This is a genomic window from Paenibacillus sp. N3/727, assembly GCF_022637315.1.
GTDB lineage: Bacteria > Bacillota > Bacilli > Paenibacillales > Paenibacillaceae > Paenibacillus_AQ > Paenibacillus_AQ uliginis.
In genome coordinates, this window is sequence record NZ_CP093336.1 from 3,124,915 (window position 1) to 3,355,600 (window position 230,686).

Genomic DNA, 230,686 nt, shown 5'->3' on the forward strand with positions numbered 1-230,686 from the left:
TGGATATACATAACGCATGCGGCTTCCTCGCCCGGCGGATTTGTTGTATTGAAGCGGATCAATGCCTGCAAAATCTCCACGGGAGACGGCAGCTCCGCTGGGCGCCGGGCTCCATCCTGTTCAAACTCGTCATTGGCCAGCCGGATACCCATGTCCCCGCTCCTTCCTATAAGAGGTTGTTCAAAAAGTCCGCTTTTGATAAGAAAACCAATCGAGGCAAATTCAAGGCTGAGCGACCGCGATTCAGAGGTAGGTTTTCTTGCGATATAGAATTTCATCAACTCCGTTGATAACTTATAAATCCTATATCTAACACGATGTAACACTGAAAACATATTCGACATCGAATCTTGAATTTAGCCGGGCCTAAGCAGATGCTTCCGAAGTCATGTTTCCTCCGGAAACATCTCAGGTGCTCACGTACCCACTACAAGTAAATGCTTACGAGGTCGTTTTCTACGAAAACGTATAGCTCCGCTCCTCTGACCCTAGCTTCATCCAACTGAAGCGTTTTGAAAAAACGCACATCGGAAGCATAAGCTTCGGTGCTGAAAACCGACCTTTTTGAACACGCACTATAATAGACTGCCCGCATATGATCGGTCGGCAGCAGAAACGCCTGGCAAGCTGCGCAGGCCGAACTCATCCTGCAGTCTTGCGAGCCGCCGCTTCTGCTCTTCGGCGGACGTGCCTTTGGTGCGAAACACCGATTCCAGCATCGCCAGCGCTTGCCGAACATGCGCCTTCGCCACTTGCTCTCCCGTCTCCCGCAGCCGCTCGACCAACTGCTGCACGCCGCGGTAAGGCGAAGCGACGCCTTGTTCATATTCGGCCGCGTTCCAGTTGCGGTTGCGGACGCAAGTGGCGATAGCCAGACAACGATTCAGCAGTTCAATCGAATAAGCGTCCGTTTGCCGGCTTGCGGCAACCAGATGCGCCTCATCCTCCTTGTCGTCAAAAGCGAATACGCGCAGTCCGTCTGATGGAGCCAGCCGTTTCAATACATTGCCCGGACCCAGTTCCACGGCAGCGGCAACGCCAATGCTCTTCTGAAATGTAAGGACCTCCGGCCAATTGACGGGGTCCGTCAATCCCCTTGCCAGCATACCCGCGATCTCCGCCGTATTCCCGTAAGGTAGACCCGTCAAGGAGGAAACTACGGGAAAATCCATTTCTCCAAACGAGACGCGGCCCAGCACTTCGGCAAATTGCGCCGCCGCCGGCGCCATCAACGGGCTATGGAACGGCGCGCTTACCTGCAGCGGAATGACTGTGGCCCCATGGGCTGACAGTCTTTCGGACGCTTCATGGACGGCCTCTTTGTGTCCCGAAATCACCGTTTGCCGCTCTGAATTCATATTCGATACCACAACAATACGGCTTCCGTCCGCGAAGCCTGTGCTGGTTTCCAAGCATACTTTGGCGACATCATCAGGACTCGGCCCGTTCACGGCGGCCATTGCGCCGATCCCCGCAGCGGCGGCCCCTTGCATCAACTCGCCACGGCGGCGTACGAGCCTGAGCGCATCCGGGAACGTTATGGCCCCCGCGCAGGTTAAAGCGGTAATCTCGCCCAGGCTGTGGCCGGCGGCCATCGCAGGTAGGTATCCCCATTCCCGGCTGTAGACGCGGTACATCGCCACGCCAAGCGCAAGAATGGCGGGCTGGGAATTGTCCGTCCGCGTCAGCTCCGTCATCGGTCCCTCATACATCAGGTTGTCAAGGCGCATGCCCAGCGCTTCGTTAGCTTCCTCCATCGTCGCTTTGACAACCGCATGCCGCTCGCTCAGCGCTTTTCCCATTCCGACGCGCTGCGAGCCCTGACCGGGAAACCATATCGCATGTTTGTTCAGCATTTACCATCACGCTCCTCAGGGTCAGATCGGGGCAGGCGCCTCGGTCAGCTTTTTGTTAATCACCGCTACAACATCTCGTTCCCGCTCATGCAGGAAAAAATGTCCGCCTTCAAACAGCATCAGCTCGCAGCCTCCCGTCGCATAACGCTCCCATTCACCTAGCGGACCTTTGACGTAGCCGTCATCTTTGCCGCTCAAGATGGCGAGCCGGAGCGGCAGCGGCGGCCGCATCCGATGCTCGTACTCGCCGACAAGCTTGAAGTCGGCTCTTAGGATCGGCATAAACATATCCAGCAGCTCCTGATGCCGGAACAGCTCGCCCGGCATGCCGCCGAGCCGTTTCAGTTCCTCGAGAAACTCATCATCCGGAAGCATATGGGTCCGGCGAGCCTCTTCCCACTCGCAATGCGGCGCCCCTCTGCCGGAGAGGAAGACTGCCCTAGGCAGCGGGAATCCTTCCTGCCGCAGCGCATGCAGCACTTCATACCCAAGCAGGCTGCCCATGCTGTGGCCGAATAAAGCATATGAATCGGAGCCAAGCGCCGTCTCCAGCACCAGCGGCAGCAAATCCCTCACGGCTTCTGCCACGTCCGCATAGAACGGCTCGCCCATGCGACTTCCTCTGCCCGCCAGTTCAGCCGGCACCAGTGACACGCTAGGATGCAGCCGGTTCGTCCAGCGCTTATACACTTGTGCGGAGCCTCCTGCATATGGCAAACAAATTAATGATATCGTCATAACGCCCGCCTCCCGGGTAACATGTTGACGCAAGCGGCCTTTACACGCCGGCGACCAGCGTGGTCCAGAACGCCTTTTCCTTTGCGAACAAATCGTCCGCTAGTGCCAGCTCTCTGCCGCGTTCGAAGTCTCCCGTCACAAAGCGGTCCTTCACCTGATCCCATCCATCCCTCACTGCGCCAAGCTGACTAGACAGCGACTCATATAGCGCTTCGCCGATCAGACTTTTCTCCCGCATGGAGCGGAGCAGGGACATGTTGGCGATATGACGGTTGCAAATGATGTTGACGCCGACAAGGCCATAGGTCAAATGAGCTTGCTTCTTCTCCGGTTCGGTATCTACATTCCACATGCCCTCTATTGAGAACTCGCCAAGCTCCCTCGCCAGCCGATCTGCATTTTCCACCACTTCAGCCAGCTTCAACTCGTAGGGCTGAACCTTTTCCTGAAGGTTGTATACGTAGAAGGCAGGCCCCGAATAGTTCGGATTCACGTTGTATTCCGAGTTGCCGTACGCCTTGAGCAGCCTTTCCTCCGGAACCTCGTGCTCCTCGTAGCCCGCAAGCGTATCGTCAATGACGTAGAAAGTACCTCGCTCCTTGTCGTATCCGTTAAACAGCGAATAATGATACCAATGGAACTTTTTCCAGGCCATGCTGCCCGGCAGCCAGTCATATAGATCGACGTTTACGCTCAAATTGCGTCCGCCTTTCAATATCGTTCTGATTTCCTCCAGCACCGTCTCCTTGCTGCGGAAATGACCGGGCTCGATATAGAGAATTACCTGCGACAGCGGGAATCTAGCCGGATCGTCCAAATAATACAGTGTGTCAATTGTCGGATAGCGGAAGTCCTTATCCGTTGCCGCCTCCCAAGGATAGTAACGGTAAATGTTCAAATATGCCGCATCCCTGTAGCTGGGCTCCACCGACACCGCAATAGAAAACGCCTGGTTCAGCATGCAGTTCATCCAAAACTCGTTAAACGGTTTCCTTTCCATCGACAGCTTCATCGTTCGCCGCCTCCTTAGGCTCAGAATGTTGGTTCAATCAAGCTTGCTTGCCGCAAGCACAGCACTGATTTTTTTCATTGCTCCGTCTTCGACCAGCGCGCGTAGGATCGCCGTATAATCATCCGCCAGCACCCGGGCGGTCTCTTCGCGGAAAAGACTTCTTGCATATTCCAGCGCAAAGCGGAGCCTGCCGTCCTGCTCCGACGCTTCAAGTGTTAAATCGAATTTGCTGACACCCGGATCGAACTCCTTGGGGTCGAATTCAATGCCGCCCGAACGGTAAGCGACGCGATCGATATTTTGCAAAATAAACATCGTGTCGAATAGCGGATTGCGGCTGCGGTCCTGTTCGATTCCCAGCTTTTGCACCAAATCCTCGAACGGATAATTCTGGTGCTCCAGCGCCCGCAGCACATCCTCATGTAGCTCGGACAAATAATCGCCAACGGTCCGGTACGATTCCGGGAAGCTACGAATCGCGACCGTATTGACGAACATCCCGATCAACCCTTCCAGCCCCGCATGATTGCGGCCCGCTACCGGCGTGCCGATAATGATATCCTCCTCACCGCTCCATTTGCTCAGAAGCATCGAATAAACCCCGAGCAGCACCGTATACAACGTCGTACTACGCTCGCGCGCAAACGCCTTGATCTTGAGCGTCAGCTCCTCATCCAGTATGAAGTTGATCAGACCGCCCTCGAAGTTTTGCAGTTCCGGCCTTGGCGAGGCCGTCTTGAGCTCAAGCGTCGGCAGCTCCCCTTCGAACGCCTCCAGCCAGTAGCGCTCATGTCCCATATAGGCCTCGCTGCCGATTTGTTCTTCTTGCCATACCGTGTAATCCCGGTACTGGATATCCAGCTCCGGCAGCTCGCCGCCGCCGTACAAAGTGGTCAGTTCCTGCAGCAGGACGCTGACGGAGACGCCGTCGGTAATAATATGATGAAAGTCCAGCAGCAGCAGATGGCGCTCCTCGCCAAGTGGAATTAATCCGGCCCGGAACAGCGGGAGACGGCCGAGATCAAACGGACGGATAAAGCGCTCCATCAACGTACTGATGCCGCCGAACAATCCTTCGTCTCCGCCTTCCGCGAGCAGCTTGCCCGCCGCCATTCTCAGCCTGGCGCCCTGCTCCAGCGTAAATACCGGCTTCGCATGCACGCGCTGGCGGAACTCGTCCTCCTCGTGATGGAACGTCGTTCTGAGCGATTCATGGCGGCGCATTATCGCAAGGAAAGCTTCCTCCAGCCGCTCCACATCGAGCTTGCCTTGCATATGCACGGCGAACGGCACATGGTACATCGTTGCTTCGCCCGAGATCAGCCCCATCATAAATTGGCGGCGCTGCGGCCTTGACATCGGGTAATGCTCGCGCTCCGGCTGTTTCGGAATGCGCACGGCCGCCACGGTTCCACTAGTGTCCAGATGAGCTGCTAAACTTTCAAGCGTAGGATTCATAAAAATATCGCGCAACGGCATTTGGATGCCAAAGCGTTCCGCAATGCGGCTGACCATGCCTGCCGCCTTCAAGGAATGGCCACCGAGCTCGAAAAAGCTGTCCTTGGCGCTGATTGCATCCGTACCGAGCAGCTCCTTCCAAATCTCCGCCAGCTTGCGCTCGGTATCCGTCGACAGCGGAACAAGCTCGCGTATGCCAGCGTCGGCCGGTCCCGGCTTCGGCAGCGCCCTTCTGTCGATTTTGCCCGTTGGCGTAAGCGGAATCGCATCCAGAACGACCATGAAGGCCGGAACCATATAAGAAGGCAGCTTGTCCCCGAGATATTCGCGCAGCTGCCCGGTCAACCGGTCGGATGGCGCGGCGCCGTCCGGTTCCGCATCCGCTGCCGGGGCGTTCTGCATGACGACATACGCACAAAGCGCATATTCCCCATCCTCTTCCTGAAACGCGGTGACGACCGTTTCCTTCACCTGCTCATGGCGAAGCAGCAACTGCTCAATTTCACCGATTTCAATCCGGTGCCCCCTGATTTTCACCTGTAAATCGCGGCGTCCCGCATAGGCAAACTCTCCATTTTCAAGCCTGCGCCCAAGGTCGCCCGTGCGATACATGCGTTCGCCCGGCGCATACGGATTCGGCACAAAAGCGACATCCCATTCGGGATGGCTGAGATACCCGCGCCCGACGCCCGGCCCGCCGATGCAAATTTCGCCCGTCACGCCTGTCGGTTGCAGCTTCAGTCCTTCGTCAAGCACCATCATGACGGAACCTTCGATCGGCGTGCCGATCGAAATGTCCTCGCCTTCGGTCACTTCCCGGATTGAGGTCCACACCGTCGTCTCCGTCGGACCGTACAAATTAAACAATCTGCCTCCGGTAGCGGCGCGCAGCCTGCCGAGCACATCGACCGTCAGCGGCTCCGCCCCGATCATCAATATGCGCAGCTTTTGCAAACCGTCCGTTTCGCCTCGCTGATTCATCCACCATTTGAAGCGCGACGGCGTAATTTGCAGCACATCGACGCTGTGCGTGTCGATCAGGCCTTGCAGCAAGGCGGCGTCCCCCCGTTCCTCTTCATTGGCCAATACAATCCGCAACCCCATTGTGAGCGGAAGCAGATTTTCAACGACAAAAATATCAAAGGAGGCCGATGCCATCGCCAGGATGCTCTGGCCCTTCTCAAATGGAATCCGGTTTCTGAAGCCGCTGATGAAATGCGCCAGCCCGCGATGCTCAATCATCACGCCTTTGGGACGCCCGGTCGAGCCCGACGTATATAGCACATACGCCAAATGGTCCGGCTTATGGACACACTCCGGATTGCCTCTGTCCGCCGCATGCAGCTCCGGATCGTCCAGATACATTTCGGCAACGGCTCTCGTTACGACTCCCGCATATGCTTTTTCCGTCAGCAGAAGCACTTCTCCGCAATCCTCAAGCATCCAGTCGATCCTCTCTTTCGGGTAAGCCGGATCAATAGCGACATATGCGCCTCCGGCTTTCAAAACACCCAAAATGGCGACAAGCAGCAGCGGGCTGCGGGACGCCATCAGCGCGACAATGCGCTCAGGCCCCACACCCTTCGCCCGCAAGGAATGGGCAAGCCGATTCGCGCGTTCGTTCAGCTCGGCGTACGTCACCGTCTCCGTGCCGAATTGAATCGCCGCCGCATCCGGCGTACGCGCCGCCTGGCGTTCCACTTCCTGCACAAACCCCGTCCATTCCACCGTTGCTTGCGTTGAAGCCGCTCCCGCGTCTTCTTGCCGGTCCGTCATGCCTCTCTCAGCTCGAATTTCCATCCTACCACTGCCCCCCTCTCTACTCGCGGCCTGTACCGGCATGCCTCCTCCGGCCAACTGAGCCAGCAATTGCTCCCGCTCCCTTTCACTCATCAGCTCAAGCTCGCCGACCGTGCGACCCTGCGATCTGCACATCTCCCGCACGAGTACGGTATAGCTTTCCGCCATGCGGCGCGAGGTTTCCTCATGAAACAAATCCGTTGCGTATTCCAGTTGAAGCTCGATTTCCGCTTCCCGCTCCACCGCTTCCAGAGTCAGGTCGAACTTGCTTGTTCCCGCCTCAAACGGCATTTCGCCAAAGACGAGGCCGCCGGCTTCCATCACCGCCCGGTCCATATTTTGCAAGACAAACATGGCGTCAAACAGAGGATTGCGGCTTCTGTCCCTATCTGCCTTCAGCCCTTCGACGAGCTCCTCGAAAGGATACGTCTGGTGCGAAAGCGCCTCTACGACATGGTTATGCAGCTCCGCCATATAGGCCCGTACCGTCTTGTCTCTTTCCGGCCTTGTCCGCAGCGCCAGCGTGTTGACAAACATGCCGATCATGCCATGCGTATCGGCATGCTCTCTGCCGGCGGCGGGGGTGCCCACAATCACTTCGGCCTGCCCGCTGTATTTGGCCAGCATCGCGGCAAAAGCGCCCAGCAGCACCGTATACAGCGTCGTCTTCGCTTCCCGCGCCAGCTTTCGCGCCTCCGCCGTTGTCCCCGCGTCCAGCCGGAACGAATGGCGGCGGCCCCTATAGCTCGGCAGAGACGGCCGCGGCCGATCGGTTGGCAGCTCCAGCACAGAACGCTTGCCTTCAAAGACTTCCATCCAGTACTGCTCATGCTCCGCATAAGCGGCATTTGCAAATTTGGCTTCCTGCCACACCGCATAATCGCTGTATTGCACGCGCAGCTCCGGCAGCGACTGTCCGGCATACAGCTGCGAAAGCTCATTCACCAGCAAACCGGAGGATACGCCGTCCGTAATAATGTGATGAACATCCAGCAGCAGCAGGTGATCTTCCTCATTCAGCCGCAGCAGCCCCGCCCGCAGCAGCGGCAGCTTGTCCAGATGAAACGGCCGCTGGAAGACTTCCATCAGCCTCGTCACCTCGGCGCTGTCCGGCGGCGCTTCGTCCCCGGTCAACGCTGCTGGGTTCAGCTCTTCCAGCTTGAACGCATACGGCGGATGAACCCTTTGCCTGAACTCATCCTTTGTCATTTGGAAGGTCGTCCGCAAGTTTTCGTGGCGACCGATCAGCGCCGTAAATGCGTCTTCCAGCCGCGCCACATCCAGCCTGCCCTGCAAGCGGAGCGCAAACGGCACATGATACATGGTGGCGTCTCCGGCCAGCATCTGCATCATATATTGGCGGCGCTGGGCGCGCGACATCGGGTACCACTCGCGGCGCTCCGCCTTCGGGATCGGATCAGCCGCCGCAGCAGTGCCGTCCCGCTTCTTCAGCCAGGCGGCCATTTCCGCAATGGAGGTAAGCTCGAATATCAGGCTGAGCGGAACCAGGGCGCCCGTCGCCTGCTGCAGCTTGCCCGCCAACACGGCAGCCTTCAAGGAGTGGCCGCCAAGCTCGAAAAAGTCGTCGTGAATACCGATTGGCCCAGACGTATCGCCCAGCACTTCCTTCCAAATGGCTGCGACACGCTCTTCCATCTCGTCTCGCGGCAGCTCCGGCTCTCCACGCTCCCGAAGCCCAAATTCCAGCTCCGGCAAGGCACGCCGATCCACTTTCCCGTTCGGCGTCAGTGGTATCGCGTCAATCGCCGCGATATAGGCCGGAATCATCGCCTCCGGCAGCTTGTCTTTCAGTCTTCTTCGCCATTCCCGCGAAGGGAGCTTGTCCGAAGCGACCACATACGCGCATAGCTCCTTATCTCCGCTTGCTTGCTCGCGGATGACCACAACCGCATCCTCCACCTCCGGAAGGGAAATTAATTGCGAGCGAACCTCGTTCATTTCAATCCGCACGCCTCTAATTTTCACCTGTTGGTCGGCCCGGTCTACATACATCGCATTGCCGTCCAGCAGCCACTTGGCGATATCGCCGGTGCGATACATGAAGCGGCCCTCCCGGTACGGATGCGGCAAAAAGCGCTCGGCTGTCATATCTGGCTTGTTCACATAACCGTCGGCAAGGCCGCTGCCGGCAATATACAGCTCCCCGGCTGCGCCGAGGGGAGAAAGCTGGCCGCCATAGCCGAATATATAAATTTCGACATTGTGCATCGGCCCGCCAATCGGCACATAGCCGCCCCGATAAGCGCCCGGCTTGTATGCGTACATATTGGAGCAAACCGTCGCCTCCGTCGGGCCGTATCCGTTAATAATCCGAATCTCGGGATTAAGCTTCGTATACAGTTCCAGCGTTTCGTCTTTAATCGGCTCTACCCCAACGAGCATTTTGTCTAGTGTAATCACGGAAGCCGATTGCTCAAGCAGCCGCGCAACCTCTTTCAGCAAAGACGGCGGCAAATAAGCGAATGTAATCCGCTCTTCCGCAATCACCTCGGCAATTCGCCGCGGATCAAGCAATTTCGGCTCCGGGTAAAGCACCGTGCAAGCCCCGAACATAAGCGGCATAAACAGCTCCGCTACGCTGACGTCAAACGAAATATTGGTCAGGCTTAGGCATCTGTCTCTCTCGCCGTATTGCTCCTCGAAAAACGTCCGGAGCGAATGTCCGAAATTGTAAAAGCTACGGTGCGGCACAATGACGCCCTTCGGCTGACCTGTAGAACCGGAGGTATAGATGACATACATCGGATCGGCGGCGTCCTGCGGCCTTGGGGCGACGGCATCGTCTCCACCGGAGAACAGCGTCTCATCCGCAATGTCCAGCACCTGCAAGGTGGCCGATACGACTGCCGCGGCTCCGGCATGTGCGCCGTCCGCGAATACCAGCTCCGCGCCGCTGTCCTCCAGCATATAGCAGATGCGCTCCCCGGGATAATGCGGATCTATAGGCATATAAGCGCCTCCGGTTTTCATAACGGCGAGCATAGCGGTCAGCATGGGGATGGAGCGCTCCGCCATGATGCCGACTACGCTGCCGCGTCCCACACCTTTGGCGCGCAAGGTTCGCGACAGCGCATCGGTGCGGTGATCCAGCTCCCGATAGGTCATGGATTCACCGCCGCAAGATACGGCCTGCAGGTCGGGAACGGCCGCGGCCTGTTCCTTGAAGCAATCATGCAGACAGCGCGGCGGCGGAAAATCCGCATCGCGTCTCCCCAGCGCCAGCATGTACAGGCGCTCCTCCTCCGTCAGCATCTCTGCTTCGCCGAGCGCGGCGTCGGGACGAAGCGTCACGCTGCGCAGCAGTTGCACATAATGCCGCATGAACCGCTCGACTGTCGCGCGGCGGAACAGATCCGTATTGTATTCCACGACGAGCCGCAATTTCGCGCCTTGCTCCACGGCCTGAATCATCAAATCGTATTTGGCCGTGCCATGCTCAAAGCGCTGGTGGCGATACGATAATCCTTCCGACGAAGCGTTTGGAATGCCTAGGTTTTGCATGATGAACATCGTGTCAAACAGTGGACTCCGGCTGGCGTCCCTTTTGTCCATCCATTGCGCGATTTCCTCGAATGGATAATCGGCGTGGGCGTAAGCCCCGGTCGCCATCTCTTTCACTTCGGACAAAAAGGCTTTGAACGGCTTGTCCGCGCGCGGATAAGCGCGCAGCGCCAGCGTGCCGGTGAACATGCCCGCGATCGCTTCCAGCTCGCGTCGGTTCCGTCCCGCAATCGGCGTGCCGACGGCAATGTCCTCGGCCCCTGTATAGTGGGCGAGGAAAGTGTAATATGCCGATAGCAGCACCATAAACGGAGTTGCGCCCGATTCGGCCGCCAGGCTGCGCACAGCTGTCATCAAACCGGCCTCGACATACACGTCGAACGTTTCGCCGCGATTGCTTTTGACGGGCGGACGCGGGGCATCGGTCGGAAGCGCAAGCAGCGGCCAGTCTCCCCGGCATTGCTCGCGCCAATACCGTTCGGCGTTCCCGGAGAGCGGACTGCTCTCCTGCCATACCGCATAATCCTTGTATTGCAGCGGCAGTGGCGGCAACGAACCGCCCTGATATAAAGTCATCAGGTCGGACAAAAGGATACCCGCCGACATGCCGTCGGATGCAATATGATGCATATCAAGAAACAGCATATGGCGCTCCGGCCCTAGCGTCAGCAAGGCTGCGCGGAGCAGCGGAGCCGTATCGAGCCTGAACGGCTGGTACAAGCTTTGCAACACACCGTCCGCTTCCGCTTCATCGACTTCCATGCGAATCAGGCGGAAAGGAATGGCGGCGTGAATGCGCTGCCTGATCTCTCCGTCGATGACGTGGAAGGTGGTGCGAAGCGTCTCGTGACGCTCCACGATGGCTTGCAGGGCGGCCTCCAGCCGGTCTGCATCCATAGCCCCGTCCAAGTGCAATAATTCGGGCAAATTGTAGCTGCGATCATCCGGCACCGCCTGCTGCTGCAAATACATGCGTTTCTGTGGCGATGAAACCGGATAATGCTCTTGCGGGGCCGCCTTTGGTATCGGCTCCAGTGTATCGCCAGACAAAGAGTCTGCCGCTTGGCCGGTTAATGGCCCGACATGCCCGCCGTCCGCTCTTGCTCCGTCACGGATGCCGGCCGTCGCTTGCCCATTAAGCCAGCCGTTCCCAACGTCCGCCCCTTGTCCATCGTGCTGAGCGTTCATTCTTTGCGCTGTCGCCTCGCCACTCTCCCTGATCCGTCGCTCGATCAAGGCCGTGAACGAAGGCAGATCCGCATGCCCCAGTAAATCCGCCGCCTGAATGCGGACGCCCGCAAGTTCGCTGAGTCGGTTTACAATTTTGAGCGCAATGATGGAATCTCCACCTAGCTCATAAAACCCGGCATCCGCAGGCAATTCGTTATAACCGAGTAGCTCTCCCCAAACATCCGCGACTTGTTGCTCCCATTCCAGACCAGAACGCCCCCCGGTTAACGCAACGCTGCGGCGGCGCTGACTTGTCATCCCGCCGCTCCGCTCCATCGCGGCTTGCCATCTGGCAAACGTCTCGTTCATTTCTTGCTCAAGCTCCTCGGGGATATCCCCAACCAGCGAATATCCGCTCCAGGCCGCAATTGGCGTATGAAGCGCCGCTCCGGCGCGCGCCTCCTCCACCCAGCAGCGGTGAGAATCGAACGGATACGTCGGAAGCGGTAGCCGATGGCGGCATTGTCCCCGATAGAATGCCTTCCAGTCGATCTCGTATCCGCCCACGTAACGTTGGCCCAGCTCCAGCGCTTCCATTTCACGTTCGTTTGGAACGGGTTGCTGCCGCATATTCCCGGCCGCAGCCGAATCTGCCGTCCCGAAGCGGACGTTCGGCAGCGCAAGGTCGGTAAGGCCGCTTTCGACTGCAGCATGCAAGGTCTGGGCAAGCTCTTCCCAGCTGCTTACCGCAATCGCCAAGCGATACCGATGGACTCCCCGGCCGACGACCAGGGTGTAGCAAAGGTCGGCCAGGCTGCGGCTCTCATCGCCGCGTTGCTGTAGAACCCAGTCCCGTATCAGCAGCACGAGCCGCTCCAGTGCCGTCATGCTGTGCGCGGACAAGCAGAACAGCTCCGCTCTGTCCGAAAGACTCGAAGGCATCCCGGCGGGAGCCTCCTCCAGCACAACATGGCAATTGGTCCCGCTCATACCGAACGCGCTTACTCCGCATCTTCTTGCTTCGCCGTCCGTCTGCCATGGCGTCAATTCGTCATTGACATAAACGGGCGAATCCACAAACGGAATGTTGCGGTTCGGCGAGCGGTAATGAAGCGTTGGCGGAAGCTGCTTGTGGACAAGCGACAGAATCGCCTTGAGCAGCCCTGCAATGCCGGCGGCATGATCGAGATGGCCGATATTTGTTTTCAGTGAGCCGATGGCGCAAAATTGCCGTTTATCGGTATATCTCCGGAAGGCGCGCGTCAGCCCGTCGATTTCGATCGGGTCGCCCAGCGAGGTTCCCGTGCCGTGCGCCTCCATATACGTAACCGTTTCGGGATCAATGTCCGCATCCTGCCAGGCGCGCGCAATGACGTCTTCCTGAGCGAGGGCGTTCGGGGCGGTAATGCCAACCGAGCTGCCATCCTGATTCATCGCGCTGCCTTTGATGACGGCATAAATATGGTCGCCGTCCTCCTGCGCGCGGGACAGCGGCTTCAGCAGCAGCGCGATCACGCCGTCGCCGATGCCCGTTCCGTCCGCCGAGTCGTCGAACGTTCTAGCCCGGTTGTCGCTTGACTCGATGCCAAGCCGTATGCCGCTATCCAGCGGCAGCACGTTAATTTTGACGCTGCCGGCAATCGCCGTCTCGCATTCGCCGCTGCGGATCGATTGGCATGCCAGATGGACCGCTACTAGCGAGGAGGAGCAGGCGGTGTCCACGCTGATCGCCGGTCCGCGCAAATTAAGCAAATACGAAATCCGGCTCGGTATCATGGAGCTCAGATTGCCGGGCGCCGCCATGGACAAGGCGTCCGGGTTCATTGCTTCGATGATTCGCTTGTAATCATGCAGTGCGTCCCCGTTATAGCCGATAAAGACGCCGGTGCGCGAACCATGCAGCGCATCTCCGCCGTACCCCGCATTCTCAAGTGCGCCCCAGGCCGTCTGCAGGAACAGGCGCTGCGCCGGACTTATGAGCGAGGCTTCCTTGGGCGAAAGCCGGAAAAAAGAATAGTCAAAACCTGAAATATCTTCGATATACGCCCCGTCAAAAAAGGAAACGGAGCCGTATTGCGCCTCCATGCGGCGCAAATACGGCTTTAATTCCTCCTTGCGGGAATCCGGAAACCCGCCTACCAGGTCCTTGCCGCTCCGCAAAAGCTCCCAGAAGGCTTCGTGCGATTCCGCGTGCGGCAGCTTGGCGGATATCCCAACAATCGCAATATCCTTGAGGGAAACATTGGAGACGGATCCCCCGCTCCGCCCCTTCCGCCCGGATGTGTCCTTTTTGGTATCCAGCAAATCCAGTTGAAACATGGCGCCCTTCCCTCCTAGATAGTAATAGAATCGCTGACGGCCTGTTCTTTTTTCACCCTTCCGCCCCTCCCGCGCAGCAGCAGCAACACATGCGCCGCGATGCCGAGTCCGCTGATCAGAGCTAATAATCCAAGCGTACCGGACTGCCAATCGCCCGCCCATTGCAGCACGATATACAAGGTACCTGTACTGCACACATGGGCCGCAAGCGCCCCCCAAAGCGAATGCGAGCCGGCGCGAACGGCGCCGTAAAGAATCGCGCCCAGCGCCGCAAATGCGCCAACCGACACATTCATAAATACCGCGCCGAACAATACGGCCTGAAGCAGAACCGTCCACAGAACCGAAAGACTTTGACTGAGCGTATGGAACAGCATTCCTCTGAACAGCCATTCCTCCAGCAAAGACCCCAGCAGCAAGCTGCCGAGCACAAAAACGATCAGGCTGCCACCGGCGACAAAAGCGACAAGATCAGAAATGGCCGGAAATGTCGCTTTTATCCACGGAAGACGGGTAAACACGGCGATAAACAAGCCAAGCCAGACGCCAGTCCCTGCAGACAGTAGCAACGATCTCCCGCGCGCAGGAACAAACCCCAAATCCTTCAGCGAAATTTTTTGCCAGCGCAGCAGCGGAAGATAGACGGCAAGTACGATAATATTGGATACAATCAGCACAATGCCGGAATTGCCTTTGATCCAGTCTTTCAGCCCGGGATCGCCGACCCAGTTGAAGAGCGCTTGATTGACAAGCATTACAATCGCCGCATAAATGACCAAATATAAGCCGGTATTTCCCGCTATTCGCAATCCCTTCACGTAGGCGTCACCGCCTCGGAAGACAGCGACGCGGAGATCGAAGAGCGATGCTTGACCGCAAGGAATATGCCAACCGCAATCATGGCGGCCGCCACAGCCATCACGACGGACATGACGGTGACGTCCGTCGTCTCCGGCCCGTAATGCCAAAGCAGGTACTGGCTGCCCTGACAGGCGACTTGCGCGGCAATCGGCGCCCAGATGGATTTAAACCAGACATACAAGAGCGCAAAAATAACTGCGCCGACAAAACCGTACAGCGACAACGGAATGTCTCCGAAAAAGAACAACGCCCCGTACAACACACCCTGAATCACAATTGCGATCCAAACTGGGAGAACGCGTCTGAACTCATTCATCAGAATGCCTCTGAACAACGTCTCCTTGTAAATATTTCCTAGAATCAGGAAAACCAGAAATACATACCATTCCGCACGGTTCAGGTAATCAAACAATTCGCGGAACTGGTACTTGTCCGATGCAATGGCGGGAAGCCGGGAGAAAGCGACCGTAAACAAGCCGGCTCCAAGCCCGATCCATAAAGCGATCGCCACCGATTTGACGCTCATCACGCGGAACTTAACCGCCTTAAACAGATTTTCTTTGAATATAAACCTCCAGGCCAGCAGCATGAGCGGCAAACCCACCATATCGTTCAAAATAATGACGGTTACCGTGTTCTGTTCAAACCACGTGCTTCTGGGGTACACATAATCGAAAAATAATGTCGTCACGGTAAAAAACCATGCAAAATACAGGCCGATAACAACAGCCACGCGAGCCAGCATCATTCCCCACGCCTTCATGCGGTCATCCCCCCTTTTGTGCTGCCGATGGCGCGTCAGCCGTCAGCGCTTGACCGGCGCGTGCGCCGATGCTGCCGTTGCCGGAGGTCCGCCAGACATAGACGGAACCTCCAATCAACGCAGCCAGACAGAACGCTGTAATGATATACAGAGAAACATCGCCCAGCTTATCAAACCATTCGTAGAACCCTATGTATTTAAATAGAAAGATTGTGCCCATGGCCGTATTCTGTACCAGAATAGGCGCCCACAGCGACCCGGTGCGTAAATACAGCGACCCGTAAATCAGGCCCGAACCGATGCTGATGACCGATAGTGCCGCGCTCGGCTGAAAGTAGGCGTAAGCCGCGGCTTGCAGCACCAAGGCCACATATACCGGCATAACCCTGCGAAGCTCGCTGAAAATAAGGCCCCTGAACAATATTTCTTCAAATGCCGGGCCGATCAAACCGGCGCCCAGAATGACGTACCAGATCGAATCCCCCTTGATCAGATCGTCGACCAGCGCGGGAATGGATGGAAATTGCTGCGCAATATCGTCAATGACGATAAGGCCGATGCTGAACAAGCTTCCGGCAAGACCCAGGCCAATCATCAGTAAGACGCGTGAGGCGCTCAGCCGTTTGAAGCCCGACGCGCGGAATATATTTTTTTCCGCATGGGGCCAGATCCATCCTTTGATACGAAAGATGAGCATGTACACAAGCGTAATCAGCGTGAACAGAACGACCATAAACATGGCCGGGTTGCGATCCAGAAACTTGGCGAAGGACAGCGTCACTTCGTAATTGTAAGTAGAGCGAAGCAGATAGAGCAGCGCATAAAAGACCCCGAGATAAAGCGCGATATTCCCTATCATGGTCAACACTTTTTTCACAGGAAAGCTCCTTTCTTTCTTCTGTCAGATATATCTTCAAGTCATACGCAGTCCGGCTTGGCCCATGCTACGCCCCCGAGTCGGCACTGTCGACTGCGGCGTGATATTGCTCGACCACGCTCGACAGCAGCTCCAGATAAGCGGAAGCCCAATCCAGCACCGCCTCCTTGCCGAGGCGCCGGGCGTCGTACGTCCATACCCCGCCAAGCTCTAGCCCTTCCGACCCGCTTGGTGCGGCAGCGCCATTTATATACAGCACAACATCGAATCGTTCCAATAGCGCCTCCCGCTCCTTGAACCCGTGCTGCGCTGCTCCTGCAAATAACGGGAACAAGGCAAATCCGGCTTCGGCTTGCGGCTGCTTTCTGATTTGCCGCGCGGTATAACATTCTCCCGCGCTCACCCGTTTGGCAGCATGCAGCAGCAGCGTATCGAAATCGCGCACCTCCGCAAAGTCAATTTCCTTCGGGGCAATCAGCCCGTTGTCCATCATTGCTGGAAGCACAAGCCGGTTGCTGCCGGACTCGCCGCGCCAGAAGTACAGATATACGGCATACGCCGCGGCTTCAACCGTCACCGAGCGGGATGCCGCAAGTTCCGCAAGCCCTTCCGCAACCGCCCGGTCCAGTTGGAACTGAACGCTGCCGATACGCTCCGCGGCATAGCCGCTACTGACGCAGTCGTCTGCCACCGGCAGACCGCTCCAGCTCCAGCTCGCGAGCTGGAAATTTCTCGACTCCAGATAAGCCGCAAGCGATGCGATCGTCGGATAGGTGAACAAATCCGTTACGCCGAGAGCGCCGGGATACAACTCCTCCAGTCGTTGATGCGCCCGCACCAGCAGCAACGATTCTCCCCCAACATCGAAGAAACGGTGATGGATGCCGAAGTCGTCCCTTTGCAGGATTTCGTGCCATACGGCGGCAATCGCCAGTTCGATATCGCTTGCCGCTTCGACAAACGGAGTACCGCTATCCGCCGCCAGCTCCGGCTCCGGCAGCGCCTTCCGGTCAATTTTGCCGTTTGGAGACAGGGGCATGGCTGGCAGTTCCACCACGGCCTGCGGAACCATATAATCCGGCAGGCGCAGCGCTGCAAAATCCCGCAGTTCCTGATGGTCCGCTGGTTCGGAACAAACGATGTACACGCATAAATATTCGCTTCCGCTTGCGGTATCCCGCTTCATGACCACCGCTTCTGAAACCGCCGGATGACCGAGCAGCACATGCTCGATTTCCCCGCATTCGATGCGCTGGCCCCTTAGTTTTACCTGATGGTCGATTCGGCCCAAATATTCGATCGTTCCGTCTGGCAGCCATCTGGCCAGGTCTCCTGTCCGATACATCAGACTGCCCGCCGCAAACGGATTATCGACGAATTTTTCTTCCGTCAAATCGGGCCGGCCGATATAACCCCGCGCCAGACCCGCGCCGGATATGCACAGTTCACCGGCAATGCCGACAGGCTGGAGCTTCATCGCTTCGCTCACGATATAAAGCGAGATGTTGTCGATCGGCTTGCCAATCGGCACCTGAATCGGAATATCTCCGTCAGAGCATTCGTAATAGGAAACGTCAACCGTCGCCTCGGTCGGGCCGTACAAGTTCACAAGCCTAGCATCGAACGGAACTCCGATCCGCTCGCGGAACCGCCGCACCTGATCCGCAGTCAGCGCTTCGCCGCTAGCGAACACATGCCTCAGGCTCTTCAGCCTGCCCTCGCCGCGCAGCAAACCGGGATGCTCCAGGAACAGGTGCAGCATGGATGGCACAAAATGCATCGTCGTTACGCCATGCCGCGCTATCGTATCCATCATAAGCGCGGGGTCCTTTTCGCCGCCCGGAGGCAGCAGGACCAGCTTGGCTCCCGCAAAGCTCCACCAGAACAGCTCCCAGACCGATACGTCGAAGGTAATCGGCGTTTTCTGCATAATGACTCCGCTTGCGTCCAGTCCGTATTGCTTCTGCATCCAGCCGATCCGGTTGACGACGGAATGATGCTCGATCATGACGCCTTTCGGCTGTCCGGTCGATCCTGAAGTATACAGCACATAAGCAAGCGAACGTGAATCATGCAGCTTCTCCACAGGGGAGTCGTCCCGCTCCTGCGCCAGCGCCTCATGAACGTCCATAAATGGCAGGAACGTCTCCAGCCCTTCCGGGGCTTTGCCCTTCGTCAAAACAAGCTTGGCTCCGGAATTGTCCAGCATGTAGCAGATTCGCTCCCGCGGCAAGCCCGGCGCAACAGGCACATAAGCTCCGCCCGCCTTTAGCACGCCAAAGATTGCAATCATCATCTCCAGGCTGCGATCCATCACGACGGCCACGCGCTCCTCGCGCTTGACGCCTTGCTTTCTGAGCGCCTGCGCCAGCCGGTTCGACCTCCGGTTCAATTCCGCATACGTCAATGCTCCGTCCTCCGCCGCAACCGCAACGGCCTGCGGCGTTTCCGCCGCTTGTCTTTCGAGGTAAACCTCTACCGTATCGCCGCTTGCATACGGCGCGGTCGTGCGATTGAACGCTTCGCTCTGCTTCTCCGCCGCCGCGGCGCCCTGCAGCCCGATCTCTCCGAGCGGCCGCTCCGGCTCGGCCAGAGCAAGGCCGACAATACGGAAATACCATTCCGTCATTCTGCGTATGCTGTCTTCTTTAAACAACGCCGTCGCATATTCGATCGTCAAGGCAGCGCCTTTTGCGCCCTGATCCGCAATCTCAAACGTCAAATCCAGCTTCGATACGCGATTGTCCGGCACTTGCACCTCGAATTGCAAGGCATCCGCCACGGCTTGTCCGGCCTCCATATGCTGCATGACAAACAACGTGTCAAACAGTGGATTGCGGCTCAGGTCGCGCGGCACATCCAGCATCGTCACCATATGCTCAAACGGGAGCAAGCCGTTGTCCAACGCCGCAAGCATAGTTTCTTTGAGTTGCTCGGCGAACGCTCTGAACGGCAGTTCGCCGGATGGCCTGCTGCGAATCGGCAGCGTATTGACAAACATGCCGACCAGAGACTCGGTTGCGGGATGGAAGCGGCCGGCAATCGGCGTGCCGACAACAAGATCGTCTTGCCCCGTTATCAGATGCAGCAACGTATGGTAGGCGGCAAGCCAGATATGGAATGGCGTAACGCCCCATTGCTCCGCCGCCGCTCCGATCCCTTCGGCAAGCTCCGCCCGAATCGGCAACGCAAGCTTTGCGCCTTCGAAGCTTTGTTCGGGCGGACGCGGATAATCGGTCGGCAGTTGCAGCACAGGTAGCGTACCCGCTAGTCGGAACGCCCAATATTGCTCTTGCTGCTCTCTCGCCTCCGAAGCCATCCACTCCTGCTGCCAAACGGCGGCATCCTTATAGTGAATTGGCAGCGGCTGCAAGGAGCCACCGCGATACAGTTGCTCGAAATCGCGCGCCATCACATTCATGGACACGCCATCGGCGATGATGTGGTGAATGTCCAGCAGCAGCGTATGCCGACTTTCGCCGTCCGTCGCGAGAAACGCCCGAATTAACGGAGCCTTTCGCAAATCGAACGGGCGGACGACCGCGCGCGTAAATGTATTCAAGTCCGCCGCATCCATCAAGGCATGCACGGCGAGTTCAAACGAAACCCGCTCATGGACACGCTGCACCGGCTTGCCGTCTGCCCAGTCAAAGCTGGTGCGCAGCGGTTCATGGCGGTCAATTAGCCCTTGAATTGCCTCGCGAAGCCTGTCCTGATCAAGCTTGCCCGTCAGGTTCAGAGCGAGCGGAAGATTGTAGGCCGTGCTGCCCTGATAAAGCTGCTGCAGCACAAACAGCCTGTTCTGCGCGAGCGACAACTGGTAGAACGGCCGGCTTGCCGCCCGGGCAATAACCGCGGCCGACTTGGGGGCCGCGTTGTCGATGCGGGCCGCCATTTCCCACAGCAGGGGAGCGTCGAATACATCCTTCATCGTAAACGCCGCTCCATAACGCTGCTCGATCAACCCCGCAAGCTGCGCAGCGCGCAAGGAATGGCCGCCCAATTGGAAGAAATGTGCTTCTCTCCCGATCGCTGTTCGATTGTCGGGCTCGCTGGAGGTCAGACCCAGCACCTCCCGCCAAAGCTCGCCCAGCCGCTGCTCCATCGGTGTAGCCGGCGCCTCTCCGCAAGCCGCCAGTTCAGCGAACCGGGGTTGCGGCAGGCGGCTGCGGTCGGTTTTGCCGCTCGGACTTAGCGGAAACGCTTCCATAGCAATAATATACGAAGGAATCATATACTCCGGCAGCAGTTCCTTAAGTGCGGCCAGAAGGCTCGCTTCCTCTGGCGCTTCCCCGTCCGCTGTCACGAGATTTGCGCAAAGCGCTGGCTCTCCCGCATGGTCCGTCACCACCGTCACCACGGCATCGCGAACTTCCGACTGCAAGAGCAGCGCGTGCTCGATCTCGCCGCATTCGATGCGTAGACCGCGCAGCTTGACCTGATGGTCAAAGCGTCCCAAATATTCAATATTGCCGTCCGGTAGCCACCTTGCGCGATCACCGGTACGGTACAGCTTCTCTCCTGCGGCAAACGGATTCGGAACAAAGCTTTGCTTCGTCAAATCCGGCCTGTTGCGATATCCGCGCGCAAGACCGGCACCCGCGATGCACAGCTCGCCGGACACGCCGATCGGCTGCGGTCTCATCCGCTCGTCCACAATGTAGAGCCGGATGTTATGGATTGGCTTGCCGATCGGAATCGTACCCGCCCCAGCGTCCGGGCAATCGTAATAGCTGACATCGACCGTCGCTTCCGTCGGGCCGTACAGATTAATAAGCCGGCATTGGCCGCCGCCGCGCTCCATCAGGCTATAAAAACCTGCGACATGCGCGGGCTTAAGCGCTTCGCCGCTCGCAAATACGTATCGCAGGGAACAAAGCTCGCCGCCTCTGCTGCTGTCCGCCGCATAGGGCAAAAAGACACCCAGCATGGACGGCACAAAATGCATAACCGTAACCGCCTGCTCCTCAATCGCGCGCAGCATGGAGGACGGCTCCTTCTCCCCGCCGGGCTCTAGCAAATAAAGCGAAGCGCCGGCAAAGCTCCACCAGAACAGCTCCCATATGGAAACGTCGAACGTAATCGGTGTTTTTTGCAAAATAACGTCGCGTTCATTCAGCGGATAATCCGTCTGCATCCAGTTCATCCGGTTGATCGCCGCGCGGTGCTCCACCATAACGCCTTTGGGTTTGCCGGTGGAGCCTGACGTATAAATGACATACGCCAAATGCTCGGGGTCTGCTTGAGGCGATAGGTCCGTTTCTTCTTCGCCCTTCGGCAGCTCCGATGCGGCAGCAGCCGCAAGCGCGTCCAGATCGAGCGTTTCTCCCTGGAAGGCCGGAAGCGTATGAATCCACTTGGCCCCCGCCAGGAGCAGCCTGGCCCCGCTATCCTCCAGAATGCCGCAGATCCGCTCGGGCGGATGCTCCGGGTCGATCGGCAAATAGGCCCCTCCCGCTTTGAGCACCGCCATGATCGCAATTATCATGGACAACGAGCGCTGAGCCGCAATCGGCACAATCGTTTCGACAGCAACCCCCTTGCCTCTTAGCACGGCAGCCATGCGTTCGGCGCGGTCATTTAACTCCCCGTACGTCAGCGAGCCTTCGGCCGACCGCACCGCCGTTCGATCCGGCCACCGCCGAGCGGACTCGGCGAACCATCCGTGAATCGTCTTCTCCACCGGGTACGGATGTCCCGTATCATTCCATGCCGCAAAGGCGGCTTCTTCGGCAGGCGTCGCCATTACGACGTCGCCACAGATCAGGTCAGGGCTGGCGGCCGTTTGCTCCAAAATGTAAAGCAGCCGCGCCGCCAACCGCTCCATCGTGCCTTTATGGAACAATCCCGTATTATACTCCAGCTCCGCCCGCAGACCGCCTTCGCCATCGCTGTACAGATCGAGCTTGAAATCCAGCTTGGATGTTCCGTGGCTGACGGGCAAAGGCTCCATGCTCCAGCCGTCGCCGCGCGCCGCCAGCTTCTCGTCTTCAAACTGGTTGTGAACGATCAGCATCGTATCGAACAGCGGATTGCGCGACGGGTCATGCGGATACCGGGCTGCTTCCATCATGTGCTCGAAGCTGACATCGCCATGCTCATATGCGGCAAGCAAACGCCCATGGGTCTCGCCGATAAACGCCAGGATCGGCAGCTCGTCCGCCACCCGCATCCGAATCGGCAGAAACTGGTTAAACATGCCGATCATCCGGGCTGTGTCCGGATGTGTCCGGCCTGCCGCCAAAGAACCAATTGCAAATTCCGACTGATGCGTCGTTCCCTTGAGCAACAGCGCGTAAGCCGCAAAAAGCAGGCTGTTCATGCTCGCTCCGGCGCTTGCGGCCGTCTCTTTCAGCCGTCCGGCGAGCGCCGCCGGAATGTGGAAGGTATACGTATCGCCCGCAAATGTCTGACGGTCGCTGCGCGGCCGATCCAGCGGCATATCGAGCGGCGCCGGCGGCTCTGCAAGCTGCTCCGTCCAAAATGCTCGGCTTGCTCTGGCCCGCTCCGAGCCGGACTGACGCTCCTGCCAAACGGCATAATCCTTGTAATGGAGAGCCGGCGACGCAAGTTCAGCGCCCTCGATCAAAGCGGTCAACTCCTCCAGCAGCAGCTTGACGGATATGCCGTCCGCCGCGATGTGGTGGATGTTGAGCAGTAGATAGGCCTCCGCTCCTTCCGATTCGGGCCGGCAATAACATGCGGCGAGCAGCGGCGCTGTGGCAAGCTCGAGCGGCCGGAAAAACTCGCTCAAGCATTCCGGCAGCGTCGTTCCCGCGAGCTCCGCCGTTTGAAGAACAAAATCGGCCGAATCGTGCACGATCTGGGCCGGAACGCCGTCGATCCAATGATAGGAGGTCCGCAGCGGCTCATGCCGTTCGATCAACTTCCGAAGCGCTGGCCCGATTCTGGTCTCATCCACCGCACCCGACAATTTAAGCGCAAGCGGAATATGGTAGGTTAGTCCGATATCAGCCATGCTTTCTGCCAAAAACATGCGCCGCTGCGGCGGGCTGAGCGGATAGGATTCGGCTTTTGGCGCGCCCACAACAGGTTCGTACTCTTCCTTGGTAGCCCTGTCGATCCAGGCCGCTTGCTCTCTGACCGTCGGAAGCTTGAAAATTTCCTGAAGCGGCATGCGCACCAGGCAATGCTTGTAGATTGCCGAGGTTAATGCGGCCGCCTTCAGGGAATGGCCGCCATGTTCAAAGAAGTGGTCAAGCGCGCCAACCTGCCCTGGATGAAGCACTTCTTGCCACAATCCTGCAACAATGATCTCCGTATCTGTGGCGGGCGCTTCATATGGGAGCGTACGCTCCGGCGCAGGCAGACGTTTTTTATCCACCTTGCCGTTAGCGTTCAGCGGCAGCTTCTCCAACTGCACAAACGCGGCGGGAATCATAAATGCCGGCAGCTTGCCTGTCAGTTGGCTCCGAACGCTTGCCTGCCCTTCGGTTTGCTTTGCAACGATATAAGCGCATAAATACGGCGCGCCGTCATTCTCGATCAGCGTCACAAACGCTTCCTTGACACCCGCGCAATCCAGCAGCCTACTTTCGATTTCCCCCAATTCAATCCGGTAACCCCGCAGCTTGACCTGGCTGTCGATCCGGTCCAGAAATTCCAAATTTCCGTCAGGCAAACGGCGCACCAGGTCGCCGGTTCTGTACACGGTCTCGCCTTCCCGGAACGGATGCGGCCGGAACTTCGAAGCGGTCTGCTCCGGCAAATTCACATAGCCGGATGCGACACCGTCGCCCGCAATCCACAGCTCACCCGGCACCCAGTCCGGCTGCAATCGGCCCTGCTCATTCAGCACCAGTGTCTCTGAACGCGCGATCGGCGCGCCGATCGGCACGGTGGCCGTTCCTTGCCCGTCCCATGTCTCCGTGATCGGATAACAGGTAGCGAACACCGTCGATTCCGTAGGGCCGTAGACATGCAGCAGCACGTCCGGTCCAAGCGCGCGGAGCGCTTTGCGAATATGCGGCACAGAAGCCCGCTCTCCGCCAAATAAAATATGACGCAGGATGCGCAGCGACTCCAGCCCATGATCGACCAGCGTATTGAATAGCGCCGTCGTCACAAAAAATATAGTAATGCCTCTGCCCTTAATCAGCTCGGTCAGCCGCATAACGTCGGCAACCTCTTCCTCGCCGACCAGCGTCAGCTTCGCCCCGTTCAGCAGCGCTCCGTACAAATCGAACGTTGAACCGTCAAAGGCGTAGTTGGAAAGCTGCAACAGTGCATCGTTTTCCGAAATACTTACATAATCGGTATGGACGGCAATCCGGGACACATTGCGATGCGTGGTCATAATCCCTTTCGGTTTGCCCGTCGAGCCGGATGTGTACATGATATAAGCGAGATCGTCCGCCGAGCCGTCGATGTCCAGATCATGGCCGGACTCGCCAGCCCAACTCGTATCAAGTCCATCCATGTCGACGACATCTATGCTGTCTCCAGCAAGCCGGGCGCCCATCTCCATCGTCGCAGCCGCAGCCACGATCACCCGCGCTTCCGTATCCTGCAGCATAAACAATATCCGCTCTTCGGGATATTGCGGGTCGATCGGCACATAGACTGCGCCCGCTTTCAGCACGGCCAATATCGCCGTAATCATATCGAGTGAACGCCGCAACAGCAGCGCCACCTTCGCCCCCGGCACGACGCCGCGACGCACAATCGCGCGCGCGAACCGGTTGGCACGTTCGTTCAGCTCGCTGTAAGTATACGCTCGCTCACCCATTTCAACGGCAATCTGCTGTGGTGTCTCCACCGCTTGCCGTTCAAACAGCCTGTGCAGCGACAGTTCCTGCGGCGGTGTGGCAAATGAACGGCTAAGCCAGAGCAGCCGTTCCCGCTCTTGCGCATCGACGGGATCAAGCTCGCCAAGCGCCGCATGCGGCTGCGCGGCGGCGGCCCGGGCCAACGCTACATAATGCTGGGCCAATTGCGCGGCTGCCCGCTCATCATACAAATCCAGCGCATACTCCAGTGTAAATGCGATACCAACGCCGGTATCCGCGCACTCCCAAGTCAGGTCGAACTTGGCCGATCCGCTGTCCATCGGTTGTGGCGTATAGACGACATCCTTGCTCCGCCATTCGGGCAGCTCCATATTTTGCAGCGTAAACACCGAATCGAACAGCGGATTCCGCCCGTATTCCCGTTTCACATTCGCCAGCTCGGCTATTTCTTCATAAGGCACATCCCCGTTGCCGATAGCCGCCAGGGCCTCCCCATGGACCTGCTTCAGCCATTGATCGAAGCGCAAGCCGCTTTGCCCGCGCAGGCGGATCGGAACCATGTTGACGAACATCCCGACTATGCTTTGCAGCTCAGGCCGCATCCGTCTCGCGGCTGCCGTGCCGACAACGATGTCGGATTCGCCCGTATATTTCGCCAGCAACGCATAATAGATCGACAGCAGGACGGTGTATAACGTTACGCCCTCGCGTCTAGCCAACGCCCGTAGCGATTCGGCAAGCACCGGCTCTAGCTCGAAACGCTCCATTGCCCCGTGATAACTTGGCGTCTGCGGTCTTGGACGGGGGGACGGAAGTGCTGGAGACGGCACGCCATCCCGAAAGATTTCGCGCCAATAAAGCTTCTGGCGCTCCAGCCAGCTGCTGCTTCGGCTCGCATCCTCCCACAGCGCCATATCCCCGCCATGAATGGACAACGGCTCCGGTGCGTTCCCCTCGTAAAACCTCATAAGATCGGACATCAAAATACCCATCGACGTTCCGTCCGTAATGATATGATGCATATCCAGCAGCAGCACGCTTGACTCGCGCTCCAGGAGAACAAGCTCCATACGCAGCAGCGGCGCTTGCTCTAGACAAAACGGCTGCAGGAAGCTGCGCTGCCGCAGCGCCAATTCTGACGCCGACCAGCCGCATCCGTCAACGACGGCAAGCGGCAGATCGACTGCCTGCTCGATGCGCTGCATCACATTGCCTTCTTCCATGTAAAAGGACGTCCGCAGCGCCGGATGTCGCTCTATCAACGCCCGCCATGCCATGCGGAATCGTTCGATATCGAGCGGGCCCTTCACCTGGACCGCAAACAACAGATGGTAGTTGAGCAGCCCCGGATTCAGATTTTCCAAAATGAACAGCCGCTTTTGCGCCGAAGTCGCCGGATAAACCGCCCGCTCCTCCACTTTGGCTACCAGCGGAGGAGTAGCGGCGGCAGTTCCTTCGCCCTCCTTCGCCTTTTGCTTCAGCAAAGAGGCCAAGGAACTCACCGTATCATGCAAAAACAGCTCGGTAAGCGTAAGCTCGACGCCAAACGCCTCTTGCAGCCTTGCGGCGGCATAAGCCGCCTTGAGCGAATTGCCTCCTTGCTCGAGAAAGCTGTCCTTCCGGCCTATGTAATCCTTTTTCAACACCTCGCGCCAGATGGACACGATCCGCTCTTCCGTCTCCGTGGCCGGCTCCAAGCCGACATCCCCGCGCAAGGCATCGCCGCCTTCCGCATCACAGCGCTCTACTGCGGCCGCCGCTTCCAGCTCCGTCAGCTCGGCAAGCGCTTCGGCAAACTCGCCTTCGCGCAGCGCTTCCGCCAATACGTAGCGTTGAATTTTGCCGGAGGTCGTTTTCGGAATTCGCCGAACGGGGACAACAAAAGCAACGTCCAGACCGGCCGATCCGTTCAGCAGCTTTTTCACCTTGTCCATCAGCGGTACAAATACGCTGGTCTTGCCGCGATGCTGAATAAAAACGGCGATCGCATCCCGTTTGGTCGTAGCATCCTGAACGGCGGCAATCGCCGTTTTCCCGATCTCTGCCCCTTTCAGGCCGCTGATTAGCGCCTCTAGGTCATGCGGATACACATTTTGCCCGTTGATGAAAATGACGTCCTTCATGCGGCCGGTTACATATAAACGCCCTTCCAGCAAGAAACCCAAATCTCCCGTGTTCAGCCAGCCGTCCGGGGAAATCGTTTGCTTGTTTACATCGGGCCGCTTATAGTAGCCGTTTGTAACGTTGCGGCCTCTAATATGAATCAAGCCTATGCTGCCGGCTGCCGAAGGGCTGTCCGCTTCGTCGCAAATACGCACCTCGCACTCTTGTACGGGGAAACCCAGCTCGACGATCTCGATTGCGGCATGATCCCCATGCGCGGCCATTCGTACAGGTTGTCCAACAGCGAGGGATTGACGCTCAAGCTTAATGGTATTCAGGTGATCTTCCGTCCCTGGGAACGTCACGGCCAGACTCGCTTCCGCAAGCCCGTAAACCGGGAAAATGCAGTTTCCCTTTAACCCGTACGGTTTCATCGCCTCCAGAAAATCGCGGCAATGGGCGGCCGATATCGGTTCGGCCCCGTTAAAAATCAGCCTGACGCAAGACAAATCCCATGCCGCCGCCCCTTCCGGCTTCCAATGCTGCAGAAAATGCACATAACCGAAATTCGGCGAAGAGAGGCATGTCACCCGATGCTTATGCGTAAGTTCCAGCCATTTCATCGGATGAAGCACAAACGTCGAGGTCGGCAAGTGCAACTGATTCATGCCGCAAAACAGCGGCGAAAAATGAAATCCGATGAGCCCCATATCATGCGTCAGCGGCAGCCAGCTTAGCGAAGAATCCCGCTCCGTCGACTGCGCCCCATGGATAATGGCTCGCATGTTCGACAGAAGATTGCTGTGCGTCAGCACGACCCCCTTAGGGTCTCCGGTAGAGCCCGATGTAAACTGGATGAATGCGGTGTCCGTCTCGGCTGCGTCATACGGTTCCGCCTCAGGCCGGCTTGCATCCGCAGCCGCCGCAAGCACCTCCGCAATCGGCACGCTGCCAGACTCGAGCTGGGCCAGCGCCTCCGCTTCTCCGTGCTTCAAAGCGTAGCCTTGAATTCCCGGCCAAAGCTCTTCATCGCAGAGCAATCTAAGCGCTTCCAACTGCTTGCATACCTGGATCAGCTTTTTGCGTCCTTCGTCCGTACGCGCCGCCGTCACAGGTACGGGTACAATGCCGCCGAGCACACAAGCCCAGAACAGAAGGATAAATCGTTCGTTATCTTCCGTCTGCAAGACGGCAAAGTCGCCTGGCCCAAGTCCCCGCTCGCGCAGCAGATGGAGCACCTTTCCGGCCAATGTAAGTAATTGGCCGTACGACAAGTAGCGCTCCTGACCGCCTTCGCAAAATAAAATTCCCGCATCGTTTTCCTTGCGCGCCAGCAATACGCTGGACAAATTACGGATGGTTCTCATAGTCGGCAGCCCTCCGTTCTGTGTTTTATCACACCGTCGTGGAATGGAGTTCTTGATAATCCTCCGTTACGATGCGATTATGCTCGTCCATAATGACAACATGCGGACGATACGTGCGGGCCATCGATTCCTCCATCATCGCGTAAGAAATAATAATGACGCGGTCGCCCGGCTGCACTAGTCTGGCAGCGGCGCCGTTCAAGCAAACCATACCCGAGCCTCTTGGGCCGGTTATGACATACGTCTCCAGCCTGGCTCCGTTATTTATATTGACAACTTGCACTTTTTCGTTCTCCAGGATGTTCGATGCATCCAAAATATCCTGATCGATGGTTATGCTTCCTACGTAATTCAAATTGGCCTCCGTCACGACAGCATGGTGAATTTTGGACTTATGCATCTCTCTAAACATGAATACACTCTCCTTGTGGGGTGGCTTGGAAAAATAAAACTTAGCTAACTTCTGATAACCCTCTTAATTTTCCAAATATTCTTTTTAAGGCACATCCAGAGACAAACAAACCGTTCTAAAAAAGAAACTCTGCGGCAACTCTTGCCAATGTGGCTGTTCGTACGGAACAAGCAAAATGTGTGGGATCAAGTTGAATAGGTAATTTCATGCGATTGTGAGGGGGCAAGTTGACTGGTAAGCTCATGCTTTTTGTGTGGAATCTTGCTGATAGCAAGCTCATGCTAATTAGGCAGGTTTATGCTATTGTGCGGGTTCCAGTAGATTGAAAATCCTTACAGTAGAAACAAAAAACGTGGCTTGTACATCGCAGCAGTTCATCATACAGGCAGTTCAGTGCTGCAAAGGGGGAAAATCGGCCCGTAACGAGGTGTAGCGGTAATGAATTAAAGTGTTGCAGCGAAAAATGTATAGGAAATTTCTTAAAACCTACCCTTATAGTAGTGCTAAACTTTCACTTGCGATAGGGAGATAATTTTACAATACAGGGGGAAATTCTTTTTTGCTTTTTTGATCAGCCCTACCAGAGATTAAGAGCCCTATGCAAAAAAAGCATTTCCGCTCTTGCTTGAAAACAGCAGCTTAACAAACAAAATCATATTAAAAATCGTAACTTTGTAACGAATGGATTGATGGCAATAGTGGAGCGCTTTTTTGCGGTCGTAACGGTTCAAATAGCTGAGTGTATAATTACTGATATTTATTTGAAATTCATTCGACTCGCGATCCACTATCAAAAACAAAGAACACGCTGAATGTGGCGTGTTCTTTGTTTTGGTGACATAGGTGGAATCGCCCCTCTGTCCTCGTTGCTAATCTCACAGATCGTTTCCTACATTTTTGAGCAATCTCCTAATAGCAGGCGTTTGCTCATATTCTTCTCGATCAAAATTTTGACCACCCGAAAATCGGCCTCAAAATCTTGCGAATCCAAAAAGCAGATACGGTCACTGTGGTCCATGAACTGCGCTTATTCTGGCTGTATTGATCGTTGATGATATAAGTACGAGTAGAAGTAGGATTCTTCAGCCCGAACTTTTCCCACATCGCTGGATCATTCGAACCTCCAAGCTTTACGAGCATATTCGCCGACTCTCTATTTATTTTAGCCGGAATTTGCTCGTAAGCTTGGATGATTTGCGCATGAAATTCGTCGATCGGATTGCGGTTAACAAGGCTCGTCAAATGGATGCCTTCGCGAATGTAAGAAACGTATGCCAGATGATCAGCCCAGAACTTGTCGATATAATAAAGCCGTACCCGCTGCTCCGAAGGGCTCATCGGCGTCTCGCCTTTCAAAATTCCGAGCCGCTCCTCGTATAGCATGCGCCTCTGTTCCTCCACCATATCCGAATAACAGTTCAGTTCCTTGTGGATATCGAAGTTTTGGCCCATAATAACGCGCTGAATATGCTCAAATTTGCTTCGGAGCAGCGGCTCTTCGAGAGCCTCATCCTGCCTAGGAGCGCGAATCGCTTTATTGATGCCGAACCTAAGCATCAACTCGTCCTCCAAGCTTACGAAAAATACGGAAGCTCCCGGGTCGCCTTGGCGGCCGGAACGCCCGCGCAGTTGGTCGTCGATCCGCACGCTTTCGTGCACATGCGTACCAATCACGTACAACCCGCCAAGCTTGGAGACAACTTCTGCGTGCGTGGGGTTGCCGCCGCCGAGCCGAATGTCGACGCCGCGTCCCGCCATATTCGTAGACACTGTCACGGCGCCGATTTCTCCCGCTTTGGCGATGAGCTCGGCTTCTTTTGCGTCATTTTTCGCATTCAGAACATGGCAAGTTACGCCGGCAACCGCTAGCGTCTTCGCCAGCATGTCAGACTCCTCGACGCTTGACGTACCAATGAGAATCGGACGTCCTGTCGCATGGACAGACGAGACTTCTTGCACGAGCGCCTTAAGTTTAGCTTCTTTATGGGTATAAATCCGGTTCGGATGGTCGATCCGTATGTTTGGCCGATTCGGCGGAATTTGCACGACCTGCAGCGCATAAATATCCTCGAATTCTATCGCCGAAGCTTGGGCGGTCGCCGTCATTCCGCAAATCTTCGGATATAGGCTAAGGAAGTGTTGAAGGGTGATCGTACCGAGAATTACCCCGCCGGCGAAGGGCTGCAGCTCTTCTTTGGCTGCAAGCGCGGCTTGCAGCCTGTCTGGCAAATGCTTGTTCTCCGCCACACGGCCGGTATATTCGTCGATCAGCTCGATTTTTTCGTCCCGGACGATGTAATCGACGTCTTTTTTCAATAACAATTCCGCATGCAGCGCGCAATTTAACGACATTAACAAATGACTATTATGGCTATCGTACAAATTGCCGCATCCCAGCAGCGATTCCGCTTTGGCTGAGCCCTCTTCATTTAAATAAACGTTCCGCTTGAACTCATCGAAGTCATAATCCTCATCTTTCCCGAGTTGCCTAGCCACTTCTGCGAAATGAATGCCGTCATTGCCGGAAGAGCCCGGCTCGCCGGCGATGACCAGCGGCACCCGCGCTTCGTCAAGGAGCAGTGAATCTGCTTCATCGACGATGACGTAATGGAAAGGACGATGCACGGTATCGGCTTCATTTAGCGCGATCGTGTCGCGCAAATAATCGAATCCCGCCTCTTTGGCCGTAACATAGGTTATATCCGCTGCGTAGGCTTCTCGTTTCTCGGACAAGCTCATGCCAGCTTGAACCGAGTTTACCGTTAACTTGAGGAAACGATAGATCGGGCCCATCCACTCGGCATCTCGATTTGCCAAATAGTCGTTAAAAGTCAGCACATGAACGCCTTCGCCGGTCAGCGCATTTAGATAAGCAGGCATAACAGCAGAGAGCGTTTTTCCTTCACCGGTATGCTGCTCGATCAAAAATCTCTCGTGCAGAGCGATGGCAGCCATGATCTGGACATCGTAAGGCTGTAATCCAAGCGTTCTCTTCGCTACCTCGCAGACTAACGCATAGGCATCGACAAGCAGCTCATCCAAAGGCGTACCCAATTTTGCTTCCTTTTTCAGCCGGAGAGATTCCGCTTGCAGCCGCTGATCGTCCCAAGCTTCCAAATTCCGTTTCCTGATGAGATCTGCCATGTCTCGATAGACTTTCAGCTTATGCCGGGTATCGCGGTCTTTGAATTCTCGTATCAACTTGACAGCTATATTCATCGGAATTTGATCCCTCCTAAGTTTCCTACTCGTCCTTTAAGCGTCGTTGATACAAAACAACAGATACAATCGTAAATACAACCGTCCATGCCAAAATAATGAGGAGGGGTTTTAATAACTCTCCCGTTGTAAAGCCTGTATTGCGTATATTTAGCAAATGCACAAGTTGAATGCTTGGAGTATAATCCAGCACTTTGAAAATCGGAAAATCACCAAATAGTAACGGTACAACTGGAGGCGCAGTAAATACCATCGCTGCGGGAATGATAGATAATGATGCTTCAAGTAACGTTTTGGAGAATAAACCACATATCGTCCCAACTGCGATGTATAGAATAATCGAAAGAATGATTGCTGCCACAAACGCCCATAGACTAGCTGGCTCATAGCCCAATATATACGTAGCAATAGCCAGAGCAACAGCAGACATCACAAAGACTAAAGTGCTTTTACCGATTAAAACATCCATGGTCGTGGCCGGAGTCATCATTAATGATCGTAAAGTGTTGCGCTCCTTTTCTTCCGCGATCAAGCATGCTTGTACTAAACACGTTAGCAACATAAACGAAATATTAAGAAGAAAACCGATAGCCCCAGGCAAAGACGGGCCTGCACTTCGAAAAAGAAATGCGAAGAGAATTGGAACAATCAGACTAAAGGAGACCGCATAATTGCGTGAAAACTCTTTGTAATCCTTCACAAATATTGCTCGAGCACGTTTCAATGAGATACTCATAGTAACTCACTTCCTGTCATTTTAATAAAGATATCACCTAGGCTTGGCTCTTTCGTTGCCAATCGATCAATTAACCCTCGTTTCATCCAATCGGCTATTTGATCAGCCGTTCCCTCAGTGATCGGTAGCTCGTAGGCTTTTCCATTGATTAAGTCAACACGAACTACGTTTTCCCGATGTTGTTTTTTTAGTTCCCTCGGTGAGCCGATGGTTTGGATTTGTCCCCGATACAAAATCGCTACACGATTACATAGCAATTCTGCCTCAGCCATATCATGCGTAGTTAAAAAAATCGTTGTCCCTTTCTCATTTAAGTAGCGTAAGCCTTTATAAATATGTGCTGAGTTTACTGGATCTAAAGCCGAAGTAGGCTCATCTAAAAATAATAACTCTGGCTCATGGATAATCGCGCAGGCCAACATGACACGCTGACGCATCCCTTTCGATAAGCGATTAACTTTCTTTTTGCGCTCTTCGCTTAAGTTAACAAACTGCAGCACCTTATCGATCGAAGATTTAGGAAGATCATATAACTTACGATACAGCTGTAGATTTTCCTCTATCGTTAATCTCTCATATAGACCACTGTTATCCGTCAGAATGCCAAAACGCATTTTCTGCGCAGATTGTTGCATCATCTCCGCTGGCTGGTTCATTACACTTGCCTGTCCATTTGTCGGATTTAATTGCGCAGTTAAAATCTTGATTAATGTCGTTTTTCCTGAACCACTCGGACCTAGAAAACCAAAAATTTCTCCTTTCGGAATTGAAAAAGACACATCTCCCAATGCATCCTTATCTCCAAATCTCTTTCGAATATGTTCTACTTGGATGACAGCCATTAACACCACTTCCCTAGAGTTGATGGCTTAAGTATATAAAGATTGCATGCTTCCAGCCATCAAAACCCGCTGAAATGTAGCTGTTATCGCCTGAATTGTACCACCCAATGCTTGATTGGTTCGACATTACCCCGGCAATTAAATGTTAAGCAGTGCTTTTAATTCTTGCAATTTTGAACGAGATAATGGAACAACGTCATCTTTGCCTATATTTAATCGCAAGCTGTAGCTATTCTTCGTCCATGTAATAATCTCTCTTACTTTTTGCAGATTAACGATGTAGGATCGATGACACCTAAAAAAACCGAAATTTAACAATCTCTGCTCGAGTTCGGTTAGCGTCAAAGCACAGTTATAATTTTCTCCACTCACATGAACAAGGATCGAACCATCTATACTTTCTATAAAATCGATTTCAGGCGGATTAAATAAAATCACTTTGTCATTTCTTTTTGTAGATATCTTCTGCAAGGTTATATTGGCCTCATCTTGTTTCTGTACTTCCTGCTTATCCTCTTCTGAGTCCCGAATATCCAATTGATGAAATCCGAATTCGTTCAATCGATAAATTGCATCACAGGAAATAATGGCATCCTCTAAATTCGAAGTTAAAATTAAAATCTCCTTTTCTTTCGAAAGGTCATCTAAAATCCGTTTAAAATGACGACGATCTTGCTCTTCCAAGTAAAAATAGGGTTCCTCCAGTACAAGTGTAGGCTGATGCGCAAAAAAGACACGCAGCAATGTCACATGCATCCTTTTCGATGAGCTTAGATCCTTGATTTTTACCTTCCGTTCTTCTTTTAAAGAAAAATAATCCATTAACGAAGCGACACGCTCATTCCTCTCCGTTACTTTGATTAGAAAAGTGATTAGTTCTTCCACCGTTAAACGCATATACTCGTTTTGTTGAGCTCGAAATATATAGTATTGGGAATGGTTCACTAATTGGTCGATTAATAACTGCTTACGCTTCAAGTCCGTTATAATGCCAATCGCTTGGTTCGATGTCATATTTAATTCGATCTTCGGTAAAAATAATTCCCCATCATAATACATTGGTTGAAATTGCATGCCGTCCTCCCGCTCTGTGCCTTTATAGGATATATATTACAATTATAATGTTGGGATACTTTTTTGTCAGTTTCTATTGAAAATTATAACAGCATGTATCAGTATATATTTTGACCATAGAATAGATATCAATAATGCATAGGCCTTTGAAAATACGATGAGAGGGGATTTTTCATGCTACAACGCATTCAAAACTTGGATCGGCTCATTCACTCGCGATAGAGCATAGACCGGAGACGTTACGCCAGTGTCAAAGTTGCTGGATCTGACATACCCTTCTACGTCATTTGTTCCTATGGCCGCAATAAAATCGGGTTCATGTCCGATGGTTTCCGCTGACAATTCAGAACCGAATGTTTCTCCGTTTTCATTCTTCTCGTAAACTGTCTGCGATTGTATTTCCGTAAGGGTATGATCGGAACTGTATCTTTTTCCGTTAATCATCTATACTCCCCAGAGACAGTGGATTCAGGAGCTCCGCATGCTGTCTGCGTCCTGAGACGGAGACGAAAACGAAAACCATTCTGACGTCCCTCACTCCTAGTCAGAGCAATAAGTTATCTTTTTATTAATGCCTGTTGATATACCGTTAGGTATACTTAGGCATCCTCCAACAAAAGCATTTATCAGTCAAAGAATACATACTCTCTCTGGATTTAGACACGCAGTAGTAAAAACATAGTTCGAACTGAAAGGGGCAAGAATGATGAAGCTGATCTATCAATTAGAGCATGTGAATAAAACGTACAAAAAAGGAAAGGTTGTCGCCAATCAAAACATTAGCTTCGACGTTCAACAAGGGGGAATTCTCGGTTTGCTCGGTCCGAATGGAGCAGGTAAATCCACGCTAATCAAGCAGATGGTAGGTCACCTTGCTCCCACCTCAGGTACGGTACGCTATAAAGGTACCAGCGTACAGACACAAACAAAGCGAGTTGCCCAGGAGGTCGCCTACTACTCACAAGAGCCTCACGCCCTGACCAGCTTAAAAACCTGGGAAGCTTTGTATTTTACAGGAAGATTGCGGGGGTTGACGAAGGGGGCCGCCGTAAAGCAAACAGAGGAATTATTGGAACGCTTTGGAATGCAGGACCTCCGTCATAAGCTGCTGAAAAACGTTTCCGGCGGACAGAAGCGTTTAATCGGGATTGGAACTTGCTTGATCGGCTTTTCCCCCGTCATGATCCTGGATGAACCGACCAATGAACTGGACCCTAAAAAGAGAAGGCTCGTATGGGATCTGATTCAAGAACGCAATCACCAAGGAGTAACCGTAATCTTGGTGACACACAACGTGCTGGAGGCCGAACAGGTCGTGGACAGAGTAGCTGTTGTAAATCACGGCAAGCTATTGGCCATCGATCATGTCAGTGTCTTAAAACAAAGGGTCGATCAGCGGATGAAGCTGGAAATTACGACCTCCTTAGGTGAAAGCGATTATGTTTGCCGAAGCTTAAGCGCACTGGGACAGTGGACCAAAACGGGAGAAAACCGAATCCGGGCACTGATTGAGAAGCAAGACGCCAGCTACGCGATTGACGTCCTGACCCAACAGCATTTACCGATTGAAGAATATTCGTTGGTCCCGCCGAATCTTGAAGATGTCTATTTTCATATCGATGACGAACAGGATAAGCCTGCCAAAGCGGAGGTGGTCTAAACATGGAAAAGATAAAACCATCAATGCAAAGTCATGACTTGCAACTGCAAGAAGCGGTCTTTCTCCAAGGGCACCAGCAGCAGAGCATAATCCAACGCAGAATGACAGAATGGCTGATCCTGGCCCGCATTCAATTCACGATTATCCGCGAGGCATGGGTTTGGATTTTCATCATGGCATGCATGTTTCCGTTAACAACGCTGATGTTTCTCAAATTCTTTACGGTCGACCCAACGCCGGCTGTCATGACACGTATTATTACAGGGAATATGCTCTTCGGCTTAATCGTCATGGGACTCAATTCCATGGCTCAGGAGATATCTTGGCAGAAGCATCAAGGCCACTTCACGTACTATTCGTCCCTGCCGATTGCCAAGGTAAACTTCATCTTCGCCAATTTGCTGCGCGGCTTGATCATGAGCGTACCGTCTTTTATTATCCTGGCCATGATTGGTCAACTTACTTACGGCATTCAATTCCACTACAGCTGGGGGCTTGTCCCTGTATTGCTGCTCACCGTCTTTAGCGTGGTTGGCGCGGGTGTACTGATCGGCTTCTGGTCACCTAGCCATCAATTGACGAATATGCTGGTCCAGGCGTTGATGATGTTCATCTCGTTTTTGACGCCTGTCATGGTGGATATGGATCAATTGCCTGTGATCTTGCAATGGTTCTCTTATATCTTCCCAACCACTTACGCCGCAGAGGCCATGCGGGAAGTGCTGATTTCGGGCTGGTCCGGGTCTGTCGCCTGGAACACGCTTGTACTCTTGCTTTTCTCGCTGATTTCCATCGTATTGATCTTGAAAAAGGTAGATTGGCGTGTTGAGAAGTAAGGAGAAGTTCTGTCCGTGTGCCTCGATTAGTCAATGGAAGAGTGCCCTTCCCCTCCTTGTCCGCTTATAAGGCGCAGTTCATTTTTTCCGAAAAAATGAGAGGGCTTCTAATGGACGTGATGAGATCGCTGCGGCGGTCTTTTTGCTTGTTCAGCTCGGGCAGTTTAGTTCAAGAAGGATATGGAAAAGTCCGACTAGAATAATAATCATAGCCTATAAGAAATTGGAGTGAATAATGTGGGAGAAGGTGGACTATGAATAACAAAACTAATGAATTTATTATTTGGGCTGAAGAAAACGGTTGGGCTATAACCAAAAATCTGGATTTTAATTTAAATTTAGGTGGTAGCTTTATATCTAGATATAAAGAAATTCCTAATGAATACTTAGGTTTTTTAAGTGTTGTAAAACAATGCATCACACCTAATGAGAAGACTTGGTTTCTTTGTGAGGATGAATACAATAATAGCTCTGATATTGCGTTTAAATGGAATGAATTTGAATTGCTCGGCTTAGAAGCAGCAATGGATGATGATATATGGAAATCAGAAATAACTGCGTGGTGGGATAATTACCTGCCAATAGTTATGTCAGTTGATGGTGGATTTTCCTTCTATGCGATTGATTTAACAAATGAAATAGGTGCTATTGTACGTGGATATGAACCTGAATTTGAAGAAGTTGAAAAAGCAGCAAATAATCTTGAACAATTTTTTGAAGTAATTATGTCGAACTCAATAGAGTTCCAGTGATAAAAAAGGTAATGCAGTATTGTTTGTTCAATAAATGTCTATCAAAATCAAACAAAGTTTGTGAAGGTGACATCGAGAATTCCAGCGAATATCCCCCCATTCTCTTCGAAGTCAAGCAGCCGCTCTTGATCAGAGAATGAACAATCCATACGTACAAGTTTGAAATACAAAAAAGCCTCGGATCTTCTAGGTTTTTGGGGACTTCGCCGCCGATTTCATCTAAACGAAAAGTTGTACCTCATAGTAAATATTTTTTCGACATCACGAGAAGGTAAATACACAGGCAGCTCATATCAACGTGAAACTCATCTTTACACTACACTGAATGACTTTTTGTTTTTGTCTATTCCGTCAGATGAGATCCTCTGCTAATATGATGGGTAGGTTATATTATAAGTATTAGATATTTATCTAATCGGCAATCGGGACAAGAACTTGTACCGATTAAACAAAAAAGCCGCTTAAATAGCGACTTTCAATGGGACTATGTTCTTGCCCCTCGACAGCTGTAGCAATTTATTATACTCAGCTAAACAAGCCAATCCTCGGTTATCGCGGGGCGAATTATCTCTAGGAAGACCTCTTTCTGTGAATTGTGTTGAGGTGACTTAACTGAAACCTTTTATTCTATTTATACAACTGATCTGCATTGGGATAGCGAATTTCTTCCGACTTTACTCGAGTGCTGTTTCTGTCGGGATGAGTCGGTGGTTGTTCAAATTCCGAAATGGTTTGCTCCCCGACTTCAGGAGCCTGAGTTTGACTATATTCTGATTGTTGGTTTTCACTCATACGAATTCTACCCTCCTTTTAAGACTTACACGTTTTAATTGTTATTTTAGCAACTTGTTATTGAACAATTGCCCCTAATTTTCTCCTAGGTAATTATTTTTTTACGCAAACGACTTTTGGACAAAACTGTTTATATCAATCCCAAAGTCCCCATATACTGCTCACATTTTTGGGGTTGTTTTGGTCTTATATAGTCCGTATTAGGGATTAACAACTTTCTCAAGAATATTCCCCTTCGATTAATTTCTTTAACAACTGTATGTTCCCCTGTTATTGATGGATTATACTTGGGACGTTAATTGGCCCCAGTACCTGAACCGAAATCAAGAATGAATTTATTATCAAACTGGAAATGGTTCAAAATGTGATCGTGAATATATTTTTTTGTAACATTGTCTGTATTAGGTATTATCAATTTACTCAACTATACTCACTTTTAATTTTGGTGGTCCTCAACTTTGGGTTTCAATTAACTAAGAGTCTTTTCCCATGTTCATTAAGAAAGATCCATATTTAATGTAATCAAAAGCGAGTTGGTTATCCCTTTTGATGCGATAAAACTAAAGATTAATCCAGCTTGCATCTGCTGACCTGAACTGTGACCCAAGAGATTGACACTTTGAAAAAAGTGCCCTCTCTCGGGTCATTTTACCACTTAGATTAAATAACAGATATTTTTTCGCCATCCACTAAAATTACTTGATTATCAGTAATTGGCAACAATTCAATCTTATTCTGGTATTTCTTTATTATTTGTTCTACTTCTCCTCCTAGATAGTCATTTTGTAAGTGTGGCACGGGATAAAAATTAATTTCATTTAACCCTTGATAAGAACCTAATTCGGGAGCTTTTTCTTTATTGTCTAGTAAATAGATATACTCAATATTTGGAGCCATTATAATTGTTCCTGCAGATTCACCTATATACATTTTACCATTGTTCACTTCTTGAATGATAACCTTATCAAGTGACTTCTTTTTTAATTCTTGGAGAAGAAAAAACGTATTCCCTCCAGAAATATAAATAAAATCATTGTTTTTTAGATTCTGAATAATATCTTCTCTAGATTCTTTAGATATATCTAATTCAAAAATATTCATTCCTAAGTTATGAAAAGCTTCTTTAGCTAAATCAACATGATGAGTTACTTCCTCTACCATACTTGCAGTAGGAATAAAAGTAACACTCTTGTTTTCAAGATTCATACCTGCAAAATTTTTAAAAGAATTAACACTGTCTGCAAAGGACGAAGACAAAAACATTTTTTTCATTAGCTACGCTTCCTTTATATTATTTATTTACATAATGATTACAATAAAACTAAAAAAGAGTATTCTACAGATAGCTATCTCTAAGAAATATTCTAACTGCCTTATCTGAGTTTTTTGAGCCTGACGGCTCGTAGGCTTGTCTGTTTTGTGCTTCTATACGTGGTTGAGAACACTCGAACCTGCGTGGGTTATAGATTCAGTATTATCTATTTCTACAACATGATAGTTGCCTGCTGGAATGATGACACTACTAAATTACGTATATAAAAGTCTATTGCCTTCTTTGCTTTTCCATTCATTGATAAAAAAATAGCAATTTCTAATGTCATACATATCTTACTCCTTTTCTAGTTGATAATTATAATATAGACCAAAAAGGTATCAATACATGACACCTTTATTGGAGGGAAATATGAAAAAATCTGAGCGAATAAATGATATGCTTATTTTTCTTAACAACAAAAGGAATTTTAATTTAAAAGACTTAATGGATAGATACCATATTTCTAAAAGTACAGCACTACGAGATATTCAATCATTAGAAGAAATTGGGGTACCTTTATTCGGCATTTGTATGTGAGCTTCCAGCCACCTTTGGATATAGAGAATGAGCCGTGGATTGTCCGTATGCGTACGCACGGCTTTCATCAGTAATTCGTGATTAATGTTGTCACACAGACCTTTGATGTCAAATTCAAGTACCCAGTCGTACTTCCAGCAGCGTAGTCTCGTTACTGCTACCGCATCCATCGCAGATTTTCCCGGTCTATATCCATAGGAGTCCCGGTGAAAATATGGCTCGACGCAAGGTTCAAAGTACATTTTAGCTATCATTTGCGCCACACGATCTGCCACCGTTGGCACGCCGAGCAAACGAGTTCCCCACTCTTCTTCGGTATCTCTACCGCTTGATCTGGTGGCGAAAGTAACTGCCGGAGGACATTCTATTCCATATGGTATAGAGATTGTTCACATTAGACAATCATCTAATCGGCTATGAATATAAGTTCTTGTCCATTTCGGCTAACAATGCAAAAAAGCCGCGGATTCCGCGACTTCTTATGCGTGTATTTTCTTGTCCTCCGACACGCTTTTCCGTACTTATATTTAAATATGCATGTTGTCGAAGATCATCAGTGTACTCTTGCCCTTGAGGTATCCTATAAAGCTCGATACGCTCATCTTCGGTGGAATGCTCACCAGCATATGGATATGATCTGGCATTAAGTGCCCCTTACAGGGAAACGCCACCATCAGGACACCGTTAGCAGTGCATTCTTCAAATAAAAAGAAACATCCTTATGGTAGGAGAGTACCAGCGAAGCTATCACCACCCGCAGTAATGATATGAAATAAAGTTGATTAAAATATAGTTTAATGGGCTTTCTCGGCCTGCCTTTCTTTGGTCCATGTGGTTGTTCCCCTCTTTTTCTTGAGTCCCTCGATTCCTTCCTTCTCGTAGTGAGTAACCCATCTTCGAACCATCTTGTCGTTGATGTCCAAAGCTTTGACTACCGTCTTGTAGCCATGACCTTCCTCCAAGAACATCGCGACGGCCTTGCGTTTATAATCGATGTCGTATGTCTTCCGTATATCGCCCATGAAAAAACCCCTCCAAGTAGACTTTAATGCGCTTTTTACTCACTGTCTACTTAAAGGGGATAATATCAGATCGCGGCAGCCTCTTATTGTTTGATTGGAACGAACGTATTCGTAAATGAAAAAGCTGAATGCAACCTTATGTTAACACCTTGTAGGAATTTTTCATGATCAATTAATTGGAATCAGGGTATTCAAATGAGCTGCCATCGACATGGGATATAAGTTATCGATTCCTTCTAACCCAAGAAAGCAATAGAGCGTTTTACTTTCCTTGCAAATGCAATAGGATTATCGATCGATTCCCAGTGAATATACATAAGACGAGGTTCCTCAAACAGCCAGTGATTATGAACTGCTGTTACTTTAATCCCGTTTTTTCGAAGATTTGACAGTAATCGATTTACTTGATTTTGGAAGAGAGCCGTTTCCCCTAAACAGAGAGCGCGTCCTGAACTGTCCAATGATTCAAACGAGAACAGTTGATAACGGACCAATGGGGATGTGGTACGTCTTCTTAAAATAGATGCTCTAATCCTTCTATTTCTGCTAACAAAACAAACCGGACCTTTAGTAATTTCATGCTCTGTTCCACCTAAAATGGTTGAAAATTGATTACATAGTCTTATAAAGCGGGGACTTGCTTTAGCTTGTTCAGACATGCAGTATCATCCTTTCATTAAATGATCAATACACCTTTATCTCGGGCTCCATCAACCTAAGAATTCAATGGATTCTTTGGTTCTTCTAGCAAACACAATAGGATTCATAATGGCTTCCCAATGCATATACATTAACCGAGGGTTTTCATTTAGCCAGTGATTATGGATCGCAGTCACTTTTATCCCACGTTTACGAAGATTCGATATCAATCGATTAACCTGATTTTGGTGTACGGCAGTCTCACCCAGACAAAGCGCGCGTCCCGACTTATCAAGAGATTCAAACGAAAACATTTGCATTTGAACTAATGGGGAACGCGTTCTTCTTCCCAAGATCTTTTCCCTTAGGTTCGTCATCCGCATGACAAAACAAACCGGACCTTCTTCTACTTCCGATTCGCCCCCTAATATTCTTCCAAATTGATTACAAAGCTTTTTGAATTGAGGGGTTACCTTCACTTGTTGTGCCATATAAATCCTCCCTTTCATCATGTTCGGTTTATCCTATGACGAAAGATAAAAACGGACTTGGATGATTGTCAGTATTATGAAAACTATTTGTAAAATAGCCTAGGCGGAATGCAACTCCCGGTTTGATGCAAAGGTCTGGTGCAGAAATAGGCACCTTTTTCAGAACAAAATAATATTCTAAATTAGTTTTCTAAAGGGAGGGCGTTAATGAAAAAGAACTTAACTTATGACTATATTGTTGTGGGCACAGGTCCAACAGGCTCTGTTATTGCGAAGACGCTTACTGACGACAAACGAACCTCTGTACTTGTCCTAGAATCGGGCGGAAATCATGATAAAGATAGACCGATCAAGGATTCCACCTTTGCATTGGAACTTGAAGAAAGTTACTCCCCAAATTATTTCTGGCAAGGTGAAGGTGTTCCCCTGGAAGGACTCGATGGTCGCTCATTTGAGTGGACAACGGGACGTCTCTCAGGAGGGGGTTCATCCATTAATGGAGAACAATATGTACGACCGACAGCAGCTGTACTCAAAAAATGGGAACGACTGCTTGGGCCCCTATGGTCACCTGATAAAGCCATACGGCGTTTCAAACAATTGGAAAATTACAATGGTTCCACTACAAATAAGGCTGCACACGGTTTTAAAGGAAGAATAAGTATTAGGCAAGCGCCTGAAAATCCAACATCGATGGCGAAAAAATTAGCAACTGCGATCGAGCGGGCTTCAGGTCATCCTATAATTCTTGACTATAATGATCCTAATACCCCCCTTGGACCGTTCACACGTTGGCAATTATACCAACAACCAGATGGTCGAAGGGAAAGCTCATCCACTGCCTTTTTGTCATCGGATATTATGACGCCTTTAGGCCGGGGGGTTAATAACCGTAAACTAACCGTACTGTTCAGGACAACAGCTCTTCGTATTCTCTTTTCCGGTAAGCGTGCCATTGGAGTTGAATATTTGAAGGATGGTAAATGTACCCGAGCGTATTCTCGTAAAAAGGTTATTTTATCGGCAGGAATCAATAGCCCTCAGTTGTTGATGCTGTCTGGGTTCGGACCCGCTAAAATATTAAAAAAGGCGGGAATCCCTATCATCTTCGATAATCCAAACGTGGGGCAACGGCTAAAAAACCACACTCTAAATTTTGCTGAATTTGCTACCAATCCGAACGATCTCCCCCTCCCTACCCAAGATCCAAATGCACTTTATACAGGAGGAGCTTTCTTACCGGATCCATCCGGTAACGATCCAGATCAACGGGCCGTTCAACTCATTGGTATCGGATCCGATGAACAATTGACAATAGCGATTCTGTACTTACGGCCTAGGAGCAAAGGGAATATCCGCATACAAAGCAAAGATCCGCTAAACATTGTATTGGCAGACGAAGGATTTCTTTCTGATCCAGACGATATGGAGGCAGTAAAAAGGATTTATCGAACTTATATCAAGAATATTGCCCTGGAGTTGGAACGAATTGATCCATCTTATCAGCTTCTCTCGCCTACATTAGATATGATTGATGATGATGAGAGACTCGAAGAATTTATTAAAGGAAATTTCGACCATAATCATCATCAGCAAGGTTTTCTGCGAATGGCTCCTTTATCAAAAGGAGGAGTTGTTGATCGTAGAGGAAATGTACATGGGGTCAAGGATTTGATTGTTGCAGATGCATCCATCGTCCCATTTACAGTTGATGGAAACACTTCTTCTGCTGCATATCTTATCGGTTATACAATAGCGAGGCAATTATGTAAAAAAACAATCCGTCAAAAAAAACATCGAACACGAACAGAATGGGCAGAAGAGAGTGAGTAAATAAGATTCGCCAGATATCATTTCCGCATACACAGGTATTTCGTGGTGTGAAAGAAGTAAAGGATCTATAAGCTAGAAATTACGGTAATAACACCATAGTCGATGCTGTTATTCTAGTTCAACCCAATTTGGATATTCAAGAAGCTCATGATATTGCTACTCAAGCGGAGAATGAATTAAAAAGAGAGTATGATGTATATGATGTACACATTCACATAGAACCTAAATAAATGGACTATATTTCAGATAGACAAAAAGAGCACCTGTCGGGTGCTCTTTTACTTTTTTGAAAGGATACTCAAACCACTTATCCTCTATCTAATGTTAACGATGCATCATGGAGTTTTCATATGTTCTTGAGTTGTGATGCATCATTGTAGAAGATTTCGCTTGTTATATGAGATCTACGTCCTAACCCTCTTCACACATGTTTCTACAAGTAGAGGGCAAATAGTTTTGGTGGACAAGATTAAGTCCCACGCGCCCGAATATCCTACCCCGATTACTTAAAGCATAACCCATTATAAAATAGGACAACCAGTAATGACTACTAGTTGACCTTATAATACGAAGTACTCGATTATTGAATAAATCTAAGAGTTTTTTGACTTGTTTCCCATTGTTCTTTTGAACAGAAGAAGAAGTTTGTTTTCATATTTTTCATAAATATTTATGGTGGTCTGAGTAACACTTAGTTTAGGGAATATTAAATATATTAAAGTTGTAGCAGCTAGGCTAATTAATATTCCTGTTAAAACATCTAAAGGATAATGAACCCCAACCCATATACGGGAGACTCCCACTAGAACAGCTAACAATACCCATAAAATTGACCAGCCTCTCTTAAAGAGCCAGAATGAAAAACAATATGAGAAGAATAAAATTGTATGGTCACTTGGAAAAGAATTGTCTTTTTCTTTATGTATCAGTTTATTAACGTCAGTCAATTCAACGAAAGGTTGATAATTCGAGTGAAATACCCCTGAAACCTTTCCTATCGTAAAGGCACAAATGAAAGCGATTGATGCACAAAGAATCATAATTCTATTGTCCGTATCTCTTGTAAACCAAATAAAAAGAACACTTAGTGCAAGAAAAAAAACCATATATTCAGCAATAAAAATAAATGAGGAATTCAAAAAGGGATATTCTTTTCCTAAGTCATTAACAAACCTAAATAATGATATATTAACTTCTGAAATATCCAAACTCAACACCATCCAATCTCTGTTTAGAACATTGTAAAAGAAAATTAGATAGTTCTACCATCGAATCAAATAACATTATTTAGATTGATGTTACATTTTTGTAACATCGGTGTCACATCATTAACGGAAAAGGAATTTTCAATTCTCCTTCATCTAGCATACAAAAAAGCTCTACAATTCAATTAAATATAATTGTTGATGTCAAAAAAGGCTGTGAAGTTCAAGGAACGGTAGTCTTGAAGAGAGACTGAGTAACTAAAGAATTCAAAACCTATTTTTTCTCAGACTTGCTCCACTGACGAAACAAAGCGGCCCAGGTCGCGACTGGACAATACCTCCTTATCGTGGTATCAATCCCAATGAGCAGTTCGGCATCTTCGGCTCCCGTCAAGACCGAGTAGTTGCAATACTAGATCGTGGAATGAGTCGTCTCCTACGTCCTCTAATAATTGCACTTAGAATAAGAAAACTCTTGCTTCTTGCTACTAGCAGCGACATATCTTCATAGTTAGATTTATCTGGACTTATGCCGCAATATTCTCCCCACTATGTAGACACATTCATGTCAAAATCCTACAATGCGGTCACTTTTGTGGATTTTTTCATGACACAATTATGTCTACAATAAAATAAAAAAGCCCGTAAATCAGGCTTTTCAACTTTAAATCTTTTGGATAACTCACTCTAGTTACCAATGCAAAAACACCTCCAAGATTGTCTCTACATCTTACGACATAGTAGATTTCACTTGAAGGTGTTTTGATTTGTCTCACGTTATGGGGTCAGTACCACTATTGAAAACAGTGGGTTTTATGTACGTTAAGACATGACCACTGAAAATGCTTAGCGGTCATGTCCCCTATCAGCTATAAAATGAATAGAATGTTCTCGGGTGAGTACAATTGCTTCAGAAGTGTTTCGAGCGGTTTGCTCAAAATCCGAATTTATCATCCGAACAAACTCAGCGATGAACACTGCGTCATTGAGAACTGGTTCAATTTAGACCTTACGACGTATCCCCTTATCCGTTAAAGAACGAAGTGCCACGTATACTTTCGTGCGGGAAATAGATACTTTTTGGGCAACCTCATAACCAGTTATTTTGGGCTGCTAATGAAGTGCCATGTAACATATAGCTTCATGATCGGATAAAGTCAACTCTCATCATGCAGAGGCAGAAACATAACCAAGGGCAGCAATCGTACACGAACTATACCTTATCATCGGTGACATTCATCGGGTCGGTCTGTTCCCTCTATTTCAGCGGTTTTTAAGAGCGGATTATTTATCTGTAAGGCCATCGGAATGTGTTAAAATGCACCATCAAACGCACGTTCCATTGAATCGGCCTCTTTAGAAACCGCGAAGAAGACAAATGGTCCCTTCGTCTTTAACACATGATTTTCGACCAAAAAATATTCATCCGGGCGATAGTCCTTGAATTTCATTTTTTGTGCTTCGATTCGTTGCTTTATTTTCTCTTTGACGCTTTCTACCTGACTCTCATCCTTTAACTTGATGACGGCCAATTCGTCAGCTTTTACATTCGATGTAGACGTATATAGAATAAAATCATCAACGCTGTTTGCATCAATCTTATACAATTTCTGCAGTTTATTCAGATCCTCCTTTTTCATTTCTTTTAGGCTCACTACCTGTTCGATACTTTTTCCGATTTGGATGGCCGATATTTGTTCTGGAGTCTTGTCATCCTTGCCCGAGCATCCGGTCAAAACGCCAAACACGACGACTAATGCAAGCATAACGGGGTAAAACCTTCTTTTCCCGTTCCATTGTTTTTTCATTTGATCACTCCGTTAAATTTTTTATGGATGGGTCCTCAAAAAACGTATTCGCATTATAAAGCAATAGCATGTCCTGGATACCATGTTCGTTCACGAACGACACCAAGTCTTCCTCATAATACCGAAGGTCTACCACATTAATTTCGCTAAAATGCTTTAATAAGAAAGAAATGAGGCTGTTAGCGTACGAATCTTTGACCACCAGCAGCTTTCTTCCGTTCGTATTAGCTGTTTTAATTTGGATAAGCGCATGGTTACCGTTAAGAAACAACGCATATTTATCCTTCTTTTGTAGTTGCTCCATCGCATACAATGAATCCGTGGTCTTCCCTTCGTCGACATACGTTACGGTATATTTCTCTTGATCCTTTGGCAGATATAGCTCCATACGATCGGGCTGTACATGTCTGAAACCACTTTTTGAAAAAAGCGAGCCGTAAAATTCATCGGTTACTTGCTTGATATTAAACTCTTCCTCATTCTGCGGTGTCAGCCCCATTTGCCTGCAAAGCTCCAGGTAGGCGACATAAGCGCCTTGGGTCGTCCAATGATGATCGGTCTTATAAAATATAGGTTGATCACGCTCAGCATATAAACTTGGAAAAACATCAATAAAACGAATATCGGGATGCAGCAATTGCTGTACTTTTTTCAGGTATGCTTCTTGATCGCCGATGATAGCATATTTCGGGAGCATGTCTTTATATAGAGCTGCTGCCGTTGGCACCAGCATCACATATTTTTGCAATTCAGGTGTGGCCTGGTCAAACGCATGAATGGCATCAATTTCCTCCTTCAAATCCTCTTCCGCCGGGGGAATAAATTCCTGAAACAGATACCCGTTAGTTCCTAGGTAAATTCCATTGCTCTCCTTTTTCCCCATGAGCCGGTCCGTATCGGTTTTTGCCCCGATCCAAAAGTCTCTAAAAACAAATTGGTCGGACACATATTTTTCGAAATCAACAGTGAAATCTCCTGACACCAATGCTTTCAGCGAGAAATGCGGCAACTGCTCCAGCATCCGGTTTTCCGACTCCGAAAATGAACGATCCACCGCCAAAAGATTAAGAACTGCGATTACGCTTATAAACAGGAGCAGAAATAAGGCCAGCAATTTTTTTTTGATGTTTTTGTAATTTTCCATGGCTGTCCCCTTTTAAAATCGAAAGTATAAAAATGGATTGTAGGTTGCATTGACCAAATAAGCCGTCGACAGAACCATGAATAGAAAATATAAAACCGGAACGATAATTATGCCGGCAATTCTCCATTTTTCTTTCATGAAGGTTAAAATCTTTCCTGGAAGCGGAGTCGCACAGAATACTAATAAGACAAGTAATACAACATTCGTAGACAAATCGTATAGCGCCTGCCGATCCGCAAAACCATGCCCACCGAAACCGAACATCACACCGATGAAACGCCAAGCAGAAGCCAAATGGTCCATTTCGAACAAAATCCAGCCGATGATGACGACCAGAAGTGTGTAGACATGGCTGACAAAAGCGGATCTGCGCTCCAGCCATCGCAGAAGCAATAGTTTCTCGATCATCACGAAGAAACCAAAATACAAACCCCATACGATAAAATTCCAGCTGGCGCCATGCCATAAGCCAGTTAAAAACCATACGACCAATAAATTCCGAAGTTGCTTCATTAGCCCCGACCTGTTACCACCAAGCGGTATATAAACGTACTCCCGAAACCAGGTACCGAGCGAAATATGCCATCTGCGCCAAAATTCTGTTACACTTTTGGAAATATAGGGATAACGAAAGTTTTCCATGAAATCGAAACCGAACATTTTTCCAAGCCCACGGGCCATATCGGAATATCCGCTGAAATCGAAATAGATTTGCAGCGTAAACGCAATAATGCCAAGCCAGGCGGATAGTACGCTCAATTCCTCGATCGAAGTCGCTTTGACACTTGTCCACAATAGTCCGATATTGTTGGCCAACAGTACTTTTTTAGCAAGACCTCTGATGAATAGCTCCGCCCCTTCGCCAAAACGGACCAGAGTCACCTTACGGGAAACGAGCTGCCCCGCGATGTCGCCGTATTTGACGATGGGACCGGCAACAAGCTGCGGGAACATCGTCACGTATGCCCCAAAAGAAATAACATTCTTTTGCACGGGTACTTTATCCAAGTAGACATCAACGACATAAGACATCGTTTGAAACGTATAAAAGGATATGCCCACAGGCAGCGGCAAATCGGCTGCTTGGAGATGCAGATGAAACAACTGATTGATATTGTCCACCACAAAACCAGCATATTTGAAGAACCCGAGAATGCCTAAACTGCTGGCCATCGAACCGATAAAAATCGATCTGGCAATCAGCTTCCGATGTCTATACTTATCGATCAGCAGTCCGTTGATATAATCGAAGACAGTGGAGAATATCATGATGAAAATGTATAGCGGCTCACCCCATGCATAAAAGATCAGGCTGACGACAAGCAGGATAGCATTTCGAAATTTCATCGGAGAAACATAATAGATCAGAACGGTAACCGGCAGAAAGAGGAACAGAAATATTAAGCTGCTAAAGACCAATATTTACACCCCCAAATTGGTTGGTCCATTTGCATGCTATTCCACTTGATCTTTCAGCAAATCCAGCATTCTTGTGTAAAACTCCGGTTTAAAATGAATTCCGTCTGGGTCGTATAGATCATCTGAGACGTTTGAAAATATTGGGGACAAATCAACAAATCCAATGTTCTCCTTCTCCGCCAGATCCTTTACTCCTTGGTTATAATCGTTGATATTTTTGTATCTGGGTTCCTGCTTTTCCGCTTCCGCCGTTACCGGGGTTACGGTTAAAAGCGTAATTTTTGCTTGCGGAAGTTTTTCCTTGACCATACCGATCAGCTTCGCATAGTTTTTCATGGAATATTCTTTTGGGTTATCCGTTGGCCACAAAATGTCATCCGAACCCAATTGGATAAAGACATGTTCCGGGCCCCGCTTGGTCAATTCATCAATATCTTCCAGTGCAAACTCCGCCGTTTTTCCTGCGCCTGCCAGAACATTCTCCTCCTTAAGTACATCATGAAAGGATAAGCCCTCCGTAATGGAATCCCCCAAAAATACGCTGGTCTGGAAGAGTGCTTGATACGCGGTTTCTACTGAGCCTTTTGATTCAGTTGCCTGTTTTTGGGCTTGAGGGGTCGGTTGCTGCGGATGCGGGCTTGCTGATTCGTTTCCGCATGCTGCCAAGGCAAGTGTAATACTCCCAAGGAGTAGTGTCGCAACTATTTTTTTCATGTTCATGTTCCTCTCTTTAATTTAAATTTAGAGCTTCTTTAATTCCGTCCAGAATGGAGCTTGCCATCCGGTATTGGAAATCTTCCGTCAGCATTTCATTCTCTTCTTGCGGATTAGTTAAATAACCCATTTCGAGTAGAACCGCCGGCATGTTCGTATCCTTCAAGACGAAGAAATCCTCTTTTTTTACTCCCCGGTCCCGAAATCCGCTGGCTTGGATCATATGCTTTTGCATAATTTTCGCCAAGAACAGGGAATTTTTATGGTAATAGAAGGTTTCAGCACCTGAAACACTAGGGTCTTCGTACGTATTCCCGTGAATGGATATGAACAAATCTGCACCCAGTTGATTGGCGATTTCCGGCCGTTCCCGGTCAGCCGAAGATAAAAAACGATCCTCTGATCGCGTGAGATACACTTCAATCTGCGACTCTTGTTTCGCCAGTTCCTCTACCTTGAGCGCTACCTGCAGCGTTAAATCCTTCTCGAAATTTCCACTGGCGCCCGTTGAGCCGTTATCCTTGCCGCCATGGCCGGGATCAATCACAACCTTATAGGGCGTTTCCGGCTGGTGTTCTAACGTTCTTATCTCATCCGAACGGTCTTCCATGATGGATTTACGTTCGCTTGCTGTCCCTTCCCCGGAAACAAGTTGATACAGCAGAACGATCATCAGCGCAGACAAAAGGATTATTATCATCGAGCTACCTTTCTTCATACGTTCTCTCCTCCTCCTGAAAAAAGTGTAATCGCCGGAGATAAAGATAAGGTGCAGATTATATCAAATTGTTGTATAGAATTAGGCTTTAGGCTCAGGCTGCAGGCAAACAGAAAGGAGCTGTTCCTAGCAGGTCCCAAAAAGACCTTCAAGGACAGCTCCCTGTTCCAAAGAATGCTACATTGCTGAGTCTACAAGCGATGATCCTTTTGAAAATTCAAGTGAAAATGCTCGTTATCGTCGTAAACACCAAATTGGTAGCCTTCTTCTTGGTAAAATTCGATGATTTCCGGAAGAGCCTGCAGCGTTTGCGGCTTTTCATGCATCAATACCACTTCCAAATCGACTTTTGTTGCTTTTTTGATGTTCTCGACAATTTGTTCCGGATGATCTTTCAATTCCCAGTCGTTCGAATCAATGGTCCAATCCCAAATCTTCATTCCCTCTGTGGCGATTTGGTCGCGAAGCTTCTTGTCGTTCAGTCCAGGTACCGATCCGTATGGCGGACGCACCAAATGCGGATTTTCGCCTGTAATGTCATGGATGAGCGCCAAGCTATCTTTCATCTCGGATACGAATTGCCCTTCTTCGTACAGCTTCTTATATTGGTGAGTCATACTGTGTCCTCCGACATAGTGCCCTTCACGTACAGCACGCTTCACGTCGCTTTGTAAATTTTTTCGCTGCAATTTGATTCCTTGCATGAAAAAATTGGCCTTGACGCCATGTTGCCGTAAGACGTCAAGAAACTTCGCCGTCAAATCGCTAGGACCATCGTCAAACGTTAAATATACGATCTTCCCTTTCGGTCTGGCATCCTCAACTTCCGCATTAGCCTTGCTGACTTTCGTCGTAGAATTTTGGTACATAGACTGTTCTCCATGCTGCTCCGCAGTTGTGGCCCTATCGAGTGTTATCAATCTCATTAGATAAAAACAAATCAGGCCAACGACTGCAAGCAGAATGGCTTGACGTTTGCGCCTCTTTTCTCTAAGCTTTCTTTCTATCAGACCCTGATCAAGGTTTGTTCTTGCTGTCATTTTCGATCCATCTCCTCTCTCTCAAGTAGAAAGAATAATAGAGAGAGGTGCAGAGAAAGTGCAGATGAAATAAAGATAAATTAAAAAAGCGTAGAACCGGAGTTCTACGCTTTTTTATTTAAATGAAAATAGAACATGACCCCATCGGGTGTATTGGTTACGCCATAAGGCACGTCATGCATCTCCAGAATCTTTTTGGAAATGGCAAGGCCTAGCCCGGTACCTCCGTTCGACCGTTGGCGGGAAGGCTCGCCGCGATAAAATCGGTCCCAGATCTTCTCAAGTTGTTCATCCGGAATGCGGGCTCCTTTATTTTCGATGCAGATTTTAACGGTATCCTGATCTTCCAAGGTGGTTACGAGAATGGACTCCGACTCTGGCGTATAAAGAATCGCGTTGGTGAGGAAATTGATGATGACTTGCTCAATTCGGAGCACATTCGCCACAACTTCGACAGGTTTCAGTGAAGTGTAAAGATGTAATTGCTTTGTCGCGATATCAACAGCCAATTTATCACATACCCGTTCGATCACGGCGTCGACATAAAAGGAATCCTTGACCATTTTATACGTCCCGGATTCATATTTTGCCAATTCCAGCATATCCACGATCAGCAGATCCATCCGCTTGACTTCGTCCTCCATCGCCTTAAAGTAATAATCCCGCTTGTGGCTGGCAACTCCGTCTTTCATAATCGCTAGGCAGCTCTGAATAACGCTGAGCGGGGTTTTCAACTCATGCGATACACTGGATATAAATTCTTTTCGTGTATGCTCCAGCTGCTTTTCTTTCTCGATGTCCTTCTCTAACCGAAGGATATGGGCTTGCAGACGCTCGGAAAGCTCGTTTATGTTACGCGACAAGTCGCCGATTTCATCCTTCGTTGTGATGGGGATTTCCTCCGAAAAATCAAGATTTGCCATTTGCTGCGTCGTACGGTTGATGCGAAGTAGCGGGCGGGCGATCCGGCGAGAATAATAAAACGATGCAAGCAGTGCAAGAAGCAGAGTGGCTAAAACGATATACACATAATATTTTTGGATCATCCCAGCAGCTTCATTTACCGGCTGAAGTGAGGTCATTGCAAACAGGTATGCAGGTTTTCCGTCGTGATCTTGGATACGCTCCACGAAAATTTTGTAAGTCACCTGATTTTCTACATAATCTACGGTCAGATTTGTATTTGCTGTTTGATCATAGTCACCGTACAGCAGGTCTGCTTGAAAGGCTTGAATACGGTCCAGAAACAAGTGGTTTGTATAGCGTGAAACGCCTGCACCTTCTGGCGTCCGGACTATTGTAATGGTGCCCTCGACTAGATATGAGGGGTATTCTTCATGATATTGGTTCGGATCCGCATATCGAGTGAAGACTTCGTATTCTTTGTTCACCATCTGACGATTTTCCAGTTGGTTTTCCTCTCTCAGGTTAGATATGCTCCTCCCCATCCGCAGGATAACCGGCTGGTTGTTCATGATCAAGCCCTCAATAGCAATCCGTTCACCTTCATTAATCCAAGGTGTGAGAAACGGATTCTCCGTGCTGAAGTCCTCAACGTTAATAACGGTGTACAGAGGCACGGTTATCGTTTTATTGGAAAGTGCAGCATAATCCGAACGATCTAGCTTGATTGTCATGAAAAAATCGTCAGTATGCTTCAAATTCCCCTCGGCGTCCAATGTTGTAATCCAGGTGTTATATTTTTGGTAAAACTCTTGCTCCAGTTCTGCCATTGCCTGCGTGTTATTGGCATGATTAAGGTAGTCTTGTTCATAAGCCTGAAACGCTGCTTTAACGTCCTTCACTTTTTGATTGACATAAAATTGTTTGAAAAATACGGTTTGCAAGGCAAAAATGACGGCAAGCATGAACATGCATAATGCCGTCGTAAATAGAAACAGCTTAAGTACAATGCCTCTTTTCATGGCTGTTCCTCAAATTTATAACCTGAGCGAACGACCGTGACAATATGCTTGGCATGCTTTCCCAGCTTGGAACGCAGATTGCGGATATGGCTGTTGACCGTGCGATCGTCCCCGACAAAATCATATCCCCAAATTTTTGTAATCAACTGTTCTCTCGTTATAATGATTCCTTTATTCTTCATCAGATAAGCCAACATTTCGAATTCCGTGTGCGTTAAACTGCAATTTTCTCCATCGACCGAAACGGATCGGGACGGAAAATTGATCAAAATCTCGTTGCTGGACAATGTGTGATCCTCCTGTTCCCTGATTTGCCGACTTTCCAAAAGACGTTTCACACGTGCCAGCAGTATCGGAGGGCTGTATGGTTTGGTTACGTAGTCGTCAGCTCCCAGTTCAAAACCCATCAATGTATCATCCTCATCCGAACGGGCCGTCAACATGATAATCGGAACGTTTGACACTTTTCGCATACGTTTGCACACGGACCATCCGTCCAATTCAGGGAGCATGATATCCAAAATGATCAGATCCATCTCATGTTCTTGAAATAGCGCCAGAGCTTTTTTGCCATCGTCCGCTTCAAGCACTTTAAAACCTTCTTCAAGCAAATAATCTTTCATGATTTCCCGTAAAATATGCTCATCTTCTACAATCAGTATTGTTCTTGACATATAACTACCTCTCAACGTTTTTCTAGTAGCGCTTGTTTTCAAACTTTTCGAAACACCAGTATGCGTTTATATTGGATCCTAACATTTTTTCAAAAACTAGACAAATGCCCTCGGGGATTGAATGGACGGTAGCGCCACTCCCACGACCAAATTGTCCAGCATGGCCATGAACAGCGTAATGCAGGTCATGACCATCATTCGGATTCATCTGAGGCAGAAATCATATTCCAATGCTGCATCCTTCATTTCATCATTTCCCTGCCTTATTCTCGATCAGACTCATCTCGTTCGGCAATATTGTAAAATGCTCGATTAGCTCATCCAGTTCCCAATTTCGCTTCATGACATCCCCTCCGAAGAAAGTTCCTATAAAAGTGAGTATCGGAACTTGTTAGTTGAAATAAGTTTATCCAAGCTGTATATTTTTGACAATATGAGTATTAAATAGCACGAAGTTCCGTGTACAAAAACAGACCAGGAGAGATACGCGATGAAAGAATCTTGGGAAGGAACAAGTAAAAATATACACATTAATCATGAGATTATAAGTATTATGATTAGCCAAGTGTTCAGAGGCAAACGGCTCATAAAAGCTGAAAGAACGGAAACAGGACTTAGTAGTGGTACCTATAAAATTCAGATTGAAGGATCAGCTACTCCTTACCTTCTAAGGATTTCTGCTGGTGGTTTAGACGTAGCATCAAAAGAAAAAGCAATTGCTGAGAGATTGAGCGGCGTCGTGCCTATAGCAGATTACATCTATCTTGATACAAGCCGAAATTTAATAGAATATGACTGGGCTTTACTGCAGTGAAAAGAGGGAGTATTGCTGCGGGATATTCTGCAAAGAGGAGAAAAACGACAGATTACAGAAGCTGCGGAATCTGTCGGTGATATATTAGCTCGCATACACAGCCATACTTTTGACTGCCCAGGCTTTTTAGCAGGAGACCTTACCATCGCCAATCCATTTAACATGGGGGTAGACGAATTTTACACTTTTATTTCAGAAAGCCTGGATGGTGGTGCAACCGGTTATTGGCTGGGAGCGGAAGCTACGAAAATGGTACGATCATTCTGTGTGTCTCACCGTTCGTTATTATCTGAAATTCATGAACCGTCAGTCCTCGTTCATTCGGACTTCAATGGCCTAAATATACTGATGCTTGATAGTCCAAACGGCATTGAGTTGTCGGCGGTATTAGACTGGGAGTTTGCTTTTTCAGGAAGACGTTATGTTGATATTGGGAATATGCTTCGGTATGAACACGAAAATTCCTTGTTCGAACGTCATTTTATAAAAGCTTACCAGAATTCTGGAGGATTTTTGAATGAGGATTGGGTCCAGTTATCTAAACTAGAAGATTTAATTGCTTTGTGCTACTTACTGAATCGTTCGACTCCGGAAATGCCTAACCGGATCTCGGATTTAAGACTGCTTATAATTCAGACGGTACAATAAGATTCAACTAACCGGATACGTTAGCTTATAGCCTGCTTTCCAAATATCTGTTGAATAATGTTAATCAGTGCTTTTTTTCTTCGGACTTGTGCAGTTCATATCTTCTGAGCAATAAATTGTTTAAATCTTGCAAAGTATCGTTCTGATGCCTCCCAGCGCCTCAGGTCCAAATAGGACATGTCCTGCTTGCCATATTGATTGGGCGGTTGATAATGCCGGGAAACATAAGTTTCATTGTCCAGTGTATAAAAATAATACGCTTCATCTGGAGTCTGGATCACAATCCGAGCATGTAAGTAGTCTCCGTCCTCGTCCGTATGCGCTTGACGGAAGCTGTAACATTTTGAGCCGTCCCAGAACCCGCCATTCTCCTCCACTTCCGAATATAATTCTTGAATTACAGGGTGCTGCAAAATCTCTTGCACATACTCTACCTCAATGTCTCGTAAGTAAAGCTCCGCCATATTAGCGCAGGTTAGCAACATCGTCCAGCAATCGCTAATCTCTGCTAGCTCTTCCTGAGACTCTTCTGTAATGTCCTCCCACTCAGACCCTTCATCTACGGTTCTCCTCAACAAACCAACGGAATGATCTTTCTCCACCCAAATATAATAGTGATGATGCCGATTATCTTTCATATAAACGCTGAGATCCCGTTGATCCCCGTCAGCATCAATATGCTCCTGCTGAACTTTGAAAAATACACCTTGCTCCTGAAAATCAAAAGATGGCTTGTCATTCGGCATTAAAATACTCTGAGTCAATTTTAATATATTTTCCTCATTGATCGTGTTATGGGTAAAATATAAATGAATAGCATTCTTTCTCGTGTGGGATTCATTTAATTTTTTTAATGCGGAACGCCCTTCTTCAATAACGTTCACCAGCGTGCCAAAAGAAAAGCCAACATCCTCCTCTTCCATATCCAGAAAAACTTCATCGATTAACACCTCATGAATGCCCACCGGAAGTTCTTGAAATACGCCGTCCCCCGCCCACACATTTACTATGCAAGCGATCGATTTCTGCCCTTCCACTTTGAATCTGTACTCGTCATCCTGTACTAAAACCGCAGCGCTGAGATCACCTTGAACAATTGTTTCCCCATGATTGTAGGAGCCGCACAATATTTCCTCACTCATCAGATTGCCCGAAACATAAATTTCCTGACCGCCTACAGCTATATTTTTCGCACTCAAATTACCGGTCACCATAAGCCCTATGGCCCCATCTGTTTCTTTATTATAAAGATTGTCTACAGTAAAATTTCCATCAATAAAAATGATGATTACCTCTTTTTGTTGTGGAAAAGGCTCCTCCCAATCCAGATTGAGAGAAGGCAGCGTCAAATCCCCTTCATAATAAGCGGCAAGGTGCTCGTCACTAAAATCCTGATAAAACTTCGCCCACCAAGAGCCTTCCGGAAACTTATCTGCAAGCTGACTAATAGGAATGAATTGGAAAGGGTTGCTCATACATTGTTTTCCCTTCATTTAAAAGTTTTCCTTATTTTCTCACATGTAAAAAATAGGGTCAATCTCAACTTATTTATTGCCGCGCCTGCCGTGCCACCCTTAATATATTGTGAAGAACTAGGCGGATCGCAACCGGGCTTAATCAGCATTCAGGCTCGTTGATTATAACTTTGATCGCTTTGGAATATTATATTTCTGGTATGTCGAGACATAGCCGCAGACCTGCTAACTTGCCAGGAACATTTTTTAGAGGTAATTGCAGCTCGGTCAATAGCATTGCCCATTGCGAAGGGTGTTGAAACGGGTAAAATCCGGCAGCACCTCCACGAACTATTATCTCATTCTTCGCTCCTCCAATGCGGGTGAATGCCGCGATGGCGAGACCTGCTATGCCGAAAATATTGGAAGCGGCATCATCACCCACAGATTTATGGATAAGTCGAGAAATCATGGACCAGTCGTTAGGTTTGCATATATTTCTGATCCTTTCAATCCGTTGAGAGGATGCTCCATAAATAAAGTCTCCTCCAAATACTAAATTTAAAGGTGTTTCGTAAAGCTCATCATAAAAACATGGTATTTCTATTTCTTTACCATTTTGATGGTTTTTTAATAAATATGGTTTAGCGAGTTTGAATCTTCCTGGTAATTTATTGATGATCGAATTGCAAATATCTTCGCGGCGTTCACCGGCGCTGGAGGCCAAACCAAGTCAGTAAAAGTATACGGCGTCGCTGGTCGGTTGCGCCCCAAAGATAGCTTGGTCGACCCGCACGAAATCACCGGGAATATTGAATTTTTTAGAGAATTCTTCGACTTCTCCAATGCTGGGTAAAGAGCTAATTAATATGGACGAGTGGGATCTATTATTGAATGATGAAGCTCTTCTATGTAAGCATCAAAAGCATCTATGCCTTCTTGTAAAATTAGACGTGCTTCTTTATGAGTAATTGGTATAACCCACAAGACACTAATTATTTCTTCACCTATTTTTATTTCTTCTAAATCCTCACTTTCTCCTCTTAGTTCATCAATCAAGAGGGCTTTTGCAGTCCAGTTCTCTGGTGCGAATGCGCTCTCAGTCATTACTCGTGGTACTTCGGAAGATTTTATATTTTCAATATTATGGGCAATTAGGTCGCAGAAATATGAGAATATGCGATCAATGCTTTCTTGTCCCAAATCGGGTTTTAAAGCTAGCATCCATTCAGTCTCAGTAGGTTTTCCAGTTTTTCGAATGGAATTAGATAGGCCGACTGTTGTGAATCTTGCAGGAATTTTATCATTATTTGATGGGAAATAATATATCTCAATATATACGCCAATCTCCGGTTTTGTCATTTTGACTCTATATTCTGGCATAGACCATTCTTTAATATATAAATTAAGAATAATTGTTCTTCTGATGTCGAAGTCCAGAATCTTTTCTTGGCTGGACTCTCTATTGATTTGCACATCCATCACCTTTTTTCTTTATTGGTTTTCTCGGTTAAAAGTTTTTGGCCGGTATCATTTCCCGCTTTCATCGTTCATGGTCCGCCATTTCAGTATAGAAGTGGGCACTCTGATTACCGCCGATTTCACGCCTCTGTTGGCAGCAAGTGTGCGTAGATGCTCGTCTTTCGATCCATTGATGAAGACCTCGCGCTCGATGACGGCGAATCTCTCCACCATCTGTTATGAGAAATTTCTTAAAAATCATCGGGGATATTGAAATTTTGAGATAATTCTTCTATTTCTTCAATATTGGGTAATGGGGTATTGTATGTCGCCAGCATAACGGCGCGTTGCTTTTTGGATAGTCCAAATCCTTGGCTCTCAAGGCTGATAAGTTGATCTTCTGATAAACCAAGTTTCTCGATGGTTATTTGGCTCATAAAAAAACCACCTTTATCAAGATGATGACCACAAGGAATTATAGAGCCAAATAGTAGATGCATGGTTCGGTTTGTCAATTGTGACGAATATGCATGTCCTGTATGTCTCTCTCGTAGTTAGAAGAATCTGGTTTCTACGTTCTTGCTGAGGGTATGACCATTTCTAGAGTGCTTATAAACGTAGTTAATTAGTTTCCTTTCGATGATTGGTGCTTAATGACAGCTTCTTTTGCTCTAAGGACAATATCATCCACATCGGAAAACTGACGCTCAATAGATGCTAGCACTTTCAGTAAAAAAAGGCCAAGATTTTTATCTCCTAGGCATAATTCCGTTTCGGCGAAAAATTCGATGTCTTCGAGTTTTTCTATATTTTTTTTGTTATTGATGTTTTTAGGGAATTCGATGTATTTATGGAGAGTTAAGACTGCATCTTCGCCCTTGGTTTTAAAATCGTGAACAATTCCATTAAATATGGTGTCTTTGAATCCTTCCTTGAGCCTGCCTTTTTCATTTAATACATCCGGATGAAATGTCGCCAAATATTTTTCGTTTCTTACGGCTTGACCATTAATGATGTAGGATACTTTTTCTTCGTCAAGAATCTTTATTATTTCATCAATTGACTTGAACTTTAGTCTTGCAAATCTTGCCGGAGAAAATTGCTTACGCAAAGAATCTTCATTATTTGAAAGATAGGCCCTAAAAGAAATTTCAGCATTTCCTTCCAAGAGTTCTTTGAAATAAACAAGATGCCTTTCATCTACCATATCTGCCTCCTGCGCTTCTTGAACTTTTGGGAATGCACCATGAGGTCGCCATACCAGAGATAGTGCGTGGTGCCGAAGAACTGACATTTTGAAACGATTAATCCAGATCTCTGGCCCAACTAACTAACTCTTCATCTTCTAAATTATATGGGTTTTTGTAAATATTAGAGTAATAGTATTCCGATTCCAATATATCTCTAATTTTATTGAAAACATGATTGGTGGCATGAAATCCATTGCTGATGGGAGCGGTGAAAGCAAGCGAGCCATTATGGAATCCATCTAAAGAACCGGAAAGCTCTCGCTTGACCATAGTTTCGACTAATTCTATCTTTACTTTGATAGGCTGCTCTTTGTAAATTTGAATGCAGAAATTTCCACCATGTTTTATTAATTCAAAATCCCCGTTGGGATGGAGTTTTATTGTATCTCCTTTCGCAAGGCCTAGTGCTAGCCCTGGAGATGCACATAATTTGAATTTTTGATCGCTTAGGTATTCTGCAGGAAGCTCTTCTAAAACTGCTCCCTGTGAATTTGTTCCAGCAAAAACCTTAATTAATGTTAATTTATCTTTCATACGTTGCTCCTCAACTGCCTCTATCTTTGCATGACATACCATCTTTAACGTATCCACTATTAGCTGCTATCACAGTTCTTTACAAATGGGACGCCCGGCCATGATGGCGTGAAGCATAACTTCTTCGTTCAGGCTCAAACGGAAATCGTGTTAGCGTCGCATATTCATGAATTATCTGGGTGCTTTAACTCTTTCCACCCATTTTTGTCGAGTATGTTTATACTTTTTGGGCCAATGCAAAGCAAAGTGTCTCCAAAGACCGAGATATCTTCACATTCTACGATTTCACCAATCTTCTGAAGCCTGGACTTTTCATTTGCGCAATCAAGAAAAAGTAAGCCTTCATTTGAGGCGAAGTATAGATTTTCTCTAAAAAACGCCATTTTTGCTAGTATCATATTGTCATCGTAGTGGCTGACATCTTCAAACCCGCTGGTTGCATTTCCGCGCATGATGGCTCCATTGAATCTGCATGCCCAAATGACGCCGTTTGATGCACATATTACGCTCATGAGAATCTCATCAGTGAATACTTGGCATTCCTCCCAAGAGTGATCGTTGTAGTGATATATCCTATTCCGTCCGACTGCATATAAATCTTTGACGGAATATCCATCGATGTCAGAAATGTCATCGCCGATATTACATTGATTAATTGCAAGGTTGGGCTTTACTGTTGTAGCTGGTCTTCTTAGTTCACTAGAGATATCATGCCATTGATTCGCATCACGAAGATATATTTGCCCACCACCACCGCATGCGTACAAACAGCCATCAATCTCCTTCAAAGCGTTAAGATATCCATAAATCGGAGCATCCTTTTTCAAGCCGGCATCTACTATACTTTCAGTGACTTGACCCCCTGGCCAATAATATGAAATATCTCCGTTTTTCGAGAGCGCAGCGTATCTGCGTTGACTCCCCAGTGCAGTCTTAACAACACAAAGAGATACGGTTGAAAAATAGGGGATATCAGAGTGACGCCATTTGTTCCCGGGAGCTTGATCGTCAAAATAAAAAATCCTAGTGAACTCAGACGAGTCATCGATATTATTCGGCTTGGATGCAAACATATAGTAATCATCTTCGATCGCAGCACACTTGTTAAAAGTTATTGGAACTGCATTCATAGGTTAAAATCCGATAACATAACGGACCTCCTTTAGTCGTTTTTCCTGGGCCGATTTTCGAGAAATCTATTGGGATTTTTTCACTGGAATCTGCATTTCTTCTGCTCAGTTTTGCTTCCAAAACTTCTAGACAGCTTTGCACGTATTGCGCCGATTCAAATCGATAATCTCGTTAATGTCATATTCTTCGAACTTATCCAACAGCGGGTCGCTGCCGTGCTTCAACTTGAAATCCATTTCTTCCGAATAGAGAGGGACGATGGCATAGAAGTGTACGGTCCGCCCATCCTCCATGTCTAGCGAAAGAAAATCTTCGTTCACTTCAAGGGGAGGCAGCAAAATGATTCCGCTCATTCCCGTTTGCTGCGATAGCGGTTCGGCCGGATCTCCATTAGGCATCGTATGCTCCCAGCCTAGCCAAGTGTCGTACTCATGGGGAAAACGGGCCAACATTTTAAGCCATCGAATAGGCCAATAGTAATCCGGATTTTGTAAATCTTCTTGCGAGATCCGCCAATCCGGCGGCAGGCAGATCATCAATTCCGCGTATTCGTAGCCTTCCGCTCCTTCTGGCGTATTCATGGGCATAAAGCTCATGCCCGTTGTGAATAAAGTATAATACTTGCGTTCGGGAGTCGGGTTTATGATGTGGACATCAATATGAACGACATCCGATAGGATTTCGTGGTACACGGAATCGACTTCCCCGATATGCTGGCACACGTGTTCTTCGATTTTCTCGATCCATTCTTCTTCCCCGTACTCCGGAGGCCGCCATTCATTCTGTCTATCGCTATAGCGATAGATCGGGCTCCCCGACTCCGAATATTCCGTCGATTTCGACATATTCGCCTCTCCTTTTCTTCCTCAATTTTCATCTAATTCATCATACTATAATGTGTATATACAAGGGATAAATCCCATCTCCCCTAATCAATATTTCTATTATTTTCGCCATACACGCTTTGCTGTCCTCTTTATGTAAATAACACCATAGGAATGCTGCCCGTTCGTTTAATCATCTTGCCATGAAACGCTTATATCCCACCCTATTCCGTTAGAGGTGATCTGCCGGGAAAGGGATAAGGTTCTTGTCACCCGACAACGACTTCTTAATACTCAATTTCTCTAACTAGTTCAAAAGGCAATCATTTATCTTCTCTTTAATTTATCATAATTCCCCTTAAGTTATCGCCGCTTTTACTCTTCCTCAAGAATTTGCTTTCCCCCTCCAGATGCTCTTTAATGAACATAGTTCAATACTAAATTCCAAGAAATAAAAAAGCCGAATGGATCGTTCTCATCCACTCAGCTCATAGGATTATTTCACAATAATTTCTATAATATCGCTTACCGTTGTTCTACTTCCATTCATAAACTCACCGCGATATTGATAAATGCCAGGAGCTTTCCCTGAAATTTGTGTAATGGCCGATTGAGCACTTGGTGTTTGTGAAGATAAAGATTGCGTTTCAATAAGTTCGCCATTTTCATATAATTGATACTGTGCTGCGTTCGTACCCCACCACATATTCATCGTAACCTCATAATTGCCATCATGTAAGCCTGTCGCAACACCGCTATTATTCGAAAGTGTCGGTTTACCTGGCACCCCATTTGCAAGCAACGCCGGACTAACGGAATGCCGTTCGAACTTGACTGCATCAGCCCTCGTATAAATCATATCGGCAGGTAGAGTTGGCGGATCTACCGTTGTCGGAGTAACCCTGGTTAATCGAACATACTCGCTGCCGTCTCCAATAAAGTCGAACGTTCCTAGATTAACCCAACCCGACGAGCCGACGGTTGCATCGATATACGTGACCTCGGTAACCGACTGATGCTTCACTTCCACTTTGACATGATTATCGTTTGCCGTTGTATGAACGAGCTTGTAGATGGAGACCGTATATTTCCCCTCTGGAAACTGGCCTTTCCACGTCGCTGATGATCCTTGAACTGTAGAGTAACGGGATTTAACCCCAATTTTGTATCCGGCTAAATTGCTCTGGCTCCAAGACCCTTCTGTCGTGTATAACCCAGTCGTATTCGTGCTGTCGACAATAACCGTTAGGTCCCTGATCGTTATGGTCAAAGGCGGTGTTGTTAAGGTCACTCCGTCAATCTTTACTGTGGCCCATACCTCAATATGATCCGTTTCTCCATCGAGACTTAGAAGGGTCAACAAGCCGCTACTGTTCACTTCAGCCAGATCGGTTCGATTAACGAAATACTGCACGTTTGCCTGTGTCAGATCACCAATCAGACCGTTATCCAAATAGCCGGTTACGCTCAGTTGTGCGGTTTGAGTCATCTGAAGTTCGTCCCGATCCGACAGGATCACCGCAGACTCCAATTGCGGCATCTTGTTCGGGTCCACCCACATCATCGCATCGGCAACGACTCGTGACTTATTGGCCTTATTTGTTAATTCCACGTACCCACTATCGCCTGCTGCAAAAGGATAAGCACCCAGGTGCAACCAAGTCCCATTGGCCGTTGTCTCATCAATGGTAACCGTCTCGGAGCCCCCGCTATAATAAACGGTAAATGAGGCATTCGTTGCCCAATTCTCACTGGTAGCGGTTATTTGCGGAAGCTTGTAATACACACTGTAAGTAACACTTTCCGGAAGCTCAGGCCGCCATGCAATTCGGCTTGTCGCTGTGCCGGCAGTCGATTTAGCATACACATAGTTATCATAGTAATAGTCGTTAGCCGTTGTATCCCGTATCCAGACGCCTTCTGTCTCCGCCTCCGTATTATCCACGATGATAGATGAACCATCCTGCCAATCCGGTTGAACTGGCGTTTCCGTTACCTGATCAGGCAGATAGAGTGTCCGCTTGCGAGTCTGTTTCCCGTCCGATTCCACATAATAAGTGAAGGTTTGGGATAAATCGTTTACCCGTATCGACCATTCCATCGGATATATCGTATCTGGAATGGTCGTATACGTAGCCCCGCCATCCAAGGAATAATGGATCGTCGCTGGTTTCGTCGTTTTTACTTGCACATAAGCATCGTAGGCTGTTTCGTCGGGCTTGACGATCAGCATGCCTTTAACCGCATCGATTGGACTGTGGATATCGAAGAAATAGCTTGCATCCGATGAATCAGCAGTTCTGACTTGGTGCAGCGGCACATCAATATTGAGTCCTTCTACAATGATAGCGGTGATTCCCTTGCTTGAGACCGTGGCTTGAATGATTCCGCCACTCATAACCGCTTGCTCTGGTGTGCCATTGTCGCGGATGATGGTTACGGTATAATCTTGTGCCGGGTTGAACCCAATGATTTGCGCATTCAATTCAATCGAAGTCTGAACTTCATCTGACGATACGTTGCTTAGCCCGATGTAGAATTTATTCCCGCTCTCACCCGTTATCCAGTTCAATTGAGGATGGTTAGTCTGGATAATCCCCTTGGGCATCCAGAGCCAAACGTCCGAATTACCGTAGAAATAACCTGGTTTATTCCCATAAAGGTGATATTTGAACCATAAAAAATTCGTTTCGAATACGGAAGGAAATGTAATACTCCCGTTCGATTTCAATGTTTGTTCGCTGATCAAATAATCCATCGTCTGCCCAAGCTGCGCCGGCATATGGTGATAATAAATTGATGTAGCCCCGCTTGGGCCTTCCAGAGGAAACACCGGTTCAAGTTGACTAACGGCGAAGCCCTTATAGTAATAACCTGGATAGCTGGAATATCGACCAATAACCGCATTATGAGCAATATCCTGCAGCAGTTTATCACCTGTATAGAGCGACAATCTCAGCATGAATGGAGCTTCCTGGGCATTCATCCGATAATAACCGGTTGTACTTCCCGCCTCAAACGTCAATCCGTTGGGTGAAATAAGCCAACTGTCCGCTTGTACGCCTCCGGCTACATCTTCTGGGAGCTTGCTCCTAGGATATTCGTATTTACCGCTTTCCGGCCAATGGAACGATTCAGCGTAATTATACGTTTCCGGCTGAGGAATCGTAACGGTACCTTCAGGAACAGGACGAGCAACGAACATCGTGGCGTACTGTTTGGCTTCCTTGTACGCGGCATTCAAGTATTTGGGATCCTTCGTTTCCTCGTAAAGCTCCAAGATCTCCATCCACAGCTTGCTATAATAATAAATAAACTCATTTTTACTCACATTCACAGATGCAGGAGTATCGATATGTTGAATGATATAGCTGTCGGCTGCAGCCTTGGCAGCCTGTAAATACTGCGTATCCCCCGTCATACGATACATCATAAGGGGCTGAATGACAGGCCCCCGATCTTTCTGGTCAGGATCACGCACAAGGTACTCATCCTGCGCCAACGCCTCAATTCCTGCCGAAGTACCCATCATCTGATTGACAGCGGATACGCTTGAAACATCGAACGGCAGGGTTGCCATTTTCCATAGCGAAGGCACGCCGTATACTTTCTTCTGCGTTGGCGACCAACCGATACCATTACGCGATACGCCATACTGGATAGACGGCAGCGCTCTCGTATCGTAAAGCTGGTCATCCCCGGTCAAATAGTAAGCCCCCAGAAGAACCGCATTCGACGTTGTTCGAACACTATCCTCGTTCTCGATATCAATAAAGCCCTTGGCACGGCTCCACCACCCGCTAGGTGACGGGACATAATCAACAGAGTCATCACCTTGCGGCTCTATCTTAAGCAGATCGATCATATTGAACATCGCGTCAGTAAGCGACTGATCAGCGACATTTTCTCGGTATGCCGAATAACCGTATTCATTGCGAAGAATATCCTCGTAGACCTCATATAGACTGCTGTTTTCAGCGATTAGCCCCATATGAAATTGATAGGTGCTTTCTGCGGTCATTTGCGAATAAGTTCCTAACTGAGGAGCATAAATGATCGGCTGCACGCTGTCTTCGTTGTTGACAAGGCTCATGCCAAGCCGTTGTTTCGTAACGCCTCCCGTCGGTTCAAATTCAACCGGAAGCTCTTCCGAAGGTACAAATACCCCATACGTCAAAGGATTCCCCGCACCGTCACTTTTCTCAACCAGACTCATTGGAGCGCTCAGCTCCCTCAAACTTGTTGATTCCACCGTACCTACCATTTTTGCATGCGACCTAAATCCATTTAACACTTCATTGACGCCAGAGATAAGCTCTGTTGTGAAGGACTGATATCCAATCACATAATTGCCATCGCGGCGAGGCGTGAAGGCGAAGGAAACATCTGGTTTATCCCCTGCCATGGACCAGTTCACTTCAAAATCGTAATCACTGCCATGCATAGAATCGGTTAATACCGCCGTGTGGGTATCAGGAAAATGGATCCCGTCGAATGTAATCCAGCGTTTGTTCATCGTATCGTAGTAATTGGTTCGGCTCCCCGCATTCCCATCCAATAATACCCATTGCTCCTCAAGTCTTTCCGACACATTATTTATTGGCATCCAGTTTCCCGTGTCCGTGTGCTTGTAGAACATGTCACGAACGATGGATTTGCCCCCATCCCATGCTGCCTCATAGAAGGTCGCCTTATAGTTTGCATTTTCGATGCTGCCTTTTTCCGTGTAACTGAGATTCGCTAATGTGCGGCTCCGCAGCGCGGGCAACGGCGGTGCTTGCTGCCGGATATTCCCTTCGAACTTGACCGCATCGGCCCGAGTAATAATCGTGCCCGTCGTAGGTTGAGTTCGAGTCAGCCTGACAAATTCGGTATCATCACCACTGAAATCATACTCCCCCAAATCCACCCATCCAACGGATGGACCCGACGAAGGTCTAAGATCCATAAACATGACATCCGTAATCCCGTTGTGAACAACCTCAATCTTTACATTACTATCTGCTTTATCCGCCCAATCAAGCTTATAGAACGATATTCTCGCCTTCCCTGCTTCCAAGCGTGGATTCCATGTGATGCTTCTACCTACGGCGTCCGTATATTTGGAACTGGAATTATTATATCCCTTCACGCCCGCACTTGTGGTCCAATAAGGAGCAGAGAACCCGTTATTGGCATTACCTGCGTCAATGGTGACGACATTATCAATCGTGAGGCTTCCGTCATCAATGATGATCGTCTTATGTGGCTCTTTCTGTTGAATATTTCCTTCGAACTTGACCGCATCAGCGCGCGTAAGTATCGTGCTCGTGGTGTTCGTAGACCGGGTCAATTTAACGAATTCTTCACCAACCCCGGAAAAATAGTACTCTCCTAAATCAACCCATCCCGGAGGAGCGCCAAATGAGGGTCTCAGATCCATAAAGAGTACGTCCGTCGTTCCATTATGAACGATTTCGATTTTTACATCGCTATCAGCCTTATCCTCCCAGTTAAGCTTATATAACGATATTTTCGCCGTTCCTGCTTCCAAGCGTGGATTCCATGTTATCGTTCTGCCTGCTGTACTCGTATATTTGGAGCTGGAATTATCATACCCCTTCACCCCTGTGCTTGTGGTCCAATTTGGAGCCGAATATCCATTGTTCTCGTTACCCGCATCAGGTGTCACAACATCATTGATCTTGATGCTCCCGTCATCGATGATAATCGTCTGATAAGGTAAGGTCTCCGCATAAGCGGTCCTTATTCCAACCAGGCTGAAAGGAACTACTATCGTCAACATGAGAACGATTAAGAAAAACAGCTTCCTTTTGACCATACAACTCACAGCCTCTCCTTTTAATGATAACGCTTCCAAAATAATAATGCCCCTTTACTCGAATGATCGTAAAGAAGCAATTAGCCTTATCCTTCTGGCTAATCCCGCTCCGTCGTTTTTATCATAGCATGTCACATCACCGTGAAATTTCTTTCATTTCAAGAATTTCTTATAAAATTTTAAGTAAAAAAGAAACCTACATCATAACTAACCGCTCAACTGCAGTCAGATATTGATGTAGGTCTTCCAAGTGGACAAAGCTTAATCATCAATTATAATGGCGGCTGCACCAATAACAACTTCCCAAGCTGGATCACCGTTTGATCATACCAATCTGGATGCTGCCGAACATGCTCTCTACTTCGTTCATTGCCGCATGCCTCAAACACGGCCGCTTTGTCTGTCTTCTCGGTATCGACTTCGAAACGAACCGTATGTTTCCCATTCGGGAGCTCCGGCAAGAATACATACTGATTTCGATTATGATCGTTGTGTGGTGTGAATCGATCGACAAGAAAGGGTTCCCCTCCATCCACCGACACCTTCAATCTGCCAGAATCAGGCCCCCCGATATCGAATAACCCGATGTGGGTTCCCTCGAACTGCACCGTGATAGCCTCCCCGGGATCGACTGCTCGCCATAGGCCGGGGAACAACCAATTGTACTCACGCACTAAAGCAAAATCGTCGGGAGTCATATAAGACCATCCTGCCGAAAAAAGAGTAAGACTATCCAGTGTCAGCATGGTCGCATACTCCCAAGGATTAGCCGGGACCAAAGGGTCCTGAGGCAAGTAATGTTCGACCTTTCCCACGCGATCCCGAAGTTCGCTGATTTTCTCAAACGACCGGGTGATTGTATCCGTGTAAATCTGGTGACCTTCGGGAATAGTCGGATGGATCGAATCATGCGTAAAAATAACGGCTTCGGGAATGGACACGTCTGCCCTTGAGGTGAAAATGAGCTTTCCATCCGAAACCAATTGACTGACCGCTACGCCCAGATGAATCGAAGGAATGCCGTAATAGTCGGCGACTTCCTCTTGCATAAGAGCTCCCTTCTGGTATTCCCCAAACTGAAATAAGGCCACATCCCGCTCCTTCAGCGTATAAACGAACAGGATATCGGTAAACCGGCTGCGCTTGCGGATCTGTCGGACAATTCCTTCGATCCGCGCCTTGGATTCGGGAACTCCGCCATCGTTACCAACAAATTCAACAAACACGAGATCAGGCTGATGACGCAGTACATCTGTCTCCAAACGGGCGCAGCCGAGATCCGATCCTGTCCCAGAAATGCCTGCATTCACAGAGCGGATATCCGCATTGGGATATTGCCCTCGCAGCCAATCCGCCGTCATGATCCTGTATCCTTCAGAACGCGTATTACTGCCGCCAAAATAGACGATTGTTACTGTATCCCCATTTTCTAACTTATGAATGACATTAGGCAGCCCTCTTCGAGGGAAAAATTCCTTCATCGCGACTTCACCTGACCTCACTTAGCGTTTTTAGGAGCAAACCATTTTACAGCAAACACTTCAAAATAAGGCGAACCATAAGTTGCACAGAAATCAAACCGGATTCGGGTTACACCTTTTGCATCCACCTTATGTTTATTCAACGTAAGATAATTCCCACGGATTTTAATTTCACTTTCGGTTCCGTCTTCTAAGGTTAAGGTCACATCATAATCTTGGATAAGTGGCTCGATAGGATCGTCGAAATGCTCCAAATTCAGCTGCGAATTGAAAACAAGATGGATTTCATCCAGATTCTTGGGGCTTGCAAAACAGAATTCCAACCATTCCTGTCCTTCCGTACGTTCAGAAATCCAGCCGTTCGGCAGACCATAAGGTCTGGAGAAGCCGTTGACGACATTCGCGGGATTATACATATTCTGGGATGGTATCAGATCCTTGAAGCAAATGCTCTTATTGAATTTCTTCAGCCTGGACGGCTCTTCCGGCCTATAATGGAAGCTGACCGCTCCTGTCATTTTCTCTTCATTGCCGTGTACGGCAAGGCTCGCCGTACCTTCCAATACGATGTAGATTTTGTCGTCAGCCGGCTTCTTGCAGCCCAAGTCCAGCGTAATCCAGTCATCGTGACCAGCTGAAATAACCAAGCGGTAGTCTTTCAGCTCGCTGGTGGGAATATAGTTTTCCTTCCGCTCCCCGCCAAACAGCTTCACTTGCAAAGTTTCCGAATGCTCGGATCTATTTTTAATTTTGATCCGCACGCTTTCAGCCACGGATGTCTGAATCGGCAAGACCAAACATAACGCTTTCTCCAAGGAAATCTCTTCGGTTGGATGAGGATTATCATAGCTTCGCTGAGACGAGGCGCGAATAGTTAATCCGTCAGCGAAATAAGGATCCAACTCCTCTTGAAGCCCTACAATCGTTTGCCCGTCTCGAAGCAGCAGCGCTTGCAGCTCCCCCATATGAGCTTCGACGATGGCTGCCGGGTCTACCTCATATTTCAAGCATAACGAAGCAGCCGTTCCAACCGCCTGCCCCATACAACCGCAGGTTGCCATGACCCTTGTAGATCCGAAAGCCACATGGGTAGCGCTTATATTGCGGCCAGCGAACATCAGATTAGGAATATTGCGTGAAAATAAGCTGCGGAAAGGGATATTATACAATCCCGGCACAAAATTCCACGCTGTAGCCGGCCCCTCATCGTAGATGCCTTTATTCGCATGTAGATCCATATACCATCCTCCGACGGATACAGCATCTTCGAAATGAGGCTTTGCTGTAAGATCGTTCTGAGACAGCATGTGCTCCCCTATAAACCGCCTCGACTCCCGCTTTCCCGGAATCGGGCATACATAATCCAAGATGAGATTGTCCACATCATCAAACTCGCCGCTATTTTTGATATAATCCCATATCCCGTACACCAATTTCCGCAGTTCCAATGCGATGTCTTCATTATTCTTGATAATATCCATATGTCCGCCGTATTCCAGCCACCACAATCCGCCAAGCCCGTTGATTTTCCTTGGAAAAGACCGATGGTTTAAGCCTTTTCTGATACTATCGAAAAAGGCCAACTTCGTAATATCATACGCAAAGCCAGGCCTTTTGTAAGGAACGGAATAGTCTACGTCACGGGCTTGAAACAGAATCGTATCGCCCATGGTGTAATGATCCGCCACTTCAGGAGCCAACTCCTCCTTGTATTCATGCTTCGCCTCTCTTCCCCATCGGAAGTGAGCACCTGCTTGATATCCAACAATTCCATCGCCGGAGCAATCGATGTAGGTTCGGCTTTCAAAACGAAATTTTCTTTCGGAAGCCAATTGAAGGCCCTCCACCGATTTAATTCTGCCGTTCTCCATGCCCGTTTCATGCACGCATGTATTCAGGAATAGAGAAATGTTAGGCTCATCATAAACCATGTCCAACAAGACCGTATCCGAAAGCGAAAGCATAAGCTTCTTGTTGTATAACGGATTATAATGAAAGATCTTCAGCTTGAGTTCTTCTACCAACCCGCCCTCTCGAGCATAATAGGATGGACTGTTTCCGAGATATGCCGACCCGTTGATATGAACCCTGACCTCGCTGCTCGCATTTCCCCCAAGAACCGGCCGATCATTAATAAGTGAAACCTGCAGCCCTTGGCGTGCGGCAGCAATGGCAGCGCATATCCCAGCAATACCTCCGCCTACGACGGTTACATCTGCTTTTATAAGCTCCATTTTGATAACCTCCATGATTAGATGCTTCTATCATGGTAATTGTTTTGGTCCCCTTTTTTTTATAGGATTTCGCGAAAAACTCATACATTTTTTGCATCCTTATTTGGATTCGTACCGTGTCATTTTCATCCGGTATTGCTTAGGGGTATCACCCGTATATTCTTTAAATAGTTTGCAAAAGTAACCTTCATTGACGATGCCTACTTCCTCGCACAGTTCCAATAAAGAATAATCCTGAGCATTTAACAGCTCGAGAGCTAATTGGATTTTTTTACGGTTGATGTAGCTGATCACGCCTTCGTTCATTGTTTTTTTGAATAAGCTGCTAAAATACGATGGTGCTAAATTCACTTCCTCGGCAATAGCCTCCAACGTTAAACGCTGTTTCAGGTTTTTCTCTATAAAATGCATAGCACTCATGATTTCTGCACGATGTAATAGTTGGCCAGCGTGTACGTATTCGAATGTGAAGTCGCCAATATAGGCAAGCTGCTCCTGAAATGCCATAAATTCCATGGGGAATTCTGCTGCTTCCGTGGACAGCTTGTTCCCCGATTTAAACTTCTTGGTAATGTCTCTGTACAAGTCTCTAATCATCGGCGCCATGATGGACTTGTGGATTTTATGATCCGTAACAAATTGGTTCAGATCGGCGAATGCATTGTCCAGCTCTTCCTTGGAAATCTTCCTTTTCACCCATATAAGAAAATCAGCCAGTTTCTGCTGAAAGTCTGCTTTTTTGTCATTATGGTATTGGAACCGATGCATGGGTGTTTTTACTACTTTCTCTGTATGATAATAGAAATCCTCACTCACATTTTTAGCTTCCGTGTACGCTTGTTTGATCGATTCCCAGCCTCGGTGTGGACCTCCAAAAGCGACGGATACCCTTTGATTCAAATATTGATGCAAATGAGAGACGATCTGCCCTCCCAATGATTGGCAAGCATATTCCGTTTCCATATCACTGCGGTTATTTTCCCAGGATAGAAAGCCAATAAAACGATTATCGGACAGATCCGCAGCTACGCCACTGCCACCATTCATCATCGTTTCTTCGATTATATTCGTAATCGCATATTTCAAGATGTTTTGATCAGCAGCTGAGTATTCGTTTCGGAAACTTTCATACGTATTCATTTCAACTATGAAGCAGCAATAGTTAGCTTGAAAGAAATGGAACTGCATGCGATTGGCAAAATCCGATGCCCGATGAGAAGGAATTTCGCCTCTGATAAGTTCGTTAAAACATTGCTTGCGGACTCTATATTTATTTTCAAGCACGGATACGTTTAACGATTGAAATTCCGCTTCTTTTTTCTTAACCTCATTTAGAATTCCGGCTGCCTTATCTAAAGCTCGATCCAAATCCGCTTCCCTTAGCGGAACCTTTACAATGTACTCCAATACGTTGGCATGAATAGCTCGCTGGGCGTATTCAAAGGATGAATAGGCGGTCAAAAGTATGTATTGGGTACGGGGGAGCTCCGGCTTTAGCTGCTCAATCATGGAGATTCCATCCATTCGCGGCATAACGATATCGGATAATACGATATCCGGCTTAAGTTTTAAAATCTCCTCGATCCCATTCAGCCCATTATTGGCTCTTCCCACTAGAACAAATCGCCTATCCCTATGGGAGAGCTCGTTAAAAAACAATTCCAATCTTTGAATGATTAGGTCTTCATCGTCAACAATGAAGCAGGTATAGTCTCTCACCATTATGCATCTCCTTTTAGCAAGTCTGCCGGGAATAAGGCGCGTACACGGGTTATTTCCTTAGGTATGCTAATGATTTGGAGCCCAAATTGTTCTCCGTAGTGAAGTCTTATTCGGCCATGAATATTATTTAACCCGATTCTTTTCCTTTTTACTTCCACATCACTCGGTTCTGAAATTAAAATATGCTTTATTTTATCGGCTGGAATTCCCTCTCCTTGATCAACTACTTCTATGATGACGATGCCGCCCTCCCTGTACGCATGAATCGTAATAGGGCCTTCGATCCCCCCTCCGTTATAACCATGGAAGATACTATTCTCTACAAGGGGCTGCAGCAGCATTCGAAAAACCGGAAAATCCATTAACCCTGCTTCGATATTTTCAATCAAGTGGAAGTTTCTGTTATACCGGATGTTCTGGATCTCGATATAGTCCGCTACATTTCGTAATTCCTGGCGTAGGGAAACCTTCTCTGAAGCGTCATTTATCCCGTATTCCAATAATGAAATGAGCGACCCGATCACCACATCTACTTTCTCTATTTGTCCGAGGCGTATAACATTGCTGATCGAACCAAGCGTGTTATACAGAAAATGAGGATTTATTTGAGACTGAAGCACTTGGATTTCCAGCTTCCGCTCAAGTTCATTATGAAGCTCCGCTCGCCGAATCAGTTCCACAATTTGCTGCAGCATACGATCGAAGGCTCGGGAAAGATCACCAAACTCATCGTTTCGGTTAATCGTTATTGTAGTTGTGAGGAAGCCTTGCTCCACCCGCTTCATTTTTGTTTTGAGCGCATAGAGTGGATTCCTTATATATTTGGCAATAAAAAAAGAAATGAACAAACTTAAGAGAAGACCTGCAGCTAGAAGCTCGATATAATAGGTTTCCAATCTGGACAAAGCTGCTTTCAAGCGTGATTCATCGTTGATCGAGATAATGGTCCAGTTGAATTTCTCCGTCGGTTTTTTCAGAAGGTAGACCGGAATGCCATCCTTGGTATGCAGTTGAAGGCTTGTTTCTCTAGTATCCAGAATTTGTTCCACTGACGTTTCCCCGATTGAAAAAGTATGATCTTGAATATTCAGTGATCCTTTATTTTCAGAAAATCCGGCAATGATTTGACCCGATGCGGTGATCAGAGCCAGATTCATTTGTTCTTGTTTATTAATCTTGAACAAAGTTTCTTCAATGGCATTTAGATCCAAATCTACCGCAATGGCCATAGGAAACGGAGCGCCGTTCAGATATCGAACCATCGTAACTGTCCAGCCGGAATACTTAGATTTGTAAGGATCACTGACAAAGGTAGTCCTTCTGTTCTTGTCAGCCGCATCAAACAAAGGTTCTCTTTCAGATAAGGGTTCATCGAATATTCGGGTAGGTGTACTTCCGCCTAGAATGGATAAATCGCTTTTGATCAAATAAATATTACTGACGTAATTACTGTTGAGTTCATATAGCTCTCTTAATTGCTTTTTAATCACTTCCGTATTGTCAATGTTGGCTTTCACCGATGTTTCGACCGAGAAGAGGATCGTCTGGAAGGAGGAAAAATTAACGGTGAAATACTGGTCTACCTTGTCAAGTATTTGGTTGGTGTAATAAATGTCATTGGTTCTTATTTCCTTTTGGACATAGCGATAAGACAATTGGCTTATCAAGATTATGCAGCTTAATACAAATGCAAACACGATAAAAAATAATTTTAAAGGCAAGCTGATTCTTCTTCGCATCGATCATCTTCCTTTTAATTCCGTATTAAGCTAAGAATAGCATATGATAATAAAGAGAGGGGCTACAATTAGCCACTCTCTTCGTTTATTTTACTTGATGAGGCCAGCTTCTTTAAATTGCTTGATTGCTGTATCCTTATATTTCTGCATGTCAAACTTGGTATCCAACGTTTGGAGGAAATTGTCCCAGTTGGAAAGAGGCTCTTTGCCCGTCATAAATTTAACTAAGCTTTCATTAATGAATCGTGAGCGGTCAGCTGCCAAGGTATCGCTGGGGTCTGCAGTCAACAAATTTCCGGGCAACGTTGGCCCCACATATTTCTGATTGTTCTTGAAAGCTTCGGCCGTCTTAGGATTCTGGAAGCTGAAGTACTCAGCATCATCACCACGGCGCGGCATTCTATAATGATCGACCCATAGGTACTTTTCTTTCATTTCCTTCGATAATTCGGAGGTTTTATTTTTGATCTTGCCGTCCACCATATCCCAATGAATCCCTTTGATTCCGTATGCAAAATTCGGATATGCTTCTTTGTCCGTAAAGAGATAATTCAGCATGGACAAGATGCGAATGATTTTGTCCTTATCTGCTTTGGCGGATATGGCCCATGAATTGCCTTGGAACGATTTTCTCTCTACAATTTGATCACCGTAAGGACCTTTCATCGGAGGAATGACGATCCATCCCGGCACCTCTCCACTGATTTCTTTCATTTTCTGCTGATAATCCGGTTCCAGCCTACGGGCATCTCTTATCATGAAGCCAACTTTCCCCTTAAACATCTTTTGGTCCAACAAATCAGGCGAATTCATCGTCACCCAGTCGGGGTCTACCACTTTTGCTGACATCATTTTATTAATGTAAGCAAGCGCCTCTTTCATTTTGGGATCGATAAATAGGAATACCGGTTCATTATCTTTCACTTCAATGGCCGCAGGAGGATTGACGCCAAACATCCACATCAAGCTATCGAAGCCATAGGTTTGCAGATTGCCTTCTTTATTCATACCGCCGATGAATCCGTACGTATCGTTTTTTCCATTACCGTCCGGGTCTTTCTCTGTAAAGGCTTTCATAACTTCAAATAGTTCGTCAGGTGTCGTTGGCACTTCCATGTTCAGCTTTTTCAACCAATCGTTGCGGATGAAGAAGCTTCGGCTGATTCCGTTAACATTATCATAGCCCGGAACTCCGATCGTTTTTCCTTGGTAGGACATCGCCTCCCAGGAGTCGTTGGTAAACCGTTTCTGTAATTCAGGGAATTGATCCAGATACGGTGTCAAATCCGCAAGAACGCCTTGGTCATAATATTGTGCGAGATCAGCCCGGCTCTTTAAGAAGATCAAGTCTGGAATATCCCCGCCTGCAATGAGCGTATTCAGTTTGGTTGTTGCTTGCCCCGCTTGAGGAATCATCATATCCAAGTCGATGTTCATCTCTTTCTCCAACATTTGGCGTTGAACATCTTCATCACGTGGAGGTATGGGAGCAGCAGCGTTGAAAGTGCCTTGGTTAAACATTGAAATTTTCATTTTAGTTGCAAATTGGCTAGACAGACCTTGCGAATTACTTGAAGCTGTCGATGTAACTTCTCCATTTTCCCCACATCCTGACAATAGCGTTCCCAGTCCTAAGATTACCGACAGAATAGCAAATGAAATCTTTTTACGTTGCATATTGACCTCTCCTTTGCTTGTATATTATCACGGTTTCCCCGTAATAAATTAGGTTGGAACGCCTTTTATCCTTTAACTGATCCCAGGAGCACACCTTTGGTAAAATGCTTCTGCATAAATGGATAAACAATCAAAATCGGAACCGTAGTCACGACAACAGCGGCCATTTGCACCGCGAACTTGCTAACTGCTCCGGAATTGGCAATCGAATCAGCGCTTTGTGTTGCGACGTTAAGCAGAATGTTGCGCAAGACAACTTGAAGTGGCATGAAGTTGGAATCATTGATATAAACAATAGCATCGAAATAACTGTTCCAATGGCCGACTGCGTAAAACAAGGAAATGGTGGCAAGGACGGGCAAGGACAGGGGTAAAATGATCCGCCATAACGATTGGAGCTCACTTGCCCCGTCAACCCTCGCTGATTCTTCGATTTCAGCAGGCAATTGCTCGAAAAAGCCTTTTATAATCACCAGATTAAATGCACTAATGAGATTTGGAATTATCAATACCCATGGACTGTCTAGCAATTCCAGAGAGCGGATTAGTAAATATGTCGGAATTAGCCCCCCACTGAACATCATGGTAAACACAATGAATAGTAAAAACGGACTGCGTCCCGGCAAATATTTTTTGGATAACGGGTACGCCGCGATTACTGTAAAAAACACATTTAACGCAGTGCCTACAATCGTTCGAAACAATGTAATTTTATATGCCTGCCCGATACCATGAGAAATGAATACTTCTTTATAGGCCAGAAAGGTAAAGGATTCTGGTATAATAACAATTCCTCTTCTTAACACTTCCGATTCTGGCGTTACTGAGACAGCAACCACATATAGAAAGGGTAGTAAGCAAAGTAGGGATAAAAAAATAAGAATCAAATAAACGACTGCTTGCCAGACTTTTTCCCCGGTTGTCAGATTGATCATTTTAAAAACCACCTCACCAAATTTGCCCATCGAATTTTTTGGCGAGCTTATTCGCTGCCAACACTAAAACAAATCCGATGACAGCTTTAAACAATCCTACAGCAGTAGCCAAGCCAATCTTAAGACGCTCTAACCCTTCACGGTATACCCATGTGTCGATAATGTCGATTTTCTCCTGATTAAAGCTGTTGGCGAACATGAATATTTGGTCAAAGCCAGCATCCAGAATATGGCTTAACTTAAGGATCAGCATCAGAATAATGACTCCTCGAATGCCAGGTAAAGTGATATGCCAGAGCTGTCTCCATTTGGAAGCGCCATCCATTCGAGCCGCTTCATATAAGCTAGGATCGATTCCTGCTAATGCTGCAAGGTACAATATCGCTCCCCATCCAATATCCTTCCATACTTCAGATAAGATGATCAGCAGTCTGCCCCAGGCAGGTTCCGTTAGAAATGAGATGGGTTCAACACCAAATTCCTTGAAAATCATGTTAAAGAGACCATCTCCTGGGGCTAGTAATGCTACCAAGATTCCATAAACAATGACCCATGACAAAAAATGAGGCAAATAAGTGATCGTTTGTACGATTTTCTTAAACCATTGGCTATGAACTTCATTGAGCAGTAAAGCAAGTAAGATGGGAGCGGAGAAACCGAACAATAGCTTATAGAGCGATATAACAATCGTATTTTTCATGATGTCCCAGAAATAAACGCCGTTCATAAAATCCGTAAAATTTTTGAATCCCACCCACGGGCTATCCCATACTCCCAAAGCTAGGTTGTAGTTTTTAAAAGCAATCAATATTCCCGCCATAGGAATGTATTTGAATACGGCAAAGTAAATTAAGGCTGGTAATAAGAGAGCATACATCACTTTATATTTTTGGATCGTCCTTATCCATGACTTCCGCTTTTTGGAGAGGGGAATGGCGTCCGCTGCCAATTTCACTTGCATATCATCACCTCGTCTTTGTTTGTATTTGTATAATAGCACCCCCCTATCGGATAAATTTCTGAAATTTCAAGAATTTCTTATAAGATATTAAGGAAGTACAACCTTGAATATTTCCAATACAATAGGCATGAAAAATCGGACAGAGTGAGCGCAACCGTTTCTAGGTGCTTTCACTTGTCCGACAATTTTTTCATATTCACTGCAATCCATGTAGGTCTGGCACGTAACAATCAAGCCTACAAGCCAGATAAAGTCATTATTCTATCATTTGACCATCCTCGGAATAAGCCGTTCTATCAGGTCAATGACTATGGAACAGGCAATCCCATACACATAGAAAAAGTACAAGAATTTAAACTGAAAAAATCCCCGCCCCTTATCCATCAAACCAGCTTGTTTTCCTACTTACTCTGTTTATCGGTAGTTGATTAGTAAATTCCAATCTAGTTCCTCTTTTTCAGAAAACACTACTCCTCGCTCGAAAATCAAATCTTCCACCGTTTATCCTTTCAAATACTCGGTTACCAGATAAAACTGGTCTTTATATTCGAACGATGCTAAACATCTCTGAATCGAAGAATGCCTCAGCCGCCCCAGAACATCTATCTCCCGATGATTATTGCATTTATTCTCCGCTAAAGCTTTTGGCCCATTCAGCAACCCTCCGGCTGCTTTCTTCTTCTGACAAATCTTCAATCCTAGTCATAATCGTCCATCTTACTCCAAAAGGATCCAATATACTTCCGAATCGATCACCTGAAACAAAGCTTACAACCGATTCCCGTACTTTTGCTCCTCTTGATACCGCGTTTTCAAATACCTGATCAACATTAATTACGTAAATTCCTAAAGAATAACATGCCTTGTCTTCATCTGGCGGCAAGGCCAATTGATATGCCGGATTCGCGGCTCCCAGTTGCAAAAAACCATTTCCAAAATCTAATTCCGCATGAACAATTAATTTATTGCCATTACCATCAGGATGTTCAGTAATATCCTTCACCCTTGCATTGAAAACAATTTTATAGAACTCTATTGCTTCAGAAGGATCCTTCACTGTTATGAATGGAGTGATAGATGTAACGCCGTTGGGTGTACCATTCTTAGTATATTTACCTGATACTGCCGTATATTTTATGCTTTCAGTCATTTTTACTCCTCCTCAGTAATCAATGATTGTCATCATTATAAAAAAACTTCACTGACATCTGCTGTCAGTGAAGTTTTTGAAGTTGATAATATTCCATTAGCTCCGACACAACAGTAACGAGTCTATCTTTCAAACTCTGTGGTTCGATGACTTGAATGGATTTCCCGTAAGATAGGAGAAAATATGGGACATATGTATGAATTGATTTTTCCTCAAGTAAAAAGATTGCTTGATTTGATGTCCGCTCTTTCAGATGATGTCCCAAAAACCAATGCAGGCATAAGTCATCCAATGCCTCTGACCGGCCTCCGATAATTAAAGGAATTAACCCATCCTTGCCCACTAAATCAGGTAACAAATTTTGCATAAAAAATTCACGGGCTGAAAAAGTTTCAGAACGCTTAAATATTATTTGAGTACGCTTGATTTGTAGAATCCGTTCTGCACGAAAGCTGCGGATCTCATTCCTTAGGTGGCAAAATGCAATAGTATACCATTTATTGTTCCAGTAAACCATTCCATAGGGGTCTATCACCCTATTCCTGGGTTGTTCTTCATGGCTTGTGCGATAATCAATTTCTACAGAGAATTCATTTGCTACAGCCTGCTCCAATTCCGCCAATACCGGCTGTACGGAAGGGTCTCCCATGCGGTTTATAACATCAAATCCAGCTAAATGACGACTAAGTATACTTTCCTGCTCCTGATTCGAATACATTTTCAATTTTGATGTCGCATTACCTAATGCCTCACTCAAAGGGTATCCAGCTTCTTTAGCAAAAACAGCAGCATGAAGGAGTGCCTTTTTTTCTTCAATATCAAATAGCAGAGGTGCTCTGATAAAATTATTCAGCAAGCTATACCCGCCGTTATGACCTGTGTCGGATATTATTGGCACTCCACTGGCACATAGTGCATCAATATACCGATAAACTGTCCTTATATTTATTTCTAACTTTTCGGATATTTGTTTTGCAGTCATTTTTATGCCCGAATTCAGCATCCATAGAATTGCCAGCATATTATCATTTTTGGGCATAACATGAACCCTCATCTTTTTTAGATTTTTAAAGATCTTTTTTATCTTCTCAAGGATAGCACTAAATTATTACCTCTGCGAATCGCCTGCATCCTTATTCATCAATCTTTCAGCCTATCAATCCTCACGTAGCATTCAACGTGACTCGTCTGCCTATCTTTTCAACTTCCTTGAGCGGAACTGTCACATCTTTTTACGTACCATCAATTTATGCGATCTTGCTGTTTATGAGATCAGTGATTTTATCTAAAGCGTGTTTCAAAGGTAATTTAGTTAATAATCATTAGACGAACATCTAATCGGTAATCGGACCATGTTCTTGTCCCTCGACAAAAACCAAAAACACCATCGTTATTCGATGGTGTTTTTGTGCTTAAACTTTAAATTTTTAACTTGGACACGTACTGATCGACATAGTTGCTAATCGCTATATTTTCATCCGTTGGATTCTCATAAACCTTTATGGCTGCATACAAAGGTGCAGATTATTTCCGTTTTCATGGATTATAGAGTTTTAATGCTTCCAGCCTTTTTGCTCGCTCAAACGCCTTATGTAAAAATTCTTTAGCCGATAAATCCTCATAATCCCAATTCATGGCCTCTATTGCAGTCGCGCCTGAATAATCCGTTTTCGCAATTTTTCTCATGGTTGTAGACCAATCAATCGTGCCGTCAAAGGGTAACCCGTGTTGGGCATAACTTCCGTTATTATCATGTAAATGTAGTGCCATCAGCCGAGAACCGTACATGGATAATAAATCATCGTCTGGATAATGGCGGTAGTGATGTCCGCAGTCATAACAGAATCCGATACGCAGGGAAGCCACTTGCTCCAGCACAAATGCCAAATTGGAAAGGTTCCATAAATTCTCCAGTGCAACATTGATACCAAGCTGTTCAGCTTTTTCAGTGATTCTCTTGATTCTATCCAGTCCCAATGTGTTATATGGATTGTTTTCGCCCGGCAAGTGCACCACCATTGTCGGAATCTCAAATTCGGCGCAATCTGCAACACATTGCAAATAGCAATCAGTTACGGTTTCACCATCCAGATTGTCAAGCCAGAGGTTGTTTTCGTTTTGGACTGGTGTGTGGATATTTTCTATAAAAAGACCCGCTTCTCGCGCAATTTGCGGCCCGTTGCGGTAATCGTTCCGACCAAAGCAGTCACGACCAAAGCCATCACTCCACCATAATAAAACGCCATCAAATCCAGCTTCTTTTATTAACTGATAACGTTCCTTAATCGGCAATTCATAGCCAAACCAATCATAAATGGTAATCATAAGCCGCTTCCTTTCTTGCTTTTTCCGTCATAGCTTTTATATAATTCATAGACTTCACCCTAACAAAATTCTATAAATAATATAATATACTTAATAACATGTTTTGAAAAGAAGAGCCGCACAAATATGTGGCTCTTCTCAATTTTATAAGTGTAAGGCATTTACAACCACCGCCACTCTCCGCTTTACCACTATTTGTGATACGGTTCAGCTTAACATCTATAGGGCGAAATTTAAATAGGCCTTCTCCTGGGGCCTATCTTTGACTTCCATACAGGAAATATATTATCTATTTGCTTTAGCCAACGTATATTCAAGATCCTTTAGACGCCCATGCTGGGCGTACCGCAGAAAAGCCCCGTCCCTGAAGGGACGGAGCTTGCTCCGCGTTACCACTCTGATTGACGTAAAACGCCCTCTTAGCTATCGTCCAACTACGATGCTTCTTTGTAACGGCAGAATCCCGGGCCCGTCTACTCTGATTTCGGGGGCCTGCTCGGAGGCGATTGTTTCGATTTGGATATCCAATGCACGCAATGTAATTAGAGACACTGTATTCCTCTCAAAATCACTTGTCAATGAGAAATGAACCTGCCCGCCATCGCTCGTAACATCTTATCCCAATCCCATACCAGCCATCCTCCAGTTCATCCAACACGTATTCAACAGGCTCCCCGTCATAGGCCTTCACGACCACATCGTTTGCATCCCCTGAAGATCGATCTCAACAAATCCGATGTATAGTAACATTGAGCTTTACTGCCAGTATGTAGATTGAGAATCATCAAGGATTGTGCAAGTAATTCAACAAAAGAAAAGTTCAAGTGGTATCTCTGCTTGAACTTTACATGGTTATATTGAGGTGAATCTGGCGTTAAATCAATTCTTTCTCACTATCAACACACAGCTTTACCCCATATATGCTTATTTATAGTTTAATTCTTCCTGTGTTATTCGTAACTCTACTTTCCGCTGTACCAAACAAAATACGCTATACGCATTTTACCAATGAGGCGAACGAACAAAATGCTTATTTTCGGAGCGAGGCATTATATCGGTGAGTGTATACAAACCATGTAATGCTTGCTGTTAATAATGCCGACGAAATCAAAGCTGTAAGAACACTATATGTTTGCCAAATAAGTATCGTTGACCAATCTAATGCACAGCACATTATACACAGGGCAATCGTAGCAATCAGCAAAATAGCTGTTACGATTATTCGCTTTTTTGTCATTGGCTGCCGCTCATTCGTTTTCCTTCTGCGTAATCCTAAGAGAAAGAACAGAACGGCCAATAGGCAAAGAATAATTGTGGTAGACGATAAAATGATGTCCAAAAGCTGTGTGCCGCTTATTTCATATGACTGCGTTAGATTGCCGTCTAATATATCTTTAACTTTTAGTACCATGCTTCTATTGATATTTGCGCCGTTGGTCAGCAAGCAGACGGCTGTTCGTTCATTTGGCAGTATGGCTACTTCGGTTCCGAAATTGGGATTGCCCCCTGGGTGCTCTATAATCGTTTGGTTGGCGTTTACCGACCAGCCCGCCCCATAATACATTTCGTTGACAGCCGGAACAGACATATCACCCTGATGTGATTTTTCGATAACCGTATGGAATATTTCGGGTATGTCCTGCACAATACCCATCTGTATGCCCATCCAACGCGCCATATCTTTTGTACAAGAAATGATGTAGCCTGCGGGTTTATTCCCGGAATAATCCGGCGCGTTATATGGAGTTGTCATAAAAAAGGAAGAACGGTAGCCCTGTGCCAACTGTCCGGTGGCTTGAGCATCTTCTTTATAAACATACGTCTGGTGAAGACCTAACGGCTGAAATACCTGTTCCCTCATAAAGTCTTCATAGCTTTGTCCCGACACAATCTCAATAACCAAACCCAATACGTCATAATTAACGGTTCCATAGTTATACTGTTCACCGGGAGGGAACGCCAACTCAGCATCTACCAGCATTTCCACAGTCTTTTGCAGCAAATCTGGCGCATTACCTTGTGGAATATTTTGAATATGCCTACCATTTGTTAGGCCGCTAGTATGGTGAAGAAAGTTATTGAGTGTAAGGCTTTGCATATCAACAGGTTTCCCTTGATACTTTAACGTAAACCAAGGTAAATATTTTTGGACAGTGTCAGTCATTGACAGCAGCCCTTGCTCTTCCAACAGCAGAATACCCATGCCGGTAAAAGCTTTACTGACCGAGGCCAACTCATATAGTGTATTTTCACTTGCAGACAACCCACTTTCACGGTCTGCATACCCGGAAGAAAAGTAGAACACTTCATCATCAGCAAGTATTGAGATTGACATTCCCGGCACACCTGATATACGACAGGCATCATCCAGCAACGCTTGTATTGCCGCAGATTGCGTATCTGACAACGACGCATAACTTTGTGTTGCGAATCCTGAGAATAATATAAGTATCGTTAATACAAAGACAATAGTCTTTTTCATAAACTCTCCATTTCGAAAAAATTATGCGAGGATAATATAAACAACCCGTAGTACGCCTTATCCGCCTAATGCGTCGTTCCATTATACTTAATGCTAGACGTTCAATGATTAGATTACTATTGTAAACTTCACAGACCCATGTATATTATTTCTTGTTTCGCAAAAAAGGCCCCTCTGATTGGTTAGCGGAAAGGTCAATGGCTTAAATCTCATGTCTACAATTTGTCAACAACTTAGCTATATGAATAGCGAAAGACCCGCTCCTGGAGCTGGTCTTTCTAATGGGGGCAAGGGGGAGTCGAACACCTGCTTCTTTCATTGAATAATATTCATTATTCAATTCGATTTTCTGCTTTACCACTACTTGTGATACGAGTGTTCCTTCTTTTAAGTCTATACCTAACAGGGCTCTTACATCTGGGTCTTCAATTAATCTATCTAAGTTTGTAATGGGAACTTTTCTAGCATACTCGCGCAACTCTTCACTAGTTTCTTGATAATTACTGAGAAAATCTACGAAATTGAAGCGCAAGGGATACTTTTCCCCGTGTTACATTAAATCTCTGGACTGCTACACCATCCCACCTTACAGTCCCTTCACCTTTTCCCTCTCCAGTATGCTTAAGTTCTATCCAATGAAGTGCATTTATCCAATATTATCTCTTTTTTAATTTTGTATACCATCACTTGTGGTAAGGTTCAGCGCGATTGATCTTCAACTTATTCTGCTGTTAGCTTAATAATCTGTCATTGCACCAGACATTAGATACTCATCTAATCGGATAAGTAACCAAGTTCTTGTCAATTTCGGCTAACGATATAAGTTCTTGTCCACAGCTGAGGACAAGAACTTATATTGTTAAATCAAAAAAGCCACGGATTGCGAGGCTTCTTATGTGTGTATGTTCTTTTCTTCCGACATTTTTGCAGATGCAAAATAATAAGTTGGTAATAACACAAAACTGTTTTAATAAACGACACAACTTTGCTTAAATATAAAACGCGAGACTAAACTTGAATTACAGTTTTGTCTCGCGTTTTTACGGGAGCCTATTCATGGGACATTCAACTATCGTACCCGTTAGCGCAATGAGCCTGGTGAAAATATCACCTTTACTTCGACAAGATATTGAGCGTATCTATCCAAAATATAATGTGCTCTTACCTCAGTATTTTGGTTATACGCTTCTTGTCCCCATGCTTTAAGTTTATCAATTTCAGCTTGTTCTTTGAAAATATGTGCTATGAGTTTCTGATTTAGGATCGCAAGGCAAGTCCCTATTCTTACCCTGCCGTTCCATGCTGGTCTTGTATAACCCACTCTTCTGAATTTAATTTCTTCGCTATTGAGCACGAATGCTTCGTAAAGACTAATATTACCATCCCTTAATCCATCGGATAGAAAATACGATATGGCATATTTCCAGCATGTGGCGCGGGACGCCTCACCCAAGGGCTATGGCAGACTGCGCTCCATCACCATCCGTCTGGTTATCACAAGCTGCTCCGGAGAGGTGTACTTTACTGATATCATGCTGTTACCATTGCCACAGGATGGGGCGGTCATGTCTAACGAGATCAAATGGACGCTTTATGGAAGATTTCAGGTGGATTTGTTCATAGAAAAATGGTACATTATTTTGGGATCAATAGCGCAGAGTGTTCGTGTTCGATATGTGTTTTTGGGATAACGCGCAAGTCGGGATATACGTTTAGGCTCATATTATTTATATTTGGGGAGGGCGTCGGCATGGACAAGAATTCTGTTTATAAAACAAACAGCTTCTATTGGGATACACAAGGTAATGACTTCTTAGGAGCAATCGTGCTTCCTTTTTATGGAGCATTTGTCTCAGAAGAAAAATGCCAGCTTTTTGGCGATGTCTCAGGGAAGAAGATGCTGGAGATAGGCTGTGGAAACGGTCAATCCTTGCAATATCAGGGGGAACGCAAAGCATCTGAACTATGGGCTGTGGATATATCAGAAAATCAAATCGAAAAGGCAACGCAACATTTGAAGGCATGCGGTCTTTCAGCAAAATTGATCTGTTCTCCCATGGAAGAAGAATGTGGCATACCAGTGGATTATTTTGACTTTGTTTATTCGATTTATGCCATAGGCTGGACCACCGACCTTGAGGGTACTTTTTGCCGGATCGCTTCTTACCTTAAAAAAGACGGTGTATTTATTTTCAGTTGGTCTCACCCTATACACAAATGTGTTGTTGCAGAAAATAATATGCTTGCTTTTAAAAAATGTTATTTCGATGAATCTTGGTATTCGGTATCTCTTGATGAAGGTGCGCTAACATTATCGGATCGTAAACTATCAACCTATGTGAATGCGCTCTCAAAAGCGGGATTTGTAATTGAGCAAATGATTGAGCAATCTGATGATGAAATTATGCAATCGCGGGACGATAACAGCGATTTTGCAAAAAAAGCAAAGATGCTTCCTGTAACTTTTGTAGTCAAAGCTAGAAAACTATAGTATCCGATGGCGCTCCTACGTTGACAACTCCGACGAATCTTCGCCCGTCCTCCTGCGGCGGCAACGCCACCCGCCTCACAGAACTCTCCTGATTCACCCTCTCCGTCGGCAGGCAGCTCGCTTCTATGGAAGCTATGCTTCAGTTGGTTGCGACGTTTTTCACGAAAGAAGATGACGCCTCTCTGACAGCCCGCCCCCTGCGCCGCTTGCCGTTGTGCCCACCCCGGCTCAGATGAAAAGCTACAATCTGTGTCTGTCCTACTCTCTTTCAAACAATTGCTTATGCTTATTGAAAAATCGATAAAAAAATTGTACATTGTCTAGTTCAAACCATTCTGCTGTTTGAAGAGGCTTGGCATCCAGATTATAAATTTTTGCATGTAACTTGCCTAAAACAAAGGGAGAATGAGTGGCAATAATAAATTGACTATCAAAATATCGTGCCAGCTCATTTATTTGTTCTGCCATTCTTATTTGATTAGCAGGAGAAAGTGACGTTTCCGGCTCGTCCAATAAATACAATTGCCCTGGTAGCAGATATTCCTCAAAAAACTGCATGGACGTTTCTCCATTAGAGTATTTTTCTTGTGAAAATTGAATGTCCTCCAGCTTCTTCTTAAACGCATACGTAGCTTCATATTGTGCTGCCTGAGCCTTGCTCATCCCTTGGTTAATCTGCTCATACATTATTCCCTCACTCAGCACGGAAGATTGCTGTATTTTCTTGATCTCATATAAAATATCCTCTGATTTCATATATCGGCTTCCTTCTGGAAGTTACCTGATTTCATGCTCTAGCTCATCATGCCCAAGTTGATAGCTACTCAAATCAAGGAATCGCTGAGCATAAATACTATGCCCGTAGCTTGTCATTCTTTCAGCCCCCGAGATTCCTAGCTTGTTGGAAATTACATTGAGTAAAGTAGATTTTCCGCTACCGTTATTGCCATACAACACAGTAATTCGATCAAACAAAAGCACCTCTCCAGCCACGTGTTTAAATACATAGTCAGGGTATATGTTGGGATTTCGATCCGTATAATCAGAAAGCTTAAAGCTTCTTAAATAAATCATTGCCGCACTCCTTCTACCTGTCTTATAGTTTGAACTCTATTTTACCAGGAAAAAGACAATGTATTCTTAGGATTGCAGCCGTATTTCTCCCACCTTACCAACTACTAATAATCTATTCCATTCCCCCTTCATGTTTACATTCATCTGGACGAGAGGGTCTTCTCGCCGCGCAGCCTGGATAGCCGATGCAGTTGCCCTCCCTGGTTCATCTTTATCCAAATGCAACACTAGCCTTTACGCTCATCGTGGTTATTATCGCCTTGCTTGGAGTCAATGCTGCAGCTGTTAGCGCTGACGGCGATGTTAGAAACAATCTTATTGGCTTTTCCCACTGATTTGAATGAATTGTCTGAAATTATTAAGTTAACAAAGATGTCCCGTTTAGAAGAAGTTAGATAAGTACAATTAAAGTAAGTCTAAATCGTCTTCAGTATCATTCTATTAGGAGGAAATCACATTTCAAAATAATGGAATGTAACTTTATTCTCTCGGATTCCAAGATAAAAGAAATAATTATTATTAGCCAAACGGCAATCGGAACAGATTCTTGACAATGCTTAATGACAAGAATCTGTTCCGATAAAACAAAAAAACCGCGATCTACGCGGACATTAAACGGACTATATTCTTTGTCATCTTACATCCCCTCATGGAGAATGGAACGCCCAGTTCTTAGCGTTAAGTCTTTATTTAATTCTTCAAAGTCATTATTAACACGTTTTGTTTCCCAGAGGTGAAACATTTTTAGCCAGCCGAAACCACTTGATTCCAACGCTTGCTCTACTTGTTCTGAATCAAACCTGCGTGAAAGAAATTCCCGCTTCAAACAGCTTGTCTACGCCTGCGGTACCCCGAAAAGGCTCGCTAATGTAAAAACTCCTGAACTGCTATAAGTCTCCTGTGTAACGGAATTCACCCTGAATCCATCCACATCCATCGCGCGACACAGCCGTCTATTCCAATACCAGCATTCCGGACCGTTCCATGGCTGTCTCCAGTTTTGCAAATGAAAAGCCAAGTCCGTTATCGCTTCTTCTTCGGGGTCGTGTTTCATTTCAGTCAAAATTCATTGCCGTCATTCTACATGGATCGACCCAATCGTACTGATAATGATAGAAGGAATAACCAGCAGCAGCAGGATGGAGCCGTAAACACCAAGAGTGTAGCTGGTAACGTAAGCGTACCCGAATCCCTGATGAAACAGGGAGGAAATGAGATGAATCAGCATGTTCGTATAACAAAAGGCGTAACTTCGGATCATCCAGTTCCGGTGACGGGTTATCCGTCTCTTTTTGATCTGGACAAGCGCCGTTATGGTGATAAACAGCCATACGATATTTAGCGTATTTAATCCCATGCTGGTTATTTTCCCTCCGGTGGCATAAGGCGCCATGTATCCGGAAGTCAACACGACGAGAAATACGGACACTAAATAAACACATCCGTTTATGCGATGAAATTTGCGGCTTTTTCAAAAATACGATTGGAAAAATTGAGCAGCCCTGCCGCCATGGCGATGCAGGCAAATGCGACATGAATATGCATAATGTTCAGCCAAACCGGAAGATTAAGCTCTCGCTTAAATCCCGTTTTATGGCTTAAAAACCCCTTGGCTCCAGGATGAATCAAATAATTTTCTACCAAAGTGTACAGGATAAATAGAATAGTGACACAAGCCAAAAGCGCATATAATGTTTTCCGTTTTACCATATGATCCAATGCCTCCGCGACTTCATAAGTAATTTTTTATGCGTCACGCACTTCAATTTGCCGCATGATCACCTTTGTCATTCCCTTCTTTTGATACTCGTTTTTTGGCAATCATCTCAAACGTATCATTGCCGCAGCCCATGCATCCTTCATTCTTAAGCTCCTCGATGGTCGCAAACTCACCATTGATGCCGACATACATTTCTCTTAAACACTGCTTGCGGCGGTAGGTGCGCAGTGTTAGTTTCACTTCGCCTGTATACAAAGCGTCCGTGAATTTCTCTGAATATTCCGGCTTCGTCTGATCCGTTGTCTGCAAAATGAACATCTGGCTCCGGTTAGCGCTAATTTCCGCGCCTTCGTAGGCGTTGAATTGCGGAAAATAAGCGCTGACCGTTAGCCCCATACGGAGAAATTCGCGCTGCATGAAAAGCATAAAAGCAGGCGATTTATGGGCAAAGGACAGAAAAATCGGCAGTCCCTTCTCCCTCTTCAATGCCTGGCTGCCGCGCGATACGAACAGTCCCCACTCCTTCGCAATCGTTTCACCTTACGGACACGTGCAGGAATAACGGCCATATTGTAGTGCTCGGCCATCTCGTGATAGATCTTATTGATAACAGCGGAGTGCTCGGATGCTTTCTCTATTCCGATCTTCAAGTTGTCCGGAATGAGTACATGAGTCGTGCCTCCCAACAATTGTTATATGTGGATATAGTTGCTGTTGTTTCACAAAAAATTCTTTATTCCCTAATTTTTAAAAGGAGCACTCGTCACCCAATATACAGCCCCAATACTGCTATCAAGAACGTGCTAATTTATTTGTGATTTATACATTAGGCTCCCCTTTTTCAAACTCTTGTAACATTCCTCTTATTTGTTCTACCAATAAAGTAGGCGCTTTCTTCGGTGAACCCGTGTCAAACGGAGGTTGAGGATCGTATTCCAAAATCAGTTGGACCCCTTTACTGATATCTTCTCCCAACTCCCATGCTATTAATTGGAGTGCCATATCGATACCAGAGGAGACACCGGCTGCTGTAACGATTTTGCCCTGACGAACCACTCTCTCATCAGTTGGAATGGTTCCAAGGGATCTGAGCAGGTCGAAGGATCCCCAATGACAAGTGGCTATGGTTCCATTTAACAAGCCTGCAGCGCTCAAAATTAGAGATCCGTTACAAACTGACGTAGTCCATTTCGTAGTTTTATGTATTTGGCGAATCCAATTTAGCGTTTCTTCGTCATTCATTGGAGTTTTATAATTTGGCGGCCTGCAACCTGGAACAACAAGAATATCAGCTGAAGTAACTTCAGAAAAACTGTAATCGGCATGCAAATATCCCATACTTGAGTCCAATTTAATTAACCCTTTTTTCTTAGCGACAAACTTCACTTCACATTTCATTGTCACAGAAAATACCTCGTATGGACCAATTGCATCTAATGCTGTGATTCCATCGAAAAGCATGATTGCGATTTTCATAATGATTTCTCCTTAATTTAACTAAATTTCTTTTCAAAATAATTACATGATGGGTATCAATGATATGGTAAGAATGTTAAATGCCAATCAAATAGTATTCCTCATACCAGCTACTTTTAGTAAATCTCATAAAAAAGACCGTTCGGTCTCTTTTAAACTAACATACTATATGTTACTGTACAACTAAAACATGTTACACTTTCTTAACAATAATAAATAATGGAGGATATTATGCGAAAAGGTGAACAGACACGAAGGCACATCGTCCTAAAATCGGCAGAATTATTTAATCAGAAAGGGTATGCTGGCTGTTCAATGAATGACATTATGGAGGCTACAGGACTGCAAAAGGGGGCAATTTACCGGAATTTCAAAAGTAAAGATGAGATTGCTTTAGAGGCGTTTGATTACGCTATTGATACTGTCTCTCAACATTATTCTGAAGAAATATTCCATGCTAATACAGTATTAGAGAAAATTAGTGCATTTTTTAATGTATATGAAGATGTAATAAATAATCCCCCAATAAAAGGGGGATGTCCGTTGCTGAATACTGCCGTAGACAGTGATGATACCAATTCGCTGTTAAGGGAAAAGGCACTTCGAGCTTTCCATACATTTCTGAACATGATTGAAGAGATTATCGAAGAAGGTATTCAAAACGGAGAGTTAAAACCTAATATCGATACAAAGGCGGTGGCCTCCTTTATTGTTGCAATTTTTGAAGGGAGTATTATGGCTAGCAAACTAGAAAGAGATAATAAACACATTGCCTACAGTAAGCAGCAGATACTGCATTATTTATTTATGCTACAAACTGATGGATATATATAGATTTTGATTTGTTTTCAGAGCTGTACTGATAGGAATAAAATCCCCAATCTATAACCTAAATTACATGTATCTCGGCTGTCACCCTTAAAAAAAGTTCTTCTTTAAGAGCTATATTCATTTCAATCGCCACTTTCATGCGTATAGCACTTATATTTTCATGAATTACCCATCAGTGTGAAAAAAACGATATCATTGATATAACTCGAAAGAGCTAATTCATTTCAGGTTCAGACTAAACGACGAACAACCCGGAAAGTCGACGGCCTCGCGGGTTGTTCGTATGTTCATGCTATGAAATTAATACCCCATACTCCGCGAAACGGTTATGGCATCAGATACAACTCGCTCATCTCGTTCCGGATCCAGCTCATGAGCCCCATGATTACGAGCAGAACGACAGCGGACGAAATGAGCAGCGCTCTTTACACTTCATCTTCTCCGATCATTTGCCGTTCGATTTTCTTCATCTCATAAAAATAACCTTTTTGCTTCATCAACGCTGAATAGGAACCCGTTTCCACTATCCTGCCTTGGTCCAAGACTACAATCCGATCCATCTTTTCCAATCCGGTAAGTCGATGACAGATCAAGAGAAGCGTATCTTCAGCCGCCTGTGCAAAGAGATGCTGCATTACTCGTTGCTCTGTCATGTAATCCAGTGAGGATGTTGGTTCGTCCAGAAGCCATAACCGTCCTTTACGAAGCATGGCCCGCGCCAGAGCCAGGCGCTGCTTCTCGCCATCCGATAGGTTTTCCCCTTTTTCATACACCATATCGGTCAACGATGTATTCGGCAGTTGCACTTTGGCCAGTACAGCCGACAATTGTTCATCAGAATGTTCTTCTTCATTTAACAGCAGGTTGTCCCGGATCGTTCCCCGAAAGAAGTGACTTTGCTGCAAGACTACATTCGACGTTTGCCAAATGCTCGCCTCATCCAGTTCCTTCACCGAAACGTCGTTTAATCGTATATCGCCAGCCGTTGGTGTACGCAGCTTGAGCAGCAATTCGATAATCGTTGACTTTCCTGACCCGCTCGGCCCGACAATCGCCGTTTTGGAGCCTGGTAAAAAATGCAGGGACAACTCCCTAAGCGCTGGTCTCCACTCCCCTTCATATTGAAAGGTAACACGGGATAGCTCCATCGAAACGGCCTGATCGGCAGACAACGCACCGTCTGGCTGCGCAGACTGCACATCGGAGGTCTGTATCGTTTCCGTCAGTCGTTTGGCTGCGTGTTCGCTATCCTGCTTATATGCGGGCAATGTGGCCATTGCCGCAGCTTCTTCGAATACCGTAAACGAGGCCATGATCAGCATGGCAAGAAACACGCCAGCAAGCGCTCCGTCCATAATTAAATAGGCGCCAATTGCCAGCACACCCCAGGAAATGAGAAATGTAACAAAAGCGTGCATGGATTGCCCGAGCAGCAATTGCCCGGCTGCTCGTTGCTGCTCGGCTGCCAATGAAGCGGAGGCCTGTTGAAGCTGCTGGTCCCGCTGTGCCAATTGCCCGTACACTTTCAAATCCCGGAAACCATACAACACTTCGGTTACTTCCGTGGAAAGCAATGCCCGTTGCAGGCGAACACGTCCATGTATTTTCCGCTGCCCTAGCAAAACAATTCCCGGCACAACCAATGCCGTTGCCAGCATTCCTAGCACAAACAAGCACGCAATCCAGAACGAAAAGGCAGAAGTAAACAGCATCGTAGCCAAAAAGACCATGACGACAATGATCGGCGGATAAGCGACGCGCAAAAAATAATTTTGCAAGCTCTCCACATCCCCAACGATCCGCGCAAGTAGATCCCCACTTCGATTTTTGTTCAATATACCAGGCGTTAAAGGAATAAGCTTGGCAAAAAAGGATGTCCGCAAACGGCTAAGCATGGAGAACGTCGCCCGGTGGGAATACAAGCGTTCTCCGTAACGACTCGCCGCCCGAAGCAGACCCAGCAGTTTGACCATCGAGGTGAGCACAATTAACGTGTAAAGCGGTGGGGCAAATACCGTTTGCGAAATTAGATACCCACTCGCGGAAAAGAGGGCCACACCTGCTATGCCGGCGATAAATCCGCCCAAAATCGAAAGGAAGATATCCTTACGCTCCTGAATCATCGCCTTTGACAGAATAGCCAGCTCATTCATGCTAACCCTCCTTTTCGTTGAACATCAACCATCTCGGCATACTGAGGCAGGCGCTCCAGTAACTCGTCATGACGTCCCGAATCCACTAACACTCCATTGTCTATAAACAAGATCTTGTCGGCATGTTGAATCGTATATAATCGGTGAGCCACCGTAATCATCGTCGCCGTTTTGGCCAGTGACGCAATGGAGCGTTGCAATACCCGCTCGGTGTGCAAATCCAGTCCCACTGTGGGTTCATCAAACAAAATGATGGCAGGTCGCTTCAAAAAAGCGCGTGCCAAGGCTAGGCGTTGCTTTTCCCCACCAGACAGTCCCCTGCCTCCTTCACCAACAAAGGTATCTAATCCCTGCTCCAATTGAGCGGCAACCGCAGCTAGTCCAGCTTCCTCCGCAGCCTGTTCAATTTCAGCCCTGGAGACGTTCCGCCCCGCACCAATCGCAATATTTTCAGCAAAAGTGCCTGCAAAAATATACGGATGCTGTGTAATGTAGCTAACACGTTCGAACCATGCGGCCTCAACGTATTGCGAGAGTGGGCTTCCATTCACCAGAATCGTTCCTGATGCTGGTTTCAGCAAACCCGCAATGAGATGGAGTAAAGTTGTTTTCCCTGAGCCACTTTTTCCAACAATGGCAATGTGTTCTCCCGGTCCAAGCGAAATCCGGCCTGCCTCAAGTTCAAATGAATCAAGTGCATACCGGAACCGGAGATGGTCCAGTTCAATGGATGGTGGCATTGGAATCATCTCTGCAGGGGCTGTCCGGAACCCGTCCGTCTGTGCCATCACATCGTTCCTATCGCTTGTGTACGTTCCCTCTTCACCCTCGGTTGGGGTGCTTCTGTTGCTCGTTTCCTCAAGCATCTGTTCCACCTTACGAACCGCCCCCATACTTGTGCGGCCACTGTGAAAGGCCGTTCCCGTATTCTTTAACAGGCTGTAAAACTCGGGAACGAGCAACAAAACGAGAAAGGCGGTGTGGAACGTCATAGATTTGAAAACGAGCAACTGGATGGCCAGTTCGAGAGCGACAATGCCAATGCTTAGCATCACGATTGATTCCAGCATGAAGGTATTCGTAAACGCAATCTTCAAAATGCCCATCGTGGCATCACGGTAACCCAGACTACTGCGTTCAATCTTCTGTTGCTGACGGTGAGCCCGTCCAAATATTTTCAATGTCACCAGCCCTTGAAGAGAATCCAGAAACGTACCTGAAAACTCAGCCAGTTGCGCATATTTTTCTTCGGATTTGTTCTTCGTCTTCAGCCCTACCAAAATCATGAACAATGGGATAAACGGAGCTGTAAACAATAGAATGAAACCTGTGTTGGCATGTTGAGTAAATGTAACGACCAAAATCAGAATCGGGATGATAGCAGCTTCCATCATACGCGGCATGTACTGACTGAAATAACTATCAGCCTCATCCACAGCATCCAGAGCAATACTGACCTTCCCTCCCGTCTGTCCACGAAGGGTTGAAGGCATGGAAGCATGGGTCAAGTTTTGCAGCACGGCTGCGCGCATATTTGTCTTGGCACGGGCAGCCATATGCAAGCCAACTTTCCCGTTCCCATACGACAACAGTGTGCGTACAGCCATAACAGCCAGCAGTATGCCGAGCAATATGACAACCGATGAAAAGGAAGCTCTCTCCACAAAAATCCGCTGGACTGCTTCAGCAAGCAATGCGGCCTGGCTTATAATAGCTACACCAAGCGCCACCGAAAGGATAGCAAGAAGAATCATATTTTTCCTTTGTAAAGACATTTGCTGAGAGATCAGACTGGATTTCCTCTTCACAGAACTCTCCTCCTTTATATATAAAGGCCTGCAAGGGAACCCCTCACATGACATAATGGATCAATCCACTTTATTTCTTTCCTTTTACATAATCCGCATCAAACAGGAAAAGTCTGAACACTAGAATCAGGGAAGGGATCAACAGGCACAGACCACCGATAAACACAACCACTAGCGCGAAGCCCATCGATGGTGAAGTGGCGCTGCTTTGAATCGTGATGTATGGATCAAGAATATAAGGGTATTGCCCAATCCCGTAAGCGAAAAAGGCGCTGAAAAATTGCAGCATGATACATATAAAAGCTAATCCGTAACGGCGTCCGTTATACAACAGCCACATCGCGATCATGAAGAAAGCAACGGAAAGCGCAAGCAACCACCATAAATCCATCATATTTTGAAAATGGCGCTCATTGTGTTGACCCAAATAGATAAATGCTGTCAGTGCGAGAATTATCGTCGGTGTGCTCCAAAACAGGGCGTAGTTCCGCATCAGCTTCAACGCGGAATGATCCTCTGCCCGAGAAGCGTAAAATGTCAGAAATGAGCCGCTAATGAACAAAACGGACACGATTGCCAGTCCAACGATGCTCCACGATAACGGATTGGTAAACAGCGCCCAGTAATCCAGAGAAACCGTCTCCCCCTGCTTCACGATAAAGCCGCCTTCAGACAAAGTTAGCGCCACTGACAACGAAGCTGGAATAAGCAAACCTGTAGCTCCGTACAAAAAAAGATATACTATGTTTTTCTTGGAACCGTAATTTTCAAAAGCATAGAACGAACCGCGAATCGCAAGAAGAATAACTGCAATGCTTCCCGGAACAAGCAGCGCGGAGCCATAATAATAGGCTGTGTCTGGAAAAAATCCGACGATGCCAATGTAGAAAAAAATAAAAAATACATTTGTGATCTCCCAAACGGGTGATAAATAACGGGAAATCAGACGATTAATCAGATGATCCTGCTTCGTCAAACGTGCATAAAAGGCGAAGAATCCCGCTCCGAAATCAATGGAAGCTATAATTAAATAGCCGTACAAGAACAGCCAGAGCACCGAGATGCCAATCAATTCGTAACTCATCATGCAGTGCCCCCCTTTTCCGTAGATTGATTAGGATGATCCTTCATCCATTTCTCCATCTCAACTTCTGCCGGATTATTGTTGAACAAGCGTCTTAGCACGATTACACACATACTGCCGAGTACGATGTACAGGAGCAATAAGCCGAAGAATATAATTCTTACATTCGGTGAAGACGTAGCGGCCTCCTCTACACGCATATATCCACGGATAATCCATGGCTGGCGCCCCACTTCTGCATAAAACCAGCCCAGCTCTACAGCCAGAAAAGCGAGCGGTGCGCTCAATGCGATGATCCGTAGCATCCACTTGTTAAGCTCATTGCGCTTTTTCCAGAACACAAACAGGAAATATAGGACCGAAATCGCGAGCAGAGCAAATCCAATTCCGGCCATTAAATCAAACAAGTAATGAACGAGAAGTGGCGGCCATTCATCCTTGGGGAATTCCTCCAGCCCCGTTACCTCAGCATTAAAGTCTCCAAAGGCCAGGAAGCTGAGCACCTTCGGCAGATGAAGAGCCCCTAGAACTTCATGCTCTGCATTCAGCCATCCCATTAGAACCAAATCCACACCGCTGCCCGTCTCAAAATGCCACTCTGCCGCTGCAAGCTTCTCCGGCTGATGCTCGGCCAAAAACTTGGCGGACACATCTCCAGCTAAAGTGTTCAGCAAGCCGAACAGCAAAACAACCGCCATCATGAGATTCAAGGATTTTTTGTGGTATGCGGACACCCCTTTTCTCAGCATTGCAAACGCTGCAATCCCGGCTAACAAGGCAGCTCCTGTCAAATAAGCAGAGCTTAATACATGGAACACCTTGGAGAACGTCGCCGTATTCAGCATCGCTTGCACCGGGTTAATCGCTGTGAATTGCCCTGCTTCCATGACAAAGCCTCCAGGCTGGTTCATGAATCCGTTCACCGTCGTAATAAAAACGGCAGACATACCTGCCCCGGCGACAATGGGAATCGTCAGCAACCAATGGATATACGGATTTTTGAACCGATCCCACGTATACAAATAAATGCCCAGGAAGATGGCTTCAAAAAAGAACGCGAACACTTCCATGAATAACGGAAGTGCAATGACATTCCCCGCTAATTTCATAAAATTCGGCCACACAAGGGCCAGTTGTAGCGAAATCGCTGTACCAGTCACGACACCAACCGCAACAGAGATGACAAATCCTCGAGACCACCTCTTCGCCATAAGTGTATAATGGGGGTCCTTCTTCCGGATCCCGATGAACTCTGCAATAGCGATCATTAATGGTATACCGACGCCAATCGTCGCAAAAATAACGTGGAACCCGAGAGTCAAGCCTGTTACCAGCCTGCTCCACAGCACCGTATCAATTGCCATTCTTTACTTTCTCCTTTCAACCTCTGTTCATTTTTCGTAATAAATTGATGCTCATGACTAGGCCCGCTACCGTTTGGCTACATCTCATATCCAGTTTGGCCAGAGTAATTGACACCGTTACATTTTCCAGCGCTTAGATGTTCCACTATCTTTGTATGCAAAAAGAGATTTTTTTCACAAAGTAAGGGACGTTGATGCTTTGCCTCACACGCATTGCATTTTACTGCCGTTCGTTACTGGCAGAAGCGAGAGCTGGCGAGCCTGTTCTAACCTGGTACATGTATACAGTCAAAGTACTAGACGAGACCTAATAGTTAAAATTATTATATCTTGGTCTGTAAGCAATTCAATCACTGACACGTCTTCGTCCCTAAACGTTCAAGAAAGGATCAACTCTTTCTGACAACTAGGTGAAAAACACAAAAAATACCCGATCGAGCTATTGATTCATTCAGCTCATATGTGGTATTACAAGTCTACTCGCATATCGATTTATGCTAGGTGTGCCGTGCCTGTTATGGATGGCTTATTCAGTGCCTTTGGCGTCACCTGTCGAAGACCTATCCCCATTGCATTCCCTTTATACTCTCTTTTAAAGAAAGATACATTCTATTGAAGTTACCCCTGTCAAGTAGACAGTAATGAAAGAAGATCACTAAGCACCTTAGTTCGGTATTCAACCGGACTAAGGGCTTAATTTCTTTTGGAATCGATGGTGGTTTTGAAAGTGGATATAGCGGTGGACTTCGTTCATTAATTGCTTCGGGATACTAGCATTGTCGAGACAATTGCCCTTACGTGAAATACTTGACTGTATGCAGTGACACTTTAAAAGCTTGTCGTAGGGCTTGGATGTGTATTGGAATCCTCGATCACTATGGAGGGAGTAGACCACGTGTTTTTCGATTGTGGATCGCCTTTTTCACTGTATCGAGAACAAGCCGGATGTTATTGCGCGGACAGAGAACTATCGTGCCCCGTTAGTTCAATGAAGTTATCTTTTGTAATAACCCAAAACTGTCGCTATGGTAAAGTATAAACGTTCCAAGCTATGCTACTTACAATTCAAAATAGGCAGAAAATCAAATCAATCTGATATTAATTTGGAATAGATATTGAGATCATTAAACTTTCCTTCTACTCTTTTATATTGTCTAAGTGTTCCTGCAAACGTAAAGTTGAGCTTTTGTATAAGCTTATAGAATTCACGTTTTCGTGGTTAACCTTTGCTTCGATTCGATTCAACTTTAAAGATGAGAATGCGGATCTAACAAAGAACAGATAGCTTCTGAAGTGTATCCTCTTCCCCAAAATGATTTAGCAATGTCATATCCAATTTCTGCTTTTTCATTTTCAAAATCAAAGGAATTATAACCACAAGATAAACGTTCTGTGTGTAACTCTGTAATCAATACTTTTACCTCCATTATATTTTAATGTCAGGTTTAAGATATTGACATCTGCGCATAGTTCAGTCCCTTCATTTTTGAAGTTTCATTATACATGAGCTTAAGGGTTTATCTACGATCGGCTTTTGTTATTAAACTTCTCCGTTAGCTTATTTCACTGCTAATTTTAAAGCGGCTTCTTCAGCTTCTTTATATGCTTTTCGTAATATTTCATCTCTGTCCAGTATATCAGTACCTTGCACTCGAAGAATTTGATAATCTTCAATACCAAAAAAATTGAACATCGACTTCAAGTATTTATGCGAATATTCAATTTCGGTATACCAGTCATTATTGGTATAGATTGCCCCACTTCCTTGTATCACAAGCATTTTAGACTAGCTGAAGAGGTGGAATCGACTTCTGGATGTGCATTAATGACAAGCAGTTTGCTCATTGGATGTTTTCTCCTTTAAGTTTTATTTAATCTTAATTGTCGACAATATTAATCGTCGATCAATATAATAGACAATATAAATGTTTCATAGTCTTTTGTCAAATTCTATAGACAATAATTTAAAATTAGTTTTTAATAATTTACAAAAAACATTTAGGGCTTATAATGATTGTTTTGATAGTCTTTTTTCAATGAAAGCAGGTGAGTCTATATGCAGTATAGTGTTATGGTTGAATATGCATTGCATAGCCTTGTTTATTTAATAGACGTACCCGAAGAGGAAAGTATTGGAATAAAAGGCCTTTCAGAATTTCAAGGGCTTTCAGAAACATATCTCTCAAAAGTTTTTGGTAAATTATCAAAGGCTGGTATCGTGAGTTCTACACCTGGTGTAAAGGGTGGTTATAAATTAGCTAAGTCCCCCGAAGAAATTTCTTTTTGGGATGTAATAGAAGCAGTTGAAGGAGTAAAACCTATTTTTCAATGTAAAAATGTTTTGAAAAATAATCTTATGTATTTAGATAAAGAATGCTCTTCCTGTACTTCCGCCAATTCTTCTTGTATGATTAACTTAACTATGCTTGAGGCAGAAGAATATATGCGTGAGTTTCTTCGTAATAGGACCCTTGCATGGTTAAATGATGAACTTAATCACGTTTTACCTGAAAAATTGCGGACAGATAGCCGAGAATACTTTATAAGAAAAAACTCAAACTAACTCAAAACGTAATTATTAATATAAACAAAGCCCAGAAAATCTTCTGCAAATTTTCTGGGCTTTATATATTTATTATCAATTACTAACCTCGACAACCGAAATTTTCGGATTATCGATAGGAAACATGAATATGATGGAGAAGCATCCGCAATCAGTAGATCACGAAGCATTAGTAAAAACTTGAAGCCGACCTCCTTTTCAAAAGTGTCTATCTTCCGGGTGATACGCGCATGGTTTTATTTTTTGATATCTACAGGAACCGATATTTTCTTGTTGTAGGTCTTAATATATTGATATCCCTCTCAACGTTTCCCATCCAATTTGAATAAATAAGCGTTATTCGATATTAGCCGGTCCCTTGCCGGGACGATCCGGCCATAAGCAATAAAATAAGCAAGTCCCGAAAGAATAATACACTTTCTTATTTTTAAAAAAACTTCACCAGATGATGTAAATGCGAATGCACCAAAAATCCCCTCTTGTATGCAGGAAGAGTTCACGATCACGCGATCTCTTGTTGCCCTGTCCACCATGAGGGGATTTTGGCTAATGCGCAAGCTCTGCTTGATGCATCGCACGCTTTATTCGATTATTTATTGAAAGTGACCTTCTCTGAACCGCCCTCAAGAACGATCGACGTGTCCCGTGGCTTCGTTTCCGCGATTTTGCGGCCGCCTCTGAACGAATAAAGCACTCCGGCCTGTTTGCGAATGGCCTCATATTCGTTCTCTGCTTCAAGAACGATGAAGTTGGCAGGCTTACCTTCTTCAATGCCGTACACATCCTCGATATGCAACGTTCTTGCGCTATTTTTCGTAATGAGATCGATCGAATTCACGATTTGATCGTAACCGAGCAACTGCGAAGCATGGATGCCCATGTGCAGCACCTGAAGCATGTTGCCCGTGCCTAGCGGATACCATGGATCAAAGATGTCATCGTGACCGAAGCACACATTAAGACCGGCTTCCTGCAGCTCTTTGACGCGAGTCAGCCCTCTTCTTTTCGGATACGTGTCGAAGCGGCCCTGCAGGTGGATGTTGACCAGAGGATTGGAGACGAAATTTAGGTCAACCATCTTCAGCAATCTAAACAATTTGTACGTATATGCATCATTGTATGACCCCATCGCCGTCGTGTGGCTTGCCGTCGTGCGGGAGCCCAGACCGCGTTCGTAGGCTTCTTTGGCGACGACTTCCACGAAACGGGATTGCTCGTCATCGATTTCGTCGCAATGGATGTCGATGAGACGGTCGTATTTTTCGGCGAGGTCAAACGCGACCTTCATTGAATCGACGCCATATTCCCTCGTGAATTCGAAGTGCGGAATGCCGCCGACCACGTCAACGCCCATTTTTAGCGACTCTTCCAGCAATTCCGCGCCGTTCGGGTAGGAGTGAATGCCTTCCTGTGGAAAAGCGACAAGCTGGATGTCAATGTATGGTGCCATTTCTTCTTTCACTTCAAGCATCGCTTTAACTGCGGTCAAGCTTGGATCGGTGACGTCCACATGCGTCCGTACATGCTGGATGCCCTGCGCCATCTGCCACTTCAGTGCCGTTTTGGAGCGTGTTTTGACGTCTTCATGCGTCAGGAATGCCTTGCGTTCTGACCAACGCTGGATGCCCTCGAATAGCGTTCCGCTCAAATTCCATTCCGGCTCGCCCGCCGTTAACGTTGTATCCAGATGAATATGAGGTTCAATGAACGGCGGCAGCACAAGCGAGCCGTTGACGTCAATTACTTCCTCATTCGCAGTTGCTTCCAGTGACTGTGTGATTAGCCCAAACTTCCCGTCTTTCACGACGATATTCCATAAACCTTCTTTACCCCGCAATTTTGCGTTCTGTATAATCATGTATTTTCCCCTTTTCTTTGAATTCTTTCGCAGGAACGATCAGCATCAACACGATGTAGGCTACCGCCGTACCGATCAGTGCGTTCAATGGCGTTACTCCTGGGGCCAGCTGGGCGAACGCAACGCCGATGGCCCAAGCCACCATCGCTATCCAGTTTACATTCTTGAAAGTCATGTCGGCAAACGGTTTATAGTTTCTGCGCTTCACTAAGAAGTAGTCCGAGATGATGATAGCCCCGATAGACGGTATCGCTGCGCCCAGCACATTCAGGAAACCGACGAAGTTGTTGTACATCCACATGGCAAATACGGTACCCACGATGCCGTTTACAATGACGAAAAACTTTTTCGGAATTTTAGTGATGTTGGCAAAGCCCAGCCCGGAAGCGTAAAGGGCATTATCGTTGGTCGTCCAGATATTCAGCCCCAGAACGATGATCGCGGGAATGATCAAACCTTGCAGGAACATGACCTCCGAGATATCTGCCAGGTTATAAGCCATTGCGCCGACTGCGCCGAACAGGAACATGAGCGAGTTCCCAAGGAAGAACGAAATGACCGTTGCGGTAACCGCCTGCCGAGAAGTCTGAGAAAACCGGGCAAAATCGGGCGTCAGCGTTCCGCCGCTAATGAATGACCCAATACAAATGGTTAATGCCGCTGCCGCGGTGAGCGACTGTGTCGGCGTGTAATCGAGCAATCCTTGCAGACCGCCCAGCGAGCTTGCTCCTTCGAACACGGAGTAACCGCCGAGAATGGCAATAGCCGGAACCGCAACATAGCCCAGAATGACGAGTGACTTCATACCGAAGATGGCTGATGCCGTCATTGCGAGACCAAACAAGAAGATCAACAGGTACACGTTCCAATCCATCGCTCTGGCGACCGGAACCGCGAACATGGCCACGCCGACGCCGAACCATCCGACCTGCGTGAAGCCGAGCAGGAATGAAGGCAGGTACGACCCTTTCTCACCGAACGAATATTTTGCCAGCAAATGCGTGGAAAGGCCCGTTTTGGCAGCGATATGTGCCAGCGCTCCCGTATAGATGCCGAGTACCAAATTACCCGCAAGCACGATTCCAATGAACTCCATGAACGTCAAGCTGACTCCGAGCGTCCCACCTGCCAGCATGCTTGCCGAAAAGAAAGTGAACGCCAACATTACGGAAAACGTCTTCCCAAAATGGTTTCTCTGCGTTTTCGGCACCTCTTGCCACGAAAACTCTTGATCTTGTTTGCTCATCAGAATACCTCCAGTTAAAGTGTCCTGATACCAAAAAAGCAGAAAAAAGAGGCTACTCATCAAGTCTCAAACTGACAAGTAGCCTCTTTCTTTCATCATAATCCGCGCGATGACGCAGAGCATCCCCTGACGGAATATGCCCTGATTCACGCGTGATTATAAAAATCCGCTGCCCTTGCCAGCCTCTCTGGACTGAATTAAAGGTACCAGTATTCAATTACATTCTATTATTTTGGAAAAACCTACGGTTGTCAATGTTATTATTATCCAATAACTATAATAATAAGTATAGTCTAGCTCTATCCTACTCTACCTAAAGCCTTACAGAACCTCAAAACCAGTTACCCGGAGCACGAATCTTTTTAGATAAATATCAAATCGGTAATCGGTCAGGGTTAATTTTATTATCCAAAAAGAATAGAGAACAGAAGAGGAAAGAGGGATAAAAAGATGTTAGACAAATTACATAATATCATGGATGCGGCTTGTAAATGGAGAAATAAAAAAGTGTAAAAAACGATTAGATAAGTGCCATCCGTCGGGAATGAGGTCAATATCGGGAATGGGATGAGGTTCTTGTCACCCGACATTTTAAGCATTCTTAATTTTTTTACCTCTCTGACTCTCTCCAGTTTTCTTCATTTGACTTTTATTCATTTATAGTCTTATCTCTACCGCTTAAGATGGCAATGCACCATGGATGGGCTGACAGCGCTATCGATTTATAGTACAATTTCTACATTCTTTTCAAAAGGTGATCCGATATGCTTGTACTTGAACTTCATGTCCCGCCCCTTCCTTTGATCGCCACGGTCGGCCATATATTATGGCCGCCGGGGATTGTACATGCGAAGCGTCAATTTGGGGCTTTCGATATCATTGTCTGCGTGAAAGGTACGCTCTACATGGAGGAAAACGGGATTCCATATGACATCAAAGAAGGCATGGTCTTGGTCCTTGAACCTGGGAAGATGCATCGTGGCTACCGCCCGACCGATACCGAAACGGAAGTATATTGGATTCATTTCCAGTATCCAGGATTCCCTCAGCCAGCCTTGATCGACAAAACGAACTGGCAGCAGCCTCTGCTCAATCGAACGGACCAGGATATAGAGGTTCATCCAGGTATGGTCGATATCCCGAAATTTACGGTCATCGATTTGCGCCCGATCCTGCCGCTGCTCACGGAAATGATACATGTGCATAGCATGTTATCTGCTTCGCGATCCTACGAGCTACAAATATTATTCGGCCGATTTCTCTTAGAACTACAATACAGTTTACGAAACCGCAGTCCGCAAGCCCGCTCTCTTTCTCTCGGGGAGCAAGTCGCTTCCTATTTGGCCAAACATTTGGAACAACCCTTCGACGCCGTAGGAATGGAAAATGACCTTCATTACCACTTCGATTATTTAGCCCGCTGCTTGAAGCAGTATTCAGGGATGAGCCCCTTGCAATATAGGCATCATCTTCAGATTGAACGAGCCAAACAATTATTAGCGCATTCAGAACTGTCAATCATTCAAATCGCTACGCGATGCGGGTTCAGCGACAATAACTATTTCACGCGCCTATTTAAACGTCACACTTCCTTTACGCCAGGAGAGTTCCGTAAACGGTATCAGTTTATTGTAATGGATTGAACCTACCTCAGCATGCATCGGACGAGAAAAAGCGCTTGTCAAATCGAATGAACAAGCGCTTTTATATTCGGCATCGTTTCGGTTAATCTTACTGTCGATGCAACCAGTTTGTAGGAATTGTTACCAGATCCTCTGGTTTTCGGTATCTTCCTCCGATTTTTTTGAACCGCTCGATGATATTGGCGTCAAACAGCCCATGCGGATTCGGCGAGCCATTTAATAAGAATGTCACGTTATGGCTGTTCGCATCATGTATTTTGTCTAAGACCCAATCCGTCGTTTTAAGATCCATCGTCGTATCCATTGCTCTCCAGAACCATGTATCCGTCAAAATATTGCAGCTGGCGCCCGGCCCCTCGAAAAAGTCTTCAATTTCCTGTCCGGCAGCATTTTCGTAGAATACGATATCGGAATGATCCAGATTGGATTCACAGCTTATATTCATCAGGAGGCAATTGGGTTGCAATCCCTTCACGAATTCATTTATTTCTTCGAAGGGAAGGTCCTCATACTTCGGGCCCCCCCAATGGGCGTTCCAGCCGTCAATGATGAGAAACGGAATGTCGCCATAACCTGTCAGCAATTCTTCAATTTGGTTTTTAATAAACTGCTTATCTTCCAGGGTACATTTCTTACGGCCGATCTGATGTTGCAGGTCCAGCATCGAGAAATAAAGACCCGCCTCAATTCCTTCCTGCTTGAACGCATCAAGATATTCCTTGACGACATCCCTTTGGCTGGTTGCATTTCGAATACAGTGCTCCGTATACTGTGTCGGCCACAAGCTGAAGCCTTCATGATGCTTGGCCGTTAGGGCGGCGAAGCTCATTCCCGCGGCTTTGGCAACTTGTGCCCATTGCGTACAATCCAGTTGGTCCGGATTCCAATCTGACGGATTGAACGGGAACCTACGCGGCTCATCATGATTCTCGTGTCCATATTCCCAGTCTTTCATCTCCGTGTCTGCGAACTGGAAAGTAGCGCTGTTAAAGTGTATAAACATGCCGAATCTTTGATTCACGAACCATAACTGTCGTTGTAGCATAGCCTGGTGATCCATATCACTGCCTCCTCGAACTGTGTTAACTCATCCTTAGATGATATCTACCACTGTAAAGGATTACACCCATGGATTCATCGGTCTACGGCGACATCCTATCGTACGATTTCTACTATATCTTACCTGCGATAACTCGATCCTTCTTGTAATTGACCTAAGTTCGCTTGCACCTTCAGGATCGCCTCTACGCCTCGTTCCTCTCACGATTCATAGATGTGTAAGTGCTCCAACGCCAAAAAAAGATGTAAGTGCGGCATTCTTATCCATGATCTTGGTTTGCTATCCATTGTTTCCCTCACGTAAATGGTCATGAGCCGTAATATGATTCGGGCCGTCTCCGTCATTGCTGGAATTCTGCTTATCGGGTTTTCGATCTATTTCGTCTATGAGTTCATCTTGGCGTTGGGGCCGATATCGATATATGCTCTTGAGGCGATTTATTTCAAGTCAAACATTTAGCCATCAATGATTACGCTCTTGATGTCTACATCACCAAGGTAAGCATAGTTTTGTTTGCTGTCTTTATTGTACAGCCACTGGAATCCGTTTTTCGTGGCGCTTGTGGAACCGGAGATCAGAACGATCGTTTTACTTTTGTAGATGCTTGCTAGTAGCTTTCTTTTACAGCGAAATAATCGTTGAGTATTGAATCGTTTTCATTATTAAAATTGTGCTGCATTAAACATTCCTAACGTTGTTAAAAAAGAAAAATAAACGCCAAAAAAACGAAAATGAGCTGACTTCTCAATGTAACTATCTGTAGAAAAAGAAAATTTTCATTTAGGGGTATATCGTGACCCCCTTTCTGTGTTAGTTCAATTAGCATGGTAGTTTCATTTACTTCCTGCTCGCCAATACTTGACTATCTACTTACGATTTCTTTCACGGTTTAGACTCCTTCATTACTCGACATTTGATAATCTGCATAAAACAGTATAAAGCGTTTAAGTATTAAAATATTTTATCGTTTGATTTTATGGCTTGTTAGTGTCATACCACCATGTTAGCCCTCTGTTGTGGGCACTTAAAAGCCGCATTATATGCGGCTTTCATAGTGTACATGTTCTTGTCGTTCGACAGCTTAGCTTGATAAGAGTAAACCAAAACTGTTTTGCTCAATAAATTCAAGGACAATGTCCCGATCCTACGATGGCATAATTATTGATTCGATAATGAGGACGCTATAGAAAATGCCGTTCTTCTTGCCCATTCATCTACTGCAAAAATGTCGTCTAGCGAAGGGCTCGCAATAATATCATGTGAATTCAGCGTCTCGTAAATAATTCGTTCTATATCTAAAAACGCAATTTGATCGTTTAGAAACAACTGATTTGCAACCTCATTGGCTGAATTCAAGACTGCCGTCAGTGACCCGCCTTTATTCCCCGCCTCATATGCATATCCCAAACATGGGAAACGAACAAGATCCGGTTCTTCAAAATGAAGTTGACGTAACTTGGAGAAATCCAGCTTTGGGAAATCTGATGCCAATCGATCAGGATGTTCAAATGCATATTGTATAGGGACTCTCATATCCGGTACACCTAATTGAGCCATAATCGAACCATCCACAAATTCTACCATAGAGTGAATGATACTCTCTTTATGTACCAATACCTCAATCTGCTTATACGGTATATCGAATAGCCAACGTGCTTCCATGACCTCAAAACCTTTATTCATCATCGTCGCGCAATCGATCGTCAGCTTTTTGCCCATCTGCCAGTTAGGGTGTTTTAGCGCGTCAGCTGCTTTAAGAACTTTCATTTCTTCACGGGAAAGATCTCTAAATGCTCCTCCGGACGCCGTCAGAATAAGTTTGTGAATTGCCTGCTTGTTCTCTCCGTTAAGGCACTGAAAAATAGCAGAGTGTTCGCTATCAACCGGGATAAGTCGACAACCGTATTCTTTTGCAACTTCAGTCACGATATGACCTGCAGCTACCAGAGTCTCTTTATTTGCAATAGCAATATCTTTCCGCGCGCGTAGGGCGGCTATTGTCGGTTTAATTCCTAACGCCCCTATAACTGAATTCATAAGAATATCGGCATTTTCATAGGAAGCTACTTCATTGAGTCCTTCTTCCCCATAGACGATTTTTACCGGATATGTAACTTGATTCGCCAACTGATGGGCATGCTCTTTTGAACCAACTGAAATAATATCGGGCTTAAATTCAACAATTTGTTCGATCAACAGGTTAATATTTGTATTGGCGGCCAGCCCTACGATATTAAACTTATCAGGATGTTTCCTGGCGACATCTAATGTCGACTTTCCTATCGACCCTGTAGATCCCAATATACTAATTTTCTTCATGTCGTGTCCCTCCCAATAATTTCTGTGTCTACACCAGAATATACAATATATACTAGTATCATTCAAATTCAGGCGCGATTCCTCTACACCTAGAGTACAGAGTGCTTTTTAGTAAATTTGCACATCTATTTCTCTCCGTTTTTTTGCACAGTTTGTTACGTAGCAACCTCTATTTGCATGACTTTACTGCTTTCTAAAAAGCCTAACCGCTCCACATGATACAAATCATAGATCTGTTGCGTATTATTTATCGATTTATATATTTGCTGGTTTATATCATTTGCTGATTTGGCATACGGTAGCTTTTCTACCGCCTTCTTCGATCGAATATTTTGTTTTCGGATCTTCAAAAATACCGTTTCGATATTATGTTGAAGAAAAAGTTCAGCAAAAAAGGATTCCTTCGCTCGTTGGTTATAACCTTTTCCAAAATAAGGAGTTCCAATCCATGTGGCCAAGAAGCCTGTTTTATTAACAATATCATATAGATCAATGGTACCAATGGGATGTCCCACATCGTTAAGAATCGTTCTAGAAATAATTGTCTCCTGTTCTTCTTCAACGATCAACTGTTTGGTTATGAATAAATATTCTTCATAAGATTGGCATTTATAACGAACGTAAGGAAAAACTGCAGGATCCATCATCAAGTTATACAGTGAATGGCATTCGTGCAAATCACGTTTTTTTAACATTGTATCTACCACCTAGTCCTTTTGATTCGCTATATCGAACAATTTAAGTATATAAAAGGACTTGGGGGATTTTATGAATTCTACATTTTCTTTTTGTAAAATTTATCGTAGAGATTGTATTCCATATCACTCTGGTGAACTCAAAAAGAATCGTCCGTTTGTTATATGATTTTTTCTGAATAGGATAAGTCTGCTTTACACTTTAAATTCTACTGGGCTAATCTGCCCGTTAGCTTAACAAGCTGTAGATGCGCCCAGACATTAGACACTCATCTAATCGGCGAAGTAACCAAGTTCTTGTCATTGAGTTACGACAAGAACTTATATACTTCAAACAAAAAAAGCCGCATTTTATGCGACTTTCAAAGTCTATATGTTTTTGTCGTCAGACAGTCGTCTTCTATTCTTGCATGATGTGTCACATTATATGAGTTGTTTTTCCCAGCTAAAATACTAAGTGGTATTCCGTTATTATCGTATCCGTTTCAATTGTTGGGTCCAATGATAGTGTATTATTTCATGGTACTTACGGTTCCACTTACCGCGATATCCGTATATATGGATTCCTCAATATTAGGAAGCAACCTGTAAATTGATTTTTGAATTACCTTCTCAATTTCTTGCTTAATACTGAAGTAACCCTTCCATAAAATTGGTGAATTAGAATTGATTCCATTTCTCATGGCAGCCGAAACAATTCGCTTTTCTATTGTTGAAAATCCTTTATCATCTGCTAATGCATCACATACTGTAACTAGTTTGTCATAGATAGTCCATTTAATTTGTTTTAGTATTTCACTCAATTGTATCTGTACGTGTGAAGGAATTTCCTTCCAACCATTAATTGTCCGATATCATGTAATAGTCCACTTGTATAAGCTATATTTGGGTCAATTTCGTACCGTGCCTTTAGTAAATCTATTGCTATATACTCCGCCGCTCTTGCCACGTTTATTGAGTGTTGAACCCAAGTTCCTGGATTTGATATTGCCGCTTCATTTAACAATTGCTCTGCATATTTTCTATCTTCAACAAACTCCATTTAATCAACGACTCCATGTTATGTTTTTCAAAAAGAATTTCGCATTTTGCGCTCTAGCAATCCTTTAGCGGAATGGAAAATTCAACATAAAAAGGATGAAGTTCTTCATTCAAACAAAGCTCAATTCTTTGCTTGAAATTTCCCCAATTTACCATTTCTAATGCTGTTTCGATTGGGAAAAATCCTACTTCTAAAGACTCAGGGGTAGTTGTTAATTCACCTCCGACTGGTCTTCCTAAAAATAAAGTGTTACAAATACTAGCACTTACATTTTGAAAAACACCACAAAACTTAGTCACTTCTATATCTATACCGCTCTCTTCCTTTGTTTCCCTGATCGCTGCATCTTTCAATGATTCACCTTCTTCAACCTGCCCTCCTGGCATTTCCCATCCTCGTCTAGGTCCTTTTATCAATAATATTTCGTTATGCTCATTAACTACAATGGTTGCCGCAGAAACTATATGTTTTGGAGCCACTTCATCGTCCTCCCCCTTATATATTAACAAAACTAGACTACCACCAATTTCCTATTACTGTAAACTACTCTTTAGCTTAATGACAGAAGGAGCAGTTGCAGTGGCTGGTCAAGATATTCAATATGACGATTTAAGAGCTGAATATGCGCTCATCCTTACTCAGCTTGTTTGAAACCCTGCTTTACAAGAGTCATATCGCTTATCAAGAACTTAAATTAAAAAAAGATAGATAAATTAAAGGACATTACATATTAGTCATATAAAATATGTAATGTCCTTTTTTATTTAAACAAACGCACCCTATAGTTTAAAAACCTGATTTACTGATTATATCTTCAATTCTCATATTCAACTACATAGATATAGTTTTTGTTGCAACTGTTTGTTGAAATGCCTGATCATGCTCAACAATAACCATTGTGGGATTAAATATTTGAATAAGCTCTTCAATCTGCATGCGCGAATAAATATCAATAAAATTTAACGGTTCATCCCAAATATATAAATGAGCTTTTTCACATAAACTTTTGGCTATAAGCAGCTTTTTCTTTTGTCCACCAGAATAATGGGATATATCTTTCTCAAATTGAATTCGGTCAAAATCCATCTTGCGTAAGATAGATTTAAATAATGATTCATTAATCTCATGTTCTTCAATGAAGTCCGATAATAGTCCCTTCAAATGAGAAGTATCCTGCTCAACATAGGAAATGACAAGTCCAGAACCTAAATTCAATGAGCCTGTATGCTGTATCGGATTTCCTAAGATTAGTTTTAGGATACTACTTTTTCCGCTTCCATTCTTTCCATCAAGTACAATTCTGTCACCTGGTTCAACCTTAAAGCTAATTGGCTTATTCACTATTTGGTCATCGTACTTAACAGACAAGTTAGACAACACAATCAATTCTTTTGACTGAAATTCCAATGGTTCTAATTTTAATGACTCGGTTTTTTCCACATTTTTTAGCAGTTTTGACTTTTCTTCAATAGCTTTTTGTTGCCTTGATTCAATGTTCTTTGCTCTCTTCATCATCTTTGCCGCTTTATGTCCTACAAACCCCTTGTCCAACTTAGAACCTGAATTCGTTGTCCCATTTTTTGAAGCTTCCACTTGATTAGACCAACCTGCTGAACGTTTTGAGGAATCTTTTAATCTCCCGATGTCTTTTTGTAGACGCTCATTCGTTGCCTCTTCATGTTCCTGCTGTCTATCAAAATTTAACTTCCATGAAGAATAGTTACCACTTTGAACTTCAATATTCGCTCTATTGATCGAGAGGATATGGCCAACGCATCCATCTAAAAAGATTCTATCGTGTGAAATTAAAATAAACCCTTTTTTCTTCTTTAAATAACTAGAGACAATCTTACGTGCATCAGTGTCTAAATGATTGGTAGGCTCATCGATTAATAGGAATTGGCCTTCATTCAAAAATAGTGCGGCAAGCAATACCTTTGTTTGTTCTCCATTTGATAATGTTATAAATGGCCGGTACATGACCTCGGCATCAACATTTAGATAGGATATTTCACGAAGAAATTCCCAATCTTCTGCTTGGGGGCAAATTTCTTCAAGGATTTCATAGGTATACTTATTTTTATCCGAAACTGGATAAGGGAAATAATTAAATTCTACCGAAGACGTGATTTTCCCACTATACTCATAATTCCCTAATAACAGATTAAAGAATGTTGTTTTACCTCGTCCATTTCTACCGATAAATCCAAGTTTCCAATCCGTATCTATCTGAAAGTTTACGCCTTCAAAAATATTGTCAAAGCTACTTGGATAAGAAAAAGTTAAGTCTTGCACTTGTATCATTGACATGTTAATTCCTCCGTATAAGTTTGATAGATATTAGCGACTTATACGGAGCATTACATGTGTAACGATGGTGTCTGAATTAGTCATTTCTTTCTCCCCCTTATTTAACAGATAAAAAATATCAATCTTTCTATGAGAGAATAAAAAAATCCCCCCAATTTGTAATTGGAAGGATTAGTCTTTCACTTAACTCAAATAAGTTCGTTGTTACCATCAGAATCATGGTTATTCAAGTGAAAACTGATTTATAAAAATGGATAGACTAACCCTATACTTTGTAGTTTGAAGTTATTCATTTCAAATAAAAATATAGATTAGTTAATCATTGTCCATTCATCAGTCCTCTCATAATTGTTCTTTAATATTAACAATTTTTTTAGTAGAATACAATACCAGCATCAGCTCCTCTCAAATTACTAATTGTTGCCCTTTTGATAATTTCCATACAATTGACCACAGGCAGCATCTATATCGATTCCAAATTGACTTCTAATGGTCACATTAATACCTGATGATTTTAATTTTTTGTAAAAGTTAGCAACATGACCTTCATCTACTTCACCGAAACTTAAAGGAGAACTGAGAGTTGGGTTATATCTAATTAAATTTACATGATATAAGCGTCCCTCTTTATATCGACCTTTTAATAGTCTTACAACTTCTTCAGCATGGTCGATAGAATCATTCACACCAGGTAACATAATATAAGCAATATATACTTTTCTTGATGTTATTCGTATATGCTCGTCTAATGTGTCCAATACATCTAATAAAGGATAGCTATCATTAATCGGCATCAACTTACTTCGTTGTTCATTAAAAGGAGAATGTAATGAAAACGTCAAATTGACTTGCGGATAATTCAGAGTCATTTTCTTTATACTTGGTATAATACCAATAGTTGAAATAGATAACCTACGAGGGCTTAAAGCAAATAGCGTAGGATCAGTGAGTACATCTAAGGCATCAAAAACTTGTACATTGGCTAACGCTTCCCCCATTCCCATAAATGAAATACTATCAATGGAATGGCCTTGTAAGTAAAAATGGAGGATTTGGTCAGTTATTTCATCTGAAGTCAAATTTCTTTTTAATCCAATGTCACCTGTTGCACAAAATTTACACCCAAAATTACATCCGCACTGTGAAGATATACAAAATGATTCCCAACCAGCTTTATATTTCATATTTACCGTTTCTATTTTTTCATTTCCGGAAATTTCAAATAGGACTTTAGTGACTTGCTCTGAATGTTGTTCCTTTAAAGGAGCAATATCTAAAATAGACTCTCCAAATTCTTTAACTAAATTCTCTCTTAACGATTTTGGAAGTACATTAATTTCGTTGAATTTATCGATTCTTTCCTTAAAAATGGCATTCAATATTTGTTTCATTCTAAAATTAGGGTAATTATGTTCCTTTAAAAATTCTTTGATTCCTCTATACTTATTACTTTGAATTAATTGCATTTGTCCTCATCCTTCCATAAGACTCTCTAGTTTTATAGGAGTATATAGAAAGGAGTTATCTATCCATTGGTTAAAAATAAACACAAAAAAAGCACAGATAGGATTATCGGTGCTGAGCTTTAAATGAAAAATATGGACAAATAAACAAGAACTCTAAGTCAATGCTTTGTAATTTATTTGCCATAGAGGTAAAGCGCCGATAACTGTTTTTGTATGGTTGTATAGCTTAAAAAAGGACAGACTACTCCCTTTGTCGGCTAATACATTACCAATTTTTGCGTCTTTACCATACAGAATTCTAAAAACAGTTAACACTGCTTGCACCTCCCTTTGTCAAATTTATTATTGAGTAATTGTATCATTTTTATAATAGTAAGTGAATACTATTATCTTTCTCTTCAGATGCACTTCCATTTTGACCAACATGAGTCTTCTTTCTTAAATCAGCAGCCCTCTGCATGCTGGAGAACGTACGCAACTTATAACAGCTCATCTGCGATCATTTTTGCCTTTTCCGCAAGTTCCCTCATATCATCGGCCGGAACAAGTTCGGCTAAATCGTAAGCCAGCGGATTACGGGAAAACTTGTACAATTCATCCCGAAGCAGGTTTCTTTTTTCTTCGGAGGAATCAATATAAAGTTTGCACGGCTGCCTAGCCTCATCCAAATCATGCAAATCGACATAGCCTGATTTAAGAGACTCCAACACAATGGCTGAAAGATCGATTAGAGCACCGCAGGCAATATCAAGTTCTGCCCGAAACATGCCGTTAGCATTTTTTATATCAAATCCAATACCTCTGCCGTTTTTCAAGTCTCCCTCGGAAAGCAGAACATCGAAACCCAAGTCTTTTAAAATCTGATTGAGCGTCGCATCCGTTGAGTCTAATTGTTCCAAATAGTCTATTAATACCAGCGAATCATCGGAACCGCCAATTAATTCTCCCCACCATTTGCTTATGTACATGTTCTTCTCCCACTTTCTTTTAGGCATAGTAATTTTCTAAATATGATAGTTTCAGTATACAAGAGGTTATAGGCTTTAACTACGCTTAATCCCCCGAAAGCATATTTATCAATGCCGCTTCAACCTATATCATCATTTTCGGCTTTACCACTATTTGTGGTGCGGTTCTCCGTGCTGTCTGTAACGGCAAGTATTAAGGTCATCCTTTACGGGTAGCCTTTTTTGAAATACATATCTCAATAGTCTCAAATCTACTAACGGATAATTTCCGTCTTAAAAGTTTATTTTTGAGAATCAAGAATAAACATAGATGCATCATGTCCCATGAATATTTTACTTCCATTATAAAAAGTTTTGGATTGAATATTCTTGTACCCTATTTTAGTCATAATGTCAGTTAGCTTTACTTGATTAAATCCGTTAATGCTATTGATTTTGGTTGTGGAACTGGTCTTGTCGGAATGAACTTGTTAAATGATTTTAATTCTATGCTTTTTCTGGATACATCACAAAACATGATTAATCAAGTAAAGCAAAAAATTTCTGATTTTAATATTCAGAATGTAGATACATTATGCTTTGATTTTGAAAAGGAAGGTCTATTAGTTATCATTTCAAACTTATCGGTATTTCCCATTATTAACTCCCCAATCTGCAGCAGTTCATTCATTCTTGCACCTGAGGATGTTATAATGTCGAGTGCAAATCTGGCGAACATACATGCCACGTAAATTGGCTCGATGTTAATCAGGATGTTGTCACTTGACATCTCTACGTTAAGAGCAAGTTTTTAGGGCCAGCCCATTGCGGGATGGCCCTTTCTAATTGAACTGCTGTTTCCAGAATTAGCCACATGTTTTTTAGGTACTTCTCATGATGATATTCGAAACGATCTGTTGTTGATCCTCCTGGTACGATACAAATCTTAATTGATCCATAGAATAGTGCTGGAGTTTCTTTTTTGTGGAATTCGATTACATCGACATAGCTCAATCCGCAATACCTTTCACCTTATAAATTATGCGAACCTCGTCCATGACCGCAGCGTTTGGGACACATCAGTACCATCGAGAATCATCCTGTGGATGTCTTCGTTAATGAGCTGGCGTGACGAATTCCACTTCTCGCTTAGGTAAAACCCGCTTGGCCGTACACGGTCGAGCTCATCCATGTAACGCGACCAAAGGTGGTGCTCGGTCAGACCGCGGTCCTTCGCCTGAGCGCGTGTAATCGGAAGAGGCCAAGAATGCCGAACAATGAGATAATGATGTAGAAACTCCCAGGCTAGACGAGGGTTCTTCGACTTCGAAGTAACACCGGCCGCGCCCATGTAGATCATATTCGACGGATCGCCTCCCTGCATTTTCGGTAGACCAACCACCCCGAACTTGTCGTCGATCTTGTGATAGATCAAATCGCCGGTAAACCACATAAACCCGAAGATCATCGCAAAACCCTCATGAAGCTGACCCGCTTCGGAAGGCTCGTCCGGCTTACGGATAATGCCGTGTACACGATACGCGTCGATCACTTTGCGGAACGCGTCAATGGTTGCCGGACTATCGACATACCCCCTAGCAGTCGATCCATTCGGAGATAGATAGCTTCCGCCATTACGAAAAACAAACGGCTCATACCACTCGATATCTACACCGATGCCAAAGCCGAACTGCGAAGCAACGCCATGCTCATTGCGGATTGTCAATTTTTTACCCATCTCGATAAAATCGTCCCATGTCAAATCCTCGGTCGGATACGCCAGTCCGGCACGATCAAACATCTCCTTATGATAGACAATAAGCGGGATGCTGACGTCCACCGGCAGCCCTGACAACAAACCGTTGTGGCGGGCGACCCTCATCGGACCTTGGTATAGATCCTCTTCGAGCCCGTCGACTTCTGCGACATAGGGATTTAAATCTACGAACATGTCTTTGATGTTGAACAGCGACCATCCGCCCGACTCGATGATATCCGGCGCCTCGTCGGATTCATAGGCTTTCTTCGATTCGAAGTGATCGGTCGATTGCTCGATCACGACTTTTACGTCAGGATTCACCTGTTCGAACGACTCCTTTGCATCCATTACCCTCTGCAAATGTTGAAACTCCGTCATAAACCGCAATTCTTTCATTGTCTGCTCCCCTCTTACTCAGCCATTACGGCGATAATGTTCTCCATATAACCAATCGCGACGCTTTCGAAGGCCTTGGCTTTCTCCAACTGTTCAACGCTAACTTCACGCATGTCCGGAGATAGAATTTCCGATGTCCGGATGAACGGCACGAGCTTGCAGAGTTCAGCCATCGCGCCTGCGGCCTGCTCATAGGCTTCTGACGCCAGCAACGCCAGCCGCTTCGCCTCTTCTTCAAGAGGTACGCCCCGTAGGTAAAGCGCAGCATAACGCTTCTTTTCGGTATATACCGCGGAGAGTTGACCCATTCCGTAACGGTTCGGCGCAATATGCGGGTTACGCAGATGGCCAATCCAGCGGTCATATGCCGCCAACCCAGACGTGTAATTCAAGTACGAGGTTCGTGGTCGATATGCGCAGCCGTGCTTGGCGTAGGTGATTGCGAAGTGTATCGTCCGCAGCGCTTGCTCGCGGGCTGCTGTCTCCCTAAGTCGCCTTACAGTTTCTCCTGATGTCTGTTCCAACTTATTGCCGATACCAGCTAGAAACCGGACAGGATTGTTAATCACATCGTCGTAAGATAGCGTTTTGCCTCCCGGCCGAATCGGATCGGTGAGATGAACAAGTCTTACCCGATCATCGTAGCCATAGATAACTGACCATTCATGCACATATGGCCTAGTAACCAGCGTATCAAAGTACATAACCGGCTTCCCGGCGTCGATGTGTCTGTGGATGAACGGAAGTACCGCTTCCTCTATCGGGAGCACGATTGGGAACCGTTCCACCGCCCCGAGCAGTGGAATGGGTGAATCTGCCAGTTGACCGCATAGCATCGAGATCTCATAGCCGATTTCTCTCATCAGTTCTTGCAGCGTAGCTCCCCAGTCAAACACGTAGATGCCGTCGGCGAACGTCGTTTTATCCGAGAGCTTCATACGGAATGCGAAGGTGGACAATCCCATGAGTTCTGCAGCTTCCCATCGGTCGCCTTCTGAAGTGAGCATTCGACCAACGCTGTCTACGAACGTCGACATGACTGGAGGCTCTGCTTGCCATGGCCGCATCTTAATTAGTTTATGTTTTAACAATCCGCCTCCTCCCTTCTTCTCAGGCAAAAGGCCTAACGAGACGCGAATATGCTCCTTCCGAAGCTTCTGGCGAGAGCGGTGGATATACGTATAAATCGAGCCAGTCGTCATTCGATACATTGCGGCGATCTCATCTGGACTCAATTGTCGGAAGAAGTAAGCTTTGAAAATATCTCGCTCTTTGCGGTTCAAGCAATGTAACAGCGCATGAATCGTCTCGTATAGTTCCTTGCGCAAAAGGTGCTCCGCCGGGTCCTGCTCCCTCATCGCAGCATCTGTCGCCGTACGTGCTAGATGGTAGAGGATGCTGTCTAAGTCCTCCCAGTTAACCTGTGAGTCGTTAGTTTCGGGGGAGGAGATGGATACGAATGGCCGTTCATTCCGGTGTGGTCCGCCCCGACGTAATCGCATGTTCGCTTGATTACGTACGATACGGTAAAACCAAGGGAGAAATCGACTCGTATCGACGAGTGTGCCCATATGCATGAATGCACGTATAAGAGCATCCTGTACTACGTCGTCAGCCATGTGGGGATCCCCTGTCAACCGCTCCGCTAAGCTGCGTGCTTTATCGCGATGCTGCTCGATCAATTCGCCGAACGCCTCGGTGTCCCCTTGCTGCGCGCGCTCCACCAGCGACTGATCCCGATCGAAGGACGCCATCCCTATTGATGCTACCTTGTTAGCTGTACTTGCCCTATCTTCCGCTTCGAATGCCATGCTTTCCTCCTCGCGTCTCTTCGCCCTATTTATTTAGATGCCGCCCGTTCGCTCGATTTGAACACAATTTAAAATTTATTTTGTGTGAGTCAGTTAACTAGAGAAATTATATTCTGCTAAAGCTCTTAATTATCCTTTAATGTAGCGCTTATCTGCTTAATAGTTGAAGGGCTGCCACAAACGTCATCTTGGATGACTTTTTGGCAACCTCCTCCCTAATCCCTTATTATTTATAGTTTTGGCATACCGTAATCACATTGAAATCATCATCACAGTACTTTCCCCAGTACTAAAGCACGATGCTACTATGACTGCTACTAAAAAACAAAAAACTAATCTTTTAATCTTGCTGATTCTTACCACTAACATCACCAAATACAAGTTATTGGTATATTAAGTTATATACTCCATAATAATTTGATTTTCTAAATTTAATAGTTATAATTAACTGAAAATTGAATAGTTTAGGAGAAGAGAAAAATGTTTAAAAGATTAAATTTTGTTTTAATAGCTTTCATTACGACAACTATATTTTTTACATCTTATAATACTGCTAGTGCTAATGATACTATTAAAGTATTTGTAAACACTAAAGAAGTAGTATTGGATCAGAAACCTATAATAAAAAATGGCCGCACTCTTGTGCCACTTCGATTTATATCTGAATATTTAGGTAATGATGTAAAATGGAATCCGAAAAAGAAAGTAGTTACTATTGTTTACTCTATCGAAAACATTAACTACACTGTTACCTTACCAATTGGTCAAAAAACGGCTACTAAAACTCCCAGCTCTTATTTGTATAAATACAGTCAAGAAGATGTAGTACATATTCAATCAGATGTACCTAGTCAAATTATTAATGGAAGAACTGTTGTCCCCTTAAGATTTATAGGTGAATTGCTTGGTATAGATGTCCGCTCAGATTACCAAAACAAAGATATATATATTTCTAGTTTAGGCGTGAACTTAATCCCATCTGATTTTGAAAAGGATGTTTATGATAAAGAATTGCGTAAGGTGAAAGATTTTGGTAAGCCTACAGTCAATTATGAAAAATTCCTAGCTCTTGATGCTGATCATTTCAATTCAATCGATCTTGATTATCTTTTTGCTAAAAAGCCTAGTGTTGACTTATTTGGAGCCCCAGAAGCTTTCCGTGATGGCTTCAATGAAATTATAATATCAGGGCCCATTAAAACAAATTATCTAAATATGATGATATATAAGGGAAAGGATCTACCCATTTTAAGCTACCCAGATGTTACAGCCGAAAGTACTGCTACTATTAAAGAAGGCATGACCTATGATGAAGTAGTCAAATTATTTGGTGGTCCTGGAGTATTATCAGGTAAAGGTACTCTTCGAGAGGAATACAAATGGGTATCGTCCACAGAGAAGGGTGAAGCATATATCACATTTGTTAAAAAGGACACTTCTCTTTATGTCACACCATCTCCATATAGATCGTATTCTTGGGAAAATATTTATTGAGTTTGACAATTAAAATTCGTACTGTTTCTAACGATCGCAATCCAACGCAACAACAATCTCTTCAAGAAATGGCTGATCAATATGGAGTAAGCATCTCTGTGGTCAAATCATGGAGAAGCTCTGCGCGGTTGCTTATATTAAAGGATTAGGTTTACCTGAATTAATAATTGAATTTGATGTTTGGGCTGCAGGTTAAAACTCAAATATGATTTCCTTTACGCAAAACGTGCCTCAGAAGCGATTCTGGAGGCACGTTTTTTTATTATTATTTTCTTAAATAGTAGGCAATCATATCAAATAAACGAGTGCATCTCTCTGTTTCTTCCGAATTTATAAGCGGCTGTCAATGCTAGGACAAGAGCAAAGGCGAGTAGAATTGCCAGATTCAACAGCACGCCGGATGCCGGCTCTCCCTGCTGCAGCCGACTGACCGTATCCAATAGCCAGTATTGCGGGAGAAAATGGGCAGCTTGCTGCATTAACGCCGGCATCGTTGCGATCGGAAATAAACATCCGGCCACCAGGCAGGTTGGAATTATGACCATAGTCTGTATCCCGCCCGCCACCATTGAGCTTGATGAGAACGCTACGATGGCCAAAGCCAGACTGACCGCCACCAGGGCAAACAGACCAAGCAGCAAGAACATTTGAAGAACCGGTATTCCTGAATCAATATGAAAGAACCGGGTCATAACCGCTAAAGTCACAGCAATCTGGATCAGCATGACGACAACGTTCACAATGATGTTGGCTGCCACGTATGCGCGACCCGTGACCGGTGCGGCAAACACTCGGAAATAGGTCCGGTTTTCTTTTTCCTTCAGAATCATCCCTGACAAATTGACGGCTGAGAACAGCATGAGCATGACCAGGTAGCCTACCGTTTGGGCCGACTCTTGGTGCTGAACGGAGCGATCCTCCACCGTTTCGACCGAAAGTCCGGATTCTGCTTGAAGATAGCTTTTGTACATCTGGTCGAACTTTGCCTGCTCCCCTCCGGACGATCGGCCGATGGACAAGAGATTCCCGATATACGCATTCAAATACGACTTGATGTAAGCTGTGACTTGCGAGCCTTGAACGGATGTCAGGCCGACGTTTGCCGGTTGGCCGGACAACATACTACCTGCAAACCCTTTAGGGAATGTTAACACCGCATCTATATTCCCACTCGCCAGGAGCCCCCCCGCCTCCTCCGTCCGCATTTCCCGAACTTCCACCTGATCAATCTTGCGGATATACTCCACCATATCCACAGTTACCGCCTGACCGTCGTCGTGATTGACCACGCCGACTCTCAAAGGGCTCTCTTCGGAGCCGCTGTAGATTGACGAAGCCAACGCTATGCCAAGAACCGGTAAGCATAAATATAACAGCATCATTTTATAGTTTTTGACTGTGCTTAACGCCATCCTGCGGACCAGCCAGATCATCTCTCTCATTACAACCCCTCCCTTCTTCTCATTAGGACAATTGCCAGAGCAAGCAGCAGTGCCGAACATCCCAGGTTAAGCATCATGGCCGGAGGCGCCGCCTTAAGGTTTCCCGCATAAATAATTTGCAAAATAGCATCATTGGACCAATGCAGCGGAGAATATCGGGAAAGGAAATTCATCATTCCCGTCGTTTGATCGACCGGCGTATAAGCCCCTCCCACAAACGCCGCCGCTTGGATAACGATCATAAGTACGCTTCCAGCTGCGTTGCCCTTCAGGCAATAGCCTACGCCGAGTCCAAGGCTGAGCGCCAATACAATTTCAGTTAATAAGACAAGGAAAACAAGCCACAGATGTTCTCCCCAATTCACACCGAACATATATTTGCTGAGCAGCACGATAATTGCGACAAATATTGCATTAAGCACGAGTGTCCCGACGATTTTCCCTGCGAAAATTTCTCCTTTCGTGATCGGCGATGCTAACAAACGGAGCTCGGTATGCCTGCTTCTTTCCGTTTCGATTAATTGCCCAGCCGTTAAGGAGCTGTATAGGATGATCATGGTTGTAACCGCAACGGCAAAATAGTCCAAGCCCCCGGGCTGTCTAACCGCATCGACGGAAGCTTCGGTCACATAATTTCCATCTGGTGCAAGAAGATCGGTCTCTGCTATCGTCAATCTATAGCGATCCGCCAGCGCTGCCAATAAACCCTGAACGATACCATTTTCCATCCCGCTGCCGCTGTTGCCGTAATAGCTGATTCCGTCATCAACGATTCGCGCATAACCCGTATAAAGACCATTTTGCACATCCCTGACTACATCCGTTTCCGTTCTGCTCGTAACCTCTTCAAATCGGATGCCGGAGGTTTCCGCTTCCAGCAGAAAAGCCTTCCATTGCGTCTCTACCGTTCTACTATTGCTTTCATAGCTATATATCACACGTATCGGATCGACCTTCACGGTTCCATGGAAATTACCGGAGAGCGCTGTCCCCAAAATGAGCATCAGCAGAACAGGTGTCGCCAACATAAACAGCAGCATTTTGATATCCCTGAACATCTTCAATTCTTTCTCGGCGATGCGCAGAATGTTCATTCGTTCCGCTCCCTTCCTCTTTCTTATTCGTAATATGGCCCTTAATTACTCGTCTCGCAGCGTTCGGCCGGTTAAAGTCAGGAACACGGTCTCCAGACTGGGCTCCTGTGCTTCCACGCCGCGAATTTCCACGCCGCTTGCCACAAGCAGCTGAATGATTGGATTTAAGTTGTTAATTTCTACAGCGGAGCTGATGTTAATCGTCTGTTCCGCCGCTTCGACCGTGTTCACACCGACAATGCTTTTCAACTTTTCCATCGGAAGACGTTCGGTCGATCGGACTGTAATGCTAATATTTTTCTGATTCTTAATAATCGCCTTAAGCTGTGCCTTCGTCCCTTCCGCAATGATCTTCCCATGGTCGATGATCGCGATCCTCGAGCAGATTTCTTCAACTTCCTCCATATAATGACTCGTATAAATGATTGTACTGCCCATTCGATTCAGCTTCCGAACCGAGTTCAAGATATAATTGCGGGATTGCGGATCGATACCCACCGTCGGCTCATCCATTATGATCAGCTTAGGTCTGTGAGCAATCGCGCAGGCGATATTCAGCCTTCTCTTCATTCCACCTGAGAAGCTTCTCGGATAGCTCCCCTGCCGATCCGCAAGGCCAACGAATTCCAAGGCTTCGATTGCGCTGCGTTTCAGCTCTGATCCCCTTAATCCATATAGCCCGGCAAAAAAGTGTACATTCTCATAAGCAGTCATATCTTCATAGATCGCTAAATCCTGGGGCACGAAGCCGATCGCCTGCTTCGCAAACCTACTGTGCTTGGCGATATTCCGGCCTATGATCTCGATTTCACCTTTCGTCGCGGAGAGCAAGGAAGCAACCATATGAATCGTCGTGCTCTTGCCTGCACCATTAGGCCCCAAAAATCCGAAAATTACTCCCTCTTGCACCGATAGCGATAAATTGTCCACGGCGGTATATTCTCCGAATTTTTTCGTTAACTGTTTGATTTCCAGCATGTTCACCGTTGTTTCACCCTCCCGTTAAGTCCGTTTCTGATGTTCTTATCGTACAAAAAAAGGACGTCCTTGCAGAAGTGCACAAGTTCATCCTCTTCCCATGAATTTATTCATGTAATCCCCCTTCAAACATTCATGGGGCATATGGTATTAACGTTGTGACCGAAAACCCCTGCGAACCGTCGACAATGACCTTTCCTCCTACTGCCGCCGCCCTTTCCTCCATTCCAATAATACCCAGTCCCTTCACGATCTTCCCTTTCCCTTGGCCATTGTCAGTAACTGTAGCCTTAATTAGTGTAGGTAGCACCTGAACATGGATTGAAACCGCGGTGGCTCCGGCGTACTTCATCATATTAGTGAATGCCTCTTTCATATTATCTTGGATGATCTTCCAATGGATCGGCGAGATGAAATCCATATTTCCTTCATAGGTAAATGCCGTACGGATCGGGTGGTTATCCGAAAATTCATCAATGAACAATTTCATTCGGTTAACGCCCATCTGTTCCGTAGGCGGCTTCATCTTCTTCAGATCGAAACGAATGCTTTCGATGCCCTCTTTCGATATATGGATAGCATTGTCCAGCAGCAACGACGCTTGGTCTGAATTGATCTTGATTAAGCGCTTCGCCGCCTCCATCTGGATCAGTGCGCTGGTCATCGCGTGTCCGATGTTATCGTGGATGTCCTGGGACAATCGGTTGCGCTCCTCCAGCTTAAGCGTATATTCCGCTTGCCGCAGAAACTCGTTATTTTCCTGCAGCTGAGTGTGCACCCGTTCAAGATCGCCGCGCATTCGCTCCAGTTCGGAGTGCTGTCCGCGCAGCTTGTTATCGTATAACTTTAGTGTGGAAAAATAGATCAGAGTCACTGCCGCAATGAGTATGTAGAGAAGCATTAGTTGCCGCGGCACGAGTAATAAGGGGATCATCATGAGGAGGGACGACGCAATTTCTTGTTTATCGACAAAGATTGACGCCAACTCGTAAAGATGAGCCGGAAGCAGAAAAATCACCAGCGGATGATCCTGGAACATGGCGATAGCTATTCCTATGGATAGCACAGCGACGAGGGGGCGAAAGCTCTCTTTTTTCAACATATAAAACAGCAGGTTCGTACTTAGATATAATAATACGGATAAAATATACCAGGGCGTTAAGCTCGTTTCGGATGATAGGGATTGGCCGATTGTAAAGACAAGTAGGGCCACTTTATAGCCGATCTTCAACAGTTCCGATGCATCTCTTGGTTCGCTCATCAGGTCAATTCACCTGTCAAATAGTAAATCGCGATTTGGGTGCGGTGCGTGAGGCCCGTCTTGCCTAATATAGAAGTAACGTGATTGGCAATGGTGCCCTCAGAGATATAGATCTGTTTGGAAATTTCCTTGTTTGTCCTTCCCTTGGCGATCAGCGCCATAATATCCAGTTCTCTTTCCGTAAAGAGGCTCTTGTCGATCCCGGGCCCTTGGTTAAGTGCGGGCGGCTCTGTGTCCTTCACCGTCTTTCCCCCAGCAACATCCGATTTCAACTTGTCTAATACCGTGTCCTGCAGCACATTATGACCGTAATACACGGTTTTAATCGCATCGCAGATCCGCTCGGGGTCGTTATTTTTCAGCAAATAGCCCTTGGCCCCGTATGTAATTGCATCCCTTATATATTCGTCATCATCAAACGTCGTCAAAATCAGCGGCCTTGTTGCTGTACGCTCGACGATCAGCTTGGTCGCTTCCACTCCGTTCATTTCCGGCATTCGCACGTCAAGCAGCGCTACATCGACCTCATGCCTCTCGCAATAAGCAACAGCCTCCTGTCCATTCTGAACCGTGGCCACAACCTCAAATCCTTCAAACGTGGTTAGAATAATTCTCATCCCTTCGCGAATGAATGAATTGTCGTCGGCAATAAGCACCTTAATGTTCGGCACAAATCACTCCCCCTTCCATTCCACTTATTATGCATTATGAAAGGCGTCAGCACCATACTGAGTATTCGGCAGCGTGGTTCAGTATGCACTGTTGGACAACGATTAGAAGGCGGTCAAAATTTCGCCCTACTTATGATACGGTTTAGCCCGATTAATCTTGAACACCCGTTAACGACTCCCGCTGTCATAGATGACTGTTTTAGCCGCACTAAAGGAATCTGTTATATATTCCGATATAACCATAACATATCCCCCTATAAAGATGTCGAACAGAACTTTGAGGGTCGTCTTACAAATATATTTGGTGTCATAGACTATATAGCCTACATTGTCTTTCTGTAAAAAATAAGTTGTTTTTCACCTCTCATCCTAAACGAAAAAAATGACCGGCGTTCGACCGGTCATTTCACTTTAAAATTTTATGACAACATAAATCTCTGCATTCGTTCAAAAACCCTATTTTCGCCCATTACTTTCATAATATCAAACAAATCAGGTGTATTGATTCTGTTAGTTAGAGCGACCCTGATTACCATCGCTACATCACCAACATGACCCTTGAAATTGTTAGGATTGGCTTTATATAGCTTCATATCTTTTGCAAATCCGAGTCTTACTGCAAGTTCTTTAATTTCATGGAACCAAGCTTCCTTTTCATTATTAAACCTATAAGTTTTACTGAAACCTAATACAATTTCTTTCGCAACATCAAAACCAACATTTGTAGGTAACTTATAGCCAGTCAATACATCCTTTTCAAACAATTCGTCATAAAAGAAATCTATCATTGGTTTCACATCTGACCACTTAGAATAATCTTTTCTTGGTTTTTCACTCGTTCGACCTATATTTAGAATGTTTACAGTGTATTCCATATTCTTGTCAATTAAAGTAAATAGCCCAGAATCAAATTCCTTTGACCAAGTGTATAAATGGTCAAATACTTGTTTACCCGTGAGCCTTGAGATAACATCCTTGCTGATGTCACCCAGTTTATTCATGTCTAATAAGGCACCACTGGCATTCATTTTGTCAGTATAGATAAAAAAGTCTCTAAATGATTTATGAGGGTTTGCCATCCTCCATTCTTCAAAGTCAGAATTGATGAGATTCATGAAGTATTCACTTATAGCCATTCCTGGGTATCCTTGTTCTTTGTAATACTCAGCGGTACCATCAAGATCCTTACGTTTGCTAAATTTCCGTTTAGAAGCTCCGACTTGCTTCATTATTGGAGCAATATGTCCGTATTCCGGTATTCTAAAACCTAAGGTTTCAAACAACTGAATATGGGTAGGCACAGATGAAAGCCATTCATCGCCCCTAATGACATGGGTTGTACCCATCAGATAATCGTCTATGGCATGAGCAAAGTGATATGTTGGTAACCCATCCGTTTTCATAATAACAATATCTTGGTCATTTTCAGGTAACTCAATCGGACCTTTCACCAAATCATGGTACTTTATTCTCGTATCTGATGACCCTAAAGATTTAAGTCTAATAACAAACGGTTTACCTTTTAAAATCTCTTCTTTGGCTTGCTGAAAAGAAATATCTCGATGTTTAGCCCATTGACCATAATAACCTGTTGTTACTTTTAAGTTCTGCTGGCTTATTCTTATCTTTTGTAATTCGTCCGTATCACAGAAGCAAGGATATGCTATTCCATTTCGAACTAAGTGCTTAATAAATACCTTATAGATTTGTATTCGTGAGCTTTGTTTATAGGGTCCATAAGCACCCTTTTCGCCACCTGATAAGGTAGGTCCTTCATCAAAATGAATCCCGAAGTATGCCAATGAATTGATAATGTTTTCGAGGCTGCCTTTTATTTCGCGTTTTTTGTCTGTGTCTTCGATACGCAGGTAAAATACTCCATTACTTTGGTGCGCTAATCTCTCCGATATTAAAGTTGCGTAAAGCCCCCCAATGTTTAATAAACCTGTTGGGCTTGGCGCAAAACGTGTTACCATAGCAGATGAAGACAAATTTCTTGGCGAATACAGTGAGTAAATATCAGATGGTAACTGCCCAACATCCGGAAATAACAGTTCTGCCATGTTCTCATTTGACATAATCATATCCCCTTATAGGTTCAAAATAAAAAAGCCCTTCATCCTGTAAAAGGACGAAAGGCTTGCTTCCGCGTTACCACCTAAATTGGTTAAAAAACCCGCTCATTATGCAACAATTCATTATCTTGCTGCACATTTCTTTAACGGGAAATCCCCGGTAGACCTACTCCAATTTTTCGGTCTACTACTCCAAGGCTTCATTCATTAAGCTCGAATACCCAATTTCACCAGCATGGGCTCTCTAAGATTCGAGTGATTAATTACTCTTCCTCTTCACTGCATTTTACAATATGTGGATATGCTTAGTGATAAGATAATTCATTATTACCAAATTGTCAAGAATCTATTCGGACCTCGAATATCCCAACCATGGTCCATGTTATGCTCCCTTTATTGCTTTCAATTTTCGAGGATGATCGCTTAGGAAAACTTCTCAAACTCGTTTTTCAACCAGTGCTGATTCTGATACGTAATATACTGTTTTCATCCGTATCAGTAAATCGACCAACTCTGGTCATATACGGAAATAGACGTAACTTAAGTGGTATATCTAAAGTATCTTCCGGTACACTTAACAACTGCCGATATTAAGTAACATTAAATAATCATCTAATCGGTTAAGAATATAAGTTCTTGTCCATTTCGGCTAACGATCGTCCCCTCGGCAGCCTCGTTGTCTTGATGTTGAGTTTTCGTTCCCCGTTTACTTAATCTTATAGATTATTACCTGCCCCAATCACTACTGAGAAGGTTCCTTTATCGTCGTACTACAAGATGACGATGAAGGTACCAGGCTTGGATTCGGGATCGAGAGTTGCAGCGAAAACATTCAAAGGGGATTTTATTTATTTGCAAGATCATCCATGGCTTGAACAGCTAGTTCAAATGCTTTAATTCTTCTTTCTAAAAGCGTTTTTTGAGGGCTACCCGCTTTTGACTTACCATAAATGTTCTCAAGTGATGGGAATAAACCAGTCAAAACATTGCGAGCTTCTGTTAAATCTTCCTCGGTGTAATGATGAGGTCTTAGATTCCAAGCAGCTTCTAGCATGGCTAAACCGATGTATAAAGATTTGAGACGTTTCTTTAATAAGGTAGTGTTAGCATCTTTCTGAGTCATATTAGCTAAGGCGTTTTCGGATTTACGGATTGTCGATTGGAAGGCTTTGATTGATTCCAATTTATCTTCATTTGATACGTTTTCCATTAGTGCTGGCCTCTCTTTGTCTCTGAATTATTTTGCTTGATACTCGTAATAATCGTTGAGAACCTGATTCCACTCATTCTATAGCTTCTAACCATAGTCAGAGAGTATTGGAAGGGTAATTTTATCGACAAGCAATTTCACATCAGGAATATCATTTTACGCTACTTAGAGGAATTGACCAAGTTTTTATCCGCTACCAAAAAGACGACAGTCTCCATTTCCGAAAAGTCATTAGGGCGCGCCTAAGATTAGCATTCCCCTCCCCCTTAAAGACTCACGTGCATGGTCTGTCGTTATAATTCTATCTCTAATTTTGGACTGTCAAACTAACCTTTTCGATTACAAATTTTAAAGACCATATCGATAACGAATTCCGGTAATTCGGACTTCGCCATTCCTGGCGAAATGATAGTCGAGCGGATATCCTAATTTGCTCTCTCACTAGAGGCGCCCTTAATAATGACTACACTTCCTTAATGCTTGACATAGGCTTGCCTTCAATACATAAGCTTAGTTTCAGGATCTATTTGACTATCTCGATGAAGCAAATTGGTCATCGTGATCCCAACGAGCAACGGCGGATCTGGCTGCTCGATATACAGCCATTCTAGTTTGATCGTACAAAGCTCGCCCTTATCTGAAATATGAAAGCTTCAGGGGCGCATGATTACTTGTAGCAGGCCATCCGGCTAACGAAAAGGATAGCTGAATAAAGTCACCACGGCAGCCAGCTAGAGCGATCGGTTGCTTTTTCATTTACTGACTGAATTGCATTTATGCTTTTAGACGCTTTATATCTTGTTTAGGCGGAAAGCCAAACATTCTGGAGTACTCACGGCTGAACTGGGAAGTACTTTCATAGCCTACTCGATATGCAACATCAGAGGCATCTGCAGACTCGGTTAATAATAGTCGCCAGGCTTCCTGAAGTCTCATTTGTTTTTGAAACTGAATAGGACTCATAGCTGTTACTTCTTTAAAGTGCCGATGAAAGGACGATATACTCATATTCGCTATTCTGCAAGGTCTTCGATCCGAAAAGAATGATTGTAATTGTTCATGATATGTCCAATAACACCTCTGATTTGGTGGATTGAACTCTCTTCTACTATAAGTCCCTTTAAAACATTCCCATACTGACCTTGCAGCACCCTATAAAGAATTTCCTTAGTAAACAGTGGAGCAAGCACAGGAATATCTTTAGGATTATCTAACAAACGAGCTAATCGGCAGGACTGTACCTAAAGTGATCCTGCGCTAGCCATACCTCCTTTGCCCCTTGTACTACCATACAAAAGGAGGGTTTGTATACTCCGTGGTTTGGTCTGGTCGCATTCGACCGATGCATGAAAAATAAGGACGGTATAGCAGTTTTGTGAACTCCGTCCTTTTCTGAATAACGTTCAATGATATAAACGAGCTCATTCTGCAGATTTGTGATTATTCCAGACATTTGATCCTCCTTATTCCGTCATTATTTGTAGTCCGATTATAGCCCATTTTCGTTTGTTTCTTAAGTGGTACTGAGAGGATTAGGCAAACATTTGAGACAAATGGGATAACGGTCCCTTTGTCATTTGGTACAAAATAATGATGAGTAAGGAGGATAGAATATATTGCTGGGAGGCAACACTTTGAAAGTTAAAATCAAGAATCATTAACAGCTTTTTGATCGCACGTCATAGTTCTTGATCTCAGGTAACAATTAATTGCAAAAAGAGGAGGATTTTAAATGCAAAAGGTCATTTTAAACAATGGTGTAGAGATGCCAATACTTGGATTCGGTGTTTTTCAGATTACAGATCAAAATGAATGTGAACAAAGCGTTTATGATGCTATCATGGCAGGTTATCGCTTAATTGATACTGCTGCTTCTTATCTCAATGAAGAAGCTGTTGGCAGAGCAATTAAACGGAGTGGTGTAGCTAGAGAGGAATTATTTATCACTACAAAGCTTTGGGTTCAGGATACTGGTTATGAGCACACAAAGAAAGCATTTGAAAAGTCCCTAGAAAGATTGCAACTTGAATATCTGGATTTATTTTTAATTCATCAGCCATTTGGCGATGTGTATGGCTCTTGGCGAGCTATGGAGGAATTGTACCGGGAAGGAAAAGTTCGTGCAATAGGCGTTAGTAACTTTCAAGAGGATCGTCTAATCGATTTGATTATTCATAATGAAGTGGTTCCTTCTATTAACCAGGTTGAAACGCACCCTTTCAATCAGCAAATCGAAAGTTCAAAATTGATGAAAGAGAACAATGTTCAGATTCAATCTTGGGCGCCTTTCGCTGAAGGAAAAAATAACTTGTTCCAAAACGAGGTATTGGTATCCATAGCTGAAAAGTATAATAAATCCGTTGCTCAGGTGGCATTGCGTTGGTTGACACAAAGAGAAGTCGTTGTGATTCCAAAGTCTATTCGCATTGAAAGAATTACCGAAAACTTCAATATCTTTGATTTCGAATTAAGAAAAGAGGATATGGAGTCGATTACTACGTTAGATACGAAACAGAGCCTGTTCTTTTCACATCGTGATCCAGAAATAGTGAAATGGATCGGTACTCGTAAACTTGATATCTGACAAATTTCGAAAGACCACCAGCAGGTTCTATTTTTACAAAAAAACTTTAATATTAAATTTTAAATTAAGGAGCAGATGCACTTGGTAATCTGCTCCTTATTCGTTGGCAGAATCCTTGTTATTAATTTAACTATCCTGATTGTTAGCTTATTGGGCTCCGAAGTCGAGTATAATTAGACAATCATCTAATCGGCTATGATTACAGGTTCTTGTCCATTTCGGCTAACGATGTAAGTTCTTGTTCTCCGACATTTATTTGGTGTCATACACTATAAAACACCAATTTTTAATCAAAAAAAAACACAGCCGGCCCCAATGAGCCGGCTGTTCGCAATTTGTAATCCCCACAAAAAGATTAAATATTTCGTTCCTCATACTCAAAGGGTTCTTCACAAGAGTAAATTTCATGGAAAAAGCCCTTATACGGGATATCATCTTCCAAACATTTTATGAGATACGACAGATCCTTGTCACACTGCGGTTCCTCACCGGTGCTCTGTATCACCTCGAATGCATCAACGATATTTTCCATGGTCGTTACTTGCATAAATAAGGGCAATTTTTCTAGCATTGAATCTTCGATCTTGGTCTCAGATCTGTATCCCTCGAGGGCAGTTTTAAAATAATCATCCATAAACTTTTTGCGTTTACCGGCATCTGGTTCAAATTGTATCCAGCCCACTCCGTTTCTCCAGAGACTGGCCAAGTCAAACATATACCAACAGTAACATGAATTATCGAAATCATATACCGTTATTTGCCCGGTATCAAAATCGATCGAATAATTTCCGTCGTTGTAATCAAAATGGATCATACCGAACGTCTCCTGATTCCTGTCCAAATCTTTTAAGGTATCAAGGAGCCCTAGCATCTTCTCCTTAAGCAGAGATAAGGAGTCGGGTATCAGTTTATCGATGTATTCGGCATTGAATTTATCAAAAAAACTATACCGGCGATGGACTGGAGTATACTCTTTCGATATTTGGTGCAGTTTCCCCAGAACTTTACCGCAATTATAATAATATTCAGTAATTGGAGCCCCTTCCCGGTACCGATAATTATTTTCTACTAGCATTTTTCCCTTAGCCTTTTCAAACAGGCAGACAAAAAAGGTGTGGTTATTGTGAGTTATCTCTTCCAGCAGTTTCCCCTTCCGGGAGATGACTACATCCGAGACACTTCCGCCATGCTCAAATAAATACCTGATATACTCAACTTCGGCCAGAAAATCTTCCCGGCTCCTGTCAGGTAAGAAAGAGATTCTGAGTATTTTTGAATTACTCCCCTCTATCTCACAGGTATATACGACATTCCGCCCTCCTTCATGTGGCGGAATCAGCTGGATTTCATAGCCTTCTAATCCATACAACTCTGTTACTAATGGAAGTAAATATGCATCACCGATTTTAACAACCTCGTTACAAGTCATAACATCTCTCCCTTAGCTACTAACGTAGTTAAAAATACTTCTCCTCATTTCTTTATTTTCCATTCCTCTTAAAAGACAAAGTTCCGATTACCCTATTATCGATTAAATGTCTTCCCATAAGGCATCACTCCTCCCAATTCTAATACCACAATTATCCACCGGATTGGAATAATTTTCAAAGCAAAGTTGGGTTCATTCATGTATAAACTTTTCAAATTCACTTTTCAGCCAATGCTGATTCTCTTCACCCTTCACATTCACCGGCGGGTACTTAAAACAAAAAAAGCCGCAGTTTACGCGGCTTTCAAAATCTATATGTTCTTGTCGTCGGACAACGCTTCTGTGTGTCACAATTCAGGAACAAATCGATCTGTTCTTCGATGGACGCCGACACGCGGAAATAGGAGTCGTCGTGGGATTTTTGCTATCAACCGGCCTTGATGACGGGCTACAGGATGGCGCCGAAGATTTGCTGAATCATGAGTAGCAGCATATCGCGGCCAACGTCACCTCCGACCCGTCAATATGTTACTTTCTCGTACAAATTCGCAGGCAATGCCTGCATGAACGGCGACAGATCGCCCGTCGTGTAAAGATGAAGCCGGTGCATGGCCCGCGTACACGCCGTATAAAGAAGCTTGCGTTCGTTTTCCCGGCTGTAAGCTTGAGGTGATGCCTCATAATAAATCAGAACTGCATCGAACTCAATACCCTTGGCAAGATATACGGGAATAACCATCGCTCCTTTCTCAAAGGTGACCGTCTCCTTCGTAATGAGCTGCAATGCTTCGCTTCCTTGAATTCGTAATGATTCAAAGGCCACGCGGCTTTCGGCTGCGGTCTTCGTAATGACAGCGATGGAAGCGAAACCCTCAGCCCTGAGCGAGGCGATGTCTTCCAGTATTTGTGCATCACGCTTCTTTACACTGTTCGAACTAATCAGTAGAGGCTTGTTGCCTCTTCTGTCAAATGGAACGATCTCGTCCCCGCCGGGAAGCAGCGATTTCGTAAATTCCACAATCTCTCTGGTTGAACGATAGCTGCGGACGAGGCGGATGAGGTTTGTATCGGTTTCGCCAAAAAGCCGGATCAGCGGAGAATCGGATGCTTCTAGGTTTGTGGCCTGCATGAAGATCGCTTGCCCGAAATCGCCAAGTACCGTCATACGAGCACGTGGAAACAATTTTTTTAAATATTCATATTGAAACGCCGAGTAATCTTGGCCTTCGTCGACGAAGACATGCCGGATCTCCTTGTTTGTTCGGACGCCTTCGACCAGTTCTTTTACAAACAAATAAGGAGTCGCATCCTCGTAGAACAATTCGTTCCGGCTAAGCATATCCTTGGTTTCTCTACAGATTTCAGACCAATGTGGGGGAATGACGATCTCATTTGTTTTCTCCCGATACGAGGTTTCGTCACTGAATAATTGGTCATATATACCTTTGATATCAACAAACGAAAATTTCCTCACGCTTTTCCTTAGCGGCTTAAAGCCTTTTTTCACGATTGATCGAAGGATCAGTTCCTCCTCCCGCTGGGCGAAGTCAACGTCGCCTTCGTCTCCCCGACGCTTGTTATTCATTCGATCGCGAGCCACAGCGTATTGCTCCGAAAGGTCGATTAGTTCCTTCTCTTTGTGCAGCATGTCGAAAACCTCAGCGTACTGATCGTTATCAAGATAATTTAACTCCTCCTGAACCCAGAACGCTTTCCGTTCCTCGCGTTCGAGAGAAGCCAGTTCATGGAGCAGCCATTCCTGCAAGAGAGCGACACGACTGAACAACGGAAGGGAACTGTCGAAATGATACATTTTCGCGCTCATTCGCTCCGCAGTAATCAAAACGCGATCTCGAAACCATATGTCTTTAAACAGCATACCTTCCCGCCCTAACCACTTCCCGTAGTTCTGCAGGGCTTTCAGAAAAGCTTCGGAGGTTTTATACGCGATCCCCTGAAGGCGAGCCTCATATCCCGACTCCCCCTGTGCTGTCAGAGTGTATTCGATCTGATCGAAAGGATCCTCTGGCCGCAATGAGGAACCGAGCCAATAATCAAGATATTCCTGAAACGTCGTCTGCTGCATATTCTCTTCACCGAGTTCTGGAAGGACGGTGGAGATATAACTACTAAACATCGAATTGGGCGAGAAAAGCACAATCTGATCGGCCTTGATCGTCTGGCGGTGTTTGTAAAGTAAATACGCCACACGCTGCAAGGCCGCGGAAGTTTTCCCGCTGCCAGCCGCTCCCTGAACAATAAGCATCCGGCTGTTGTCGTCCCGAATGATGGCGTTCTGCTCCTTCTGGATGGTTGCCACGATACTCTTCATTTGCGAGTCCGCGTCCTTGCCGAGCACTTGCTGTAGCAATTCGTCTCCAATCGTTTCGCTCGCGTCGAACATGGTGCGGATATGTCCGTTCTGAATCTGATACTGCCGTTTGAGCGTCATCGTCCCTTCGATTCGACCTACCGGCGTGTCATAAGAGGCCGGGCCCGGAGGATAGTCGTAGTATAGGCTCGCGATGGGGGAACGCCAGTCATAGATCAGAAAATTCAGTCCGTCATCATCAACGAAGGAAGATACCCCGATATAGACCTGCTCGGTTGCGTTCAAGCCATCCTCCTGAAAGTCAACGCGCCCAAAATAGGGTGATGGGAGTAACCGTTTCATGCCATTCCATTGATGCACCAACCGGTTGTGGCTGCGCTCTCGTTCAGCCAACATCGCGGATTGCTGCTGAACTGAGTAAAAGGTCTCTTCGAAATCTTCGTTCGTGCTCGTGTTGATTGTCACTTCTTCCCAAAACCGCTTTCGGATGTCCGCCGCCTGATCGTACAGCCCGGTAACCTCCGGCTCCAAATCCGCGATTCTTGTCTGCAGTTTGCTCCTGACCTGTTCAAGCCGTTCCTTTTCCAGCTGCCAATCCTTCTCTTCCATATCTCCCTAAACACACTCCTTTTTCTAATTTTTGGGATAATTACTTTCTGAAGATCACGCCATCCGGGTGGGCAGCTCAATTGCTCGCACCGTTCCTTTGGTAAACCACCGAGAGGCGTTCTATCTAAGATCAAGATTGCTAAACCAGAATGTTACGGCTTCATCATCCAAGCCATATTTACCTTCCCACCAAGCCAACGGATAACCCATTTCTTTCTTATAAAAGTGACTTGGCAGCTCTTGATCCAATTCATAGGTTTCGCGAATTCGTTTGTTTACGCTTGGATTCAAAATGTCGCTGATGCCTAGAATGCGCAATACAATTTGTCTATACGCCTTATTTCCCATTAAAAATGACTTTGTTACTTTTTCCAATTCCGATGGTTGCGTTTCGTCAGGTAAATTTTGAATCGCTTTCAGTGTATTCACCAGTATGGCGGTTTCGGTTTCAGAAGTAGATATCCTTTCAGTATTGGAGAAGTCGAGTAAGTCAACATAAGCGTACACCGGGTCTTGATGAGACATAATGCCTGACCGGAACAACCTGTCGAAAACTCTTTCATTATAGTTAATGACTATTTTGCTCGGGTTGAAATGTTCGTTCTTTTCTTCATAGCTCAAATAAGTATCTACAGAATTGTCATCGATTGATAAATAATATGAATAGCTCCCCAGGACTGAGATATAGGCCGGATTCTGCGTGGCGATCCCTTTTATAAAAGCGTTGCTTACTTGTTCCTTTTCCAGTCCATTTATGAGGGCCTCGATCCTATCGAAAAGTTTTTGCACGGTTATTTCCTCATTCTGCCTCAATAATCCTTTTGCTCTGCCATATTCGAATTCGGCATCCGGAATTTTATTATCACCGCCGCTGGAAGCAACCCAGCCAAATAATTCGTCATCATAATCCCAAATCGAATTAAAAAGAATATTCAAAGCTTTAAAATCCAAGCTTAAACCATCGGCTAGTTTTTTGATTTTGTTTTGCGCTCGTTTAGACGCGTTTCTTTCCCAGAATGTTTTCATCGCTTTATGAATTCCACCTTTTTTTGATATACCTATCTCAATAGTCTCAAATCTACTAACGGGATAATTTCCGCCTAAAAGTTTACTTTTGAGAATCAAGAATAAACATAGATGCATCATGTCCCATAAATATTTTACTTCCCGTATAAAAAGTTTCGGATTGAATATTCCTGTACCCTATTTTAGTCATAATGTCAGTCAGCTCTGCTTGATTAAATCCGTTATGAACGAGATCCGAAACTATTTTTTCATTTTTATTAAAATCTACGATTAGTAAATGTCCTCCTTCGTTCAGAACATCAAATAACCTTGATAAAACGAATTCAACATCATTAATATGGAGTAGAACCTGAGCCATAAAAATATAGTCAGCATGTAAATCCGATAGACCTTCCTTTTCAAAATCAAAACATAATGTATCTACATTCTGAATATTACAATCAGAAATTTTTTGCTTTATTTGATTAATCATGTTTTGTGAAGTATCCAGAAAAAGCATAGAATTAAAATCGTTTAACAAGTTCATTCCGACAAGACCAGTTCCACACCCAAAATCAATAGCATTCTTACTATTAGCGTCAACTAAATATTCACGAATGGCATCAGATGATACCTTTGCAATTTGAATTCTTTCAGAAGTGTCATATATATTAGCTATCATTTCAAACTTATCCGTATTTCCCATTATTACCTCCCCAAAGTTGTCCAATGCTTTATTCTCGTTCGTCGGGACCATGTATGCGTCCAGGTAGATAAAAAGACGAACAGGGTAACCGCCCTTTTATCCATGACAGGTTGCATTTAATGCCGTCCATTATGACTAAGGCTCTTACTTGACGTATTCATCCATTACAATATTTCTATATACCCTTCTGTTCCATGCACGCGAATTCGTTGCCCGTCTTTTATCAGATTGGTAGCATTTTCTACCCCGACAACTGCTGGCAATCCATATTCACGCGCAATAACTGCTCCATGGGTCATAAGTCCGCCAACTTCGGTGACTAGACCTTTTATGGATACAAATAATGGTGTCCAGCCAGGGTCAGTAAAGGAGGTGACTAATATATCTCCATCTTCCAGATCAGCATCTTCCATGTTTAAAATGACGCGTGCTCGTCCCTCTATCACTCCGGAAGAAACAGGTAGACCTACAATTGCTTCGGCTGGGAGATCTTCTCGTTTGTACGACCCAACAATGATTTCACCATCAGACGTGATCACACGCGGCGGAGTTAGTTTTTCATAGAATTTGTACTCGTCTTTTCGTTTGCCAACGATCTGATCATCAAGTTTGTTTGTGCGTACGACTTCGTGAAGTTCTTCAAAAGTGAGATAGTACATATCTTCTTTGTCATGAATAACGCCGAATTGCACGAGTCGCTCGGCTTCTTTCAGTAAAGCCTGCTTATAAACGAAGTAGCGGCTAACATAACCGTATTTGGGATACTCTCTATACCCAATGAAATTCCGGATGAGGTCGATCATTCGTTTGGTTTCTTTAGCCTTTTGTTCACCATCCGGTAATTGCTTCAATCGATCTATTAACTCTTGTTCTTTTTCCAAAGCTTCTTGGCGCCCTTGCTCAAATTTTCGATTGCCGGCATTAGGCTCAAAGTTTTTGATGTTGCCAAGAATCAACGGGACAAGAGTGATTGGTTTTTCGTTCCATCGAGTTCTCGTAATATCGATTTCACCGGCACATCGCATTCCGTATTTGTTGAGATAAGCATAGATAGCGTCTTGAGTTTCCTGTCCACCATCAAACTTAACCAGTTCATCCAAAAAATTATCATCTTTTACATGTTGTAAATAATCAATTACTTCCGGATAAGGACGAATCACATCTGCGACATCCAATAGCGCCAGACCCATTTCCGAAGTAATGTTGTTTGGTACAGATTGAGAAAGCGTATCTGCTGCGTTTTTTTCACCTAACCATTCGTACATTTTTTCATTGATCCATGACGAAGCATTCATAGCAGTCATAAAAACCTTTGAACTTTGTGGGTCAAATAAGATCTTCTTTAATTGTTGGAGATCTTCCAGAATAAAATCAAATAAATCTGCTCCTGATTTCGCTTGGATGTTTTGTTTTAACTCTTCTATCGATGTTTGACTATGCTTAATCAAATCAGAAACGATTGTCGGATCGTTCTCGAATTGTGCCAGCATATCTGTATTACTTCTGCCCAGAATCGGTGCTGTTTGATCATTTGGTAACAATTTAATAAAATCTCGCTCTATTATGGTCATGAGTGCGCCTTTGATGAGCGGATCGGATCCCACGGTATTTAATAAAGTTTCCCGGCCGACAGGTGTAGCCAGCCTAGGTGCAACATCAACAAACAACCTCCCACCGGCTTTACGCATAGGTGCAGAAGTAATTAACAGGTAAAAAGACAATCCCAATGGTTTTATGGGATCTGTCATCATTTGTTGATGACCAACAGATAAATAAACGTGATTTTCCTGATCATTCGCTTCAGGGATGGGGTATAAAGTAGTGATCGGTCGACTCTGGACAATATATAATGTATCATCAGCCAAACACCATTCGATGTCTTGTGGGTAACCAAAATAAGCTTCGATCTGTCTTCCGATGCGTGCCAGCTGTAAAATTTGTTGCTCAGTGAGTGTTTGAGACATCTGGTGATCAGGATCGATCTGCTTTATCTCTGTTCCGCCTTCTTTCCGTCCATAGATAGCCAATTTTTTGGTTGCTATCATCTTATCGACGATTTCCTCTTCCTGTACTTTATAACAATCGGCAGATACCAAGCCAGAGACCAGTGCTTCTCCAAGTCCAAAACTGGCATCGATTGATAGCAGCTTTCGGTTAGAAGTAATCGGATCAGCGGTAAATAAAATCCCCGAAGCCTGAGGGAAAACCATCCTTTGAACGATAACGGATAAATAAACTTGACTGTGGTCGAATCCATTCTGCATACGGTAGATTACCGCGCGATCCGTAAACAGGGAAGCCCAACATTTGCTGATATGCTGCATTATTGCTTCTTTGCCAATGATATTTAAATAGGTGTCTTGTTGACCAGCAAAAGAGGCATGCGGTAGATCTTCAGCTGTCGCACTAGAACGCACAGCATAAGCATATTCCTCGCCAAACTGGGAGAGATAGTGAGTAACTGCTTTCTCAACATCGGAAGGAATTTTTACTTCCATAATGATTTGTCGGATCTTCCTGCTGATTTCACCAATTTGATCTCGATCTTCTACTTTTAGCATGGTTAGTCGATCCAATAAAGTATGATACGTTTCGTTTTGTTCGATGGCCTTTTGATATCCCACTGTTGTAACACAAAATCCTTCTGGTACTTGTATTCCTTCTATTTTTGATAATTCCCCTAAATTTAACCCTTTTCCGCCAACGAGCAAAAGCTGCGTTTTTTCGATTTCCTGAAAGCCGAGAACCAACGAACTCATTCAACATCGCTCCTAACCATTAAATTGAGAAAAAAACATTTGACAAGGGATCACCGGCATGGTAATCTTAAAATATAGGATGCAATAACTTTGTCTGTTTATATTTAGGGTGCGCGATCTGATTATATCATCGCGTCTGTTTATATGCAATATTAAAGAACCTGATAAAACTACCCAGGTTCTTTTTTTGATTTCCGCTATCATTAGTGGCATCACAACTCTGCTACCGATAAACGCCGACCGTCACGATAACAAAAAGCAGCCGATCAGAATGGCCGGCTGCCCTCTTTTATTTCAGTTCAGCGCGATTGATCTTCAATCTCTTCCTTCATGAGTCATCAGTCCACCAATTTCGGTTACTGGGCTTGTTTAATCCTTTCCCAATAAATCATTGGGGATGACACATTCATAGTTACCGCGCAATAATATCAAGTACATTACCGCTTCCATCATCAATAATACGTATATTTTTGTTATCAATGAGTTGAATGGTGCCGTCCGACTTTAAGATTTCATGCTGCTCCATTAATCCTTGAGCTACGGATTTGCGAATCAGTCCTTGATTCTTGAATACTAACGCATACAGATCATAGTCTCCAGTCTTTCGATTAGAATGTTCAATGGTTACAATAAGTAGATTCTTGGGAGTCCACTTGAAGTTTAAGGTGAGATCATGAGTATTTACAGTAATGTCCTTTATGCCTAGCGGAATCGAATTCTTTTGTCCCGTATAAGGATTTGTAATCTCAAGATCTCCTTTTGCTGCGCGAATCATATAGCTGTATCCCATCATGCTGCCATAAAAAGTATCAGTATAATTATTGAGTCCCGTCACGGTTACCTTCCCGGTCTTCGTGTCCCGATTGGCCACTTCCCCGTCCAAAGCAGTTGCGAGGAATCTAATCGGCACATAAAGGTGACTAATATACCGCACAAGCTCTCTGCCCATATTCACTTCTCGCCCATTTACTTCGGCGATTCTGCTTCCCATGTTTACAACAATCCGCTTCTGATCCCTCCACAGAACTGCCATATTGTCATTTTCCATCCCCCAAAGCAGACCTGCCTTGCTACCCAGCGAGAATAAGCTTCCGTAAGTCACTCCGTCCTTATGAAGCGTCTCAATATGAGTGGTACGACCGTCTTCCCATTGCATTTCCAGCTCGACGTACTTGGAAGCCGCATCAGATTTTTGAGCTCCCAGCGGTAAAAGTACTGACATCATACATATATCGGCAACTGCATTTTTCCAATTCTTCATTTTCACGGTGAACATCACCCACTTATTGTAAATTCCAATGCTACAATAGTAACGCTTATATCTTAAAAAAAGTTGCTGACACAATAGAATCTATCACCAATGATCCTTATTCGAACAAACTGTTCCCATTTGAAGCAATGACGTCTTTATACCAATAGAACGATTTTTTACGATAACGCTCTAGACTTCCTGAACCGTTATCATGACGATCTACATAAATAAAGCCGTATCGTTTTTTCAGTTCTGCAGTCGATGCACTCACTAAGTCTATGCATCCCCAAGTGGTATAACCCATAAGCTTTACGCCGTCTTCAATAGCTTCAGCTGCTTGAATCAAGTGCTCTTTGATATAGTTGATTCGATAGTCATCCTCAACCGTTTTTTCGCCTTCCTCATTAGTCACCAACTGATCTACTGCACCAAGGCCATTTTCTACAATAAACAGCGGCTTTTGGTACCGATCATAGAACGCATTTAAAACAATACGTAAACCTTGTGGATCGATTTGCCATCCCCAATCGCTTGATTCAAGATAAGGATTAGGTACTCCTCCGAGCAAATTCCCCTCTCCCCTAATCTGTTTGGCTGGATCGGCCGTTTCACATGTACTCATGTAATAACTGAAAGATATAAAATCAACCGTATTCCGAAGAATCTCTTCGTCGTCTGGCTCGAACTTGATGTTAATCCCGTTTTCCTTGAAATAGCGTTTCATGTAGTTTGGGTAATACCCCCGCACATGGACATCGGCAAAGAACATATTTTTATGATCGCTCTCCATGCTTTTAATCACGTCATCAGGATGTGGTGTTAATGGATAAACCGGCATACTAAGTACCATACAACCAATCTTGAACTCCGGATTGATTTCATGACCGATTTTTACGGCTAAGGCGCTGGCCAAGAATTCATGGTGAATCGCCTGGTACAGATCTTGCTTACTAAGCTTTTCCTTCGGCGTATTAATACCTCCACTCATAAACGGAAATTCCAAGATAGAATTGATCTCGTTAAAAGTGAGCCAGTACTTTACCTTGTCCTTATAACGTGAGAAGATGGCACGAGTGTAATGTTCATAAAACCCGACGAGCTTGCGATTCACCCAACCATCGTATGCTCTGGCCAAATGTAAAGGTGTCTCATAATGTGAAATCGTAACGAGTGGCTCAATACCGTATTTATGGCATTCATCAAACAGATCGTCATAAAATTGCAGACCTTTTTCGTTAGGCTCTAGTTCATCCCCTTTGGGGAAGATTCGAGACCATGCGATCGATGTCCGGAATACCTTAAAACCCATTTCTGCGAACAGTTTGATATCTTCTTTATAGCGATGGTAAAAATCGATTCCAATTAACTTCATGTTGCTTTCTATAGGCACTTCTGTTGGAGATGTTTTGATGCCATTAGGCATGACGTCTTGAGTGGACCAACCTTTACCGTCTTCTTGGTACGCTCCTTCTAATTGATTGGCAGCGACAGCTCCGCCCCATAGAAAATCTTTTGGAAAATGCAAACTCAATTTTTTCGCCTCTCTCTGTATTTATAATATGTTGTTACCATCATTATTCTGTTCTAAATAGAGGTTTCAATTCCGACACTTTCTGAAAGAAAAAAAAGAGCTGCGAAGTATCGCTGCTCTTGTCAGTAATGCTTTAATATTCGCCTTTAATTACAAAAAACGAGCCCCGAATGGTTCCAGCTAGTTTAGACTTTTGCCTAGCAAACTTAAACTTCTCTTCTAACTCCTTTGGTACCTCCATCCCCTCAGAAAGCTTAAAACCAACGGCCCGCTTCTTAGGGTCATCAACCGTATACATGACGTTGATCGCAAGGCCATCCTCATAAAAGACGTAGGCAAATTTGATATTTTCCACTTGAAAACGCGACGCTTCTAAAGGTTTGGCCGCAAACTCAATATCACGTTCTTCTTTCAAAATTCGGTTCACATAATCAAGGGTCTCCTGGCTTTCGCTAGCTGGTGTAACCGTAAACTCATGCTTATATTTGTTCATAAAGTAACGGGCTTCATTCGCTCGTAGACCAGCAAGTGCTTCTGCTACGGGTGAAGACTCTAAACCAACCGTAGACACATTTTTAAAATCAACGATATCGGACATGTTCATCCCTCCTAAAAGTTTTACGAGCGTTACTTCTTAGAACCTACTTCGAGCAAAACCTTTATTTCCTAACAACAGGAATCCACATTTCACCAAATACTAAGCCGTTTCGCTGCCCCATCTCAACCGTTGCATTTGGCCCACCAACATAGGCAACATTCTTTGCTTCCGGCAAGACTTGACCAAAGGCAATGCCAGTAAGCTTATTACTCAACTCATCAGCCGTCTTCCCTTCCCCTTTTACAACTAGGTATTCCCCTTTAGGAAATTGAATAACTCTGGTTGCTTCTGGTACCGATGCCTCTGTCATGACGCCAGCATAATGCATCATCTTGTTATTCACCGCTTCGTTCACGGCAAAAATGTAGTCATTTGCGGCTATGGCCTTTAAAGTATCAAGCCTTCCATCTTGTTTAACTGCCTCCCAAAAGTCTGCTTTTTCTTTGTTTATGCCAGCATAGTCTGTGTAATCGCTCTTAAGATCAGTTCCAATACCTAAAACGATAAAGCTGTCTTTTTCCTCAAGGATATAATCTGCCATATTCAAAACCTTCCTCTTTTTTTAAATTTATCAGATGATTTGTCTTTTCACTTGATGGGTTTATAATAACCTTAAATCATGTCAAATAATGATACTGTTTAGGGGGGCCCGATGAAAAAAGTTGAACGGATTAATATCATCATGCGGTATATCAACAACCGCGCCCACTTTACAATTTCTGAAATCATGCGAGAATTTAACATCTCTCGTTCAACAGCTATTAGAGATATCAGAGAAATTGAAGCTATGGGGATACCACTTGTCGCTGAAGTTGGGAGAGATGGGGGTTATTTTGTCATGAACAACTCTGTCCTGCCCACTGTCCGCTTTACCGATAATGAAATTAAAGCTCTTTTTATTGCCTTTATGGCCACAAGAAATCAACAACTCCCCTATCTAAAGAGTCGTCAGTCTTTAGCTGAAAAATTATTAGGCCTCATCTCGGAAAACCAGCAAGATGAACTTGTTCTTTTAAATCAAATGTTGCTTTTTGAAGGGACCAACCCCCATAATCCCGACCTGCTTGATCTGTCAGACTTGCCCCATCCTATGTTAGAAAAACTCATCCAAATTCTTCTCTTAGACAGCTATTTATTGGTTTCCATAGAAGAAGAGAAGGAGATAAAGTCTTATCCCATTTATTTCTTGCACCTTTATCGTGAAAAAAGCTTATGGCTAATTGAAGGCTTTGACTTAGAGGAAAAAAAGAGGCGGATTTTTCCTGTCGATAATCTCACCAATGTAAAACCATACCCTACGAAAAAAAGAGTAAGTAAGAAAAAGATTTTAGAACAACTAAGTAAGCAGGAAGAAGTAATCAACCTAATCCTTGAACTTGGTCCAAAGGCGATTGCCCAGTTCAAAAAATACCATCCTTTAAAGCTTTCAATTTCATATACGAATCCTTACCAAACCACGGCCATTTTAAAGACTTTTATCAATATTCATAATTCAGAAGAATTAACCGAAATAACAAATTGGCTGCTTTTCCTAGGTGGAGATATCAAGGTCAAGGAGATACCAGAAGAAGTCTTAGAAGGCTTACAAGAGAGATTAAGCTTATACTACCCATAAGCAGTGCCAGTTAAAACCAAAATAATTTTGAGCTTGGCCAGTTGCCAACTACCCCATATTTTCGCACATCCAGAAAAGATAATCGTTTTTGAATGTTGATTGCATCATTGATGGAGATGGACGTTGAATAGAACTGTTATTGCTTTAACTCCAAGTTCATAAGCGCGATTTTACATTGCCTGATTCAGCTGCTGCTTGTTCAACGCATCGTCTACTACGTTTAATCTCCAAAGCAAAAGGTGCCCGAAGCCATAAAGGCATAGCGGGCACGCTCCGTTTTATTTCCTACTTTTTTTCACCGTTAATCGTTTCAATGGCCTTCTCCAAATAGATATCGCGGCCTTCACTAACTTCCTTAATCGTTCGCTCCACGGGAACGGTAGGCTGAATACCAATGAGATGGTGTTGGCTGCCGTCTTGTTTTAAAGTTACTAGGCCCGTCCATGCAACGGTACACCCGCCCGGCAAATTTATTAAGTTTACGTCCCCGTTTGCTCCTGCAGTCGGTTGACCGACAATTTCCGCCAAGCGGTGATGTTCAACAATGCCCATAATCGTTTCAGAATAGCTTATGGCGCCTCCATAAGTCAGAAACACAATTTTGCCTTTTAGTTTTGGTTGCAACGGTTGTATCGTATATTGTATGGGATTAAATGTTACTTTTTCACGATCCGGATATACAGTTAATGGTATATGGTATTGTGGAGTCTTCAACGGAGCATCTGTCAGATACGGCAATATGTCTTTCCCAATTGAACCAGGATACGGGTAACCTCTAAGATCGAAGATGACGCCTTTAGCTTTTCCCAGTTCAGGGAGCTTTTCCTTAAACATGTCCTTTGTTAGCTGTGCCAAATTAATGTAATAGATACCATCTTCCACCTGTTCAATGATGGCAGGACGAATGAATTCATCAACTGTTCGGTCGGTATAAGGAATCGCGATATCAAACTTATGCTCGCCGCGCTGAACCGTCAGCTTCGCTTCCTTTCCTTTTACGCCTTGCAAAATATGGCGAGAAGCTGCTACACGTTTATACTGCTCGCTCCCAGAAATAATTCCTTCTAGTTCTTTGTAATACGAGGTGGCCTCTCTACCATTTATCGTTAATATGACATCTCCTGGCTTTAGAGCGATTCCTTCTTTGACGTTCGTAACGACGACTTGTTCTTCGATCCATTGCACGCTATAAGGAGAGAAGGCTACATTACTTGTAAGACCAGAAGCTATAACGAAGTTATGCCCATCCTGGAGATTCGCCAGCATTTGTTTCATTGTAAGTACGAACTGATCAGCCGTACGCTTGTTCAAGCTTTCTTGCAACGCTTCCGTTAACGCTTGCTCCCAATCGACCTTCACGACATCAAAATAAGGGTAGAAATGTTGAATCGCATTCCAAGTAATAACGAAATTGGCTAATTGCACGTTAGGGTCATCTAATGAAGCTTTATCAAGATCGATTCGCGAAAGCTGCTGTTGGAGCTGGGTAAATGCTCGTGTCGATTGCGGCGTTGCGCCGATTGTACCGCTATCATTACGATACAGGACGATCGGTATATGGGCAAATAGATCCGTGGCAATTCGTTTGACGGTCGTTTCCCCTGGCTGCAAAACATGATTCAATAACTTAATCTGGCTAGTGTCGACGGATTGTAGCCGCTCACTAGTATATTGTTCTTGGGGTGAGTTCATTTTGACACTTATGTGAAGCCACGCGGTCAAATTTTTCGCTTGTTTTGGCGGGCTGAGCATTGTTACGTTGTTCTGTTTCGAAAGGCTCATCGTCGGAGCAACCGGATAAAAGAGTTCGTGCAGCGTTGTTGTTAATTCCTTGTTTGTTGTGGCACTCCTTACTTTGCTTACCCCATGAATGGCAAAGCGATGCCAGTCGATTTTCTCATTCTCATCACTTGGGTGAAAAAATCTCACATAGCCATACAATTTTGCAAACGCTTGTACATTCGCAAGCTCTTGATCTTGAATCGCTGATGTTTCCTGTTCCTTCGCGAAAGCGGGGAGCGCTGACATGAGAAATACGATTGTTGCTATGACTACAAGACTTATCCGTTTCATTTGTAAGTTCACCTCTTATCATGATTTAGTATAATGGCGCAGCCATTATTTTGTTACTTTCCAACTCTGCAAATTAACGCTTTATTTATGTTGCATCCCTCCCCTTCAACTTCATATTCCAATTTTAACCATCAATTATTTCTGGGGACACCGCCCTGGGATGAGTCTTTTGATTGGACTTTGGTCTAGTTCGTGAGGCAGACCTTCTTAAAAACTGGATGCAACTAGACCTCTTTTGCATGATATAATAGCTGCTGAAGCGGTAATGCCCCGCAGCTACGCGGTTCCTATGCATGTATGTTGTTGTCCACTTACATGTCTCAACGTCATACAATACACCATTTAACATTAATCATATATAGAAAAAATAAGTTGGGGTCTTCTATCGCAAATGTTATCTCCGAAATTACCAAATATACAACCCTCATTTTATGTTGCCTCACTTCATACTCTAGAAAAGACAATCATCTAATCGGCTATGAATACATGTACTTGGCCATTTCGGCTAACGATGTAAGTTCCTTTTCCTCAGCTCAAGACAAAAACTTACCATCGTTTAAATCAAAAAAGCCGCCCATTTGGCGACTTCTTATGCATGTATTTTCTTGTCCTCCATGAGAAACCAAGATTCTCAAACCATTTTTACGCAGTCTTGTCCTCCGACAACTGCTCGTTATCTCAAAGAAAAAAATAGGAGCTGCCTCCAAGCAAGCTCCTCATCTCTAATGTCCCTTTAGTGGAACGATATCAATCGGACGTTGTTTTCCAAAGACTTTCATAGTCTGTCATGAATTCTTCATCGAAGTAATCAGGAATGCCTGAAGTGTGAGTGAGTAAGTGATGCACAGTGATTCTCGGATCAATTTTATTTATATTGATTCCTAAGTCGCTTAATAAAGTGCCGAATTCTAAAAGCCCTTTATCAACTAGCTGACATATAGCTATTGCGGTAAATATCTTGCAACCTGGTGCTATACCAAATCTTGTATTAGTTGTATTTTTGATCTTTTCACTACGATGTGCAAACCCATAGCTTTGTTCGAATTTCATTTCACTCTCAACCCCAAATAAAATTGCACCAATCATTAATATTTATCTAAAACTGGTATGTAAAACTCTTATATAACTGAAGATTACTGTTTTAGTTCAAGAGTGGCTGTACTCTATCCGATTTCTATATAAGTTCAAGATTCGAACTTGTTCCTCGCTCAGCTCTTTAGAATTCCAATACATATGCATCAAATTATATTCAAACATTTCTTTTAACTTCATAAACCGTGGTAATTTCATAAGCATTTCAGAAGAGAGGTCATTCTCCTCTTTATATCCATCAATTAACGCCTCTGTAATGGATCGTTCATAATCTCTTATGTTCTCTCCCCCTGAGAACGAAAACTCCAGTGCAGAATAGATTGGAACAGCTAAATCGTATACATAATAATGATTTTCACAATCTTGAAAATCAATCATCGTTAGTTTGGAGTCACTGTCTACGAGGACATTTTCCAGCCACAGGTCTCCGTGTATTAAACCATAATTTGAATTATCCTGTGGAAGTTCATTTATATCGTTTAAAACAACGTGTGCAATTTCCCGTATGGTCTTCTCTTCTGCAGGAATGTATTTGAGAAAATCATATTCTTCGCACTCGTACCAATGATTGATACTAGATTTCATATATCCTTTACTCACTCGATGCATTCTGCCCATTTGTTGTCCAAGATTTCTAAATACAGTTTTGTTCCATTTGGACCGTGGTAGATGGATTCCTGATGCAGCCTGAAATAAAACGACCATTTTCTCTTCATCTAACATTATATTTTCAATTAATGAATCATTTATAGAGGGGATGACCATGGGTACGCCTATGCCTTGGTTGAAGAGATAATTAGTCCAATTAACTTCTTCTAATTGTTCATGATATGTTTTATAATTCGTTATTCGAACAAAAAAGATACCTTTTGTTGATAGACAACGGTACATTTCATTTGTTACTGCTTCAACATTATTAAAATTAATAGGATATGTTTTATTTAGAAATTGCAATATTCTTTCTTCCATATTATTATTCACCTCAAAACCGCTTGATATAATCGGTTATATTTGTATTTGACGTATCTTCATATTCTAGCTTTAAAAACTGTGCCGATAACCCAATTCTATATAGTGCCAATCCAAATGAATATATTAAAAATAATTAATAACCATTTTCTGCACCAAAAGACTCGCCTGCTTTTGCCAGACGAGCCTTTTGGTTATGATTTTTTAGAGTAAACAATTTTCTTTATACTATCGCATGACAGCGAATATTGGATTGAAAGTTGCTCAATTGTTGTTCCCTGATTATATTTCTTATAAATTTCATCATTACGACAGATGAGATGGTTTCTATAACCGGAGTTCTCTCCCCATTTTTTTCGAACGCCTTTTTGTTTAGGGATATACAATAGTTCTCCTTGTACATACTTTTGTATTTCTTTAAGTAAATCTTCTGGAAGAGTTTCATTTGCTTTAACATATTTCATCGAGCTCCGCTCCTTAATATAATATTTAAGGCAGCAAAACCTATATAAATAACATTTATCATCATACATAGCTATATAGGCTTTGCAAGTGGAGCTCTTAATAATTAACACAACAAATACATGTTAAATCCCTCTTTTCATATACAAGTTTACTTGTTAGTAATAATTTCTAGCCTAGATATAGACTATCGAACTTAAAGGTAAATATCAATCACACCCGGCACTCTTCTTATTGAATCCTGGTTTCCGAACCGATATCCTCATACATTCAACATTTGAAAAAAAATAAGAAGAGAACCGAACCTTTTTCCAATAGAGCGACAATATAGTGTGTAAGCCGCTTACTCAGGAGGGCCCTCTGAATGCAAAGTGAATTTATGTACCAATTACTTATAAAAATGAAAGATGGTGATCAACAGGCGTTTCATACGATGTATGATGCCACCTATCAGGACGTCTACCGGACAGTCTCCTTTCTGGTGGATCATCAGCAGGATCGAGAAGATATCATGAATGAGATCTATATGCAAATGTGGACCTCGCTTGCCAACTACGATACGAACCGACCATTCCGCTTCTGGCTACATGGCTTGGTAATCCGTCAAGTGCAGAGATTTCGGGTCAAGAGCTGGCGGAGATTCCGAATTTTTGAACGCATCTGTGCTTTCTCTCAGGAAGAGTCTCATTGGGATCAACCTGCTGTGTTCATGGATGAGACGAACCAAATGATATCGAAGGCAGTCCAAAAACTGACCGACAAACAGCGGACGGTGATTATCCTCCGCTTTTATCACGACTATACTCTTGAGGAAATCGCAACATTGCTCGCTATTCCGCTGGGTACAGTCAAGTCAAGATATCATGCTGGCATCCAAGCGCTTCGAAAAAACTTACGGAATCTCCCCCCAGAAAGGATGGAAAAGATCAATGCCTATTGAACACAAAATACGTGAACATCTACACAAAAAGGCAGAAACTTTGGAGTGCCCTCCGGACATTTCCAAACGAATAGAACGATCCTATTCTCAATATTTGCAACCAAAAAGGAGCGAAATAACCATGAAAAAACGATTAATTGGTGGAATAGTTGCTATTGCGATTTTGATTCCAACCGCAGCATTTGCGGCCCCTCCCCTGATTGAAATGCTTACTAGAACACCAATGACTGTTAAACAAGTCAAGTTAGATGAGATTGGCAAAGCAACACTCGAGAAGCTGTATAGCGCATTTCCCGAAACAAAATTGTTTGAGATTATCGATGCAAGCTACCTTGGAGGAGACTCCACTGATCCAACCAAAATGAAAGCAGTCCAAACAAGCATCGTACTGCAGGAAAAAGGCGGAACCGGCAAAAAGATTAGCCTAGATACTAATGGTATTACGGGTGAGATTGAACACGTGAATCTAGAGAATTGGGAGCCTAAGGAGAAGCCAGTCATTTCTTTAACCGATCAAGAAATCAAGGCGAGGGTAGATTATCTCATTGATAAAATGTATGGCAACATCGAAGATTACGAGTTTGCTATGGAGCAAATGGAAAACCCAAATCAAAAAACATTGATGTTGAATTACACTGAAAAGGGATCGAAAACACCGTTCTACCAGGTATTTGTTCAGGGCAATACAATTAGTCTTTCTCAGGTAGGAGGAGGTGATGATCCTGCATCTTCAAACAATAAAGTAGAAGGTTATTTCTCTTTAAATGGTAAGCCTGTTTATACTGCTGATGGCTTTTTAAACGATGAAAAACTGTTTTCTTTACTAAAAATTAGCGGGGCAGAATTAAAACAAGAAATAGCAAAAGGTAAATCTGTTGTGGAGATTGCAGCATCTAAAAATGTCTCTAAACAACAAGTGATTGATGTAATTGCAAAAACACAGGTTGAAAGGCAATATAAAGCTGAACAAAATGGAGTAACTATAAGCAATCGTTTAATGGAACAAATGATGAAAGAGATTGAACCAAAAGTATTAAAAATCATTGAACAGAAAACTGAAACTGAATGGTAGAAATAACAAGTCAAGTCGGGTGAGGTTGGCAAAATATCGCTTGAGAAGCTGTATAGTGCATTTCCCGAAACAAAATCGTGTTCATTGAGGGAAATTACACATAAATCTGGACTTGATCCCAAAGCAGCTCTTCCTCGGTTGAGGAAGAGCTGCTTATTTTGTTTGAGTAGCGCTATTTTTCGGTTTCTGTTCCTAGCTTTTCATAAAAGTGTTTAAGATAAGCAATAGCAAAGGATGTATCGTTCAAACGAAGCCCTTGCGTAGCGAAGGCAATTGCTCCATTCCCGTCAAACGAGCCAAACTTTTGCAGTTCCAAATGGATAGCTCCTCTAGCACCTTCATCTCTCGATCAAAGCTGACTTCATGCAGTTGAATTTGATCCTGAATCACAAGACGCGTTAGCGCACGGAAGTTCGCGATATTGGACAAATCATGAAAACCACGGACTCGACTGATCTCCAGATCGTCGATTTCATTCTCTTCAATTTCCTGAATATGCTCTCGACCTCCAAACAAAATGCGAAGGTGCTTCAACTTCCTCAGTCGGTTTACAAAGTGCAGCGGATGTTTACTGATCGAATGCAGCGCAAGATAATTCAAATCCTGCAGATCGCCATGGTTAGGCTTTACCCGCCGCCTTTAGCAGACGAAGCAGCAGCTCCTTGCGCGGTTCCTGCGCCTTGCGAGCCAATGCAGCCAGTTTCTCTATCTTGCCCCAGATCGAGTAAAGCACCCGCTCAAGCTCGTAATCCGACAAGGTCTCTACATGCTGAACCAACAGCGACAGCTTGTCTTCACTTTCCAGCTCCGGCTGAATCTTTAGCTTTAGCGAATCGTGGGAACGTCTCAGGCAGGCGATCAAGGTGGGAGTCGAGCGCTCCGTTATGCCGTGGGTTTCGGCAAAAACGGCCGTGAACTTGTCATGCACCAGCTGATGTTCATCGTCAACAAGGGCCATATAAGCTTCGACCAGCGGAAAATACCGCTCGGCCAAAAGCCCCAGCCCGAATACAGCATAACTGCCTGGCATTACGCTTTTTTCGCTTTCCGTATCCTCGTACCATTCAAACTCCACCATCGCCTCACGAGCGTATTCCTCCAATAACGGATGCAGCTCGGAATAAGCCAGCGCATTCGCAAAAAAGCGGTGTGTAGTCGATTTGGCAAGCCCCTTGATGGGCAATACCTCTCTCACGCTGGATTTTAACTTGATTTTGTAGCTTTTCGGGAATCCCTTTCGGAGCAGGTTGAGAATAAACGAAATCGCCCGTTCGTACGCCCCAGCTTCTTCTTTGCGAATAATGACCGTAATGAGGGAAAAAACATCGTTAGCTTTGCATTCGACCAGCTCATGGCGCATATGGATGTCTTCTTGCTTGAAGCTGCCGCTGCCCTCCTTCAACATGCGCCCGGCTTTGCTGCTGCCAAGCTGCTTCGCCAGTTCCAGAAACGTCTGGCCCCTGAATTTGCTATAGTTCGGCTCGTATCGAAGTATCATCACCGCGCCGTACAGCAGAAGGTCGACAGGCTGATTCGGCTCATCCTTGTTCTCCAGAACAGCACCGGGCTTGATTTCATATTCATTGATTCTATATTCGTTACGGGTGACATCGCAGTAACGCGGCAGAAATACTTGCTCGGCCCAGCCAGTCAAAGCTCGGATGATATCGCCTCGATGCTCCGCGAGCGCTTGCGTCCGTTCTTTGTTCAGCTCCTGAATCCGGTCAAATAAAGCAATCGTCCTTGCGGCTTCCGGTTCGTGAAACAAATTCGGGTCCAGCAGATGACGGGCTAAAAAGAAGGTTTCCAGTGGCTTTGTCGGATAAGTGCCTTTCTCCAGTTTTTTCTCGATATAGGAATTAATTCGTTCCAAAAGCTGCTGCTTTTTCTCTTCATATACCGTTTCCTGCACCGTTAATGTCACGGGCCCGTCTGTCGTTGTAAAGGTTCCTTTCAAGGTAAACCGGTAGTCGATCAGCGGCGACGTCTCCAGCCTGTCCAGCTTCTCCTTTACGATTTCCACCAACAGTGGCTGCACCTCATTCAATACCTGCTCCCGCGTAAAAGGTGAAACCTTCATCGACTTGCTGCCCCCAGCATTCCGTCTATAACCCAAACTGTCAACTCTGGTCCTGCCCGGCCGATAATCCAGCATTATGCCGTTAAAGATGCCCATTTGCAGCGTTGTGCGTCTGACCGCTTCCTCAGCGTCCTCTCGATGTTCCTGTTCGTCAAACCATTTATGAATAGCCGCTTTCATCTCTTCAATCGCTTCTTCTTGTAATGTGTTCATCGTCTCCCGCCTTTCCGAGTGTAACATTGGCTGATCTCGCCATGTCGTAAACGTTATTTTAATATTTAGTCAGAACGTACTCATCTCCAAAAAGCTCCTTGGTCACGTCCCGGTTGATTTTAAAGCTAGTTTCATTCATACCTCCTTAGACAATATAAGCGGGACCAGCGTGATTCCTGCCGTATGATCAAACAAAGTAGAAATCCTCAAACGCAATAACACCGTCAGTAAATGAAAATTGGTTGGCTTGGAACCTCTTTAATATTTCATTTGAGAACTCTTCAAATGAGTTTGCAATCACCTCTTGATAACTCATACCGGGGTGATATTTAAAGATTTGTCCCGAGATGCCGTTTCTCCCCGGATCTAAATCCAGACTCAGACGTGAGGAAGCTTCAAAATCAGTAAACGAAATCCATTTTTCACTCCAAATCAGAGGCTTGATTCGATCTTCGTCGATCCAATCCACCTGTTCTTCGTCCTCAAACAATTATTTCATCATGGACCATGTTTCGATGATATCTGGAATAGACAAAAAGGAGTTGAAGCCTATAAAAGGTACTTCCTCTTGTTGTCCATTCATTGTAGACAGATAATTGCGAAAATGACTCGGAAGTTGTACATTTAATGTGCTTTCCAACAGATTTATTTCTTCCTCTGTGGCAGGTGGGTTAACTGTAGCAAAAATCGGTTGTGATATCGTTTGGATATGTTATAAAATGTTATCCCAGACGTCCTTAGCCATTCCTGGTTCACCACTCTTCATAAATTCTATCTAAAGCAAGGACCCGTCACTACACAGCTCATGTATTTCATAATGAAATTCATATTTCTCAAATTGATTTCTGAGATTGTCGTCGTGAGGTATCCACTCCGAATCACTCCATAAAGACATTCTTACGAGTTCCGACAGCTTATTTACGGCTTGTTCTGGACTCGTGATCCTCATGAAGTCGTCAAAATCTTCATTACGGATATCCAACGCTTCGCGCAGGTAGTCATCATTTAGATGCTCTTCTTTGAGTTCATATTCACTTCTCGTCCACTGTTCACAAAAGATTCTCTCGGCTTGGATGTCTCCATCCTCGAAAATCGACAACTCGAATATTTCATCATTGATAAATCTTGTTTATATCGTACAGATTGACTCTATGTATGTATCATATTCCCATTATAGTGATCAATTGTATTGAGTCTACCTACTTTTCACATGTCGCCCTACATTATCGCTTTCGGTTTATTCCACGCCAAACAAAGCATGAACAGAGACGCATGATATTCAACATGAACGCTACCGCCCATTTGCTCCATTAATCCCTTTACAACCGCGAGCCCTAATCCACTATTGCCCTCAGACCGCGCTCGATCCCCAGTGAAGCTTCGTTCAAACAAAAAGTGGATATCCTCTTCCTGCAAGGTAATCGTTTCATTGGAAAGAATCGTGACCATTTTGTCGTCCTTCAATCCTTGAAATAAATGCAAGGAACGTTGTCCGTGCTTCAGAACATTTTGTAGCACATTCATATAAATGCGCATTACGCTCTCCTCATCCGCGATGACGAAGCAATTCGTATCTGAAAGATCAAGATTGACCTGAAATCCTGCGGCTGTTATTTCAGAGTAATGATCGGCCAATGCCCGTTGTAGCAGAACTTGTAAATCTATCTTTTGTAGCATGATGGGATAATCTCTGGCTTCAATCCGTGATAAATCATAAAAACTGTCGATCAGTGACCGCAAGGCCTTCGCTCGCTTCTCTACAACAATCAGATATTCTGAAGCTTCTGCAACAGAGGTAGTTTCCTCCTGCAACAGCTCAATATAGCCGAGCATCGATGTGAGCGGTGTGCGCAAGTCATGGGTAATATTCGCGATCTGCCTGCGAATTTCTCCTTCTTTTTTTTCATAGAGAATTCTATCAGTCTGCCTGTCAGTCAAGAGCCGATTCACTTCAACCAGCAGGGCTTCCAGCTCCTTATCAGGCGAACGAAGATGGATATGTCGGTTGGTAAGCGGGTCGGACAGAATTTGTCTAAATTGATCGGTCGCCCGTTTCGTGGATCTGCGTAACAACCAATAAAGCGCGGCAAAAAGGATAGCCGCACTGGCAAATAGAACGGTCACCATTTCTGTCACGCTCCTTTGGTTTTATTTGAATTCTTTCAGCTTCACCCATCTGGAGCTAATCAGAAATGCCAGGAGTATATACGCCGTTCCGATTGTCCAGCAGAGGATCATCCCGTTCGGATTCAGCCATGCGTAATCATTCGCGGCTGCATAAGGGAAAAGCGGCAACATGTCCACGATCTCTCTTAATTCCGGGACTCCATTTGCAAACATATAATACAGCTCGGGTAGGGCAATGATCATGACCGCATAGGATACTAGATGAGGCACAGGATTCTCTGTCAAAAAACAAAAACAATGAGAAACGGTAAGTGCAGCCAGAACAAGTGGCAGTACACCTGCAATAGACAACGTGAAATCCATAAAATATGTCGTTCCGTTGTTCTGCAATAGCAGGAACACACTAGCAGTAAGTGAAATATAAGTTACCATCCATGAGATAACCACAAACACTAGTTCCATGAACCATTTGCCATAAAAAATGGTGCTCCGGGAAGTACCATACGACACCGTATTTTTTAACGTCCCATCGGTAAATTCATCCGCCACCAACATACTGACCATAATCGGAACTATAAAAAAAACCAGGCTCCACATATTCAAAGCCGCCTTGAAGGCAAACTCCGTATTCGCGTATAGCTCGCCTCCTATCTTTACTGTCATTAATGTTATAAAGAGAGGCCCGAGTAAGCAAATGGCTAGAAAGAAATAAACCGACTTTTTGTGAACAAGCCGATACAACTCACTTTTCAAATAATTAGACATCTTGGGTCCCTCCCACTAAGGACACAAAATAATCCTCCAAATTCGTTCCTCTCGTTTCCAGTGAGGACAGCCGAATATTGTTTTCCACTAGCACCCGGGTCACTTCATCCGCCTGTCCCTGCAAATTATAAATATGGATAGACTTGTCCGCCTGGATACTATAACGAATATCCGGGAAATGTTTTTCCAGATGAACCGCCGCTCTAGTCTCATGATCAATCATCAGTCTGAGATATTGTCCGCAGCTTTCCTCGAGTTGCTGGGACGTCATTGTTTTGATCACTCTACCCCCATCGATAAAAGCATAATTAGTTGCTAGGCTCTGCATTTCCGCCAGTACATGACCAGAAATGAGTATTGTGATCTGTTTTTCACGGTTCAATGTCAGCAGCAGTTCACGTATTTCCACAATGCCCAACGGGTCAAGGCCGTTAATCGGCTCATCCAACACAAGAAAGTCTGGATGATTCATAAGCGCAAGTGCCAGTGCCAGCCGTTGCTTCATCCCCATTGAAAAATCCCTGAATTTCTTGTTGCCCGTATCCTTCAGACCGACTTCAAACAAAGCCGCCTCCACTCTCTCCTTACCGGGAATTCCTCGCTGAATCCGATAGTACTCCAAATTCTGCCTAGCCGTCATATCGCGATAAAAACAGGGCGTCTCTACAATCGCCCCTATCCTTTGCCTCGCTTGCCGCAGCCCTTCGGTCGTTGTCTCCGAAAACAGCTCCAGCTCCCCACCCGTGGGTAGACATTGCCCCGTAATAAGCTTTAACAGTGTTGTCTTGCCCGCTCCATTTCTGCCAACCAGTCCGAGAATCTCCCCCTTGGATATAGACAAGGTAGTGGGGTAGAGAGCAGTAAAGGATCCATACGTTTTGGTTAATGATTTTGACATCATTATGTTTTTTGACATCATTTGATCACCTCTTACCTTCACTTTACCTAGTCGGCTGGCAGCAAGTCCTTAACGAAGCGTAAAAAATCGTAAAGAAAGATTAAAGTTAGACCATTTTAAAACCAATGCCCCATACCGTTTCGATATAGCTTCGATCTGGGGCGTTTTTGGAGAGCTTGCTGCGCAGATTGCTCATATGTACGTTAATCGTGTTATCTTCTATAGCATACTTTTCTTGCCACACTGCTTGATACAAATCTTCTCTTGTAAAAACTTTCCCAGGAAACTGTAGCAAAATAGTCAACAACTCGAATTCTTTGGAAGTAAGCGTCATTGGATTGCCCGCTACTTTAGCGGTTCTTGAAGCGATATCCAGTACTAGGTCCTGATAAATCAGTTGCTTGGCTGTCTGCTCGACAGAACTGAAGTTTTTATAGCGCCGCAGTTGCGCCTCTACCCGCGCCAGTACCTCTTCTTTATCAAAAGGTTTAGTTATATAATCATCAGCACCGCTTTTGAGCAGATCTATCTTGTCTTTCATATCCCCCTTAGCCGAGATGATAATGACGGGCACATAGGAGTGGCTGCGGATGTCCTTTATCAGTTCTTCACCGGAAATTCCGGGTAACATCAAATCTAGCAAAATCAGGTCATAATCCCGCATTGACAATAGCAATTTTGCTTCACTACCGGAAAACGCAGACTCTGTCTGATGCCCCTGCTTGTTTAAAAGCGTCCCTAACAATCGGTTAATATCCACGTCGTCTTCAACAACTAATATGTTGAATGGCATAGTTTCCCTTCTTTCAAAAAAAATAACATATACCCTTTTAATGATTAGCATCTTATTGCTAGTCAGCTATCTGTGTAACTTCTTCTTGTTTAAAAGTAATCTTTTTCTATGTATAACAAAAGCTCTTAGGATTCGTCTAATAACTTGGTATGCAGTCTAATAGGTGAACTTGAAGCCACGAACTTCGACAAATCGTTCATCTGATCGGCCAGCACTCGATGCCGGTCGATGCCGGTCATGTTATCACGACTGTGCGTTATCAAAATTATACTATTTATTTAAGCAAACTAACATCATTTGCTATATGCCGATTTAATTTGATTTTGGCGTATATGTTCTTGTCCTTTTCGGCGAACGATCTAAGTTCTTGTTCTGAGCTGAGGACAAAAACTTACATCATAAAAACAAAAAAAAGCCGCGGTTTCCGCGACTTCTTATGTGTATGTTCTTATCATCCATCCAACACATATTGTTGAGTGTTCTGTGCAGCAGCAGCCTGATGACTGTTAAGCTATAGTTTCTCGTTAGCGTAATCATGTGATCTTTTTCCTGGAATCGTGGATTATTTTTTAAATTAGATTGCTTTTCATTCCCAAAATGGTGTACCTGTAAATAAAAAGTCTTCCCCATTTGCATACCTGCCAAATTCACGAGACGCAGATTTTTGTACATCCGTCGGTAGCCAGTTGTTCGCGTCAGGCAGACCGAGAGCGTTCATCATCACTATTAGCCGTAAAGCAATAAATAATCCTTCTAATTGTGCCACATAATCATTCGGTAGCGGAAAGTGCTTTCCATACCAATCAATGTATTGCTGTCTGGCATTGGGGTGAATATAAAAAAATGTGATGGCCAAGTCAGTGAGAAAAAAACCGAATCCACTCGCGCCAAAGTCAATGGGATTTGCAACCTCATCTACAAACACGATATTGGGAGGAACGATATCACCGTGCAGTACGCCCCAAGTAAACTTATTTTTAGGGAGTGTGTCGAACAGGGCTATCGCTCTCTCCCCAGCGACACTTAGGATATGAACATCATGTTCATCTAAAACTCCTTCCCCCACCCTCTGCTCGAGCATGTCCAGAGCGAGCCGTATGCGCGCACTATGATTCGTTGGACGGACAAAAGATGAAGGGGGCTGCCACTTACTGGCATGATGGTGCAAAGCTGCCGTCATTTCAGCGGTGGATTTCAATTCTTGCACGCTCGTAAAGTATTGTTTTTGCTCGCCTGTCACCCAACTGAGCATCGTGCAATAAATTTCGTCCACTTGCGTGACATATGATCCTTGCTGATTGCGTTTTGGCACAGGGATGGTGAGACTAGTAACACGATTAAGCGCATCCAGCCATACCAACTCCGAATCCAGCACCTCTCGGCGCGTCCATATCTTTTCAAGCGTACTGCTTTTAGATTTGTGAACACGCAAGCTGTATAACAATCCACGATGATCTTCAATTTTGAAAACCGCAGCGCCACTTTGAGCTACTGGCGATACGGATACAACGTTTATATCGTACTGTGCAAGCGCATGTTGCGCAATGATTTCATTATCCATTCTGTTCACACTTTCCATTGAAAATCACCCCTAACACCAAGGTAATGATATGGTACTAGCATAAAAAACGATCCATCTCCTCCTCCGAACGAGTTTCGCTGTCGCCGATTGTAGCAACATTTACTTCTTCAAATGTTGCTATTCTTCCAGCCCTCTCCCAACTGATAGGAAAAAAATCAAAGCTAATATTATTCACTACAAACAAACACGTTGAACATGTTAATTCCTCCTTGAGCCGTATGAAAGACTTTACCATTTATTCGATCGGTAGGAAGAGGAAATTATGACTATAAGAAAACTTTACTACACTAGAGCTGCTTTTTAAGCTTTCCTGGTGGCAAGAGACAGAGCAGATACAACATATGAAACAGAGAGTCGAATACATTCGGCTCTCTGTTCTAATAGAATCTTCACTTGAAGATAGCCCACGATGACCGTACTACGGTGCCACCATATAAGCTTCACGCCCATTATACTTAAATGGCTTAACATAGACCGTACCCTTCAACCCGTTCTTATCGAACGTAAGCGTGCCATCTGTTGTTACATACTCGTCTGATTGCAGCGGTGTAATAAAATAATCTCCTTCTATGGTCTCAATATAGGTAGGCATCATCAACATCGAGCGTTCTTTCAATTCTAACTTTCCAGCACTCGTTGTGAATTGGGTAGACATATTCATAATTACATAGCCTGGCTCATAACCTTTCAATGTAATAAATCCTGTTGTACCGAACGCACCTCTTTTAATATCTAGTGGAATCAATAATAGTGGTATATTTGGGTCATCCAACGCTTTTTTCAGCGGGTCAAGCGTAATGGCAAGATCCGCATTAAACTTTGCAATCGTTGCTTCACGTTCTGCTGTAATCTTGTCATCCGCTTGCTGAGGTATCGGCGTAACACCCTCCAGAAGTTGTTCAATCGGAGTATGCCCCTCTGGCACCAACCCCTTCCAATCCTTGTTCAATGCATCCAACAAGAACGCCAGCCAGCTCCCAATTTGGTATGATTCTTGATCGAAGGTAATAAAGCCACTCATATTAATATCTTGATACTGCTTTGTGAAGTAATCACGTACTTGCTGGGCTGATGCGCTGCCTTCGAAAGCACTGTACATAACTGACATTTTGTCAATATAAGATGCAATACCTTCTACAGTATCGAAATACAGACTATTTTCGTATTCAGTAGGATTGTCTTGTTTATACTGTTGATACCAATAAGCAGCATGTCCGAGATGCATGGGGGTTGCTTCTGGATCCGTATACGCTTGATACAAAGCCTGGAAAAGCATAGCTCGTTGGATTCGTGGTTTTACTTCAGTTGGATAAATGGATGAACGGGAATAGCTTTTGTTCGGATCTTGTACTATTGGCCATGACGGTTGATCGTAGAAATGAAACATTTCATGTGTAGTGATTGTAAAGCTTATTGGCGTATTCGTATGAGGCTCGAATCGATCTTGAAGGGGCTTATCTTTATCAACAAAAATGGCGACTGCCTGCTTGCCGTTCCAATCCAATACTTTAAACTGGTTGTCAAAATACACTCCTAACGGTAATCCCGGATTGGACGGTTCGACTAGCTTATAGCCTGATGTGGTTATCTCGTACGTTTGCTCGCCATTCGTGAGGAGCATAAGACGAGATTGATACTGAGTGCCTGGCCATAGCTTGTCCAAAGCTGGCCAAGCGTGCAGTGCCGCCATAAATGCCATTTGTGCCTCATATTCGAGGAGCTCTGCGGCTGAAGTTAGCTTCTGATCCGTTAGCTGCTGCGAGGAAGTAGAAGCAGAGATCTCTGTAGGCAGAGCTGCAGCATATGCCGAACTGCTTAATATCGGTATCATTGAAAATAATAAGCTAGCAGTCAACAAGCCGCATAAGTAGTGTTTGTAAGGAGCAAGCTTTCTCACGCGCATATGTTTACCTCCCAAAATTTTACTACAACCAATTTTAGTATACTGCAAGATGAAGACATTGTGTTATATTTTAGAGAAAACCCTTTCGAAATTACTAGAATTGTAAGGTAAAGTAGATAAGATTACGGAAACGATTGAATAGCCCTCTATGTGAGGGCTATTCTTAAAACAAAAACCTGTATTCTGCCAAATTGGCAGACCTTACAGGTGTGTTTCGACATATTCCATTACGTTATTCATGCGGTCTAGCCAATCCATTCAGATCCTTCTTTCAAGTTTAATTATAGGTGATGGTGGGAAATGGAACCTTGCAATCCTTGCACAGATATATCATGGTTGCCAGTATCTAAACGCTGAGCAAGTGATAATACGACTCCTTTCACCACGCTCTACTGCCCGTTAGCTTAATAATGAACATTGTAGGTGGAGGTTATTAAAGCTTTTTCTTTAGCATTACTTCATCATCCTTAACATAGCCGCTTAGTTCATAAGCTTTAATGGCTGACTTGTTATCTCTTCCTGTCAAAATCTTAACTGTTTTGACGCCACGGGAATGAAGTTGATTTTCCAGAAAGGAAATCAGAGAAGTAGCAACACCGTTCCTTCGAGCAGATTCCTTAACATACATTTCAGTAATTTCACCATAAGCTTCAATGTAACAAAACGATTTAAAACTTTGAGCACAGCCAAAGCCAATAACTTCGTCCATTAAGGTAGCCACGGCAACCAATTCATTGTTGCTATTCAAGCACTTGATTATTTCTGCTACCCTTGGAAGAATATCCTTTCATCTACCCATGCAAACTTGCCCGTAAGCGCAGACTCGATGGAGCAGGCCGACACAATCTGCGCTGTCAGGCATTGATTTTTTTGCCAAAATAGGTTATTTTATAGACAGCTTAGCGATAAGCAAGTTCCTGACACGAAGGGAGATGTTTTTAATGGCAACTACTTATATGGTGGTTTGGTCTTAAAACTGAATAGCAGGCATACGCGAAAAAAGCGGGAAAACGCCCGTATTATTTGGTATGCCATCCAAAGTAACCTTTCGTGAATATTGCTGTCTGCAGGATACGATGAAGGTCGTATCTTTTTTTGCGTCCTGATGCCGCGCGACAGCAGCTTCTTTAGAGGCTGCTTGTCCGTGGCATTTTTGCGTCCAAAAAAACAACTTTAAAGGAGCTAACAAAAAAAACATGATGGATTTGAAAACCTATGGCTACACAGAAATAGAAGCAATTCCTAATGGATTATTGCCCGGCAGGGTGACGGAGCTTCGGCGCGAGCGCTTCACGGTCATGACCGAGCGCGGCGAAGTAACGGCGGTGCTTAAAGGTGCGTTCTATCACAGCGCGGAAACGCGCGTAGACTTTCCGTGCGTCGGTGATTTTGTCTTGCTGTACTACAACGAGAGCGGAGATTCTTCCATTGTTACGGTGCTGCCCCGCCGTTCTAAGTTCTCACGCGCGGATTACTCAGGGCATGCCGTAGGCTATGCCAAAACCGTGCAGGAACAGGTCGTTGCAACCAACTTTGACTATGTGTTTATCCTTTCTTCTCTGAATTGGGATTTCAAAGTTACCCGCATCATGCGGTACCTGACACAAGCCAGGCAGAGCGGCGGCCAGCCGGTCGTCATTCTGACCAAGGCTGATCTCGTTGAAGATTATAATCTCCCGCTTGCAGAAGTCACACAAAGCATCCCTGATGTGCCGGTTCACGCGATCTGCAGTCATACAGGCCTGGGACTGAACGAACTCGATCCCTACTTGATGCCTGGTAAAACAGTCGTCTTTCTCGGCATGTCCGGCGTCGGTAAATCGTCTCTACTAAATGCGTTGATAGAACAGGACGTAATGAAGGTTCAGGCGATCCGGGAGGTCGACAGCCGGGGGCGGCATACGACAACGCACCGTCAGCTGTTCATGCTCCCCTCCGGTACGATGGTCATCGATACGCCGGGTATGCGTGAGCTTGGACTTTTTGATGCCGACGAAGGCATACGCGCTAGCTTTACCGATGTGGAGGAATGGTTCCCGCAATGCCGATTTACGGATTGCCGCCATCAGGCCGAGCTGGGCTGTGCCGTTCTCGCCGCGCTTGCCGACGGTTCGTTGCCGCGTGAACGGTGGGAGCATTATGTTACCCAGCAGCATGAGAACAAGTATGTCCAGGATAAAACGAGCTACCTCATCGACAAGAGGGCTCGAAACAAAACGATCGCCATGTGGAGCAAGCAATCGAAGAAAAACGGAGGATGGAAAAAATGAATATTAAATTCGAAACGCTATTCTATGCCTTAAGCCGACGGTTCAAGAAGGATATCATCTCTGCCGACTACCAAACCATGCCGTTACAGGGCGGAACTGTAGGAAATGTGTACCTGGTAACGGGGATCGCCGAAACCGCGGATGGCGAAAAATTGCCGTACCGTATCGTGCTGAAAATCCAGAAGAAATGGGAGCGTTACGGTGATCCGGGTTCATGGCGCCGAGAATATGATCTCTATGCGTCTGACTTGGGTGCGACGTTCTCGGATGCCTTCCGCTGGCCGACATGTTATCACGCCGAGATCAATGCCGAAGAAAATGAATTCCAGCTGTGGCTGGAATATATCGATGGCGTAACCGGTTTAGACTTGACCGGTGACATGTATGAACAGGCCGCGCTGGAGTTAGGACGCTATCAAGGCAAGCTGTATGCGGAGCAGCCCGCTGTGCTGCAGAGCCTGACCAACCTGAGCCATCCGGATCTCCTGAAGAATACGTATCTGCATTACCGGTCATGGCCTGTCGTCTATGATTATATACGCTCGGAGGACAGTGAATTGCCGCAGCACGTGCGGCAAATGCTCATCGACATCGATGAGCACGCAGACGAGATACTCGCCCGCATCGAAAAATTGCCCCTCGTGCTATGCCACCGGGACTTCTGGGTGACCAACCTGATCTATGCCGACGGGAAAATCGCGCTCATCGACTGGGATACATCCGGATGGGGCTACTTGGGCGAGGATCTCGCAAGCCTGATTGCGGATGAAGCGGATATCGATCACATGGTCGAATACTACCAGCGATGTGTCCCCGCGTATTACAAAGGCTTTTCGGAGTATGCGGATGTATCCCCTATCGCCGATCATTGCGTCTACGAGCTGATCCTTCTCGTATTCGGATACAGGCTTGTGGAGTGGTATCTCCACACAGAGGACGATGACGAGAAGACGAAGCATGTCCATACGCTCCAAAAAATCTATGAAATGAAGACCAGCCCTGTGCAGGGTTGACTCTAAAAAAAGAACTCCGAAAACCCTTGAATGTAGTGGGTTTTCGGAGTTTCTTTCATTACTCCCATTCGATCGTCGCCGGCGGCTTGCTCGTGATGTCGTAGACGACGCGGGGCACTCCAGTCGGTGAATCAAGAACTGCTTTGTCAATTTCAACAATGTATCCGACATCTTCAGATAAATCCCAAAACATACAGTACTTCCTTCCAACTCATACTATGTACAACTTGCCCGGTCTCTTCAAAAAGCTCACGTATAGCGCATTCTTCAGGAGTCTCGTTTACTTCTCTTCCCCCGGCAGGTATTTCCCACTGTTTTCTCCATGTATTGAAACAAATAAGCTATCTACCTTGGAATTTAACCACAGCGTAAGAACCAGCTAAAGATTCATAGTTTATTAGCTCACCTGCAGTCAATGAAACACACTCTAAAAATTCATAGCTGTTCTTATTGGCCAATTAGCCCCATCCTTTCGTTCCAATACAAATTGTCTACTTTATAGATAACTTCCTTATGATCATTCAACTGTCGTGTCCCGTTAGTTCAATCTCGAATAATCACGTAGCATTCCGCAGAAGTTCCGATCAGTCACGGCTCGCCTCGTAAAACTTCTGCGCCACCATGCCTGGCCTTGTGCGAGTATCCGTAAAGTGGTCCCCGTCGCCAACGATTAGGCGGAACTGACCTAGTCGTGTTGACATATGCGGATTCCAGCCCAACCCCTCTCCTTGTGGCAATGCGTTGTCTTGGAAGAAATAGACATAGCTTTTGGGGATAGGTAGTGCGTAGAAGGCTTTAAGATCCAACTTCTCGAAAAGCGGTTTAGCCGGTTCCGGAGTGATACCTGCATACATCCGTTTGGCTTCCTCCAAGGTGGATGTATTGACGAACAAATCCCTAAATAGCGGAAACGGAAGCATGATCGTATCGTCCTTCGAGCTGGCTCTGAGCCGCTCGAAACCTTGTCTTGTTATTGGCGGTAACTCGTCGGCAACCGATTCACCGTCTTTTAGTACGAACGCATCCCAGAAGACGAGACGCTTGATTCGGTCCGGCACCTGTTCGGCAACCTTCTGGATTACTGTTCCACCGAAGCTGTGCCCGACGAGAATGAAGTCGCGCAGGTTCTGCTTCGTTATATAATCAACGACTGACTTCGTGATCATCGCATGCGTGACATTTTTGTTCGGATCTTTGCCGTGACCTGCGTATTCCGGCGTATGGACGACATGCCCTTGATTGCGCAGCACCGCAGCTACTCCATCCCAGAAACGAGCGTCGGCCCAGGAGCCATGCACAAGCACGAAGGTAAGCCGCTGCTGCGCAGGCAGCCGGTATCTTCCGTCCGATTCGAGGACGCTATTGCGCCAGAGCCACCCTTCTTCAGAATAAGGGGAGTAATAATACCCGTGGGGCATAAGACTATATTCGGAATAGGGGGATTGATGAATTACCGGGCGATACGGAAACATACACAGCCATCCTCTCTAGACTACATATATATATCAGCTTATGCCCAATACGTTTGAACGGTTCCGGCACTCCTTCGCCAGAAAAATAGCCACTTATTTTGCAAATATATTCTTTTTGAACAGACAAACTGCGTTTAGTGATTCCTAGTTATTGAACTCCTGCCCACCATCGATCCCTTCTTTTGCTACATCAAAATTGAAAAAACAAAATTAACAAAAGAGCAGCCGGTTGATGACGGCTGCTCCTGCAGAAACAGATACAGTTTTTTGCTTTGACCATGATTAGCCTTCTTGATATTAGATATATTCTAAAATTACTTATTGATATTATTTCCCTCCCTGCCACGTTGCATCATCATCTCTTAATCAGAGTTAGAACTCCAAACGCATATCATACCAGACTGCATCAGCAATTGAGGACTTCGATACACCTTCATTCTTATATCCAAATTTCTCGTAATAATGTATTAACTCTTTTTTACAAGTTAGAATACAACCCCTACGCCCTTGCTTTTTCGCATCTTCAATAACCTGTCTCATAAGTTTTGCAGCATATCCATGTTTTCGGTATTCGGGCGCTGTATTTACGCCAAATATAGCCTGCCATGCTCCATCTTTTTCATGCAGGAAAGGATTTTTAAACATCTCATCCCGAATTACGGATTCATTGGTTACCATTCCATTAATAAAACCTATCAATTTCCCGGTTTCCTCCAAAATCCAAAAATGATCTGGATATATTTTCAATCTTTCTTCAAATTCTTTCTTCGTTGCTGTTTCTTCTGGTGAAAAACAAACGGAACTTAGTTCTGTAAGGATAGATGTATCATCCAGTGTAGCGGTACGTATCTTCATATATCAAATTCCTCATTTCTAATATTTTACTTAAGTTTTTAGTCGCCCTTACTTCCTTTCAAGAATTAATTACCCTACAAATTCCCTAGTTTATTTATTAGTTTAACGGATAAGCAGACACTTGCAACACCTAATACGCTGAATATTACATATTGAAGGTCCGGATTCAGCGTAATACGAAGCAGTCCGAGAAAATTAGGGAACTGCATGAGGAAAACGGCGCAAATGAGCGTCGGGTGATGGACTTCTTCCATATCCCAAACAAAATAGCGGGATCAAAGAGCGAGTCTGCCACCTTTGGTCTTCCAGGAATAGCATTAATTGCCTGATCAAAACGCATGTCGCAATAACGCCAAGAACAAAGGATACCAGCGTACCGAAGAAAACCGCGAATACGATAAACAGCACTTATTAGTGCTGGAAAAACGATACCTCCGCTTGTTATCCATAATCGGCAATAGTACCGTGTTCTTGTCCTTTACGGCAAAGGTATCACGTTCTTGTCCTCGACTTGGGACAAGAACATGATACCTTAAAACAAAAAAGCCACCATTTAGGCGACTTCTTAAGCGACTATGTTCTTGTCAACCGTCATGACACAAATGTTCCTACATAAATGACACAAATCTGCCTACATAAGTCTAGAAAAAAGGAGTGTTAACTATGGAAAGATATAGCGTATATGTGCATGCATTCCCCCTACTTATATACCAATTAAGCGCCTGATCTTTAGAAGCTTTTCCTGCCATTATAATCAATTCTTCAGAATTAATTCAGAATCTCCCTCACTTTATCTGCAGATTTATTAGATAACATAAGAAGTGTTAAACAAGGGAGGTAACCTGATATGACATTAAATATCAAATCCCAAATCCAAGAAAAACTTCTATTCTTATCTCGTTTTATACATTCACCAGGACAGATCGGGAGTGTGACTCCGAGCTCAAGATATTTGGCCCAAAAAATGATTGATGCTGTTCCATGGAACCAAGTACATGCCATTGCCGAGCTTGGCGCGGGTACAGGGCCTATCACGAATTACATTCAAGCTGCCGTCATTGAAGGCACCAAAGTTGTTCTATTTGAAAAAGATCCCCATCTGCAAAAAAAATTACAACATCAATTTCCAAAATTCACTTGTTATACGGATGGATGTGAAATCCAATCAGCCTTGGAACAAGAAGATATCGTTCAACTCGACTGCATTCTAAGCGGACTTCCCTTTTATAACTTCCCTAAAGCTATGAGAGATCGGTTAATTGAGCAAATCAGATTATCGCTTAAGCCCGGCGGCCTATTTATTGCTTTTCAATACTCCTTACAGATGAAACAACAACTAAGCGATAATTTTGAAATCAAGGAAATTCTGTTTGTCCCTATGAACGTTCCACCGGCATTTGTTTATGTCTGTCAAAAAGGAGCCTCAACGGATGAAAGGTAAAATGGCTACGTATAAACCATTGTTATGGATATTGGCGATACCCGTCTTAAACATATTTTATGGCATATTAAACCACGGCGATTCGAACGTCAACAGTATGATGACAGATCTGGATGCACAAATCCCCTTTGTTCCAGCCTTCATTATTCCGTATTTGTTATGGTATCCCTTTATGATCACCATGCTTTTTACGTTCTGTATAAAGAATAGACCTGTTTATTACAGAACCCTGCTCGCCTTATGTCTTGGTCTGATCATCAGCTATATCACCTTTTATGTTTATCAGACCTCCATTGTTCGTCCCGAAGTGACTGGTCATGGATTATTAAATTGGCTCGTACAACTGGTTTACCGGACTGATGGTCCTTATAATTGCTTTCCCAGCATTCATGTATTAAGCAGTTACTTAATGCTGAAAGGGATAGCGGATTGCAGAAACTGGCCGCTCTTGTCCATAGTGCTCGTCAGGATCACTTCCTGGTCGATTATCCTTTCAACACTCTTAGTGAAACAGCATGTAATTCTAGACATTGTTGGAGGGATTATTTTAGCAGAAATCATGTACTATGCCGCTCGTAAATGGATGAAACCATTACAAGCGATGCGCAATCAGGCTTCTATGTGAGGTGAATCGTATGGATTATGATCAATTGTTATCCTTGATCCAGCATTTTGGATACTTTGCTCTTTTTTTTTCGTTATGGCTTGGTATTGTTGGCATGCCTCTTCCTGACGAGGTCATTGTGATGACTGGTGGGGCAGTAACCGTCCAAGGGATTCTTGCCGTTCTACCAGCCTTTCTGCTCACATATTTAGGAGTCATTTCGGGATTATCACTGGGCTATGTACTAGGGCGTTGTATGGGGACTCCTATTCTGAATAAACTGCGCCGAAAGAAAAAGATGGAGAAATATATCAACTACTCAGAACATTTAGTTCAAAAATACGGGAATTTGGCCCTTTGTATCAGTTATTTCCTTCCTATAGTGAGACATGTCATGCCCTATCTTACCGGTATTAATAAAATGAGCTATCGACGGTACGCCCTAATCTCCTACTCGACAGGATTGGTATGGACATTTTTATTTTTTATAGCGGGACGCTATTTAGGAAATCATGTACAAGAAGTGGGGCCCCTGATATATAATTATGGAATAATGCTGCTATTTCTCATTACCTTAGGAATCATTATCGTTGTGATCGTTAGACTGACTTTTCGATATAAAAAAACACATGGAGGAGACCGACTATGACACACATAAACATTTTGGTCGTGGATGACGACCCTGAAATTCGGGATGTTCTTCATGTGTATTTACGTAATGAAGGGTATCGCGTTTTGGAAGCTGAAGACGGTGTGCAGGCTCTAGAAATTCTGCAGCAAGAGAAGATTAATTTAATCATTCTGGATGTGATGATGCCGAATTTGGATGGAATTAAAGCCTGTCTTCGAATTCGAGAGGAATTCGAAATCCCTATTATTATGCTTTCTGCCAAAGAAGAGCCTCTGGATAAAATCATTGGTCTTTCAACGGGAGCCGATGATTATGTAACCAAACCGTTTAATTCTCTAGAGCTAATCGCCAGAGTGAAAGCCCAATTAAGAAGGCAACAATTCTCTACCTCAAGCCATAACGCAGACCCTTCGGAGATTGTAATTGATGATCTTGTTATTAATAAGAAGCAACATAAGATTACCGTGCACGGCAAAGACATATCTTTAACGCCGATTGAATTTTCCATCCTAGTATTGTTAGCCACATACCGGGGGCAAGTATTCAACATTGATACCATTTATCAAAAGGTTTGGAAGGACCAAACGGCTTTTTATTCCGAAAACACAGTGATGGTCCATATTCGGAATATCCGTGATAAAATTGAAATCAAACCACGAGAGCCGCAGTATATTAAGACCGTCTGGGGAGTAGGTTATAAGATTGATAAATAAAATTTGGTCCATATTAAAAGGTAAACGAAGCATTCGCATTCAGATGCTTTGGGCATTTATTCTCAGCGTTTTCCTCAGCTCTATTGCCCATCACATCATTCTCTCTATTTTGGGACGATTTGTTCCTGACATTTATAATCAAATATCATCATTTATGCTTTTTATGGTGTTGTTCATTTCCTTCTTTTTTGCGCTAACCAACCCTATCCTCCGATACTTCCGAGTCATCACGGACGGGTTGCAGTCGATCGCAGGAGGGGATTTGAAGAATCGCATTCCTTTGTCTAGGCAAGATGAGCTAGGCAATGTTGCACACAATATCAATCATATGGCAGAACAGTTACAGCAGCAAATGGAAAAAGAACGCCAAAATGAACTTTCGAAAATGGAACTAATCACATACGTCTCTCATGATTTGAGAACTCCATTAACCAGCATTATTGGTTACCTAGATTTACTAAAGACACCTAAATACCAGAATGAAGCAGAACAAGCACGCTTTATTAATAATGCCTATAACAAAACGCAACAGTTAAAGAAATTGATTGATGACTTATTTGAATACACCCGGCTGACTGATGGTGATGTCAAATTATCTTTTCAGGAAGTTGATTACCATAAATTACTTAAACAAATCATTTCCGAATTCGAGCCGGTTGCGAACGAGCAGCAGATTACCATTGTACAAGATATCTCTCCTATACCCTTCTTAGTTAGCATAGACATTGAAAAAATGGTCCGAGCTATTGATAATCTATTAACGAATGCCCTGAAATTCTCTCTCCGTCCCGGAGAAGTCAAGGTTCAGCTCACAGTTCAGCAAGACGAAGTCATTCTATCCGTCGAGAATGTAGGTAAGTCCATTTCTCTTGAACAGGAGCAACAATTATTTGAGCGTTTCTACCAGATGGAACCCTCACGAAAAGAGCACAATACCCCAGCCGGTTCTGGACTAGGACTTTCGATTGCTAAACATATCGTCGAACTACATGGCGGACGAATTTGGTTGGAGCATCATAAGGGCCATTATAAGTTTTGTATCATGTTGCATGTGGTTAATCAGAAATTATCATCAGTGGATAACTATACTCAAGAGTAACTTAGGGCTTGAGTTATTTATCCCGTCACTCCTCCAATAGTAGATATTTTTTTAATCCCTTATCATTTATGGTTTTGGCATACCGTAATCACATTGAAATCATCATCACGCATGTTGAAAAAAGATACAAACTCATTCCGGATGATCCCACCATAAATGATTTGGAATCCCAAACTTTCTATTAAAGCAGCCGCTTCATCTATATCATCAGCAGGCACAAAGCAAAGCGGTGGAACTTTATCTGGAATTGGAACATTGTCCATTCCATTGGAATCGATCATAACGTCCGTTCCGTTTGGCAAATGCAGGATATGCATGTGACCGAAACGCTCCTGCTGCTCGCTTGAGAGGTTAAATAGCCTGCTGTATTGCTCTGCCGACTTTTCAAGATTTCTGGACCAAAGAATTACGGAACTGATCTGACTCCGAATGGGATTCTTACTTTCTACAGGTCTAATCATTGTTGCCTTCCTCCTTGTTTTAAGCTTAAAAACTATTTTTCTCGCGCCAATCCAGGTTTGGAGCTTTCTGCAGCTGCACCGGTACGCCAAGTGTTATCCCTGCTTCGAGCAACAACTCTTTACAAAAATAATAACCCCGATGATACACAATCCGATTGTCTTCGAAATCAAATTCACGAATATCGTGAAGAACAAGCCCTAGCTCAGTTTCAGCTAATACCACGAATACTTTCCGGCCCCACAAAAGCTCCAACGAAACATGCAAAACCGGCCCTCTGTGTTTGAAAGAACCATTAAGCATTTCTCTCTTCGAATATTCCTGAAATCCGGGTTTTGCATCATTATGAATACTTTCTTCAAACATTCCAAGAATACTATCTACATCGCCGCTTCTCATTGCCTGAAGTAAGGTATCGAGCAGCAAAGCGTTTGATTCTATTTTTTCTGGATGAATTTGATCCGGTAATATGTTGCGATGCTTGCGAATATTAGCTCTCGCACGGCTAAGAGCTGCATAGACCGAACCCTCGGTCATTCGTACCATCCCGGCTACGTCGGAAGCGGTAAAGCCGTATACTTCCATGAGCAGGAAAACAGCGATTTGCCTTTGCGGCAGATACTGGACCAATACTTCCAGTGCCTCAATCATTTCCAATGGATCAACCGTTTCTTCGTGAAAATCGTTGGAGTCCAATTCTGAATATGTATCCATTGAAACCTTTTTCTTCCGAAGCCCGTCAATTCTCGTATTTGTAGCAATTCGGAACAAGTAAGATTTTAATGCGAGCGGGTGCCAGATCTGGGCCATTGTTGCAAAAGCTTTCAATAACGTTTCTTGAAATAGGTCCTCTCCATCCCAAGGAGAACCCGTTAAATAACGGCAATATCCCCAAAGTGATGAGCGGTGCGGTTCGATCAACTCCTCGAATTTCTTATGTAATGCTCGAGTCTCTTCAACAATCGGATCGTAAGATTCGGACATGGCATTCATCCCTTCCTGTTTTCCTTATGTAAGACGTTTAGTTTGTTGAAAATCATACGGTCGCATTTACAATATTTTATTTGGCATGATCCAGAGTATAAATTCGTTCATATAGAAAGGAATCCCTGCATAGTCTACATGCTTACATGAAGAACTGGTTATTTCAACCAAAAACTTGCCAATACATGTGGTATGGCTCTCCGAATCATGCTCAACTATCCTGTACTTTAGTTGAATTACGGTGTCTTTAAAGGGGAATCCACCGTTATTCAATGACTTATTGATCTTCAAAGAAACGATCGCCGTATCGCGTTCACGATTGAACTCATGAAAATGTGTAATTCGTCTGTTATCTTTGTTAATAACACCATAGTCATGCCTTTGCCGAATTACATTAGATAATCATCTAATCGGCTAAGTGTACAAGTTCTTGTTATTGAGTTAGAACAAGAACTTGGGTACTTAAAACAAAAAAAAACCGCATTTTATGCGGCTTTCAAAGGCTATATGTTCTTGTCGGATGCTGCATACACCCTTAGGATCTTTGTTCATACAGCTTAACGATTTCGATGATGGTGTTCACAGCCTGGACCATGTTGTCAGCTGAAACGTACTCGAACCGCCCGTGGTAATTTTCCCCGCCTGTGAATATATTCGGTGTTGGCAACCCCATGTAGGATAGCTGGGAGCCATCCGTACCACCGCGAATCGGCTGAATAATCGGCACGATTCCGAGGTTTTCTAGTGCTTGTCTAGCGACGTCCACTACTTCCATTACAGGCTCAATCTTTTCCCTCATGTTGAAGTATTCGTCTTTGATTTCGAGCTCAATTCGCTTATCTCCGAATTTTTTCTGTAATTCTTCTACGATACGAGCCAGCTCGGACTTTCTCTCCTTAAACCGATTACTATCGTGATCCCGGATCAAATAACGAAGCTGTGTTTGCTCGACGTCACCCTGAATGGAAGACAGATGATAGAAGCCTTCATAACCTTCCGTCTTCTCAGGAGTTTCATCAGCCGGCAGCCTTCCATGCAGCTCCATGGCTATTTTAGCAGCGTTGACCATTTTACCTTTGGCCGTGCCGGGGTGAACGTTCTTCCCTTTGCAAGTAATGATGGCTGATGCAGCGTTAAAGCTCTCGTACTCGATCCCGCCAAGAGGACCGCCATCCATCGTATAGGCATATACTGCGTCGAAGGCGGACACATCAAACTTATGTGGGCCTCTGCCGATTTCTTCATCCGGGGTGAAAGCCACTCTTACTTTCCCGTGTTTCAGTTCTGGATGTCGAATCAGATAAGCCATAGCAGTGATGATTTCGGCAATACCGGCTTTATCGTCAGCGCCAAGTAATGTGGTACCGTCTGTCGTTATTAACGTGTGGCCTTTGTAGCCAGCCAGCTCTGCAAAATCGCGCGGCGAAAGGACAATATTCAGTGCTTCATTCAAGACAATGTCTTGTCCGTTATAATTTTCTATGATTTGCGGCTTCACGCCAGCACCGGTAAAATCGGTGGCCGTATCCATATGAGCAAGAAAACCGATTGTTGGAATTTCTTTGTCTGTATTGGCCGGAAGGGATGCCATTACATAACCGTTGGAATCCACCGTAATTTCCTGCATACCTATGGCTTTAAGTTCGTCTATAAGCATTTGGGCCAGCACTAGCTGCCCTGGTGTTGAGGGGCAAGTTTCGCTGCCCTCATCGGACTGTGTATCAACTTGTGCGTAAGAGATGAATCTATTCATGATCTCCGTTTTCATAGTCTTATCTCAACTCCAATACAATTAGTTATATAACAAAGCACGCCTGTTGATTTACCTAAAAATAGTCGCCTCTTCAACACCAGTTTTAACTTCTGCTTCTCTTGACTGGTTGTGTTCAGGGCTGATGCAGCTACCAAATTGGGTTATTCTATCCTGCGTGCTTCCCAAAGGAGCAGCAATCTGCGATGCACCGGGTCGTTTTATCCCTCTGATACACGGGCTCGAAGACGCCAAGAATTGACGACCTGCCTTCGTTATACGCAATCCCAGAATTGGTGTCGCAAGCGGTATGGAAGTCTGAAAGTTATGATTCTAGGTATTTCCACTTCTCCCCTCTGTCTGTTCTTCAGGAGGCTCACATCGGATAGAAGCTTATCCCTTTTCCAGAATATAATCATCATGCGTGCCAACAGCATTGTTCAATATCTGCAAAGGCTGCCCTTTCAGATAATGATTGAAGAAATCAAGCGTAAAATCGTTGACGAGCCGATGTGTCCCGCGCGCGTTCACTCCCTGCGACCACTCTATGATTGGAGAGATCATAAAGAAATCGGAGAAGCTCATATGAAGCGTGTTGTGTAGCTTCAGCCAGTAATTCCCACCAACCTTTACCGGCGCATACCGAGCATTTAACTCTTTATTGTATCGTTCAACTTTGCTGTGGGTCGTGTCCAAGGAGGCTTGCTGATCGTCATTTGTGGCGCTGGAGCCCGCCAACTCGTCCTCCTCGTCCGCACTGATCATCAGGAACGGCTTGTTTATGCCAGCCGCCGGAATGCGGCGTTCACCGTACAAGGCCCCGTCCATATTGATTCCTGCCCGAACCCGCGGATCACTTAGCAGCATCTGTACCGTAGTCGCCCCGCCGAACGAGTGTCCGAACATGCCAAGCCGCTTCATGTCCATTCGTCCCGTAAACCGCCGATCCGGGTCAGCGACAGCGAGCTGTTCAAGTTGATCCAGCACAAACCGCACATCGTTCACCCAAACCTCATTCGTCCTGTCCGATTTTTCAAGTGGCTCTATCTCCGATTCTGTATTTTTCACCGAATCGTACAACGCAACCCGCCCATCTGGAAATATCGAAGCCATACTGTCGTAAGTATGATTGATTCCCGCCACAATATAACCATGGCTCACCAACTGCTCGACCTGGAACATGTTCTGGCCCTCGAATCCGCCAGACCCGTGTGAAAAAATAAGTACCGGATACGCCGCTTCCGCATCGGACAGCACCGCGTGTTCAATCGCATGCGTACGGGCTTGTCCAAGGCTCGTCAAAAACAACTGCGGCAGACCAGACTCCTGCTGAAATGCCTCGGTATACACTTTGGAATCGGGCACATACGGCGCTCGGGTTCCCTTAGCGTCCTTGCTGGACGGATACCAGATCTGTACTTTCAGTTCCCGCTTGGCCCCGGCTGCCGCCAAAGTGGACGTTTCTTTGCGGGTGTTGTCAATCCAGTGATAAGCGACCATGCCAATCCCATACGGACCTGCCGGTTCATCGAATTTAAACACCGGGAACAGCAACGGCGCAGCAACGGTTACCGTCCCGTAGAAAAAGGCAGATAACAACGCTGCAATTCTGCGTACGCCGCGCCTTTGAATGTCCCCTTGGCCGGCTCGGGCGCGCCGCCGAAAGTCCAACACCAGCGCCCATAAAGGAGCCAGCGTCAGTGCATAAGCGGGGATCAGGGGCCAGCGCCATCCCTCAACCCAGCCCTGTACAACGAGAAGAACTGCCGAGACGGCCAATCCCCCCCACAATAACTGTCGCGGCTTTTGTTGCCCAACAACCAGCCACAGCAACATAACCACATTAAACGTCACCAGAACAACTTCCATGATTCTCATCTGATGATGACCTCCTCGAATACTGTCCGCCGAACAGACAGTTCGGCAATATGTTACAACAGCGTATAACCTCCAAAGCGAGAATAAGTAGCCTCCGATGGAATGGAGTATTCTCCTTTCATCTCAATGTTTTGCTTAGCCGCTAACATTTTTGAGGTTTTGGGGAGGTGCTCCTTTTTGTTTTCTACGACGAGTCAAGCCACTACGTTTGTGTAGATTTATATTGGATTGCAGCAATTATAGGCATAATTAATAATGCGACTAGGATACCTAATATAGGTGCAAATTTTAATGTTTGAGCGGTATAAATAACATAGATAAAAGGTGCCAATAAAATAGTTGTTACAATAGTCCAGCTAGCTATTACTATATAACGATAATTAGAAAGCATAACTTGTGGTTTTTCTAGCGCTACAATGATTAAAAATACCCCTAGTAAAGCAGGAAGTACAAATAAATAACTGATTCCTTTAAATGTTAAGCTTGTAGTAATCGCTAATGTTATCCAAATCAATTGTATGCTAATAATAAAATGAATAGCGCTAATATGTTTACTAATCCAACGACTAATAAAGGCACTTAAAACTATCGTAATAAGCATAATAAGTAGGAACGCTGCATAATCATAGTTGCCTAAAACGATTAAACCCTCATCATCAATAACACCATCAAATACTATAGCTAGTATTTTTACTAAACCATAAAGTATTGCAGCAACTCCTATAAAGCTTGCCAGCATACTAACAAATGTTAGAGCTGATGTTTTAACTTTAATTATCTTTTTACGGATAAGTATAATTGCCGCAATGGTCGTTAAACCAATTAGCAATGTCATTAACGGTATAACCACTTCGTCTGAATATACAACTAAGACATTTTTCATTAGAGGGAAGTAAATGGCATCCCCTTGATTTTTCTCTAACTCTTCAAACTCTGTTGTTGAAAGCATAGCATATTTTTCAGCTAATGGTATGGCATAAGCACCAAAGTGACGAATAGTGTTTCTATCACTATTTTCAAATGTATCTTTATTAGCGTGATATGTTTCAACACCACCCATATTAGCAATATTATAGCCTAGCTTTGGTATGTCCTTTACTTCTGTAAAATCTGTGTAATTTGGCATCTTTTTATACATTTCAGAAGCAAATGAATAAGCTACCGGATGAGATACCGTATGACTAAATTCTTTTACCAATTGTGCATTATGATTTGTAGTTTCAAATAAAATAGGCACTCCTGTATTACCACGCGCCTCAAAATTAATGATCATACGTGTCTTATCAAAAATATCTTTGCGATCTTTTAATGCTGTTGCCCCTAGTACACCTTCTTCTTCACCATCAGTAAAAACAAAATACAATGTATTTTCAGGGGGGGGTAGCTGACTCATCATACGAGCAGTTTCCATTAAAGTTACAACTCCGTAACCATCGTCACTTGCGCCTGGTGTTTCAGGTGTGGAATCATAATGGGCAAGGAATAATACCGCGTTATGATCTAGAGATGTACCTTCAATCTTTACAATAATATTTTCGAGATATTCAGCATCTGTAGTAAGCTGTTCCTCTTTATCACGAACATCTTCTATAGCTTTCGTTTGTATTTCTACAGGTAGATTTAATGACTCAAAATATTTCACAATATAGTCTTTAACTTTTTTATTAGCTTCTGAACCTACTGGATGTGGTTCTTTAGCAATTACTTCTAAATGCTGCATTGCACGTTCTACCGAAAACTTCTCGTCATTAAAATGGCTGCTCTCATTTGGGTTTGAAAATTGAGTAAAACTTACGGCTATTGTTATTAGTATCAAAATACTTGTAAATAATATTATTTTCCATTGTTTACGCATATAGTCTTCACTCCTTTGAAATGAACCGAATTGTCGGAGACTCAAAATGGTCCGTGATGAAAATCTTTTTCTGTTTTCCCTACTGCCTCTTCAAAAGGCTTAAAAATTGTGTGAAGCTTTTAAACAACGTCAACAATGCGAGTACGCTCGCAAAAATAAGTAACTTTCCCTTTTCCTTTTGGTCCTCTCCTTTTCATAAAACTTAAAAACAGTTGGTACACAAAATTAAAAAAACTAACCGAACGGTCAATTTTATTTTACTCAAAACTAACCGAACGGTCAATAATTTTATTTTGTACTATAATAACTAAAGAAAATGTGACAACCATTCTAGGAGGAACGGTAATGAGAGATAGTAGAGAAAAAAGGGGGAACAAAACAAAATTATCAGGAAGCGAAGGAAAAGGATTCTTTTGCGGATATTATGCTCAAATATTTTTCTCTTCTTCACTGAAGAAAAAAATAAAGACTACTTAAATTTAATTAATGTTTAAATGCAATTTGTAGTGAAGTCTTCATATGATACAGAATTGAAAAGCTTATCTATGGTAAAGACAGCGAAAAAACACCGTTTGATTTCTTTGAGATTTTAGTGGGTGATTTTTATGGGGATACGCTAGACGCGAATGACTTGGAGTTAGTAAATGATTTAATAATTACTTATATAAGTGGATTCGCAACATTTTTAATCTCTAAGGCAGACACAGAATGGCTTGTTTCGTTATGGAAAGAAAATATTAACATGATTGAAATCTATATCCAGTCATTAATCGAATCAAATTCATAATACATCATCTAAAAAAAGTAAGAATTCAACTTCAATATGCTAAAATTCTCCGTAGTCTTAAGGCCAGAGCAACTCGGGTCTCAAAGAATCGAGGGATACTATTGGAGAAGAACTTATTTAATCGAATTTTCTTCAGGTGAGAATGCGTGTCCTTAACAAATGTCTGGATTTGCTAATTAAATACATTTTTAAGAAAAAAAATTTCGTGAATCCCACTTCGAATATCAGACTTAATCGGTACAGACGTTTGGTCTTTCATAGTCTTCATATACCGTTTTATGTCCTGCTTCAACCGACGGCTTCGCTTAAAAATGTGCCAGCAGGTAGAACAAGAGAACTGCTTAATCCCATTAAGATCGTTCCGATGAAAACAGGATTGATCCAAAGTTCGATTGATACGACAGGAAATAGGTGAATAAATTACTTTTCATGTATTTGGATGAAGGAGGACTTTTTTTAAGCAGCGCATTTACGGAGTACAAATTGAAACAACCAACCCGTGTGAGATGGATTCATTATGACCTATTGGTTTGGCTATGAATAGGTGTATTCAGTTTAACGCTTACTTATAATCGTGAGTAAGTTCTATCCATTCTGGGTGCTGACTAAATCGAACGTTTCCATACCAAGATCAAGATATTAGCCCCTACGTTATCCTGCCCAATAGCTTTTAAAAAAAGGATCAGTCGCCGCGGCAAACTGCTCCTTGTTTCGTTCAACTATCGTACCCCGTTAATTGAGCCTAATCTTACTTATATAAAGAGGCTCCTTTTTTAAGGGAGCCTTGATGTCAAATCTTGGAGGTGATAAGAAATCGGTATCCTCCCTCATATGTTTCTAAAGATCGAAGGTAACCGTATTTTTCATCCCAGATACCTGTTCTTAAATCTGATTCCAATCGATGTAATAAAGGGACCAATAATTCATCGGGACATTTAGCGAGTGCGGACACTGCTGCACGGAAATTTTCTTCCAAATAAAGTTCTGGTCTTCTCCATGCAGAAGCAAAGAAACAATCCATAATATCAAAAGGAACTGGAAATTCTTTAATTTCAACCTGATTATTTGGTGCTTGACTTAATTCATGTATAACTTCTTCGATTGGTCTATACGCTTGATAAGATTGCGAGATGATGAACTTAAAGTAATCTTGCAACCAACAACTATCTTCTGGACATAGCCTCGGATCGGCTGAATTTTCTCAACTATACTCACTTTTAATTTTGGTGGTCCTCAACTTTGGGTTTCAATTAGCTAAAGAGTCTTTTCCCATGTTCATTAAGAAAGACTCCATATTTAATGTAATCAAAAGCGAGTTGGTTATCCCTTTTGATACGATAAAACTAAAGATTAATCCAGCTTGCATCTGCTGATAGGGAATGAAATGGGTCAGAGTTGGTAACTTTTGTCTGACCGTTTAGCCTCAGATTGACGATTGGTATCAATAATTTCGTTTGATTGAGAAACTTTTATCCCTAATACCTGTACCATTGGAGGATCCGATCCTTGAATGCTATTTAAGACGCTTATTATCAGCTATCTTCCCGCTTTTGAAAAGAAATCGTATAGTAGTATTTTCAAATTGATGGATTTAACTTGCCCTATATTTTCTCCGTAAGTAAGCTCTTCCTCGGAATATTCTCGATTTCACCGTATTCACTTCCATTGAAAGATTATCTGCGATTTCCATCAGAGAATAATCTGAAAAGAACCGCAAAATAAACACGTTTTTATACTGGTCAGGCATGGTTTCCACTAAATGAAGAACTTTTTTATTTTCTTCATTATCTTCAACTTGTTGATCAGGTGGTTTTATACCATCGGAGAGCGTCTCAAGAATGAAGTTTGACCCCTCAGTATTTTGTTCATCTAGGGAATAATGGTGTTTAACTTTATTTCGTCGTACACGATCAATACATAGATTCTTTACAATACGTTTCATCCAAGTGCTTATTTCACAAGAAAAATTAAAGGTATGTAGATTAAGAAATATTCGAATATAGGCTTCCTGGACAACGTCCTCCGCATCCTCTCGATGCTTTAGGAATCGATATGCCTGGTAATATAACATATCTCTATTTTCTTCATAGAAAGTAGCGAAAGCCACTTGATCTCCAGAGAGAATTCTAAGTACTTGTTCATGTGTAATGTTAGGTTTCATGGTCCCTCCAAAATAGGATCATCTCTTATTCTTAATTGTATAAGAGGAATGAATTTTCGAGAAAAGGAGATAGATGGATCAATTTCATAAATCATAAGCCTTGATTTAACAGGGTATTTCAGACATAGAAAAAAGAGTACCTCCCCAAATCTCGAATAGGTTAAGCGACTAAACCAAACCAAAAGAGACGAGGTGAACTCCCTATGCCATATATTCGACACGAGAATCTATTTACCCGGCAAGAACTTTATAAAATGGAACAAAAAGAGCGTTTTAAATCCATTTTTTCTGCTATCGCACCACGCCAATTTTACGTTTGGTCAGAAAGAAGTCTCTTTATGGTGCGCCTATTGAAGTCAATTACACGGGGATGATCTATTCTTTAATTGTTCGAATCATGGAACGAATCCCAACGATCAAAAATTTAATCAAGCGACTTCGTGGCGGAAGGGTTACGATTGCAATGATGCATCCCATATCGAAGCTCGGGATCAGGCACCTGTAAAGACGGAGAAGGAAAAGCCTGAGCCGAAAATGCGTGGGCGTAAATCGAAGGCCGTATTAGATTTAGTTGAAGTTCTGTAACAGGATTTGCCGTTATCATTCCAATATACGTACCTGGGCATGGAAGTGTAAGGCTGTTCGTCAACAATGTCCAGATTGTCCTCATCTGGCGTCGTATACCGGGATAAGATCAGTTCGTCATTCCCGATTGTATATATTCGAGATGGATGCTTCTCGCTTGGTTTCGGCCCGTTTTCTTCGAATAATCCGATTGTGCATGCTTCATATCTTCAAGTCTTACCTTTCCGAATACATTTCCTTTGAACCGGTTTTTGAATATCCCCTTATGAAGAGTAGTCAAGTGATTCTCCAGCAACCGCTCTTGAGGCTGTTTGTGGGAACGCCAGCGCCGTAAGCTTCACGGAGGAAACCAATAATACAATGCTGCCCAGTGCTGTAATGGCCGCTTTGGATGCTGTGTTCATGTTGTAACGCTCCTCTCATATGAGTGTGCTTGATTCCCATACACCACAGGTGTAGTTCACAACTATATACTACATATGTAGTTCTTCAATGTCAACATATTAAGCAATAAGCATTATTGCTATATTTCGCGGCGCCTTGGGAGTCAGCAGCAACAAAGAACCCATGCAATCCTGTGTTAACAGGACGGCATGGGTCGATTACGAAAGCTTGAAATGTTGTATTCGAAGCCTCCTTCATGCCAAAAAACGTATTTTGGATGATATGCGCCGGTAAGTCATCCTCAAAGAATCCTTGCTTCTTACTTCCCTCTGAGTCTATCATATGCTTGACGTTTTATTTCTTAACCGCCGTTTCGGCTAGTTTAATTAGTTCCTCTTTGGTCAGCGGATTTCTCATCTTCCATCATTTCCAGCCTGATGTTGTATTTTTACGTTCACCACTCCGAAAATAATACGGTAAATGCTGAGAGGCTATTTCCTTATATCATGGTGAATATGGAAAAAATTAGAAATGAGACCTTTCATTCTTTTTACCTGCATTTTGGTTATCTATAACGTTTAATTCCATCCCCCGCTTGCCGCTTTAGTTCCAGACGTCAAGGACAGCACGTTTTTGTTGGCATCGAATGTAGCTCTCATTATCGTTAGTTCTACCTTGGCGCCTTTGTCGTCTTTGCCGTACTTGAAGAAGGAGTAATTTTTAGATTTGTCATCCCACTTCGCTTCATACCCCGTAATGTCGATATTGAAGAACTTCTTGGCCATCGGAGCAATCACTTCTTTTGCCTCTTTTGCCGTCATCTCTTTGTCTGTCCTTACCTTTTCCTTCATACGCCCCATATTAATTACACTAGTTACCTTGTTTGACTTTGCATCTATCTCAACTAAAACATCCTTGTCTCCCAGTACCCACCCGTCAGGACTAAGTGTAGCCCCTGTAAAATTAATATCTTGATTTAAAACCGTTTTCATCGCTTCTTCCGCCGTTTTTAGCAATTTCGGTTCAAGTTCGTTCGCGTCAAATTCAATACTCTTGCTATATAAATGGAAATCAGTTTTGTTTTTCGAGAAGTCGTTACTTAGAGTGACTTGAAAGTTTTTCCCCTTAAAGCTAAACCGTATACCTTCGTAAAATTTAGCCTTCTTGTCATTATAGCTTCGAATCATGTCCACTTCTTTTTCAAATACATAGGTTTTGTTTGGATACAGCTCTTTTAGCTTTTGAAGAGCCTTATCTCGATCCTTTTTACTGATTTTATCGAGTGGGATCCTTTGGGTAACGTCCCAGACTCTACCATTTTTAGTCTCAAAGAATATCGCATATTTTCCGTCTACCGATTCAACATATGCAAACTCATTGTCGGAGCCATCATAAGAGATCTTGCCAACATCCTTCAACTTTATCTCTTTCCCCGCTAATTGCTTTAACACTTTTTGTAGCTTTGCGGCTACCGCTTGGTCGATTTGAAGCTTCTCCTTATCCGATTGCTGCTGTTCTTGTGCAGCCGCAGCTCCTGCAGGAACCGGGCCTGCCAGAGTAACTAACATACCGAATACGATCATGGATGCCACAATTGCTTTTTTAAAGTTCATGATAAATCCTCCCATTCATTTACACTTAAGTTCTTCAATGCATAACTGGTTGACGTGCCTGACACAGCGCTCACGACAATGACGGCGATTTCGGTACCGACAACGTACGTGAGCACTGACCATTCTATAACGTCTAATTCCATCCCCCGCTTGCCGCTTTAAGCCCAGACGTCAGGGACACCACGTTTTTGTTGGCATCGAATGTAACTCTCATTTTCGTTATTTCTACCTTGGCGCCTTTGTCGTCCTCGCCGTACTCGAAGAAGGAGTAACTTTTAGATTTGTCATCCCACTTCGCTTCATATCCCGTAATGTCGATATTGAAGAACTTCTCGGCCATCGGAGCAACCACTTCTTTTGCCTCTTTTGCCGTCATCTCTTTGTCCGTCTTTACCTTTTCCTTCATACGCCCCATGTTAATTACACTAGTTACCTTGTTTGACTCTGCATCTATCTCAACGAAAGCATCCCCGTCTCCCAGGAACCACCCATCAGGACTAAGTGTAGCCCCTTTGAAATTAACATCTTGATTCAAGACCGTTTTCATCGCTTCTTCCGCCGTTTTTAGCAATTTTGGTTCAAGTTCGCCCGCGTCAAATTTAATAATTGCTTGGGTTACATGTAAATCAGTATTGACGGAAAATAGAGAGGCGGTAAAGTTTTTCCCATTCAACTGATACGTTACCCGTTCGCTAAATTTAGCCTTCTTGTCATCATAGCTTCGATACAGGGTCACTTCTTTGTCAAATTCATAGGTTTTGTTTGGATACAGCTCTTTTAGCTTTTGAAGGGCCATATCCCGTTCCTTTTTACTGATTTTATCGAGTGGGAGCCTTTCGGTAACATCCCATACCTTACCACTTTCAGTCTCAAAGAAGATCGCATATTTTCCGTCTACAGATTCAACATATGCAAACTCATTGTCGGAGTAATCATAAGAGATCTTGCCAACATCCTGCAACTTTATCTCTTTCCCCGCAACTTGCTTTAAGACTTGTTGCAGCTTTGTGGTTACCACTTGGTCGAGCTGAAGCTTCTTCTTATCCGGTTGCTGCTGCTCTTGCGCAGCCACGGCATCTGAAGCGGGAGCCTCCGCTTCAGATGCTCGTGCATTAGTCAGCGTTGCCGTGCCAACAAAGAGCACGAGAACGACCGCCATCATGGTAAATTTATAAGAACCCTTTTTAAAAGATTGAATCATTTGAATTCTCCTTATCATCTCTCTTTGACCGTTCGAACCCTTAAAATATAGAAGATGTGCCGGACTTCTTCCCGAAGCATACCGTTTCAGAAATTCGATAATCGTCATGCCGTAAGGCACTGCCTCCTCTTCACCAAGCTTCTCCAGGACATAGGCGTCACAAGCCAGCTCCCGGTCGGCTTTCATCTGCCGCAGCATGAACCAGACGAAGGGATTCATCCAGTGAACAGAAAACACCAGACTGCCGACCATATTCCAGATCGTATCCTTTCGTTTGTAGTGGGCCAGTTCATGTGCGATCACATGTTTAAGCAGTTGTTCATTAACAGCTTCCAAAACAAGTGATTTCGGCAAATAAACCGCTGGACGGAAAATTCCCGTAATATACGGACTCTGAGTGGATGGATCCACGTAAATCCCCACAGGGCGTTTCATGGAAAATAAGCTTCGGCATTCTTCCGCAATCTTCAATATTGAAGCACGGTCAACAGAACTGAGACGTTTTAGTTTTTTTTGGAATCGCAGCCAGTAAATCTGGTTATATCCTAGCAAGACGGCCGCACCCGTTAGCCAGACTACAGCCAGTACACGGACAGCCGGATGGCTTTCTCTCTCTATGCCCGCTGTGATATGTTCTTCTGTATCTGTCATGGTCTGATCAGGCTGCAAAACTGTATTCTTTTCAAGATCATTCGTTGTATAATATAGTTGATATGTGTTTTCTATTTGGCTGTGTTCGGATATCGCGTCAGGTTTGTTCCACTGATACGAAACTCCGAGTACAGCATTTTTTATGTCTGTCCATGCAGGAACTGCGTTGAACAAGCTTACCGGGCTTTGCGGGAGTACCGGCAGCATGAGCCTCAATAATACAATGAGCCATAATGCATGCCTTACACGCGCATGGATGCGTCTGCGCAGCAGATGCTGAACCGCTAGCACCACGACTGCAGCTGCGCTTGCCATCAGCGTCGAGGCAACGAACCAATTGAAGAGACGTTCAGCTATATCCATGGTATAACCTCATTTGGTTAAATTTCACGCTTGTAAGGCTGTGATTAGTCTTTTGATTCTTTAGATTCTTTTCCCTGCTTCTCCAGCAAAATTTGCTGCAATCGCTCAATGTCCTGATCTGACAGCTGGGTCTCCTTCAAAAAATTGGTCATCATCAATCCGGCTGCGCCGTTGAAGACCCGGTTTAGAAAAGAACGGCTTTCCGCGCGTACACACTCTTGTTCCGAAATTAACGGATAATACAGATAACTCCTGCCCGATTTCTGGTAGCCCAGCGCTTTTTTCTTCATTAATCGGTTAATAAAGGTTCTGACCGTCTGATCGCTCCAGTCCGTGCCCTCCGGCAAATGCTGCACGATTTGCTCAGCTGTCATCGGGTTTTCCCGCCAAATGACCTTCATGATCTCCCACTCAGATTCCGAAATCTTGGGCATTTTCTCCATTGTTTGTCCTCCCTTCTCAACTCAGATTAACTATTACACATGTAATTATAACTTATCCAAACAACTATTACAACTGTAAATTAAAAATGACTATGAAATTTCATGCCTCTCAGCTGCTGATATCACGGATTGAATATGTAGAAAGCGCAAAAAGGACATGATCGGCAGTATATATCTTTAAGGTTTTATTTTTAATCAAACACTTGACCTTAGGTCTGACCTAAGGTGTATCGTTAAAGATATTCCAAGCCTCAATTCATCCTTAGGAGTGAACATATGAAGTGTGGATCAAATCTACCAACTGGTGCAAATTCCCGTATTCAGGAAATCCGGAGGCGAGCCATTCCCCGGCCTTGCACCGCAAGCGACCGGAGAGCGGGATAATAATCCGGTGCGGCCGAGATCCGAAACATCCCGTTGTCGGCTTCATATACCGGGTATTCTGCTTCCGTGTAAGTAGTACGGCGGACGGGAGAATGATTGAAAATATGTCAACCTAACTTAACAATGTGAAGTTATCGGGAATTTAAAATTGCCTTTCAGAAATGGCGAATCCGATAAGACGAATAATGCATCGTCATAATCTAGCATAATTGTTTCTAAATCTGCTCTTCATTGAAAATCAATTTTGAAAGTGTTTAAAGCTAATTCATTGAAACTCTCTCTCAAATCTTTATTGTTACGATAGTCACTTACCAGTTTGTAATCTTCCATCAATAATCCCTCCAGTTTTCGTCTCACAGAAAACTTATCAATTTCTAAAAGTAGTTTTGAACCTAGTCCTTGGGAGCGTGTGCTTTGTGAAACACATAAATCATAAAGTTTTAGACTCGCACTTCAGAACAGGTGCGAGTTTTTAAACTTTAATAGCTTTTGCCTCTGATAAATATGTTTTAGATTGAGCCAACTAATATAAATAAATGCAGTCTAAAACTTGAAAATAAAGTCTTAGACTGCACCTCAGTCAACTTCAGCGCCAAAGCGGGCTTATGCCTGCTAGTTTAAATTTTAATAATTGCTAACATATCATCACCGTCTTCGTCCATACCGACTTCAACGAAACCAAAGCTGGAGTAAAAGCTTCTCGCTACAGGATTATTCGGGTTGTAACAAATTTCGATCTCTTCTAATCCATCTGTCCGCCTAATTTCATCAAGGGCCAGTAGCATTGCTTTGCGCCCAATACCTTTGTTTTGATGGTGCTGATCCACCATAAATCGCCAAATCGATATTCTTTGGTCTGTCTCAGGCACCCACATGAAAAATCCGACAGGCTTGCCATCTAAGCAAATTGCGCGTGTTTGGTATGAGGGGTTGAATTTTGACTCAACGAGTGACCACGTATTGTCTGCGACATAATCATATTGATTATCAGCTACAGATAGGTCACAGACCTCTTCATAATTGTCCTTATCCACATCAGAAAGGGTTATATTCATGAGGAAACCCCTTTTAGTTAAAATCGATACTCACTAAAATACAATTCAAATCTCATGAATTATATTTTTGCTTCTAATTCATTACTTACATCATATTCTAATACTTTTTCTATCTTCATATTAACCTCTCTCACTTGGCGAGAAGAATTGCATTAACAGATGTTTTGAATCCATTTTTAATATAAAATTTTTCTGATGGGAATCCCTTGGAAGTAGTTAACACGATAGTATTTATATCCTGCTTTTTAATGTCAGATTCGATAAGCTCTAGAAACTTGCTGCCTACTCCTTGTCCTTGGAATTTTTCACATACACAAAATTGATCAATGAAATATTCCATTCCTTTTAAATATGGCTTTTTTGCACCTAGGCTCAATCCAACAAGTTCATCGCCTATTTTTAGAACGTAACCAATAAAATAATTGTTTTTCATGTAATGCTCAAAAAAATCTACAACCTGTTTTCTTGACTCATAGACATCATTCCAAGGTTCTTTTGAGAAAGTGTCCATGAATAAATCAACACAATCATCAAGCATGTCATAATTCAACAATTTTAGATCAGGCTTTAATCCCATATATCTCTCCATTAAATAGATCGTTTCTTTGAAGATATCCTCTAACCGATATTCAAGTCTGTTACGGCAACAATATTTGTTCCTTACACATGAAGCAATAAATGAATAACGCATTGGACAACAGCTGTAATGTCTTGTAAAGGAATACGTAGCTTCCTACATCATAATTGCTTATTTTAGTCGTGCTCTCAGTCTATGGAGTCGGGAGATATCACATCCCATTTTCCAAACAACGTCAAACCCGCCGCTTTAGCCAGCAACGTAGATGTATGGTTATCGAGCTGACATCGGTACTGGGGTTCGTATCCCTGAACATAGGCATACTTGCAAATGGAACGCACGACTTTGCGGGCATGACCTTTTCCTCTAAATGGCGTCAGCGTCAGTACGCCGAGATCCGCAATTTGCGTATCGTCCTCCCAGGGATACATGCTGGCGGCACAGACTAGACGGTTTTGCTCAAAAGAGCCGAACACGGCCCAGTGATCCAATTCCACAGAAGCATCATCCAAGTCTTGTTCCGAAGCGGAGGACTCGAACTCGGAGAAAACCGCATCATCTTGCTCTGTTAGCCGGCGCAAGTCACCTTCCAGATTTTCCTGCAGCAATACGTTCTTATCGGCTTCTGAAAAATAATAAAGATAATCTGCCCCATGCAGAGTGACTCCCGCTTCTTTTAATTTCCGGCGAAAGATCTCCTCAGACAGGTCTTGTCGTTGATAAAGGCCTACCTTATCGGCCATCGCAGGCGTCAGGACCGCCATAATCCGGCCGTCGGTGGTTTCCAGCACCATGACCCGACTGTCTTCGTTCAGGTCTGGGTTGATGGCGACAGTAAAGACTTCATCGCTATAGAGGACGTCTCCGTTCAAAAATTGCTCCCGCCAATAGTCAGTTATCGTTTGTGAAAATAAAGGCATATTTTTTACTTTACTTTTCATTAAGTTCACTTCCTTATTCTACGTTATTGTAGCAAAGTATAACTCTGCGGCACCAATGAATGGTTAAACCATATTATAAAGCTTCACACAGTGTGAACCTCAAGTCTTTTCGTATGTCCTTCCAAACAAAAAAAACGAAAATTTTATGGCAATACCAACTTCAGTGATATATTCAGGTTTATTTAATGTTACAAACTCAACTAGGGACAAATTCAGCTTAATAACATGTACTGCCTGGGCTTGACTCCAATTGGATGAATAGGTTGACGGAAATAGAAAACCACAGCTCGATCACTTTCATTCGGTCTGCGCTCCTTCCATGTCGTTAGATTCATGTATAAGAGGAAAGGAGATCCGGCGTAAAGCTCTCAGTCCCTCGGCCGGAAGCAGCGCATCTGGAAAGACGAAAAAAACGGGCGCCGAGCGGAACTCATTTCCGTGTGGCAAGCGAACATTCCGCGAGAACGACAGGCAGCAGATGTCCTTGTTTGTATAGAGTGAAGGGCGGTTGACAGTTTCATCGGTCACAATTTGCATCACTCCGGCGCGGCCATCAAAGCCGAAACCGTAGTCTTTTGTTTCGCGCACGCTGAGTTCGTCTTTGCCAATGGCGTAACGCAGCATTTTGCCGTCAGGTGCGAAAGTTCGCAGCCAGCCGCCGCCCGCCTCGCAGGACTCGCTGGACGATCCTAATTCGTCAAAGCGAAGGAACAGCTCGCTAAGTACCGCTTTTTTCAAATAAGCTCCTGTGTTTTGACGGATATCGGTCATATAGGCGAGTACCGGCGCTCCAGGGAGCAGTAGGTAGTAACTGTCCACGATCGTTCCTTTGTAGATGTCGTGCTGTTGAATGGACTGGCGGATTCGGATGCCGGACCAGACGTTACCTTTGTCGTCGGCAACGCGGACGAAGCTGGCGGAATGTTTTTCCTTGCGAACAGACGTCGGGCTCATATCGTCAAACTGATCGGTTAAACCGCCGATCCACGGATTCCACCAGGACCTGATCCCGTATTCCGGAAATCCGGAGGTGAGCCATTCCTGGCCTTGCACCTCAAGCGACAGGAGAGCGGGATAATAATTCGGCGCCGCGGAGATCCGAATCATCCCGTTGTTGGCTTCATATACCGGGTATTCTGCTTCCGTGTACGTGGTACAGCTGACGGGAGCGGACGACACCGGGAACAAGGCGCTATAGTACGTCTCTTGCTGCGGGCCAAGCCGTGCATCCAACTGGATGACGCTGCAAGGGGACATCGGGGACGGCAAAGCAAAAGAGGCTTCTGAGGCTTCTTCATTCGCAGACAACACCTTTTGGGCTGCCGGACGGGTTTCGCCTGCATAAGAGACAGACAACTCGCCTTCCCATACGTTCTGTTTGACATCATGCAGCAGAGCCGTCACTTCCTTCACATACGACGGCACGAACGGGTTTCCTTCATTAGCGGTCAACTCCAAATGGCGTACCGGCGGCGGGGGCGTTTCCAGCCCGGACAGTTTCAAGGCAAACGCCCGGAATTCGTTCCAATCATCAAAACCGCCTATGGACATGAAAATCGTTTCCGAAGCTTTCGTTTCTCCAGGTTCTAACGATCCGACGACACTTTCCAGCTCCAAAAACCATTCTCCGAAACGCATTCGGTGGCTCCCGGACCAACAGATGCCGTACGCGGTTTGTTCGCTGCGGGCAAAGAGCCACGGTTCGCTGAACTTGGCGCCGTCCCAATATTCGTGATCGTTTCCGTGGGAATCGGTCATTTCGACGATGCGGCCGTCGTAAGGCAATACCAGCCGGTACAAGTCCGAACTGATACGTTGGGAGATCCAGATCTCGCGGGCGACTGGCGCCCCGGAACTGTTCTCCAGCTCATGCCACAGCTTCATCGTTCCGTCGGCGTAGAGCAAGGTGCAGAGATGCAGCAGAAGTTGGGGAAAAGCGTCTGACCGGTACGTATGGCGGAATCCGATAGCGCCGCGCTCTTCGCAGATTTCGACCCGCAGCGGCTTCTTGCGTGTAAATTCACTCGAATACGGTTTGCCGATGGACGGCGGCAACAGCAGAATTTCTTCGTCTTTCTGGCTCACGATCCGAAACGACATCTCGTTATGATCCTTGTCGCAATGGAGACTGTACCCGCCGTTCCAGGCCATCCAGCCACTATCCGTTTCTCCTGCAACCATCGCGCCGGGCCCGCCGAAAGCGCCGCCGACGGTGGAGTTAAACAGCACCTCGGGCCCATTGTCCGGAACGGCCCGAATTTGCGGCCGAGCATGGTAGAAGCCGTAATCCAGCAAGCGGTAAGGAACGGCCAGCGAGACCCGCTCTTTCACTTGCAGCCTCGTTTCGAAGGTTTGCTGTTCGAGAGCAAGCCAGGCGGTACTAGGTAGGGTGAAGGAAAACGCGGCCGGCTGCGCAAAATTATTTTGCAAATCCAAATATAACGTATAATTGCCGCCCACCCTATGTCTGACTGCGGGAATGCTCATTTTGACGCTGGCCGGAAACTTCGGTACGATGCCGACCTTCAGCAGCGCTTCAGAACCATTAATACGAACCCGGGTCTGTACAGCCGGGCAAGTACGCCATTCGCTCTGCGGCTCCTCGATCGCTCCGACGAAAAAGCTCGCAGAGATCTGACGTTCGCCTTCCACCAGCAGTTCGTCCTGCCAATCGAAAGCGATGTTGCGGTCCGATTCGCCCTGGAGCTCGATTTTGAGCGGCGCGCCCGATTTGTTGACTATGCAGTATTTGACTTTATAATCGTTGCCAAATACCGGTTCGGCTTGCTCAGCCGTGGAGGATAGCAAAAAATCTTCCGTCTCGATGAGGCAGATGCCGCGGCTTCTGCGTTCAATATCGACGCGCAGCGATCGGCCGTTGTCGTTGGCCCAAGCGTAAGTGTACGTCTCGAAGCCGTTCTCCTTCTGCCCGTCCGGTTTGATTTCGATCGTCCGCATCAGATCGGCATACAAGTCGAATTCCCGGAAATAGGGAGCTATCGCTTCACAGGCGGCCACCTGGGGGATAAAATTCATTAAATGCACCGCTTCTTCACGGTCTTCCCAGAAGAACCCACATCGCTTGTACAGGGGCACGGCCTTCATATTCGCGTCCCAGGTATGCAAGTCGACGCGCGGCCAGCCCAGGCGGATTGTTTCTTCGACCGCCTGCAGCACGAGCCGTTTGCCAATCTTATGGCCGTGAAAATCCGGCCGAACGTTCAACAGCTGAATATACAGCGCGCCGGTATCCTCGTGATATTCGCCCAGGCTGCAGTATCCGACGACCTCCTGATTGCAGGTGGCAAGAAACACCGCGATGGCATCCGAGTTTTCCTCGCTTTGGCGGACTTGTTCAGCTGAACGGACGGAAGACCCTCCACCCCATTCGTCGTTGCTACGGTTCCACATTTCAGCTACACTTTCCGCATAATTGGGATGATAAGGCACAATATCTACAAGCGTCATGTTTTCACCTCGTTTAGAATAAAAAATAGCTCAACTTTCGGTGCGACCAAGCGTAGGTTGTGAAGTTTAGCAGGTAGAAATCCTGCTTGGAAAGGTTAAATCCAAGCCACCCTATTTATCATTTTCTTCGGTTCAGTGTAGTTTTTCATTTCCTCAATGACATCCATATATTTAGTTGCTTTTTCATTTAATTAAGCGATTTTCCGTTGAAATATATAACAACAATATCACCCCTTAACAACGATTTGAGGACGAAAATATAAAAATCTGGGGATGCGGGGGATGTCGCACACCTTCATGGAAAATTATATGATTAGACATATTTTACTAAAGAAAAACGATGCCATATATTTTGACCAGGATGAGGATGCGATTCTTCAATATAAACAAGAGGAGGATCATCGTAAATTTTGGGATGGGTACAAATATAAGGAAGCCTCAAGAATTTTGCCCCTTGAGGCTTTATATAATAAGCTTATTTCATTGTTATTTTAAATTCCAAGTCCGGCGCGCCGGCAAATACGATCGTTCCGTTCTTGGGCAGCGTCACTTTGTTGTTGCCGCTGACAAGGCTATAGTTGACGCAAAATCCTTGCTCGTCATATACCGCGAAAGCACCTTTCGTTGGCAGCTTGACCGTCATCGTTTTGCCTGCCGCCGCTGCCGGGATAGTATACCATTTAGCATCCCCGTTCGCTGACACCGTGGCCTTGGACTGATTTCCTGCATAGATCGGTTTTACGTTCGCCTCGCTCACAAGTGAGTACCCGTTTACGTTCAAATATTCGATGCTGTCTTTCGTGTAGAACCGGGCTTCCGTCGTATCCCGACCTGCTATTCCTGGGATTTGGATCTGACTCGTCGCCGTATTCGGACCTGTGATTTTTCTATCCTCCCAATAACCCGGCAGACCGTCGGCGAGGCTAATTTTGATTGCCAACTGCCCAAAGAAATACTCTTCGGAGCTGAATTTCTGGTTAACGACATAGAACTTAGTACCTTCCCGTTTTGCCCAAGCTTCGGCGGTCTCCTTCGGCAGCACGTTGTCTTCCAGCTTCTCGGCCGCATACTCTGACGTTGCTAGCTGCCCCAATCCCGGCAACGTCTCATAGGCTCTCTTCCACAAATACGTGCGTCTGTTCTTCTCGGTGACGAAGCTGATCTTGGAGGTTCCGTTCTCGTTGATAAAGCTTCCATCCGAAGTATATATATACTTCGTCTCCGGATCGTTTGCCATAGACAGTTCCCCGTCCTTGGTGATCTCTATCCGGAACTGCGTTTCACTGCTGGCATAATAGCCTGCTTGCTTCACTACATCATTGGGCATCTTGGCCTTAACCGGCTTGCCGAATGATTTATCCGGCTTGACGTTCTTGATTTCGCCCTTCTCTTTGAGCGCCAGCAGCAGCATTTCGCTTGCCAACAGTTGATTCGTGCTACTGCTACCGCCGGATGTTAACACAGCAGCTGCCATCTTTTTCTCAGGTAGCACGACGAGAGAAGCAGAATACTCAGAGATGTCCCCGCCCTTGGCCAAGCCCTTTATTCCATAATCATTGAACGGGTATAGCTTCACACTGTCCCAGCCGAGTCCGTAATTATTACTATCATCCGTATCTTCCGGCCAGATGCCTTTCTTGTATTCCTCCTGTTCCATCGCCCGTACCGACTTGTCAGAAAGGATGTTGTTTGCCTGTCCCATAAATATTTGCGAGAATCGCACCATATCTTCTGCCGTGGAATTAACTCCTCCTTCGGCGATCACATTAACAAAAATATCTGGAAGCTGTCCTTGGTAATCCGGGACATAGAACCCGGCAAGCGTGCTACCTTTCGATTTGTCCTGCGGTGTCTTCGTATGATTCATCTGCAATGGTTCTGTGAAATATTGATGGAAAAATTCAGTAAAGCTCATGCCGCTGACTCTTTCAACGAGAATCTCGGCAAGCGTAAAACCGCTATTGCAATACACCGAAAATGCTCCAGGGTCCGCCTTCAAGGTCTGATCGGACAAGGTTTGCAGTAAGGTATCATGGGCATAGGTGTCATTATCCTCGAACAAGGAGTCGCCCGTAGATCCAGTACCGCGCAGACCGGAGGAGTGGTTCAACAACATTCGCGGAGTAATGCGCTTATACCGTTCGTCCTTCATCTTGAAATCGGTTATATACTGGACGACGGGAGTGTCCAGATCGATTTTCCCTTCGTCTACCAATTTCATCACGGCCGCGGCCCCAATTACTTTGCTGACCGAACCGATACCGTATAATGTATCCTTGGTCAGCGGCTTATCGTTCTTGCCCGTCTGGCCAGACACAATGATTTTTCCATTATCAATCAGCGCATACTGAACGCTAATCGTATGGGTGGATTCGATTAGCAACGCAGCCTTCTCGGCAGCGGTTTTCCCCAATCCTTGGTTATCCGCAACCACAGGGGCGACGCTGGAAGCCATTGCTCCGGTTGGTGCAATCATAGTCAACGCAAGTGTAGCGGATAACACCCAAGAAAGTCTTTTTTTCATGTTAATATCCCCCATGCTTGTTTATTATCGACTTCGAGAAAAGCGGCGTCTGATGTACCAAGATAATTATTATGGTCCAAGGAATAACGCTCAATAGAGTGCAACTGGTTGTCCCATTGTGAGCCAAACATGTAACTTCTTCCCGAGTAGGCTTCGGTTTGAACGCATGTAATATAACACTAGGCTTAAAAAACTGAGTAAAGCTTATAAACAACGTCAACAATGAGAGTACGCTCGCAAAAATAAGTAACTTTCCCTTTTTCTTTTGCTCCACTCCTTTTCTTTTATCAAAAGGTAAATTTCATAAACTTAAAAACAATTGGTACACAAAATTAAAAATAACCGATCGGTCAGATATATTTTACTCAAAACTAACCGATCGGTCAACAATTTTGTTTTATGCTATAATAACTGAAGAAAATGTGACATCCATTCTAGGAGGAACGGTAATGATAGATGGTAGAGAAAAAAAGGGGAACAAAACAAAAGAAGCTTTATTAAACGCTACAATCACTTTAATAGCAGAAAATGGGTTAGAAGCATTAAGTGCCAACAGCATAGCAAAGAAGGCAAATGTTAGTAAAGCAAGCGTGTTTCATCACTTTGGTTCTATGGAGACAATTCAACAAGAAGCTTTTATTTTTGCTGATGTGCTAATGAGTGAAGCGCTGGAACAAATTTATCAGGAAGCGAAGGAAACGGATTCTTTTGCGGATATTATGCTCAAATATTTTCTCTTCTTCATTGAAGAAAAAAATAATGACTACTTAAATTTAATTAATGTTCAAATGCAATTTGTAGTGAAGTCTTCATATGATACGGAGTTTGAAGAAATTGTCTTTGGTAAAGACAGCGAAAAATCACCGTTTGATTTCTTTGAGATTTTGGTGGGTGATTTTTATGGTGATACGCTAGACGCGAATGACTTGGAGTTAGTAAATGATTTATTATTGGTTCATATAAATGGATTCACAGCATTTTTAATCTCTAAGGCAGACAGGGAATGGCTTGTTTCAATATGGAAAGAAAATATTAAAATGATTGAAATCTATGTCCAATCATTAATTGAATCAAATTCATAATGCATCATCTAAAAAAAGTAAAATTCAACTTTGATATGTTAAAATTGTCCAAAAATATCCCTCGTCCTAAAGGCCAGAGCAAGTCGGGTCTCAAAGAATCGGAGGGATACTCTTGGAGAAGAACTTTTTTAAATCGAATTTTCTTCAGGTGCAGAATACGTGTCCTTAACAAATGGCTGATTAAATACATTTTTGAGAAAAAGTTTTCTTATGAATTCCACTTCGAATATCAGACTTAATCGGTACAGATGTTTGGTTTTTCATAGTCAGGTTCCATGATTACCCCTTTTCCAGAATATAATCATCATGCGTGCCAACAGCATTGTTCAATATCTGTAAAGGCTGCCCTTTCAGATAATGATTGAAGAAATCAAGCATAAACTCGTTGACTAGCCGATGCGTCCCGCGCGCGTCCGTTCCCTGTACCCATTCCAGAATTGGCGAAATCAAAAAGTTATCGGTGAAGCTCATATGAGAAGTGTCGTTCAGCTTCAGCCAATAGTTTCCGCCGGCCGTTACCGGTGCATACCGGGCATTGACCTCTTCATAGTATCGTTCAACTTCGCCGCGGGTCATGCCCAAGGCGGCGAGCTGATCGTCGCTTATGGCGCTGGGGCCCGCAACCGACTTGTCCGCACTGATCATCAGGAACGGCTTGCTTATGCCTGCCGTCGGAATGCGGCGTTCACCGTACAAGGCTCCGTCCATATTGATGCCTGCCCGAACCCGCGGATCACTCAACAGCATCTGAGCCGTAGTCGCCCCGCCGAACGAGTGTCCGAACATGCCAATCCGCTCCATGTCTATTCGTCCCGTAAACCGCCGATTCGGGTCAGCGGCAGCAAGCTGTTCAAGTTGATCCAGCACAAACCACACATCGTTCACCCAAACCTCATTCAGCTTGTCCATTTTTTCAAATGCCTCTTTTCCAAAGCCTGTGCCGTCCACGGGATGGAATAACGCAACCCGTCCATCCGGAAATATCGAAGCCATACTGCTGTAAGTATGATTGATTCCCGCCACAATGTAGCCATGGCTCACCAACTGCTCAACCTGGAACATATTCTGGCCCTCGAATCCGCCAGACCCGTGTGAAAAAATAATTACCGGATACGCCGCTTCCGCATCGGACAGCACCGCGTGTTCAATCGCATGCGTGCGGACTTGTCCAAGACTCGTCAAAAACAAGTGCGGCAGGCCTTGCGTCTGCTGAAATGCCTCGGTATAAACCTTGGAATCGGGCACATACGGCGCCCGGGCTCCCTTAGCGTCCTTGCTGGCCGGATACCAGATCCGTACATTCAGTTCCCGCTTGGCCCCGGCCGCCGTCAAAGCGGACGTTTCTTCGCGGGTGTTGTCAATCCAGTGATAAGCGACCGTGCCAATCCCATACGGGCCTGCCGGTTCATCGAATGTAAACACCGGGAACAGTAACGGCGCAGCAACGGTTACCGTCCCGTAGAAAAAGGCGGATAACAACGCTGCAATTCTGCGTACGCCGCGCCTGAGAATGCCCCCTTGCCCGGCTCGGGTGCGCCGCCGATGATCCAACACCAGTGCCAATAAAGGAGCCAGCGTTAATGCATATGCGGGGATCAGGGGCCAGCGCCATCCCTCAACCCAGCCCTCTACAACGAGAAGAACCGCCGAGACGGCCAACCCTCCCCACAATAACTGTCTCGGCCTTTGTTGCCTGACAACCAGCCACAGCAACATAACCACATTAAACGTCACCAGTACAACTTCCATGATCCTCATCTGATGATGACCTCCTCGAATACTGTCCGCCGAACAGGCAGTTCGGCATTAACTGGCGCAAGTCACCTTCCAGATTTTCTTGCAGCAGTACGTTCTTATCGGTTTCTGAAAAATAAAAAAGATAATCTGCGCCATGCAGAGTGACTCCCGCTTCATTCAATTTCCGGCGGAAAATCTCCTCAGACAGGTCTTGTCGTTGATAAAGGCCTACCTTATCGGCCAGCGCAGGCGTCAGGACCGCCATAACTCGGTCGTCGGTGGTTTCCAGCACCATGACCTGACTGTCTTCGTCCAGGTTTGGGTTGATGGCGACAGTAAAGACTTCATCGCTATAGAGGACGTCTCCCTTCAAAAATTGCGCCCGCCAAAAGTCAGTTATTGTTTGTGAAAAAAAGGCATATTTTTTACTCGACTTTGTTGATTTGTCATTATGTTCACTTCCTTATACAATTCTGATTGCTCCAATAGTATCAAAATAAATAACCTACACGAGAATAACGGACTCTATATTTTGCATCTCTCTAGCGATTATGTGTGTTTAGGAAGTTTCTTTAGAAATTGCTCGATTTCATCCATATAACCTGGTATCGTAATTTGTCTAGGCGCGAAGAGACTAATGAATACTGCCCGCAGATTCGAATTAACCGTTTCCTTGCTTAACATCCCATGATCGGCGTCAGGGAAGACTGCTACGGTCAGCAGCTCAGGTTTTACGATATCGCGATATACCCGTTCCGTATCCTTCACATCGACCTGCATATCTTCTTCCCCCAGGATCAATAGCACGGGTGAATTGAAATTACGAAGATCATCAGTGGCATCCGACAAGAAATTTTTGCTGACAAATATCCATTTGTCTTTCGACATTAAGCTATCTTTTCGAGCGATTTTTACATACTCTTCATAGGAAGCATGTTTTTCCAAAAGCTTGCGCACTTCCAGGTCATACGCCTCTTTATCTTGAATTTCCGCTTCAGAGACCCCATCTTTCTCCATTTCTTTGCGTGTATAGTATTGACCTTGACTCAACCAATTAATGGCAGGCGATAGAAGAATGCTAAATGCGAGCGGTTCCTTCTTGGCAAGCTTGGGAATAACCCAGCCCGCTTGGCTTGCTCCCCAAACTCCAATCTGTTTCTCGTCAATCATCGGCTGCTCTTTTGCCCATGCAATGGCTTGACTGGCTTCTTCCACACGATCATCTATACTCTGATGTAACCAGTTGCCTTCCGACCCGTTAATTCCTCTTTTGTTAAGGGACAAAGAGGCGTAACCAAGAGAAGCTAACCGTTCCCAAAGCGGCTTATATCCATCTTCGTGGGAGGCGTCAATGGGGCCATCCCCATGAATGAACAAAACTAATCCCAGCTTGTCCGTGTAGTTTTTAGGCAGCACGAAAGTACCGGTCAACTTGCCCTGGGGCGTCTGGATCTCAACAGCTTGCTCAACCATATCAAAACTGTTTTGTTTCAAAATATAAAGTCCTGCACCGCCAAATAACAGGACGATGATCATAATGGCAATCGTTATTTTCTTTTTCATCTTATTTCTCCTTGTGCAAAGTTTTCATTTGTTTCAATCTTAGGACCATATTGTGCCATTTCAATTCATTGAATAAGGAATGGCACATTATACTATTTTCTTGTGAACGAGTGCGGAATGATAACTGCTCGTTCAGATGTCTGGCACGCGGGTTTTTATCTGAGACATGCAACCTTAGTATATTCAGGCTTGGCTCTACTTGGACAAACTGCTGCGCTTACTGTATAGCAATTTCCCAACTCCCTTTCCCCGGCCAACCTGCGGATTGTACTTCATCTGCATAGGTTCAATGGTTATCGGCACTGCAGTCATGATTACTCCTTTCGATTTTTTCATCAAATTCTATCAAGGCCTGCAATTCATAGTGCAAATCGTTCTTGCTGAATAGGGATAAATAAGATCTTTCAATAAGGATCAGGGGCCCTGATAAGACATAAGAGTGCTCGATAGCATAGTCGTAAAAATGTTCAATCATATGATCCAATTCATCGTCTTCACGAATCAGTTTTTGAGTAGAAAGATACTTACCACCAGGCAATACAAGATCACCGGGCGCGTGCGTTTCCAGATATAAGGTAATTAAGCTCGTATCATCACAGATATAATGGATGTCCGATTCGAACAAGTTCGTGACGCGCTTTGCCTGTTCTGCCAACAGTTTGGCATTAAGCTTCGTGCTGGGGTCCATTTCCATCCAACGTGCCAAAAACGTGGTTTCTCTCCGCTTTATTTGGTAATGTTTGAACTGCGAGCTAAAGTTCTGTTGTTCCCGCAAAATTTTTTCGATGAATTGCTGAAGTTCCTTGAGTCGCTGCAGCTCCTCATCCACTTCCCGAAGAGAATGATGAAGAAGCTGTCGATATTGATCCGCAGAATAAGAAGTCATACAATCTTTAATGGAATGAACGGGCACTCCCAACTTGCGAAGCAGCAGAATATGTGACAGTTGGTAGATTTGATCCATGCTATACATTCTGTATTGGTTATTAGCTGTGTAGGCGGGTTGAAGAATTCCTTTCTCTTCAAAATAACGAATTTGATGAACCGACACGTTCATAAGCTTGGCTAATTCACTAATCGTAATCTCACTCTTCATGTGTTCGCTCCTAAGGATGAATTGTGGCTTGGAATATCTCAACAATACACCTTAGGTCAGACCTAAGGTCAAGTGTTTGCATAATAATTATTTATTAAATTAAATTAAATCACTTCATTCTCACGATAGGCAGATGCAATAAGTGAAGTCTCCATCTAGATACTGCAGTATGAAACATTGAGCGAATTTTATAAAAAGCATAGTTAAAACAATTTGAGTTTAGGAAAATTTATTGCGGATAACTGAGGAAATCGGCGGAGAAACGGCTTCCCGAAAAGAACAGTTGCTGTTGAACTACCACGGTAATAGAAGTGGTGGAACGTGGGGTGATTGTTACGCTGAAAGACTGTTGCCATATGATTAGCAGAATAAATCTCCATCTATGGAATTTTAATGATATGGAGTGTAGTGGGTTTCTGATGAGGAGCACATGTTTCCAGGATGCTGCGATACTTCACTTTTGCTTGTAGAAGCTTCTGTAAAAATGTACTCCTTTTCAAAATTAGATATGGTTTTCAACTTAAAACTATTATTCCCCTACTTCATCAATAATGCTTTCGATTATTTTCGACTCATTCTTATAAATCATAAACATGAAATATATCAAGCATGTTAACGAGAACAACAGTACTTGGCGCGAGGCTTCTTCTTCCATTACAACCGTTGCTTCCAGAGAAGAAGTATTCGGTTTAATAAGCGCAACCTTCTGACCATCCACTTTAACTTCAATCTCTTTATTCCAATTTTCTTCGATTCGTAGCTTCTTTCCGAGAGCCATGCCGTCCACACAGAAGTAAAGAAGGCTGTTGATCTTGTTATCCTTAAGAATATATTCCTCACCATTAATTAGAAATCTATAATCTGCAAAGATTAGACGCCCTTTTTTTATGCCTAGAACCGTTTGTTCTCCATTTCGCTCTAAGACGAAGGTTTTGCCATTCTCATTTTCTGAGTTGGATGCCTTCATGACTTTTGCGATGATACGATCCTCACTGTCTAGTACGTTGACGTTCTTTTTTTCATTGAAGAAAAGGACATCCTTAATTTTAAATGTTACCAAATAAAAACCCTCTTTCTAAGCTCAAGTTATATCCTCTGACCATTCATTTGGCAGCAATATACAATAGTTGATCCTAAGTATATGATCAGTTTTTGTCAAGATGATTTGTTTGTATTGTTCTGCATAATAAGCTGCCCATGTTTGATTAACTTTTGTAAACCACTGTTGCATCTCCTTCCCTCCATTTATTAGACAATCATCTAATCGGCTATGGATACAAGTTCTTGTCCTCCAATAAAAGAAAACAATCTATTCATCAGATAGTTTGCCTTTTCTTGACCGCTGTTACTTACCACGATGTTTGGCTTTAATCTTTTGAATGCGAAACTCACGCTTTCGTTCCTTGAACGCCTCACACTATGAAAGAACAATATCGCCCTTTCCGGTAACGGAAAGATTATTACAAGAAAGAAGACTGCCGGTAAATTTCGCCGACAGTCCTTCTCTTCCAAGTAGTATACTCCTCATCCTATTCGCTGGACAATTCCTTGAGCGATTTGATTTTACCATGGGGATGCTGTTCTTGCTTTCGTGACTTCCAGGCAGCTTCTTTCCTTCTCTTCTGATGAGCCATAACAGATATCCTCCTTTGGAAATTGAGATGTATACCACTTCCTTATATTGTCATTCTTCGGCTCTGTTCATTCATGAAATTACTTCGTTGGTTTTTTGGCAAAGCTGGGGGTAATCACTGTCCCTCTTTTACAGTTCCAAAGACGCTGAAGGTGCCGTTCGCTCCCCCTGCTTTGGACTCTTGAACCTGGTCACAGCGGGATGCACAGACACCATGCCACTCCGCTATTCCTATACCTTCAGTTTAATGACCGAACATCACATCAGCAAGAAGTTGCCTCAGCAATTTCAAGTTCAAATCTTCATTATTTTGGTTATCATCCTCATCATAAGCCATATCCCTTCCTTTGGTCTTCGAAAGCAAAAATATTGAATTTCATGAATCTAGGTTGGGATAGGTGTATTTTTAATGTCTACTAAATGGGGTCTTGACCAAAGTTCAGGCAACTGGCTTTTTGAAAGAGTATCTATATAAAAAGAGAACGCCCGGTTAGGGACGCTCTCTTGGATATTCAGGTCTATTGAAATTAAACTTTAGGGATAATCCCTAGTGTTCATATTTTTCCAGAATACTACGAACGTAATCTTGAAATTCTGTGCGTACTTCAAGCGGCTCAATCACTTCGCATTTATCTCCAAATGCAAGTAACTTGTCATATCCGAATGTATTCTTGATGATGGGATAAGTCGCCAGGCAGGTCTCTTCCCCCATATGAAGGATGTGTCCTTCCCCAAAACGTTCGATCACTTTATCTACGACTGAACGATGGATGCGAATCGTTACCTCAACCCATTCCTGATTCATCCATGCGGCTCCATCCATGGGTAACGGTGCAAAGTCTCTGGGCACAAAAACGTCCCGCGACACCTGCAGACTACTCATTCGCGCTAATTTGAATATGCGAAAATCCTCTCTATCGGCACAGTAACTTTGCAAGTACCAACTACTTTCTTTGAAGACAACCTGATACGGCTCAACCTTTCGGGAACTAATGCGTCCGTCCCGATCAACATAATCAAAGACCAAATATCGCTGTTCATTCATCGCGTTCTCAATAAAGCTAAGCAAATTTCGCAACGATTCATTCCCTTGATTTAACGATAAATCTACTGCAAACTTCCCTCCCGCAATGTCAGTACCACTCCCGCGATGGATGGCATGCAGTTTCTCCAAAACGAAAACAAGTTCCTTATGGTCAAATAACTGTCTATAGCTGTTCAAACTGGTCAACAAAGTCTGTATATCATGTTGTGTAAATAACAGCTTGTCGATTTTATAGGATTTCATCAATCCCACGCCGCCCATCGCTCCCTGATGCGTAAAAATAGGCAACCCGGCAAAGGTTAAAGTATCAATATCTCGATAGATGGTTCGTCTGCTCACTTCAAGACGTTCGGCCAATTCCCGTGCGCTTACCACCTCACGCTCCAATAAAATCATAATCAAAGCAATTAAGCGATCAATTTTCATACTCCACCTCCCATTCAAGTATGCCATACAGATGTCACAGTTGATAGATTATGCTTAATACGTATTCAACATTCACCGATTATTAGGAGGTATCACAAATGAACAATTTCAAGATTGAAAAGAAGCAAGCCTTTCGTATCATCGGTTTTAAAACCACTCTAGACGATGGGACAAGCATCCACTCTCCACAGTTTTCAAACCAAAAGACAACATTTTTCAAGAGTGTGATTGATAATGGACAAATCGCTAGCCTTCGTCCTTATGCGGAAAGCCCTTATGGTTACGCCACAGTAGCCAAGGAGAATGGAAATGTCAACTATTATGCGGGTGTTCAATCTTCCAAGCCTCTGCCTGAGCATGCTGATGAAGTCCATTTCCCGGAAAGTGAATATTTAATCTTATCCGGAAGCGGCGGATTATCGCGCTTGGCATTTGATAAGTTGGAAGATCAAGCATTTGGCTCACTTTTAAGCGATGAGTACGAATATGAATATTCTGGAGCACCGATCGCAGAAGTTTTGCTCAATGGAAATCCGATGGACGCTGAAGTTGAAGTGTGGGTGCCTGTGCAAAAACGGAATTTCAGATAAGACAGCACAACAGACTTATTGACTTGCAAAGAAGCAGTTGGCACTTATGCGGTCAAATTCATTTGGCCGCATTCTCTATATACTGAATCAGTTGCAAAAACTATTTACACTCGCCGTAAAAATAATATCTTAACCAGCGAACGGCGGTTAATCGTCCTCATAGGCCTGTCGCCTCTTCCAGGATCGCTGCAAGCCGCCCCCATTGCGATAACTGTGGCTGGACGGAAGTATCATTATCCCTCCGCATGGGTCATCGCCTAAATTCTTATCCTTTTCGGTAGAGGATATATGTTGTTGTCTTTGGGTTTAGACAAGAACATATATCCTTAAAACAAAAAATCGCGTAGCTACGCGATTCCTATGCATATATGTTGTTGTCCACTGACATTTGTCTTTGCTATAATACGACCCCCACACATTCCAAAGGAAGAAACAAAAATCCTCTTTTCCAAGGGGATTTTCTAATGCGCTCTTATTTTTTTCTATTTCCGCCAAAACGTTGAACAGTCTGCCTTATCCAAAATGTTAAACTCGATCATTTTCTCAAGTAATGTGAAATCAACTGGACTATCCCACTGGATACGTACCAATTGCTTGGTGTGATCATAGCCAGCCTGCACAATTTCATCAGAAAAATGATTAATCCCTGCCATTTCAGGGGCAACAGCCAAATGATGTTTGGCTACGCTAAAGCCAATAATAAATGTGCCATGATCGGTAAACATAGGCTGATTCCACGCAATTTTTGGCATTAAATTTGGAAATTTCTTAGTTACCCAAGCCAAAACTTCTTCCGTTCGGTCCCGATGTTGCGGGTTATCAATATTTGCTAAATATTCTGCAAAAACTTCCATGTTGTTCACTCCTAAAATGAAAATTATGTCATTCAGAGAAGTTAACTCTTCTCGTTGTGTAAGTACGGTATCTCACAATCTTGAATCTCATTTTATCATGAATATGAAGTTTAAAAATCCCTATGGTCAATATTCCCAAAATGATCTCTTCTCTATTCCTTTTGTTTAGCTTAACTCCAGTTTAATTCCCGCTTTTGTCTGCCAGGTACAAACCGTATTTCATGATTTTGTTGACTGTGACACAATTGTCATGCTTTAGCATAAGCCAATGAAAATACTAAAGGTCACAGTTAAGATCAAGCAAGCCAAACCATAATCGAAATAAACTTTATCAAAGGAATGTATGTTTTCTCCGTTGCTTTGTGGAATATGAATACCCTCTTTCTCCTTTAATAATCATGCGCACTTGGTATGATTTTTTTTGATTTAAGTACTTCTACATAAAAAAACGGTTGCTTCATAATAGAATATTGAGAGCAACCGCTTTTTACATTCATGTCTATTCATTTAATAACCGTTCGAGATCAAATTTTCTTGCTCACTTATTATATTTTTGAAGAAATCTCTTAACCTTCTCTCGAGCAAACTGAGTACTTAAACTACCTGGTTTTTCATCGAATACATGATCGGATGCAGGAAGAAGATAGAGTTCATGAGCTACTCCATTTTCAGCCATCTCCTTGTCCAAAATTGCAGCTTGTTCTTCAGGAACAATACGATCACTCGTTCCTAAAAATGTAATCGTTGGTGGTGTACCTTCCCGAATATAATAAATTGGAGAGAGCATTTTATAACGATCTGGGAATTGGGAAGGTGAACCTCCAATGTATTGCTCCATCACTCTTTGAACATAGTTTGGACTTGGGTTGTTAGAATAGAACTGTGTCATATCCGCCGGACCATACAGGTTAATCACAGCGTTTATAGGTACATCAGGAACATCCGTTGACGGTGGTAGTGCTACATTCCCCATACTATATGCAGCGAGCATAACTAGATTTCCTCCTGCGGAATCCCCCATTACATTTATTTTTCGAGTATCTATTTTGTAGGTATCCGCATTTTCCAGTACCCAGCCTAGTACTGATTTTACATCCCCTACTTCATCTTTCCATCCCGCTTGAGGAGGCATACGATATTGTACGTCAAAAACGGTATATCCCAGTTCATTTAGCCATTGATTCCAGTATGGATTGTTATTTTTATCCCCTTCTACCCATCCGCCTCCATGTACTTTCACAATGGCAGGTGTAAGAGCACCCTCTGTCTCTTGTTTGGCAAGCCAAACATCCAATTTCAACTCAATACCATTCGTAGTTTTTCCATATACTACATCCTGCATAGGGATTGATGATATATCGTTCTTTATGGCAAAATGAGACCCAATTGAAACGGAAACATTCTTGCTCTTCGAATAGCTCAGCATGCTTGTTATTGGATACACATTTAGAAAGAGGAGCAGAAACACGAGTGGTATCAAGATTGTCTGGGCGATTTTTGCTTTTTTCCAGAAAGCTAAAACTGCTAGAAATAATATGATCAATGTTAAGATTAATAGAAACATCGGATTTATCAATGCAAAAAATGCGAGCAGACTCGTGATATTAAAAAGATTACTTGGATAAAAGATATAGTATGCCATCATAATGATAACAGGAAGTGCGATCCCTGCTAGGACTATCAGTAGCCACTGAATGAAACCTTTAGGACGCCAGGATGCTTTTCGATTTTTCTGTTGAGTTTTCAATAGGTCTTCCATATTCGTTGCCATACCATTCACCTTCCTCTATCTGTGTGAGTATATATCATCATTTAACTCATTTGCTTCCTTTATCGAGAAATCAAATTGATATTCATTTTCTCTAGTTCCGCCTTAAACTTTGGCATTTGTTTCTCAAACGAATTTGTGTTGCCATCTGTTATATATGTTGGAGGAAAGGATTTTGTGATGTTTCCCATTACCGATGCTATTTCGACACTAGGGGATTCTTTCCAATTCCTGTTTTCAAAATAAGCCCACGCTGTTTGCTTAAACTATCTGTCTCATCAAATTCATTTAGATTTAATAGTCCACTAAAAGAGATAAAGCCTTTGATTTGATGGCTTTTCAAAATAGGTTGAATATTCAGTAATTCTTGTACCGATTGATTGATTTGTAAATTAATGAATTCTCCAGCAATTTGAGCCCCTGCTGAATCTCCCCCGATAAAAGCCTCTTGGAGGTCTATTGAATACTCTTCTGCCACCGAATCAATATAACTAACTAGTAAGTAAGAAACATAAGAATATCTTATTAATAGAACTGATCATCAATAACTCATCTTGTATAATTACCTTCCTCTAATTACATCATTATTTATTATATTATCGAAAATATGAATTAAAATCGTACATCTGGGCAATAGAAAACTGCACTTTTGGGCATACATTTTTAATGAGTTACTAAGCCCCTAAATCATAAACGGTGTGTTTCCTATTAGTTTAATTCCATGAGTATTTGTTTTGCATAAGAATCCCAGTCTGCTTTGTCTGTGTTTATCTCTACAGTGGGAATTAACGATTGTTTTCCATCAGTCCGTCCGAAAATAACCCGATTATCGCTACCATCCTTGGTATACTTGCATAAAGGCAGTTGTTGAAAATGGATGTCAAGTTCTTGTCATGAGTTAGGACAAGAACTTATGCACTAAAACAAAAAAAGCCGCATAAAATGCGGCTTTCAAAGTCTTATAAAATCCTACTTTCTTTTCCCATATAATGGTTTTCTGTCCTTTCCCAATTCACCTAATTTTCCAGGTAACTTTTTAATGCTGAACTTACCTAATTTAAATTTTGGTGTTCTTTTTTTCGACACTCTAGTATTTCTCGAGTTAGATGCACCTTGTGTACTATCTACAAGCTCTAATGTGTAGTTTTCGGAATTGCCGACAACGACGCTATCGAACCCTACTCTTCTACAGCCCGAGCAACTTTCTATCCAACACATTGTGAAAGCTGTGCTAGGAACATAAGTGTAAGCATAACCACTCCACTCATTACCGAAACTGTCATGTCCATAGACATAAAACGTTCGATTTGCAGCTGATCCAGTCACAACAAGCGCTCGCCTTCCAGGAGTTATACGGTACCAGCCGCTCTTAGCATAGGTGGTAGGGCTACAATCAGAATCATAGTACCCGACAGCAACATATATCGGGTTAGGCGTGCTATTTCGTACATAAAAACCCATTGTTATCACTCCATTCTTATAATAGATATCGATAATACATTATTAATCTATGTAAATTTTTCAAAAAAGTACTAGACATATAGACGATTAAAAAGTCCAAAAATAAGAGAAGACGGCTACCTAATAAAAGCAAGAGAAAGCCCGCCTGAAAATTCGGCGGGCGACTTCGCTATCTTCCAATCGTCGGTGAATTATCCTGTACAATGTGCTGAGCTTGGGAGTAAGTACCCTGCATTTTGCTAGCCATCATTTGGTTTTGAACTGCAAGGGCTTGGTTGCCCATCCGATCGTGCGCCTTCACCAAGGTATCCAAAGTATTCCCCAGGGAGGTTACACGGTTCCGAATGGCTTGGATATTCTCGGGCAGCATATTGCCGAAGCAGTGATTTCTTCTCAGCTAGGCGACAATGTTTGCGTATTATATTCTGGTCCTGGACAGTTTTGTAAGTCACAACGATTTTCAGGAACTGGAAGCTCTTAACATGGAGTAATTCAATTAGACTTAATTTGGTAGCAAACAAAGCACTGTCTGGAATAGTTGGCTGTATATTTTTTGTTATCCTTCTATCTACACACTTCCAGATAGTTTGCCTATTCTTAACCGTTGTTACTTACTACGATGTTTGGTCTTTAATCTTTTGGATGCGAAACTCACGCTTCCGTTTCTTGAACGCCTCACACTATGAAAGAACAATATCACCCTTTCCGGTAACGGAAAGATTATTACAAGAAAGAAGACTGCCGGTAAATTTCGCCGACAGTCCTTCTCTTCCAAGTAGTATACTCCTCATCCTATTCGCTGGACAATTCCTTGAGCGATTTGATTTTACCATGGGGATGCTGTTCTTGCTTTCGTGACTTCCAGGCAGCTTCTTTCCTTCTCTTCTGATGAGCCATAACAGATATCCTCCTTTGGAAATTGAGATGTATACCACTTCCTTATATTGTCATTCTTCGGCTCTGTTCATTCATGAAATTACTTCGTTGGTTTTTTGGCAAAGCTGAGGGTAATCACTGTCCCTCTTTTACAGTTCCAAAGACGCTGAAGGTGCCGTTCGCTCCCCTTGCTTTGGACTCTTGACCTGATATGTCGCAGCTAACAGCGGGATGTACAGAAACCATGCGTATTAGGATTTGAAAAATAAAGTCTTAGACTTCTGCTGTTGATTAAGCTAACGTTTCCCGTTAGCTTAACGGCATCCACGATTTGACGCCTACTTCAATAAAAAAGAGAACAGGCCACCCGTGGCAGTCTGCTCCCTGGTTATCTTTAACGCCCCTTACTTCGATATAAAAGGAGTAGTAGACCATCACTTCACTGAGACGTCCTTGATCTCAACGAGCAAACTGGTGAAGCTAGCGCTTTGACAATGTGGAAGGCCCTTCACTTGATGTTTCTGTTTACCACTATCTATTATTATAATGCATACAAACATTAAGCTGCATTCCGTTTGTATGCACGCGCCGCAAAGATATAAGCTACGAACATTATCCCGACGCACCACGTAAGAGCGACCCATATGTCATTGCCCACCGGCTGATCTGACAGCAGGGCGCGAATAGCTTCAACGATCGAGGTCACCGGCTGATTTTCGGCAAAGACACGAACAACTTTCGGCATCGAGTCGGTCGGCACAAACGCCGAGCTGATGAATGGCAGGAAGATTAACGGATAGGAAAAGGCGCTTGCACCTTCCATCGTTTTTGCGGACAGTCCGGCAATGGCCGCGACCCAAGTCAAAGCCAGTGTAAACAGCACGAGTATACCTGCTACGGCAAGCCAAGACACTACCCCTGCCGACGAGCGAAATCCCATAATGAGCGCTACGAGAATGATGACGATAATTGAAATGACGTTGGATACCACCGAGGTTAGCACATGCCCCCACAGCACAGTGGAACGCGCAATCGGCATGGAGTGGAACCGCTCAATGATGCCTCGTTGCTTATCCATAAACAGGCGGTAAGCCACGTAGGCCACCCCGCTAGCAATAGCCATAAGCAATATGCCAGGTAACAGGTAGTTCACATAGTTATCCGTACCGGTTTCGATTGCGCCGCCAAACACATAGACGAACAGCAGCATCATTGCAATCGGAGTGATACAGACCGTGAAGATGGTGTCCATACTGCGGAAAATATGGCGCATGGAACGTCCAAGCATAACGCTCATGTCGCTGAAAAAATGTTTTTTTGCCGCCTCCATTTACATGGCCTCCTTTTTACCGATGATTGCGAGGAATATTTCCTCCAATGTCGGCTGTTTTTCAACATACTCCCCTTTTACTTTGTTTTATCCGTAACCTTTTTCATGGCCTTGTTACCTTCTTGGTCAACAGATTCTTGATAGATGTCAGCGTAAGTTTTTGAATCTTTGATTAGATCGTCGCAGAAAGCCGCTACGTCACTGCCCGTCACTTCGAGCACGCCTTTCCCCAAGGCCGCGCCCTCTTCAAAAAGATCGATAATCCCTGAGAGCAGACCCGTCCCGTCGGTTAACTCAACAGGGCCGACTTTAAAGAGATATTTTTGAATCTCTTTATAAACAATCTGATAATCTTGCGGGAGCGCTTTGACACGCGCCACGTGCGCTCGCCACTCTTTTTTGCCTTCGATGATATCTCGTATTCTCATTTTATCCTCCTATTTACCTAATTTTTTAGCGATATTATTGTTGAGTTGCTCGCGCCACTTGTCGCGAAAAGACTTTGCCCCTTCTTCGCCAGCCAGCGCTGAACAGAAGCCTTTGATATCGTCACCCAAAGCCTCTTGGACACTCTGACCGTCCGCCGCCGTTTCTTCTAGCAGGCCAAGTACACCGTCAAGAATTGGCATGAGGTTGCGACCGGTGAAATCTGAGTGCGGCCAAAGATTGGCATTAATTTTTTCCCATGCCGCTTGATAATCAGCTGGCAGCTTTTTGACTCGCGATTCAAAAGTTTTGAATTCTTTAGTCATGTCGCTACCGGTGATTTTTTCCCAAAAATTCATTATTTTCTCTCCTTTAACTCGTTAATTTTTGATGATACGAACTCCCATTTTTCCCAGAACTTCCGCAGTTCCTCGCGCCCCGCGTCGTTGATCGCGAAAAACTTTCGCGGCGGTCCCATTTCGGAGGGCTTCTTGGTGATCTCCACCAACTTGTTTTTTTCAAGCCGGATCAGGATGGTGTACACCGTTCCCTCCACAACATCTGTGAAGCCGAGGGCGTTCAGCCGCCGCGTGATTTCGTAGCCGTAGGTTTCATTGCGGCTTATAATTTCAAGGACACAGCCCTCAAGCACGCCTTTGAGCATTTCCGTTAGGTTTTCCAGCACAATCACCCTTTACTATTCTGTATGACTGGTATGAAGTGATACTTACTACCGCTATAAAGTAACACGTAGTAGATGGTTTGTCAATAGCGTTTGCTCTGTCATGGATTTTACATTTTCAACTATCCTGCCCGTTACTTTAATTAACATCATAGAGAAGCTATCCTTGAGGTAGATCCACACTTTCTCGTTCCCGTTAGCACAATCTTCTTTTTCATAATTTTAGATCGCTTGCTGGAAAGGTCTCTCTAATAATGTTTAAAAACCGTCGCATGGTTATATCATCGAAAAGACGAATTCTTGAGGCTTGTAATTCTTTTCTGTACACCTGTTCTGTAAAAGTTCCTCTAAGTTTCATAACTTGTCCTACTTTCCTAAAAATGCCGACAATTATTAGTACATCACTTATTCATGACATTTCCACTCATGTACAATTTGCCGAGTCTAAAAATCCTTGGAATTTGGAGCCTGCTAGACCAGATGTAAGTTTTTGGAATACTGTACTCGCAGCTTGTAATCCGGAATAGTGAATACCTTCCATATTGCAAAAGTATTTGTATTTTATTCTTCAAAACCGGATTTTAGTTATGATGCCAAGACTGCACTCAATGTTTGCAATTCATGAATTTTTTATATTATTAATGTTATGATGGAACTTTCCTTAAAAGAGTTCCATCATCTTTTTATTTGAGTTAAGATTGAGGAATAATAAGGGGGGGTTATCTGGAAAGTGCAAATGTTTTTATTAATTTTAGACCAATATATATTTTGTTTATCATTATTCTAATTATCACATTAATGATCACTATACGAAAGACTGTAATGCTCCCCATTGGCAAGACACAAATTTCTGAGGAATAAGTTATGTCCTCCTTCTCATAATTTAGTGTTCTAGGACGCGATTAAGTTTAATAAAGGTATCCTAATAAATCTAGCTTGCCATTTTCCCATTTTATATTGCCCACTTCTTTAATCATAAGTTCATTAATTTTTTCATGTCCTATTCCGTAAGTTGTTTGATTTTCATCGTCTATTTTTAGCCATTTACTTTCATTATTTACAGACTTGAATCCTGCATTTAAGTACAATTTTTTGTTATCTGCAAACAAGAGTAAAAAATCAACTGACTTCCCTTCACAGAAATCATCTATTTGAGAGAGTAATAATGAACCTATTCCCTGTGAACGATTGATTTTTGATACACATAAGTCGATTATGCCAAGAACTCTTATTGGTTTCCCGTTTAAATTCATTACTCTATAATCCAAGCCCACTTGACCAACAAGTTGATTTTTATCATCAATTGCTATGAACCTAAAATGAGGTAACTGCTTAAAGTAAATCCTATCTTTTGGATATTCATCTGTAAAACACTCTACTAATAATTGCTGTAACTTAGTTCTCAATTGATCATTAATTCCATATTCAAAGATTTTTTCAATTTTCAATTCATTTTCTCCTTATCAGTATGTCTTAGGAATTAACACACATATTATATTTTTTTCTTGAATAAACCTGCCTGATAGTTCTATCCCACGTTTTCATCTCTACAATCAAGACATTAATTTCTCTAATATCACCAATTAAAGGAGGGATTTATTTTGCTGTTATAAGTGATTGATTATTTTTCTAAAACTATAGTAAAATTGCCTCCAATTTGCAATAGGATCTAGTATTCGTTATGAAAGCAAACTTGACTTGATCAATCAAAAACAATTAAAACAAAAGATCTGCGAATTTCGTAGCTTTTTACCTTCCGCCACGGTCGATCGTCTACAAAAAAGCGACTGTCAGTCTCAATAGTCTCTTTAAAGTCGCCCAGTTACAGCTTATTATTGCAGTTCAAAGGATGACTCCTCATAGCTATAAGCTTTCCTAAACCCCCAGTCGAACTGGGGGGGCGTGTACGAAAAAACTCCGTCCCAGATGGGACGGAGTTTTTATGACTACTAACTTAGAGCCCCGTAGAAAACCCGGCCTTCCGGTATGTATCGCATCCAGTTCCGTAGCTTCTCTCAGGGGCTTTTTTCACCCTTCGAGCAGTGTAATCAGCTTTTGCAGGAGAACAGGCTCTTCATCTCGGAATTGGTCGAACCGGAGCCTCAGCCGTTCAAACACTTCTTTATCTTCGCGGATTTCATGACGAATGTACTGATCCCTCAGCTTCATCGCCCTTTTGGTCACATCCTTGTAGCCTTCCACAAGCTCTTCGTCGTACGGGATTATCCCCTCATCCACCAGATATCCGATCCGCTCGCTCATCATTTTTTTATGCTCCCAGAGCACATGAAGGTGCCTCACATCGTTACGGTCACCGAGCCGGGAATCGTTGCTCTCTACGGCATCAAAGTACATTCGCAAATAGTCGTATACCTTAATTCCGAAAGCTTCCTTGTCGTCAGGATTGTAATTGATCCGGTTTAAATGGGTCTCTCCTTTTAGGTAATCGCGCAGCTGGTCGATCGCGGCTGTTTTATCGAAAGGATAAGGAGAATGTGGTTCGTATTTGTAAAAATACGTATGATGATCGGCCGTGAGGTTCTCATTCAAAAGCTGTCTCATGGACTGTACGGCATCCTGAAACTCCCGGAACGAGATCTGCAAATTGCGGTATACTCCCGTATGGTCGAACATGGAAGCATAGAAGACACTTTTGTCCCAGTCGAAACCGTATAGAAAAAGATGATGAGGGAATGGCTCTTTCTGATAGGAGGCTGCCGGTGATAGTCTGGCTTCGTCCAAAAACACGACGCAATAGTAGCCGTTGCGAATCTGATCCGCGAAAAATTTAGGCCAGGCGTCGTGCGCCAAACTTTCCAGAATCGTATAATTGACGGAGCAGGTAAGAAGAAACGGGTTATTGAAATTCAGCTCGTTGGGTTTGCCACGAAAAAAATCGACATAGTACTGCCTGCCGTCCTCCAGAAATTTTTTGTTGCAGTGCAGCTGGATAAAGTTGCTGTAATACCAAGGAATCGTTTCTTCGTGGGCGCTGGTGATCGAAAGCGTGTAAGCCCACCGCAAAAATCCTTTAAGTGGCGGATTCAACACCGGAAGCTGAACAGCGTTCATCTATTCTCCCCCTTCTTACGAGTGATCCGGAAGCGTGACCGGCAGTGTTCCTGCAGGCACCTAACATGCCCATCAGAACACGGGACAGGCCTGCAGGGTATGCGGAATGCTCGTAACAGGCCAGAAAGTTCGATCCGATCCGGATCCTGAAATACGTAATTTAACAAGGTGCGGCCTTGGGTTGTCGCAATGTCCGGCATGCGTTAGCACTTCCTTTTCTAAGTGTAGGATAGAAAGGCCGTCTCAACTGCTCGCGCTGCTGTATCCCTTCACGGCCTGTTTCCAGAGCAGCCGTACGGCCACGAAGAGCAGAAGCGAACCGGCCATCGCCAGTCCCGCATGGAGCCAGTTGAGCTGCCCAAGCAGAAACATCGGTCCGTAATTGGTAATAAGGAACAGTGGAATGACGAAGGTCCCGATCCGGCGGACCCAGGCCGGGTAAATAGCCATGGGAAAATTGTTGGCGTCCCAGACGGAATGGGCGATCTCCGACACGGAGCCCGTCTGAACGAACCAGAATGAAAGCAGCGCCGGGATAATCATCAGGCAGTACGTGATAACAACGGAGACGAGCAGCAGCAGGACAAACCCCGCGAGTTGCAGGAACGTCAGCGGAATATCCATGGCATGCCAGCCGATACCGACCATAACGAACCCGACCAGAATATCGGGGATAGGCAGCGCCAGATCGACGTAACGCAAGGAAGCCATGAACTGGAGGGAAACCGGCTTCGTCAGCATTAAATCAAGTGATCCGTCTTTGATATACTCGGGAATTTTCGTGAAATTTGTAAAAAATAGGCCGACATAAATTCCGGTCACCACGGTGTGCATGCCTATAAATAGAAGCAGCCCTTCAGGTGGTATGCCGTCTACGTGAAGGTCGGTGCGGAACACGACGAGCACATATAACAGCTTGGCAAGCAGATAGACGGATTCGACCAGCAGGCTCATCATAAAGTTACCCCGGAATTCCATCTGGGCGATGAGGCAGTTTTTAATGAACATGCCGTACAGGAGCGCGTATTTTCTCATGATTTTAAACATATGGAATGTCCGCTACCCCCCAACCGCCGAATATTTCTTCAAGGAAACGCGCCACGTCAGGCGGGATAGCCAGAAGAACAGCAGAATCCATCCGCACTGGATGAGCAGCCCCTGGTACATAGCCGCCGCTTCCGTTTTGCCGCTGAGGACATTGACCGGAAAATAAATGGTATACGGGAACGGCGTATATTGGAGCGCCTTCACAACCGACTCCCCAAAAATCTCCAACGGAAACATGCCTCCGCTCAAAATATTGACGAGCAGACTTGTAATTACGAAAAAATACGAGATTTCATGCAGATAAAAAGCGCTGGCGCAAATGCAGTAGGCGATCAGGAAATTGAGCAAAAGCGCCCCCCACAGCGTGACGGCGAACAAGATCAGCCGTACGGCCTGGAGCTCGAGCACGCCCCCGGTAGATGCGAACCAGATAATCCCGACGAGCATCAAGGCCGTAATGCCGTAATAGATCGCCTTCTGGCCGAAAAAGGACACCAGCCGGTAACCGAAATAGCTCACAGGTTTGATCAAATACTTGTTAAGGCCGCCGTTTTTGATATCGTCGGCAATCTGGTGCTCGAACTGGGTAGCGATCAGCTTGGACACCAATCCCGCCAAGATCGTATACAATATAATTTGACCGTACGAATACGAGAACAGCGCCGTTTGACCGGAATGCTGGTACACCGCAGTCCAGATGAAATACTGGACAAGAATCGGAAAAGCGGCACCGAGAAGACCGAGAAAGAAGTGAAACCGGTATTCCATCGAATGCTGGACGCCCATCGAAAAAACAGCCATGTACAATCTGCGTCTGTTCATCCGACGGATTCCTTGCGGTAGAGCATCGAAATGCTTTCCTCGATCGGCACGTCCTCGATCGTCCAGTCAACGATCGGAAACGAATCGAGCACGGCGCGCGACACTTCCTTCAAGCGGTGCTTAGGCAGCTCCAGAACAGCGTTGTAGCCGTCTCCGCTGACGATTTTCCCGAATTTGGCCAACCGCTGCTCGGCAACGGGTTCGGAGAACTGCAATCTTATAATTTTGTGCTCGCCAAAAAGATCGTTGATTTTGTGAAGATCCCCGTCATACAGAAGACTTCCTTCGTTAATGATGATCGTCCGCTTGCACAGGTCTTCCACATCCTTCATGTAGTGGCTCGTAAGCAGGATCGTCGCGCCGAACTGCTCATTGTAATATTTCAGAAACTCCCTGACCTTCTTCTGGGAGGGGAAATCGAGGCCGATCGTCGGTTCGTCGAGATAAAGCAGCCGGGGCCGGTGGATTAGAGCAGCGATCAGCTCCATTTTCATTCGTTCGCCTAGGGACAGCCGACGCACCTGCACGTCCAGAAGCTCCTGCACATCGAGCATTTCCGATAGTTCGGCAAGACTCCGGCGGTAGAGATCATCGTCCACGTCATAAATACATTTGTTCAAATAAATCGACTCGCTTGCAGGAAGATCCCACCAAAGCTGGTTTTTCTGGCCCATCACAATGGAGAAAAGCCGTTTGAACTCGTTCTTTCGCTCCCACGGCACATAGCCGAGTACATTGGCCTCCCCGCTTGTGGGATAAAGAATGCCCGATAACATTTTGAGCGTTGTGGTTTTCCCCGCCCCATTGGGACCGAGAAATCCGACGCACTCGCCGGGGCCGATGTCGAAGGAAACGGATTTAACCGCTTCCTTCACCAGCGACTTGCGGGCAAATAAATTTTTCAGTGAATTTTTAAGCCCGGCTTCTTTCCGGTAATACACGAATGATTTGTGCAGTTCCTGCACACGGATGAAGTCCATTCCTGCCCCTCCTGAACAATTGCCTGTTTTGCCTGATTGGGCGGCATAAAGTCTAAACGCTTAAATTCCATTGTTATAAAGAAGCACGCATTTGGAGCAAATCGGCATCAGACCGCAGGCCAGAACCTCGCGCTGTTTCCGGAGATCGTCACCGTGGAAAATATCCGCCACGCTTTCTTCGTACAAATTGCCGACACTGAATTCCGGGAAAAATTTGCACGGATTCACTTTGCCGTCTGGCATGATGTCCATGCGGTTCGAGATCGAAAAGCACTTCGTCCGGTTCATGGCCGGTTTCTCGCTGCCCCGGATAAACCCTTCCACCTCTTCGGGCTCCAGTGCGGGCTGATAGCGGATGCGTACATTCCACACCCGAGAGTTGACTCGTTTAAGCTCTTCGATCAGTGTATCGAAATTGTCCGGCGAGATGTGGAACGTAAAGGAGTGCCAGCTGTTCTTGTGGTCGTCCGCAAAGCGGGAGGTAAGGTGCGGGAAATGGGCATCGAAGTAGCTGTCCATTTTTTCCGCCGTATCGGAAGGGATGTACCAAGGGAAGCAGAAGTAAACGGAATCAACGCCCATTTCTTCGAAAAATTCCATAAAGCTGTAAAGCTGGCCGACCATCTGGTCGTTTACGGTCAGAGCTACGGACACTTTGCCTTTGTACAGGCCCTGCTTTTGCAGATCCAGCAGCAACTGTATGGCATGAATCACTTTCTTGAAGGTGCCTTTGCCCCGGATCGCGTCGTTCTCTTTCTCGAAGCCTTCCAGGCTGACCAGCATGACCAGATTTTCCGACATCTTCAGAATAGAATCCAGCTTCTTTTCGATGAGAATCGCGTTCGTACAAATGGTTGTGTACCGGTCTTCTTTGGCCAGCAGCTCCGCCAGTTCATCGAACTTGGAGTAGAACAGCGGCTCCCCGCCCCACAGGAATACGCGCGATTTGCGTTCTCTTGTTTCGGCTAGCAGCTTCTCCACGACAGGAATCTCAATTTCGTCGTTCTTCACTTCTTTGGCAAAGCCGTGATGAAAGCCGTCCGGATTCCATTCGAAGCAGTGCTTGCAGCGCAGATTGCAGCCGTTATTGAGCTTGATCCCGATCTCATAAGGCACGGGGGCCGCATAAGTCGGATCCTCACGGAGCTTTCTTCCCGTTTCCGCTAGCGGAACCAGAGTTCTTTTCATATTACGGAATGTCAGTTTGTCAAACGTAACTGCTGTTTTCGGCTGCATACGTATTCCTCCCAAAATGGTTGATTTTTGATCGCTGCTCCAGCAAACGTCTGCAGATCTCCTCTAGCACAGGTTCCGAAAAACCCTGGGCTTTCCACTCCTCAAACCGAATACCGAAACCGCAGGATTCCCAGTAGGTTGAATTATGAAGCTCATGGTCGCCGAACGGTTCCAGCATGACAAAAGGGGTTCCGAACGACAGCGAGTCGTTCAGGGTCGCTCCCCCCGGCTTGCTGATGATCGCTGCGCAATTGCGCAGCAGGTCCGTGTAAGCAGAGTACTCCCCGAGCGGGAACTCTCGGAGAACGCCGTCTTCACGGACATAACGGACCATCGGCGGAAACGTGTGCCGCCCCTGCGCGTCCCGGCTCCACGGATCCCAGGAGGCCTCCGTTCCGAAGTAGCGCGTAACCCCGTCGTCCTCCTCCACTTCGGAGGGATCGTAGACGATCACATCAAGGCTGTGGCCGAGCTCACGAAGCTCTGAGATCGTCCCGGCATAAGTCCCGATCCCCCAGCCGCCGCCATGAATCAGAATGCGTCTGGCGCGCTGCCCGTAAAGCAGTGGCTCCACTTCGTCCGAAGCGATGTAGCCGTCCGGGGACAGCTCCGAAGGGTTGTAGAGCCAGACGTTGTTGTAGCCGGGGTACAACTGCTTGTGTACCTTGAACGACGGTGTATCCCACGCATCCAACCGGATCAGCCGGATGTCCAAGGGGCTGCCGGCAGCTGCCTTGTAGCGCTCCAGGATCGGTAGCCAGAAGCCGGTAAACACTGCAAAGCAGGATACACCGGCCTGTTTCCAGCCGTCCAGCAGCCTCTGGACCGATTCCTCGTCCAGGGAAGAGTCAACAGGCTTGGCCAGCTTATGCCCCATACGGGCAACGGAAAAATCCGCATGGAATGCTTTTTTGGTGGACCGGATCTTATGCCGGACTTCCTCGTGATACAAGTTCTCCAGAACGTGAACGTCCGTTTCGACTCCTATGCCTTGCAGGTACGTGTGCAGATGCATAGCCGGAATGTATGCGCCGAGCGAATTACCCGACGCCAGCAAGGTAACCGAAGATGAATTCATGCGCAGCCCCCTTGTTCCAGATTTAGTTGTACACTTTAACGGACAAGTCGGCGAGTACCTGCCGCAGGCTTTCGACCAGTTCGCTGCGGTGTCCGTCGTCACGGCCCACCACCGATACATACAGCCGTCCCTTCGGCATGCCCCGTTTATTCTGCGTTCCCTCGGCGATACGGCGAGAGGTCAGAATCTCGTTCACCATTACGGTATTAGATGAGAGAGGAACGATCCCGTACCCCCCGGGGGCTGTTAACAGAAGACCGGATACGCGCAGAGCGTGCAGCAGCCTCCCGATCGCGAAGCCTTCCGGAAGACCGAGGGACAAGAACGTAAGCCAGCCGGCAAGGCCGTACGTTTCCCAGCATTTATCGAGATAAGCGTTAATGAGGCCCATGGACTTGCGGGCGTTAATCTCCACAATGGATACGACTTCCCCGTCCTCCAGTATCATGGAGTCGAAGCAGACGAAGCCGTGATAGCCGTCATCCGCCAGAAGCCGGAGCGCTTTCTCCATCACGCTGAAATAGCTGGCGTTCTCCAGCTGGCGGATAAAAGCTTCATCCGCTTTGATAGACCCGCCGTAATTTTGCTGGTGATTAATCATCCGCTGAACCGAGATGAACTCCATCTCTCCATTCTCCCCGATGAACCAGTGAGAACTGAAGTCGGTATCTTTCAGCAGCAGGGGCTCCAGCAGGAATTGAGAGCGCAATCCGCTTCCCTCCTGTTTATGCAGGTGCTCCGCTATCCTTCGATGCATGGCTTCGCTATCGATGAGCAGATTGCCCTTGCCCGAAACGCCGAAGGGATCTTTCAACAGATACGGCCCCCGCTTCAGAAGCGCATTTCCGGCTGCTTCCATTTCCGCTGCGCTGTTCGTCTCAGTGCCGTAGCACTTCTCACCGATTCTAGCCAGGAGCCGGTTGGAGTACATCTTGGAGTTAACACGCACAACCGTCTCAAGGTCCGGCAAAGGACCAAACGGTCCGGCGGCATGTAGGTAATCTTCCGTATCTGCCGTAATGGCGTACGGAGACAGATTTTTTACGGCGCAGGTGAACATCGCTTCATCCTTTGATTGTGTTTGCCGTAAATCTCCGGCGGCATTCATGGGAGAGATAGATTCCGGCAAGACCGCACCCTCACGATAACCGGAACCGGCCGCCTGCAGCATCCTGTTTGCCGGTATATGACATTGGGCTTGATCGGCCGCAAGCCTGAACATGCACCGCTTAAAAACGTCCGGTTCGGGCAGGGGCTCTTTCTCATCGTTCAAATCATAGTGATAAAGGTTTCGGAAAGAAAAGCCCAAACCGTTCAGGTATTCGTACAGCGCTGGATCGATTTTGCAGCGGCTGTAGAGGATATCCTCCGGCCCGCAAAATGGAAAAAGTAGCTCGTCCATACACAGGACAATCGATTCTCGGTCCTTATCGGGCATAGCGGGTAACCGCGTGAGATCCGGATCCCTCCAACGCGTTTCGGGATCGAAGGTACCCATAACGATTTTCGGAATCACGCCGGCTTCATTGCTTGACATCTTCGTACAATGGCTGCTCCTGCGGCTGGCAGCTTTTCATAAAAGTGATGAATGCGTCGATCGATTGGAGATGTTCGTAATCGAATTGGTCATAGTCAATGACCACGTTCAACTGATCCTCGACTTTGAGCATAAACTGGATCATTTGTAGAGAATCGAGGCCTATATCGTTGTTCAGATCCGTTTCGGGGGACAGGGATTGGCGGAGTTCCGGTTGGTCTTCTTTGATAGAGCACAAAATGTCTACGATTTTATCGTACATGACTACACTCCTTTAAAGGGTTAATATGCGAGGTACAACCGAATCCTTACGTTTACAAATTCCATTCAAATAAAACTGGTTTTCTGTCCTCCCTCCCTCTTCCATAGTTACAATTATTATCTTCTTATTGCTAAAAACTGTCAATGATAAATACAGTATGATGCTGCACTTGAAACAACTTCTGCCGAAAAGCCTATCGGTTGATGATACGGTGCTGATGCTGTAACATTAGACAATTATCTAATCGGTTATGAATATAAGTTCTTGTCCATTTCGGCTAACGATGTAAGTTCTTGTCCTTAGCTCGGGATAAGAACTTACATCGTTAAAACAAAAAAAGCCGTTTCAGCGACTTCTTATGCGTATATGTTTTTGTCCTCCGACAGATCCCAGCTTCAAGTCCGCTGAATTAAGTAATTGACTGATCCCAAAAAAAACCAGCGGTATTCATGGACTGATTAGTGGTAAGGTTCACCCGCGTCTTGGCTTTATTCTTTGATTATTGGTAATCAATGATCAGAAGCACAATGCGGACCGCAACGGCTTCCCAATTACCGTGGAACTAATGTTCCCCGTTAGTTGATCTTTGAGAGATGCTCAACGTATTCATCCTTGGTTAGTCCAAACAAGATGGAATCATAATATCGTCCATTAGTATAGAAGACCTGGCGACGAACACCCTCTTGAACGCAGCCAATTTTCCTCATCATTGCAGCGGAGGGTTCGTTTCCTTCAAGTACGTAATTATTGAACTTATTTAGTCGACGCTCGAAGAAATCGTACTTTAAAAGTATGTTTACGGCCCTTGTGCCGTAACCCTTGCCTCGGTGGTCTCTGTCGATTTGAATACCGATGCTAAACATACCGTTTCTTTCGTCGATGCTGTTTAGGTTGATCCCGCCGACATTTTCACCGTTCAAGTTTTCGATAGTAAACATAAGACGATTCGATGAGAAGTCAGTAAATGTTTCAGCAAATGATTTTGCCTCTGTAATTGTAGGTGGCAATTCAACAGCACACTCTAAAAGGCGACGTGCAGGAGTATCAAAGCGGTTGATATAGTGATTTTCCCAATCTTCTGGTTGTATTGCACGTAATCTTATTTCTAGATCCTGCCAAAAGTAATTGCTGTAATCTATATCTCGCATATGTGCCTCCAACAATTTTATTTATTCAAAACAAATTTAAGAAAATCTCTTTATTCCTAATTACAATTCATACTCCATAACCATAATGAATAAACTCGCTGTCTTTTATATGAGGATAAAGCATTTTTTCGGTTAATCGTTTCGACAATAATCGGTTTCCCATCAATGCATTCCAGAATTTCACTAAATCATATACCGTAGTATACGCCTAGGCACTAAGATAACGAGAGATGATAGTTGAATAAATAGAAAAAAAACAGACCCAAGACTATATTTGATATTACCCCCTTTAAGTAGACAGTGTGAAGAATGCATACTACAGATTCTAGCCGAAAAAGCCCTAGCCTTTAGGCATGGGATGAAACGTCTTAGGGCAAGGGCTGTCATTAGACAGCTTCATTGTCCTACGCTGCCAGTTAGGGTATAGTGAACGTATGCTCGCTCTTTGAAAATAGTATACATAGGGGGTTCGCTCTCGAATGGCCATCCACAACTTCATAATATACGATTGATCCGAAGCAACCTGCTCTCCCCAAGATCCGCCTTCGTAGTCATAAACCCTGCTCAAATGCTCACCATCCAGCTCCGTATCTACATGGGTCTTACCTAATCGGTGCTTCACGGATGAATTCAGTTCGCCGTTTAACCTTAGGACGGGATCTTCGACGATCAGTTCCTCAAGCGTGTTTGGATTCATTATGTTCAATCATCTTCTCACCCCTTCCTCCGATACTTCAAGATCCTCTATCATGTAAAAATGCCTTAGTTATGTATAAGACATAACAGTATTCTTGAATAATTTGGTGATATAGTTGATGTATAGTGCATTTTTAAACAATGAAGGGGAGCTTTCAAACATGACAAAAGAAGTAAAACGGCAGTTGGATGATGGTCCTAAAATTCGAAAAGAAAAAGAAATTGTTTCAAAAATGATTCGTATCTATTGTAAGAAAAAACATCATCAAAAAGTGTTCTGCGAGGAATGCCAGGATTTAAATGATTATGCTATTAAACGACTATCTCTCTGCAAATTCGGTGAAAAGAAAACCGCTTGTGCTAATTGCCCTATCCATTGTTACAAACAGGATTATCGTCAAAAAATTAAGGATGTTATGCGTTTCTCAGGTCCATGGATGCTGCTATATCACCCAATTGAGTCCATTAAGCACATCCCAATACCAGCTAAACTAAGAAAATAACTATTTAAATATTATGAAATTTTAGTCACCCGGGTACAGTTCATGGATTTTGGAGACCAGGTCTTCTGAATTAGTACGAAACACTTGGTTCGAATCCGTCCAGACCGATTTCAGAAAATACGAGGCATGAAAGCGCCATCCCAGATGATCCGGATTAAATTCCATTTGAATTTCGCGCCCCGGCTTTCCTAGATACACCTTAGAACCTAGCTTGCGCCAGCTGCCAATTTGGGTAATCCTGTCCGGATTCTGACCAGTGATATATGTAAATCTGTCATTGTATGGAATATCCTTCAAATAAAACTTTGGACATCCCACAGCAAATACCTGAGCTCGTTGAAAGCCGTACTTCTCCTCCAAATAAAGTCCTGCGCGATAGGCGATAACGCCTCCGGCGCTGTGCCCGATAAGGATTAGGTGATCCGCATCTACTGCATGCTCGCGGATGATTTGCGATGCGATAGTAACCCGCCGGGACTGGTTACGGGCCAGGTCATACCCGACTTGAGTAAGTTGCCGGGCCAGCAAACCGATTAAAGAGGAAACCGTCGTGCCGTTTGCCACCCCATAGGGAAAAATCATAACTATTTTGACATTTTGATATTTTTGGGCAATCTCACTGGCAGCGGCCTCAAAATTATTCCGATACGTCAATACCCCTGCAAAAAAGAAAACGGCCGTGCGGCATTTTATTGTACATGTGCTATTGGAGGATACAAAGATCTCTATCATGACTCACAGCCCCACTCCTTGTTCTGCTTCCTTGCTCTTGTAGAGTATGAGGAAAGACATACGCCTTAATATATCTCTCTAAATTAGTTCCCATTTCTATCTTCGATCATTTATGCAAAAAACCTCTTAATACGTTACGATCAGTATTTCTCCTTTCAAACCAACAGCACTACGCCATACAGTGAAAAATAAATTAAAAAAATGATTTCCTTCTATAAAGATGACATATAGCTGTCATATTTTAACCTGTAAAATTATATCTAGAATCAATAAACAAGGAAGGAAGCTAAAAACATGAAAAAAGAAGTACTTGTGTTTATTTCAGAAAATTTTGCGGACTGGGAAAGTGCGTATATTTGTGCAGAGCTGAATAAACCAGAAACAAGATTCATCATGAAAACGTTAGCAGTTAAGAAAAACCCAATAAAATCAATGGGTGGTTTCACGGTTATTCCAGACTACTCAATTGCTGAAATTCCAACACATTTTCATATGCTTATCTTAGTAGGTGGAACTTCGTGGATGAAGCGTGAGAATGATGATTTGAAGCAAGTAGTTGATTTGTGTGTGGAAAAAGGAATTCCGGTTGCGGCGATATGTGATGCAAGTACGTTTTTGGCGGATAAAGGATATTTAGATGATATCGAGCATACAGGCAATTCACTCCCCTATTTAGAGGAGTATGCACCAGGCTATAAAGGCTCGGATCGCTTTATTGAAAAACAAGTGGTTTCAAAAGAAGGGGTCATTACGGCAAACGGAACATCAGCGGTTGAATTTGCTAGAGAAATTCTTAAATATTTGCAGGTAATGCAAGAAAACGAATTAGAAGAATGGTATCACATGTTTAAAGTCGGCTTTTACAAATAAAGGTCGACAGTTACCAGTAAATAAAAATGGCTCATGATTGATTCGTGGGAATTTCCACCATTTATAAATAAAACACGCGCCATTTCCATCACTCCTTAAGTATACGGTTGACTTACATTGTGCCAGAGTAAGGGCAACCCCATACCATCGCTCGAATCAAATCATGAAATCAAGTTTATCATAGTATACAAATAGTACAAAGATTTTTTGTGTAACCCCGAATATCTCTTCACTATCGATGTAATTAGTGCAAATCCTTTGTGTAAGAGAAAGCAAAAAAACATCTCCCCAAATGAATGGGGAGATGTTCAGATATGATTAGTGAGTAATGGATGATTTCGGATATAACGTTGTTCCCCAAATCGAAACGTTAATATTGTTAGTTAACGGAACGTTATATTCATCAATAACTGTTCTCCACCATTCCCAGGCAAGACCTGTGCATTCTCTTGCAAAAATTCTTATGTTCTTGGCATTAGGTGGAAGTGGAATCTCTGTCGAGAAATGCGCTGTTTTATCGCGCCAATTTCCATCCCAAGTCTTATGAGTAATGATTTCTTGTCCATCTGCATCAAATGTAAATTCGTCCCAAGATACTTCGAACTGAGCTACATATGCACCACTGTGATCAAGGGTTATTTTACCCTTCGTATATTCTGTCGTTTTCGTCTCGATATATTCTGTATTGTTGTGAACCGCAGCAATAGAATTGTCTTTCAAGAAGACACTCGTATACGAAATCGGGTAACCCGGGTTCTTGCTGCTGAATTGAGCATTGTCTTTGATTACACTTTGGATGACATTGAAGTCTTTCGAGACGATCTGGTTATGTGTTTGTGCGTCGCCGCCCAATACAACAGCAGTAAACGAACTGTTTTCATAAATATCTTTGTACTGTCCGCTCGTTTGTACGCTAGGGTTATTGAGCAATAATTTAAATGCCGTTTGAACGTCATTGCTCTTAGAGGTCGTCTCCAACTTTACGTAAATGGTTCTGCCATAAGCTACGTTAGATACCATCAGCGGCGGAGTCTCATTGCTTACCCCTTTGCGGGCTAACTCAGCAAACGTCACACTGTCATCAAACAAGTCCGACGGATTGTTAGGAAGCGCTGCACTTACGGTATAAAAGATTTGCTTATAAGCAGCGACCATCACTTTTTTCTCGCCGTTGGCAACCGCGTTAAAGTCGATTCC

General features: G+C 44.6%; 188 protein-coding genes, 9 pseudogenes and 1 other annotated feature (2 of these 198 running past the window's edge). Of the genes and pseudogenes, 35 read left to right on the plus strand and 162 right to left on the minus strand.

Features of this window, described 5'->3' with window-relative positions; genetic code table 11:
* From MNQ98_RS14355 to MNQ98_RS14425, 15 genes are all read right to left on the minus strand, one after another.
* On the minus strand, positions 1-278 hold the start of the coding sequence (locus tag MNQ98_RS14355; protein WP_241933772.1) for a M20/M25/M40 family metallo-hydrolase. It extends 1,222 nt beyond the left edge of the window; the window shows 278 of its 1,500 coding nt (coding positions 1-278); it begins with the start codon at positions 276-278; its stop codon lies off the left edge, out of view.
* A gap of 297 nt (positions 279-575) precedes the next feature.
* Complete coding sequence (gene fabD / locus MNQ98_RS14360; RefSeq protein WP_241933773.1) at positions 576-1,856, minus strand: ACP S-malonyltransferase; 1,281 nt, start codon at positions 1,854-1,856, stop codon at positions 576-578.
* A gap of 21 nt (positions 1,857-1,877) precedes the next feature.
* Positions 1,878-2,627: a thioesterase II family protein gene (locus tag MNQ98_RS14365; protein WP_241933774.1), complete on the minus strand. Its 750-nt coding sequence runs from the start codon at positions 2,625-2,627 to the stop codon at positions 1,878-1,880.
* A gap of 7 nt (positions 2,628-2,634) precedes the next feature.
* On the minus strand, positions 2,635-3,606 hold the full coding sequence (locus MNQ98_RS14370; RefSeq protein ID WP_241933775.1) for a hypothetical protein: 972 nt from the start codon (positions 3,604-3,606) through the stop codon (positions 2,635-2,637).
* 33 nt (positions 3,607-3,639) lie between these two features.
* The gene (locus MNQ98_RS14375) at positions 3,640-13,875 is read right to left on the minus strand and encodes a non-ribosomal peptide synthetase (protein WP_241933776.1); all 10,236 of its coding nucleotides are present in this window, start codon (positions 13,873-13,875) and stop codon (positions 3,640-3,642) included.
* Positions 13,876-13,889: 14 nt separating this feature from the next.
* Positions 13,890-14,693, minus strand: a complete 804-nt coding sequence (locus MNQ98_RS14380) for a CPBP family intramembrane glutamic endopeptidase (RefSeq protein ID WP_241933777.1) — start codon at positions 14,691-14,693, stop codon at positions 13,890-13,892.
* Entirely contained in the window at positions 14,690-15,499 is an 810-nt protein-coding gene (locus MNQ98_RS14385; protein ID WP_241933778.1) for a CPBP family intramembrane glutamic endopeptidase, read from the minus strand. Before MNQ98_RS14385 ends, MNQ98_RS14380 begins: the two co-directional genes overlap by 4 nt.
* Before the next feature lie 4 nt (positions 15,500-15,503).
* Positions 15,504-16,376, minus strand: coding sequence for a CPBP family intramembrane glutamic endopeptidase (locus MNQ98_RS14390; RefSeq protein ID WP_241933779.1), 873 nt, complete (start codon positions 16,374-16,376; stop codon positions 15,504-15,506).
* 67 nt (positions 16,377-16,443) lie between these two features.
* Positions 16,444-28,596, minus strand: a complete 12,153-nt coding sequence (locus MNQ98_RS14395; RefSeq protein WP_241933780.1) for a non-ribosomal peptide synthetase — start codon at positions 28,594-28,596, stop codon at positions 16,444-16,446.
* Between the two features lie 28 nt (positions 28,597-28,624).
* Positions 28,625-29,008 carry an aspartate 1-decarboxylase gene (panD, locus tag MNQ98_RS14400; protein WP_241933781.1) on the minus strand — a complete coding sequence of 128 codons (384 nt, stop codon included), beginning with the start codon at positions 29,006-29,008 and terminating at the stop codon, positions 28,625-28,627.
* A gap of 942 nt (positions 29,009-29,950) precedes the next feature.
* Positions 29,951-32,227, minus strand: a complete 2,277-nt coding sequence (locus MNQ98_RS14405) for a preprotein translocase subunit SecA (protein WP_241933782.1) — start codon at positions 32,225-32,227, stop codon at positions 29,951-29,953.
* Between the two features lie 25 nt (positions 32,228-32,252).
* The gene (locus MNQ98_RS14410; protein WP_241933783.1) at positions 32,253-32,963 is read right to left on the minus strand and encodes an ABC transporter permease; all 711 of its coding nucleotides are present in this window, start codon (positions 32,961-32,963) and stop codon (positions 32,253-32,255) included.
* The gene (locus MNQ98_RS14415) at positions 32,960-33,805 is read right to left on the minus strand and encodes an ABC transporter ATP-binding protein (protein WP_241933784.1); all 846 of its coding nucleotides are present in this window, start codon (positions 33,803-33,805) and stop codon (positions 32,960-32,962) included. Before MNQ98_RS14415 ends, MNQ98_RS14410 begins: the two co-directional genes overlap by 4 nt.
* Positions 33,806-33,943: 138 nt before the next feature.
* The gene (locus tag MNQ98_RS14420) at positions 33,944-34,879 is read right to left on the minus strand and encodes a LytTR family transcriptional regulator DNA-binding domain-containing protein (RefSeq protein WP_241933785.1); all 936 of its coding nucleotides are present in this window, start codon (positions 34,877-34,879) and stop codon (positions 33,944-33,946) included.
* Positions 34,880-35,056: 177 nt separating this feature from the next.
* Entirely contained in the window at positions 35,057-35,323 is a 267-nt protein-coding gene (locus tag MNQ98_RS14425; RefSeq protein WP_241933786.1) for a hypothetical protein, read from the minus strand.
* Positions 35,324-35,582: 259 nt separating this feature from the next.
* On the opposite strand from MNQ98_RS14425, the gene MNQ98_RS14430 reads away from it, so the two are divergent.
* The 3 genes from MNQ98_RS14430 (at position 35,583) to MNQ98_RS14440 (ending at position 38,127) form a co-directional block, all read left to right on the plus strand.
* Positions 35,583-36,539, plus strand: a complete 957-nt coding sequence (locus tag MNQ98_RS14430; RefSeq protein WP_241933787.1) for an ABC transporter ATP-binding protein — start codon at positions 35,583-35,585, stop codon at positions 36,537-36,539.
* A 2-nt stretch (positions 36,540-36,541) separates the two neighbouring features.
* The gene (locus MNQ98_RS14435; RefSeq protein WP_241933788.1) at positions 36,542-37,375 is read left to right on the plus strand and encodes an ABC transporter permease; all 834 of its coding nucleotides are present in this window, start codon (positions 36,542-36,544) and stop codon (positions 37,373-37,375) included.
* A 254-nt stretch (positions 37,376-37,629) separates the two neighbouring features.
* The gene (locus MNQ98_RS14440) at positions 37,630-38,127 is read left to right on the plus strand and encodes an SMI1/KNR4 family protein (protein WP_241933789.1); all 498 of its coding nucleotides are present in this window, start codon (positions 37,630-37,632) and stop codon (positions 38,125-38,127) included.
* A gap of 627 nt (positions 38,128-38,754) precedes the next feature.
* Here MNQ98_RS14440 and MNQ98_RS14445 read toward each other — a convergent pair.
* The 3 genes and pseudogenes from MNQ98_RS14445 to MNQ98_RS14455 all read right to left on the minus strand — a co-directional run.
* On the minus strand, positions 38,755-38,919 hold the full coding sequence (locus MNQ98_RS14445; RefSeq protein WP_241933790.1) for a hypothetical protein: 165 nt from the start codon (positions 38,917-38,919) through the stop codon (positions 38,755-38,757).
* 660 nt (positions 38,920-39,579) lie between these two features.
* Entirely contained in the window at positions 39,580-40,191 is a 612-nt protein-coding gene (locus MNQ98_RS14450; RefSeq protein WP_241933791.1) for a Type 1 glutamine amidotransferase-like domain-containing protein, read from the minus strand.
* 251 nt (positions 40,192-40,442) lie between these two features.
* Positions 40,443-40,520, minus strand: a pseudogene (locus tag MNQ98_RS14455) (VOC family protein); the annotation flags it as partial.
* A 59-nt stretch (positions 40,521-40,579) separates the two neighbouring features.
* On the opposite strand from MNQ98_RS14455, the pseudogene MNQ98_RS14460 reads away from it, so the two are divergent.
* Positions 40,580-40,756 (plus strand): annotated as a pseudogene (locus MNQ98_RS14460) (HTH domain-containing protein); the annotation flags it as partial.
* Here MNQ98_RS14460 and MNQ98_RS14465 read toward each other — a convergent pair.
* The 5 genes and pseudogenes from MNQ98_RS14465 to MNQ98_RS14485 form a co-directional block, all read right to left on the minus strand.
* Positions 40,723-41,025 carry a reverse transcriptase domain-containing protein gene (locus MNQ98_RS14465; RefSeq protein WP_347272260.1) on the minus strand — a complete coding sequence of 101 codons (303 nt, stop codon included), beginning with the start codon at positions 41,023-41,025 and terminating at the stop codon, positions 40,723-40,725. The pseudogene MNQ98_RS14460 and the gene MNQ98_RS14465 overlap by 34 nt on opposite strands.
* A gap of 260 nt (positions 41,026-41,285) precedes the next feature.
* Positions 41,286-41,415: pseudogene (locus tag MNQ98_RS14470) on the minus strand (transposase); the annotation flags it as partial.
* Positions 41,416-41,565: 150 nt separating this feature from the next.
* Positions 41,566-41,793, minus strand: coding sequence for a helix-turn-helix domain-containing protein (locus MNQ98_RS14475; protein ID WP_241933792.1), 228 nt, complete (start codon positions 41,791-41,793; stop codon positions 41,566-41,568).
* 236 nt (positions 41,794-42,029) lie between these two features.
* Positions 42,030-42,452 carry a DUF1259 domain-containing protein gene (locus MNQ98_RS14480; RefSeq protein ID WP_241933793.1) on the minus strand — a complete coding sequence of 141 codons (423 nt, stop codon included), beginning with the start codon at positions 42,450-42,452 and terminating at the stop codon, positions 42,030-42,032.
* Positions 42,453-42,503: 51 nt separating this feature from the next.
* A complete protein-coding gene (locus MNQ98_RS14485) occupies positions 42,504-42,923 on the minus strand; it encodes a DUF1259 domain-containing protein (protein ID WP_241933794.1) in 420 nt (139 codons plus the stop codon).
* A gap of 207 nt (positions 42,924-43,130) precedes the next feature.
* Between MNQ98_RS14485 and MNQ98_RS14490 the strand changes: the two genes are divergently transcribed.
* A complete protein-coding gene (locus MNQ98_RS14490; RefSeq protein WP_241933795.1) occupies positions 43,131-44,756 on the plus strand; it encodes a GMC family oxidoreductase in 1,626 nt (541 codons plus the stop codon).
* A 128-nt stretch (positions 44,757-44,884) separates the two neighbouring features.
* Positions 44,885-44,986, plus strand: coding sequence for a cation transporter dimerization domain-containing protein (locus tag MNQ98_RS14495; RefSeq protein ID WP_241933796.1), 102 nt, complete (start codon positions 44,885-44,887; stop codon positions 44,984-44,986).
* Between the two features lie 363 nt (positions 44,987-45,349).
* On the opposite strand, the gene MNQ98_RS14500 is transcribed toward MNQ98_RS14495, so the two are convergent.
* The 10 genes from MNQ98_RS14500 to MNQ98_RS14540 form a co-directional block, all read right to left on the minus strand.
* Positions 45,350-45,976, minus strand: a complete 627-nt coding sequence (locus MNQ98_RS14500) for an undecaprenyl-diphosphatase (RefSeq protein WP_277883745.1) — start codon at positions 45,974-45,976, stop codon at positions 45,350-45,352.
* A gap of 987 nt (positions 45,977-46,963) precedes the next feature.
* A complete protein-coding gene (locus MNQ98_RS29735) occupies positions 46,964-47,065 on the minus strand; it encodes a helix-turn-helix domain-containing protein (protein ID WP_347272261.1) in 102 nt (33 codons plus the stop codon).
* A gap of 209 nt (positions 47,066-47,274) precedes the next feature.
* Positions 47,275-47,769 (minus strand): DUF4358 domain-containing protein, encoded by a 495-nt coding sequence (locus MNQ98_RS14505; protein WP_241933798.1) that lies wholly within the window; start codon positions 47,767-47,769, stop codon positions 47,275-47,277.
* Positions 47,770-47,773: 4 nt separating this feature from the next.
* Positions 47,774-48,913, minus strand: a complete 1,140-nt coding sequence (locus MNQ98_RS14510) for a DHHW family protein (protein ID WP_241933799.1) — start codon at positions 48,911-48,913, stop codon at positions 47,774-47,776.
* A gap of 12 nt (positions 48,914-48,925) precedes the next feature.
* The gene (locus MNQ98_RS14515) at positions 48,926-50,332 is read right to left on the minus strand and encodes an MBOAT family O-acyltransferase (protein WP_241928895.1); all 1,407 of its coding nucleotides are present in this window, start codon (positions 50,330-50,332) and stop codon (positions 48,926-48,928) included.
* A gap of 36 nt (positions 50,333-50,368) precedes the next feature.
* Positions 50,369-51,046 (minus strand): GDSL-type esterase/lipase family protein, encoded by a 678-nt coding sequence (locus MNQ98_RS14520; RefSeq protein WP_481856636.1) that lies wholly within the window; start codon positions 51,044-51,046, stop codon positions 50,369-50,371.
* A 16-nt stretch (positions 51,047-51,062) separates the two neighbouring features.
* Complete coding sequence (locus MNQ98_RS14525) at positions 51,063-51,764, minus strand: N-acetylmuramoyl-L-alanine amidase family protein (RefSeq protein WP_241928897.1); 702 nt, start codon at positions 51,762-51,764, stop codon at positions 51,063-51,065.
* 191 nt (positions 51,765-51,955) lie between these two features.
* Positions 51,956-52,804, minus strand: a complete 849-nt coding sequence (locus MNQ98_RS14530; RefSeq protein ID WP_241928898.1) for a polysaccharide deacetylase family protein — start codon at positions 52,802-52,804, stop codon at positions 51,956-51,958.
* Positions 52,805-52,908: 104 nt separating this feature from the next.
* On the minus strand, positions 52,909-54,729 hold the full coding sequence (locus MNQ98_RS14535; RefSeq protein WP_241928899.1) for a sensor histidine kinase: 1,821 nt from the start codon (positions 54,727-54,729) through the stop codon (positions 52,909-52,911).
* Positions 54,726-55,403, minus strand: a complete 678-nt coding sequence (locus MNQ98_RS14540) for a response regulator transcription factor (RefSeq protein ID WP_241928900.1) — start codon at positions 55,401-55,403, stop codon at positions 54,726-54,728. Before MNQ98_RS14540 ends, MNQ98_RS14535 begins: the two co-directional genes overlap by 4 nt.
* A gap of 490 nt (positions 55,404-55,893) precedes the next feature.
* Between MNQ98_RS14540 and MNQ98_RS14545 the strand changes: the two genes are divergently transcribed.
* Both MNQ98_RS14545 and MNQ98_RS14550 read left to right on the plus strand, forming a co-directional pair.
* Positions 55,894-56,217 (plus strand): hypothetical protein, encoded by a 324-nt coding sequence (locus MNQ98_RS14545; RefSeq protein ID WP_241928901.1) that lies wholly within the window; start codon positions 55,894-55,896, stop codon positions 56,215-56,217.
* A 12-nt stretch (positions 56,218-56,229) separates the two neighbouring features.
* A complete protein-coding gene (locus MNQ98_RS14550) occupies positions 56,230-56,865 on the plus strand; it encodes a phosphotransferase family protein (protein ID WP_241928902.1) in 636 nt (211 codons plus the stop codon).
* 95 nt (positions 56,866-56,960) lie between these two features.
* Here the strand turns inward: MNQ98_RS14550 and MNQ98_RS14555 are convergent, their stop codons facing one another.
* The 20 genes from MNQ98_RS14555 to MNQ98_RS14650 all read right to left on the minus strand — a co-directional run bounded on the left by MNQ98_RS14555 (position 56,961) and on the right by MNQ98_RS14650 (position 86,046).
* Entirely contained in the window at positions 56,961-58,340 is a 1,380-nt protein-coding gene (locus MNQ98_RS14555; RefSeq protein ID WP_241928903.1) for a hypothetical protein, read from the minus strand.
* Positions 58,341-58,527: 187 nt separating this feature from the next.
* Positions 58,528-59,046 (minus strand): hypothetical protein, encoded by a 519-nt coding sequence (locus MNQ98_RS14560; RefSeq protein WP_241928904.1) that lies wholly within the window; start codon positions 59,044-59,046, stop codon positions 58,528-58,530.
* A 137-nt stretch (positions 59,047-59,183) separates the two neighbouring features.
* The gene (locus MNQ98_RS14565) at positions 59,184-59,795 is read right to left on the minus strand and encodes a suppressor of fused domain protein (RefSeq protein WP_241928905.1); all 612 of its coding nucleotides are present in this window, start codon (positions 59,793-59,795) and stop codon (positions 59,184-59,186) included.
* 236 nt (positions 59,796-60,031) lie between these two features.
* On the minus strand, positions 60,032-60,217 hold the full coding sequence (locus MNQ98_RS14570; RefSeq protein WP_241928906.1) for a hypothetical protein: 186 nt from the start codon (positions 60,215-60,217) through the stop codon (positions 60,032-60,034).
* Positions 60,218-60,405: 188 nt separating this feature from the next.
* Entirely contained in the window at positions 60,406-60,987 is a 582-nt protein-coding gene (locus MNQ98_RS14575; protein WP_241928907.1) for a hypothetical protein, read from the minus strand.
* Between the two features lie 97 nt (positions 60,988-61,084).
* Positions 61,085-61,564 carry a DUF4265 domain-containing protein gene (locus tag MNQ98_RS14580; protein ID WP_241928908.1) on the minus strand — a complete coding sequence of 160 codons (480 nt, stop codon included), beginning with the start codon at positions 61,562-61,564 and terminating at the stop codon, positions 61,085-61,087.
* A gap of 164 nt (positions 61,565-61,728) precedes the next feature.
* On the minus strand, positions 61,729-62,694 hold the full coding sequence (locus MNQ98_RS14585; RefSeq protein WP_241928909.1) for a hypothetical protein: 966 nt from the start codon (positions 62,692-62,694) through the stop codon (positions 61,729-61,731).
* A 126-nt stretch (positions 62,695-62,820) separates the two neighbouring features.
* Positions 62,821-63,540, minus strand: a complete 720-nt coding sequence (locus MNQ98_RS14590) for a suppressor of fused domain protein (protein ID WP_241928910.1) — start codon at positions 63,538-63,540, stop codon at positions 62,821-62,823.
* Positions 63,541-64,015: 475 nt separating this feature from the next.
* Positions 64,016-69,340, minus strand: coding sequence for a golvesin C-terminal-like domain-containing protein (locus MNQ98_RS14595; RefSeq protein WP_241928911.1), 5,325 nt, complete (start codon positions 69,338-69,340; stop codon positions 64,016-64,018).
* 272 nt (positions 69,341-69,612) lie between these two features.
* Positions 69,613-70,821 (minus strand): SGNH/GDSL hydrolase family protein, encoded by a 1,209-nt coding sequence (locus MNQ98_RS14600; protein WP_241928912.1) that lies wholly within the window; start codon positions 70,819-70,821, stop codon positions 69,613-69,615.
* A gap of 17 nt (positions 70,822-70,838) precedes the next feature.
* A complete protein-coding gene (locus MNQ98_RS14605; RefSeq protein ID WP_241928913.1) occupies positions 70,839-73,055 on the minus strand; it encodes an FAD-dependent oxidoreductase in 2,217 nt (738 codons plus the stop codon).
* Positions 73,056-73,154: 99 nt separating this feature from the next.
* Positions 73,155-74,777 (minus strand): AraC family transcriptional regulator, encoded by a 1,623-nt coding sequence (locus tag MNQ98_RS14610; protein ID WP_241928914.1) that lies wholly within the window; start codon positions 74,775-74,777, stop codon positions 73,155-73,157.
* On the minus strand, positions 74,777-76,516 hold the full coding sequence (locus MNQ98_RS14615; RefSeq protein WP_241928915.1) for a sensor histidine kinase: 1,740 nt from the start codon (positions 76,514-76,516) through the stop codon (positions 74,777-74,779). Before MNQ98_RS14615 ends, MNQ98_RS14610 begins: the two co-directional genes overlap by 1 nt.
* Before the next feature lie 90 nt (positions 76,517-76,606).
* Positions 76,607-78,193, minus strand: coding sequence for an extracellular solute-binding protein (locus tag MNQ98_RS14620; RefSeq protein WP_241928916.1), 1,587 nt, complete (start codon positions 78,191-78,193; stop codon positions 76,607-76,609).
* Positions 78,194-78,258: 65 nt separating this feature from the next.
* Positions 78,259-79,128 (minus strand): carbohydrate ABC transporter permease, encoded by an 870-nt coding sequence (locus tag MNQ98_RS14625; RefSeq protein ID WP_241928917.1) that lies wholly within the window; start codon positions 79,126-79,128, stop codon positions 78,259-78,261.
* Positions 79,129-79,141: 13 nt separating this feature from the next.
* Positions 79,142-80,089 carry an ABC transporter permease gene (locus MNQ98_RS14630; protein ID WP_241928918.1) on the minus strand — a complete coding sequence of 316 codons (948 nt, stop codon included), beginning with the start codon at positions 80,087-80,089 and terminating at the stop codon, positions 79,142-79,144.
* Positions 80,090-80,714: 625 nt separating this feature from the next.
* Positions 80,715-81,239, minus strand: a complete 525-nt coding sequence (locus tag MNQ98_RS14635; RefSeq protein WP_208919928.1) for a VOC family protein — start codon at positions 81,237-81,239, stop codon at positions 80,715-80,717.
* A 64-nt stretch (positions 81,240-81,303) separates the two neighbouring features.
* Positions 81,304-82,278, minus strand: a complete 975-nt coding sequence (locus MNQ98_RS14640; protein WP_208919927.1) for a helix-turn-helix transcriptional regulator — start codon at positions 82,276-82,278, stop codon at positions 81,304-81,306.
* Positions 82,279-82,775: 497 nt separating this feature from the next.
* Positions 82,776-83,564 carry a sugar phosphate isomerase/epimerase family protein gene (locus tag MNQ98_RS14645; RefSeq protein ID WP_241928919.1) on the minus strand — a complete coding sequence of 263 codons (789 nt, stop codon included), beginning with the start codon at positions 83,562-83,564 and terminating at the stop codon, positions 82,776-82,778.
* A 1,030-nt stretch (positions 83,565-84,594) separates the two neighbouring features.
* Positions 84,595-86,046 carry a serine hydrolase domain-containing protein gene (locus tag MNQ98_RS14650; RefSeq protein WP_241928920.1) on the minus strand — a complete coding sequence of 484 codons (1,452 nt, stop codon included), beginning with the start codon at positions 86,044-86,046 and terminating at the stop codon, positions 84,595-84,597.
* Positions 86,047-87,458: 1,412 nt separating this feature from the next.
* Between MNQ98_RS14650 and MNQ98_RS14655 the strand changes: the two genes are divergently transcribed.
* Together MNQ98_RS14655 and MNQ98_RS14660 are read left to right on the plus strand one after the other, a co-directional pair.
* Positions 87,459-87,737 (plus strand): hypothetical protein, encoded by a 279-nt coding sequence (locus MNQ98_RS14655; RefSeq protein WP_241928921.1) that lies wholly within the window; start codon positions 87,459-87,461, stop codon positions 87,735-87,737.
* A gap of 59 nt (positions 87,738-87,796) precedes the next feature.
* Entirely contained in the window at positions 87,797-88,537 is a 741-nt protein-coding gene (locus tag MNQ98_RS14660) for a class I SAM-dependent methyltransferase (protein WP_241928922.1), read from the plus strand.
* A 258-nt stretch (positions 88,538-88,795) separates the two neighbouring features.
* Here the strand turns inward: MNQ98_RS14660 and MNQ98_RS14665 are convergent, their stop codons facing one another.
* The 7 genes and pseudogenes from MNQ98_RS14665 to MNQ98_RS14695 form a co-directional block, all read right to left on the minus strand.
* On the minus strand, positions 88,796-89,293 hold the full coding sequence (locus tag MNQ98_RS14665; protein WP_241928923.1) for an AAA family ATPase: 498 nt from the start codon (positions 89,291-89,293) through the stop codon (positions 88,796-88,798).
* A 21-nt stretch (positions 89,294-89,314) separates the two neighbouring features.
* Positions 89,315-89,611, minus strand: coding sequence for an ATP-binding cassette domain-containing protein (locus tag MNQ98_RS14670; RefSeq protein ID WP_241928924.1), 297 nt, complete (start codon positions 89,609-89,611; stop codon positions 89,315-89,317).
* 637 nt (positions 89,612-90,248) lie between these two features.
* Entirely contained in the window at positions 90,249-90,437 is a 189-nt protein-coding gene (locus tag MNQ98_RS14675) for a hypothetical protein (RefSeq protein WP_241928925.1), read from the minus strand.
* Positions 90,438-90,446: 9 nt separating this feature from the next.
* Entirely contained in the window at positions 90,447-90,674 is a 228-nt protein-coding gene (locus MNQ98_RS14680; RefSeq protein ID WP_241928926.1) for a hypothetical protein, read from the minus strand.
* 12 nt (positions 90,675-90,686) lie between these two features.
* Positions 90,687-91,321, minus strand: a pseudogene (locus tag MNQ98_RS14685) (DUF2306 domain-containing protein).
* Between the two features lie 52 nt (positions 91,322-91,373).
* A complete protein-coding gene (locus MNQ98_RS14690; protein ID WP_241928927.1) occupies positions 91,374-91,817 on the minus strand; it encodes a hypothetical protein in 444 nt (147 codons plus the stop codon).
* Between the two features lie 333 nt (positions 91,818-92,150).
* Positions 92,151-92,807 (minus strand): DJ-1/PfpI family protein, encoded by a 657-nt coding sequence (locus MNQ98_RS14695; RefSeq protein WP_241928928.1) that lies wholly within the window; start codon positions 92,805-92,807, stop codon positions 92,151-92,153.
* A gap of 231 nt (positions 92,808-93,038) precedes the next feature.
* Here MNQ98_RS14695 and MNQ98_RS14700 point away from each other — a divergent pair, with 231 nt between their 5' ends.
* Complete coding sequence (locus MNQ98_RS14700) at positions 93,039-93,641, plus strand: TetR/AcrR family transcriptional regulator (RefSeq protein ID WP_241928929.1); 603 nt, start codon at positions 93,039-93,041, stop codon at positions 93,639-93,641.
* A gap of 422 nt (positions 93,642-94,063) precedes the next feature.
* On the opposite strand, the gene cydC is transcribed toward MNQ98_RS14700, so the two are convergent.
* The 6 genes and pseudogenes from cydC to MNQ98_RS14730 all read right to left on the minus strand — a co-directional run.
* Positions 94,064-95,791 carry a thiol reductant ABC exporter subunit CydC gene (cydC, locus tag MNQ98_RS14705; protein WP_241928930.1) on the minus strand — a complete coding sequence of 576 codons (1,728 nt, stop codon included), beginning with the start codon at positions 95,789-95,791 and terminating at the stop codon, positions 94,064-94,066.
* Positions 95,788-97,599, minus strand: coding sequence for a thiol reductant ABC exporter subunit CydD (gene cydD / locus MNQ98_RS14710; RefSeq protein WP_241928931.1), 1,812 nt, complete (start codon positions 97,597-97,599; stop codon positions 95,788-95,790). The genes cydC and cydD overlap by 4 nt, the downstream gene beginning before the upstream one ends.
* A gap of 70 nt (positions 97,600-97,669) precedes the next feature.
* Entirely contained in the window at positions 97,670-98,686 is a 1,017-nt protein-coding gene (locus tag MNQ98_RS14715) for a cytochrome d ubiquinol oxidase subunit II (protein WP_241928932.1), read from the minus strand.
* Complete coding sequence (locus MNQ98_RS14720) at positions 98,683-100,047, minus strand: cytochrome ubiquinol oxidase subunit I (RefSeq protein ID WP_241928933.1); 1,365 nt, start codon at positions 100,045-100,047, stop codon at positions 98,683-98,685. Before MNQ98_RS14720 ends, MNQ98_RS14715 begins: the two co-directional genes overlap by 4 nt.
* 1,087 nt (positions 100,048-101,134) lie before the next feature.
* Positions 101,135-101,429, minus strand: a pseudogene (locus MNQ98_RS14725) (GNAT family N-acetyltransferase); the annotation flags it as partial.
* A gap of 176 nt (positions 101,430-101,605) precedes the next feature.
* Positions 101,606-101,830, minus strand: a pseudogene (locus tag MNQ98_RS14730) (NAD(P)H-dependent oxidoreductase); the annotation flags it as partial.
* Between the two features lie 273 nt (positions 101,831-102,103).
* On the opposite strand from MNQ98_RS14730, the gene MNQ98_RS14735 reads away from it, so the two are divergent.
* Complete coding sequence (locus MNQ98_RS14735; RefSeq protein WP_241928934.1) at positions 102,104-102,610, plus strand: Rrf2 family transcriptional regulator; 507 nt, start codon at positions 102,104-102,106, stop codon at positions 102,608-102,610.
* Between the two features lie 589 nt (positions 102,611-103,199).
* On the opposite strand, the gene MNQ98_RS14740 is transcribed toward MNQ98_RS14735, so the two are convergent.
* Both MNQ98_RS14740 and codB read right to left on the minus strand, forming a co-directional pair.
* On the minus strand, positions 103,200-104,468 hold the full coding sequence (locus MNQ98_RS14740; protein ID WP_241928935.1) for a cytosine deaminase: 1,269 nt from the start codon (positions 104,466-104,468) through the stop codon (positions 103,200-103,202).
* Positions 104,437-105,714, minus strand: a complete 1,278-nt coding sequence (codB, locus tag MNQ98_RS14745; RefSeq protein ID WP_241933928.1) for a cytosine permease — start codon at positions 105,712-105,714, stop codon at positions 104,437-104,439. The genes MNQ98_RS14740 and codB overlap by 32 nt, the downstream gene beginning before the upstream one ends.
* A gap of 764 nt (positions 105,715-106,478) precedes the next feature.
* Between codB and MNQ98_RS14750 the strand changes: the two genes are divergently transcribed.
* Entirely contained in the window at positions 106,479-107,357 is an 879-nt protein-coding gene (locus tag MNQ98_RS14750; RefSeq protein WP_241928936.1) for an AraC family transcriptional regulator, read from the plus strand.
* An 88-nt stretch (positions 107,358-107,445) separates the two neighbouring features.
* Here MNQ98_RS14750 and MNQ98_RS14755 read toward each other — a convergent pair whose 3' ends face one another.
* The 8 genes from MNQ98_RS14755 to MNQ98_RS14795 form a co-directional block, all read right to left on the minus strand.
* Positions 107,446-108,417 carry an alpha-L-fucosidase gene (locus MNQ98_RS14755; protein WP_241928937.1) on the minus strand — a complete coding sequence of 324 codons (972 nt, stop codon included), beginning with the start codon at positions 108,415-108,417 and terminating at the stop codon, positions 107,446-107,448.
* A gap of 1,158 nt (positions 108,418-109,575) precedes the next feature.
* Positions 109,576-110,736 (minus strand): 1-deoxy-D-xylulose-5-phosphate reductoisomerase, encoded by a 1,161-nt coding sequence (locus MNQ98_RS14765; RefSeq protein WP_241928938.1) that lies wholly within the window; start codon positions 110,734-110,736, stop codon positions 109,576-109,578.
* A gap of 155 nt (positions 110,737-110,891) precedes the next feature.
* The gene (locus tag MNQ98_RS14770; protein ID WP_241928939.1) at positions 110,892-111,431 is read right to left on the minus strand and encodes a GNAT family N-acetyltransferase; all 540 of its coding nucleotides are present in this window, start codon (positions 111,429-111,431) and stop codon (positions 110,892-110,894) included.
* Positions 111,432-112,230: 799 nt separating this feature from the next.
* Positions 112,231-112,473, minus strand: a complete 243-nt coding sequence (locus tag MNQ98_RS14775) for an HD domain-containing protein (protein WP_241928940.1) — start codon at positions 112,471-112,473, stop codon at positions 112,231-112,233.
* A gap of 53 nt (positions 112,474-112,526) precedes the next feature.
* Positions 112,527-112,952: an NUDIX hydrolase gene (locus tag MNQ98_RS14780; protein ID WP_241928941.1), complete on the minus strand. Its 426-nt coding sequence runs from the start codon at positions 112,950-112,952 to the stop codon at positions 112,527-112,529.
* A gap of 352 nt (positions 112,953-113,304) precedes the next feature.
* Complete coding sequence (locus MNQ98_RS14785; RefSeq protein ID WP_241928942.1) at positions 113,305-114,783, minus strand: Lsa family ABC-F type ribosomal protection protein; 1,479 nt, start codon at positions 114,781-114,783, stop codon at positions 113,305-113,307.
* Positions 114,784-115,196: 413 nt separating this feature from the next.
* Positions 115,197-116,249 carry a Cfr family 23S rRNA (adenine(2503)-C(8))-methyltransferase gene (locus tag MNQ98_RS14790; protein WP_241928943.1) on the minus strand — a complete coding sequence of 351 codons (1,053 nt, stop codon included), beginning with the start codon at positions 116,247-116,249 and terminating at the stop codon, positions 115,197-115,199.
* A gap of 479 nt (positions 116,250-116,728) precedes the next feature.
* Positions 116,729-117,217, minus strand: a complete 489-nt coding sequence (locus MNQ98_RS14795; protein WP_241928944.1) for an imm68 putative immunity domain-containing protein — start codon at positions 117,215-117,217, stop codon at positions 116,729-116,731.
* A 488-nt stretch (positions 117,218-117,705) separates the two neighbouring features.
* On the opposite strand from MNQ98_RS14795, the gene MNQ98_RS14800 reads away from it, so the two are divergent.
* Complete coding sequence (locus MNQ98_RS14800) at positions 117,706-117,948, plus strand: hypothetical protein (protein WP_347272262.1); 243 nt, start codon at positions 117,706-117,708, stop codon at positions 117,946-117,948.
* A 287-nt stretch (positions 117,949-118,235) separates the two neighbouring features.
* Here MNQ98_RS14800 and MNQ98_RS14805 read toward each other — a convergent pair whose 3' ends face one another.
* Both MNQ98_RS14805 and MNQ98_RS14810 read right to left on the minus strand, forming a co-directional pair.
* Positions 118,236-119,351 carry an extracellular solute-binding protein gene (locus MNQ98_RS14805; protein WP_347272212.1) on the minus strand — a complete coding sequence of 372 codons (1,116 nt, stop codon included), beginning with the start codon at positions 119,349-119,351 and terminating at the stop codon, positions 118,236-118,238.
* A gap of 14 nt (positions 119,352-119,365) precedes the next feature.
* On the minus strand, positions 119,366-121,162 hold the full coding sequence (locus MNQ98_RS14810) for an RNA polymerase sigma factor (RefSeq protein ID WP_241928945.1): 1,797 nt from the start codon (positions 121,160-121,162) through the stop codon (positions 119,366-119,368).
* Between the two features lie 480 nt (positions 121,163-121,642).
* Between MNQ98_RS14810 and MNQ98_RS14815 the strand changes: the two genes are divergently transcribed.
* Positions 121,643-122,656 carry a copper amine oxidase N-terminal domain-containing protein gene (locus MNQ98_RS14815; protein WP_241928946.1) on the plus strand — a complete coding sequence of 338 codons (1,014 nt, stop codon included), beginning with the start codon at positions 121,643-121,645 and terminating at the stop codon, positions 122,654-122,656.
* Between the two features lie 293 nt (positions 122,657-122,949).
* On the opposite strand, the gene MNQ98_RS14820 is transcribed toward MNQ98_RS14815, so the two are convergent.
* The 8 genes and pseudogenes from MNQ98_RS14820 to MNQ98_RS14855 all read right to left on the minus strand — a co-directional run bounded on the left by MNQ98_RS14820 (position 122,950) and on the right by MNQ98_RS14855 (position 132,840).
* Complete coding sequence (locus MNQ98_RS14820; RefSeq protein ID WP_241928947.1) at positions 122,950-124,098, minus strand: ABC transporter permease; 1,149 nt, start codon at positions 124,096-124,098, stop codon at positions 122,950-122,952.
* Positions 124,098-125,192 (minus strand): ABC transporter permease, encoded by a 1,095-nt coding sequence (locus MNQ98_RS14825; protein WP_241928948.1) that lies wholly within the window; start codon positions 125,190-125,192, stop codon positions 124,098-124,100. The genes MNQ98_RS14820 and MNQ98_RS14825 overlap by 1 nt, the downstream gene beginning before the upstream one ends.
* Before the next feature lie 45 nt (positions 125,193-125,237).
* Positions 125,238-126,176: an ABC transporter ATP-binding protein gene (locus MNQ98_RS14830; protein WP_241928949.1), complete on the minus strand. Its 939-nt coding sequence runs from the start codon at positions 126,174-126,176 to the stop codon at positions 125,238-125,240.
* Positions 126,177-126,303: 127 nt separating this feature from the next.
* Positions 126,304-127,431, minus strand: a complete 1,128-nt coding sequence (locus tag MNQ98_RS14835; protein ID WP_241928950.1) for a sensor histidine kinase — start codon at positions 127,429-127,431, stop codon at positions 126,304-126,306.
* Positions 127,431-128,048, minus strand: coding sequence for a response regulator (locus MNQ98_RS14840; RefSeq protein WP_241933931.1), 618 nt, complete (start codon positions 128,046-128,048; stop codon positions 127,431-127,433). The genes MNQ98_RS14835 and MNQ98_RS14840 overlap by 1 nt, the downstream gene beginning before the upstream one ends.
* Before the next feature lie 473 nt (positions 128,049-128,521).
* On the minus strand, positions 128,522-130,180 hold the full coding sequence (gene gltX, locus MNQ98_RS14845; protein ID WP_241928951.1) for a glutamate--tRNA ligase: 1,659 nt from the start codon (positions 130,178-130,180) through the stop codon (positions 128,522-128,524).
* A gap of 46 nt (positions 130,181-130,226) precedes the next feature.
* Positions 130,227-130,466 (minus strand) — a binding site (T-box leader).
* 555 nt (positions 130,467-131,021) lie between these two features.
* Complete coding sequence (locus MNQ98_RS14850) at positions 131,022-131,387, minus strand: hypothetical protein (protein ID WP_241928952.1); 366 nt, start codon at positions 131,385-131,387, stop codon at positions 131,022-131,024.
* A 774-nt stretch (positions 131,388-132,161) separates the two neighbouring features.
* Positions 132,162-132,840, minus strand: a pseudogene (locus MNQ98_RS14855) (AraC family transcriptional regulator).
* Positions 132,841-133,119: 279 nt separating this feature from the next.
* Between MNQ98_RS14855 and MNQ98_RS14860 the strand changes: the two are divergent.
* The gene (locus tag MNQ98_RS14860; protein WP_241928953.1) at positions 133,120-133,971 is read left to right on the plus strand and encodes an aldo/keto reductase; all 852 of its coding nucleotides are present in this window, start codon (positions 133,120-133,122) and stop codon (positions 133,969-133,971) included.
* 355 nt (positions 133,972-134,326) lie between these two features.
* On the opposite strand, the gene MNQ98_RS14865 is transcribed toward MNQ98_RS14860, so the two are convergent.
* From MNQ98_RS14865 to MNQ98_RS14905, 9 genes are all read right to left on the minus strand, one after another.
* A complete protein-coding gene (locus MNQ98_RS14865) occupies positions 134,327-135,400 on the minus strand; it encodes a phosphotransferase enzyme family protein (RefSeq protein WP_241928954.1) in 1,074 nt (357 codons plus the stop codon).
* A 520-nt stretch (positions 135,401-135,920) separates the two neighbouring features.
* Positions 135,921-138,341: an RNA polymerase recycling motor HelD gene (gene helD, locus MNQ98_RS14870; protein WP_241928955.1), complete on the minus strand. Its 2,421-nt coding sequence runs from the start codon at positions 138,339-138,341 to the stop codon at positions 135,921-135,923.
* A 120-nt stretch (positions 138,342-138,461) separates the two neighbouring features.
* The gene (locus MNQ98_RS14875) at positions 138,462-139,367 is read right to left on the minus strand and encodes a hypothetical protein (RefSeq protein ID WP_241928956.1); all 906 of its coding nucleotides are present in this window, start codon (positions 139,365-139,367) and stop codon (positions 138,462-138,464) included.
* A gap of 82 nt (positions 139,368-139,449) precedes the next feature.
* On the minus strand, positions 139,450-140,052 hold the full coding sequence (locus MNQ98_RS14880; RefSeq protein ID WP_241928957.1) for a class I SAM-dependent methyltransferase: 603 nt from the start codon (positions 140,050-140,052) through the stop codon (positions 139,450-139,452).
* A 164-nt stretch (positions 140,053-140,216) separates the two neighbouring features.
* Positions 140,217-142,811, minus strand: a complete 2,595-nt coding sequence (gene ppsA / locus MNQ98_RS14885; RefSeq protein WP_241928958.1) for a phosphoenolpyruvate synthase — start codon at positions 142,809-142,811, stop codon at positions 140,217-140,219.
* A 412-nt stretch (positions 142,812-143,223) separates the two neighbouring features.
* Complete coding sequence (locus MNQ98_RS14890) at positions 143,224-144,072, minus strand: stalk domain-containing protein (protein ID WP_241933932.1); 849 nt, start codon at positions 144,070-144,072, stop codon at positions 143,224-143,226.
* Positions 144,073-144,178: 106 nt separating this feature from the next.
* Positions 144,179-145,594, minus strand: coding sequence for a glycoside hydrolase family 1 protein (locus tag MNQ98_RS14895; RefSeq protein WP_241928959.1), 1,416 nt, complete (start codon positions 145,592-145,594; stop codon positions 144,179-144,181).
* 133 nt (positions 145,595-145,727) lie between these two features.
* Positions 145,728-146,192 carry a phage tail protein gene (locus tag MNQ98_RS14900; protein ID WP_241928960.1) on the minus strand — a complete coding sequence of 155 codons (465 nt, stop codon included), beginning with the start codon at positions 146,190-146,192 and terminating at the stop codon, positions 145,728-145,730.
* Positions 146,193-146,253: 61 nt separating this feature from the next.
* Positions 146,254-146,733, minus strand: a complete 480-nt coding sequence (locus tag MNQ98_RS14905; protein ID WP_241928961.1) for a GyrI-like domain-containing protein — start codon at positions 146,731-146,733, stop codon at positions 146,254-146,256.
* 111 nt (positions 146,734-146,844) lie between these two features.
* Between MNQ98_RS14905 and MNQ98_RS14910 the strand changes: the two genes are divergently transcribed.
* Positions 146,845-147,807 carry a helix-turn-helix transcriptional regulator gene (locus MNQ98_RS14910; protein ID WP_241928962.1) on the plus strand — a complete coding sequence of 321 codons (963 nt, stop codon included), beginning with the start codon at positions 146,845-146,847 and terminating at the stop codon, positions 147,805-147,807.
* 285 nt (positions 147,808-148,092) lie between these two features.
* Here the strand turns inward: MNQ98_RS14910 and MNQ98_RS14915 are convergent, their stop codons facing one another.
* The 4 genes from MNQ98_RS14915 to MNQ98_RS14930 form a co-directional block, all read right to left on the minus strand.
* Complete coding sequence (locus tag MNQ98_RS14915; RefSeq protein ID WP_241928963.1) at positions 148,093-149,880, minus strand: S41 family peptidase; 1,788 nt, start codon at positions 149,878-149,880, stop codon at positions 148,093-148,095.
* 747 nt (positions 149,881-150,627) lie between these two features.
* Entirely contained in the window at positions 150,628-150,966 is a 339-nt protein-coding gene (locus tag MNQ98_RS14920; RefSeq protein WP_481856637.1) for a serine hydrolase, read from the minus strand.
* Between the two features lie 60 nt (positions 150,967-151,026).
* Positions 151,027-151,941 carry a phosphotransferase enzyme family protein gene (locus tag MNQ98_RS14925; protein ID WP_241928964.1) on the minus strand — a complete coding sequence of 305 codons (915 nt, stop codon included), beginning with the start codon at positions 151,939-151,941 and terminating at the stop codon, positions 151,027-151,029.
* Between the two features lie 194 nt (positions 151,942-152,135).
* On the minus strand, positions 152,136-152,405 hold the full coding sequence (locus MNQ98_RS14930; protein WP_241928965.1) for a CD3324 family protein: 270 nt from the start codon (positions 152,403-152,405) through the stop codon (positions 152,136-152,138).
* Between the two features lie 362 nt (positions 152,406-152,767).
* On the opposite strand from MNQ98_RS14930, the gene MNQ98_RS14935 reads away from it, so the two are divergent.
* Both MNQ98_RS14935 and MNQ98_RS14940 read left to right on the plus strand, forming a co-directional pair.
* Positions 152,768-153,343, plus strand: a complete 576-nt coding sequence (locus tag MNQ98_RS14935) for a sigma-70 family RNA polymerase sigma factor (RefSeq protein WP_241928966.1) — start codon at positions 152,768-152,770, stop codon at positions 153,341-153,343.
* A 121-nt stretch (positions 153,344-153,464) separates the two neighbouring features.
* On the plus strand, positions 153,465-154,415 hold the full coding sequence (locus tag MNQ98_RS14940) for a hypothetical protein (protein ID WP_481856638.1): 951 nt from the start codon (positions 153,465-153,467) through the stop codon (positions 154,413-154,415).
* A 243-nt stretch (positions 154,416-154,658) separates the two neighbouring features.
* On the opposite strand, the gene MNQ98_RS14945 is transcribed toward MNQ98_RS14940, so the two are convergent.
* The 12 genes from MNQ98_RS14945 to MNQ98_RS14995 form a co-directional block, all read right to left on the minus strand.
* Positions 154,659-155,015, minus strand: a complete 357-nt coding sequence (locus MNQ98_RS14945) for a hypothetical protein (RefSeq protein WP_241928968.1) — start codon at positions 155,013-155,015, stop codon at positions 154,659-154,661.
* A 19-nt stretch (positions 155,016-155,034) separates the two neighbouring features.
* A complete protein-coding gene (locus tag MNQ98_RS14950; RefSeq protein ID WP_241928969.1) occupies positions 155,035-156,708 on the minus strand; it encodes a DUF6138 family protein in 1,674 nt (557 codons plus the stop codon).
* 187 nt (positions 156,709-156,895) lie between these two features.
* Complete coding sequence (locus MNQ98_RS14955; protein ID WP_241928970.1) at positions 156,896-157,198, minus strand: SMI1/KNR4 family protein; 303 nt, start codon at positions 157,196-157,198, stop codon at positions 156,896-156,898.
* Entirely contained in the window at positions 157,199-157,348 is a 150-nt protein-coding gene (locus MNQ98_RS29895; RefSeq protein WP_481856639.1) for a hypothetical protein, read from the minus strand.
* 135 nt (positions 157,349-157,483) lie between these two features.
* Complete coding sequence (locus MNQ98_RS14960; protein WP_241928971.1) at positions 157,484-157,807, minus strand: hypothetical protein; 324 nt, start codon at positions 157,805-157,807, stop codon at positions 157,484-157,486.
* A 119-nt stretch (positions 157,808-157,926) separates the two neighbouring features.
* Positions 157,927-158,835, minus strand: coding sequence for a sensor histidine kinase (locus MNQ98_RS14965; protein ID WP_241928972.1), 909 nt, complete (start codon positions 158,833-158,835; stop codon positions 157,927-157,929).
* 21 nt (positions 158,836-158,856) lie between these two features.
* Positions 158,857-159,600, minus strand: a complete 744-nt coding sequence (locus MNQ98_RS14970; protein WP_241928973.1) for an ABC transporter permease — start codon at positions 159,598-159,600, stop codon at positions 158,857-158,859.
* Positions 159,593-160,519 (minus strand): ABC transporter ATP-binding protein, encoded by a 927-nt coding sequence (locus MNQ98_RS14975; RefSeq protein ID WP_241928974.1) that lies wholly within the window; start codon positions 160,517-160,519, stop codon positions 159,593-159,595. Before MNQ98_RS14975 ends, MNQ98_RS14970 begins: the two co-directional genes overlap by 8 nt.
* An 85-nt stretch (positions 160,520-160,604) precedes the next feature.
* Positions 160,605-161,291: a response regulator transcription factor gene (locus MNQ98_RS14980; protein ID WP_241928975.1), complete on the minus strand. Its 687-nt coding sequence runs from the start codon at positions 161,289-161,291 to the stop codon at positions 160,605-160,607.
* A gap of 586 nt (positions 161,292-161,877) precedes the next feature.
* On the minus strand, positions 161,878-162,870 hold the full coding sequence (locus MNQ98_RS14985) for a phosphotransferase enzyme family protein (RefSeq protein ID WP_241928976.1): 993 nt from the start codon (positions 162,868-162,870) through the stop codon (positions 161,878-161,880).
* A 421-nt stretch (positions 162,871-163,291) separates the two neighbouring features.
* On the minus strand, positions 163,292-164,776 hold the full coding sequence (locus MNQ98_RS14990) for a hypothetical protein (RefSeq protein WP_241928977.1): 1,485 nt from the start codon (positions 164,774-164,776) through the stop codon (positions 163,292-163,294).
* 433 nt (positions 164,777-165,209) lie between these two features.
* Positions 165,210-165,524 (minus strand): GNAT family N-acetyltransferase, encoded by a 315-nt coding sequence (locus tag MNQ98_RS14995; protein ID WP_241928978.1) that lies wholly within the window; start codon positions 165,522-165,524, stop codon positions 165,210-165,212.
* 646 nt (positions 165,525-166,170) lie between these two features.
* Between MNQ98_RS14995 and rsgA the strand changes: the two genes are divergently transcribed.
* Both rsgA and MNQ98_RS15005 read left to right on the plus strand, forming a co-directional pair.
* Entirely contained in the window at positions 166,171-167,046 is an 876-nt protein-coding gene (gene rsgA / locus MNQ98_RS15000) for a ribosome small subunit-dependent GTPase A (protein WP_241928979.1), read from the plus strand.
* Positions 167,043-168,059: an aminoglycoside phosphotransferase family protein gene (locus MNQ98_RS15005; RefSeq protein ID WP_241928980.1), complete on the plus strand. Its 1,017-nt coding sequence runs from the start codon at positions 167,043-167,045 to the stop codon at positions 168,057-168,059. Before rsgA ends, MNQ98_RS15005 begins: the two co-directional genes overlap by 4 nt.
* A 58-nt stretch (positions 168,060-168,117) precedes the next feature.
* Here MNQ98_RS15005 and MNQ98_RS29625 read toward each other — a convergent pair whose 3' ends face one another.
* The 4 genes from MNQ98_RS29625 to MNQ98_RS15020 all read right to left on the minus strand — a co-directional run bounded on the left by MNQ98_RS29625 (position 168,118) and on the right by MNQ98_RS15020 (position 170,386).
* A complete protein-coding gene (locus tag MNQ98_RS29625; RefSeq protein WP_277883658.1) occupies positions 168,118-168,252 on the minus strand; it encodes a GMP synthase (glutamine-hydrolyzing) in 135 nt (44 codons plus the stop codon).
* On the minus strand, positions 168,233-168,397 hold the full coding sequence (locus MNQ98_RS15010) for an NUDIX domain-containing protein (RefSeq protein WP_481856769.1): 165 nt from the start codon (positions 168,395-168,397) through the stop codon (positions 168,233-168,235). Before MNQ98_RS15010 ends, MNQ98_RS29625 begins: the two co-directional genes overlap by 20 nt.
* A gap of 246 nt (positions 168,398-168,643) precedes the next feature.
* On the minus strand, positions 168,644-169,531 hold the full coding sequence (locus MNQ98_RS15015; protein ID WP_241928981.1) for an alpha/beta fold hydrolase: 888 nt from the start codon (positions 169,529-169,531) through the stop codon (positions 168,644-168,646).
* A gap of 372 nt (positions 169,532-169,903) precedes the next feature.
* Positions 169,904-170,386: a GNAT family N-acetyltransferase gene (locus tag MNQ98_RS15020; protein ID WP_241928982.1), complete on the minus strand. Its 483-nt coding sequence runs from the start codon at positions 170,384-170,386 to the stop codon at positions 169,904-169,906.
* Positions 170,387-171,233: 847 nt separating this feature from the next.
* On the opposite strand from MNQ98_RS15020, the gene MNQ98_RS15025 reads away from it, so the two are divergent.
* The 5 genes from MNQ98_RS15025 to MNQ98_RS15045 are packed head-to-tail and all read left to right on the plus strand — an operon-like array spanning position 171,234 to position 174,874.
* On the plus strand, positions 171,234-171,827 hold the full coding sequence (locus MNQ98_RS15025; protein WP_241928983.1) for a class I SAM-dependent methyltransferase: 594 nt from the start codon (positions 171,234-171,236) through the stop codon (positions 171,825-171,827).
* The gene (locus MNQ98_RS15030) at positions 171,817-172,452 is read left to right on the plus strand and encodes a phosphatase PAP2 family protein (RefSeq protein WP_241928984.1); all 636 of its coding nucleotides are present in this window, start codon (positions 171,817-171,819) and stop codon (positions 172,450-172,452) included. The genes MNQ98_RS15025 and MNQ98_RS15030 overlap by 11 nt, the downstream gene beginning before the upstream one ends.
* A gap of 10 nt (positions 172,453-172,462) precedes the next feature.
* A complete protein-coding gene (locus MNQ98_RS15035; protein WP_241928985.1) occupies positions 172,463-173,080 on the plus strand; it encodes a DedA family protein in 618 nt (205 codons plus the stop codon).
* Positions 173,077-173,775, plus strand: a complete 699-nt coding sequence (locus MNQ98_RS15040) for a response regulator transcription factor (RefSeq protein ID WP_241928986.1) — start codon at positions 173,077-173,079, stop codon at positions 173,773-173,775. The genes MNQ98_RS15035 and MNQ98_RS15040 overlap by 4 nt, the downstream gene beginning before the upstream one ends.
* A complete protein-coding gene (locus MNQ98_RS15045; protein ID WP_241928987.1) occupies positions 173,765-174,874 on the plus strand; it encodes a HAMP domain-containing sensor histidine kinase in 1,110 nt (369 codons plus the stop codon). The genes MNQ98_RS15040 and MNQ98_RS15045 overlap by 11 nt, the downstream gene beginning before the upstream one ends.
* Positions 174,875-174,936: 62 nt before the next feature.
* Here the strand turns inward: MNQ98_RS15045 and MNQ98_RS15050 are convergent, their stop codons facing one another.
* The 5 genes from MNQ98_RS15050 to MNQ98_RS15070 all read right to left on the minus strand — a co-directional run bounded on the left by MNQ98_RS15050 (position 174,937) and on the right by MNQ98_RS15070 (position 181,800).
* A complete protein-coding gene (locus tag MNQ98_RS15050) occupies positions 174,937-175,335 on the minus strand; it encodes a VOC family protein (protein WP_241928988.1) in 399 nt (132 codons plus the stop codon).
* A gap of 25 nt (positions 175,336-175,360) precedes the next feature.
* On the minus strand, positions 175,361-176,317 hold the full coding sequence (locus MNQ98_RS15055; protein WP_241928989.1) for an RNA polymerase sigma factor: 957 nt from the start codon (positions 176,315-176,317) through the stop codon (positions 175,361-175,363).
* Positions 176,318-176,852: 535 nt separating this feature from the next.
* Entirely contained in the window at positions 176,853-178,085 is a 1,233-nt protein-coding gene (gene pepT, locus MNQ98_RS15060) for a peptidase T (protein WP_241928990.1), read from the minus strand.
* A gap of 375 nt (positions 178,086-178,460) precedes the next feature.
* Entirely contained in the window at positions 178,461-179,945 is a 1,485-nt protein-coding gene (locus MNQ98_RS15065; RefSeq protein WP_241928991.1) for an alpha/beta hydrolase family protein, read from the minus strand.
* A gap of 202 nt (positions 179,946-180,147) precedes the next feature.
* Positions 180,148-181,800, minus strand: coding sequence for a M28 family peptidase (locus MNQ98_RS15070; protein ID WP_241928992.1), 1,653 nt, complete (start codon positions 181,798-181,800; stop codon positions 180,148-180,150).
* A 345-nt stretch (positions 181,801-182,145) separates the two neighbouring features.
* On the opposite strand from MNQ98_RS15070, the gene MNQ98_RS29630 reads away from it, so the two are divergent.
* Positions 182,146-182,277 carry a hypothetical protein gene (locus MNQ98_RS29630; protein ID WP_277883659.1) on the plus strand — a complete coding sequence of 44 codons (132 nt, stop codon included), beginning with the start codon at positions 182,146-182,148 and terminating at the stop codon, positions 182,275-182,277.
* 1,100 nt (positions 182,278-183,377) lie between these two features.
* On the opposite strand, the gene MNQ98_RS15075 is transcribed toward MNQ98_RS29630, so the two are convergent.
* Together MNQ98_RS15075 and MNQ98_RS15080 are read right to left on the minus strand one after the other, a co-directional pair.
* Complete coding sequence (locus tag MNQ98_RS15075) at positions 183,378-183,743, minus strand: hypothetical protein (RefSeq protein ID WP_241928993.1); 366 nt, start codon at positions 183,741-183,743, stop codon at positions 183,378-183,380.
* A 435-nt stretch (positions 183,744-184,178) separates the two neighbouring features.
* On the minus strand, positions 184,179-184,748 hold the full coding sequence (locus MNQ98_RS15080; RefSeq protein ID WP_241928994.1) for an RNA polymerase sigma factor: 570 nt from the start codon (positions 184,746-184,748) through the stop codon (positions 184,179-184,181).
* A 203-nt stretch (positions 184,749-184,951) separates the two neighbouring features.
* Between MNQ98_RS15080 and MNQ98_RS15085 the strand changes: the two are divergent.
* Positions 184,952-185,303, plus strand: a pseudogene (locus tag MNQ98_RS15085) (IS5/IS1182 family transposase); the annotation flags it as partial.
* Between the two features lie 293 nt (positions 185,304-185,596).
* Here the strand turns inward: MNQ98_RS15085 and MNQ98_RS15090 are convergent.
* From MNQ98_RS15090 to MNQ98_RS15110, 5 genes are all read right to left on the minus strand, one after another.
* Complete coding sequence (locus MNQ98_RS15090) at positions 185,597-185,737, minus strand: hypothetical protein (protein ID WP_241928995.1); 141 nt, start codon at positions 185,735-185,737, stop codon at positions 185,597-185,599.
* A 558-nt stretch (positions 185,738-186,295) separates the two neighbouring features.
* On the minus strand, positions 186,296-187,330 hold the full coding sequence (locus tag MNQ98_RS15095; RefSeq protein ID WP_241928996.1) for a hypothetical protein: 1,035 nt from the start codon (positions 187,328-187,330) through the stop codon (positions 186,296-186,298).
* On the minus strand, positions 187,327-187,473 hold the full coding sequence (locus MNQ98_RS15100; protein ID WP_241928997.1) for a hypothetical protein: 147 nt from the start codon (positions 187,471-187,473) through the stop codon (positions 187,327-187,329). Before MNQ98_RS15100 ends, MNQ98_RS15095 begins: the two co-directional genes overlap by 4 nt.
* Positions 187,464-189,545: a M56 family metallopeptidase gene (locus MNQ98_RS15105; RefSeq protein ID WP_241928998.1), complete on the minus strand. Its 2,082-nt coding sequence runs from the start codon at positions 189,543-189,545 to the stop codon at positions 187,464-187,466. The genes MNQ98_RS15100 and MNQ98_RS15105 overlap by 10 nt, the downstream gene beginning before the upstream one ends.
* A 44-nt stretch (positions 189,546-189,589) precedes the next feature.
* Positions 189,590-189,988, minus strand: a complete 399-nt coding sequence (locus MNQ98_RS15110) for a BlaI/MecI/CopY family transcriptional regulator (protein WP_241928999.1) — start codon at positions 189,986-189,988, stop codon at positions 189,590-189,592.
* Between the two features lie 281 nt (positions 189,989-190,269).
* On the opposite strand from MNQ98_RS15110, the gene MNQ98_RS15115 reads away from it, so the two are divergent.
* The gene (locus MNQ98_RS15115) at positions 190,270-190,488 is read left to right on the plus strand and encodes a hypothetical protein (RefSeq protein WP_241929000.1); all 219 of its coding nucleotides are present in this window, start codon (positions 190,270-190,272) and stop codon (positions 190,486-190,488) included.
* 501 nt (positions 190,489-190,989) lie between these two features.
* Here MNQ98_RS15115 and MNQ98_RS15120 read toward each other — a convergent pair.
* The 4 genes from MNQ98_RS15120 to MNQ98_RS15135 all read right to left on the minus strand — a co-directional run bounded on the left by MNQ98_RS15120 (position 190,990) and on the right by MNQ98_RS15135 (position 196,413).
* Entirely contained in the window at positions 190,990-191,427 is a 438-nt protein-coding gene (locus tag MNQ98_RS15120; RefSeq protein ID WP_241929001.1) for a GNAT family N-acetyltransferase, read from the minus strand.
* 130 nt (positions 191,428-191,557) lie between these two features.
* Positions 191,558-192,004 carry a GNAT family N-acetyltransferase gene (locus MNQ98_RS15125; RefSeq protein WP_241929002.1) on the minus strand — a complete coding sequence of 149 codons (447 nt, stop codon included), beginning with the start codon at positions 192,002-192,004 and terminating at the stop codon, positions 191,558-191,560.
* A gap of 188 nt (positions 192,005-192,192) precedes the next feature.
* Entirely contained in the window at positions 192,193-192,945 is a 753-nt protein-coding gene (locus MNQ98_RS15130; protein ID WP_241929003.1) for a GNAT family N-acetyltransferase, read from the minus strand.
* A 297-nt stretch (positions 192,946-193,242) separates the two neighbouring features.
* On the minus strand, positions 193,243-196,413 hold the full coding sequence (locus MNQ98_RS15135; RefSeq protein WP_241929004.1) for a GNAT family N-acetyltransferase: 3,171 nt from the start codon (positions 196,411-196,413) through the stop codon (positions 193,243-193,245).
* A 297-nt stretch (positions 196,414-196,710) separates the two neighbouring features.
* Here MNQ98_RS15135 and MNQ98_RS15140 point away from each other — a divergent pair, with 297 nt between their 5' ends.
* Positions 196,711-196,908 carry a hypothetical protein gene (locus tag MNQ98_RS15140; RefSeq protein WP_241929005.1) on the plus strand — a complete coding sequence of 66 codons (198 nt, stop codon included), beginning with the start codon at positions 196,711-196,713 and terminating at the stop codon, positions 196,906-196,908.
* Here the strand turns inward: MNQ98_RS15140 and MNQ98_RS15145 are convergent.
* Positions 196,889-198,937, minus strand: a complete 2,049-nt coding sequence (locus MNQ98_RS15145) for a serine hydrolase domain-containing protein (RefSeq protein WP_241929006.1) — start codon at positions 198,935-198,937, stop codon at positions 196,889-196,891. The genes MNQ98_RS15140 and MNQ98_RS15145 overlap by 20 nt on opposite strands.
* A 449-nt stretch (positions 198,938-199,386) precedes the next feature.
* Here MNQ98_RS15145 and MNQ98_RS15150 point away from each other — a divergent pair, with 449 nt between their 5' ends.
* Entirely contained in the window at positions 199,387-200,019 is a 633-nt protein-coding gene (locus MNQ98_RS15150; protein ID WP_241929007.1) for a TetR/AcrR family transcriptional regulator, read from the plus strand.
* Positions 200,020-200,298: 279 nt separating this feature from the next.
* Here the strand turns inward: MNQ98_RS15150 and MNQ98_RS15155 are convergent, their stop codons facing one another.
* From MNQ98_RS15155 to MNQ98_RS15185, 7 genes are all read right to left on the minus strand, one after another.
* Entirely contained in the window at positions 200,299-201,777 is a 1,479-nt protein-coding gene (locus MNQ98_RS15155) for an alpha/beta hydrolase family protein (RefSeq protein ID WP_241929008.1), read from the minus strand.
* Positions 201,743-202,129, minus strand: a complete 387-nt coding sequence (locus MNQ98_RS15160; RefSeq protein WP_241929009.1) for a hypothetical protein — start codon at positions 202,127-202,129, stop codon at positions 201,743-201,745. The genes MNQ98_RS15155 and MNQ98_RS15160 overlap by 35 nt, the downstream gene beginning before the upstream one ends.
* A gap of 176 nt (positions 202,130-202,305) precedes the next feature.
* Positions 202,306-203,319 (minus strand): alpha/beta hydrolase family protein, encoded by a 1,014-nt coding sequence (locus MNQ98_RS15165; RefSeq protein WP_241929010.1) that lies wholly within the window; start codon positions 203,317-203,319, stop codon positions 202,306-202,308.
* Positions 203,320-203,605: 286 nt separating this feature from the next.
* The gene (locus tag MNQ98_RS15170) at positions 203,606-204,415 is read right to left on the minus strand and encodes a MerR family transcriptional regulator (protein WP_241929011.1); all 810 of its coding nucleotides are present in this window, start codon (positions 204,413-204,415) and stop codon (positions 203,606-203,608) included.
* Between the two features lie 529 nt (positions 204,416-204,944).
* Positions 204,945-205,475: a hypothetical protein gene (locus tag MNQ98_RS15175; RefSeq protein ID WP_241929012.1), complete on the minus strand. Its 531-nt coding sequence runs from the start codon at positions 205,473-205,475 to the stop codon at positions 204,945-204,947.
* A gap of 469 nt (positions 205,476-205,944) precedes the next feature.
* Positions 205,945-206,049, minus strand: a complete 105-nt coding sequence (locus tag MNQ98_RS15180) for a DUF6254 family protein (protein WP_015735743.1) — start codon at positions 206,047-206,049, stop codon at positions 205,945-205,947.
* A 546-nt stretch (positions 206,050-206,595) separates the two neighbouring features.
* Positions 206,596-207,519, minus strand: a complete 924-nt coding sequence (locus MNQ98_RS15185; protein ID WP_241929013.1) for a helix-turn-helix transcriptional regulator — start codon at positions 207,517-207,519, stop codon at positions 206,596-206,598.
* A gap of 98 nt (positions 207,520-207,617) precedes the next feature.
* Here MNQ98_RS15185 and MNQ98_RS15190 point away from each other — a divergent pair, with 98 nt between their 5' ends.
* Positions 207,618-208,109 carry a GyrI-like domain-containing protein gene (locus MNQ98_RS15190; RefSeq protein ID WP_241929014.1) on the plus strand — a complete coding sequence of 164 codons (492 nt, stop codon included), beginning with the start codon at positions 207,618-207,620 and terminating at the stop codon, positions 208,107-208,109.
* 482 nt (positions 208,110-208,591) lie between these two features.
* On the opposite strand, the gene MNQ98_RS15195 is transcribed toward MNQ98_RS15190, so the two are convergent.
* From MNQ98_RS15195 to MNQ98_RS15240, 10 genes and pseudogenes are all read right to left on the minus strand, one after another.
* Complete coding sequence (locus tag MNQ98_RS15195; protein WP_241929015.1) at positions 208,592-208,963, minus strand: iron chaperone; 372 nt, start codon at positions 208,961-208,963, stop codon at positions 208,592-208,594.
* 538 nt (positions 208,964-209,501) lie between these two features.
* Positions 209,502-210,734: an alpha/beta hydrolase gene (locus MNQ98_RS15200; protein ID WP_241929016.1), complete on the minus strand. Its 1,233-nt coding sequence runs from the start codon at positions 210,732-210,734 to the stop codon at positions 209,502-209,504.
* A gap of 196 nt (positions 210,735-210,930) precedes the next feature.
* Entirely contained in the window at positions 210,931-211,209 is a 279-nt protein-coding gene (locus MNQ98_RS15205; protein ID WP_241929017.1) for a hypothetical protein, read from the minus strand.
* Positions 211,210-211,700: 491 nt separating this feature from the next.
* Positions 211,701-212,192 (minus strand): DUF1036 domain-containing protein, encoded by a 492-nt coding sequence (locus MNQ98_RS15210; protein WP_241929018.1) that lies wholly within the window; start codon positions 212,190-212,192, stop codon positions 211,701-211,703.
* A 792-nt stretch (positions 212,193-212,984) separates the two neighbouring features.
* Complete coding sequence (locus MNQ98_RS15215) at positions 212,985-213,089, minus strand: DUF6254 family protein (RefSeq protein ID WP_015735743.1); 105 nt, start codon at positions 213,087-213,089, stop codon at positions 212,985-212,987.
* A 538-nt stretch (positions 213,090-213,627) separates the two neighbouring features.
* Positions 213,628-214,398, minus strand: coding sequence for an ABC transporter permease (locus MNQ98_RS15220; RefSeq protein ID WP_241929019.1), 771 nt, complete (start codon positions 214,396-214,398; stop codon positions 213,628-213,630).
* Positions 214,399-214,476: pseudogene (locus MNQ98_RS15225) on the minus strand (ABC transporter ATP-binding protein); the annotation flags it as partial.
* Positions 214,476-214,826: a DUF1048 domain-containing protein gene (locus MNQ98_RS15230; protein WP_241929020.1), complete on the minus strand. Its 351-nt coding sequence runs from the start codon at positions 214,824-214,826 to the stop codon at positions 214,476-214,478. The pseudogene MNQ98_RS15225 and the gene MNQ98_RS15230, both read right to left, overlap by 1 nt.
* A gap of 9 nt (positions 214,827-214,835) precedes the next feature.
* Complete coding sequence (locus tag MNQ98_RS15235; protein WP_241929021.1) at positions 214,836-215,183, minus strand: DUF1048 domain-containing protein; 348 nt, start codon at positions 215,181-215,183, stop codon at positions 214,836-214,838.
* Entirely contained in the window at positions 215,183-215,488 is a 306-nt protein-coding gene (locus MNQ98_RS15240) for a PadR family transcriptional regulator (protein WP_277883747.1), read from the minus strand. The genes MNQ98_RS15235 and MNQ98_RS15240 overlap by 1 nt, the downstream gene beginning before the upstream one ends.
* A gap of 398 nt (positions 215,489-215,886) precedes the next feature.
* Here MNQ98_RS15240 and MNQ98_RS29900 point away from each other — a divergent pair, with 398 nt between their 5' ends.
* Positions 215,887-216,033, plus strand: coding sequence for a DUF2599 domain-containing protein (locus MNQ98_RS29900; protein WP_481856770.1), 147 nt, complete (start codon positions 215,887-215,889; stop codon positions 216,031-216,033).
* Between the two features lie 381 nt (positions 216,034-216,414).
* On the opposite strand, the gene MNQ98_RS15245 is transcribed toward MNQ98_RS29900, so the two are convergent.
* The 11 genes from MNQ98_RS15245 to MNQ98_RS15295 all read right to left on the minus strand — a co-directional run bounded on the left by MNQ98_RS15245 (position 216,415) and on the right by MNQ98_RS15295 (position 227,394).
* Entirely contained in the window at positions 216,415-216,954 is a 540-nt protein-coding gene (locus tag MNQ98_RS15245) for a GNAT family N-acetyltransferase (protein WP_241929022.1), read from the minus strand.
* A gap of 580 nt (positions 216,955-217,534) precedes the next feature.
* Entirely contained in the window at positions 217,535-218,578 is a 1,044-nt protein-coding gene (locus MNQ98_RS15250) for a hypothetical protein (RefSeq protein ID WP_241929023.1), read from the minus strand.
* A gap of 243 nt (positions 218,579-218,821) precedes the next feature.
* Positions 218,822-219,625 carry an ABC transporter permease gene (locus MNQ98_RS15255; RefSeq protein WP_241929024.1) on the minus strand — a complete coding sequence of 268 codons (804 nt, stop codon included), beginning with the start codon at positions 219,623-219,625 and terminating at the stop codon, positions 218,822-218,824.
* Positions 219,626-219,637: 12 nt separating this feature from the next.
* Positions 219,638-220,447, minus strand: a complete 810-nt coding sequence (locus MNQ98_RS15260) for an ABC transporter permease (protein WP_241929025.1) — start codon at positions 220,445-220,447, stop codon at positions 219,638-219,640.
* Positions 220,444-221,427: an ABC transporter ATP-binding protein gene (locus tag MNQ98_RS15265; protein ID WP_241929026.1), complete on the minus strand. Its 984-nt coding sequence runs from the start codon at positions 221,425-221,427 to the stop codon at positions 220,444-220,446. The genes MNQ98_RS15260 and MNQ98_RS15265 overlap by 4 nt, the downstream gene beginning before the upstream one ends.
* A gap of 60 nt (positions 221,428-221,487) precedes the next feature.
* On the minus strand, positions 221,488-222,663 hold the full coding sequence (locus tag MNQ98_RS15270; protein WP_241929027.1) for a radical SAM protein: 1,176 nt from the start codon (positions 222,661-222,663) through the stop codon (positions 221,488-221,490).
* Entirely contained in the window at positions 222,635-223,741 is a 1,107-nt protein-coding gene (locus MNQ98_RS15275; RefSeq protein ID WP_241929028.1) for a glycosyltransferase family protein, read from the minus strand. Before MNQ98_RS15275 ends, MNQ98_RS15270 begins: the two co-directional genes overlap by 29 nt.
* A gap of 22 nt (positions 223,742-223,763) precedes the next feature.
* The gene (locus tag MNQ98_RS15280) at positions 223,764-225,278 is read right to left on the minus strand and encodes an ATP-grasp domain-containing protein (RefSeq protein ID WP_241929029.1); all 1,515 of its coding nucleotides are present in this window, start codon (positions 225,276-225,278) and stop codon (positions 223,764-223,766) included.
* Complete coding sequence (locus MNQ98_RS15285; protein WP_241929030.1) at positions 225,265-225,540, minus strand: acyl carrier protein; 276 nt, start codon at positions 225,538-225,540, stop codon at positions 225,265-225,267. Before MNQ98_RS15285 ends, MNQ98_RS15280 begins: the two co-directional genes overlap by 14 nt.
* A gap of 575 nt (positions 225,541-226,115) precedes the next feature.
* On the minus strand, positions 226,116-226,688 hold the full coding sequence (locus MNQ98_RS15290) for a GNAT family N-acetyltransferase (RefSeq protein ID WP_241929031.1): 573 nt from the start codon (positions 226,686-226,688) through the stop codon (positions 226,116-226,118).
* A gap of 340 nt (positions 226,689-227,028) precedes the next feature.
* Positions 227,029-227,394, minus strand: coding sequence for a hypothetical protein (locus MNQ98_RS15295; protein ID WP_241929032.1), 366 nt, complete (start codon positions 227,392-227,394; stop codon positions 227,029-227,031).
* A 151-nt stretch (positions 227,395-227,545) separates the two neighbouring features.
* Here MNQ98_RS15295 and MNQ98_RS15300 point away from each other — a divergent pair, with 151 nt between their 5' ends.
* Positions 227,546-227,887, plus strand: a complete 342-nt coding sequence (locus MNQ98_RS15300) for a nitrous oxide-stimulated promoter family protein (protein WP_241929033.1) — start codon at positions 227,546-227,548, stop codon at positions 227,885-227,887.
* A gap of 21 nt (positions 227,888-227,908) precedes the next feature.
* On the opposite strand, the gene MNQ98_RS15305 is transcribed toward MNQ98_RS15300, so the two are convergent.
* Entirely contained in the window at positions 227,909-228,619 is a 711-nt protein-coding gene (locus MNQ98_RS15305; RefSeq protein ID WP_241929034.1) for an alpha/beta hydrolase family protein, read from the minus strand.
* Positions 228,620-228,913: 294 nt separating this feature from the next.
* Between MNQ98_RS15305 and MNQ98_RS15310 the strand changes: the two genes are divergently transcribed.
* Positions 228,914-229,489, plus strand: coding sequence for a type 1 glutamine amidotransferase family protein (locus MNQ98_RS15310; protein ID WP_241929035.1), 576 nt, complete (start codon positions 228,914-228,916; stop codon positions 229,487-229,489).
* Between the two features lie 318 nt (positions 229,490-229,807).
* Here the strand turns inward: MNQ98_RS15310 and MNQ98_RS15315 are convergent, their stop codons facing one another.
* A protein-coding gene (locus MNQ98_RS15315) for a thiol-activated cytolysin family protein (RefSeq protein ID WP_241929036.1) crosses the window boundary here: on the minus strand, positions 229,808-230,686 show its 3' portion. 624 nt of this gene lie beyond the right edge of the window; only the last 879 of its 1,503 coding nucleotides appear in the window; the start codon falls outside the window, past its right edge; it ends in the stop codon at positions 229,808-229,810.

What these genes read in the sequence shown, in the direction of transcription:
- fabD (WP_241933773.1), bottom strand. Translation starts at nt 1,856, where the DNA reads ATGCTGAACAAACATGCGATATGGTTTCCCGGTCAGGGCTCGCAGCGC.
- MNQ98_RS14370 (WP_241933775.1), bottom strand. Translation starts at nt 3,606, where the DNA reads ATGAAGCTGTCGATGGAAAGGAAACCGTTTAACGAGTTTTGGATGAAC.
- MNQ98_RS14375 (WP_241933776.1), bottom strand. Translation starts at nt 13,875, where the DNA reads ATGTTTCAACTGGATTTGCTGGATACCAAAAAGGACACATCCGGGCGG.
- MNQ98_RS14385 (WP_241933778.1), bottom strand. Translation starts at nt 15,499, where the DNA reads ATGAAGGCGTGGGGAATGATGCTGGCTCGCGTGGCTGTTGTTATCGGC.
- MNQ98_RS14395 (WP_241933780.1), bottom strand. Translation starts at nt 28,596, where the DNA reads ATGAGAACCATCCGTAATTTGTCCAGCGTATTGCTGGCGCGCAAGGAA.
- panD (WP_241933781.1), bottom strand. Translation starts at nt 29,008, where the DNA reads ATGTTTAGAGAGATGCATAAGTCCAAAATTCACCATGCTGTCGTGACG.
- MNQ98_RS14405 (WP_241933782.1), bottom strand. Translation starts at nt 32,227, where the DNA reads ATGAATATAGCTGTCAAGTTGATACGAGAATTCAAAGACCGCGATACC.
- MNQ98_RS14410 (WP_241933783.1), bottom strand. Translation starts at nt 32,963, where the DNA reads ATGAGTATCTCATTGAAACGTGCTCGAGCAATATTTGTGAAGGATTAC.
- MNQ98_RS14415 (WP_241933784.1), bottom strand. Translation starts at nt 33,805, where the DNA reads ATGGCTGTCATCCAAGTAGAACATATTCGAAAGAGATTTGGAGATAAG.
- MNQ98_RS14420 (WP_241933785.1), bottom strand. Translation starts at nt 34,879, where the DNA reads ATGCAATTTCAACCAATGTATTATGATGGGGAATTATTTTTACCGAAG.
- MNQ98_RS14425 (WP_241933786.1), bottom strand. Translation starts at nt 35,323, where the DNA reads ATGATTAACGGAAAAAGATACAGTTCCGATCATACCCTTACGGAAATA.
- MNQ98_RS14430 (WP_241933787.1), top strand. Translation starts at nt 35,583, where the DNA reads ATGATGAAGCTGATCTATCAATTAGAGCATGTGAATAAAACGTACAAA.
- MNQ98_RS14435 (WP_241933788.1), top strand. Translation starts at nt 36,542, where the DNA reads ATGGAAAAGATAAAACCATCAATGCAAAGTCATGACTTGCAACTGCAA.
- MNQ98_RS14440 (WP_241933789.1), top strand. Translation starts at nt 37,630, where the DNA reads ATGAATAACAAAACTAATGAATTTATTATTTGGGCTGAAGAAAACGGT.
- MNQ98_RS14445 (WP_241933790.1), bottom strand. Translation starts at nt 38,919, where the DNA reads ATGAGTGAAAACCAACAATCAGAATATAGTCAAACTCAGGCTCCTGAA.
- MNQ98_RS14450 (WP_241933791.1), bottom strand. Translation starts at nt 40,191, where the DNA reads ATGAAAAAAATGTTTTTGTCTTCGTCCTTTGCAGACAGTGTTAATTCT.
- MNQ98_RS14465 (WP_347272260.1), bottom strand. Translation starts at nt 41,025, where the DNA reads ATGATAGCTAAAATGTACTTTGAACCTTGCGTCGAGCCATATTTTCAC.
- MNQ98_RS14475 (WP_241933792.1), bottom strand. Translation starts at nt 41,793, where the DNA reads ATGGGCGATATACGGAAGACATACGACATCGATTATAAACGCAAGGCC.
- MNQ98_RS14480 (WP_241933793.1), bottom strand. Translation starts at nt 42,452, where the DNA reads ATGTCTGAACAAGCTAAAGCAAGTCCCCGCTTTATAAGACTATGTAAT.
- MNQ98_RS14485 (WP_241933794.1), bottom strand. Translation starts at nt 42,923, where the DNA reads ATGGCACAACAAGTGAAGGTAACCCCTCAATTCAAAAAGCTTTGTAAT.
- MNQ98_RS14490 (WP_241933795.1), top strand. Translation starts at nt 43,131, where the DNA reads ATGAAAAAGAACTTAACTTATGACTATATTGTTGTGGGCACAGGTCCA.
- MNQ98_RS14500 (WP_277883745.1), bottom strand. Translation starts at nt 45,976, where the DNA reads ATGGTGTTGAGTTTGGATATTTCAGAAGTTAATATATCATTATTTAGG.
- MNQ98_RS14505 (WP_241933798.1), bottom strand. Translation starts at nt 47,769, where the DNA reads ATGAAAAAACAATGGAACGGGAAAAGAAGGTTTTACCCCGTTATGCTT.
- MNQ98_RS14510 (WP_241933799.1), bottom strand. Translation starts at nt 48,913, where the DNA reads ATGGAAAATTACAAAAACATCAAAAAAAAATTGCTGGCCTTATTTCTG.
- MNQ98_RS14520 (WP_481856636.1), bottom strand. Translation starts at nt 51,046, where the DNA reads ATGAAAAAAATAGTTGCGACACTACTCCTTGGGAGTATTACACTTGCC.
- MNQ98_RS14525 (WP_241928897.1), bottom strand. Translation starts at nt 51,764, where the DNA reads ATGAAGAAAGGTAGCTCGATGATAATAATCCTTTTGTCTGCGCTGATG.
- MNQ98_RS14530 (WP_241928898.1), bottom strand. Translation starts at nt 52,804, where the DNA reads ATGACAGCAAGAACAAACCTTGATCAGGGTCTGATAGAAAGAAAGCTT.
- MNQ98_RS14535 (WP_241928899.1), bottom strand. Translation starts at nt 54,729, where the DNA reads ATGAAAAGAGGCATTGTACTTAAGCTGTTTCTATTTACGACGGCATTA.
- MNQ98_RS14540 (WP_241928900.1), bottom strand. Translation starts at nt 55,403, where the DNA reads ATGTCAAGAACAATACTGATTGTAGAAGATGAGCATATTTTACGGGAA.
- MNQ98_RS14545 (WP_241928901.1), top strand. Translation starts at nt 55,894, where the DNA reads ATGAAAGAATCTTGGGAAGGAACAAGTAAAAATATACACATTAATCAT.
- MNQ98_RS14555 (WP_241928903.1), bottom strand. Translation starts at nt 58,340, where the DNA reads ATGAGCAACCCTTTCCAATTCATTCCTATTAGTCAGCTTGCAGATAAG.
- MNQ98_RS14570 (WP_241928906.1), bottom strand. Translation starts at nt 60,217, where the DNA reads ATGAGCCAAATAACCATCGAGAAACTTGGTTTATCAGAAGATCAACTT.
- MNQ98_RS14575 (WP_241928907.1), bottom strand. Translation starts at nt 60,987, where the DNA reads ATGGTAGATGAAAGGCATCTTGTTTATTTCAAAGAACTCTTGGAAGGA.
- MNQ98_RS14580 (WP_241928908.1), bottom strand. Translation starts at nt 61,564, where the DNA reads ATGAAAGATAAATTAACATTAATTAAGGTTTTTGCTGGAACAAATTCA.
- MNQ98_RS14585 (WP_241928909.1), bottom strand. Translation starts at nt 62,694, where the DNA reads ATGAATGCAGTTCCAATAACTTTTAACAAGTGTGCTGCGATCGAAGAT.
- MNQ98_RS14590 (WP_241928910.1), bottom strand. Translation starts at nt 63,540, where the DNA reads ATGTCGAAATCGACGGAATATTCGGAGTCGGGGAGCCCGATCTATCGC.
- MNQ98_RS14595 (WP_241928911.1), bottom strand. Translation starts at nt 69,340, where the DNA reads ATGGTCAAAAGGAAGCTGTTTTTCTTAATCGTTCTCATGTTGACGATA.
- MNQ98_RS14600 (WP_241928912.1), bottom strand. Translation starts at nt 70,821, where the DNA reads ATGAAGGAATTTTTCCCTCGAAGAGGGCTGCCTAATGTCATTCATAAG.
- MNQ98_RS14605 (WP_241928913.1), bottom strand. Translation starts at nt 73,055, where the DNA reads ATGGAGCTTATAAAAGCAGATGTAACCGTCGTAGGCGGAGGTATTGCT.
- MNQ98_RS14610 (WP_241928914.1), bottom strand. Translation starts at nt 74,777, where the DNA reads ATGGTGAGAGACTATACCTGCTTCATTGTTGACGATGAAGACCTAATC.
- MNQ98_RS14615 (WP_241928915.1), bottom strand. Translation starts at nt 76,516, where the DNA reads ATGCGAAGAAGAATCAGCTTGCCTTTAAAATTATTTTTTATCGTGTTT.
- MNQ98_RS14620 (WP_241928916.1), bottom strand. Translation starts at nt 78,193, where the DNA reads ATGCAACGTAAAAAGATTTCATTTGCTATTCTGTCGGTAATCTTAGGA.
- MNQ98_RS14625 (WP_241928917.1), bottom strand. Translation starts at nt 79,128, where the DNA reads ATGATCAATCTGACAACCGGGGAAAAAGTCTGGCAAGCAGTCGTTTAT.
- MNQ98_RS14630 (WP_241928918.1), bottom strand. Translation starts at nt 80,089, where the DNA reads ATGCAAGTGAAATTGGCAGCGGACGCCATTCCCCTCTCCAAAAAGCGG.
- MNQ98_RS14635 (WP_208919928.1), bottom strand. Translation starts at nt 81,239, where the DNA reads ATGACTGAAAGCATAAAATATACGGCAGTATCAGGTAAATATACTAAG.
- MNQ98_RS14640 (WP_208919927.1), bottom strand. Translation starts at nt 82,278, where the DNA reads ATGCCCAAAAATGATAATATGCTGGCAATTCTATGGATGCTGAATTCG.
- MNQ98_RS14645 (WP_241928919.1), bottom strand. Translation starts at nt 83,564, where the DNA reads ATGATTACCATTTATGATTGGTTTGGCTATGAATTGCCGATTAAGGAA.
- MNQ98_RS14650 (WP_241928920.1), bottom strand. Translation starts at nt 86,046, where the DNA reads ATGAAAAAGACTATTGTCTTTGTATTAACGATACTTATATTATTCTCA.
- MNQ98_RS14655 (WP_241928921.1), top strand. Translation starts at nt 87,459, where the DNA reads ATGGCATATTTCCAGCATGTGGCGCGGGACGCCTCACCCAAGGGCTAT.
- MNQ98_RS14660 (WP_241928922.1), top strand. Translation starts at nt 87,797, where the DNA reads ATGGACAAGAATTCTGTTTATAAAACAAACAGCTTCTATTGGGATACA.
- MNQ98_RS14665 (WP_241928923.1), bottom strand. Translation starts at nt 89,293, where the DNA reads ATGAAATCAGAGGATATTTTATATGAGATCAAGAAAATACAGCAATCT.
- MNQ98_RS14670 (WP_241928924.1), bottom strand. Translation starts at nt 89,611, where the DNA reads ATGATTTATTTAAGAAGCTTTAAGCTTTCTGATTATACGGATCGAAAT.
- MNQ98_RS14695 (WP_241928928.1), bottom strand. Translation starts at nt 92,807, where the DNA reads ATGAAAATCGCAATCATGCTTTTCGATGGAATCACAGCATTAGATGCA.
- MNQ98_RS14700 (WP_241928929.1), top strand. Translation starts at nt 93,039, where the DNA reads ATGCGAAAAGGTGAACAGACACGAAGGCACATCGTCCTAAAATCGGCA.
- cydC (WP_241928930.1), bottom strand. Translation starts at nt 95,791, where the DNA reads ATGAATGAGCTGGCTATTCTGTCAAAGGCGATGATTCAGGAGCGTAAG.
- MNQ98_RS14715 (WP_241928932.1), bottom strand. Translation starts at nt 98,686, where the DNA reads ATGATGAGTTACGAATTGATTGGCATCTCGGTGCTCTGGCTGTTCTTG.
- MNQ98_RS14720 (WP_241928933.1), bottom strand. Translation starts at nt 100,047, where the DNA reads ATGGCAATTGATACGGTGCTGTGGAGCAGGCTGGTAACAGGCTTGACT.
- MNQ98_RS14735 (WP_241928934.1), top strand. Translation starts at nt 102,104, where the DNA reads ATGCAGTATAGTGTTATGGTTGAATATGCATTGCATAGCCTTGTTTAT.
- MNQ98_RS14740 (WP_241928935.1), bottom strand. Translation starts at nt 104,468, where the DNA reads ATGATTATACAGAACGCAAAATTGCGGGGTAAAGAAGGTTTATGGAAT.
- codB (WP_241933928.1), bottom strand. Translation starts at nt 105,714, where the DNA reads ATGAGCAAACAAGATCAAGAGTTTTCGTGGCAAGAGGTGCCGAAAACG.
- MNQ98_RS14750 (WP_241928936.1), top strand. Translation starts at nt 106,479, where the DNA reads ATGCTTGTACTTGAACTTCATGTCCCGCCCCTTCCTTTGATCGCCACG.
- MNQ98_RS14755 (WP_241928937.1), bottom strand. Translation starts at nt 108,417, where the DNA reads ATGGATCACCAGGCTATGCTACAACGACAGTTATGGTTCGTGAATCAA.
- MNQ98_RS14765 (WP_241928938.1), bottom strand. Translation starts at nt 110,736, where the DNA reads ATGAAGAAAATTAGTATATTGGGATCTACAGGGTCGATAGGAAAGTCG.
- MNQ98_RS14770 (WP_241928939.1), bottom strand. Translation starts at nt 111,431, where the DNA reads ATGTTAAAAAAACGTGATTTGCACGAATGCCATTCACTGTATAACTTG.
- MNQ98_RS14775 (WP_241928940.1), bottom strand. Translation starts at nt 112,473, where the DNA reads ATGGAGTTTGTTGAAGATAGAAAATATGCAGAGCAATTGTTAAATGAA.
- MNQ98_RS14785 (WP_241928942.1), bottom strand. Translation starts at nt 114,783, where the DNA reads ATGTCAATGATACAAGTGCAAGACTTAACTTTTTCTTATCCAAGTAGC.
- MNQ98_RS14790 (WP_241928943.1), bottom strand. Translation starts at nt 116,249, where the DNA reads ATGCAATTAATTCAAAGTAATAAGTATAGAGGAATCAAAGAATTTTTA.
- MNQ98_RS14795 (WP_241928944.1), bottom strand. Translation starts at nt 117,217, where the DNA reads ATGTACATAAGCAAATGGTGGGGAGAATTAATTGGCGGTTCCGATGAT.
- MNQ98_RS14800 (WP_347272262.1), top strand. Translation starts at nt 117,706, where the DNA reads ATGCTTTTTCTGGATACATCACAAAACATGATTAATCAAGTAAAGCAA.
- MNQ98_RS14805 (WP_347272212.1), bottom strand. Translation starts at nt 119,351, where the DNA reads ATGAAAGAATTGCGGTTTATGACGGAGTTTCAACATTTGCAGAGGGTA.
- MNQ98_RS14810 (WP_241928945.1), bottom strand. Translation starts at nt 121,162, where the DNA reads ATGGCATTCGAAGCGGAAGATAGGGCAAGTACAGCTAACAAGGTAGCA.
- MNQ98_RS14815 (WP_241928946.1), top strand. Translation starts at nt 121,643, where the DNA reads ATGTTTAAAAGATTAAATTTTGTTTTAATAGCTTTCATTACGACAACT.
- MNQ98_RS14820 (WP_241928947.1), bottom strand. Translation starts at nt 124,098, where the DNA reads ATGAGAGAGATGATCTGGCTGGTCCGCAGGATGGCGTTAAGCACAGTC.
- MNQ98_RS14825 (WP_241928948.1), bottom strand. Translation starts at nt 125,192, where the DNA reads ATGAACATTCTGCGCATCGCCGAGAAAGAATTGAAGATGTTCAGGGAT.
- MNQ98_RS14835 (WP_241928950.1), bottom strand. Translation starts at nt 127,431, where the DNA reads ATGAGCGAACCAAGAGATGCATCGGAACTGTTGAAGATCGGCTATAAA.
- MNQ98_RS14840 (WP_241933931.1), bottom strand. Translation starts at nt 128,048, where the DNA reads ATGAGAATTATTCTAACCACGTTTGAAGGATTTGAGGTTGTGGCCACG.
- gltX (WP_241928951.1), bottom strand. Translation starts at nt 130,180, where the DNA reads ATGTCAAATGAGAACATGGCAGAACTGTTATTTCCGGATGTTGGGCAG.
- MNQ98_RS14850 (WP_241928952.1), bottom strand. Translation starts at nt 131,387, where the DNA reads ATGGAAAACGTATCAAATGAAGATAAATTGGAATCAATCAAAGCCTTC.
- MNQ98_RS14860 (WP_241928953.1), top strand. Translation starts at nt 133,120, where the DNA reads ATGCAAAAGGTCATTTTAAACAATGGTGTAGAGATGCCAATACTTGGA.
- MNQ98_RS14865 (WP_241928954.1), bottom strand. Translation starts at nt 135,400, where the DNA reads ATGACTTGTAACGAGGTTGTTAAAATCGGTGATGCATATTTACTTCCA.
- helD (WP_241928955.1), bottom strand. Translation starts at nt 138,341, where the DNA reads ATGGAAGAGAAGGATTGGCAGCTGGAAAAGGAACGGCTTGAACAGGTC.
- MNQ98_RS14875 (WP_241928956.1), bottom strand. Translation starts at nt 139,367, where the DNA reads ATGAAAACATTCTGGGAAAGAAACGCGTCTAAACGAGCGCAAAACAAA.
- MNQ98_RS14880 (WP_241928957.1), bottom strand. Translation starts at nt 140,052, where the DNA reads ATGGGAAATACGGATAAGTTTGAAATGATAGCTAATATATATGACACT.
- ppsA (WP_241928958.1), bottom strand. Translation starts at nt 142,811, where the DNA reads ATGAGTTCGTTGGTTCTCGGCTTTCAGGAAATCGAAAAAACGCAGCTT.
- MNQ98_RS14890 (WP_241933932.1), bottom strand. Translation starts at nt 144,072, where the DNA reads ATGAAGAATTGGAAAAATGCAGTTGCCGATATATGTATGATGTCAGTA.
- MNQ98_RS14900 (WP_241928960.1), bottom strand. Translation starts at nt 146,192, where the DNA reads ATGTCCGATATCGTTGATTTTAAAAATGTGTCTACGGTTGGTTTAGAG.
- MNQ98_RS14905 (WP_241928961.1), bottom strand. Translation starts at nt 146,733, where the DNA reads ATGGCAGATTATATCCTTGAGGAAAAAGACAGCTTTATCGTTTTAGGT.
- MNQ98_RS14910 (WP_241928962.1), top strand. Translation starts at nt 146,845, where the DNA reads ATGAAAAAAGTTGAACGGATTAATATCATCATGCGGTATATCAACAAC.
- MNQ98_RS14915 (WP_241928963.1), bottom strand. Translation starts at nt 149,880, where the DNA reads ATGAAACGGATAAGTCTTGTAGTCATAGCAACAATCGTATTTCTCATG.
- MNQ98_RS14920 (WP_481856637.1), bottom strand. Translation starts at nt 150,966, where the DNA reads ATGATTGGTGCAATTTTATTTGGGGTTGAGAGTGAAATGAAATTCGAA.
- MNQ98_RS14925 (WP_241928964.1), bottom strand. Translation starts at nt 151,941, where the DNA reads ATGGAAGAAAGAATATTGCAATTTCTAAATAAAACATATCCTATTAAT.
- MNQ98_RS14930 (WP_241928965.1), bottom strand. Translation starts at nt 152,405, where the DNA reads ATGAAATATGTTAAAGCAAATGAAACTCTTCCAGAAGATTTACTTAAA.
- MNQ98_RS14935 (WP_241928966.1), top strand. Translation starts at nt 152,768, where the DNA reads ATGCAAAGTGAATTTATGTACCAATTACTTATAAAAATGAAAGATGGT.
- MNQ98_RS14940 (WP_481856638.1), top strand. Translation starts at nt 153,465, where the DNA reads ATGAAAAAACGATTAATTGGTGGAATAGTTGCTATTGCGATTTTGATT.
- MNQ98_RS14950 (WP_241928969.1), bottom strand. Translation starts at nt 156,708, where the DNA reads ATGAACACATTACAAGAAGAAGCGATTGAAGAGATGAAAGCGGCTATT.
- MNQ98_RS14965 (WP_241928972.1), bottom strand. Translation starts at nt 158,835, where the DNA reads ATGGTGACCGTTCTATTTGCCAGTGCGGCTATCCTTTTTGCCGCGCTT.
- MNQ98_RS14970 (WP_241928973.1), bottom strand. Translation starts at nt 159,600, where the DNA reads ATGTCTAATTATTTGAAAAGTGAGTTGTATCGGCTTGTTCACAAAAAG.
- MNQ98_RS14975 (WP_241928974.1), bottom strand. Translation starts at nt 160,519, where the DNA reads ATGATGTCAAAAAACATAATGATGTCAAAATCATTAACCAAAACGTAT.
- MNQ98_RS14980 (WP_241928975.1), bottom strand. Translation starts at nt 161,291, where the DNA reads ATGCCATTCAACATATTAGTTGTTGAAGACGACGTGGATATTAACCGA.
- MNQ98_RS14985 (WP_241928976.1), bottom strand. Translation starts at nt 162,870, where the DNA reads ATGGAAAGTGTGAACAGAATGGATAATGAAATCATTGCGCAACATGCG.
- MNQ98_RS14990 (WP_241928977.1), bottom strand. Translation starts at nt 164,776, where the DNA reads ATGCGCGTGAGAAAGCTTGCTCCTTACAAACACTACTTATGCGGCTTG.
- MNQ98_RS15005 (WP_241928980.1), top strand. Translation starts at nt 167,043, where the DNA reads ATGAATATTAAATTCGAAACGCTATTCTATGCCTTAAGCCGACGGTTC.
- MNQ98_RS29625 (WP_277883658.1), bottom strand. Translation starts at nt 168,252, where the DNA reads ATGTTTTGGGATTTATCTGAAGATGTCGGATACATTGTTGAAATTGAC.
- MNQ98_RS15015 (WP_241928981.1), bottom strand. Translation starts at nt 169,531, where the DNA reads ATGTTTCCGTATCGCCCGGTAATTCATCAATCCCCCTATTCCGAATAT.
- MNQ98_RS15020 (WP_241928982.1), bottom strand. Translation starts at nt 170,386, where the DNA reads ATGAAGATACGTACCGCTACACTGGATGATACATCTATCCTTACAGAA.
- MNQ98_RS15025 (WP_241928983.1), top strand. Translation starts at nt 171,234, where the DNA reads ATGACATTAAATATCAAATCCCAAATCCAAGAAAAACTTCTATTCTTA.
- MNQ98_RS15030 (WP_241928984.1), top strand. Translation starts at nt 171,817, where the DNA reads ATGAAAGGTAAAATGGCTACGTATAAACCATTGTTATGGATATTGGCG.
- MNQ98_RS15035 (WP_241928985.1), top strand. Translation starts at nt 172,463, where the DNA reads ATGGATTATGATCAATTGTTATCCTTGATCCAGCATTTTGGATACTTT.
- MNQ98_RS15040 (WP_241928986.1), top strand. Translation starts at nt 173,077, where the DNA reads ATGACACACATAAACATTTTGGTCGTGGATGACGACCCTGAAATTCGG.
- MNQ98_RS15050 (WP_241928988.1), bottom strand. Translation starts at nt 175,335, where the DNA reads ATGATTAGACCTGTAGAAAGTAAGAATCCCATTCGGAGTCAGATCAGT.
- MNQ98_RS15055 (WP_241928989.1), bottom strand. Translation starts at nt 176,317, where the DNA reads ATGTCCGAATCTTACGATCCGATTGTTGAAGAGACTCGAGCATTACAT.
- pepT (WP_241928990.1), bottom strand. Translation starts at nt 178,085, where the DNA reads ATGAAAACGGAGATCATGAATAGATTCATCTCTTACGCACAAGTTGAT.
- MNQ98_RS15065 (WP_241928991.1), bottom strand. Translation starts at nt 179,945, where the DNA reads ATGAGAATCATGGAAGTTGTTCTGGTGACGTTTAATGTGGTTATGTTG.
- MNQ98_RS15070 (WP_241928992.1), bottom strand. Translation starts at nt 181,800, where the DNA reads ATGCGTAAACAATGGAAAATAATATTATTTACAAGTATTTTGATACTA.
- MNQ98_RS29630 (WP_277883659.1), top strand. Translation starts at nt 182,146, where the DNA reads ATGAGAGATAGTAGAGAAAAAAGGGGGAACAAAACAAAATTATCAGGA.
- MNQ98_RS15080 (WP_241928994.1), bottom strand. Translation starts at nt 184,748, where the DNA reads ATGAAACCTAACATTACACATGAACAAGTACTTAGAATTCTCTCTGGA.
- MNQ98_RS15090 (WP_241928995.1), bottom strand. Translation starts at nt 185,737, where the DNA reads ATGAACACAGCATCCAAAGCGGCCATTACAGCACTGGGCAGCATTGTA.
- MNQ98_RS15095 (WP_241928996.1), bottom strand. Translation starts at nt 187,330, where the DNA reads ATGAACTTTAAAAAAGCAATTGTGGCATCCATGATCGTATTCGGTATG.
- MNQ98_RS15100 (WP_241928997.1), bottom strand. Translation starts at nt 187,473, where the DNA reads ATGGAATTAGACGTTATAGAATGGTCAGTGCTCACGTACGTTGTCGGT.
- MNQ98_RS15105 (WP_241928998.1), bottom strand. Translation starts at nt 189,545, where the DNA reads ATGGATATAGCTGAACGTCTCTTCAATTGGTTCGTTGCCTCGACGCTG.
- MNQ98_RS15110 (WP_241928999.1), bottom strand. Translation starts at nt 189,988, where the DNA reads ATGGAGAAAATGCCCAAGATTTCGGAATCTGAGTGGGAGATCATGAAG.
- MNQ98_RS15120 (WP_241929001.1), bottom strand. Translation starts at nt 191,427, where the DNA reads ATGAATATAACCCTTTCTGATGTGGATAAGGACAATTATGAAGAGGTC.
- MNQ98_RS15125 (WP_241929002.1), bottom strand. Translation starts at nt 192,004, where the DNA reads ATGGGATTAAAGCCTGATCTAAAATTGTTGAATTATGACATGCTTGAT.
- MNQ98_RS15130 (WP_241929003.1), bottom strand. Translation starts at nt 192,945, where the DNA reads ATGAAAAGTAAAGTAAAAAATATGCCTTTATTTTCACAAACGATAACT.
- MNQ98_RS15135 (WP_241929004.1), bottom strand. Translation starts at nt 196,413, where the DNA reads ATGACGCTTGTAGATATTGTGCCTTATCATCCCAATTATGCGGAAAGT.
- MNQ98_RS15140 (WP_241929005.1), top strand. Translation starts at nt 196,711, where the DNA reads ATGGAAAATTATATGATTAGACATATTTTACTAAAGAAAAACGATGCC.
- MNQ98_RS15145 (WP_241929006.1), bottom strand. Translation starts at nt 198,937, where the DNA reads ATGAAAAAAAGACTTTCTTGGGTGTTATCCGCTACACTTGCGTTGACT.
- MNQ98_RS15150 (WP_241929007.1), top strand. Translation starts at nt 199,387, where the DNA reads ATGATAGATGGTAGAGAAAAAAAGGGGAACAAAACAAAAGAAGCTTTA.
- MNQ98_RS15155 (WP_241929008.1), bottom strand. Translation starts at nt 201,777, where the DNA reads ATGAGGATCATGGAAGTTGTACTGGTGACGTTTAATGTGGTTATGTTG.
- MNQ98_RS15165 (WP_241929010.1), bottom strand. Translation starts at nt 203,319, where the DNA reads ATGAAAAAGAAAATAACGATTGCCATTATGATCATCGTCCTGTTATTT.
- MNQ98_RS15170 (WP_241929011.1), bottom strand. Translation starts at nt 204,415, where the DNA reads ATGAAGAGTGAGATTACGATTAGTGAATTAGCCAAGCTTATGAACGTG.
- MNQ98_RS15180 (WP_015735743.1), bottom strand. Translation starts at nt 206,049, where the DNA reads ATGGCTCATCAGAAGAGAAGGAAAGAAGCTGCCTGGAAGTCACGAAAG.
- MNQ98_RS15185 (WP_241929013.1), bottom strand. Translation starts at nt 207,519, where the DNA reads ATGAAAATTGATCGCTTAATTGCTTTGATTATGATTTTATTGGAGCGT.
- MNQ98_RS15190 (WP_241929014.1), top strand. Translation starts at nt 207,618, where the DNA reads ATGAACAATTTCAAGATTGAAAAGAAGCAAGCCTTTCGTATCATCGGT.
- MNQ98_RS15195 (WP_241929015.1), bottom strand. Translation starts at nt 208,963, where the DNA reads ATGGAAGTTTTTGCAGAATATTTAGCAAATATTGATAACCCGCAACAT.
- MNQ98_RS15200 (WP_241929016.1), bottom strand. Translation starts at nt 210,734, where the DNA reads ATGGCAACGAATATGGAAGACCTATTGAAAACTCAACAGAAAAATCGA.
- MNQ98_RS15210 (WP_241929018.1), bottom strand. Translation starts at nt 212,192, where the DNA reads ATGGGTTTTTATGTACGAAATAGCACGCCTAACCCGATATATGTTGCT.
- MNQ98_RS15215 (WP_015735743.1), bottom strand. Translation starts at nt 213,089, where the DNA reads ATGGCTCATCAGAAGAGAAGGAAAGAAGCTGCCTGGAAGTCACGAAAG.
- MNQ98_RS15220 (WP_241929019.1), bottom strand. Translation starts at nt 214,398, where the DNA reads ATGGAGGCGGCAAAAAAACATTTTTTCAGCGACATGAGCGTTATGCTT.
- MNQ98_RS15230 (WP_241929020.1), bottom strand. Translation starts at nt 214,826, where the DNA reads ATGAGAATACGAGATATCATCGAAGGCAAAAAAGAGTGGCGAGCGCAC.
- MNQ98_RS15235 (WP_241929021.1), bottom strand. Translation starts at nt 215,183, where the DNA reads ATGAATTTTTGGGAAAAAATCACCGGTAGCGACATGACTAAAGAATTC.
- MNQ98_RS15240 (WP_277883747.1), bottom strand. Translation starts at nt 215,488, where the DNA reads ATGCTCAAAGGCGTGCTTGAGGGCTGTGTCCTTGAAATTATAAGCCGC.
- MNQ98_RS29900 (WP_481856770.1), top strand. Translation starts at nt 215,887, where the DNA reads ATGCCGACAATTATTAGTACATCACTTATTCATGACATTTCCACTCAT.
- MNQ98_RS15250 (WP_241929023.1), bottom strand. Translation starts at nt 218,578, where the DNA reads ATGAACGCTGTTCAGCTTCCGGTGTTGAATCCGCCACTTAAAGGATTT.
- MNQ98_RS15255 (WP_241929024.1), bottom strand. Translation starts at nt 219,625, where the DNA reads ATGTTTAAAATCATGAGAAAATACGCGCTCCTGTACGGCATGTTCATT.
- MNQ98_RS15260 (WP_241929025.1), bottom strand. Translation starts at nt 220,447, where the DNA reads ATGAACAGACGCAGATTGTACATGGCTGTTTTTTCGATGGGCGTCCAG.
- MNQ98_RS15265 (WP_241929026.1), bottom strand. Translation starts at nt 221,427, where the DNA reads ATGGACTTCATCCGTGTGCAGGAACTGCACAAATCATTCGTGTATTAC.
- MNQ98_RS15270 (WP_241929027.1), bottom strand. Translation starts at nt 222,663, where the DNA reads ATGCAGCCGAAAACAGCAGTTACGTTTGACAAACTGACATTCCGTAAT.
- MNQ98_RS15275 (WP_241929028.1), bottom strand. Translation starts at nt 223,741, where the DNA reads ATGAATTCATCTTCGGTTACCTTGCTGGCGTCGGGTAATTCGCTCGGC.
- MNQ98_RS15280 (WP_241929029.1), bottom strand. Translation starts at nt 225,278, where the DNA reads ATGTCAAGCAATGAAGCCGGCGTGATTCCGAAAATCGTTATGGGTACC.
- MNQ98_RS15285 (WP_241929030.1), bottom strand. Translation starts at nt 225,540, where the DNA reads ATGTACGATAAAATCGTAGACATTTTGTGCTCTATCAAAGAAGACCAA.
- MNQ98_RS15290 (WP_241929031.1), bottom strand. Translation starts at nt 226,688, where the DNA reads ATGCGAGATATAGATTACAGCAATTACTTTTGGCAGGATCTAGAAATA.
- MNQ98_RS15300 (WP_241929033.1), top strand. Translation starts at nt 227,546, where the DNA reads ATGACAAAAGAAGTAAAACGGCAGTTGGATGATGGTCCTAAAATTCGA.
- MNQ98_RS15305 (WP_241929034.1), bottom strand. Translation starts at nt 228,619, where the DNA reads ATGATAGAGATCTTTGTATCCTCCAATAGCACATGTACAATAAAATGC.
- MNQ98_RS15310 (WP_241929035.1), top strand. Translation starts at nt 228,914, where the DNA reads ATGAAAAAAGAAGTACTTGTGTTTATTTCAGAAAATTTTGCGGACTGG.